Below are 226,801 nucleotides of genomic sequence, written 5' to 3'. Positions count from 1 at the left end.
CTCCCGGTGGGGTCTGCCCGTTCCCGTGCCGTTCTCCGGTCGGGATTTCGATGCACGTGAGCTGTCCCCGGTCTGTCCGCAGGTGTCGTTCCCGCTCATCGACGAAGTGCTGGACGATCTCGAGGGTCGACCGCGAACGGACGAGAACTGTCTCAACCTCTCGGTGACCGTCCCGACCGGCACGAGCTCGGATGCCGCGCTGCCGGTGCTGGTGTGGATCCACGGCGGCTCCTATGTGACCGGTGGTGGCGACCTGCCCATCTACGACCCGACCGCCCTGGTCGTCGAGCAGCGGCTGATCGTGGTCAGCATCAACTATCGGCTCGGACTCTTCGGCTACCTGCGGCACGGCGACGCACCGGGCAATCTCGGTCTGCTCGATCAGCGTGCCGCCCTTCGCTGGGTGCACGAGAACATCGCGGTCTTCGGCGGGGACCCGCAGCACGTCACCGTTTTCGGGGAGTCCGCCGGCGGCGACTCGGTCGCCCACCTGATGATCGCCGAGGGCACCCGGGGTCTGTTCCGTAGGGCGATCGTGATGAGCGCCCCGCTCGGTCTGATGAGCAGACGGGACCGGATGTACGTCGCGATGGCTCGCCAGGTGCAGGACCTTGCGCCGGACGCGTCCGTCGACGAGGTCCTGGCTGCCACCGACCGCTTGCAGCGGATGTCCCTGCGTTACGGCCTGCGGGCCGGGATGCCGTTCGGCCCGCAGTACGGCATCGACCCGTTGCCGAAGGAACGGGATCTGGACGATGCCTGGCGATCAGCGGGATCGATCGATCTGTTGATCGGCCACACCGATCGGGAAGCGGCGCTGTTCGTCCCGTCCCGGCTCGGACGCCTGCCGCTGCGGCCCGGGGTACGCGAGCAACTCGTCCGGCGGCTCACCCGCCGCATCTACGGCACTCCGGCTCGCCGGTTCGCCCAGCGTCATTCGGCGGCCGGCGGCCACACAGGGCGGTACGTCCTGCGCTCGAAACCGGCCAACGGCCCGCTCGCCGGTGCGCACACCACGGATCTCCCGCTCGTCTTCCCCGGGCCGGCGTGGGATTCCATCGTTCATGCGTCCGGCCCGGCGTGGCATGCAACCTGCGATGAAGGACGTGCAATGCGCACTGTGCTGGCCGAATTCGCGAGGAGCGGCACGCTCGACGAACGTGCACATGCACCCGTGTTCGTGCACGCACTGCGATCCTGACCCGAGCCGAAGGGGCTGCCGACAACAATGGGCGCCATGATGATCGCCCGCTCGCTCGCGTTGTTCCTGGCTGCCGCAGTCTGCGAGATCGGCGGCGCGTGGCTCGTCTGGCAGGGCGTGCGGGAGCACAAGGGTTGGCTCTGGATCGGAGCCGGCGTGATCGCGTTAGGCCTCTACGGGTTCGTCGCGACCTTGCAGCAGGACGCGAACTTCGGGCGGATCCTGGCGGCGTACGGGGGAGTCTTCGTCGCAGGTTCGTTGGTCTGGGGGATGGTGATGGACGGCTACCGTCCCGATCGCTACGACGTGGTCGGGGCGCTCTGCTGCCTGGTGGGTGTCGCGATCATCATGTACTCACCCCGCGCCATTTGACCGTTCCGACGCGGAGTCGACGTAGTTCGAAATCCCGGCTACTACGCGGTCAGTGCTACATACTTCTTCGCCGCCGCACGAACAGGAGCTTCCTGCCAGCGGCGATACGGCTTGATGACTTGCAGAGGTGGAGGATCACTCTATGGTCGTGGTGGAGCCACGGTAGGTGGTGTGTACTGGACGGGCTGGGATAGGCGGCAAGTGACATTTTCTCGAGTTCGCCACGAGCGCGTACATCGAGCGCAATGGCGTCGGTATGGTCTCTCTTTTGCTGCACGCCACATTAGAGCAGGAACAAATCCCTGTCGGAACAGATACGAACGGCAAGCAGGGCTTATTGATGGCGGATACTAGGAATTCATGAAAGTATCGACATTTGCTGTACTTGTAGGCAATGCATTTCTACTGACCTCCTGCGAGAGTTCTCAGGCGGTAGGGAACAGTGCCATATCGCACAATGGTCGCGGCGTGATCACTGCAGAGTTCAAAGCTTGCCTGCCTGGCATAACGGATGCTTACTTCAGAGACAACAGTGGCATGGTCCTCCAGCACTGGAAATCTACCCAAGGACCCAAGCGCAGGGGACAGTTCAGTCCCGGAAAGGACTCGCAGGGATGGCAAAGAGTCACTGGCAGCAACAAGCCGTTGTCTCCAGGCGCATACTCATTCGATGCCACCGGTCCCGAAAAAGGGTTTTCCGGTTCACTTTATTTCACAACTGCCCAGCTTCTTCATCAACCTAAAGATCGTCTCTACACAGAGTCGTACGATCAACAGAACGAAATGCCGTCTCTTGAACCAATTCCCGGCGGGGAGTTGCAGGTACGCTGCTAGTGGGCTGCGTTTGAAGTCTTCTGACGGTTGGCCTTCGCGAGGATTTGCTCGGCGGTCTTGGTCCAGACGAACGGGTGGGATCGGTTGTTCCAGCCGGTGATGAAGGCGCGAATCTTGGCGTTTAGGTCGGGCACGGAGGTGAACGTGCCGCGGTGGATCGCTTGGCGTTCGATGATGCCGAACCAGATCTCGACCATGTTCATCCAGGATGCGTGGGTCGGGGTGAAGTGCACGACCACGCGGGGGTTGACCGCGAGCCATGCCTTGACGTCGTCGCCGGTGGTCCCCGCTTGGCCGATGTCGCGCACGGTGCTGCCGCCGTCGGGCTGGGAACGGCGTGGACCGCCTCAGGCGGCGGTCTACTGCCGTCGTCCTCGTGATGGCGGTGTCGCTGGCTGCGCCGGTGTTCGTGCGCTACCGGGTGGCACGTTGACCACCGGCGCACCACCGGATCCGCGTCCTGACCCGCACCCCGATCCTCAGGCCCAGGTGACCTTGCCTTCGCCGACCTTCTTCTGGGCTTCGGTGGTCTGGGTCAGACCCGGAATGCGCTTGCCCTTCTCCGGGGAGGCGAGGATCGCCCAGTTGGTGCCCCCGACGTACGACACCGGCTTGCCCTTGGCCCAGCGCACCTTGATCTCCGCCAGGGCCGGCCCGATCTGCCCGGCCTTCTCCGTTCGCATGACGGTGTACTCGATGTCGCCCGCGGTGCAGTCGTACCCGGTCTTGACGCCCTTCGCCAGCAGCCAGCTGCTCTTCGGCGGCACCGCGCGCTCGCGTGCACAACCCAGCTTCGTCGCGAACGCTTCGATGGCGGCGTCGTCAAGCAGAGCGCCATCGGTGGACGTCGGTGAACTGGTCTCACTCACCGTTGGGCTCGAAGTTTCCGAACTGGTCGGGCTCGAGGTCTCGGGGCCGGAGGTGTCAGTGCTCGACTCGGTGCTCGACTCGGTGCTCGACTCGGTGCTCGACTCGGAACTGCTCGTCGGCTCCGCTGTACCGGTGGTCGTCGCCCCGGAATTCGTGGCGCTGCTGACCGTCACACCGGAGTCCGAACCGCAGCCCGCCAGCAGTGTCGTGGCAGCGACCGCGCTGAGAAGGGCGTAACTAGGCTTCATGGGGTCCACCTGGGGTCCAGACCGGAATGTCGAGCGCTGACAGCGTACGTCGTCCCGGTCGTGCATTGTTGCTGGTGCGCCGGTCCGCGATCGCGAACCGCGAAGTGGACGGCGCCGCGGCAGGTCTGGTTCCACCTCAAAGCCGACAGTAAACCGACCAGAAAATTTTTGTCGGGTCGGGAATGATGGACGCGTCCAGGAGGTTGAGTCCATCAGACGCAAATTTCCAGGGTCTCGACTTGACAATGTTTCTACACCCGGAGTTGAGTCGCCTGTAGTCCTGAACCCCACAACAAGGAGAACATCACCATGGCTCGTGCGGTAGGTATTGACCTCGGCACCACCAACTCGGCCGTTGCCGTCCTTGAGGGCAACGATCCGGAAATCATCGCGAACGCTGAGGGCGGCCGCACCACGCCGTCCGTCGTGGCTTTCGCCAAGAACGGCGACGTCCTCGTCGGCGAGATCGCCAAGCGACAGGCGGTCACCAACGTCGACCGCACCATCCGTTCGGTCAAGCGCCACATGGGCACCGACTGGACCACCGACGAGATCGACGGCAAGAAGTACACGCCGCAGGAGATCTCCGCGCGCATTCTGATGAAGCTCAAGCGGGACGCCGAGTCCTACCTCGGCGAGAAGGTCACTGACGCGGTCATCACCGTCCCGGCGTACTTCGACGACGCCGAGCGTCAGGCCACCAAGGAGGCCGGCGAGATCGCAGGCCTCAACGTCCTGCGCATCGTCAACGAGCCCACCGCGGCCGCACTGGCATACGGCCTGGACAAGGGCAAGGAGGACGAGCTCATCCTGGTCTTCGACCTGGGTGGCGGCACCTTCGACGTCTCGCTGCTCGAGGTCGGCAAGGACCCCGAGGACGGCTTCAGCACCATCCAGGTGCGCGCCACCAGCGGTGACAACAAGCTCGGTGGTGACGACTGGGACCAGCGCATCGTCGAGCACCTGCTCACCACGGTGAAGAACCAGACCGGTGTCGACCTGTCCAAGGACAAGATCGCCATGCAGCGTTTGCGCGACGCCGCCGAGCAGGCCAAGAAGGAACTGTCGTCGTCGACGTCCACCAACCTGTCGCTGCAGTACCTGAGCATGGGTGAGAACGGTCCGATCCACCTGGACGAGACCATCACCCGCGCGCAGTTCGAGCAGATGACCAAGGACCTCCTGGAGCGCACCAAGACCCCGTTCCAGAACGTCATCAAGGACGCCGGCATCTCGGTCGGCGACATCGACCACGTAGTGCTCGTGGGTGGTTCCACCCGCATGCCCGCAGTCGCCGAGGTCGTCAAGGAACTCACCGGCAAGGAGCCCAACAAGGGCGTCAACCCGGACGAGGTCGTCGCCGTCGGTGCTGCCCTGCAGGCCGGTGTGCTGAAGGGTGAGCGCAAGGACGTGCTGCTCATCGACGTCACCCCGCTGAGCCTGGGTATCGAGACCAAGGGTGGTCTGTTCACCAAGCTCATCGAGCGCAACTCCGCGATCCCGACCAAGCGCACCGAGGTGTTCTCGACGGCCGAGGACAACCAGCCGTCCGTCGATATCCAGGTGTTCCAGGGTGAGCGCGAAGTGGCCAAGATGAACAAGCCGCTCGGCAACTTCGAACTCTCCGGCATCGCACCCGCCCCGCGTGGTGTGCCGCAGATCGAGGTCACCTTCGACATCGACGCCAACGGCATCGTGCACGTGTCCGCCAAGGACCGCGGCACGGGCAAGGAAGCCTCGATCCAGATCACCGGTGGATCCGCCCTCCCCAAGGAGGACATCGACCGCATGATCAAGGACGCCGAGGAGCACGCCGCCGAGGACGCCAAGCGGCGCGAGGCCACCGAGGCGCGCAACACCGCCGAGCAGCTCGTGTACTCGACGGAGAAGTTCCTCGCCGACAACGGTGACAAGATCCCGGCCGATACCAAGACCGAGGTCGAGACCGCGACCAACGACCTGAAGGACGCGCTCAAGGACGAGAACACCTCCCCGGAGGACATCGCGGCCAAGAGCAAGACCCTCTCGGACGTCTCGCAGAAGATGGGCGCGGCGATGTACGCGTCCGAGAGCGCCGAAGGTGCGCCCTCGGGTGACGCCTCCACCGCAGGTGCCGCGGACGACTCCGCCCAGACCGCCGGTGACGACGACGTCGTCGACGCCGAGGTCGTGGACGACGACGAGTCGGACAAGAAGTGACCGACGATCAGGTGGGCTCCTCGCAGGAGGAGCCCACCGGGCCGGTCGTCCGGGACAAGCGCCGTATCGACCCCGAGACGGGCGAGCTGCGCGGCGCACACCCCGCAGACCATGAGAAGGAGGACGCCGTGAGCGACGACAACAGCGCTGACAAGAGTGCCGAGAAGGGCTCCGAGAAGGGTTCGGGCAACGACGAGTTCGACCGGATCGTCGAGGCGGAAGGCGGCGACAGCGCGTTCGGTGGGGCGGTCGGCGACGACCTGCCCAATACCGAAGCGATCAACGACGACCCGCAGCAGACAACCGGTTCGAGCGCCGGTCCGAGCGACGACGTCCACCCGGACGCCGCGCTCGCCGCCGAGCGGTTGGCAGACCTGCAGCGACTGCAGGCCGAGTACGTCAACTACAAACGGCGCGTCGACCGCGACCGCGAGATGGCGCACAGCGCCACCCTCGCCGGATTCGTGGAGTCGCTGTTGCCGGTGTTGGACGAGATCCACTACGCGCGCCAGCACGGCGACCTCGAGGAGGGTTCGCCGTTCGCCAAGATCGCCGCCAAGCTCGATGCGATCCTGGGTCGCTACGGCCTGGCCAGCTTCGGTGAGGTGGGCGACGCGTTCGACCCGATGCACCACGAGGCCCTGATGCACATCGAGGCCGAGGTGCCCGAGGGCAGCGAAGGCACCACCGTCGTTCAGGTGATGCAGCCCGGTTACAAGGTGGGCGAGCGTGTCGTGCGCCCGGCCCGCGTGGCGGTCGCAGACCCTCAGTGATGCAGTTCCCCGTCGTGGGCCACGCGGACGGGAAACAGATCGGAACCGTGGCCCACGACGAAGGACCAAGGAGAAAGCATGGCGAGCCAGGACTGGCTGGAGAAGGACTTTTACAAGATCCTCGGGGTGCCCCAGGACGCGTCCGAGGCCGACATCAAGAAGGCCTACCGCAAATTGGCCCGGCAGTACCACCCGGACAAGAACCCGGGCGACACGGTCGCCGAGCAGAAGTTCAAGGACGTCGGGGAGGCCAACTCCGTCCTCGGCGACAAGGACAAGCGCGCCGAGTACGACCAGTTGCGCGCGATGGTCGGCGGGGGAGCTCGCTTCACCGCAGGCGGTGGAGGGGGTGGCGCCGGAGCAGCCGGCTTTGAGGACCTCTTCGGTTCGATGTTCGGTGGCGGCGGTGCCGGTCCGGCCGGCGGCTTCTCCACCGGTGGCGGGCAGACCTTCAACCTGGACGACATCCTCGGCCAGTTCGGTGGTGGCGCAGGGGGATTCGGCGGCAACGGCGGATTCAGCCAAGCGCCCCCGAAGGGCCGCGACGTCCGTGCTCAGACCACCTTGTCGTTCCGTTCCGCGGCTGAGGGCGAGACCGTCTCGCTGCAGTCGGCCGACGGTTCGACGATCAAGACCCGTATCCCCGCGGGCGTGAAGGACGGACAGACGATCCGGCTGCGGGGCAAGGGGCAGCCCGGCCCCGGCGGTGCCGGCGACCTGCTGCTGGAAGTGCACGTGCAGCCGCACCCGGTGTTCGGCCGGGACGGCAACGACATCACCGTCGACCTGCCGGTCACCTTCGCCGAGGCGACCTTGGGCGCCACGGTCGCGGTGCCGACCCTCGACGGTTCGACCGTCAAGGTCAAGATCGCTCCCGGAACGCAGTCCGGTCAGGTGCTGCGGATCAAGGGCCGAGGCATCCAGGCCAAGTCCGGCGCGGGCAACCTGCTCGCGAAGGTGCACGTGGTGGTGCCGACAGATCTGTCGGACGACGACAAGAAGACGCTCGCCGAGATCGCCGACAAACGGGGCGGTGACCCGCGCGCCGATCTGATGGCGAAGGCGCGTCAGTGATGAACCGCTCGCCCATACCCGACATGGACGCCCCGGTGTACGTGATCTCGGTGGCGGCCGAGCTGGCCGGAATGCACGCTCAAACGTTGCGTCAGTACGACCGGCTCGGCATCGTCACCCCGTCGCGCACCCGGGGTGGCGGACGCCGTTACAGCGCCCGCGACATCGAGATGTTGCGGGAGGTGCAGCGCCTGTCCCAGGAGGAAGGCGTCAGCCTGGCCGGCATCGCCCGGATCATGGAGCTCGAGGCACAGGTCGACACCCTCCGCGCCAGGGTCCACGAACTTCAGGATCAGCTCCAATACGCTTCGGCGGCAAGAGTTTTCGCCGCTGCGCCGGGCGGTCAGATCGTCGCACTGCGGCCGGGCGAACGTGCCCGTCGCCGGGCCCCGGGCACGTCCTTGGTGGTTTGGCGCCCCAGCGCTGATCTACACCCGTAATCAAGGAAACCGGTCGCAGTTGCGACCGGTTTCCTTGTCGTCAGCGGGGCAGGTTGCGCAGGTTGGACCGCGCCATCGACACCGCTTCTCCCGCGCCGCCGTTGAACACGATCTTGCTCATCGCCGTGGCGAATCCGAAGATCTGCGTGCCGGTCACCTTGGGCGGGATCGACAACGCGTTCGGGTCGGTCACGACGTCCACCAGTGCCGGCCCGTCGTGCGCCAGCGCTTCCCGGTACGCCTTCTCCAAGTGCTTCGGGTCCTCCACGCGAATCGACTTCCAGCCCATGGCTGCTGCGATCGCGGCGTAGTTGACCTCGGGCACGTCGACGCCGAAGTCGGGCAACTTGTCGACCAGCATCTCCAGCTTCACCATGCCCAGGGTCGAGTTGTTGAACACCACGACATTGATCGGCAGGTCGTAGGCCGCCGCGGTGAGCATCTCGCCCAGCAGCATGCCAAGGCCACCGTCACCTGACATCGAGATCACCTGCCGGTCGCGCTGGGCGAACTGTGCGCCGATGGCCTGCGGCAGCGCGTTCGCCATCGATCCGTGCAGAAACGAGCCGATGAGGCGGCGCGAGCCGAGCGGGTTGATGTACCGAGCGCTCCACACGTTGCACATGCCGGTGTCGGCGGTGAACACCGCGTTGTCCGCCGCGACTTGGTCCAGGACGGACGCCGCGTACTCGGGGTGGATCGGCTTCTTCTTCTCCACGTTGCGCGTGTAGGCGCCTACTGCTTTGTCCATGAGCCCGTCGTGACGCTTGAGGGTCTTCTCCAGGAACGTGCGGCTCTTCTTACGCTGCACCAACGGGATCAGCGCGCGCAGGGTCGTACCCACGTCACCGTGTACCGGAATGTCCACGGAGGTACGTCGGCCGATCACGGCGGCATCGCGGTCGACCTGGGCCGTGGTGACGTCGGGTAAGAACTGGTCGTAAGGGAAGTCGGTGCCGAGCATGATCAGCAGGTCGGCGTCCTCCATCCCGGCCGCCGCAGCGCCGTAACCGAGCAAGCCGGTCATGCCCACGTCGTACGGGTTGTCGTACTGGATGAGCTCCTTGCCACGCAGTGAGTGCCCGACGGGTGCACCGATGAGGTCGGCGAGCTCGACGACGGCGTCGTGTTCGCCGGCGATGCCATGCCCGACGAAGAGAGCAACCTTGTCGGAGGCGTTGATGGCGTCGGCGAGCCGTTGCATGACCGCCGCCGGGGGAGTGAGGACTCCGCGCTCGACCGGAACATAGCGGGGCGCTTCTGCCGTCGCTTCCTCGTCGGCGACATCGCCGGGCAAGGTGATGACCGCGACGCCCGGCTCGGCCACCGCGTGCCTGATCGCGGACGCCACCACGCGGGGGGCCTGGGTCGGGGTGGAGATGAGCTCGGAGTAGACCGAGCACTCGTTGAAGATGCGGTCGGGGTGCGTCTCCTGAAAGTACCCCTGGCCGATCTGGGAGCTCGGGATGTGGCTCGCGATCGCGATCACCGGCGCGCCCGAACGATTCGCGTCGTACAGGCCGTTGATCAGGTGCAGGTTGCCCGGACCGCACGAGCCGGCGCACGCGACGAGTTCACCGGTGACCTGGGCATCGGCGCCGGCTGCGAACGCAGCGGCTTCCTCGTGGCGCACGTGGACCCAGTCGATCCCACCTTTCGCCGAGCCGCCGGTACGGCGCACGGCGTCGACCACCGGGTTGAGACTGTCGCCGACGATGCCGTAGATGCGGCGGACGCCGGCGTCCTGAAGTTGAGCGACGAGCTGATCAGCAACGGTTGTCATGCGTCCAGTCAACGCTGATCCGGCGGGGTTGTGCAGCTTGCGGCCTGTTCGGTGTGCCACGTCGGCGCACTCGGCTTACAGCTCATCGAATCGCGTCGGCCAGTGACTCGGAGATGGAGTCGGCGATGAGATCGATGTCCGACTCGGACGCCACGAGCGGGGGAGCGATACGCACGGTCGAGCCGTGGGTGTCCTTGACCAGGACACCGCGGTGCATCAGCGCGACACTCAGGTCGCGTCCGCTCATCACGTTCGGATCGAGGTCGAGGCCGGCCCACAGTCCGCGGCTGCGGACGGTGACCACCGCGTCCCCGAGGCCGTTGAGACGTTCGGTGAGGCGTGCACCTAATCGGCTTGCGGCGTCCTGGAATTCGCCGGTGCCGAGCATCGCGACGACCTCGCGTCCGACCGCCGCCGCCAACGGATTGCCGCCGAACGTCGAACCGTGGCTGCCCGGAGTGATGACGTCGAGCACGTCGTGGTTCGCGGCAATCGCAGAGACCGGCAGGATGCCGCCGCCGAGCGCCTTGCCGAGCACGACGATGTCGGGCACGACGTTCTCGTGTTCGACGGCCAGCGTGCGACCGGTCCGTGCCAGACCCGACTGGATCTCGTCGGCGATGAACAGCATGTTGTGCTGCGTGCAGAGTTCACGCACCCGGCCGAGGAAGCCGGCCGGCGGGATCACGACGCCACCCTCGCCCTGGATCGGCTCGATCAGCACTGCAATCGTCTCGTCGTTGATCGCGGCTTCGAGCGCCTCGGCGTCGCCGTAGGGAACAACCACGAATCCCGGTGTGAACGGCCCGAATCCGGCGCGCGCCTCCTCGTCCGTCGAGAACGAGACGATCGTGGTGGTGCGGCCGTGGAAGTTGCCGTCCATGACGATGATCTGCCCGCGTTCGGCCGGGATGCCCTTCACCTCGTGGCCCCAACGTCGTGCCACCTTCAGGGCCGTCTCGACGGCCTCGGCACCGGTGTTCATCGGCAGGATGACCTCCTTGCCGACGAGGTCACCGAGTTCGGCGGCGAACTCTCCGAGCTGGTCGTTGTAGAACGCGCGGCTGGTCAGGGTCAGCTTGCGCAGCTGGGTCTCGGCGGCGGCGATCAGCTGCGGGTGGCCGTGGCCGAAGTTGAGCGCGGAGTAGCCGGCGAGGCAGTCGAGGTACCGGTTGCCGTCGACGTCGGTCACCCAGGCGCCCTCACCGTGGGCGAGGACGACGGGCAGCGGGTGGTAATTGTGCGCGGCGCGCGACTCGGTGAGGTCGACGTGGTGCTGCGTGCTGGAAGCGGTGGATGCGCTCATGTGGTGACTCCTTCTTCGACAGTATTCACGGTAGGTGCTTCCTGGCGTCCGTGGCTCTTGGCGTACCAACAGGCCACGATTGCGCCGGCGACGGCGGCCATCGCAAGCACTGCCCAGGCCAGGCCGGCGTGGAACTGCCAGAGCGCGAGCGCACCGAGCTTCCTGCCCGCGAGCACACCACGAGGGTTCCGCGACGTTGCCGCGGAACCCTCGTAGAACGTTGTGCCCGAGAGGAACTCAGACCAGTTCGGACAGGCGCTGCAGGCTGTGCTCCAGCTTGTCCTTCTCGACCAGCGGGAAACTGATCTTCTTCAGCAAGTCCTTGTCGGTGACCTTGCTCCAGTCGTAGGTGAGCGTCACCTCGGTCTCGTGCTGGCCCTTCGGCTCCAGTTCCCAGACCCACTCCCAGCCCTTGGGCTCGGTGCCGGCGGGGGCGGTCTGCCATGCCACGAGGCGGTCGTGGGCATAGCCGGTGACGTGGTTGTCGGTCTTGTACTCACCGCCCATGTGATCGCCTTCCATGTTCATGGTGAACACCTGGCCGTTGGCGGTGATCCGGTCGCCCTGGTCCTCGCTGCGCACGAAGCCGGAGCCGTCGAACTCGGGGTGGCGCTTGGGGTTGCTGATGATGTCGAAGATGGCGTCGGCCGGAGCCTCGATGGTGCGGCTGACGACGATCTTGTTCTGTTCTGCCTTGTGGTTGCTCATGTCTCCACTCTGCCTTCCGGACGGCCGTCGTACGGCTGTCCGGCTCGATCGATCAGGCCGTGGCGCCGACGTGCTCGTGCACCCAGACGGCGTCGCCCGCGCGGGAGCGCGCCAGCCGCTTCATGCCGTCGGACGGGTGGACGAGCTCGGGCCACTTCGGGGTGAGCGAATCTCCCTCCCTGACGCCGCTGAGTCGTCGGCGCAACAGCGGCAACACCTCGTGGCGCACCCACGCGCTCTCGGTACGCACCGCCTGTCGCCACGGCCGCGGCTCCCATGGACCCAGTTGCGGCAACTTCAACGTGTGCGGGATGCCGAGTGTCTTGAGCACCTCGGCGGCGAGCACCTTGTGTCCGGCGCCCGACATGTGGATGCGGTCGGGTGCCCACATGCGCCGATCGCGGAACTCCGAGAGGCGGGTGTGGTCGACCAGGATGGCGTTGTACGACACGGAAAGATCGCGAACCACATTGTTGTAGAAGGAGATCCGGCGACGGAAGGGTTCGAGTACGCGGCTGCTGGTGGTGTCGAACGTGGTGAACAGCACAACGTCGGGGACGGCGTGTGTCAGTTCGCGTAACGCCGCTTCGTAGCGTTCCATCACCGAGTTCATGTCGACCCGGATGGACAGAATGTCGTTGCCACCGGCGTAGAAGGAGGCGACCGTGGGTTCGAGCGCGATGGCGTCCTGCAACTGCCCCTGCACGATCTCGTCGAGTAGTTTACTGCGGATCGCCAGGTTCGCGTACTTCCACCGGTCGTCGGCCCGTCCCAGTTGCCGGGCCATGCGGTCGGCCCATCCTCGAACCCCGTTGGGATACAACAGGTTCGGATCGCCCACACCTTCGGTGAACGAGTCCCCGATCGCCACGAAACGTCCAGTCATCGAGGGGCACGGTAAGTGGTTCGGGCGACGGGCCCGCGACGGGCGAGTGACCTGCGAGCGAACTTACGTGCGTGCGGTGCGCCCTTTTGTTCGGCGAGGATCGCGGTGGCAGGGTGGGCGCGTGACCGAGTACCTGCTGGTGTTCCCCGAACGCGACGGCGCCGACGAAGTGGCCGAAGAGCTGCGCGACGAAGAATTCGACGAGGTTCGCGTCGTCCGTGAGGCGCTGGCCGGAGAGGACGATTCGGAGGACCACGACTGGGCGGTCTACGTCCGGGTCGACACCATCGACGACCCGACCTCGGCCGTCGCCAAAGCGCTGGTCGCCCGGTTCGAGGAGATGACCGCAGACCGCGACGGTTGGCTCGACGACGACGTGACCGGCAAGGGCTGGACTCAGGACCGCTGACCGGACGAGGTGATCCGGGCCGCCACGGAGCGGGCACTCGCCGTCGCCTCGGGATCGAAGCACCACGCAACACCGGTGTCGTCCAACAGGTTCGGTTCCGGACCGTCCTGCAGCCACAGCGCCGAACGCAGCATCTCCTCCATCGCGCTGCCTTCCGTCGGTGGCTCGGCCGCGGCATCGATCTGGGTCAGCACGACGAACTGGACGTCGAGCGCGAAACCCCAGGGCAGACACTCGGCGATGCGCCGTTGGATCTGCTCGTCGTACCCGTGCGGCCAGTGCGCCAGCACCACGAGGTGACGGGCGTCGTCCCGGACGTCATCCAGCGCGTCGGGGATCCGGGACTCGACGGCCATCCGTGCCAGATCGACGCGGTGCGCGAGTTGATCGACGAACGAGACTAACTCGGCGGGCGAGCGATGGCGAGTGACGTCGTCGGTGATGCCCGGACCGAACTGTCCGAGTGACGACGACAGCGATCCGTCGATGTCGACCAGTTGGACGTCGAACCCGCCGGGCGGGGTGAGTGCCATCATCCGGGCGATGAGTCCGTGCACCCACTCGGCTCCTACCGGTGGGCGGTTCGGGTCGTCCGACCACATCAGTGCACGTGCGGCCCAGGTGTGTGGCATCGGCAGGTTGAGCGAGGGTCCTTGAGGTGGGTACAGCGAGCCGAGGCGGATGACGGACGCTGTGTGATCCTTGCGGTCGATCGCGCGGTTCGTGGGCGAGTGCGCCCGTGCGGCCAGCGTCTCCCAGTCCAGGGAATCCAGACGCGCGAGGGGGAGGGGCATCGCGAACTCCTCGGCAACGAGTTCGCTATGCAGAGCCTCGGCCTCCTGTGCGTACCGTCCCTCGGCACGGGACACGAGTTCGGCACACTCCTGCTCGACGGACGCCGGCACCCCGGCTGTACCGACTGCACCGCGTGCGTTCTCCTGCGCGGCGAGCATCTTGTCAGCGGCGTAGGCGAGAGCGGTCTGATGTGCGCGCCGGGCCTGACTGATGTCGTGGCGCAGGCTCCGGATCGCTCGCAACGCCCCGGCCACCGTGTCGTCGTCCGGTCCGGCAAACACCTGAGTGGGGTTGCCGTGGGCCGGGGGTTGAGTTGACCTCGGTAGAGGAATCGCAGGTGGTGTAACCGGCGGCGCTGCTGCTTCGATCGGGGCCTCAGGTGTCTCGACGTCGATCCCGTGTGCTTGGAGTGCCGCGGGCAGTCCGTCGCGCCAGCCCTGCCCGACGGCGCGCACCTTCCACGCAGCGTTGCGGCGATAAACCTCGAGCCCGATCAGGCAGCGTTCGCCGTCCAATCGAGTTGGTTCGTAACGTACTTCGCTCGATTCTCCGTGGGCGGAGACCTGGACGACACCGTCGGCGAGCGGCGGCTGGTCGTCGTCGACACTCACCAGCAGCCGGACCACCTGGATCTCAGCAGGTAGGTGTGCGGTCTCGATGTGGACGGTCTGCCCGTCTTGCGCATCGGTCGTCCACTTCACACCGGTCGTGTGCGGTGCGTTGTAGAACACGAAGTCCTGCTCGTCCCGCACCTTCGCATCACTACCGAGCAGCAACGCCGACAGGTCGGCCCGCCCGTGTAGCCGGACGGTCACCCGCGTTTCGGGCCACGGGTGGTTCTGTCCGCTGACGAGTTCGGTCACGGCGTTCTCACTGGGCGAAGCGGCTCATCATCGGGAAGATCTCCTGCGGCACTCGTGCCTGTACTGCCTCGCCGATCGCCTGCATCCGCCAGCCCGAGCCAGTGCGGCGTAGTGCGGCCATCACCATGCCGGTGGTGGCATCGCCGCCGGACAGTTGGTATCGCACCAGCTCGCCGCCGCGGCCCGCCTCGTCGATGAGCCGGCAGAAGGCGTTCTGCACCATCTGGAACGTATGCCCCTCGTAGGAACTCACGACAAGGATGACGCTGGTGACGTGCACCGGGATGCGGTTCAGATCGACCATGATCACCTCGTCGTCGCCGTCCCCGGCACCCGTCCGGTTGTCTCCGGTGTGACGCACGGATCCGTCGGCTGACGACAGCCGGTTGTAGAAGACGAGGTCGACGATGTCGTTGCCCGCCACCAGGATTGCGGAAGCGTCGAGGTCGACTTCGGCGGTGCGTCGCGACAGCATTCCGCCTCGCTGGACGGGGTCCCAGCCCAGGCCCATGCGGACCAGGCTGAGGTTGCTTCCGTCGTCCTTGCGCAGGTTGACCGATTGGCCTTTGCTCAGGTTCACCGGACGGCCACGGGTCAGGCGGGAACCGTCGTCCCCGGCGGGTGCTGCCGGTGCTTGGGCGTAGGGGTCGTCGCCGCCCTGACTCGTCGGCGGGGCGGCCGGTGCCGGCGCGGGGGATGGCGCAGCCATGGCGTCGGACGTGTACGGGTCCGGACGGCGGGGTGCTGGAGCCGGCGGCTGGGTCGAAACCGGTTGCGAGGCGGGGGTGTTCGCCGCAGGTACCGGAGCCGCTGTGGCAGGTTCGTCGGCGACGTCGGCGCCGTGGTCTCGCAGCAGGTCGGCCAGTCCACCGCCGTAACCCTGCCCGACCGAGCGCAGCTTCCACTCGCCATTGCGCCGGTAGAACTCGACGGCGATGAGGATCGACTCGCTGCTCAGCCCGGACAGTTCGGCCTGAGCGAGCGGTGCGCCGTCGGCGCTGGTCACCACAGCCACCGGCGCGGAAACCAGCGAGCCGAAGGTGCGGCCGGCCTCGTCCAGCGAGGTCACCACACGCACCTTCTCGATCTCGGGCGGCAGTTCGCCCAGACGCACCTGGAGCTGCCAGGGCTGTCCACCGCTCGGCGGGATGCAACGGACGCCGGGACCCTCGGGCTGGTTGTAGAACACGATGTCCTGATCACCACGCACCCTGCCGTCGCTGGTCAGCAGCAGCGCGGACAGGTCTGCTGCGGCGCCGACCTGCACCGTCACGGCGACCTGGCTGGCGGACAGTGGCGCATTCTGGCCCTTGGCCAGCTGCACAGCGGACATCGAGTGCCTCCTTTGGATCGAATCGCGCGGGTCGCAGTTTTCCCACCCTGCTGCCGACGTTCAGTCTACGGACTCGGTTGCATCCCGCGTCGCGGTTCGGACAGCGCAGCGAACGGTCGGGGCACGTCCATTCGGCGCTGGTGGGCTGAGGGAGCGTCAGTCGCCGTGCACCCGTGCTGCAGTTCGGGAACGGCAAGTCTCAAGCCGGTGCCTCGTGACGGGCGCGACGCGAATGTCCAAAGTTGAGCGGAATAGGCTCAACTTCGGCGGCGTTGACTCACATAGCCGACGTTGTCCGTCACCGCGTAGCGTGGGGCGAGCCAGCGTCACCTCGTAAACGTATGTCCGAACCGAAGGAGTCCCGAGAGTGGATCTTCAGCTGACCACGAAGGCGCAGGAAGCGCTGTCCGCGGCCACCCGATCGGCGATCACCGCCGGCAACCCCCAGATCGAACCTGCGCACCTGCTGGTTGCGCTGGTCAATCAGACCGACACCACCACGGGCCCCTTGCTCGAAGCGGTCGGCACCTCACCTGCCGCCGTCCGGGGCGTCGCCGACGAAGCGTTGCGGACGCTCCCGGCCGCCAGCGGATCCTCGGTGGGTCAGCCTGCGATGTCGCGTTCGCTGGTGAACGTGCTGGAGCAGGCCCGCCAGGAGATGAGCGCCATGGGCGACTCCTTCGTCTCCACCGACCATCTGCTGCTCGCGCTCGCGCGCACCGGCCAGTTCAGCCTGGACGCCGACGCGATCTCCGCCGCCATCCCGAAGACCCGCGGTGGCGCGAAGGTGACCTCCGCCGAGCCCGAGGGTCAGTTCGACGCGCTGGAGAAGTACGGCACCGACCTCACCGCGGTCGCCCGCGAGGGCAAGCTCGACCCCGTGATCGGACGTGACTCCGAGATCCGCCGTGTCGTCCAGGTGCTGTCCCGCCGCACCAAGAACAACCCGGTGCTGATCGGTGAACCGGGCGTCGGCAAGACCGCCGTCGTCGAAGGCCTCGCCCAGCGCATCGTCGCCGGGGACGTGCCGGAATCGTTGCGGGACAAGCGTTTGATCAGCCTCGACCTCGGCGCGATGGTCGCCGGTGCGAAGTTCCGCGGCGAGTTCGAGGAGCGGCTCAAGGCCGTGCTGGAGGAGATCAAGAACTCCGGTGGTCAGGTCATCACCTTCATCGACGAGCTGCACACCGTCGTCGGCGCCGGAGCCTCCGGCGACGGAGCGATGGACGCCGGCAACATGCTGAAGCCGATGCTCGCCCGTGGCGAATTACGCCTGGTCGGAGCCACCACGCTCGATGAGTACCGCGAGCACATCGAGAAGGACCCCGCGCTGGAGCGCCGGTTCCAGCAGGTCTACGTCGGCGAGCCCTCGGTCGAGGACACCGTCGCGATCCTGCGTGGCCTCAAGGAGCGGTACGAGGCGCACCACAAGGTCGCCATCGCCGACTCGGCGCTCGTCGCGGCGGCCACTCTGTCCGACCGCTACATCACCAGCCGTCAACTGCCGGACAAGGCGATCGACCTGGTCGACGAGGCAGCGTCCCGCTTGCGGATGGAGATCGACTCCTCCCCGGTCGAGGTCGACGCGCTGCGACGACAGGTCGACCGACTCAAAATGGAGCAGTTCCACCTGGAGAACGAGACCGACGACGCGTCCAAGGAACGACTGGCCAAGCTGCAGTCCGACCTCGCCGACAAGCAGGACGAACTCGCTGCGCTGAACGCCCGCTGGGAAGCGGAGAAGAAGTCGCTGAACGAGGTCGGTGACCTCAAGGCCCAGATCGATGAATTGCGCACTCAGGCAGACCGATTGGAGCGCGAGGGCGACCTCGGCGGTGCCTCCAAGATCCGCTTCGGTGACCTGCCCGCGCTCGAGCAGCAGATGGCCGATGCCCAGGCTGCCGAAGCCACTTCGTCGAAGGCAGGCGGCGAGGCCCCGATGGTCAAGGACGAAGTCGGGCCCGACGACATCGCCGACGTCATCAGCGCCTGGACCGGCATCCCCGCCGGACGTCTGCTCGAGGGGGAGACCGAGAAGTTACTGCGGATGGAGGACTTCCTCGGCAAGCGGCTGATCGGTCAGCACGCCGCCGTGCGAGCGGTGTCCGACGCCGTCCGGCGCTCGCGCGCCGGTATCGCCGACCCCAACCGTCCGACCGGTTCGTTCCTGTTCCTCGGTCCGACGGGTGTCGGTAAGACCGAGCTGGCGAAGGCGCTGGCCGACTTCCTGTTCGACGACGAGCGCGCGATGGTGCGCATCGACATGTCGGAGTACTCCGAGCGGCATTCGGTGGCCCGCCTGATCGGTGCCCCTCCCGGCTACGTCGGCTACGAAGAGGGCGGTCAGCTCACCGAAGCGGTACGCCGGCGTCCGTACAGCGTCGTGCTGATGGACGAGGTGGAGAAGGCTCACCCCGAGACCTTCGACATCCTGCTCCAGGTGCTCGACGACGGACGACTGACCGACGGTCAAGGACGCACGATCGACTTCCGCAACGTGATCCTGGTGCTCACCAGCAACCTCGGATCGCAGTTCCTCATCGACCCGGCGCTGTCGCCGGAGCAGAAGAAGGAGTCGGTCATGACCGCGGTCCGAGCCGCGTTCAAGCCGGAGTTCCTCAACCGTCTCGACGAAACGGTGATCTTCGAACCGCTGTCGAAGGACGAACTCGCCGAGATCGTCAACCTGCAGGTCGCTTCCTTCGGGGAGCGTCTGAAGGACCGCCGCATCACGCTCGAGGTCACCGAGACGGCCCGCCAGTGGTTGGCCGACGAGGGCTACGACCCGGCCTACGGTGCCCGTCCGCTGCGCCGTCTGGTGCAGAAGGAGATCGGCGACCGTCTGGCGAAGGCACTGCTGTCCGGCGAGGTGCGCGATGGCGACACGGTCACCGTCGACAAGGACGCAGACAAGCCGGAGCTCACGCTCAGCTGAGGACGGGAAACGCCCCGGGATCCGAAAGGACCTCGGGGCGTTTCTTGCTGTGCACAGAACGGGCCGCAGCCGTCAGCCGAGGTACTGCTCGATCGCGCCGACGACGACCTCGGGTTCTTCCAACGGCACCATGTGCCCGCGGTCGTCCAGGACCTTGAGCTGCGCGTGTGGCATCTCCTCGTGGATACGACGAGCCAACACCTTCGGCGTCAGCTTGTCGCGTCCGCCGACGATCACCGTCGTCGGCGTGTGTTCCAGCCTGGCCAGCGCAGCCACCTCGTCGTGCTTCATCAAGGCGCCGTAGAACGCTCCGTAGGTGATCAGGCTGGCCCCGCCGGTGAGCGCCGTGGTGAGCGCGACATCCTCGTCGCGGGCATCGGCACCGAACAGGTACTCGCGCTGTCGCTTGTCCCGGATCAGCCGTCCCGGCCGTCCGCGGAACGGCAGCCTCGACAAGGCTCGCATGATCTTCTGCTCGCCGGGCAGGCCGGTGCCGCGCAGCCCGCCGGCTGCCGTGGAACAGAACACGACGCCGCGGACGCGGTCGATCTCCTCGGGTGTCGCGGTGCCGGAGTAGGCCATGACGGTCATGCCGCCCATCGAGTGGCCGGCGAGGACCAGCGGCGATGCGTCGGGCACCAAGGCTGCGATCACCTCGCGCAGGTCCTGCCCCAGACGGCCGACCGATTCACCGGACGAGCGGTGCCGGCCGCCGGCGAGAGTGGACTCGCCGTGTCCGCGTTGATCCCACAACACGACGCGCACGCCGTCGCCGAGGGCATCGACCACCCGGTGCCAGGAGCGGTGGGTGAGCGTCCAGCCATGGGCGAGGACGACGGTCGGTGCGTCGAGTGCAGTTGCCTCGGAAGGGCGGCGGACGTACGCCGCGAGCAGGGCTCCGTCCGAGGCGAGGACGGTGTGGCGGTCGAGGGAGGTCATGCCTGCCAGCCAACACGAATACGGGGCAATTGCCCGGCTGCGGCACGCACCCCGCGTCGTTCGTGTCGGAACGAACAGCGGCAGCAGCACGTCGTCCTAGTGCACCAGCCCAGGACGCACCTTCGGGTAGTGGAATCCGTCCGCGCTGGCCGAGGACGCGGCGGCAACGCCGGTGACGACCCGCAGACGCAGCAACTGGTCAAGCACTTCCAGGCGCGGTGCCGACTGAAGACCGACATGATCGTCGGACCCAAGACTTGGTGCGCGTTGATCGCCCGAACCGCGGGCCGGCAGAAGCTGCGCCGGGGGATGAGCACGAACGACGTCCAACTCCTGCAACTGGCGCTCAATGCCTGCTTCGACTCCGGTCTGAAGGCCGACGTGAAGTTCGGGGCGGCCACCGAACGTGAGGTGCGGCGCTATCAGCGGATGGTCGGACTGAAGGTCGACGGCGTCGTCGGTACGCGCACCTGGGAACGCCTCGCCGACGGACGCTGACTCATCGAACACCGTCGTGTCCGACGCGCGGTCGGCTGCGGGAACTTCCGGGGTTACCCGCGCGTCGGACAAGTCGGCCCGGACGGGCATCTCGATGGATAGGTTGGTTCCCATGCGCGTACGCACTTCGAAGTCCTCCGCACTCAGTACGGCCGGCGCCGTTGTTCTGGCGGCGTCCTTGCTTGTGACCGGGTGCAGCAGCACCAAGGACGAGAAGGAGGGGCCCACCGGCTCGTCCGGCAAGGAACTGACCGCCACCGACCGACTCACCGAGGCGAAGAAGGTGCTCGACGGCACCCCCGGGTACCACTTCAAGCTGCAGGGCACGGACGTGCCGAAGGACAGCAGCGGGGTGCTGTCCGGCGAGGGTGACGTCATCGCCAAGCCTGCTTTCAAGGGCACCCTCAACGTGCAGGCCGGGTCGCTCGCCGCGTCGGTGCCGGTGACCTCGGTCGACGGCAAGACGTGGGCGAAGATGCCGTTCTCCGCCAAGACCACCACGATAAACCCCAACACCTACGGTGCTCCCGACCCGAACGTGCTGTTCAGCAAGGACAAGGGTGTCTCGACGCTCCTGCCACAGACCAAGGGCGCCAAGCTCGGCGGCAAACTGCGCGATGGCAAGGACATCGTCCAGGAGATCACCGGCTCGCTGCCGGGCAGCGCGATCAAGGCGGTGCTCTACATGGGCGACGGCACCGGCACGTTCTCGGTGAAGTACGGACTCACCGACGACAATCAGGTGCGCTCGGCGCAGGTGATCGGACCCTTCTTCAAGGGCAGCGACAAGACACGCTACGACCTGACCTTCACCAACTACGGGCAGACGGTTGACATCACAGCGCCCTAAGGCGCTGCTGGCCACGGCGTCCGTCGCCGTCGCCCTCGCCGCCGCCGACACCTACGTCGTCGTCCTCGCCCTGCCCGACATGATGCAGGGCGTCGGGCTGGGCATCGACGCACTTCAGAAGGCAACCCCGATCATCAGCGGGTTCCTGCTCGGATACATCGCGGTGTTGCCCCTGATCGGACGCTTGGCCGATCTCGTCGATCGCCAGCGGATCCTGATGTGGTGCCTCGCGTTGTTCACCGTCGGCTCGGCAATCACCGCGGTCGCGGTCGATCTGCCGGTACTGGTGGCCGGACGCGTCCTTCAGGGCATCGGCGGCGGGGGCCTGGTGCCCGCGACGCTCGCGATCGTCGCTTCGCTCTGGCCCGTCGGCCAACGGGGGACGGCGTTCGGTGTGGTCGGCGCCGTGCAGGAGGTCGGCAGTGTGCTCGGCCCGTTGTTCGGCGCCTTGATCCTGCACCTGTGGGACTGGCGAGCGATCTTCTGGGTCAACGGAATCGGCGGCATCGTGCTGGCGATCCTCATCCGCCTCACCGGTGGCCGCAGTTCGCGCAGCGAACTCGCCTCGACGACCATTCCGCGGTGGTGGCACGCCCTCACGGCCGTCGCCGCACTGGCCTGCGTGGCGCTGCTCGGTCTCGCGCTCGTCGCACCCGAATCACTGACCACCTCGATCGAGTACGGCGACCCGTTCGTGCCCTACGAAGGACACGACGCACGGTTGATGACACCGGTCGGGCTCTGGGGTCTGGGCGCACTGTCCGCGCTGTTGGTGCTGTCGGCGCGGTACTGGTGGCCGATCCTGCGCCGTGCCGACCTGTTCGGGGCGTTGCTCATCGCGACCGTGCTGGGCTGCCTGGTGCTCACGTTCTCCTCGGCCAACCCCGAGACCGAGGTCGTCGGACCGATGGGTCTGTGGTTGTTGCCACTCGGACTCATCGCGATGGCCGTCTACCTGTGGTGGCACCGGCGGGCGAAGGAACCACTCATCGCCCGTGGCGCTGTGGTCGGACGCGTCCTGCCGGCCCTCGCGGTCTCCCTCCTGGTGGGCACCGCGATCGTCGCGATCGTCGTCGACGTGCCGATCCTGGCCCGGCTCACGGTGACCGATGACCAGACCGAGGCTGCGGTGATCCTCGTCCGGTTCCTGATCGCGGTACCCGTCGGTGCGCTCGTGGGCGGTTGGTTGCTGCGCAAGGTCGGCCCGGGCATCGTCTCCGCCGTGGGTCTGGCGCTTGCCGCGGTCGGGCTGTTCGCGATGTCACGGTGGAGCGGAAATGTCCTCGACACCGCTCAGGCGACCGTGGTGCTGATCGCCGTCGGACTCGGCGTCGGCCTCGCGATCGCACCGGTCAACGACGCGGCGCTCGCCGACGCGCGCGAGTCCGACCACGGCGTGACCTCGGCGCTGATCGTCGTCTCGCGGATGGTCGGCATGGTCGTGGGACTCGCGTTGCTGACCGCTATCGGACTGCACCAGTACTACCAGGAGATCTCGGCGATCTCGGCGCCGACGGAGGCCGACTACCGCGCGGCCGGCGTGCGACAGGTCAACACCGTCTTCCTCGGGGCGGCGATCGCTGCCACTGTGGCGGCGCTGCTGTCATGGTTCCTCGGTCGAAAGCCGTTGCAACGCATCGACGGTGAGCGGGCAACCACCGCGCTCTGATCGGTGCGCTCAGCGGCTGGTGAACTCGTAGTCGACCCATTCGGGGTTGCGGACCCGACGCTCGAACTCAGCGACCGTACCCGGCCAGAGGATGCGGTTGCGGCCGCCCTTGTCGAGGTACCAGCTGCTGCATCCGCCCCGCTGCCACACGGTGTCGGCGCTGCGCTCATCGATCTGCGCCATGTGAGCCGGCACGACCTCCGGACGCACGCTCACCAGCTTCGCACCGCGGCGGTCACGCTCGGCGAGCAACTTCACGACCAGTTCGACCTGGGCCTCCATCATCAGCAGCACCGAGGTGTGGCCGAGTTCCGCGTTCGGCCCGAGCAGCATGAACATGTTCGGGAAGTCGGGCACGGTCACGCCGTAGTAACTGTCGATGCCCTCCTCCCAGCGCTGGGTCAGCGAGGCGTGCTTCGCGCCGAAGACATTGACCGACTTCCAGGCGGCGCTCGGATCGAACCCGGTCGCCAACACCAGCAGGTCGAGTGGGTGGTCGACACCGTCGGCGGTTACCAGACCGTTCGGTCCCGCATCGATGATCGGCTCGGTCGCCAGCTTCACGTTGCGGCGTGAGAGTGCCGTCAAGTAGTTGTCCGACAATGGAATTCGCTTGCAACCCAGCGTGTAGGCGGGCGTCAGCTGCGCGCGCAGCTCTTCGTCGTCGACGGACGATCGCAGATGGTGCATGGCGCGCAGGCGCACCGCCTTCATCAGCGCGGGCTGCTTGACGAACCCCAGCGCGCGAGTCTCGTTGGCGGCCCTGATCTTGGCTCGTCGCGCCTTCATCAGCGCCGGACGGCGCTCGTACCGCTCCGAGGTCGCTTCGGAGATCTCGTGGTCGTTCTTGGGCATCACCCAGGTCGGTGTGCGCTGGAAGACGGTAAGCGCCGCGGCGTCCGCGGCCAGTTCCGGAATCACCTGGACGGCGCTCGCGCCGGTGCCGATGACGCCGACCCGCTTGCCGGTGGCGGTGGTGCCGGGCACCCAGGTGGCGGTGTGCATCAGTTCGCCCTGGAACGCGTCGAGGCCGGGGATGGCGGGGGCGGTCGGCACGTGCAACGAGCCGACGGCGAGCACCAGGTCGCGGCAGGTGACGGTCTCCAGTCGTCCGTCGGGTGTGGAGTAGGCGACCTCCCAGCGCGAGGTCTGCTCCTCGAACCACGCCTGCTGCACGGCCGCGCCGAACTGCACATGCCGGCGGACGTCGTACTGCTCGACGACGTACAGCAGGTAGTCCTGGATCTCGTCGCCCGGCGCGTAGGCGCGCGACCAGTCCGGGTTGAGTTCGAAGGAGTAGGAGTACAGGTGGCTCTCGACGTCGCAGGCCACGCCCGGGTAGCGGTTGTCGCGCCAGGTGCCACCGATCTCGTCGGCCTTCTCCAGCACCAGCACGTCGCGTCCGGCGGCCTTCGCCGCGATCGTCATCGCGATACCGGAGAACCCTGCACCGATCACGACCATGTCGTGCTGGACGGCGGGCTGCACGTCGGGCTGCACGTCGGGCTGAATGGTCATGACGAGCCGATTCCCCAGACCACCATGAGCACGATGTAGCCGACGATCAACAGCGTGCCGAGCCCGCCGATCACGATGCCGGCGATCGCCATCCCCTTGGATCCGCTGTCGTTCTGACGCTTGGCCTCCGGCAGCGCCATGAAGCCCAGGACCAGACCGATGGGGAAGCCGAACCCGCACAGACAGCCGGCCAGCGACGTGACCAGCGCCGCGATCGCCATGCCGTTGGTCTGCGGTTGCTGGGGAAAGCCGCCCGGAGGCGCGTAGCCGTACTGGTTGTCGTACTGATTGCCGTACTGATTGCCGTAGGGATTCGGGTACTGCGGCGCGCCGTACTGCGCAGGCTGCCCGTACTGCTGGGGTGCGCCGTAGGGGTTCTGCGGTGACTGATCGTTCACGGACGGGTCGTAGCCGTTGCCGCCGTAGGGGTTGTACTGCTCGTGCCCGGCGCCGTACGACGGCCGGCCGTAACCCTGGGCATGACCCTGCCCGTAACTCTGCCCGTAACTCCGATCAGGCGGGGGCGAGCCGTAGGGCACTTCGCGCGTACCGGATGAGCCGTCGATCGGTTGTGTATGCGGCTTGTTCAGCGCACTCGGGTCGAGTCGCGGTGTCGCCCGGGTCGGCTCCTCGGAGTACGGGTGCTCGGGGTCGTAATTGCTCATGCTCTGCTTTCCCGGTGTTGAACGGCCGGGACGACCCTAACCGCCGCGGCTTCAGTCGAGCGTGACCACCACGGGCGCGTGGTCGGACGCGCCCTTGCCCTTGCGCTCCTCGCGATCGATCATCGCGTCGGTGACCCGGGAGGCGAGGGCAGGGGACGCCAGCGCGAAGTCGATGCGCATGCCCTGCTTTTTCGGGAAACGCAACTGCGTGTAGTCCCAGTAGGTGTAGACGCCCGGGCCGGGGGTGAAGGGTCGGACGACGTCGCTGAAGCCGGCGTCGACGATGGCCTGAAAGGCCGCACGTTCGGGTGCGGTGACATGCGTCCTGCCCTCGAAGAAGGCGACATCCCAGACGTCGTCATCGGTCGGCGCGATGTTCCAGTCGCCGGCGAGCAGGATCTGCGCGTCCGCGTCGTCGGCCAGCCAGCCCGCGGCGTCGTCGCGCAGCCGGGACAGCCAGTCGAGCTTGTAGTGGTAGTGCGGGTGGTCGATCTCGCGTCCGTTGGGGATGTACAGCGACCACACCCGGACGCCACCGCAGGTAGCGCCGATCGCGCGGGCTTCGGGTGCGATGGGTTCGCCGAAGCCGGGCATGCTCGGGAAGCCGATCTGCACGTTGTCGAGCCCGACCCGGGAGATCACGGCCACGCCGTTCCACTGATTGAGGCCGTGGTGGGCCAGCTCGTAGCCCTTCGCCGCGAGGTCGAGGGTCGGGAACTGGTCGTCACGACACTTGGTCTCCTGCAGCAGCAACACGTCGAGGTCGTGCCGTTCGAGCACGCCCATCACGCGGTCGATTCGGGAGCGGACGGAGTTGACGTTCCAGGTCGCAATACGCACGGCCCGAGCCTAATCGCCGCCACCGACGGCCCGGGTCGGGCCGGTTCATGGGTGGGTTCATGGGTGGCGCGACCTAGGATCGGCGCCATGCCTACCGCACTCGTCACCGGCGCCAGCGCCGGCATCGGCAAGACCTTCGCCCACCAGCTCGCCGCGCGCGGCCACGACCTCGTCGTCGTCGCCCGTGACAAGAGCCGGCTGGAGGCGCTGCGCGCCGAGCTCGAAGCGCAGCACGGCATCCGGGTCGACGTGCTGCCCGCCGACCTCGCCGACCGCACCCAACTCGGCACCGTTGCCGACCGGGTCGGCGACCGGCAGCGTCCGGTCGACCTGCTGGTCAACAACGCCGGGTTCGGCCTGCGCAAGTCGTTCATCCGCAACACGGTCGAGGAAGAGGAGCAGATGCTCGACGTGCTGGTGCGCGCCGTGCTCGTGCTCTCGCACGCCGCCGCCCTGGCGATGAAGGAGCGCGGGGCCGGCAACATCGTCAACGTCTCCTCGGTGGCGGGCTTCATGTCGTCGGGCACCTACTCGGCGGCCAAGTCGTGGGTCACGGTCTTCTCCGAGTCGCTCGCCGTCGAACTCGCCGACACCGGCGTCAAGGTCACCGCGCTCGCCCCCGGCTTCACCCGCACCGAGTTCCACGACCGCGCCGGCATCAAGGCCCGCCAGGCCGCCCCCGACTTCATGTGGCTCGACGCCGACAAGCTGGTCTCCGACGGCCTGGCCGACGTCGACAGGGGCAAGATCCTCAGCATTCCGGGCGTTCAGTACAAGATCGCCGCCGGACTCCTGCGCGTCGTGCCCCGCTCGATCGTGCGCAAACCGAAGCTGGTGCGCCGTCACCGTCCGAACAAGGACTGAGCGCTCCCGCTCTAGGCTGTGAGCCGTGACTGACGCCGCTGCCGACAACTTCGCCACCACCTCCAACACCCCGGTCGACCTCGCCGCCGACCGCGCCCGCCTGCTCGAGCTCATCAAGGAGCAGGCCGTCGTGCACGGTCGGGTGACGCTCTCCTCCGGCAAGGAGGCCGACTACTACGTCGACCTGCGCCGCATCTCGCTGTCGGGCGAGGCCGCCCCGTTGGTCGGACGTGTGATGCGCGAGTTGACCAAGCAACTCGACTTCGACGCCGTCGGCGGACTCACCCTCGGCGCCGACCCGGTGGCCACCTCGATGCTGCACGCCGCCGCGGCCGCCGGCGACCGGCTCGACGCGTTCGTGGTGCGCAAGCAGGGCAAGGCCCACGGGTTGCAGCAGCGCATCGAAGGACCGTCGATCAAGGGCCGCCGGGTGCTCGTGGTCGAGGACACCACCACCACCGGCGCGTCGCCGACCGACGCGGTGCAGGCCGCCCGCGACGAGGGCGCGGAGGTCGTCGCCGTGGCCACCATCGTCGATCGCGCCACCGGTGCGCAGCAGGTCATCGAGGACGGTCTGGGCGTGCCCTACCTGTCCGCGTTCAGCCTGCAAGACGTCGGACTGGCCTGACCGGCGCCGCACCTCGCGGTCGACCCACGTGACGTGGGTCACTCCACGCCTCCTTCGGGGGGTGGATCTGCGCAGGTCAGGACGCTTCACCACGCGTGGCCGCGGCGGTGAGGTCGGTGTGACCTGCGTGTTACGCAAGCAGTCGGCCGACGAAACACGGCGTCCATAGCGTTCCTCGCACTCGCTCACCGTCCGGGTGGGCACCTGCGTGCGAGGCGTTCATGGTCACCACAACCACCGAGCCGACCGATCTGGCGCTCGCCCCTCCCGTCGACACCGTCGACACCGCCGACGGGCTCGCCCGTCGGCCGGGACGTTGGCTCGACGGCTGGGACCCCGAAGACCCCGCCCAGTGGGTGGCGCACGGCCGCTCGATCGCACGGCGCAACCTCGGGTTGTCGGTGCTGGCGGAGTTTCTCGGGTTCGGGGTGTTCGCGCTCTGGGGCATCGTCGTGCCGCAACTGGCGGCCTTCGGCTACGTCGGCACGAACGCGTTGACCGACAGCCAGCAGTTCTGGCTGCTGTCGATGCCGGTGCTCGTCGGATCGGCACTGCGCATCCCTTACAGTTTCGCGGTGCCGCGGTTCGGCGGTCGCAACTGGACGATCATGTCGGCGCTGCTGCTGCTCGCGCCCACCCTCGGGTTGGTGGTCGCGCTGGAGAATCTGGCGCCCTTCCCCGTGCTGCTGCTCGTCGCTGCACTGGCCGGGTTCGGCGGCGGCAACTTCGCCTCGTCGATGACCAACATCTCCTTCTTCTTCCCGGCCGCCCGCAAGGGAGCAGCGTTGGGGCTCAACGCGGCCGGCGGCAATCTCGGCACGGCGGCGGTGCAGTTCGTCGTGCCCTTCGTGGTGGTCTGGGGAGCCGCGACGGCGACCGCCCCAAACCTCCCAGCAGCCGGTTGGATCTTCGTGCCGGCCGCGCTGTTGGCGGCATTGCTCGCCTGGCGCTTCATGGACAACCTGACGATGGCGGCGAACGACGGGCGCTCGATGCGACGGGCCACCCGGATGCCGCACACCTGGCTGCTGTCGCTGCTCTACATCGGCACCTTCGGTTCGTTCATCGGGTTCGCAGGAGTCTTCCCGAAACTGCTGCACGACGCGTTTCCGGCCGAAGGTCTCAAGCTCGCCTTCCTCGGCGCCCTCGTGGGTTCGTTGAGCCGTCCGCTGGGCGGTATCGCCGCCGACCGGGTCGGCGGCTGGGTGGTCACCGTGGTCTCCTTCCTGGCGATGGCGGTCGGCGCCGGCGGTGCGGTGATCGCGTTGCGCGCCAACGACTTCGGGCTCTTCATGGTCAGCTTCTGCTGGCTGTTCGTGTTCACCGGCGTGGGCAACGGATCGATCTACCGGATGATCCCCGCCGTCTTCGACGTGACGGCCACCGACCGCTCGCCGGCCGGTCGGGCCACGGCGGTGCGGACGGCGGGCGGCGCGATCGGGATCGTCGGCGCGATCGGTGCCTTCGGCGGGTTTCTGGTGCCGCAGGGCTTCGCGCTCTCCAAGTCGCACACCATCGACGCCGCCCACCCGGCCGGCACGATCGTGCCCGCGCTGCTGGTGATCCTCGGGGTCTACCTACTGATGGCGGCGATCACGTGGGCGGCGTACGGCCGCAAGGGTTCTGCCCTCGGCAGCCACCGGATCTGAGGCGTGGCGATGACGCTCACCGACCTCGACTCGCCGCAGCGGCGGACGAGCACGACGGGCACGACCGGCACTGATATCGGCACTGATACGCACTGCCCCTACTGCGCGCTGCAGTGCGCGATGCGGCTCGAACCGGCTGACGACGGCACGCTCGCGGTGCAGCCCCGTGACTTCCCGACCAACCAGGGCGGTCTGTGCCAGAAGGGTTGGACCGCAGCCGAACTGCTGGCGGTGCGCGACCGGATCACGACGCCGATGGTGCGGGACGCGGGCGGTGAACTACGCGCGGCGACCTGGCAGGAGGCGTACGAACGGATCGTCACCGCCGTCCGTGCGGCGCAACGGGCCGACGGTCCCGACGCGGTCGCGGTCTTCGGCGGCGGTGGCCTGACCAACGAAAAGGCTTACAGCCTGGGCAAGTTCGCGCGGGTCGCCCTCGGCACCGCCCTCATCGACTACAACGGCCGGTTCTGCATGTCGTCGGCCGCCGCGGCGGGCAACCGGGCGTTCGGGCTCGACCGCGGTCTGCCCTTCCCGCTCGCCGACCTCGGCGGCGCCGACGCGGTGCTGCTGGTCGGCAGCAACCCGGCCGAGACGATGCCGCCGATGACCCGGCACCTGGCCGGCGCCCGGCAGCGCGGCGGTCTGATTGTCATCGATCCGCGGCACAGTGCGACGGCGGCGCTCACCGACGACGGGGCCGGCCTGCATCTGCGGCCGCTGCCCGGCACCGACGTGGTGCTGCTGCTCGGCCTGCTGCACGCGGTGATCGCGGCGAGCGGCACCGACGACGACTACCTCGCGGCCCGCGTGGAGGGTTGGGGCGCGGTGGCAGCCGCGGCTACGTGCTGGTGGCCCGAGCTCACCCAGCAGGCGACCGGTGTGCCCGCCGATCAGATCCGGCGGGCCGCCGAACTGCTCCTGGCCGCCGCACCCCATCGCGGGGGAGCGGGGGCCTACGTCATCACCGGACGCGGCGCCGAACAGCACGCGCACGGCACCGACACCGTCACCGCAGCGATCAACCTGGCGCTCGCGCTCGGGCTGCCCGGTCGCGTCGGCAGCGGCTACGGCTGCCTCACCGGTCAGGGCAACGGGCAGGGCGGACGCGAACACGGCCAGAAGTGCGACCAACTGCCCGGTTACCGCAGCATCACCGACGCGCAGGCACGGGCGCATGTGGCAAAGGTGTGGGGTGTCGATCCCGACGCCATCCCCGGGCCGGGCCGCCCCGCGGTCGAACTGCTCGACTCGCTCGGTCGTCCCGGCGGCCCACGGGTGCTCTTCGTGCACGGTGCCAACCCCGCCGTCTCGGCACCCGACGCAGGCACCGTCCGCGAACGGCTCGCCAGTCTCGACCTGCTCGTCGTCGCCGACTTCGTGCCCTCGGCGACGGCCCGGCTCGCCGACGTCGTGCTGCCCGTGCCGCAGTGGGCCGAGGAGGACGGCACGATGACCTCCCTCGAAGGACGCATCCTGCAACGGGCCCGAGCAACAGACCCGCCCGACGGGGTGCGCGACGAACTCGTCATCTGGGCGCAACTCGCCGAACGTCTCGGTGCACCAGTGCAATTCGCGACCGACCCGATCGAGGTGTTCGCCGAGCTCGGGCGGGCCAGCGCCGGCGGCCGCGCCGACTACGCCGGAGCCGATCACGAGCGGGTGGCCCGCGAACCGGTGTACTGGCCGTGCCCCGACCGCGAACACAGCGGCACCCCACGGATGTTCCTCGACCGGTTTGCGACGCCGTCGGGTCGGGCGCTGGCGGTCGTGCCGTCGGTCGTCGGGGTCGACGACGATCTGCGCGAGGGCGCGCGCACCTACCTGCTCACCGGACGCGTGCTGCGCCAGTACCAGTCGGGCGCCCAGACCGCCCGCGTCGCGGCCCTCGGTCGGCCGGGCGAGCACCGGTTCGCCGAGGTGCACCCGCTCACCGCCCACCGCATCGGCGTCGAGGACGGCACACCCGTGCGCATCACCTCGGCGCGTGGCTCGTTCGTCGCTCCGACGCGGGTGACCACCGCGGTGCGGCCCGACTGTGTGTTCGTGCCGTTCCACGGCGACGGCGACAACCAGTTCTGCAACGACCTCACCAACCCGGCCACCGATCCGGTGAGCGGGATGCCGGAGTTCAAGGTGTGCGCGGTCGACGTGTCGCCTGCTGAGCACGGAGCAGGGACATGAGCGGCGACATGAGCGGCGACTCCAATGCACACCGCGTCGTCGTGGCCGGCCACGGCATGGTCGCGGCCCGCTTCGTCGAGGAACTGCAGACACTCGCCGCCCCGGGCGCCGTCGCGGTGACCGTGCTCGGGGCCGAACCGCACCTGCCCTACAACCGGCTCCTGCTCTCGGAGGTGATCGCCGGTCGGGCGAACATCAACGCGCTCACCCTGCCGGCCGCGTCCGAGCCGGTCGTCGTGCGCACCGACACCACGGTCGTCTCGATCGACCGCGCCGCGAAGGCGGTGACGGACGCCGACGGCGTGGTTCACGACTACGACACCCTGGTCTTGGCCACCGGCGCCGAACCACGGGTTCCGTTGCCCACCGACGATCTTCGCGGTGTGCGCACGCTGCGCACCATCGACGACTGCCGCGACCTGGCGGCGGCGGCGCGCCCCGGCCGCCGGATCACCGTGCTCGGCGGTGGGCTGCTCGGCATCGAACTCGCCTGCGGCCTCGCCCATCGCGGCGCCGAAGTGACGGTGGTGCACCGGACGCCGGCCCTGATGGATCGCCAGTTGGACGCCGCTGCGGCACAGGTGCTCGCCGACTCGCTGCGCGCCCAGGGCATCGGGGTGCTGCTCGATGTCGAGGTGGTCGACGTGATCGGCCACGACGGCGCGGTCTGCGGGCTGCGCACCGCCGACGGCGCCGAGCTGCCGAGCGACCTCGTCGTGGCCAGTGCGGGAGTTGTTCCGCGCACCGAACTCGCCTGTGCGGCAGGGCTTCCGGTCGAGCACGGCATCGTCGTCGGTGTCGACCTGCGTAGCCCCGAAGACCCGGCCGTCGCCGCCATCGGCGACTGCGCCCAGGAGGAGGGCCGCTGGACCGGGATGTTGGCGCCCGGCTGGGAGCAGGCTCGACGCCTCGCCCACGACCTCGTCGGCCGGCCGGTTCGTGCCTCCGGGTCTGCCGATGCCGTCGTCACCCTCAAGGCGCGCGGACTCTCGGTGGTCACCATGGGCGCCGCCGGTGGTGCCGGTGGTGCCGGACGCACGGTGACCCTCAGCGACCCGGGCGCCGGTCGGCACGTGAGTGTCGAGGTCGCGGCTGACCGGGTCGTCGCCGCGACCTGCATCGGCGCGCCCGACCTTGCGGCCGACCTCACCGCGGCGTTCGAGCGGCGCACACCCACGCCGAAGGACCCCACCCATCTGCTCTTCGCCGAGCTGCCGACCGGCACGGGCGCGGGCCAGGGTGCGGACCGCACCAACCTCGCGACCATGCCCGGCAACGCCACCGTCTGCCGGTGCAACGGCGTGACGAAGCGGGAGATCGTCGGCGCGCACGCAGCGGGTGACCGCGACGTCGAGGCGGTCGCCGCACGCACCCGGGCCACCACCGGATGCGGCGGATGCGCCTCGGCGGTGGGGGGGCTGCTCGCGTGGATGGAGGAGGTCGACCCGCCGTCCGACACCCGTCCGGCGAACGCGACGCCGTTGTCCACCCCGGCCGCGGCAGACGCGCACGCGACCCTCGGCGCTCACCCGTCGCCGGGCTCACCGTGAGCACGAATTTGCCTGCCCGAAACATTTTCGGACCTCGTGCCGAAACACGACGCACCTACTTTCGAACCATCCCGATGACCCCCGACGAAGCCAGGAGCCTGCGATGAGCCCGACCGACCCGAATCAGCGACACGTCGTCGTGGTGGGCGCCGGCATGGTCGCGCACCGCTTCGTCGAAGCCCTCCGAGCCCGGGACAACGCCGACAGCTACCGGGTGACGGTGCTGGCCGAGGAGCCGCGTCCGCCCTACGACCGCGTGGCGTTGACCTCCTACTTCACCGGCCGCGACCCCGACGACCTCGCGCTCGGGCAGGACCAGTTGTGGCGCGACCCGCTGGTGCGCCTGCGCAAGGGCGTCCGCGCGCTGCGGGTCGACCGGCTGGCCCGCGTGGTCGAATTGTCGACCGGGCAGTTGCTCAGCTACGACCACCTGGTGTTGGCCACCGGGTCGTACGCGGCGGTGCCGCCGGTGGCCGGCAAAGACCTGCGCGGATGTTTCGTCTACCGCACGATCGACGACGTCGCCGACCTGCGGTCGTTCGTCGAGAAGCTGCGGGCCGACCATCCGGGCCGGCCGGTGCGCGGAGCCGTCGTCGGCGGTGGCCTGCTCGGGCTCGAGGCGGCCGGCGCGTTGCAGGCGCTCGGCGCCGAGGCCACCGTGGTCGAGTTCGCGCCCCGGCTGATGCCGTTGCAGGTCGACGAAGGCGGCGGAGCGCAACTGCGCCGGCTCATCGAGGCGTTGGGGGTCACCGTCCGCACCGACACGGCCACCGCCAAGATCACCGACAAACGCACCGGACGGGTGCGGGCGATGACCTTCGCCGACGGCGACTCGATCGACGTCGAGGTGGTCATCTTCGCCACCGGCGTGCGACCGCGCGACGAACTCGCCCGCGACGCCGGTCTGACGATCGGCGAGCGGGGCGGAGTGGTCGTCGACTCCGGCTGTCGCACCGACGACGAACTGGTCAGCGCGATCGGTGAAGTGGCCTGCATCGACGGTCGGGTGTGGGGGCTCGTCGCACCGGGCTACGCCATGGCGGAGGTGGTCGTCGACCGGCTGCTCGACGGTGAGGCGACCTTCCCGGGTGCCGACTCCTCGACCAAGCTGAAGTTGCTCGGCGTCGACGTCGCCTCGTTCGGTGACGCCTTCGCCACCACGTCTGGTTGTCTCGAGGTGGCCTACGCCGACGCGGTCAACGGCGTCTACAAGAAGCTCGTCGTCAGCGACGACGCCCGCACCCTGCTGGGTGGCATCCTCGTCGGCGACGCCAGCGCCTATGCTTCGCTGCGCCCGATGCTCGGTCAGGAACTCGCCTGTGACCCAGCCGCTTTGGTGGCACCCGAAGGCGGCGAAGCGGCGCAGCTGGAGCTGCCCGACGAAGCCACCGTCTGCTCGTGCAACAACGTCAGCGCCGGGCAGGTGCGCCGGGCCGTCGACCAGGAAGGGTGCTGCAGCCTCGCGGACGTGAAGGACTGCACGAAGGCCGGCACGAGCTGCGGCTCCTGCCTGCCGCTGGTCAAGAAGATCACCGAGGTGCAGCTCGCCGCGGCCGGCGTCGAGGTCACCAAGGCGCTGTGCGAACACTTCCCGATGAGCCGGGCGGAGCTGTTCGGCGCCGTGCAGGTCACCGGCCTCACCACCTTCAGCGCGATCGTAGAACGGCACGGCACCGGTCACGGCTGCGATGTCTGCAAGCCGACGGTCGCCTCGATCCTCGCCAGCCTGGGCAACGGGCACATCCTCGACGGCGAGCAGGGCGGCCTGCAGGACACCAACGACCACATGCTCGCCAACCTGCAGAAGGACGGCACCTACTCGGTGGTGCCGCGCATCCCCGGCGGCGAGATCACCCCGCAGGGCCTCATCGCGATCGGCCAGGTGGCCGCCGACTTCGACCTCTACACCAAGATCACCGGCGGCCAACGCATCGATCTGTTCGGTGCCCGGGTCGACCAGTTGCCGGCGATCTGGAAGCGGCTCGTCGACGCCGGCTTCGAGTCGGGCCACGCCTACGGCAAGTCGCTGCGCACGGTGAAGTCGTGCGTCGGACGCACCTGGTGCCGCTACGGCGTGCAGGACTCCGTGGGCATGGCGATCGCCCTCGAACTGCGCTACCGCGGATTGCGATCGCCGCACAAGCTCAAGGTCGGGGTGTCGGGTTGCGCGCGTGAGTGCGCCGAGGCCCGTGGCAAGGACGTCGGAGTCATCGCCACCGAGAAGGGATGGAATCTCTACGTCGGAGGCAACGGCGGATTCACCCCGCGCCACGCACAGTTGCTCGCCGAAGACCTCGACGATGCCGGCCTCGTGCAGGCGATCGACCGCTTCTTCATGTACTACATCCGCACCGCCGACCGGCTGCAACGCACGGCCGCCTGGCTGGAGGAGATCGACGGCGGGCTCGACCACGTGCGCGACGTGATCCTGCACGACAGCCTCGGCGTGGCCGCCGACCTCGACGCGGCGATGGCAAAGCACGTCGACTCCTACTCCGACGAGTGGCGCGACGTGCTCGACGACCCGGCCAAGCTCGCCCGGTTCGCGTCGTTCGTCAACGACGACACCCCCGACGACGACCTGCACTACGTGGTCGAGCGCGGCCAACGGCGTCCGGCCACCTCAGCCGAGCGCAGCGACCCGCAGATCGAGGTCGTCGATGCGGCGCGCCGTCCGGTGTTCCTGTCCGGTCCGACCCTGGAGATTCGCCGATGACCGATGAGATGACCGACGCGGTCACAGACGCGATGGCCGACCCGATCACAGACCCGGCGACTGCTCCCATCCACTGGACGCCGGTGGCCGACCTGGTCGCCATCCCGTTGGAACGCGCGGTGCCGGTGCGCGTGGGCGCCGCTCAGGTGGCGGTGGTGCGGCTCATCGACGGCTCGATCCACGCCGTCGGCAACCGGGACCCGTTCAGCGGGGCGCAGGTGATGGCCCGCGGCATCGTGGGATCGATCTGCGTCGGAGGCACGATTCACCGTACGCTTGTTTCTCCTATGTATAAGCAGACGTTCTACTTGGCGTCCGGTCGGTGCACGACCGACGATCAGGTCTGCCTGGGCACCTGGAGCACCCGGGTGGTCGACGACCGGCTCGAGGTCGGCGAGTGCGTCGTCCCGCCGACCACGACGGATGTGTTGAGGGCATGACCCCGTTGCACGCGATGGATCTCGCCGGTAAGCCGGTGCTCGTCGTCGGGGGCGGCCCGATCTCGGCCGCTCGGGTGGCGGCGCTGCTCGCGACCGGCGCGACCGTGCGCGTGCACGCACCTACCCTGGGCGAAGACCTGCGCGATCTCTACGCGTCGGACGCGTTCGCCTGGAACACCGCCGCGGTGACCGCCGCTGATCTTGCCGACGTGTGGCTGGTCTCGGCCGACGAACAAGACCCCGCCGAGACCGAGCGGCTGCGTGCCCTTGCCACCGCGGCGAAGGCGTGGTTCGAGGGCGGCGACGCGCGCACCTACGACGCCGCGACGATCGACGACGCGGTCATCGAGGCCAACGTGACGCTGCGCGAACTCCGTCCCGAATCCTCGACCGGCAAGGTCGTGCTGGTGGGTGGCGGCCCGGGCGCCGACGACCTCATCACCGTGCGCGGACGCCGCGAACTGGCCCGCGCCGATGTGGTCGTCACCGACCGCCTCGCCCCCGTCGGGCTGCTGCGCAGCCTGGGCTCGACCGCCGAGGTCGTCGACGTCGGCAAGACCCCCTACCGCCACCCCGTGCCGCAGCACGAGATCAACCAGATCCTCATCGACCGCGCCCGCCGCGGGCGGTACGTCGTGCGGCTCAAGGGCGGCGACCCGTTCGTTCTCGGACGCGGCGGCGAGGAATGGATCGCCTGCCGCGAGGCCGACGTCGAGGTCGAGGTCGTGCCCGGCGTGAGTTCGGCCTTCGCCGCGCCGCTGGCCGGACTGGTGCCGGTGACCCACCGCGGGGTGGCCGCCGGCGTGCTGATGATCTCGGGTCACGACGAGGTGTCGCCGGACGTGCTCGTGCAGTGGCCGCACACGATCGTCGTGCTCATGGGCATGGGGCGGTTGCCCGAACTCGCCGCGTCGCTGGTGAGCGCCGGCAAAGACCCCGCGACCCCGGTGGCGGTGGTGCACAAGGCATACAGCCCGCAGCAGCGCAGCGTGCGCGGCACCCTCGCCACGATCACCGAGCAGGTGCTGACGCAGCAGATCGGCAATCCCGCGGTGATCGTCATCGGCGACGTCGTCGGCCAACTCGCCGATCCCACCGATCTCACCGACCCCGACGGTGCTGACCCGGGCAACCCGCACGCCGTGAACGGATCTTCGTGAACCCGGTGGGCGACCAACTGGTCGGTGCCCGGGTGTTGCTCACCGGGCAGCGCCGCAGCGCCGAGCTCGCCGCAGCCCTCGAGCGGCGCGGTGCGCAGATCGCGCACGCCCCCACCCTGTCGGTGGTGCCTCACGTCGACGATGCCGAACTCCTGCGCGCGACAAAGGAGTTGATCGCCGAACCGCCGCAGATCGTGGTTGGCACGACCGGTGTCGGCTTCACCGGATGGATCGAGGCCGCCGACGCCGCGGGCCTCGCCGACGAACTTCTCGCCATGCTGCGCGACACCCGCATCATCGCCCGCGGCCCGAAGACCAGCGGCGCGCTGCGCGCCGCCGGACTCGAACCCGACTGGGTGGCTGAATCGGAGACCAACGCCGAGGTGCGCGACTTCCTGCTGTCCGAATCGATCGCCGACCTGCGGATCGCGGTGCAACACCACGGCGCCGGCTCCGACGGTCTCGACGAGGCGTTCACCGACGCGGGCGCCACGGTGCAACCGCTCGTGGTCTACCGCTGGGGGCCGGCTGCCGACCCCCGAGCCGTCGCGGACGGCGTCCGCCGCGTGGTCGACCGGGAGTACGACTCGGTGGTCTTCACCTCCGCACCCGGAGCACAGGCCTTCCTCGACAGCGCCCGCGGCCTGGGTATGGAGCGGGAGTGTGTGGCGGCGATGGCCGTCGACGGCGGCGTCGTCGCCGCGGCCGTCGGCCCGGTCACCGCGGCCCCGTTGCGGGTGGTCGGGATCGATCCGATGGTGCCCGACCGTTTCCGGCTCGGCGCGCTGGTGCGGTCGTTGGTGGCGCACCTGCCGGTGCACGCGACACAGGCGGTCACCCCGGCGGGCACCCTGCGGGTCTGGCGTTCGGAGGCGGTGCTCGACGGCCGGCGGCTCAGCCTGTCACCGGCCGGCCTGGCGGTGCTGCACCGCCTCGCGGCCGCCGACGGTGCGGTGGTGACCCGCGAGCAGATCCTCGCGGTGCTGCCCGGCACCGCCGTCGACCCGCACGTCGCCGAGGTCGCCGTCGCCCGACTGCGCGACGCGCTGCCCGACCGTGATCTGGTCACCACCGTCGTCAAGCGGGGTTACCGCCTGGCGGTGGCCGACCGATGACGCGTGCGCTCGTCGTCTGCGCCCACGGCACCGACAACCCGCAGGGGCAGGCTGTCGTGCGCTCGATCGTCGCGCAGGTCGCGCGCCGTCGCCCCGACCTCACCGTGCGCGAGGCGTACGTCGACGTGCAGCAACCGGAGTTGCCGCAGGTCGTGAACGACCTTGCGGCGCAGCACGATTCGGTGGTGGTCGTGCCGCTGCTGCTGTCGTCGGGCTTCCACACCGAGGTTGACGTGGCGCAGGCCGTGGCGGCCCACCCGCACGCCCACGCCGCGCCCGCGCTCGGTCCGCACGCGTTGCTGGCGCAGGTGCTCGTCGACCGGCTCGTCGACGCCGGCGCGACGCTGAACGCCCCGGTGGTGCTCGCCGTCGCCGGATCGAGCCGCGCCGCCGGCGCGACGGACGCCGAACGGATGCGTGACCTGCTCGCCGAACGCTGGGCCGGGACGGTCGCGCTGGGCTATCTGGCCGCGCGGCAGCCTTCGGTGGACGACGCCGTCCGGGTGGTTGCCGCAGAGCACGGCGGCGACCCGGGCGCGGTGGTCGTCGCGAGTTACCTCATGGGGTCCGGCTTCTTCCACGACCGGCTCACCGGCCTCGGGGCATGGGTGTCGGCGCCGCTGGGCGACGACCCGCGGCTGGCCGAGTTGGTGCTGCGGCGGTTCGAGGGTGTGGACAGCTGATCCGGGAGCCGACCAGCACGTAGGCTGAGCGGCAATGCAACCGAAGGAGACTTGCTGATGACGTGGGTTCTGCTCGCCATCGTCCTGATCATCGTCCTGCTCGTGGTGTGGGGCATCTCGTCCTACAACGGCCTGGTGAAGAAGCGTAACCAGGTGCAGGAGGCCTGGCACCAGATCGACGTCGAACTCAAGCGACGTCACGACCTCATCCCCAACCTCATCGAGACCGTGAAGGGATACGCCCAGCACGAACGCGCAACGCTCGACGAAGTGCTGCGCGCCCGCTCGGCCGCGATCAGCGGCGGCGACACACCGGCAACCGCTGCGCAGAACGAGGGCCAGTTGACCCAGGCGCTCGGACGCCTCATGGCGGTTGCCGAGGCCTACCCGGATCTGAAGTCGAACTCCAACTTCCTCGGACTGCAGAACGAACTGTCGTCCACCGAGGACCGCATCGCCTCGGGTCGCCGCTACTACAACGCGATCGTCCGCGAACTCAACACCGCGATCGAGTCGATCCCGACCAAATTCCTCGCGGGTCCGGCCGGTGTCGCGCGGGCCGAGTACTTCGAAGCCGAAGGCAACGAGCGCGCCGTCCCGAACGTGAACTTCGGCACCGGTCCCGGCGGCACCGCAGGTGGTCCCGGCGGGTACAACATGCCCGACCCAGGTGACCCGGTCGAGCCGCACTCAACGCAGTACCCGCAGATCGAGCAGCAGGGTACGACGCCGAATCCCCTTCCAGGACAGCAGTATCCGCGCCAGCAGTCGCAGCCGCAGGGTTACCCGCAGCAGGGTGGCCAGCAGCCGCAGGGCTACCCGGGCCAGGGCAACTGACCGCCTCGTAACAGTCGGAGCAGAACGAAAGGTCCGGACACCCCCGCGGTGCCCGGACCTTTCGCGAAGCAGTACGTCAGGCGCGCACCAGACGCAGGTATGGGTTTCGCGAGGTCCACCAAGAGAGCATCAACTTCGCAGGTCAGTGCGCTTTGCCGACTACTGTGATGACGTGAGTACGGCGACGCTGCAACGCGATTCATCGGGTCTGCTGCCGTTGTGGCGCGCCGCCCAGGTGTTCCGTCTCGCCTCGCTGATCTATGCCGGTGCGGTGCAGTGGACCGTGGTCGAGCATTACGTCCGACCCTTGCTGAGTTGGGCCGTCTTCGCCCTGATGTTGGTCTGGTCAGGCATCGCGGCGATGCTGCTCGCGTTCGGGTACCGCCGCCGCCGGCAGGTCGTAGCAGCCGAGGTCGTGGTGACGCTGTTGCTCATGGCGAGCACCTTGATGGTGGGCGGTAAGAACAACTACTTCGATCGCCACCAGACGGTGCCCACGACCTTCTGGGCCGCGAATGCGGTTGTGTCCGTTGCGATCCTGCTCGGTCCGTGGTGGGGACTGGCGTGCGCCGGTCTCGTCGGGCTGTCGGCGCTCGCGATCTGCAACCAACTCGACAACATCGGTTTCGACGCGACGCTACCGATTCTGCTGACCGTCGGCCTTGCGGTCGGGATGGGAGCCCAGATCGTCCGGCGTGCCCGCGAGCAGATAGACCGGGCGATCCGGCTCGAGGCGGCCGCATCGGAGCGCGAACGACTGGCCCGGGAGGTGCACGACTCGACCCTCCAGGTGCTCGCGCTCGTGCGTCGCAGGGGCGCGGAAATCGGTGGTCCGACAGCCGAACTCGCCCGACTGGCCGCGGAGCAGGAGGACGCGTTACGCAAACTGCTGTCTCGTCAGGCAGGCGTCAAGGCGCCGGGGCCGGTGCAGCGTGACCTGCGATCACGCCTTGAGGAAGTACTGCCGACGCAGGCTTCCCTCGCCGCGCCCGGGCAACCGATCGTGCTGCCCGAGCAGATGACCGACGAGATCGTGGCCGTCGTGTGTGCCGCGATCGACAACACCGCCAAGCATGCCGGCGCCGATGCGAGGTCGTACGTCCTGCTCGAGGACGACGGCGAGGAGATCGTGGTGACGGTGCGGGACGACGGTGCGGGCTTCGACCCGTCCCGGCTCGCCGAGGCAGCGGCCGAGGGCAGGATGGGTGTGAGCAAGTCGATCAGGGGTCGCGTCACCGACCTCGGCGGCACGGTCGACCTGTTCACCGCGCCCGGTGAGGGCACCGAGTGGGAAGTACATATTCCGTCGACGGGAGCCGAGCAGCGATGACGACGATCATGGTGGTCGACGACCACCCGATGTGGCGCGACGGTGTCGGTCGTGACCTCACCGAGCACGGATTCGAGGTGGTCGCAACAGCGGATTCTGTTGCGGCAGCGGCGAATCGAGCAGCTGCGACCAAGCCTGACGTCGTCCTGATGGACATGCACCTTCCGGACGGAAACGGCGCACAGGCGACGGTCGCCGTGCTGGAACACTCACCGTCGACCCGGATTCTCGTGCTGTCCGCGTCCTCCGAGCGCGAGGACGTGCTGGAAGCGGTCAAGGCCGGTGCCAGCGGATACCTGGTGAAGTCGGCGAGCCAAGCTGAACTCGTGGAGGCCGTCACCGCAACTGCCGAGGGACAAGCGATCTTCACGCCCGGCCTGGCCGGTCTGGTGCTGGGGGAGTACCGCCGGATGGCGACCGTCCCGACGGGCGAGGGACCGGACCTGCCCAAGCTCACCGACCGCGAGACCGAGGTACTCCGGTTTGTCGCAAAAGGCCTGAGCGCCAAGCAGATCGGCACCCGCCTCGGCGTCTCGCACCGCACCGTCGAGAACCACGTCCAGTCGTCCTTGCGCAAACTCCAGCTGAGCAACCGCGTCGAGTTGGCGAGGTACGCCATGGAGCACGGCCTCGACTGAGACCCGGCTCCGGTGTGAACGCCGTCGTCTGTACGCGTAGGTAGGGGAACGTTCAGGAAGTACCTATGTCGGTTGAGTAGTGCTACTCATGTCCGTTCGGCCGCGCCGAACCAGGGTTGAAGGCATGAACACGACACCGAACACTCAGCCCGGCCCGCAGGGTCAGCACCAGTACCCGAACGGCGCTCACTACAACACCGGGTCCGGTCCGCAGCCGGACTATCAATACCCTCCGCTGCGACCACAGGTCCGCCGACCGTGGTGGGAGCGCGACGGTGTCATCGGCAAGATCTTCGCCGGCGCAGGGGTCTTCGTAACCCTCATCGGCGTCGTCATGCTGCTGGTCATCGCTGCCCGAGCAGGACTGCTGCGCCCCGAGATTCGCGTGGCCGGCGGCGCACTGCTGTCCGGTCTGCTGCTCGCAGGATCGATTCGCCTGGAGCCGCGCCTCGGTGGACGCATCGGTGCCGTCGCACTGGCCGCGACCGGTACCGCCGGCCTCTTCCTGTGCGTGGTCGCGGCGACCAACTTCTACGAATGGATCCCCGGAGCCGCCGGACTCGTGATCGCCGCGGCGATCGCGGCCGGCACGGTGGCGATCGCGATGCGCTGGAACTCTCAGGCTCTTGCGGTGATGATGACCGCCGGAGTCGGCGTGCTCGCCCCGGTGCTGACCGAAGGTCTCACCGTCCCGCTGATCGCCTTCCTCGTGCTGTTGCAGGCGGCCGGCTGCGTCCCCGAGTTCTCCAAGGACTGGCCGGCCATCGCAGCCGCCCGCACCCTGCCGGTGGCGCTCGCGGCGACGGTCGCCGCAGAACTGGAGTCGTACCGGGCCAGCACGCACATCGCGGCCTACCTCGTAGCCACGATCGCTCTCGCCTCGGCACTGACGGCGAGCCGTCGCACGAACGAATGGATCACTGCCTGCGTGTACGCCGTCGCGAGTGTGCCGATGATCGTCGCCGTCACTTCGCTGACCGGTCCGGTCGCCGCGATCACCGGCGCGGCGATCGCGGCTATGACCCTCGGCGCGGTGATCGCCGCCCGACCGGTGGGTGCCGGTACCTCTGCAGCCGCGGCTCTCGTGGTCGGTGCTGCGCTGATGGCGTCCGCGGTGACCGTCACCCGCGGTCCGTGGTTGTCGGTGATCCTGCTCGGTATCGGTGTCGTCCTGGCAGCGTCCACCCACCAGGTGAAGAACCACTACGCCGCGGCGTTGTCGATCGTCTTCACCGCGGCCGGGTACCTCGCCGTCGCTGTCACGGGAGTCGGGACCTCGGTCGAGGACGAGCCCGGCGTCGCGTTCACCTCGGGTCTGTTGATGACGATCTCCACTCTGCTGATCGCGCTGGTCGGTGTGCGCCGCTACGGTGCGGACAAGGAAGGTGCCACCGCGCTCGGCACGATCGCTCTGCTGGCGAGCACCGGTCTGGTGCACCGCGGACTGTTCGCCCTCGTGCTCGGCGACGGCGGCCGCCCGGTTGCGCAGTTCGCGATCACGGTGACCTGGATGCTGATCGCTTCGGCGCTGCTGTGGCTGAGCCTACGCGTGGAGGGCAGCGCGACCGCGACCGTTTCGATGGGGCTGAGCGTCAGTGTCCTGGCGCTGGGCAAGCTGTTCCTGCACGATTTGTCCAGTCTGGACGGCATCGTCCGCGCCGGTGCCTTTATCGTCGTCGGTCTCACGCTCCTGGCGGCAGGCGCCGGGTACGCTCAGGCGTTCGCGAAGCGGGCCGCCGCACGTCGGGTGGAGGTGGAGCAGAGCGCCCCTCAACAACCGCGCCCGATGGTGACCTGGTGAGCGGCATCGCAGACAGCGAGGCGCCCGGACCGACGCGGTCCGGGCGCCTCGGCGCGGTCGCCGATCAGTTCTTGTGATCGCCGGTGACGATGTCGCGGGCCGCGTTCGTGGTCTCGTCGATGATCGCCTCGGCCTGGCGGCGGTGGCGGATGTACTCGACGATCATCGGCAGCACCGAGAACGCCACGATGATCAGGATGGCGGTCTCTAGGTTGTCGCGCACGAACGCCACGTTGCCCAGCAGCGCGCCGGCTCCGACGATCAGCCCGACCCACAGGACGGCGCCGACACCCGACCAGGTGAAGAACCGACGGCGATCCATCTTGGAGACGCCGGCGACGACGGTGATGAACGTGCGCACGATCGGCACGAAGCGTCCGATGACCAGGGCCTTGTTGCCGTGCTTGTCGAAGAACGCGTTGGTCTGGTCGAAGTACTTGCGCTTGATGATGCGCCCGTCCCGCTCGTACAGCGGTTCACCGAGTTTGCGTCCGATCTCGTAGCCGACGACGTTGCCGGCGAACGCTGCGATCATCAGCGCTGGGATCGACAGGTACAGCGGGATGCCGATGCCCTGGGAGCTGACCGAGAACATGCCGACCGCGAACAGCAGCGAGTCGCCGGGCAGGATCGGGAAGAACAGGCCGCACTCGATGAAGATGATCGCGAGCGAGATCCAGAAGAACGCCCCGCCGTACTGCTCGAGGAGCCACGCAGGGTCCATCCAGCTCGGGCCGAGAGCGACAGGAGCGAAAGTATGCATCACGGGACACCAGCGTACGGGGACGGATGATCGTTCCCTGAATGTCGCCCGCGAGCCGCCGTAATCGGCGGTGTCGCCGCCACTGAACGGGTGACCAATCTGTGGAATCGCCCGAATTCGGGCGGCGCAGCCCGCGTACGCTTCGGCCATGGTGCGTTCTTCCTCCGCCGGCCTGTTCGCCCGGCGTATCGGTGTGGTGTCCACGGTCGTCCTGCTCGCTGCGTGCGGTGCGCCGAAGTCGGATTCGTCGAGCTCGACCAGTTCGTCGGCGGCCGGTTCGGGTACGTCGGCTGCGGCGTCCTGCGACAAGGCGTCGCTGAAGACGAAGACCGCGGGCAAGTTGACGATCGGCACCGACAACCCGGCCTACGAGCCGTGGTTCTCCGACAACGCCCCGAGCAACGGCAAGGGGTACGAGTCGGCCGTCGCCTACGCGATCGCCCAGGAACTCGGTTACACCAAGGCCGAGGTGGTCTGGGCGAAGGTGCCGTTCAACAATGTGATCACCCCCGGCCCGAAGGCGTTCGACCTCGACCTCAACCAGGTCTCGATCAGCGAGGACCGCCGCAAGGCCGTCGACTTCTCCAGCGGTTACTACGACGTCACCCAGGTCGTCATCACCTACAAGGGCAGCCCGCTCGACGGCAAGACGACGGTCGCCGACCTGAAGAACGCCAAGCTCGGTGCGCAGGTGGGCACCACCTCGTACACCGCGCTGAAGGACCAGATCAAGCCGAGCAAGGACCCCTCGGTCTTCGACACCAACGACCTCGCCGTCCAGGCGCTCAAGAGCCACCAGGTCGACGGCATCGTCGTCGACCTGCCGACCGCGTTCTACATGACCGCGGCGCAGATGGACGACAAGGGCGCGATCGTCGGGCAGCTGCCGGCCGCCGACAAGCCCGAGCAGTTCGGTGCGGTGCTGCCGAAGGGTTCTGCCCTCACTGAGTGCGTCACCAAGGCGGTCGACGCGCTGCGGTCGAAGGGCACCCTGACCCAGCTCGCCGACGAGTGGCTGTCCAAGCAGGGCGCGCCGAAGCTGTCGTGACCCGCCGCGTCCGCCCAGCAGTCGTCGTCGGGAGCCGGCGATGACCGCTGCCCCGAACGAAGCAACGACCAAGGACGACTGGACCCCGTCGGCCGTCGAGCGGGAACGGGCCGCCTACCGGGCGAGCCGGCAACGGCGATCCGCGCTCATCGCGACGTTGAGCACGATCGTGGTGCTCGGTGTCGCCGGCACGTTGCTGGTCACCAGCCCGGGCTGGGCCGCCGTGCACGAAACCTTCTTCAACTGGGAGAAGGCGAAGGAGTCGTTCCCCGATGTGCTGCGCGGGCTCTGGCTGAACATCAGGGTGATGCTCATCTGCGGCGTCGTCATCCTCGCGTTCTCGATGCTGCTTGCGGTGATGCGCACGCTGCGCGGCCCGGTGTTCTTTCCGTTACGGATGTTCGCGGTGGTCTACACCGACATGTTCCGCGGTCTGCCGTTGCTGCTGTTGCTGCTGCTGCTGGGGTTCGGCATGCCGGCGCTGGGTCTGCAGGGGCTGCCCGACACCAGCATCTTCTGGGGTGGCGTCGCGCTGGTGCTGTCCTATTCGGCGTACGTCGCGGAGGTGCTGCGCGCCGGCATCGAATCGGTGCACCCGTCGCAGCGTGCTGCTGCCCGGTCGCTCGGGCTCGGCTACGGCCAGACGTTGCGGTTCGTGGTGATGCCGCAGGCGGTGCGTCGGGTCATCCCGGCCCTGATGAACGACCTCGTGTCGCTGCAGAAGGACTCCGGTCTCATCGCGGTGCTCGGTGTGGTCGACGCGATCAAAGCGGCCCAGATCTCCACCGCCACCGACTTCAACTTCACGCCGTACGTCGTCGCCGGCTTCCTGTTCGTCTGCCTCACGGTGCCGATGGCACGGTTCACCGACTGGTACGCGCGCAAGCAGGGCTTCCAGGGTGCGGGAGGGATGCTGTGAGCCTGCTCGAACTCGACGGTGTGCGGAAGACCTTCGGCGCGCACACCGTGCTGCGGCAGGTCGACCTCGCCGTCGACGAAGGCGAGTGCGTCGTGCTCATCGGGGCCTCCGGCTCGGGCAAGTCGACGATCCTGCGCTGCATCAACCTGCTGGAGGAGGTCGACGACGGTGTCGTCACCTTCGCCGGACGCGACATCACCGACCCGCGGGTCGATGTCGACAAGGTGCGTGCCCAGATGGGTGTCGTCTTCCAGGCGTACAACCTGTTCCCGCACATGAGTGTGCTCGACAACGTGACGCTCGCGCCGGTACGTGTGCACAAGCGCGACCGAGCCGAGGCCCGCGATGCGGCGATGGGCATGCTCGAGCGGGTCGGCCTGGCGCACAAGGCGAAAGCCCGCCCCGACGACCTCTCAGGTGGTCAGCAGCAGCGCGTCGCGATCGCTCGCGCGCTGGTGAACTCCCCGCGGCTGATGCTGCTCGACGAGGTCACCTCCGCGCTCGACCCCGAACTCGTCGGGGAGGTGCTCGATCTGCTTGGCGAACTCAAGCAGGAGGGCGTCACGATGATCCTCAACACCCACGAGATGGGGTTCGCCCGCTCGGTGGCCGACCAGGTGTGCTTCCTCGACGGCGGACAGATCGTCGAACGCGGCGCCCCTGAGCAGGTGCTGGACCATTCGGAGAACCCCCGTCTGCAGCAGTTCCTGTCGCGTCTGCTGCACTGAGCCGCGTGTCCCAGCAGAACTCGGGCGACAGCCAGGTCGAGGACGAGATCGGTGTCGGGCCCTGGCCCGGCGACTGGCCGGTCGACGATTCCGGTGCCGTGCAGGCGCCCTACGACGAGCAGTTGTTACGTGACGGCGACCGGCGCAACGTCGAGGACCGCTACCGCTACTGGACCCTCGAGGCGATCGTCGCCGACCTCGACACCTCCCGACACGACTTCCATGTCGCGGTCGAGAACTGGGAGCACGACTTCAACATCGGTTCGGTGATCCGCACCGCGAACGCGTTCAACGCCAAGGCTTTCCACATCGTCGGCAAGCGGCGGTGGAATCGGCGCGGCGCGATGGTCACCGACCGCTACCAGCACGAGTTCCACCACCCGACGGCGCAGGACCTCGCCGACTGGGCGGCTGCCGAGGGTCTGACGCTGGTGGGTATCGACAACGTGCCGGGCTCGGTGCCGATCGAGCCCTACGACCTGCCGCGCGGGTGCGTGCTGGTCTTCGGGCAGGAGGGGCCGGGGTTGTCGGCGCCGATGCGCGAGGTGTGCGAGGTGATCCTGCACATCGAGCAGTACGGCTCCACCCGTTCGATCAACGCCGGTGCGGCGGCGGCGGTGGCGATGCACGCGTGGGTCCGTCGACACGTCTGGGGTCAGCGGCCCGTCGTCTGAGTGCTGCGGTGGGCCGGTCTGAATGACGAGGCGGACACTCGCGCTGCAACTCGACCTCCGGCGCCGACCGAAACCGCGGAATTCCGCGGTTCTTGCTACCCAGGCCGCGCGAGTTGCAGCGCGGGTGTCCGGTCTGCCGATCGCCCGCCCAGACTCGCGTCGTACCGTGCAGCCATGAGCGCACGAAACGGAATGAGCCTGTTGCCCGCGACCGAGGTCCACACCGCGCCGGTCGTGGCGTTGGGACTGGTCGGCGGATTCCTGGTCGCCCGCGAGAGCGGCATCCGTCCGCTGGGTGGCGTGCTGTTGGCCGGTTGCGGCGCACTGGCCGGACGCACCTGGCTGGCCAAGGGTGGCCCGGTCACCGCCGGCGCGCTGAGCGCTCTGTACCTGGGCGGCTTCGGCGGTTCGCACCCGCTGGCCAAGAAGATCGGCGCGTGGCCCTCGGTCGCTGCCGTCACGGCGCTCGCTGCCGGTGCGGCGTACGTTGCGTCCGACCGCCGCTGAGCTCACGCCGCGCCGGCCGAGGAGCCCGGTCGTTGAAGAGCCCGGTCGTTGAAGAGCCCGGCGGGTTGAGGTTGATACTGGCCGCCTAAGTCGGCTCCACCACGACTGGATTCTGCCCGACCCGGCCGGGCCCCAACGGATCAGCCGGCCTCAGCACCCTCATCACGACGGATTGGGGGCATCGGCTGGCAGTATTAGAGCGTGGAGTCTCGGATGGTCGCCGCTGACGAAGAAGTCTGTCTCCACGTTGCGACGTGCGGCGAGGGCCCTGATGTGCTGGTCCTGTCGGGAGGGCCCGGATGCGTGAATTACCTGTCCGATGAGACATTGGCTCCGCACGGATTCCGCGCGTGGTTTCCCGACCCTCGCGGGGTGGGCCGTTCCGGCGGCGGCCCGCATGACATGGCGCAAGCGGTCCTGGATCTCGAAACCATTCGTCACGAGCTTGGCATCGCCGCCTGGATGGTTGTTGGACATTCCTGGGGATCGGACCTCGCAGTGTGCTACGCGCTGGAGCACCCTGCGCGTGTCAAGGTGGTGATTGGTGTCACTGGTCATGGCCTGCATCGTGACCGGGAGTGGTCCGACGCCTACGAAGCCGGTAAGTCGGGTGAACCATCAATCGCGATCGACTTCGTGCCGGAGATTCACGATTCCTTGTGGACATCCTTTCCGGACTGGATTCACCAGCCCACCCTCTGGCGACGCCTGGCTGACACGGCCGTCCCCATGCGCTTCATCGGAGCCGGCCACGACATCCGTCCGAACTGGCCATTGAGACAGCTGGCGGCGCTCGTGCCCCGCGGTGAGTTCGAGTTCGTACCCGACGTTGTCCACGACTTCTGGCATACAGACAGCCGCTATGGCGTGCAACTATCACCGATGCCTGCATGCGCTATCTCTGATTCGGGCCCTCCACGCACGGCTCGCGCATGGCGGTGCGTCAGCCTCAGAGGAAGCGGGCTCCCTCGACGGAGGACTTCGGGCTCACCTTGCCGATGCGGGCGAGGATCAGCTGGGTCGTCGAGTCGACGTCGCCGGTCTCATCAAGGATCACTTCGCCCGGCACGTTCAAAACGTCGTTGGCGACGTACCACTGCCGAAGCCTGTCAGGCTCGACCTCCGCTCGCACCGGGCGCCCCTCGTGTCGGCGCAACGTCTCCTCCAAGGGAACATCCAGATAGAACACATGAGCCGGTCCGCGATGAGTATCGATCAACTCGCGCAGCATGTCGCCGTAGTGCTCGGAGAAGAAGATCCCTTCGAGGATGACGTGGTAGCCGATACTGACGCAGTATCTGGCGCTCTCCGCGATGAAGGCGATGTTGTCCCCGCCCGCCACGTCATGTTCGCGCAGAACGGTTCGACGGAAGTGATCCTGGCCGATGTTCGCCGTACCTCTCCCCATGGCGAGCTGTAGTCGCCGGGCGATGGTTGTCTTGCCCGATCCGGAATTGCCGCGCAGGACTACCAGGTGCTCACCGCTCACGCTTATGACTATGCCCTAGTCCGGGAGGTCCGATTTGCGATGCCAAGGACGCTTTCAACCCCTCGCGACCGAGTTCGAACCGACGGTGCACGCTGTCACGCGACTGCGGTCTCGGTGTGGGCGTAGTGCCAGGTGACGCCGGTGTCGGTGACGGTGGCGGTGAGGTGGTCGCGGTGGACGATGCGGTGGTGGGTGCTGCACAGGAGGGCACTGTTCGCCAACGAGGTGTCGCCGCCGGCCCACCAGGATTCGACGTGGTGGACGTCGCACATGATCGGTGGTCGGTCGCAGCCGGCGTAGGTGCAGTGTTTGTCGCGGTGGATCACGGCTCTTCGGAGTTCGTCTTCCACCAAGCGTTTCTTGCGGCCGATGTTGAGGGGTTGGTTCTTCGATCCGAGGACCATCGGCAGGATCTTCGCGTCGCAGGCGAGTTGTCGGACGGTGTCGGGGGTGATGCCGGTGCCGGTGTCGGAGATGCCGAGGCCGGCGAGGATTCCGGCGAGGACGGGGAAGTCGATCGTGACGACCAACGTGGCGGATCCGCGGTGTTTGATCTCCCCGTCTGCGTCGACGGCTTCGGCGCCGAGACCCAGCAGCAACACCAGGGCGTCGGCGCGACGCTTCCCGGCGCTCCTGAGGTCGGGCTCACCGGTCTTCTGTGACGTGCCGTCTGGGCCCGGGGTGTGCCGGTGGTGCGGATCATCGCAACACGCTGATTTCGGTGATGGTCCGGCGAGCGAGTCGACGGCCTGCTTCAACTGTTCGGCGTGATCGGGCGACAGGTCGGCGGTGAACCTCACCATCCCGTTCGGTTCGTCCGACCAGGACAGTGATTCGACGCGTTGGTGCTCGTCCTCAGCCTGGTCGAGGACCTCGTCGCCGTACTGGGCGAGGATGCTCTTGGTGACTTCCCGGACGGTTTTCGCGCCGGCCCCGACGTCGAGGGTGAGCAACCAGCCGTAGATCTCCTCGCGGCTCGCGGTCGGGATGACTGCCCGGATTTTGTCGATGTTGTCGAGGCAGGTTTTCGCGATGGTGGTGTTGGTCCGCCCCGACTGCAATGCATCTGCCAACGGTTTGTTGAGCGGGGAGCGGACGGCGTCGGCGATCTTCGCGATCCGGGAGGCGTGGGAGGGTTCGAGACCGCACTGCCACGGCTCGTCCACATCATCGGCGGAGGCGGGGCCAGGTTTGTCGACCGGCACGAGCGGCCCTGCAGCAGAGACGGTGTCGGCACTCAACACAGCGGTGGCGGACTCGCCAGTCGACAGCCGCCGGACCCACTGCGTCGCATCAGCCGCTGTTGACCGGTACACCGCACCACGCTCGATCGCGTCGGACGCGATGCTCACCATGGCTGCTTCGGTCTGTTGGTGCACCAGCGCGAGTGATCTCATCGCCGCAGTGAGTTCGGCATCAGTGAGGTTGTCGGTCAACTGCGCCAGCCGGGTCACCGCGGACAACGCGTCCGACACCACTGCCGCGCAGGAGGCAGCTTCACCCGGATACGAGTCGTGCATGCCTTCGGACAACGCCTCGAACGATTCGTCGGTGGTCATGCCGGTGCCTCCTCCCCAGGTGCTTTCGGACTACCTTCATCGTACGCTTGTTCGATCCAGAAGGGAAGACTTTGCACGACGAATTCTCTTGAAAGACACAAGAATTCGATACCCATCGGTATCCACAGCCCTAACCGGAAGGCTGGTTTGTCCACAGGCAAATCAGGGCTGGCTGGGTGGGCTGTGGACAGGCAGTGACACCACTCGCAAAGGCTGCACGTCGGCACATGGTCGATCGCCGGTGGCGCACACGGCGCCACGGGCGTTCGCGGCAGCGAGATCCGCGCGACGGGAAACTGAACGAGTTTTCTTCGCGCGGCTGTCGATGTTCGTCGACCCCGTTCGTCATGGTGATGTCAGAACACATCGAAACAAGGAGCGAACATGGCCAGGTATCTGATTCTGCTGCCGGCACCCGAGGCCGAGTGGGCGAACCTGCCGATCGAGGAACACGAGAAGGGCATGCGGGCGCACGCCCGTTTCAACCGGGAACTCGAGGAAGGCGGGCACACGGTCGTCACGGCGAGCCCACTGACGGCGTCGGCACGGGCGGTGTCGATGCGACCCGACGGCAAGGGTGGCACCACCGTCACCGACGGGCCGTTCACGGAGTCGGTGGAGCAGATCGTCGGCTTCTACTTGATCGAGTCGAACGACCGAGACGGCCTGCTGAAGATCTGTGCGCAACTGGCCAGCACCGGAGACCTCATCGAGTTCCGCGAGTTGGCGCAGGAGCCCGAGGATCTCGTATTCCCGCACCCCGACCTCGAGGAGCACTGAGATGACCGAGTACATGGTGCTGATCGTCGGCGACGCCGACCGCTGGTGGACGACGATGACGGCCGAGGAGCGCAAACACGGCTACGAGCAGTACAGCCTGTTCAGCAAGTCGCTGGTCGAGCGCGGCCACAAGATCACCGGCGGCGCTGAACTGCACGCCTCCACCGAGGCGAAGCATCTGCCGCCGGGCACGACGACGGTGACCGACGGCCCGTTCGCCGAGACCACCGAACAGATCGGCGGCTTCTATACGGTCGAGACCGACGACGTAGACGACCTGCTCGACTGCTGCACGATCCTCACCGCGATCGGTGAAGGCATCGAGCTGCGACGCGTCGTGCAACCCGAGGAGCGGGCGTCATGAAGAAGTACTTCGTGCTCATCGCCTACAGCCCCGACACCTGGAACGCCGCATCGACCGAGCAGCAGCAGGCGTGGCACCAAGATCATGTGCAATTCCATCGCGAGGTGGGTGAGCACATCCTCTCCGGCGAGGCACTGGACGGCGTGAGCACGGCAACCACCTTGCGGCACAAGGACGGTCGGCCGACCCTGACCGACGGCCCGTTCGCCGAGACGACCGAGACGATCGGCGGCTACTACCTGGTGGAGGCGACCGATCTCGACCAAGCGGTGGCGTGGTGCGAACTGCTGCCGGACTGCTACAGCCTGGAGATCAGGCCTGTCGTCGACATCGACGTCTCGGCGTAGATGTCGCTCGAATTGATCCACCGCGACGAGTGGGGCCGACTGCTGGCCCTGCTCGTCGCACACTCGCGCCGCCTCGACCTCGCCGAGGACGCGCTGGCCGAGGCGTTCGAACAGGCGGCGCGCGTCTGGCCGGGAGACGGCACTCCGACCAACCCGGCCGGCTGGCTGATGACGACCGCGAAGCGGCGCATCACCGACCGGATCAGAGCCGAGGCGATGGCGGCTCGCAAACAGCCGTTGCTGACGATCGACGAGCGGAATCGCATGCAGGACAACGAGTGTGGCGACGACCTGTTGCGCCTCGTGCTGCTCGCGGCGCACCCGGCACTCGCGCCCGAGGCGGGCGCCGCACTGACCCTCCGGCTCGTGCTCGGCGTGCCGACCGGCGACATCGCCAAACTCTTCCTGGTGAGTGAGCCGACGATGGCGGCGCGGCTGACTCGCGCGCGCAAGAAGGTCGTCGCTGCGGGCATCCCGCTCGCCCTGCCTGACGCCCGGGTGCTGCCCGGACGTCTCGACACCGTGGCCCAAGTCGCCTATCTGGCGTTCACCGCCGGCTACGCACCCGGCAGCGGCCCCGACCTCGTGCGGGTCGAACTGGCCGGTGAGGCAATCCGATTGGTGCGGTTGATGCGTTCGAGCAGCCCGGTTGCCCGGGCCAGCCAGTCGCTCACAGCCCTTCTCGCACTCATGCTCCTGCAGCACTCCCGGCGCGACGCACGCGTGGGCGGTGCCGGTGAGTTGGTGCGTCTGCCCGACCAGCAGCGTTCGACCTGGCACCAGCACGAGATCGCCGAGGGGCTCGACCTGCTCGGCGTGCTCACCGGACGGGAGACGTCACCCGCGATCGAGATCGACGGCCCGGTCGCGGCGTCCTACCTGCTGCAGGCGTTGATCGCGGCTGAGCATGCCCGGGCCGCCAGTGCACAAGACACCGACTGGATGACGATCGCCGACCTCTACCGGCAACTCGAAGACCTCACCGGGTCGCCGGTCGTGCAACTTAACCGGGCCGTCGCCGTGGCCGAAGCGGGCGACCTCGACGCCGCGATGGCGTTGGCCGACGGTCTGCTGGCCGAACTGCCGATCAACCACCGACTGCACGCGGTGCGGGCGGAGTTCCTCACCCGGGCAGGGCGAACGACGCAAGCCCGGGACGCCTATCGCGAAGCGATCTCGTTGTGTGCCAACGATGTCGAGCGGTCAGACCTTGAACAGCGACTCGCGTTCGTTGCTGACCCAGAAGGTCAGTAGAGCGGCCGGACGTCGGTGCACGCGACATCCTGGGCAGGCAAGGCCTTCGTCAACAGGTAGTTCGTGCGGATCCGGGTGGCGCATGCGCTGTCGTTGAGCAACAGATGGCCGACCTTGTTGCCGGTGACCAGCCGCGAACCGGGCGACATCGCGTGGGCCGAGCGGGCGCCGACGATCGAGGTCGCCGGGTCGTAGAGCGCGTTCATGAACAGGATCGGCGTGGCCGGACGCCGGTCGAACGGTCCGCGATAGGCGCCCTTGCCGACACCGGGCCAGCTGGTGCACAGCGAGCTGCTCCAGGCGCCGGCGGCGTCGAAGCCACGGGTGCGATCGCGCGTCGCCGCGGCCGCGCGCCAGGTGGCCCACCGGTCGTACGGGTCGAGCGAGTCGGAGCACATCACCGCCTGCCGGGTGACGTCGAGCACCTCGCCGGGCAGCCCGAAGCCCTGTCGCGCTGGCGACGCCTGGCGGTCGACCGTGGCCGCTGCCGCAGCGGGAGAGACCTGCTTGCCGGTGAGGGCGAGGTAGAGGTTGTGCACGTCGTCGAGTGCGCCGGGCACGGTGCCGGGGTCGTACAGCGAGTAGAGCGTGCTGGTCACCAGATCCGCCCAGGTGAACCGGCTGCCCCACACGGTGCGCGGCGACTTCACCAGCAGGCTCCACACCGTGTTCCACTCCGCGATGCCCCGGGCTGCACTGGCGCACGTCGCTTTTCCGGCCCGCTGGCACTGTGCGTACGCCTGTTGCACGGCAGCCCAGGCGCCGTCGCCGGTGTGCAGCCGGGCACCGACCGGCACGTACCGCGAGCGCGATCCCGCCGTCCACTGCACGGGGTCGAGCACGCCGTCGAGCACCATCGCCCGCACCCGCGACGGGTACATCGCCGCGTACGTCTGCCCGAGCACGGTGCCGTAGGAGAACCCGACGAAGGTCAGTTGCCGGTCGCCCAGGAGGGCCCGAACCTGATCCAGGTCGCGGGCGTCGTCGGCCGTGGTCATGTGTTGCAGCAGGGGGCCGCCGGTGCGCCGGCAAGCAGCCCGTACGGCGTCGTCGTGGCTGATCTGTGCGCGAGCCTCCGCGACCGTGACCGGAAAACCGGGTTCGAGACTCGGCGGTGTGGTGGTGCCCGGACGGGTCGTGCAGGAGACCTGGCTCGACCGGCCGACCCCGCGCGGGTCGACCGCGACGATGTCGAACCGATCTGTGACCTTCCGGCCGAGCATGCGGGCGAAATCGTCGACCTTCGCGGTGGCCGCCTCGCCGGGGCCGCCGGGGTTGACGAAGATTGCCCCGACCCGAGCCGATGGCACCGAGGCGCGCCGACGCTCCACCGCGATCGTGGTCGATCCTGCCGCCGGGTTGTTGCGGTCGAGCGGCACCGACAACCGCGCGCACTGGTGGGTGCGCACGTCGGCACACTTCGCCCAGCGCAGACCGGGTGTGGTCGCGGCGTCGGCCGATCGGGGCAGTGCGTTCGGCACGAGGGCGAGCAGGGCGGCTGCGAGCGAACTCGCAACCAGGCGGCGGGACATCGGGCTCCGTTCGGGAGTCGTCAGTGAGGGGGTGCGGCCGCCGGGTCTCTTCGGACCGCTCGGCACGGCTGCGCACCAGCGTGCCAGACTCGTGGCAGCAGGGCGAGGAGGCCACGCTCGCCCACGAACACGAGGGAGAGACCCAATGCCCATCGCAACACCCGAGGTGTACGCCGACATGCTCGACCGCGCCAAGCGGGAGGGTTTCGCGTACCCGGCGATCAACGTCAGCAGCAGCCAGACACTGAACGCGGCACTGCGCGGATTCGCCGACGCCGGTAGCGACGGCATCATCCAGGTCTCCACCGGTGGCGCCGAGTACCTGTCCGGTCCGACGGTCAAGGACATGGTCGCCGGTTCGCTCGCGTTCGCGACCTTCGCGCAGGAAGTCGCGAAGAACTACGACGTCAACATCGCGCTGCACACCGACCACTGCCCGAAGGACAAGCTGGACGGCTTCGTCCGCCCGCTGATCGCGGCGTCCACGGAGCGGGTCAAGAACGGCGGTCTGCCCTACTTCCAGTCACACATGTGGGACGGCTCGGCCGTGCCGCTGGACGAGAACCTCTCGATCGCGCGCGAACTGCTCGACCTGTGCGAGGCCGCGAACATCGTCCTGGAGATCGAGGTCGGTGTCGTCGGCGGCGAGGAGGACGGCGTCGCCCACGAGATCAACGACAAGCTGTACTCCACGCCCGAGGACGCCATCGCCACTGCGAAGGCGCTCGGCGTCGGCGAGAACGGTTACTACATGACCGCGCTCACCTTCGGCAACGTCCACGGCGTCTACAAGCCGGGCAACGTGAAACTGCGCCCCGAGGTGCTGAAGAAGGCCCAGGACGCGGTCAAGGCCGAGTTCGACACCCCGACGGACAAGCCGTTCCACCTGGTCTTCCACGGCGGCTCGGGCTCGACCGCCGAAGAGATCAAGGAAGCGGTCTCCTACGGGGTCGTGAAGATGAATGTCGACACCGACACCCAGTACGCGTTCACCCGTCCGGTGGCCGGTTGGATGCTCGGCAACTACGATGGCGTGCTGAAGATCGACGGCGAGGTCGGCAACAAGAAGCAGTACGACCCGCGTGCCTGGGGCAAGGCGGCCGAGGCCGGCATGGCCGAGCGCATCGTCGAAGCCTGCGAGAACCTCGGCTCGGCCGGAACCCACAAGTGAGCGGCGAGAACCTGCTCGGGATCCCCGAGACCAAGCTCCCTGTCGACCCGGCCGCCCAGAAGCTCGACGACGGCGTCGACGCGCGCGATGTCGCCCGCGGTTACCCGGCCTCGTCGCTGGTCTGGGCGACGTTGGCCGAGGACGCATTGGACGACGGCGAGGTGATCGAGGCATACGCCTACGCGCGCACCGGCTACCACCGGGGCTTGGACTCGCTGCGCAAGTCCGGCTGGCGCGGGCAGGGTCCGGTGCCGTGGGAGCACGAGCCGAACCGTGGTTTCCTGCGGGCGCTCGCCGTACTCGCGAAGGCGGCCGGCGAGATCGGCGAGGAGGAGGAGCACCGTCGGTGCGCCGACTTCCTGCGCGACTCGTCCGCCACCGGAGCCCGCGAACTCGGTCTCTGAAGAAACCCCTGACGAACCTGTCTCACGAGGGCTGACGCCGCGTGAGACAGGTTCGTCTTTTCTCGTCCGGACGTGTGCTCGTCTCGTAGCGTGAGGAGCGGCCTTTCCGATGACGGAAGGCGGAAGACGAGGAGACCACGGTGCCTGAGACGGACCCGATGACCGAACCTGCCGGACGGCGCTCGGTGCCAAGGGAACTGGACTACCCCGAACTCACGATCCCGCAGATGTTCGAGGACTCCGCGCAGCGTCGCGGCAGCGCCGTCTGCACCGACTTCCTCGGTCGCACCCGCACGTATGAGCAGATCGCGGACGAGGTGCGTCGCGTCGCGATGGGCCTGGTCACCCTCGGTGTGGAGCACGGTTCGCGCGTCGCGGTGTTGTTGCCGACCTGCCCGGAGAACCTGGTCGTGACGCTCGCGGCGCTCCGTCTGGGCGCCCATGTCGTGCAGCACAACCCGCTGTACTCCGCCGGTGAATTGGAGCCGATGTTCCTCGACCACGGCGCGAAGGTGGTCGTGGCCTGGGACAACGTCGTCCCCGCGGTGTTGTCGCTGCGTGAACGCACCCCGGTGGAGCACGTGATCGGGGTCGACCTCACCAAGTCGTTGCCGGCGAAGCTGCGGCTGGCATTGCGTCTGCCGATCGCGAAGGCCAAGGAGTCGCGCAAGAAGCTGACCGCGGGGTCGTTGCCGGACGGCGCGCGACCGTTCGCGAGCCTGGGCGAACACGGCCTGCTGCCGCTCGGGCAACCCGGTCCGCGCCCGGACGACATCGCGGTGATCATGTACACCTCGGGCACGACGGGTCGCCCGAAGGGTGTGCCGCTCACGCACGCGAACTTGCTGGCCAACTGCCACCAGGGTGTCGCCTGGACCGGACTGCGGTTCGGCGAAGAGCGGTTCCTTGCGGTGCTGCCGATGTTCCACGCGTTCGGGCTGACGGTCGGTGTCCTGTTGGCGCTCGTCCTCGGTGCGCAGATCAGCATGGTGCCATCGCCCGAGCCGAAGTTGATGCTGGACGCGATCAAGCGCAGTGACACCAACTTCTTCGTCGGGGTGCTACCGCTGTTGGAGGCGATTCTGGACGAAGCAGTGAAGAAGGACGTCTCGCTGCGCGGTCTGGAGTGGGTGTTGTCGGGTGCGATGTCGATGCCCGCCGAGTTCGTCCAGCGATGGGAATCGGCCACCGGCGGACGGCTCATCGAGGGTTACGGGCTGACCGAGACCTCGCCCGTCGTCGTCGGCAACCCGTTCGACTCGACCCGCCGGGCGGGCACGATCGGCCTGCCGTTCCCCGACACCGACACCCGCATCGTCGACCCCGACGAGCCGTCCCGCGACGTGCCGGAGGGTGAGGAGGGCGAACTTCTGGTGCGCGGCCCGCAGGTCTTCGATGGCTACCTCGACCAGCCGGAAGAGACCGAGAAAGCATTCGTCGACGGTTGGTTCCGCACCGGTGACCTTGCCCGTCACGACGGCGAGTACCTCGTGATCTCAGGCCGGTTGAAGGAGCTCATCGTCACCGGCGGGTTCAACGTGTCGCCGATCGAGGTCGAGGCGGTCCTGTGCAAACACGAATCGATCCGCGACGTGGCCGTGGTCGGCATGCCCTCCTCGCGCAGCGGGGAACAGGTCGTTGCGGCCGTTGTGGCCGACGGAGAACTCCCGTCGAACGAGGAGTTGCGCGCATGGGCCAAGCAGCACCTCACCGCGTACAAAGTGCCGCGTCGCTTCGTCGAGGTGGAGGAATTGCCCACCAACCTTCTCGGCAAGGTCGTGCGACGCGAGGTCGTCGACCTCATCCCGGACGAGTGAGGACTACCGGAAGTTGATCGAATTCCCGTGCGGATGAACGGTTCCCAGTAGTTCGGGTGCGATCTCAGCGCCGTCGCGCCAACGCCGCAGGCCGACGTGGGTTCCCGTCAGACGGTCGGCGTCCGCGTGGTCGTCGTGGACGTCGGGCAGGCCTGGGATGCAACCCGGCGGCTCGGCGGTGACCCAGCTGACCGGGCGATCGGATGCCACAGCATCAAGGGTGCGCGCGATCAGCGGACGTCGTTCGCGCGGCAGGTAAGTGACGGCCCAGGAGGAGAAGACCACCAGGTGGTCGTCCCCGCGCTCGATGACGCCGGGGAGCGCGTCGACCATGTCACCGCGAACGAGCGTCGGTGGATGGTCGCGCAGTCCCTCGACCGCCGCGTCGAAGCGTTCCACCCGACCAGGCATCTCCGGCCAGATACAGGCACGCAACCAGCGCAGGTCGTCGATGTCGTCGGGGCCGATCGGATCGGCGTCCAGACCGATCCGCCGTGCGATCGGTGGGATACGGAGTTCGACGGCGGATCCCAGGTTTTCGGCCTCACAACGGACTCGGGCATGTAGCGGGCCGAACGCCACGTCGCCGACTGCCACTCGATAGTGCTCGATGTTCAGCAGGAAGCCGGCGCTGGCACCCAGCTCCAGCAACGTGATCGGGGTGTCGGGCAGGTCGGCACATGCACGGGCCACCATCGCTCGCACGTAAGTCGAGCGGTTGACCTCGTTCGTCTGCGTCGTCCGGGTCGCGACCACCTGCGACAACTCGTCGTGGAACTCGGTGATCGCTCGTCGGACATCCGGCCACGGGTCCAGAGCCGGGCGTGCCCTGGGGAAGAACCAGTGTGCCGCAGGTGAATCCGGACGGCGCATCGCCAAGTCATGCAGCGCAGCAAGCAGGAGCACGGGACGGGCCTGTCCCGGAGCAGCCCGGCACAGAAGGTCGATCGCGTCCGGGTCGTCCGCCATGCCCGCGACGATCGCTGCGTACACCGGTACCTCGGAGTGCATCGAGGCGAAGTCGAGGCAGCGCTGCCTGGCGACCTCGGGGGAGTCGGCCGTGTCTCGAACGTCAGGCATGTCGCTCCTACCGGTAGCTGATGAGGTCGCGGTCGTGCTCGAAGTGGCTGTGGTCGTTGTAGCTGAGCAGGGTCGGCGTCGGACGGCGCCCGCGCAGGAACTTGCTGACCGCGCCGTTGACGGCCACTTCGTTCAGTCGCCCCCAGGCCTTCGCCACCTCGGGGCCGGCATCATTCGCACCAAGAGTCGACAGTGCGGCAAGCACGGCGATGGGTCCACCGGAACTCGACACGACCGCCGTGCCCGGTCGCTCGGCCAGTTCGGTGGCCGCCTCACGGACCCGCCGGACGAACGTGGGGAAGGACTCGCGATAGTCGCCGTCGTGTTCACCCCCGGTCCAGCGGTCGACCGACGCGAGGAAGAGGTCCTGGAACGCCCGCGCCGGATTCTCTTGCGCAGCAAGGGCTTCCAACAGCGCGGGCCGGGTCGCGTACTCCGGGTGGGCAGCGGCCAGCAGGCCGTCGTGATCGAACTCGTCCCATCGGTCATCGGTCTCGACGGGGCAGGACCAACCACTTCCGGCGGTGATGCCTGAGGCCGTCTGGCCGTGGCGACGCAGTGACCCACGCACGATGACCGCGGGCTCCGCCATGCGCTCGCCCAGGGCACGCCCGACGACCCCCGCCTGATGTTCGCCGAGCGGCGACAACAGGTCGTAGTCGTCGCCGGTGATGGATGCCTGTCCGTGGCGGACGAGGATCAGCAGACTCATTCGGGACCTCTCGTGAACGTGGGCTGCGCCATTGTCCAACACCGGCGCGGCGTCGTTAGATTGGCGTCCGTGGAAGGACGACTCGCGGTTCTGGGTGTGGACGCGATCGGTGAGGCCCTCTACCGGCAGGTGCTGCGCACACCGGGCCGGCCCTTGTCGGCCCACGTGCGTGAACTCGGTTGCTCCGATCACGACGGCGAACGCGAGGTGCAGCAGTTGCGCGTCCACCGCCTCGTCCGGATCTCCCAGGACGGGACGCTCAGCGCGGATCACCCCAGGGCGGCGCTCGAACGGGTCGTTTCGGTCGAGGAGGCGAAGCTGGCCACCCGTCGCCAGCAACTCGCTCGGCTGCGCGACTCGATCGATCAGTTCGCGACCGATTACCGCGTGGGACAGGAACGTTCGTCCTCCACCCCGCCCACCCGAGAGCGGGTCGACGGGGCCCTGCTCACCTCGATGCACGAGCAACTCGCCGCGTCGAGTGTCGGGCCGATCCGGCGGACCCGTGCTCACCCGCCCGACCGGGACCCGACCGAATACCCGACCACGGTCGGCCAGGTTGAAGCGGGCCGTGAAGTGCGAACCCTCTACGTCGCTTCGGCCGTCGACGGCAGTGCCGGGTGGATGCAGCGGTGGGCCGACGTAGGTGAGTTGCAGCGGGTCGTGCCGTCAGTGCCCTCGGAGTTCGTGTGTTTCGGCACCGACGCCGCGCTGGCGACGACGCAGTGGGGCAGGTCGGACGGCGACTGGGTCATTCTGCGCGACCCGATGGTCGTGGCCGCGTTCGTCGAACTGTTCGACCGGCTCTGGGCGGGCGCCGCGCCGGCGCCCGATGACGTCGACGGCGACGGACTGCTCGACCTGATGCGTCAGGGTCTGAAGGACGAGGCCATCGCGCGCGTTCTGGGCGTCTCGCTGCGCACGGTGCGTCGTCGGATCGCCGCCTTGATGGACGCGCACGGGGTCGAGACGCGGTTCCAGCTCGCCCTCGAGGTCGCCGAGCGCGCCGACCGCAACCGCTGAACACGACGGCAGCGAGACGCCCCGGCCGCAGGGAAGAGCCGGGACGCCTCGCTCGATGCGTCGGTGACGATGTCAGCGACGCATCCGTACACCGGTCAGTACTGCACCGGTGCGGTCACCGAGATGTGCAGGTGGTCGTAGTGACCGAGGGTGACCTGCCCGGCGTGGCGGTGCTCGCGCCAGCCCTTCTCGTTCAGACCCGGCTTCTTGTTCCAGATCTTGTTCTGCCAGATGACGTACTGGACATCGAGCTTGCCTGCGTACTTGCGCAGCCACGCGGCGGCCTGGTCACCTTCCTTCTTGGTCGCCCCCTTGGGGAAAACCCCGAACCTGCCCGGGAAGCAGTCGATCGCATTGCCGGAGTTGTGGTCCGACTTCTGGCCTGGACGGTAGGCACTCACGTCGCACTGGATGCCCGGGAACGCCTTGGCCATCTCCTTGCGGACGTGCGCGGCCCGCTCGGTGAGGTTCGGTGCCTTCGACATCGCGCTCGGGTGCGGGTTGTTGCGCGGCGTCTTCGGCAAGGAGCCGTTGGTGCTGCCGGACCCCTTGCAGACCGGGATCCACCGGTTGGTCTTGATGTAGGCGTGCGACACGTACTTACCGGGGCCGATCTTGTCCCACCAGTTCGTGGTCGACCGGGTGCCCTTGACCCACTGTCCCTTTGTCCGGCAGGTGATCTTGACCTTCGCTCCCTTCTTGAGCGAGCCGACGCGTGCCTCGTCGGTGGACGGTCCGGACCGCACCGACAGCGGATCGGACTTCGTCATCACGGTGCCGGTACGGATCTTGGACCCCTCGGCATGGCTGACGGCTGCGTGTCCACCGACTGCGGTGCCCGCCATGAGCGACGTGCCGACAACGGCGTAGACGATCTTCTTGCGCTTGGAAACCTGCATGGGTGTTTCCTCCCTGTGCGGTCGGGGCTGAACCGTGCCCCGGCGTCCGGCCGGGCTGTTCCCGAGCTGCGGACATGGAGTCGATGCAGCCGGGTGTCAGGAGGTGCCGTGTCAGGGGGAGCGGTGAACAGTCGATGGACGTCAGACGCCGTGTCAAACACCTGCCTGACAGTGCCGATGACCGTAAGAAAGGCCTGAAACGATGCCGATTTCACCCTCTCCGCGCCGTGACGTGATCGAGGCGTTCGCGCAGCAGCTCCTGGATGTACGTCAGAGCGCCGGACAACCGTCCTACCGGGAGATGGCGAGCCGGTCGGGCTGTATCTCGCACACGACATTGCACGAAGCCGCAGCAGGACGCAGGCTGCCGACCTGGGAGACCACCGAACAGTTTCTGCTCACCTGCGGGGCTGATCCGGCCGCTTGGCGGCAAGAATGGCAGCGGGCACAGCGGTTGCAGTGGATCGGAGCAGGCCGCGAATCGGATGAACCGGTTCGGGACATCGGCAGCCCGCCGGTCAGCCCGGACAGTCATGCGCCGGATGCTCGGCGATACCTCTTGGCAGGCGCGATCGGAGCGGCAGCCGTCCTCGCGGCAGAGGTAGCCCTGAAGATCGGCATGCGGGCCTGAACCCTCGCTGAACGCAACTCGCCCCGGGAGCCGACGGCTTCCGGGGCGAGTCGCGGTTCACACAGGGATTCGTTCTTCGTGTCGATCACTGTCCTTTTCTCTGGTCGAACACCGACACCCCTGCGACCGCCCGACCCCGGCGTCAGGCACCACATCGCGGGGAGCCATTGACACGGAGCTGACGTCGTACACCCGTTGACACGCAGTCGGACACACGAAGGAACAGGAAGATGACGAACGCGTCGCCGCAACCGGGTACGAACGGTGCAGGGAACAACGGCACCGATCGTCGTCAGGTGATCCTCGGTTTCGCCCAGGCCCTGTCGGACGTCCGGCAAGCAGCCGGACAGCCATCCTTCCGGCAGATGGCCCAGACCTCCGGGTGCATCTCGCACGCCACGTTGCACGAGGCGACCCGAGGCAAGCGACTGCCCACCTGGGAAGCGACCGAACAGTTCCTCATCGCGTGTGGGGTCGATCCGCACCCGTGGCACGAGCAGTGGCGTCGCGCGAACCGATTGGTCAGTCGCCCGTCCACCGGGCAACCAGCTCAGCCGGCATCCCGACCGGCCGTGACCGGCACTGCGACCGGCACCGCCTCACCGACCCGTGGACCGGACCGTTCGCAGCTTGCCGGCCCGTCGTGGAGTCCTCCCGGACAGGAAGGCAACGAACGAGTGAAGCAGCTGCGGACCGAAGTCCCCACCACGGGACCGACCAGGACGATGCCGGTATCGGTCCGCACGCGACACGTCGCGCGCCGCTGGGAGAAGCTCGGCACTCTGCTCGCTGCCATCGTCCTCATCGTCGGGGGTTACGCGGCTGCGTCCTGGACCCAGCAGTCCTCGTCCAACACCGCGATCGCGACATCGCCCACCGTGAGCAGGCCCTCTTCGACATCTTCGCCGTCGTCCGTCGGTTCGGTGCCCTGCCCGCGCCCCAACGAATCCAGCGTCCGCTCTTGGAAGTCCTCCCGCATCGACGGTGCAGCGATGGAGTACCGGTCCGGACGTCTCTCGCTGTGCGGGAAGGTTGCCGCCGGCGAGACGACGAAGCAGGGATTCACGCTGAAGAACACCGGCACGACGAAGATCTCGGGATGGACGGTGCACATGGTGAAGTCGACCGGCACATGTCTCACCGACGCCGACCGCACCGGACGCATCGCGGACCTCGACCCGGGCGAGACGTTCTCCGCGAGCATCGCTTTCGAGGCGCCCGATCGCGCCGGTGGGTGCAGCGCGGAGTTCGAGATCCGGGACGCGTCCGGCAAGCCCGTCTTCGACGAGGGCTTCACCGTCCCGTTCGCGGTCGTCGTCGCCTGAGCACAGCAGATCGGTGGCCGGTATCGTTGGCCTTTGCGAGCCGGCCGACTGGCCGGCCTCGTTCCGTGACGGAGGGGTCTGAGCAGTCATGCCAGCGATCGTGCTCGTCGGTGCCCAGTGGGGCGACGAAGGCAAGGGCAAAGCCACCGACCTATTGGGCAGCCGCATCGACTACGTGGTGAAGTTCAACGGCGGTAACAACGCCGGTCACACCGTGGTGATCGAGCAGCCGGACGGCAGCCGCGAGAAGTACGCGCTGCACCTGCTGCCCAGCGGCATCCTCACCGAGGGTGTCACCCCGGTCATCGCCAACGGCGTCGTCGTCGACCTGGGTGTCCTGTTCGAGGAGATCGACGGCCTCAACGCGCGCGGCATCGACACCAGCCGCTTGCAGATCAGCGGCAACGCGCACGTCATCCCGAGTTACAACAGGGTGCTCGACAAGGTGACCGAGCGCTTCCTGGGCTCGCGCAAGATCGGCACCACGGGTCGCGGCATCGGTCCGACCTACGCCGACAAGATGAACCGCATCGGCATCCGCGTCCAGGACCTCTTCGATCCCTCGATCCTGCGCCAGAAGGTCGGTGCCGCGCTCGATGTGAAGAACGAGTTGCTGGTGAAGATGTACAACCGCCGCGCCGTCGAGGTCGACGAAGTGGTGGAGGACCTCCTGCAGTACGTCGAGCGGCTGCGTCCGATGGTCGTCGACTCCTCCTTCGAACTGTCCAAGGCGCTCGACCGCGGCGACACGGTGTTGTGCGAAGCGGGTCAGGCGACCCTGCTGGACGTCGACCACGGCACTTACCCGTACGTCACCTCGTCCAACGCGATCTCGGCCGGCGCCTGCACCGGCGCGGGCATCCCGCCGACCCGCATCGACCGCGTCATCGCGATCATCAAGGCCTACACGACCCGCGTCGGCGAGGGTCCTTTCCCGACCGAGTTGCTGGACGACAAGGGCGAGTTCCTACGCAAGCAGGGCGCCGAGTTCGGCACCACCACCGGACGTCCGCGTCGGTGCGGTTGGGTCGACACGGTGATCGGACGCTACGCGAATCGCGTCAACGGCGTGACCGACTTCGTCCTGACCAAGCTTGACGTGCTGACGGGTCTGGAGACGGTGCCGGTGTGCGTCGCGTACGAGGTCGACGGTGAGCGCTTCGACGAGATGCCGATGAGCCAGTCCGACTTCCACCACGCGACGCCGGTGTACGAAGAGCTCCCAGGTTGGTTCGAGGACATCTCGCACTGCCGCACGTGGGAGGAACTTCCTGAGAACTGCCGCGCGTACGTGGAGTTCGTCGAGCAGCAGATTGGCGCTCGCATCTCCGTGATCGGCGTCGGACCGGGCCGTGACGAGGTCATCGTCCGGCACGACCTGCTCCACGACTGACGTGCCCTCGAGCGTGCTCGTGGCCGCCGAGGCGGTCCGCGACACCCCGTCCTGGTTCGTGGCGACCATGTGGACGATCAGCCTGGTGATGATCGGGTCGGCGGCGTGGGCCTTGCTCGCCGCCTGGCTACGCCGCGGTGACGGACCGACCGAGGGGCGCCGCGCTCAGTCGAGCTGTCTGGCGGTCTTCGCGGTCCCCACCCTTCTGCTGGGGCTGTTCTTCCTGAGTTGGGCGATCGGGATCAGCTGAGTCCGACTGCGTCCGCCGCGGTTGTCGGCCCGACGGGGTACCACCGCCGCTGGATCCGGGACGTGGGTCGGTTGGTTTCGGTCGGTCGGGACGGCCGTTCGATCGCCCGTAGAATGGTCGACCGTGACTGACGTGCAGCTTGACGACTGGGTTTCCCGACTGGCCGACGAAGTGATCGCCGACGCGGACAAGCGCGGCATCAAGGTCGTGTGCGCGTCCGGCATCTCACCGTCCGGCCCGATCCACCTCGGCAACCTGCGCGAGGTGATGACCCCGCACCTGGTGGCCGACGAGATTCGCCGACGCGGCATCGAGTGCGAACACATCATCAGCTGGGACGACTACGACCGGTTCCGCAAGGTGCCCAAGGGCATTGCGGGAGTGGATGATTCGTGGGCCGAACACATCGGCAAGGCGATCACGTCAGTGCCGGCGCCGCCCGGATCGAGAGCCGACTCCTGGGCCGCTCACTTCCGAGAGCAGTGTGAGCGCTCCCTGGCCGAACTCGGTATCACCTACCGGTCGATCAGCCAGACCGAGCAGTACACCTCCGGTGCGTACACCGATCAGATCCTGTTCGCGATGAGTCAGCGCAGCGAGATCGACAAGGTGCTCGACCAGTACCGCACGCTTGCTGCCAACTCCACCGCACAGGTCGACAAGAAGTTGGACGCCGAGCAGGCCGCTGCGGCGGCCGAAGCCGCAGAGGGTTCAGGGGCAGCGTTCGAGGACGATGGCGGTTCGGGATCCGAGTACTACCCGTACAAGCCGTACTGCACCGTGTGCGACAAGGACTTCACCAGGGTCAGCGGATACGACCAGACCACAGCGGAACTGCACTACGAGTGCGAGGCATGTGGCCACACCGAAACGGTCGACCTGCACACCTTCCACCGCGGCAAGCTGGTCTGGAAGGTTGACTGGCCGATGCGGTGGGCCTACGAGAAGGTCGTGTTCGAGCCGTCCGGTGTCGACCACCAGTCGCCCGGTTCGTCGTACGCGGTCGGACTCGAGCTTGCGCCGATCTTCGGGTGGCAGCGTCCGATCGGGCCGATGTATGCGTTCGTGGGCATCAAGGGCATGGCGAAGATGAGTTCCTCGAAGGGTGGCGTGCCCGTCGCCGAGGACGCGCTGCAGATCATGGAGCCGGCTCTGCTGCGCTGGCTCTACGCGCGCCGCAAGCCGAACCAGGCGTTCGACGTCGCCTTCGACGCCGAGATCCAGCGCATGTATGACGAGTGGGATGCGTTGCAGCGCAAGGTTTCCGAGGGCAAGGGCCAGGCCGGCGATGTCGCGTCGTACACCCGCGCTTCCAGCACTGCCGCCGGCGAACTGCCCTCCACGCCGTACCCGGTTGCGTACCGCACGCTCGCGTCCATCGTCGACATCACCACGGGGGATGAAGCACAAACGCTGCGGATCGTCGGTCAACTCGACCCCGAGAACCCGCCTGCTTCCCTCGAGTCACTGCGCCCGAGGTTGACCTGCGTGCAGACCTGGGTCGCCACACGCATGGCGGACGAGGACAAGACTGTCGTCCGGGCGGAACCCGACGCCGCAGCGAAGGCCGCGCTCAGCGACGACCAGCGTGAATCTCTGCGAATCCTGCTGGACGGCAAGGGAACCGAGCTCGGCGCCATCGAGGACGACTGGTCGCTCGACGGTCTGACCCATCAGGTCTACGGCGTGCCCAAGGTGATGCAGGGCGAGAGCCCCGACTTTCGCCCCGACCGCAAGAAGGAGCCTGAACTCGCGGCCGCCCTCGGCGCCGCCCAGCGGGAGTTCTTCAAGTTGCTGTACAACCTGCTCATCGGCAAGGACACCGGCCCGCGGCTGCCGACGCTGCTGCTCGCGATCGGTCCGGAGAAGCTGCGCGCATTGCTGGGCTGAGCGCGCTCAGGCCGTCGGGTCCTCGCGGATCCGCTCGTGGTGGTGGATCACCTCGTCGATCACGAACCGCAGGAACTTCTCCCCGAACTCCGGGTCGAGTTGCGACTGCGCCGCGAGCGTGCGCAGCCGTGCGACCTGACGTTCCTCACGGGACGGGTCGGCCGGCGGCAGGTCGTGCTCGGCCTTGTACTGGCCGACCGCCTGGGTGATCTTGAACCGCTCGGCGAGCAGGTGGATCAGCGCAGCGTCGATGTTGTCGATCGACTGCCGGTAGGAGCGCAGTCGCTGGTCTTCGGGGCCGTTCGAGTCATCCACCCCTCGATTCTCGGACACCGCTTAACCGGCGGGCCGACCGCGTCCGTGGAGTGGGCATCGGGGTGTCCTTGGGGATCAGGCCGGGTGGACGACCGTCATCCGGTGCGCTGCACGGGTGAGTGCAACGTAAAGTACGCGGACACCGCCGGGAGACTCTCGCGTTATCTCGTCAGGATCGACGATGACCGTGGCGTCGTACTCCAGTCCCTTGGTAGACATCGGGTCGATCAGGATGATCCGCTCGTCTGAATCGTTGAGCGAAGCGCCAAGTGCTGCAGCCCATTTCGCGGGTGTCACCACTGCGACGAGTCCCTCGACCTCGCCCAGCAGATCCTGAGCAGCGGTCACGGACGATTCGACGACATCAGGTGCTTCGAGGTCCTGCGGGCACACACCTGTCTCACGCACGGCGTCCGGAATGTCCGCGTCAGGCACGTGCCGACGGACGACCTGCGCCGCGTACTCGAAGATCTCGCGAGCGTTGCGGTAGTTGGTGGTCATGTGGAAATGACGGCGTTCCTTCTTGCCGAAGGCTTCCTCGCGGGCCCCGAGCGCCTCGGCCTCGTCCGGCCAGGACGACTGCGCGGCATCACCGACGACCGTCCAGGACGCGTACCGACCACGACGGCCGACCATTCGCCATTGCATGGGGGACAGGTCCTGTGCCTCGTCGACGAGCACGTGGGCGTACTCGCCCCAGCGACCGATCTTGCCCTGCAGCAGCCGTTCGCGGGCGTCGGTGGGGCGCCGCTCGAACTGTACTTCCTGCACGGACGCGGCCTGTCCGGCGGTGCGAACCTCCTGCACGTCGTAGGCCGACGGGTCGTCGAGCAACTCGATCTCGTAGAACCCGCGCTCCTCGGCCTGGCGTTCGACGACGAGCCCGAGCCGGGCCGAGACGTCGTCGACCAGGGCGGCGTCGGCAACGCTCCACGCGCCGGTCGCGAGAGCGGCGTCCAGCGAATCGCCGAGCGCGTCCCGCTCCTGTGTGGACAGCAGACCGTCGCAATACCGTTGCAAGCGTCCACGATCGGTCATCCAGAGCAGCACCTCGCGGGGGTCGACCTGGGGCCACCACTGGTTCATGAACGACTCGACTTCGAGGTGGTCGCCGAACCGGTCGAGGAACTCCGACTTCTCCAGCGCGCCCACGTGTGGCCGCACCTGGGTCCACGCTGCCTCGCCGAGTGCGTCCTGCGCGGCAGCGGTCGCGGCGTTGTGCTGGTGGTGACGCAACACCCGGCGGCGGATGTCGAGCAGTCGATCCCCTTCGATGCGCACCGGGTGACCGGAGATCATCGCCCGGAAACGTGTGGGTGCTCCCGGCGGCAGGTCGCGGGCGGCGCGGCCGAGCACCGGGCGGATTCGGAGGGAGCCCTTCACAGCTGCCGCGGCCGGCTCGTCGAGGCGGGTGGCGGTGATCCCCTCGATCACGTCGCCGAGCGAGCGCAGGGTGACGGTGTCCTCGCCGAGGGAGGGAAGAACACGCTCGATGTAGGCGGTGTACGCCGAAGAAGGGCCGATGACCAGGATGCCGCCGTTCTCGTACTTGCGGCGCTCGGAGTAGAGCAGGTAGGCGGCGCGGTGCAGTGCGACGACCGTCTTGCCGGTGCCCGGGCCACCGCTGATCTCGGTGACGCCGCGGGCGGCAGCGCGGATCGCCTCGTCCTGGTGCTGCTGGATGGTGGCGACGATGTCGCGCATCTGTCCACCGCGGGTGCGGGTGAGCGCAGCCATCAGCGCGCCGTCGCCGACGACCACCATGTCCTCAGGCGCCTCGGGCACCATCAGGTCGTCCTCGATGCCGATCACCTTCACGCCGCGGCTGCGCAGCACGCGGCGTCGGATCACGCCCTTGGGATCGACCGGGGTCGCCTGGTAGAAAGCGGCTGCTGCGGGTGCGCGCCAGTCGATGACGAGCGGTTCGTACTCGTCGTCGCGGACGCCGAGGCGCCCGACGTACCGCACCTCGCGCGTGTCGCCGAGGTGGTCGGGTTTGTCGTGCTCGATGTCGAGGCGTCCGAAGACCAAGCCCTCGTGCTGTGTCTCGAAACTACGGCGACGGTTGCTCGCCTGGAACACCATCACGTCGCGTTCGAACAGGCCGGTGATCTCCTCCTCGCGTACTTCGCCGGTGCGTGAGGAACGGCCACGGGTGTGGCCCTCGGCCTCGACGAGGGCAGCCCGGTCGGCCGCCTTCTTCAGCTCGGCGTACACGCGGTCGACGTGTGCCTGTTCGCGAGACAGTTCACTCTCGATGGCGGGCGACACCGCATTCGTCGAGGACGTCGTCATTGCTTCCCCCAGCTTCGGTCGGGGACCGTACGCGTGAGCGCAGATCTCAACAGGCCGCGGCGGTTCTCGCGTGAGTTGCGTGGACCGCGCAAGTGCAAGAGTTTACGCAGGGTGCCGAGCCTGCTCAGATCAGACCGTCCTTGGCGGCGAGCACCCCGGCCTGGAAGCGTGTGGACGCGCCGAGACGACCCATCAATTCGCGCACCCGGCGCTCGACGGTTCTCTGGGAGACCTTGAGTCGTTTGGCGATCACGGAGTCGGTGGTGCCGGACGAGAGCAGTTCCAGGATCCGTTTGTCACGGGCATCGAGTTCGCCCGAAGGCTCCTGGGCCAGGCGCCACTCGCGACCCAGTCGCCAGGCCCATTCGGCCACGTTGCTGATGGCGGCCGCGGCGCCCGGAGTGCTGATCATCAGACCCAACGCCTCACCGTCCGGACCGTGCGCGTCGATGACCGCCAGACCTCGATCATTGACGATCGCGGAGAAGGGCAGGCCCGAGTGAAAGCGGTACAACTCGCCGGTGCTCTGCCGGGCGGTGACGACCTCGTTGAAGCGGGGGTGAGGGATGATCGACGTGTCCATCGTGACGCGAGCCGCGAGCTTGACGCCTCGTGCATTGCCGACGGGGGTCACGTGAAAGTCGGTCGGCAGGTCCAGCAGGTAGCGGGTGTGCGGCGAGTCGTTGCGTAGCCCGACCACCTGAGTGCCGGACCTGGCCAACAGTTGTTGGGTGGCCAGCGCGATCTCCTCGACACTGTTCAGGCGGTCGTAACCGCTCGGGTCGGGTGCATCGGCCGAACGATTGGCGTAGCTGCGGGAGAGGGCAGAGGTGGACGCACGGATCGTCGTCGCGTACTCCTCCAGTCGGGCGGCGAAGGCGGGCAGTGCAATGTCCGGCGGGATCGCCTCCCACACGTCGTATCCGAGAGGACGAGCCAGGCCGCGACGTTCGAAGGCACGCATGCTCTTGTCGACGTACGCGGGCTCGAAGCCGCGACGGACGAACTCGTTGCGAGTGGCCGAAGGTGCTTCGAGCAGCGCCAGGTAGATCTCGGTGTGGTCGTCGGTCAGATCGAGATCGCCCACGACGGCAGGCGGCAGATTACTGCTGTCCTCGCGTCGTTTCTTCCTCGCGTCGTCCATGCTCGTCCCCTCCTACCCGGCCCGTACCCGACTCAACTCTTCGCCAGCGTACTGTCGGTTCACCGCCAGCGTCACAAGGCCGTCACGGTTTTTCTGGACATGGGCCGCTTCCGTGCGTAATAGTTGAGCCAACAACATTCAGGTTGTGCGAGTCCTTGAGTGCGTCGCCGAGTCCCCCTCCGGCCGACCCCAAGGCTCGCGGCGGGGCTCCTCCCGAGAGACCTCCCCCCCTGACTTTCGGGAGGGCCCTGCCGTCCTTCTTTCTCGTTCCCGGCTCGGCTCCTCGGTGGCTCCGGGCCCTTTCCGTGGTCTGGGTAGGGTCGGTCCCGTGAGAATTCTGGTGATCGGATCCGGTGCCCGCGAACACGCGATCGTGCGAAGCCTCGCCGCAGATCCCGATGTAGAGGCGGTCGTCGCGGCACCGGGCAACCCGGGCATGGCCGAGCTGGCGGAATGTCGACCTGTGGTGGTGACGGACCCGGCAGATGTACTTCGGCTCGCGCAGGCCGAGTGCGCCGATCTCGTTGTCATCGGCGCGGAGGCCCCGCTGGTCGCCGGCGTGGCAGATGTGTTGCGGGAAAACGGCTTTGATGTCTTCGGTCCATCCGGTGAAGCTGCTCGTCTTGAAGGCAGCAAGGCGTTCGCGAAGGAAGTCATGGCGGCCGCCGAGGTGCCGACGGCGATGAGTCGGGTGTGCTCCACCGAGGCCGAAGCCCGGGACGCACTGGACGCGAGCGGCGCTCCGTACGTCGTCAAGGACGACGGGCTCGCCGCGGGCAAGGGCGTCGTCGTCACCGACGATCTCGAGGAAGCCGTCGCGCACGCGATGGCGTGTTTCGCCGGTGGTGCGCAGGTGGTCATCGAGGAGTTCCTGGACGGTCCTGAGGTGTCCCTGTTCTGCATCACTGATGGCGAGACGGTCATCCCGCTGGAGCCGGCGCAGGACTTCAAACGCATCGGCGACGGCGACGAAGGACCCAATACCGGTGGAATGGGAGCGTATTCGCCGCTGGACTGGGCGCCCGGCGACCTCGTCGATCACGTCGTCCGCACCATCGCGCAACCCACGGTCGACGAGATGAGGCGGCGAGGAACGCCGTTCTCCGGAGTTCTGTACGTCGGTCTGGCACTCACCTCACGCGGGCCGCGGGTCATCGAGTTCAATGCACGCTTCGGCGATCCGGAGACGCAGGTCGTCCTTGCCCGGTTGCGCACGCCACTGGCGTCCTTGCTCAGCGCAGCAGCTCGCGGCCGACTCGACCAACTGGAGTCGTTGCGCTGGCATACGCAGCACGCGGTGACGGTCGTGCTGGCGTCCGAGGGCTACCCGGCTGCGCCGGTGACGGGGGACGTGATCGAAGGGCTTCCTGTCGAAGGCGATGCGTACGTCCTGCATGCCGGCACGTCGTCGGACGACGGCCGTCTGCTGTCGGCCGGAGGGCGCGTGCTCTCGATCGTCGCCTTGGGTGACGGTCTGGCGCAGGCTCGGCACAAGGCGTACGCAGCGATCGACCGAATCGGCATGCGGGGCGGTCAGTTCCGTACCGACATCGCGCTGAAGGCCGAGCGCGGCGAGATCTCCGTCTGAGCGCTCAGGACACGACGAGGGCCCGGATCCGTGCGGATCCGGGCCCTCGTCGTGTCTCCGGGTCAGTTGCCGGTGACGGAGTCCTTGGCGTCGCCGAACGAGTCCTTGGCCTTCTCGCCGGCCTGCTTCATCTTGGCCCCCGACTGCTCGGCCTGGCCCTCGGCCTGCTGGCCCGGGTCGTTACGAGCGTCGCCGATCTTCTCCTGGGCTGCGCCCTTGAGCTCTTCGGCCTTGTTCGAGATCTTGTCTCCGATACCCATGCTCGGTCCTTTCCCTCTGACGACCTCACGGCGATTCCGTGGCCGTCGTTCCTTCCATCTTCACCCGCGGATTCGCAGATTTGGGCAGTCGGCGTCATCGGATTCGGTGGCCTCGGGAAGAATGTCGACATGAGTCTCGACCTGCCGGGATACGCCCACGCCTACTCGGGAAAGGTGCGCGATCTTTACACCCCCCTTGTGGGTGACGTCGCCCGCGACGACCAGATCCTGCTGGTCGCCTCCGACCGCATCTCCGCCTACGACTTCGTGCTCGACTCCGTCATCCCCGACAAGGGAAAGGTGCTGACCCAGCTCTCGCTGTGGTGGTTCGAGCAGTTGGCCGATCTCGTGCCCAACCACGTGATTTCCACGGACGTGCCGGACGCCGTTGCCGGTCGGGCGGTGTTGGTGGAGCGGCTGGAGATGGCGCCGGTCGAGTGCGTGGCTCGCGGTTACCTCACGGGGAGCGGACTGGCTGACTATCAGCGCTCCGGTGTGGTCTCCGGTGTCTCGTTGCCGGATGGATTGGTCGACGGATCGCGTCTGCCCGATCCCATCTTCACGCCCTCGACCAAGGCGCCCCTCGGTGAGCACGACGAGCCGATCTCCTACGACGAGGTCGTGGCCGAGGTCGGAGCGCCACTCGCTCAGCAGTTGCGGGACCTGACGATCGCGATCCTCAAGCGAGGCAACGAGATTGCGGAGAAGCGCGGGATCATCCTCGCCGACACCAAGGTCGAGTTCGGGCAGCGCCCGGACGGCACGTTGGTGCTCGCCGACGAGGTGCTGACGCCCGACTCCTCGCGCTTCTGGCCGGCGGACTCCTACGCGCCCGGGGGGCCGCAGCCGTCCTATGACAAGCAGTTCGTCCGGGACTGGCTGACGTCACCGGCGAGTGGCTGGGACAAGAGTTCCGGCGAAGCGCCTCCGCCGTTGCCCGATGAGGTCGTCGACAAGACGCGTGCGAAGTACGTCGAGGCGTACGAGTCTCTCACCGGACGCCGATTCGACTGACGCTCAACGGAACCGGAGGGTGCCGCTCGTCTCGGGCGGTGGTGCTGGATCTTCGTCCGGGTCGGCGATCGGCTTCGCCGAGCGTGCCCAAGCCGCAGTCTCGCCGGCGCGGACGAAGGCTGTCGGGAAGTCGGACGCGGCAGCGCGGCGTCCGAGTGCGGCCTCGTCGAGCGTCGATGCCGCGATCAGGACGTAGTTGCCGAAGCGCTTCTTCTTCATGACCTCGGTGGTGGTCAGGAGCGCCATCGTGTCGAAAGCCGTTGCGGCAGTAGCCAACACCCGCTTGAGGAAGGCGCGCTCCGGTCGGTCGGCGATGTTGAAGAGCAGGACACCGTTCGGTTTCAACACGTGCGAACACCGATGCAGTGAGGCGGTCGTCACCAGGTCGCCGGGTACCCGGCCTTCGTCGAAAGCGTCGATGACGACGGCGTCCGCGCTCGCGTCGGCCAGCTGCTGCAGACCGCTCCAGCCGTCCGTCGGGCGCACCCGAATGCGGTGGCCGCGGGGGAGCGGCAACTTCTCGCGCACAGCCTGAGTGAGCTCGGCGTCCGGCTCGAGCACGATCTGCGGTGAACCCGGTCGGGTGTGCTGGACATACCTGGGCAACGTGAGTGCTGCCCCGCCGACATGGGTCACAGCGAGCGGTCCGGCGGGTAGTAGGTCGAGGACGCTTGCGAAGTGCTGGACGTACTCGAACGCCAAGAACCCCGGGTCGCCGACATCGACGTAGGACTGCGGGTGCCCGTCACGCAGCACGGTGACACCACCGCGTTCGTCGCCTCGGAACTCGATGCGAGCGCTGTCGTCGGAGAGCACGGTGAGAGCCTAAGGCGGTGGCAGTGCGACGAATCGACCCGAGTGCAGGTAGGCAGGCCGTCCAGGACTGGTGTGCTGACCCGCAGGTGCCGCGTCCGACGCTCGCCACGGCGGTCCGTTACACGCTGGAGGAACTCGGTCTGCAGGCGCCGGGACGGTCGGTCGAGGTACGCGTCCCGCCGTTCGGTGCGGTGCAGGTGATCGAGGGAACGACGCACCGTCGGGGTACGCCGCCGAACGTCGTCGAGTTGTCCGCTGCGACCTGGCTGGCGTTGGTCGTCGGTGATCTGGTCTGGGCGGATGCCGAGGAGAGTGGCGACTTGCGTGCGTCCGGCGGGCGAGCGGATCTCTCTGCCTACTTGCCTTTGCTTCCGCGTCGACCGGCGCGTTCGTAGAGCCCGGACGCAGGCGCCTCCGCTTGTCGGAGCCCACGCACGCGGGGTGAGACCTGCGAGTTTTCGGCGCCAGATGTGCCGAACCCCGCCCGGAGTCGTGGGCGGGGCTCGATCAACAACTCGATCGACGAACGCGGTCAGCGCTTGGACGCGTCCCAGTGGCGGAAGCCCGCCGACGCCGCGATCTGCTCGTCCTTGAAGTAGACCTCGGCCTCGGTGTCGGCGTACGCCGGGGAGTCGGTCGTGTGGAAGAGCATCGAGTCGGCGTTGCCCTTGATCCAGCCGGTCGGGCCCGATCCGTCCTCCTCGGGCATCGCAGAACCCGGACCGAAGGGACCGTCGGCGGGACCGTCGGCAACCTCGGTCGACGCGGGGTCGGCCGGCGCCGCGGTGTCGGAAGCAAAGGTGCCGTCCGACGGCAGGTTGGGCTGCGCCGCGCGGGGAGTTCCCTGAATCTCACCGCTGCGCTGGTCATCCCGCATCGGGGCGACCTTGCCGCTCGGGTGCTGCTCCTCGAAATCCCCCAACGGCAGCGCGGGGGTCGACCATTCGCCGTCCCGCGACGCGGATGCATCTCCGGCCGGGTCATTGGGGTCGACGGCCGGTGTGGCACTCGTCGACGACCTTTGCTCGGCTGGTGCTTCTGTCGCGGGGTCAGCATCCTCGGCCGCCTTCGACTCGGACGGTTCCGTCGGTTCCGCGTCCGCCTGAGCTGCCTTCGGCTCCTCGACAGAACCGTCTACTGCGGATGCTGCGGGTGCGTCGTCCAAGGGCGGGGGCGGGGTGGCCCAGTCGTCGCCGCCGGTCGCTGCCGGTGCCTCGGTCGAGGTGGGCTCAGCCTGCTCGGACTCAGCCTTGGGTGCTTCAGCCATGGTTGCTTCGGCAGGTTCGGTCGCCTTCGGCTCCTCGACGGGTTCCGTAGTCGTTGCCGGCGCGGTCGTCTCGGCGGCGGGGGAAGCAGGAGCGTCTTCGAGCGGCGGGGGAGGGGTGCCCCAGTCATCGGCACCGGTCGCTGCCGGCGCCTCGGCCTGCTTCGGCTCGTCGGCGGACTTGTCGATCTTCGCCGTTTCGGCGGGAGCCTTGGCCGACGCATCGTCCAACGCGGGTGGTTCGGCGTCCCAGTCGTCTGCGCCCGATGCGGCGGCGGGGGCCGCCTTCGGTTCGTCGGTCTTCGAGGTCTTGTCCGCTGTGTCGTCGGTGACGGGCGCGGGTTCGGCGTCCCAATCATCACCGGACGTGGCAGCCGCCGCAGCAGGCTTGTCCTCCACGGCGGGAGGCTCGGCGTCCCAGTCGTCCCCCCCGGATGCGGCAGGAGCCTCGGCCGGCTTCTCGTCGGCCACGGGCGCAGGGTCGGCGTCCCAATCGTCACCGCCGGACGAAGCAGCCTGCTCTGCCGGCTTCTCGTCGGCGACCGGAGCAGGGTCGGCGTCCCAGTCGTCGGCCGCACCAGCAGCGGGCTCGGCGGGTTCGGACTTCTTGGGCTCATCCTTCGTGGCCGCGTCCTCCTTCGCGTCCGACGTCGCAGCAGCGACCGCTCCGGTGGCGCCGACGGCTCCTGCGGTGGCGGCGCCTCCGGCAGCGTTCGAGGGACCGGAGTCCTTCGCCGGCTGCTCGGTCTTCGCCGTGGCCTTCTGCGGAGCCTCGCTCTTACCCGCCGTGACCTCCTCGGCGGGGGTCTGCTCGATCTCTTCGACCTCGGGCTCAGGCGAGCCGACCTTCTTGTCGGAGTCGACACCATGGATACCGACCGACCCGCCGCGCTTGGGATCGCGCAGCACGATGATCGCCAGCTGGATGAGGATGATGATGACCAGGACGAGAATGACCCACTTCATGGGCACTCCTTCGCAGTGCAGAGAACGTGCAGGAACAGTGCAGGAACAAGACCTGTCGGCAACCCTAGCCACCGGTCGCATACCGTAGGCACGTGTCACAGCAAGTGCCCGACGAATCCGATGACGTCACCGACGTGACTGCCGACCCGGGGGTCACCCAACAAGCAGCCAGGGAAACCTCCGACGAACCTACCGGTGAGTCACCCCAGCTGATCCCGGTGCGGCGTCGCCCGAACGTCCTGATGTTCGTCCTGACCGGGGTCGTGCTCGGAATCATCGCCGCCGTCATCGTCGCGAACCTTCCTACCGACGATGCCAACTACTCGATGATGACCACCTTCGGTTACTTCGCGGCCATCTTCGGTCTCCTCGGCGCCATGCTCGGCGGCATCGTCGGCGTCCTGCTCGACCGCCGCGCCGGACGCTGAACACCTACGTGGGAGGATCGTGACGTGGCTCGCTCCGACGGACGTCTCTCCCATGATTTGATCCCCGGCGAGAAGGGCCCGCAGGACGCCTGCGGAGTCTTCGGCGTCTGGGCCCCCGGCGAGGAAGTCGCCAAGCTCACGTACTTCGGCCTGTATGCGTTGCAGCACCGCGGCCAGGAGTCGGCCGGCATCGCGACCAGCGACGGGCGCAGCATCCTGGTCTACAAGGACATGGGTTTGGTGTCCCAGGTCTTCGACGAGTCGAGCCTGGGCAGCCTGCGCGGTCACATCGCGATCGGGCACACCCGTTACTCCACGACCGGCGGCAGCACCTGGGAGAACGCCCAGCCGACGCTCGGCGGCCACGCCGGCGGCACGGTCGCCCTCGCCCACAACGGCAACCTGATCAACACCGTCGAACTGCGCGAGATGGTCGACAGCGAGCACGCAGGCCGCACCGTCCGCGGCGAGATCGCCCGCGGTAACACCTCCGACACCGCGTTGGTGACCACGCTGCTGGCCGCTGACGAGGACAAGTCGCTCGAGGAAGCCGCGCTCGACGTGCTCCCGAACCTCGAAGGTGCCTTTTGCTTCGTCTTCATGGACGAACACACCCTGTACGCCGCCCGTGACCCGTACGGCGTTCGTCCGCTCGCACTCGGACGCCTCGAGCGCGGCTGGGTGGTCGCGTCCGAGACCGCGGCGCTGCAGACCGTCGGTGCGAGCGTCGTCCGCGAGGTCGAGCCCGGCGAACTCATCGCGATCGACGAGAACGGCCTGCGCAGCCACAAGTTCGCCGAACCAAAGCGCAAGGGATGCGTCTTCGAGTACGTCTACCTCGCCCGTCCCGACGCCGTGATCAGCGGACGCGTGGTGCACGAGGCCCGCGTGGAGATGGGCCGCCAGTTGGCCCGCGAGCACCCCGTCGAGGCCGACATGGTGATCGGAGTGCCGGAGTCGGGAGTTCCGGCCGCCACGGGTTACGCCCAGGAGAGCGGAATCCTGTTCGGACAGGGGTTCGTGAAGAACGCCTACGTCGGCCGTACCTTCATCCAGCCGAGCCAGACCCTGCGTCAGCTCGGAATTCGGTTGAAGCTCAACCCTCTTGAGCACTCGATCCGCGGGAAGCGCATCGTCGTCATCGATGACTCCATCGTGCGCGGCAACACCCAGCGGGCGCAGATCAGGATGTTGCGCGAGGCCGGCGCCACAGAGGTCCATGTCCGGATCTCCAGCCCGCCGGTGCAGTGGCCGTGCTTCTACGGGATCGACTTCGCAACCCGCGCCGAACTCATCGCGACCGGGCTCGGCGTCGAGGAGATCCGGGCATCGATCGGTGCCGACTCGCTCGGCTACATCTCCACCGAGGGCATGATCGCCGCGACGAATCAGCCGCCTTCCCAGTTGTGCGCGGCCTGCTTCACCGGCGAGTACCCGATCGAACTGCCCGAGGACGGCCGCATCGGCAAGCACGTCCTGGAGACCCTGCCGATCGAGATCGCGTCCGGCCACGACCGCAGCATCACCCTCGCCCCCGAGGACCACGTCGATCGTTCAAGCCGCTCCGGTGGTTCGGACGCCGAAGGTGTCGGCACCGGGGTCAGCGGCGGCGGGTCGGGTGCCCTCGACCACCCGTGAGCCGCACTCACCTCCCACTCAGCCCGAACGAGAGCAGACGATGAGCGACACCCCGATCACCTACGCCGACGCCGGCGTCGATGTCCATGCCGGTGACAAGGCGGTCGAACTGATGAAGGCGTCCGTGCGCCGCGCGCAGCGTCCGGAGGTACTGGGCGGACTCGGCGGCTTCGCGGGCCTGTTCGACGCCTCGATGCTCACCCGTATGCAGCGTCCGGTCCTCGCCACTTCCACCGACGGTGTCGGGACGAAAGTCGCGGTCGCCCAGGCGATGGACAAACACGACACGATCGGTTTCGACCTGGTCGGCATGGTCGTCGACGACATCGTCGTATGTGGCGCCGAGCCGCTGTTCATGACCGACTACATCGCCACCGGCAAGGTCGTGCCCGAGCGCGTCGCCGCGATCGTCAGTGGCATCGCGGCCGCCTGTGAGCAAGCGGGTGTCGCCCTGGTGGGCGGCGAGACGGCAGAGCACCCGGGCCTGCTGGAGCCTGACGAGTACGACGTGGCCGGTGCGGCCACCGGTGTGGTCGAGTACGCCGACCTGTTGACCTCCGACCGTGTCCGGGTCGGCGACGTCGTCCTGGGCATCCCGTCGTCCGGACTGCATTCCAACGGACTGTCGCTGGTGCGCAAGGTCGTGGCCGGCGCGGGATGGGGCTGGGAGCGTGAGGTGCCGGAGTTCGGTCACACGCTCGGCGAGGAGGTGCTGACCCCGACCCGGGTCTATGCCGCCGACCTGCTGCGCCTGATCCGCACCGACGGCGTCGACATGCACGCGCTCTCGCACGTCACCGGAGGAGGCCTGGCGGCGAATGTCGCCCGCGTGTTGCCGCAGGGCGTCACCGCTGTCATGGACCGCTCCACCTGGACACCGGCACCCGTCTTCACCGTCATCGGCGAACTCGGTCGCGTGCCGCAGACCGACCTCGAAGCGACCCTGAACATGGGGGTGGGGTTCGTCGCGGTGCTTCCACAGGAGTCCGTGGAGACCGCTCTGGAGGTGCTGGAGTCGGTCGACCTGCCGGCGTGGCAGATGGGAACGGTCGTGTCCGCCGAAGACGCAGACACGACCCGCGGTGAGGTCATCACCGGCGCGAAGGGCGTGGACGCCGGTGGCGCCCAACTGATCGGCACCTACGCACGCTGAGCGGACGTCGAACGCACACTGACACCGCCTCGAAGCATCTTCGAGGCGGTCACCGGTGGTCGGGACAGATCACCTGTGCGAGGTCAGCGATGCGTACTGCTGGTCACCGAGAATTCGGTCACCCGACGAATCAGCGGTTGTGGGAAGCCCAATCCGCGTAGTCGTCGTAATCGTCGTCATCACCCTTTTCGTCGTCTGCGGCGGAATTCTCCGCAGATCGGGTGGAAGACGAAGCGCGAAGTTCGCGCTCCAGAGCGGTGAGGTCGGTGTCGGGAGAGAAGTACTTCAACTCCCGGGCAACCTTCGTCTGCTTTGCTTTGGCCCGGCCGCGCCCCATGGCGAGACCCCCTCGTGTGTGTTGCCGGTGTGTCCGTAACGAAGAACCCTCGAGCCGAAGCCCGAGGATCGATCATCCGGAGACCCCGGGATCTTTGGTATCTGTCGTGGGGTCAACGGTACATCAGGGAACGACCCACCGATGCATCAGTCACGAGGATGCTCGTCCGAATGCTGGTCACGCGGTCCGGACTCGTCGTCATCGCCGGAATCGGGGGAGCTGGTGGAACCAGTGTCGGTGCCGGAATCCGCTTCTGCGCGGCCTGAATCAGCGATCTTCTCATCGGGTTCGTTCGCCGCCTGGGACGGGGAAGACTCATCAGCACTTGCTTCGCCGGTGCGCGTGTCGACGTCGTCGTCCTTGAGGCGTCCCTTGGTCAGGAAGGCGCCACCGGCGATCAGCAACAGAGCGAGGGCGGCAGCGGCGATGATCAACGGTGCGTTGTTGTCGGTCTCGGACGTCGGCACCTCCTGGGCGGGCGGCGTCGGCTTCGAGGACGAAGGCGGGATCGTGGCCTCGGAACTGGCGTCGGCGCTGCGCGACGATGCGGCGGAGTCGGCGGGATCGCTCGCGCCCTCGACGGTGAAGTCGAACGCGCCCGAGATGGGGTGGCCGTCGGACGAGACCACGCGCCAGACGACCCGGTAGCCACCGTTCGCGAGCGGCGTCTTCAGCTTCTGGGTCACGCGGGCACCGCTGACGGTCGGCGTGCCCTGCGCGACGGTGCCTGCGGGCCCGTCGACCCGGACCGCGGCGCCTGTGCCAAGCACAGCATTGTTGAAGACCAGCGAGACCGCATCGATCGGTTCGGTGCGAGCGCCTGCCTTCGGGACCGAGTCGGTCAGCCTGTCATGAGCCATCGCCTGCCCCGGGTTGATCAGCAGCAGGGGCAAGAGCAGCAGTGCGAAGGTGACTCGCGTCAGGATCCGGAGCATGGGTTCATTCTGCCCACCACAGGATTCGCGGCATGTTGCGGGTTCTTCCGGCTCGCGCTGCCACTCAGCAGACGCAGAAACCCGCTGCCATGGGCAGCGGGTTTCATCGATGTGGCCAGAGACGGGGTCGAACCGCCGACCTAGCGATTTTCAGTCGCTCGCTCTACCAACTGAGCTATCTGGCCAACTCCGCCCGGTGAAAAAAGCCCCACCGAACCTTTCGGCTCGGCAGAGCCTCGTCACCGAACTGGCGACCCCGACGGGACTCGAACCCGCGACCTCCGCCGTGACAGGGCGGCGCGCTAACCAACTGCGCTACGGGGCCTTGCTGTTGCAAGACCTGACTTGCGTATCCCCAACGGGATTCGAACCCGTGCCGCCGCCGTGAAAGGGCGGTGTCCTAGGCCGCTAGACGATGGGGACCTGTCCTGGTCAGTTCCACCGCCGAGCGAACTCGGCTCGGATCCGTTGAGGACCTGCGCAACTATAGGGGAGTCTTCGGGGGATTTCCAAAACGACCCCGGACGCCGGCCGAGGCGAACGCATTTGTGCAGGTCAGCGCCTCGCGGCCCACTCCACGAGCCGGTCACGTTCCCAGGTGTTCACGATGCGTTCGATCGGGATGCCGAACTCCTGCGCGCGGGCGCAGCCGAACTGCAACAGGTCGAGCTGACCGGGCGCGTGGGCGTCGCTGTCGATGCTGAACAGGCAGCCGGCATCCCGAGCAAGGACGAGCAGGTCGTCCGGCGGGTCGCAACGCTCCGGGCGCGAATTGATCTCGACGGCGACATCGCTGTCAGCGCATGCCGCGAAGACTGCCTTCGCGTCGAAGCAGGACTGACCTCGCGTGCCACGTGAACCACCGGTGAGGCGTCCGGTGCAGTGCCCGAGGACGTTCGTGCGCGGGTTCTGGACGGCGGCGATCATCCGACGGGTCATCGGCGCGGACGCCATAGCAAGCTTGGAGTGCACGGACGCGACGCGCAGGTCGAGTTGATCGAGCATCTCCTCGGTCTGGTCGAGTCCGCCGTCATCGAGGATGTCGACCTCGATCCCCTTCAGCAGGGTGAACGAGTCGGCGAGGTGGGTGTTGATGCGGTCGACGAGTTGCAACTGCTCGGCCAGGCGCCCCGCGGACAGTCCGTTCGCCACTCGAAGTCGCGGCGAATGATCAGTCAGCACGAGGTAGTCGTGTCCGAGTTCCATTGCGGTAGCGACCATTTCGGGAATCGGTGATCCGCCATCGCTCCAGTCGGAGTGGCTGTGGCAGTCGCCGCGCAGCGCAGCCCGCACCTTTTCACCACCGTCCACCATCTTGTCCGGATACTTCGCCTCGACGGTCGCCAGGTACTCCGGCCGCTCGCCCGCGAGCGCCTGCCGGATGACGGCTTCGGTCGACTTCCCGATCCCGGCAAGCTCGGCCAGGGTTCCGGCCTCCGCACGCTGTCGCAGTTCCTCGCGAGGTGTGGCCACCACCGTCGAAACCGCCTGACGGAAGGCCTTGACCCGGTAAGTGCCGGCTCGCGCACGCTCGAGCACGAAGGCGATCCGGCGCAGGGCGTCGACGGGTTCGATGACAGGTTCGGCCATACGGCGAGACTAAGGGGCGACGGGCGCCGCTATCGTCACCTGCGTGAGAGCCGGGCTGTTCGTCGCACTGCTGGCCGTGTCGTTGGCCTGGATGCTGTGGGCCCAGGCGCGGATGCAGCACCGTGTCCTGTCGTGCCTGGTAGGGCGCGCCGGGGGGAGTTCATCGCGCGGAGCACGGGTGACCCACTTGGTCCAGGCGGCCGCCGCGCTCATCGCCGTCCTGGTCCTTGCTGCAGCAGTGCTTGTCGAACTGCGCTGGAACGCGGTCTACCTGCGGGTGCCGCTCGCCGCGTCCGTCCTGCTGGTCTACGTGCCCTTCGCGGCCACTCTGGGTCGCACCAAGCTGCGCAAGGTGCGCAAGACCGTCGAACAACGGATGAACGAACTGGGCGCCCCGCCGGACGTCACAACTGCGATCGCCCGGGCGGGACGCCCGTGGAGCCTGTTCGGCTCGCTGGTCATGCTCGCGGCGGTGCTGATCCTGACCTGGCACCACCTGCGTAACTGACTAGCTCTTCTTCTCGTCCTCCGTGGACAGGTCGGTCGGGTTGGGCTCGTCGACATCGTCGACGGTCGTCTCGGCCAGCTGCTGCTCGAACAACGAGGGGCGGTGACCCGAGGCGTCCGAACCGTCGGTGGCGCCGTTGTTGCCCGTACCGAACGCGTCCGAGCCGTGGTCGGCGTGCTGGGTGGACGGCCCGTCCGAGTTGTCACCTGCGGCCCGGTTCGAGCCCTCGTCGCTGTTGTCCGTCGACGCGCCGCGGTTGTCGGTGACGTTCTTCCAGATGGGGGTGTCGTCGACGTCGCCGGCCGGGGCAGCACCGGGAGCGTCCGATGCGCCCTCCGGAGTGGCGGAACCGGCAGCCGGACGTGACGCTTCGGCACGTAGGGCGTCCGAGCCACCTGTGCCGGTGGCCTCGTCCGAGGCCTTGTCGCTTCTGTTCTGGCCGTTGTTCGTGCTCTGGTCGGCGCTGCCCACGGTGGACTTGTTGTCCGAGGATGCGGACGCCGTCGTCGCAGGAACGAACGAGGAACGCGCGACGGCCGGCTTGGCGGTGCCGGCAGTGACCTGGCCGGCCGAACCCTGCTTGTCGGCCTGCTTCTCAGCCAGCTTGGACGCTGCCGTGTCGGCCGTGCGCGCGGCCGCGTCCTGGAAGGACTTGATCGCGAAGACCAGGCCCACGGCGGCGACGGCCATCCAGATGCGCGGGTGCCGCACACCCTTCTTCAGCAGGTAGTTCTCGGCCTTGGCGTCGAGCTTGAGCCCGATGCCGGAGCTCAGCAGGCTCAGACTGCCGGTGGCCGCAGCGATCGCGGAGCCGGAGGTGACGGCGACGTCACGCTTGGTGTTGACCGGCTTGAGGCCGAGCGCGTCGGAGTTCTCGGCGGCCTTGTCGGTCATGAACAGCGAGCCGGCCGTGCCTGCGGTGTTCGCGACCGTGAGGCCCCGACGGGCCCAGGTGGGGATCCTGGCCGGGCGGGCAAGAACGCCCAGACCGGCGACGGCGGCAGCGAGCAGATTCTGGGCTGCGGGGGAGCGGAGAGCGGAGTTGTTCGGCATGGCTCCCACTCTAGGAGCCGACACCACCCGCGCGGCGGGCATCGGCCGGGTCAAACAGGACCCAGGACTTGGCAAACGATCGGCAAACCTTGGCGTGGGGGCTTGGGTATGGCGCCAAGGGCTGGCACGGTGTTGAAAGGTCCAGTCCGACGACGCACAGGGGCGTCCAGGGTTAGAACGAAGTTTCAGGGGGAAAATCGAATGTCTCGCACCGTCCGCCGTCGATCCGTCATTGCAGCGGGGTTCGCAGCCAGCACGCTGGCCGCCTGCAGCGGGGAGGACAAGGCCGATCCCAAGCAGCCCGGAAAGAACCCGGACGCCGAATCGTCCGGCACGAGCGCTCCAGGCAAACCGTCGGGCAAGCCGAGTATCGACAACCCGCGGCTGATCGGTGACGGATCGACCGCGGACTGTGGTCCGCAGCCGCACCAACCCGAACCGAAGAAGCTGAAGCCGGGACAGGCCCCGCCGCAGTTCGTGGTGATCTCCTGGGACGGCGCGGGCGAGAACCAGGACATGCCGCCGCTGTTCGAGCGCTTCCTCAAGGTCGGCAAGAAGTACAAGTGCCAGCAGACGTGGTTCCTCACCGGAATCTTCCTGCTCCCCGAGTCGAAGCGAACGCTCTACAAAGGTCCGGGCTTCAAGGCGGGTGCTTCCGATGTCGGATTCCAGAAGGACGCCGAGATCCGCCGGACCATCGAACTGCTGCGCCAGGCCTGGCTCGACGGCCACGAGATCGGCACCCACTTCAACGGACACTTCTGTGGCGACAACGGTGTGGAGACGTGGTCCGAGGCGGACTGGCTGGACGAGATCCGCCAGGCCAAGAACGTCGTGCGGACCTGGAAGACGAACACCGGGTTCACCGACCTACCGCCGCTGCCATTCGATTACGAGAAGGAACTGGTCGGCGGACGCACTCCATGCCTGCAAGGGGTGAAGAACGTCCGTAAGGCGGCGAGCAAGCTCGGCTGGCGTTATGACACGAGTGCCGGGAACAACCAGGTGTGGCCGAAGAAGGACGGCACGCTGTGGGACCTGTCGCTGCAGTCGATCCCGTTCGCCGGCAAGGGCGGCACGGTGCTTTCGATGGATTACAACATCATGGTCAACCAGTCCGGCGGCACCAAGGGCGATCCGGCGAAACGTCCGGGCTGGCGCAAGCAGGCGGCCGACACTTACGTCGCCGGCTTCGAGCGCGCCTACGACGGCAACCGGGCACCGCTGATCATCGGCAACCACTTGGAAGGCTGGAACGGCGGCATCTACATGGACGCCGTCGAGGACGCCATCGTCCGGATGGCGTCCAAGCCGGACACCCGTTTCGTCACCTTCCGGCAACTGTGCGACTGGCTCGACGCCCAGGAGCCGGCCACCCTGGACGCACTTCGGACACTGAACGACGCCCCCGAATCCGGTTGGTCGAATTTCCTGGTGAAGTGACCGATACCGCTGTGATGCAGCGGTATCGGGAAATCACTCGCCGGGCTGTGGCCCGTCGTAGCCCTCGATGACGAGCAGTTCGCCGTCGGAGGACGCCTGGCGGTACTTCTTCGCCTCGGCGTACTCCGGTGAGCGGTACGCCGCCAGGGCAGCCTCATAGCTGGGGTATTCGACGACCACGTTGCGGTCGCGTGCCTCGCCCTCGACCGCCTCGAAGGTGCCGCCGCGCACGAGCAGACGTCCGCCGTACTTCGCGTACACCGCACCGTTGCGGTCGGTGTACTGGGTATAACCGTCCGGGTCGTGCACCGAGATGTGTGCGATCCAGTAGCCCTTGCTCATCGAACTGTCCCTTCGTTGTCGGTACGGGGCCCGAGCAGGACGACGCCGTCCGGCTCGATGACGACGTCTCCACCAGCGTCCATGGAGGTCTCGAACGCAGCCACAATGTGCTGGTCGTTGTCGATGCGCGCCGGTTCGCCACCGAGGTTCGCGACGACCCGGTGCTCGCCTCGGTGCACGATCAGCAGATCGTCCGAGCGCTCGATGAGCGACGATTCCGGTGACGGGTTGTGCAGGTCGGCGACCTCCCGGCGCAGCGAGATCAGCGTACGGTACCAGTCCAGCAGCGCGCGATGGGTCGGCTCGTCGAGCTCCTGCCACTGCAACACCGACGCGTCCCGCGTGGACCTCGCCTGCGGGTCGGGCACCTCGTCGCTCCAGCCGTGATCGGCGAACTCCTTGCGGCGTCCTTCCGATACTGCTGTAGCCAGGTCGGGCTCCTCGTGGTCGGTGAAGTACGCCCACTTGGTCGAAGCGCCCCACTCCTCACCCATGAACAGCATCGGTGTGTACGGCGAGGTGAGCATCAGTGCGGCACCGATCGCCAGACGGCCGGGGGAGACCAGGTGAGAGAGGCGGTCGCCGGTGGCCCGGTTGCCCACCTGGTCGTGGGTCTGCAGCGACACCACGAAACGGTCGCCGGGAGTCCTCGCCCCGTCGACCGGACGGCCGTGGTGTCGCTGCCGGAAACTGCTCCAGGTGCCGTCGTGGAAGAACGGCGTGCGGGCGATCTTGGTGATCGCTTCGGGGTCGGCGAAGTCGGCGTAGTAGCCCTGCGTCTCGTCGGTGAGCAGCACGTGCCACGTGTGGTGGACGTCGTCGGCCCACTGGGCGTGCAGGCCCTGTCCGCCCTCGCCACCCGGCGCTCGGTCGGTGACCGTCGCCGGGTCGTTTCGGTCGGACTCGGCGATCAGGAGCAGCGGCCGACCGAGCACGTCGGACAGCGAATCCGTCTGTGCCGCAAGCTCTTCCAGGAAATGCACGGCGCGATCGTCGATCAGGGCGTGCACCGCGTCCAGGCGCAGCGCGTCAAGGTGGAAATCGCGGAACCACATTGTGGCGTTGTCGATGAGGTAGCGGCGGACCTCGTCGCTCTGTGGCCCGTCGAGGTTGACCGCCCAGCCCCACGGCGTGTGGTGACGGTCGGTGAAGTACGGGCCGAAGACCGGAAGGTAGTTGCCGCTCGGGCCGAGGTGGTTGTAGACGACGTCGAGGCACACCCCGAGGCCCTTGCTGTGGGCGGCGTCGACGAACCGCTGCAGCGCTGCGGGACCGCCGTAGGCCTGGTGGACGGCGTACGGGCTGACGCCGTCGTAACCCCAGCCACGCTCGCCCGGGAACGCGGCGACCGGCATCAACTCGATCAGGTTGACCCCGAGATCGACCAGGTGGCCGAGACGCTCGATGGCGGCGTCCAGCGTGCCCTCGTCAGTGAAGGTGCCGACGTGCAGTTCGTAGATGACCGCGTCGCTGCGTTCGATGCCCTCCCACCCCTGGTCGGTCCACCGGTGCCGGGCGAGGTCGACCACCTCGGAACGGGCGTGGGGTCCGTCGGGTTGCGACAGCGACCGCGGGTCCGGACGCTCGTTGGCGGCGTCGACCCGGTAGGCGTATCGCGATCCCGGACCGCCGGGGGCGTCGACCTGCCACCATCCGTCGTCCGCCGGGTGCATCGGCACGGACGTGTCGTCGACGCACAGCTCGACCTCGTTCTGCGCCAACGGTGCCCAGACACGGAAGGTGTGATTTCCCGGACTCACAGCGGTGTTCTCCTTGGTCGTCATGAGGCGGCGAGCTCCAGCAGCGCCACCGGCATCGTGGTGAAGAGGTCGGCACAACGCACGTGGCGGCCGCCGTCGTACAGGCGCCCGGACAGCAGGTTGGTCCAGGTGCCCTCCGGCAGTTCGACGGTGGCGTCGGCCCAACCGCCCTCGAGAGCGAGCCGACTCGGGGTGCGGGTGGCCAGAACGGCGACGGCGGCGGGCTGCCCGCGGCGCAACACGCCGGACATCAGGCCGGGTGCGTAGTTACGCACGAACCCGAGCAGGTGCGGGCTGTCGGACTCGATCGGGGTGTACCCGCCGGAGTCACCGAAGACCTCGGGGTGCCGCTGGCGGGTCAGCAGCGCGCTCTGCACGACGAACTGCTTCTCGGAATCGAGGTCAGGAGTCTCGTGGGTGCCGAGGGTCTGCGCACGCTCGGAGTATTCGACCGGACGCCGGTTGTCCGGGTCGACGAGCGACAGGTTGACGTACTCCGTGCCCTGATAGGTGTCGGGCACGCCGGGCAGCATCAGCTGAATCAGCTTGGTGCCCAACGTGATCGCCCGGATGGACTCCGCCAGGTCGGCTTCGATCCGGGTGCTGAGCGCGGAATGTCCGGCGTCGTCGCGCAGGCGCTCGGCGAACGCGATCACCCGTGCCTCGTACTCGGCGTCTCCGTCGACCCAGGCGGTGTGTTCCTTGCCCTCGCGCAGGGCCTTCTCCAGGTAACCGGTCAGCCGCTCGTCGTCGATCTCGCCGACGCCGAAGAGGGTCTGCCACACCAGGTGAGCCGTCGGTCCGTCGATGTGACCCTGCGCGAGTGCGGCTGCGGACGCGGACAGTTCCTGCCACGCGGACGGCTCGCCGGCGACCGCGAGAATCCGGGCTCGGACGTCCTCGCTGCGCTTGGTGTCGTGGGTCGACAGGCTGGTCATGGTGCGCGGCCAGTTCCGCTGCTGGTAGACGGCCCACTGGTGCAGCAGATCGGGGCTGGCGCCGGCGACCAGCGTGGGGTCGGAGCCGACCTCGTTGAGTGCAACGAGGCGGTGATAGCGGTAGAAGGTGGTGTCCTCGATGCCCTTGGCCATCACCGGGCCCCAGGTCTGCTGCAGGCGAATGGCGAAATCCGTTGCGGATTCGTCGTCGTCGGCGAGCAACGTCACTGGGATGAGGGACTCGATCTCGTGCTGGAGTTGCGGACGCGCCTCGACCGCGGCCGTGAAGGCCTCCCGCAGTCGCGCCCGGGCGGCCGGCGTCAGACGCTGATCGGGCTGCACGTATGCGCGGTACACCTCACCGGCGACGAGCAGCTCCACGACCGCCTCGCGCAACCGCTCCGGGTCGAGATCGGGCAGCGCCTCGCGGGCGCGACGGGTCAGTCGGTCGACCTCCGGCGAGAGCGCATGCGTGACGATCCAGCGCTTGGAGTCTTGGACGATGGCGTGGAAGTCGGGATTGCCGCCCGCCGCGATCCAGGTTTCGTCCAGCACGTCGGCGCTCGCGGAATCGGTGAACGCGGCCTGCACGACCCGTAGTGCGTCGTACCCGGTGGTGCCGGCGCACTTCCAGTCCGTCGGCAGGCGCTCGTCACCCTCCAGGATCTTCTCGGTCCAGATCGGGGTGTCCTTCTTGCATGCGGACGTCAGGCGTTCCAGGTAGCCGGACGGGTCGGCGAGGCCGTCCGGGTGGTCGATCCGGAACCCGTCGATGAGGTCTTCGTGGTGCAGACGCAGCAGCAGCTCATGGGTGGCGTCGAAGACCTCGGGCAGTTCGACCCGGACCGCGATGAGTCCGTCGACCTCGAAGAACCGGCGGTAGTTGAGCACCTCGTCCTTCTCGCGCCAGGACGCCAGGCGGTAGTGCTGCCGGTCCAGCACCTGGGCGACGTCGCCCTCCTCGGTGCCGAGGGCGACCGGCCAGACGTGCTCGTAGTAGCGCAGCACCGGTTCGCCGCTGCCGAAGGTGTCGAGGGTGAGTTCGCCGGCCTCGAGCACTTCAGCGAGTGACTGGCCGAGCACGGGCAGGCCGATGCGCCCGCCGCCCACCTTCCAGTCGATGTCGAACCACTGCTCGGTGGACGCGTCCCGCCCGTCCCGCAGCACCTCCCACAACGGACGGTTCAGGTACTCCGGGGCGACGAACGCCATGTGGTTGGGGACCACGTCGACGACGATGCCGAGGCCGAGCTCGTGTGTCTTCTCGGCGAGTTCGCGGAAACCGTCCTCGCCGCCGAGCTCGGGGTTGATCCGCGTGTGGTCGACGACGTCGTACCCGTGCATGGAGCCGGGGACGGCGGTCAGGATCGGGGAGAGGTACAGGTGTGAGATGCCGAGTTCGGCGAGGTAGGGCACCTGCTGCGCCGCGTCCGCGAAGGTGAATCCGGAGTGCAACTGCAGGCGGTAGGTGCTGGTGAAGGGCATGGCACCCATCTTGCCCACCCATGCCGTCCGGACGGGCGTTGCGGGGTGGCGATGCATATCACGCGGAGGGCCGAACAAGGAGACGAGCAAGGAGAACGGGGCGCGTCACTCGTGGTGACGCGCCCCGACATGCGCTGGATCGTGGTGCAGCCCTACTGTTGCTCGCCGCCCTGGCCGTCCTGGCCGGCGCCCTGGTCGCCACCACCGAACTGGTCACGTGCGAAGTCCTGGCCCTTGTCGACGTGCTCGGCGTGCTGGCCGCCGGTCTTGTCGTCGACGAAGTCGCCACTCTTTTCGATAGCCTGGTCGACCTTGTCGCTGTGCTGGCCGCCGAGGTCCTTGGCCTTGTCGCCGAGGCCACCCAAGTTGTCGCCGAGACCCATCACAATCAACTCCTTGTTGTCGGTTGGTTCGTGCCAGGTGACCCTCGTCGGGAGCACCTGACAACCAGGGAACCACTCCGGTCAGGGTGGGTGGGCCTTGACGGTCGTCAGAAATCTGTGGGCCCTCCGGGGCTCGAACCCGGAACCAATGGATTAAAAGTCCACTGCTCTGCCAATTGAGCTAAAGGCCCTCGCTCGCCTGGCGAGCGGAGGTCAGCCTACCTACCGCACAGCGGACCCGAAAACCGGCGCAGCGAACCGGCGATTCGGACGGCCGAGCGAGTGTTGGCAGGATGGTCGCTGATGACCACCACCTCGCCGTCGAAGGCACCCGACCTCACCGCGCGCATCCCTGAGAGTCCCGACTCCGATGCGCTCTACGAGGCGTTCGCCGGGTGGGCCACGGATGGTGGGTTGTCGCTCTACCCACACCAGGAAGAGTCGATCATCGAGATCCTCTCCGGGGCGAACGTGATCCTGGCGACGCCGACCGGCTCGGGAAAGTCGATGGTCGCGACGGCGGCGAGTTTCGTCGCGATGGCCGACGACCGCGTGAGCTTCTACACGGCTCCGATCAAGGCGCTGGTGTCGGAGAAGTTCTTCGCACTCTGCGAGATTTTCGGCGCCGACAACGTCGGCATGCTCACCGGCGACGCGTCGGTCAACGCCGACGCCCCGATCATCTGCTGCACCGCCGAGATCCTCGCGAATATCGCTCTGCGCGAGGGCAGTTCGGCGGACGTCGGCATGGTGATCATGGACGAGTTCCACTTCTACTCCGATCCGGATCGCGGTTGGGCGTGGCAGGTACCCCTGCTGGAACTCCCGCAGGCCCAGTTCGTGCTGATGTCGGCGACTCTCGGCGATGTCAGCTTCTTCGCGCAGGACCTCACCCGCCGCACGGGTAGACCGACTGCGGTCGTCGCGAACGCCGAGCGCCCGGTGCCGTTGTCGTTCGAGTGGGCGATGACCCCACTGCACGAGACGCTCGAGGAACTGCTCACCACGCACCAGTCGCCGGTGTACGTCGTCCACTTCACCCAGGCCGCCGCGCTGGAACGAGCGCAATCACTGCTTTCGCTCAAGATCCTCACCGCCGACGAGCGGGCGCAGATCGGTGAGTTCATCGGTGGGTTCCGGTTCTCGGCCGGCTTCGGCAAGCAACTGAACAAGCTGATCCGGCACGGCATCGGGGTGCACCACGCCGGCATGCTGCCCAAGTACCGCCGGTTGGTCGAGACCCTCGCCCAGCGTGGACTGCTCAAGGTCATCTGCGGCACCGACACCCTGGGCGTCGGAATCAACGTCCCCATCCGGACGGTGGTCTTCACGGGGCTCACCAAGTTCGACGGCACCAAGCAGCGGCTGCTCAAGTCGCGCGAGTTCCATCAGATCGCCGGTCGCGCGGGTCGGGCCGGGTTCGACTCCAGCGGAACCGTCGTCGTCCAGGCGCCCGACCATCAGATCGAGAACGCCCGCGCGCTGGCCAAGGCGGGTGACGACCCGAAGAAGCAGCGCAAGGTGCAGCGCAAGAAGCCGCCCGAGGGCTTCATCAACTACACCGAGGAGACCTTCGACAAACTGGTCGGTTCAGCCCCGGAGGCGCTGCAGTCCCGCATGCGGGTCACACACTCGATGATCCTGAATGTCGTTGCGCGCGAGGGGGATCCGTACGCAGCGATCAGCCGTCTGCTGCGCGAGAACCACGAGGACGAGCGTCGTCAGCGGCGACTGTCGAAAAGGGCCATCGCCCTCTACCGGGAGCTTCTCGCAGCCGGAGTCGTGCGCCGACTGGACGCACCGCTGGACGACGGTCGTCAGGTCGAACTCACCGCGGACCTGCACGAGAGCTTCGCCCTCAACCAACCACTGTCACCGTTCGCACTCGCGGTGCTGGATGTGTTCGACCCGGAGTCACCCACCTACGCACTCGACGTCGTGTCTGTCGTGGAGGCGATTCTCGAGGACCCCTTCCCGGTCCTGCGGGCCCAGCAGTACCGGGCACGCGGCGAGGCCGTCGCCCAGATGAAGGCCGACGGAATCGAGTACGAGGAACGGATGGAACTGCTGGAGGAGGTCACCTGGCCCAAGCCGCTGGAGGAACTGCTCACGGCCGCCTTCGAGACCTACCGCAGCAACCAGCCGTGGGTGCCGCAGGAGGCGCTCTCGCCGAAGTCCGTCGTCCGGGAGATGTACGAGAACGCCTGGAGCTTCGGCGAATTGGTACGCCAATACGAGTTGTCCCGCTCCGAGGGGGTCGTGCTGCGCTATCTCACCGATGTCTACCGCACGATGCGTCAACTGCTGCCGGACACCCGCAAGAACGAGGAGATCGACGACATCGTCGAGTGGTTGGGGGAGTCGATCCGCCAGACGGACTCCAGCCTCATCGACGAGTGGGAAGCGCTCACCAACCCCACGCAACTGCTCACCGCGGAGGTGATCCCGCCGACGCCGCGCGGTGTCACCCGCAACGAACGGGCCTTCCGGGTGCAGATCCGCAATGCGATGTTCCGGCGCCTCCAACTCGCGTCGATCCGCCGCGTCGATCGGTTGGCCGCGCTCGACCGTGCGGCGAGCGAGTCGACCGACCCGCCCACGCAGATCGTGATGGATGAGGCCGCGTGGTCGCAGGACCTTTCGCACTACTTCGACGATCACGACGAGATGGTGCTTACCCCTGACGCACGGGGTCCACAGTTGTTGCGCATCGAGCAGCAGGCCGACCTGTGGCGGGTCCGTCAGGTCGTGCTCGACCCCGAGGGTGACCTGGACTGGGGCATCGATGCCGAGGTGCCGTTGGCAGCGTCCGATGAGGCGGGGGAGCCGGTCATCGTCGTGCTCGGTCTCAACCGCATGGACGCGTAACCTGGAGCAATGTCCGACGAGCAGCGTCGCCCCCGGCGTCCCCAACCGATGTCCCCGGAGCAGATCGAGTCGCACGTCGGCAGCTTCGACCCGGCGCGGGCCAGCGAGATCGCGCACGAATCCGCCGCGATTCTGGTGCGCACCGGCCGCGCGGACGATGACCCGGCTTTGACGGCGCGACTGGTGAACCTGGTCGGCGAACTCGGGCTGTCGACGGTTGCCGACCTGTGGTCGAGGCAGCCGGCAGTGAGTCTTCCCGGTGCCCTGTGGCGCGTGTACGCCTTGCGTGAGTGGATCGTCCGGGACGCTGCGGGGGCGTCCGCCGACTTCGCCGAGGGCAGGTTGCGCGCCGACGTGCCCGCGGCCATCGCCGGCTCGGCCGAGCCCCCGTCACCGGATGCCATGCTGGCTCTCGGTGACGCGATTCTGACCGGCGTCTATCGCGGCGAACTCGACACCGCGCTCGAGCGTGCCGCTGCATTCTGCGAGGTCGTCGCGACCGGTCGAGCACACCGCGCGGACTTCAGCGACGGCTACGACGAGGAGGCGGCACGCACCCAGACAGTGTCCGCCTCCGCCATGCGAGGTACTGCGTCGGACCTGCGGCGAGCAGCGGCCGCCTGGCGGTCAGGCACATTGCATTGAGCTCAGTGCATCACGGCGTCATGAGGACGATCACAGTTCCTCTTGTACGATTGTCCTACTTCGGGGGTGGGGGATACCGTTCCGACCGTGGGTAAGAACAAATGGACCCCGGTCAAGCTGCGCCTCAAGCCGCCGATCGGGGGTCACAAGAAGCTGACCGTCGAGGTCAAGGAGAAGCACCTGACCGAGGACGTCGGCAGCTTCACCTTCGGGCTCTGCAAGAGCTGCGACTGGCGCGGCCCCGGGCGTCGATCCCGTGAGAAGGCCCGCGACGACGTCTCCCATCACCACGACAAGTGCGACGGCAAGGGCAAGACCGTCGTGGCCGAAGGTCAGCTCAAGAAGTAGTTCGCCACGATCACCCGGTCAGGGGAACAATCCCAGGTCGGGGCGGGTTAGGCTCTTATGTGTTCGGGCGGCGGCAGCCCCGGGTCCCAAAATCAGCCGCTACGAGCGGCCACGCGCCGTGAGGCGCTCCCCGCCCGGATACGACCAAGGCCCCGCACCACTTTTCGTGGTGCGGGGCCTTGTCGCGTCGGCGAATCCCCCTGATCGCCGCCGGCGGGCTCCGGCCCGAATCGGCAGATCAGCCGAAGCGGCCGGAGATGTAGTCCTCGGTCGCCTTGACCTTCGGGTTGTTGAAGATGGTCGTGGTGTCGTCCATCTCCACGAGCCGGCCGGGCTTCCCGGTGGCCGCGAGGTTGAAGAAGGCGGTCTTGTCCGAGACGCGCGCCGCCTGCTGCATGTTGTGGGTCACGATCACGATCGTGTAGTCCTCCTTCAACTCGTGAACCAGGTCCTCGATCGCGAGCGTGGAGATCGGGTCGAGCGCCGAACACGGCTCGTCCATCAGCAGCACCTGCGGCTGCACCGCAATCGCGCGGGCGATGCACAGACGCTGCTGCTGGCCACCGGACAGTCCCGCACCCGGCTTGTCGAGGCGGTCCTTGACCTCTTCCCACAGGTTCGCACCGCGCAGCGCACGCTCGGTCCGCTCGGTGAGTTCCTTCTTGTTCTTCATGCCGTTGAGGCGAAGGCCCGCGGTGACGTTGTCACCGATCGACATGGTGGGGAAGGGGTTCGGACGTTGGAACACCATGCCGACCGTGCGGCGCACACCGACCGGGTCGACGCCGTTGGCGTAGAGGTCCTGGTCATCCAGTAGCACCTTGCCCTCGACGCGTCCACCGGGGATGACCTCGTGCATCCGGTTCAGCGTCCGCAGGAAGGTGGACTTGCCGCAGCCGGACGGACCGATGAAGGCGGTCACCGAGCGGGGCTCGACCGTCATCGTGACGTCCTCGACCGCCTTGAAGTCGCCGTAGTAGACGTTCAGGTCCTGGACGTCGATGCGCTTACCCATGTACGTGATTCCTTCTTGTGACGAAAACGGCGGTCAGCTCTTCACCTTGCTCATCCGGCTGACGAGCCGGCCGAGCAGGTTGAGCACGAGGATGAGCAGGATCAGGGTGAGCGAAGCCGCCCACACGCGCTCCTGGGTGGGCACGAGACCCATGTTGTCGCGACCGTCGTTGATCATCGTCGGCAGCGTGCCCATCAGGCCGTCGAACAGGTTGGTCGAGATCGAGCGGAAGTAGGGCGCCAGGATGATCAACGGTGCGGTCTCGCCCATGACCCGGGCGAGGCCCAGCAGGATGCCGGTGACGATGCCGGAGAACGCCGTCGGCAGCACGATCTTCACGATCGTCTTCCACTTCGGCACACCCAGGGCGTACGAGGCTTCACGCAGTTCGTTCGGGACGAGTTTGAGCATCTCCTCGGTGGAGCGGACGATCGTCGGCACCATGAGGATTGTGAGTGCGAGACAGACGGCGAACGGGATTCGGTTGAATCCGAAGGTGGTCACCCAGAGCGCGTAGATGAACAGCGCCGCGACCACCGAGGGGATGCCGGTGAGGATGTCGACCATGAAGCTGACCGCGCGGGCGAGCTTGCCGCGTCCGTACTCGACCAGGTAGACCGCGGTGAAGACACCGATCGGGACCGAGATGAGCGCGGTGACGAAGCCCTGCAGCAAGGTGCCCTGGATCGCGTGGACCGCACCGCCACCCTCGCGACGGTTGGTGATGCCCTGCTGGGAGTGAGTCCACCACTGCGATTCCAGCAGCAGGGAGCCACCCTTGACGATGACGGTGGCGAGGATCCAGACCAGCGGGATCATCGCGATGACGAAGGCCAGCCACATGAGGGCCTGTGCGACCTTGTCCTTGACCGCGCGTCCGGCGGACTTCGAGCCGAGATCGACGTGCTGGTTCGTGGCGGTGGCAGTGTCGACGGTGCTCATTCGGTGAAGGCCTTCCGGCGCTCGATGACGATACGGGCGATCGCGTTGACCACGAAGGTGAGGATGAACAGCACCAGACCCGCTGCGATATACGCGCCGGTCTTGCTGGGGCTGTCGAACTCACCGGCATTGTTGGCGATCTTGGAGGCGAAGGTCTCGCCGCCGGCAAGCAACGAAAGGTTCCATTCCGAACCGCTGGCCAGGGCAGACACGATCAGCATGACCGCGAGGGTCTCGCCGAGGGCTCGGCCGAGTGCGAGCATCGCCGCCGAGATCACGCCCGGCTTGCCGAAGGGCAGCACGGCTGTACGGATCATCTCCCACTTGGTGGCACCGAGGGCGAGCGCGGCTTCCTTGTGGGCTGCCGGGGTCTGGGCGAACACCTCGCGGGACAGGGCGGTGACGATCGGCAGGATCATGATCGCGAGGACGATGGAGACGAACGCGATCGACGATCCGCGCGCATTGCTCGCATCTGCGAACAACGGGATCCAGCCGAAGTAAGTGTTGAGGAAGTCACCGACCGGCTCGAAGTACTGGCCGACGATGTTGGCGCCCCACAGGCCGTAGACGATCGACGGCACAGCTGCGAGCAGGTCGACCAGGGACGCGGCCGGCTTGGCCAGCCACTTGGGCGCGTACTGCGTCAGGAAGAGCGCGATGGCGACGCCCAGGGGCACCGCGATCGCCATGGCCACCACCGAGGAACTCACGGTCACCCAGAGCAGACGGGCGATGCCGAAGCGCATCTCGTCAGGGTTGGAGACGTCCCAGGCCTGTGAGGTGAGGAAGTTGTCCTTGTTCTTCAGCAACGCCGGAATCGCCTGGGCGATCAGGAAGACGCCGATCAGGGTGACGATCAGGATGATGATCAGTCCGGCGGCGGTGGCGGCTCCGCCGAAGAGCTTGTCACCCAGACGTCCGGTGTTGGCGCGATCGCCCTCGAGTGGCGTGCGGCCGTCCGGGTCGGGACTGCTGTCCGCGGCCGAGACTCCGGTGATGGAGGTCATGCGTGCTACCTAACTCGCAGATGAAGAGAAAGTGCGAACGTCGGCGGCGGGCCGGCGATCGCCGACCCACCACCGACGGTGAATCACTTGATGGCGCCGATGGCGTTCTTGACCTTGCCGGCGATCTCGCCCGGCAGCGGTGCGTAGCCGATCTCCTCGATGGCCTTCTGCGCGTCGTCCGAGGCGAAGTGGTTCAGGAACGCCTTGACGCTCGCTCCGACCTTCGCGTCCGGGTACTTCGAGCAGACGATCTCGTAGGTGACCAGCAGGATCGGGTAGGCGCCGGCCTCCTTCGTCGCGTAGTCGAGCTTCAGCTTCAGGTCGTGGCCCTTGCCGTCGACCTTCGCGGCGGCGACGGCCTTACCGGCCGATTCGCCGGTCAGTTCGACAGCACCGGAACCGTTGTCGACCTGTGCGTACGACAGCTTGTTGTCTTTGGCTGCGCCCCACTCGACGTAGCCGATGGCTCCCTCGGTGCTCTTGACGGCGGATGCGACACCGGCGGTCTTGGCCTTGCCCTCACCCTTGCCGGACCACTTCTTGGCCGGCTCTGCGGTCCACTTGTCCTTAGCCGAGGCGGCGAGGTACTTGGTGAAGTTCTCGGTGGTGCCCGACTCGTCGGAGCGGAACATCGGCTTGATGTCGCTGTCCGGCAGCTTCGCGTCCTTGTTGAGGTCGGCGATCGCCTTGTCGTTCCACTTGGCGATCTTGCCGTTGAAGATGTCGGCCATCACGGCCGGGGTGAGGACGAGCTTGTCAACATCCGGGAGGTTGTAGGTGATGGCGATCGGGCCGGTGACCATCGGCAGGTTCCACGCCGGGGAGGCGCATGCCTTGTCGGCCTCGGTCTGCTCGATCTTGCCGTCCTTCTCCTTGGTCTTCAGCGCCGAGTCGGAGCCGGCGAAGTTGACCTGCTTGGCGATGAACTGCTTGATTCCTGCACCCGAGCCGGTGCCGTTGTAGGTGACGCCGGCGTCGGCGCACTTCTCGCCGTAGGAAGCGATGACGTCCTGTATCGCGTTGTCCTGGGCGGTCGAACCCTCGGCGGTGATCTTGGTGGTGCCGCACTCGTCCTTGCCGCCCTCTGCACCGCCGGCGGCCGAGGAGGAGCTCGTGGAGCCGTTGTCCTTGGAGCTGTCGCTCGATCCGGGGGTGTTGCTGTCGCTGCCGCAAGCGGTGAGGGCAAAGGCGGCAACGAGTGCCACGCTGGCTGCGCGGCCGGAACGCGTGATCTTCACGGGGGAACCTCTCAGGTGTGACTACCAATACGCCGGCAGATGCACCGACGATGCGAAGGTAGGCAGGGCACGTGACCGAATGACCCCCAGTCGGTGAACACACGGTGAACTGGCCACATCGAAATCCCACCGCAACCTGCGGTTCTGTTATTGACGTGGCCTTCGTGTGGCCCGAATCACAGCGTGGAGGCGGACGGTTGACCAAAAAACGCCGGCGAGGTCAAGGTCGGTGGCGTTCGACGGCGACCACGCGCGCCGTGTCACCCGCCCCGGCAACGTGACAGACCAGCGCCTCGCCCTTGTCCATCCCGTTCTCGGCGAGGCCGCGCAAGGTCGTGCCGGCCAGTCCACCCGGAGTGCAGTAGCTGGCGATCTGCAGCAGCATCGAAGGCAGTACCGGACGGTGTGTGCAGAAGGCAACCGGGTCGGTCCTGGCGAACGCGCGGGCGACATGTTTGACCACCTTGCGCGGGTCGTCGGCGAAGCCCTCTTCCGACAGTCCGTCCTTGAAGATCGGCTCGATATCGGCATACTCCACATAGGGCGCGACCGTGGCCGAGCAACGAACCGATGCCGAACTCAGGATGCGGGTGGGGGCGTAGGCGTCCAGCAACGGGACGAGTGTGCGGGAGCGTTCGACTCCGTCCGGGGTGAGCGGACGCTCGGAGTCCTCGCCGTCCCAGTCGACCCGGGGCACGGCGACCGCGTGCCGGACGACGACGAACGGCCAGGTGGCCAACCCGAACCGGCGCTCGGCTTCGACGATCGCTTGGAGCTGAATGGAATCGCGGGTATAGCTCAACCGTGCCAAGGCCTTGTCGACCGGCAACCATGCGACATCATCGATCTCGTTCTCGAGGGCGCCGTCGCCCGCGATCGCCTCGCCGGCCCAGTACTGGACGTGCTTGAGTTCGCCCGAGCGCAAGGGGTAGCTCGCGTCCGGCAGTGGGATGCCGACGCGGGCACGCAGCCCGGTCTCCTCCTGCACCTCGCGCACTGCCGCCTCGATCCATGACTCGCCGGGATCCAGCTTGCCCTTGGGCCACGACCAGTCGTCGTACTTGGCGCGGTGGACCAGCAGCACCTGCAACGCGCCGCGGTGCCGGCGCCACAGGACCACACCGCTCGCGCCGATCGTCGCCAAGGGGGCTTGTCCGTTCGTCTGGCTCAACGGCGCTGTGCCTTCGTGCGGCGACGGGCGTAGGTGGCGATGAGATCGGCCTGGACGTCGATCAGCGGGTCGCCGGACGCGTCCTTGTGGTGGCGCTCCCAGTGTCCGTCGGCCTGCAGGTGCCACGACGCGGACGTGTCTGCCATGCCGAGGGCGAGCAGTTCGCGCAGGGCCCGGACGTGCTTGGGGTCGATGACCTGCACCAGCGCCTCGACACGACGGTCGAGGTTGCGGTGCATCATGTCGGCGCTGCCGATGTAGACGGTCTCGTCGCCGCCGTCGACGGCGAACCGGAACACTCGGGAGTGCTCGAGGAAGCGACCCAGGACGGATCGCACCCGGATGTTCTCCGACATCCCGGGCACGCCCGGGCGCAGCGCACAGATGCCGCGCACCCAGACGTCGACATGAGCGCCCGCCTGCGAGGCGCGGTAGAGCGCATCGATGATCTTCTCGTCGACCATCGAGTTGACCTTGATCTGCACGGTCGCCGAGCCGCCGGCGCGGGCTGCTTCGGCGACTTCCTCGATCCTCGCGATCAGGCCGGATCGGACCGAGCGCGGAGCGACCAACAGCCGTCTGAACCGGGCGCGCGGGGCCATTCCGGAGAGTTGATTGAACAGGCGAGTGAGGTCCTCGCCGACCACGGGATCGCTGGTCAGCAGGCCGAGGTCCTCGTACAGCCGCGCGGTCTTCGGGTTGTAGTTGCCGGTGCCGACGTGGCAGTAACGACGAATCGTGTCGCCCTCCTGACGCACGACCAGACACAATTTCGCGTGCGTCTTCAGCCCGACCAGGCCGTACACGACGTGGACGCCCGCCCGCTCCAGCTTGCGGGCCCAGGAGATGTTGTTCTCCTCGTCGAACCTGGCCTTGATCTCGACGACCGCGAGCACCTGTTTGCCGGCCTCGGCCGCCTCGATGAGCGCCTGGATGATCGGGCTGTCACCGCTGGTGCGGTAGAGCGTCTGCTTGATGGCGAGCACCTGCGGGTCGGCCGCCGCCTGCTCGATGAACGCCTGGACGCTGGTGGAGAACGAGTCGTACGGATGGTGGAGCAGAATGTCGCCGCCGCGCATCTCGCCCAGGATGTCGGCCTGCGTCGAGCGCTCGACCGGGGACAGCGCCGGGTGCGCCTTTGCCACGAAGGCCGGCCAGCGCAGTTCGGTGCGGGACAGGTCGGCGACCTGTGAGAGGCCGCGCAGGTCGAGCGGCTCCGACAGTCGGTAGACCTCCTTGCGGTGCACGCCGAGTTCGCGGACCAGCATCTCCAGGACGTGATCGTCCATGTCGTCGGCGACCTCGAGTCGCACCGGCGGGCCGAACCGGCGCCGGGTGAGCTCCTTCTCCAGCGCGGTGAGGAGGTTCTCGGCGTCGTCCTCCTCGACCTCGAGGTCCTCGTTGCGGGTGACGCGGAAGGTGAAGTGTTCGGCGACCTGCATGCCGGGAAACAGCTCGCCGAGGTTCTTGGCGATGACGTCCTCGATCGACACGAAGCGGTCCTCGTACAACTCGTCGCTGGTCTCGTCGGCCGGCAGGTGGATCAGCCGGGGGAGCACCGAGGGCACCTTCACCCGGGCGAAGTGCTCGCGTCCGGTCTTCGGATTCACCAGCAGCACAGCGAGGTTCAGCGACAGGCCGGAGATATAGGGGAACGGGTGCGCCGGGTCGACCGCCAGCGGAGTGAGCACCGGGTAGATGCGTTCCTGGAAGTAGGTGTCGACGTGCGCGAGTTCGGGCTCGGTCAGCTGGTCCGGCCGCAGGATGCTGATGCCTTCGTCCAGCAGCGCCGTTCGGATCACCTCGTGGAAGGCGAAAGCATGCTGATCCATCAACTCGTGGGCGGCCTGCGAGATCGCGTCGAGCACCTCGCGCGGCTCCAACCCGGAGGCCGAACGCACCGCGATACCAGCGGCGATCCGTCGCTTCAGCCCGGCGACGCGCACCATGAAGAACTCGTCGAGGTTACTGGCGAAGATCGTCAGGAACCGGACCCGCTCCAGCAGTGGCACCGCGGGGTCGTTGGCGAGCTCGAGCACGCGCTCGTTGAACTGGAGCCAGGAGACCTCACGGTCCAGGAAGCGGTCGTCGGGCAACTCACCGGTGGCGTCGTCGGCGCCGGTTTCGGCTGAGCGGATGAACCGTCCGTTCGAGCCACGGGCACGTTGCGCACGCTCGGCCATGCGGGCGAGCGCGACGTCGCTGGCGGCCGGTGCGTGCGCATCTGTCTCCGCAGTCGCCGCCGGCGTGCTCTGCGCGTCCTGCTCGGCGTCGTGCTCGGTCTTCTGCTCCACCGCGTCCATGGCGCCCATGGTGTCAGGCCTGTCCGGGCCAGGCGTACATGACGTCTTGCGCAGACCGCTCGAACCCGCGACGGCGGTAGGTGGCGATCGCCGGCTCGTTGTCGCCCTCGACGTACAACTCGATCTCCCGAACTGCCTTGTCCCGCAGGTGTGCCAACCCGATCGAGGTGACGTAACCGCCGAGGCCGCGCCCCTGGAACTCGGGGTCGACGGCCACCACGTACACCTCGCCGACGCCACTCGACGGCTCGGCGATCTTGGTCCAGTGGCTGGCCGCGAGCCGGCCGGTCGCGTCGTCGAAGACCAACAGCAGGCCGGAGGGGTCGAACCACGGCTCCGCCATGCGCGCCCGCAGGTCGGGCAAGGTCATCCGCCCCTGCTCGGGGTGGTGCGCGAACGCGCGTGCGTTGACCGCGAGCCAGTCCTCCTCATCACCGGGCCGGAAGGAGCGGGTCGAAAAACCTTCGGGCACAACAGGATCGGTGATGCTGTCGTCGACCGGACGGGACATCACCCACAGGTCGCGGACGACCTGCATCCCTCGGTGTCTCGCGGTCTCCTGCGCGGCCGCAACATCACCGTGCGCCCACACCCGAACCTGCGGATTCTGGTTACGGACGAACTCCAGGAAACGACTCGCGTGGCCGTGGCGGCGGGCGCGGGGATGGACCACGATCTCGGCCCAGGCGGTGCCGTCATCCTCCAGCCGCAGGTGGGAGTAGGCGTCCAGGCCGCCCGCTCCCTGTACGTAGCCGTGCAGGTCCTGATCGGACGCAGGGGCGTCAAGGGCGAGGAAGGTGGCCTCGGACAGCGGGGCGACACCATCGACGGCTTCGGCAGCGTCGGCAAGGGTCACGACATCGGAAAGTGCTGGACGGTCCATGCTCCGATTCCACCACGTCCGGGTCAAGCGGTCAGTTGTCGGCGTGCTCGCTCTGATCGATCTCGGAGGTCTTCTCGTCACTGCCGCGCGCCTCGCGCGGCCCGGCGAATCGATACCCGACGTTACGGACCGTCCCGATGAACGACTCGTTCTCCGGTCCGAGCTTGGCGCGCAGACGACGCACGTGCACATCGACGGTACGGGTGCCCCCGAAGTAGTCGTATCCCCACACCTCCTGCAGCAACTGCGCGCGGGTGAACACGCGTCCCGGGTGGGCCGCCAACTGCTTCAGCAGCTCGAACTCCTTGTAAGTGAGATCGAGCATGGTGCGTCCGACGCGCACCGAGTACGCCTGTTCGTCGATGACCAGGTCGCCGACCACGATCTTGGTGAGGTTCTCGTCCTCCTGCTCGGGTCGGCTCGACAGTGCCAGACGCAGACGTGCCTCAACTTCGGCCGGACCTGCACTGTCGAGCAGCACGTCGTCGAGTTGCCAGTCGGCGTTGACCGCGGCCAGACCGCCTTCGGTGAAGATACCGAGGACGGGATCGGTCGAGCCGGCTCCGCGCAGAAACCTGGCCATCGTCCGGGCCCCGACCAGATCGCGGCGAGCATCGAGCAGCACGGCGTCACTCGGGGGTGGGTCGACCAGTACGTCGGTCACCGCGGGCAGGATCCGGACCCGGTGACCCAGCAGGGCCAAAGCCGGCAGCACCTCGACGCTCGCCCCGCGGGCGTCGGTGAGCAGCAGCAGGTTGGCCATGACAGACCAGAGTAGGTTCGACAGCGGCTGCGCGTCAGTAATCTGCGTCACTTCCGGCGCACTTTCGTCGGTGTGCCGGTGCGACACCAGGAGTAGCCGACCTCGGGCCGTACGCTGGGGTCATGCCGACGATGCGTTATTGGGCCGGTGCCAAGGCAGCGGCCGGGGTGGAGACCGAAGCGGTCGAGGCCGCCACCGTCGCCCAGGCCCTCGAACTCGTGATCCAGCAGCGTCCGGCGCTCGCCTCCGTCGTCCCGCACTGCGCGTTGCTCGTCGACGGTCGCCGGGTGGAGGCCTCCCATGAGGTCGGGCCGTCCGACGTCATCGAGGTGTTGCCGCCCTTCGCCGGCGGATGACACGCAGCCCATGAGTGAGTCAGCGGCCACCCGGGCTGCCATGATGTCCGCCGTGCGACACAGCGACCAGGAAGACGTCGAGGAACGCCCGAGCCCGGGCGCCCTGACCGTCGTCTCCGGACTCGCTGCCGGCGCGGCCGTCGCACTCGGCACCTACGGCGGTGCGCTCCCGTTGGCCCTCGCGCTGATCGCCTGTGGCGTTGCCGTCGCGTGGGGCTGGCCGATCCTGCTGGATCTGCCTCGCCCACCGGGCAGTTCGGCTGTCCTGCTCGCCGGACTGGTCGGGATCGGCGTCGTCGAACTGCTCGCGCCCCGTTCGCACGGCCTTCGTTGGCTGACGACGGCGCTCGCGATCGGTCTGATGGTGGCGTTCCTGCACGAACTCCTTCGCAGTGATGGTCGGCGTTCACTGACTCTCTCGATCGCAGGCGCGGTGTTCGGGCTTGCCGTGCTCGCCGTCGGCGCGTTCCACCTGAGCACCCTGGTCGAGTTCGACGCGAAGTTCGTCACCTACGCGGCCTGTCTCGGCGTGGCCGTCGGTGTGGTCGTCGATTTCTTCCTCGGCGGCCGGACGCTGGGTGAATGGTCGCTGCCGATCAGTCTCCTGCTGGCCGTGGCGGCCGGAGCCGCACTCGGCGTGCTCAGCGAAACCCCCTGGAACGCACCGATGCTCAGTGCGCTCGCCGCCTGTGGCATTGCACACGCCTTGCGTCGCGTGGTGGGCTCACTGCCACGCGCGTCCGAGGCGCCGGCCGCGGTCGCCCTCGGCGCAGGGAGCGTCCTGGTGGTCGGGATCGTGCCGTTCGCCGTGGTCTGGGCCCTGACCCGCTGAGCGGGCACCGGTCGGCGAAGGGTCAGTGGTTGGCGACCCGCTTGAGTTCGGCGGACACGTGGCTCTGCAACGGTTCACCCATCGCTGCCATGTCCATGGCCCACATCAGATTCGAGTTGACGTAGCCGTACATCCGGGCGCCCGCGGAGTACTCCTTGGCGCTCGGGCTGCGCAGCACACCGTCGGTGCGAAGTTCTATCTTCGCAGGGGACGTGCGGCCGTAGTACAGCTCGACGACGCCGAACGGGTGGGTGAGCACCAGCTCGACCTCGTTGTCAGGCAGCGGACGCCAGAATCCGAGCTCGGTCGCCAGCGGACGCACTTTGTTGCCCTCCTGATCCAGCAGCCAGGTACGGCTGTGCCACTCCAGGAAAGGGCGGCCGTCGTGGAAGCAGTGGATCTCCTGGCCGAAGTTCGCGGACTCGATGGTCGGGTAGCCGACCACGCCGGCGCCCTCCCAGCGTCCGATCAGCCAGGCCAGGGGAGCCAGGTCGCGCGGCATGTCGGGGTCGATCTCGATCGGCATGAAGGTGCCTTCCTCGGTCGTGGGTTCTGAAGAGTGTTGCTTCAGTTACTGCAGCGGGTTGGTGGAGGCGCTGTAGTTGCTGAAGTCGTCGTTGGCGACGGCCGCCCCGAGGCGCTTGATCTTCGCCTCATCGGCGATCACGATCGACCCGGCCCTCGGGTCACTTCCCAGGCCGGTGAACGGCGCGGTGTAGAAGGTGACGCCGCTCATCCGTAGGTTGCGCAGACTGAGGCCGATGCTCTGCACCTGCATGTCCTCGTCGACCCGAAGATTCTTGTCAGCGGTGAGGTCGTCGACCATCTTGTTGAGCTTGACCGGGTTCAGCAGGGTGCCGGCCTTCAGCGTCTTGGCCATCACGGCCTTGATCCAGGCCTGCTGGTTGCGTCCGCGGTCGATGTCGCCTTCTCGCAACTGGTAGCGCTGGCGGACGAATCTGAGAGCCTGCTCGCCGTCCATGTGATGCCGGCCGACTGTCCAGGTCTGCCTGCCGTCGTTGTACTGCTGCGGCACGTAGACGTCGACACCACCGACGGTGTTCGTCAGTTTGCCGAATCCCTCGAAGCCGATCTGAGCGGCGTGGTCGATCTTGACGCCGAGCAGGTTCTGCAGGGTCAGGATGAGCAGCTTCTCGCCACCGTACGCGTACGCCGCGTTGATCTTGTTCTTGCCGTGCCCGGGGATGGACACGTAAAGGTCACGCGGGAAGTGGATGACCTGGACGCTCTTGCGGTCGTCGCTGATGTGCACCAGTTGGATGACATCGGACCGGCTGGAGTCGTTGAGGTCCTTACTGCGAGAGTCGGAACCCATCAGCAGGATGTTGAGGGCCTCGCCCGCCTCGGATTTGCGCGTCGGCTGGCCGGCATCGTCCGGGATCATGTCCGACCGCTGGATGTTGTTGTCGAGTTTCCAGTTCAGGTACGCGGCGAACCCACCCACGGCCAGCGCGCTGATCACGAACATCGTCAGCAGGGTCAGACAACCGACCTTCAGGCAGCCGGCCTTCTTCCTCGGCTCCTCGACGTCGTCAGGCTCGTCCTGAGCAGCGGGGTCCGCTTCGTCGGACGGGCCTTCGCCGGTGCCTGCGGCCACCGCACGGTGGTGTCCCCGAGAGTCACGGGGCGTCAACCGGTCGTCGCGGTCGGCGTCGCCGGACGGGCGGTCGCTCGCGGGTCCGGTGGGCTCGTTCGGGTCGGTCATGGTCGCCAGTCTAGGCAGGCGCACGCGGACGTACGCTGAACACGTGAACGCTGCGAATCTGGACGATTACCGCTCCCCGCTCCTGGATCGCCCGAAGGCGGTCGAGGCCGACGGGCTCGACGCCGGCGTGGCGGCGCACTACGGCGACCCGATGCGTGAACAGCGATTTTTGGAGGCGAGGCAGGCCCTGGTCGACCTGAGCAACCGGGGCGTGGTCACCGTGAGCGGGCCAGACCGTCGCAGTTGGTTGCACTCGATCACCACGCAGAAGCTGGACGACCTGCAGCCGGGAGTGAGTACCGAGTCGCTGGTGCTCAGTCCACACGGTCATGTCGAGCACGACCTGCACCTGATCGACGACGGAGAGACCATCTGGATCACCGTGGAGCCGGGCACCGCCGAGGCGCTGGTGACCTGGTTGCGGTCGATGCAGTTCATGCTCCGCGTCGAGGTGGCCGACCGCAGTGCCGATTTCGCGGTGCTCGGCGACCCGTCGACAGAGGCGGTCGACATGCTTGCCTGGGTGGACCCGTGGCCCGACCTCGGCCCGGACACGGCCGCCTACTGCGACGTCGAGCCGCACCCGGCGTTCGGTCGCGCGTGGCGTGAACTGATCGTCCCGCGCGATGAACTGGAATCCGTCGTGGGTGAACGTTCGCTCGCGGGCACCTGGGCGGCAGAGGCGTTGCGGGTGAGCCAGTGGCGTCCGCGGCACCTGGTCGACACCGACCACCGCACGATTCCGCACGAGTTGGATTGGCTGCGCACTTCGCTGCATCTGCACAAGGGGTGCTACCGCGGCCAGGAGACCGTCGCGCGGGTGCACAACCTCGGCAAGCCACCGCGCCGCCTCGTCTTCCTGCATCTCGACGGTTCGGGCCACGTATTGCCCGACCCGGGCGCCGAGTTGTTCGCGCCCGCGAACGAACGGGCCGTCGGACGACTGACCTCGGTGGCCCGTCATCACGAGGAAGGGCCGATCGCGCTGGCCGTCGTCAAGCGCAATGTGCCGGTGGAGGCCGTGCTGCGCGCGGGCGATGTGACTGCGGCGCAGACGCCGATCGTGCGGGCCTGACGACACAGCCCCACCGGTGTGACTCGTCTCACGCTTGCTCTGGCTTGCAAAGTGCTAACTGCAGCAAGCATAATGAAGACATGACTCCGAACCCCGTCAGCGATCTCGGCGGTTACCTCAAGGACCAGCGCCAGCAGGCGCAGTTGTCCTTGCGGCAGCTGGCCGAACGCTCGGGAATCTCCAACCCCTACCTCAGCCAGATCGAGCGGGGACTGAAGAAGCCGAGCGCGGAGATACTCCAGTCGCTGGCCAAGGGTTTGCGGATCTCGGCCGAGCAGTTGTACGTGCAGGCCGGATTCTTGGACGAAGCAGGCGAGACCGAGACGCTGATCGACACCCGTGTGGCGATCAAGTCCGACCCGCTCCTTTCGGACAAGCAGCGCAAGGTTCTCCTCGATCTTTACGCATCGTTCACCGAGGACTGATCCGCCTGCCGCATCGGCAGCACATACTCCAGATAACCGAACCGGAAGGAGTGGCCATGGCCACCAAGTTCGACCTCAAGAAGTCCATCACCGGAGCCACCCCGCTGTACGCCGCCGTCGGCGCTGCGGACACGGTCTACACCACAGTCCGTGACCGTGCGCTGACCGTCGGTGCCGAGCTCAAGCCGTCCGCCGTGCAGGTTCGCTTCACCAAGCAGATCGCCGATGTCCGCGAACAGGTCGAGGCGCTGCCCGCGACCGCGACCAAGGTCATCGACGACGCCAGCATCGAGGCCGGCGACCAGTACGTCACCCTCGCCAAGCGCGGCGAGAAGGTCGTGAAGTCGCTGCGCAAGCAGGTCGACGGGATCGAGACCACCGCGCGCCAGCAGGCCAAGGACGTTCGCAGCACCGCTCGCAAGACCGCCAAGGACGCGCAGACCACCGCCGTCTCGACCCTCGCGGCCGGCCGCAAGGACGCCGCCAAGGTCGTCGCCGACGTCGCCGGCAAGGTCGAGGACGAGGCTCGCGCCGAGGTCCGCAGCAACGCCGCCAAGGAGGGCGCTGCCACCAAGCGTCCGGCGCGCAAGACCGTCGCCAAGAAGGCCACTGCTCGCAAGACCACGGCCCGCAAGGCTCCGGCCACGAAGGCTGCTTCGGCGAACAGCAACGCCTGAAGACAACTGACCCTGCTCGGCTGAGCAGAAACGACGAAGCCCCCACCTCGCCCCGGTGGGGGCTTCGTCGTTAGCCTCGCCTGCGTGACTCAACGATCGCAGCAAGCACTCTCCGAAGCCCCCATCGTCGCAGTCGTCGAACGCAGTGGATTCGTGGAGTCGGTGCACCGCGGCATCGTCGTGGCCGTCGACGCGCAGGGCTCGGTGCTGTTCGAACGAGGTGACGCGAGCGCGCCGCACTTTCCCCGCTCGTCGAACAAGCCGATCCAGGCGCTCGCGATGGTGCGGTCCGGACTCGACCTGCCCGCCGACCTGCTGGCGCTGGCGAGCGCCAGTCATTCGGGTGAGGATTTCCACCTCGACGGCGTGCGCCGCATCCTTGCCGGCGCCGGCCTTTCCGAGGACGACCTGCAGAACACCCCCGATCTGCCGTACGACGAGCAGGCCAGGCGCGAATGGCTCGCGGCCGGCCACGAACCGACGTCCATCGCCCAGAACTGTTCGGGCAAACACGCTGCGATGCTCGCCACGTGTGTGGTGAACGACTGGGACACCGCCACGTATCGGGACCCGTCCCATCCGTTGCAGGTCGCGATGGCGGACGCGCTCGCCGACCTGTGTGGCGAGTCCGTCGCCGCGACCGGGATCGACGGTTGCGGGGCTCCGGTGATGGCGGTTTCGCCGCTCGGTCTCGCGCGTGCGTTCGGCCGCCTTGCGGCCGCCACGGACGGTCCGGAACGTGTTGTCGCACAAGCGATCCGCGAGTTCCCCGAGTTTCTCGGTGGCACCCGACGCGACGTCACCGATCTGATCCGCAGCGTCCCGGGGCTGGTGGCCAAGGACGGTGCCGAGGCGGTCTACGCGATCGGGCTCCCGGACGGTCGTGGAATGGTCGTCAAGATCGCGGACGGCGGCCAGCGGGCCCGTCCGGTGGTTGCCGCAGCGGCACTGCGCGAGTTGGGGGTGGAAGCAGGGGTGCTCGAACGTCTTGCGAGCGCGCCGATCCTCGGCCACGGGCAGCCGGTCGGTGCGGTGCGGGCGGTCTGATGCGGGCAGTCCTGCAGCGGGTTACCCACGCGGAAGTGACTGTCGAAGGGGAGACGGTCGGTGCCATCGATCGTCCCGGTCTGGTGGCGCTGGTCGGTGTCACCCACGAGGACGGTGCCGAACAGGTCGCCGCGATGGCTCGCAAGATCGGCGAGCTGCGCATCCTCGCCGACGAGCAGTCCGTGCTGGACGCCGGTGCGCCAGTGCTGGTGGTCTCGCAGTTCACCGTGTACGGCAGCACCCGCAAGGGTCGACGTCCCTCTTGGAGCGCAGCCGCCCCCGGCCCGGTCGCCGAACCCCTCATCGAGGATCTCGTCGCCGCGCTGGTTGCCGCCGGGGTCGAGGTCGCCACCGGACGTTTCGGCGCGATGATGCAGGTGTCGCTGGTCAACGACGGACCGTTCACCGTCGTCGTCGACGTCTGAGCGGCGGACATCGGCGACGTTCGACGTTTAGGCTGGTGACGTGCTCGAACCTCTTTTTCGCATCCAGTCCACCGTCGCGCTGCTGCTCGGCCTCGCCCTGATGGCCACCACGGCCTTCGCTTTCGTCGATGCGCTGCGTCGCCGTGAAGATGCGTTCCGAGCCGCCGACAAGATGACCAAGCAACGCTGGTTGTTGATCACGGGCCTGGCTGCGGTGTTCGCGCTGCTCGTGATCCAGTCACCGCTCAACCTCTTCGGCATCATCGCGATCGTGGCTGCCGGGGTGTACCTCGCCGACGTCCGTCCGGCGTTGCGACAGGTCGAGTCCCGCCGCGGTGGCGGTTCCCGCGGACGATGGTGAGCGCCCGCACCTCCATCCTGCCGACGTCCGAAGGCGGCATCGAGTACCTGCTGGTCGGACGTGGCGAACCGGTCACCGTCTTCGCCCACGGGCTCGCAGGTTCGATATCGACCACGCGCCCTTTCGGCTCCGGCATGCCCGGACGCCAGGCGTACTTCCACTTCCGCGGCCACGGTGCCTCGTCCTCGCCAGAATCGGCGTGGACCTACACCGCGCTGGCCGACGAACTCGACGCTGTGGCCACGCACGTCGGCGCCACCCGGGCGTTGGGCGTCAGCATGGGAGCCGGCGCGATCGCTCACCTTCTCGAGCGGGTGCCCGACCGCTTCGAACGCATTGTGCTGGCGCTGCCTGCTGTGCTCGACACACCCCGCACCGACGTCGCCCTCGAGCGATTGCTGGAGATGGGCCGGTTCGCCGACGAGCACGACGTCGACGGTGTCTTCGAGTTGTTGCTACTGGAACAGCCGGGGGAGCACCGGGACGATCCCGTCGTGCGTAACTGGTGTATGGACCAGGCACACACGATCGTCCGAACAGACGTATCCCGTGCGTTGCGGACGATCCCACACGCGACCGCGGTGCACGACCGTCGATCACTGCAGGCGGTGCAGGCGCAGGTGCTCGTGCTCGGCCAGGAGGATGATCCCGCGCACCCGCTGTGGGTCTCGCGTGAGATCGCCGACCTGATCCCGAACGCCCGGCTCGAGGTGCTCCCACCAGGCGGGATCCTGTGGAGTCATCGGGCTCGCGTACGAGAGCTCGTGCGAGACTTCCTCGCATGATCGTCCGGCTCGAACCACGCATCCGGGATTACGCGTGGGGGTCGCGCACGGCGCTGGCCGAACTGGCCGGACGGCCGTCGCCGACCGAGTCCCCCGAGGCCGAGATGTGGATGGGTGCACACGAGGCGTCGCCCTGCGTCGTCGATCACCACGACGACCGCACGACGTTGGACAAGCTCATCGCTGCCGACCCGATCGGCATGCTCGGTGAGACGACCGTGACTCAGTTCCAGCGTCGACTGCCGTTCCTGCTCAAGCTGCTCGCGCCGGAGCAGGCGTTGTCGATCCAGGCGCATCCCAGCCGTGAGGAAGCGCTGACCGCGCCCACCGGCACCTATGTCGACAACTGGCCGAAGCCGGAGGCCTGGCTCACGGTCACCGAGTTCGAGATGTTCGCCGGGACGCTCGCCTTCGACGAAATCCGTTCCGCGGCAGGGGAACTGCAGTGTCAACGGTTCGGGGAACTGATCGAGGCCGCGGTCGGCTCGGGCGTCAAGCAGTTGCTCCGGTCGATCCTGCAGGCCGAGGAGTCGGTTCAGCGCGAGCTCACCGAAGAGGTCGTCCGGGCATGTGGTCACCGACGAGACCACCCGCACTACGAGGCCATCCACCGCATTGCCGCCCAGTTCCCCGGCGACGTCGGCGCGGCGGTGCTGCTGACCATGAGGCACCACGTCGTGCCCGCGAACAGTTACGTGTTCCTGCCGGCAGGAGTGCTGCACGCCGCAGTGCACGGGGTGACGGTCGAGATCCTCGCCAATTCCGACAACGTCGTCCGAGCCGGCCTGACTCCCAAACGCATCGACATCGCCGAACTGCTCCGTATCGTCGACGTCCACCGCCCCGTTGTGGTGGAGGAACCGCCGTCGGGTGTTCGAGTGCACAGCTTCCCGGTCGATGTGCCGTATTTCCAACTGCACCAAGTGAACCCGGGTACACAACCTGAAGAAGTACCAGGACGTAACAAGCCGCGCATCGTGCTCTGCATCGGAGGAACGATCACGCTCGACGACGACGTCGAGCAGATCGAGTTGGGTCCGGCACAGTCGTGTTTCGTTCCGGCATCCGTCGACCACCTGCACTGCTCGGGCGACGGCACCGCGTACGTGGCGACCACCGGACTCGTGGGCTGATCACCTCCGATTCGGGGCGACCGCAGACCACTCCACGCTGAGTTCGCCGAGCCTGTGGCGACTGCGTCCGTGCAGGACGGGCCAGCCGTCTGCACGGACGGTGTCGACCGCCGCCAGGAAGCGTTGCCGTGCACCGAACGAACCGTGCGGCGCAGCCGTCGCCCACGCACGGTCGAAGGTCCGCACAAACTCGTGGATCGGTTCACCCGGCACGTTGCGGTGGATCAGTGCCTTGGGCAGACGTTCGGCGATCACCGACGGTGTGTCCAGCCCCCCGAGCCGCCAGGAGAAGGTCAAGCTCAGCGGTGAGCGACGGTCGAGCGTCACCCAGGTGGCCAGTCGCCCGACCTCGTCGCAGGTCCCGTCGACGAAGATCCCGGTCGGTGAAAGACGTTGTTGCACAAGGCTCCACGAAGACTCCACCTCGGACTCGTCGTACTGGCGCAGCACGTTGAACGCGCGGACCACGTCGACCTTCCCGTCCACCGGCAGCTCGAATCCGCCGATGCGGAAGCTGAGCGTGTCGTCCTGCAGGTGCTGCGCCGCGCGCACCCTGGCGGGGTTGATCTCGACTCCGACGACCCGGACGTCCGGGCGTACGGCGCGGAGCCGGTCGCGTAGTTCCACGGCGGTGACCGGTGATGCGCCGTACCCGAGATCCACCACCAGGGGCGCGCCGAGCGGGGCCGTCAGGCGATGTCGCTGGGTGGCCACCAGCCACCGGTCGCACCGGCGCAGGCGATTGGGGTTCGTGGTGCCGCGCGTGATCGCGCCCACCGGACGTGCAGAGGCCACCCGCTCAGCCTAGATACGAGCTCACTCAGGCGGTGGTCGACTGGGTGCGAGCCCCGTGGGGCGAGCGCCGCGACCGAGACCACGACCGGACGACTTTCGCGGGTGAGAGACTGAGCCGCATGACCGAGTCCAGCGGATGCCCGGTGCAGCGGGTGGCGATGATCAGTGTCCACACCTCGCCGCTCGACCAGCCCGGTACGGGCGACGCGGGCGGGCTCAACGTGTACGTGGTGGAGACCGCGAAGCGGCTGGGTGCGCGGGGCGTCGAGGTCGAGATCTTCACCCGTCGAACGTCCGCGAGCCTGGCGGAGGTCGTCACCCTCGCACCCAACGTGATCGTGCGACACATCGACGCCGGGCCGTACGAGGGTCTCGACAAGGAGGATCTGCCCGGACAACTGTGCGCGTTCGCGGCGGGAGTGATGCGATTCGTCGCCATCAGCCCGGAGGGGCATTACGACCTGGTCCACTCCCACTACTGGCTGTCCGGTCAGGTCGGCTGGCTGGCCGCCGACCGGTGGAACGTGCCGCTGGTCCACACCATGCACACGATGAGCCGCGTCAAGAATCGTGCTCTCGCAGCAGGCGATCGGCCCGAACCCAAGGGTCGCGAGATCGGCGAGGAGCAGGTCGTCAAGGTGGCCGGTTGGTTGATCGCCAACACCGATACCGAAGCCCGCGAACTCGTGGAGTTGTACGACGCCGATCCCGAACGGGTCCGCGTCGTGCCCCCGGGCGTCGACCTCGACGTCCTCAGGCCGGCCGACAAGTCGGCGTGCCGCCGCGAACTGGGGCTGCCCGAGGACGCCGATGTGCTGCTGTTCGTCGGACGCATCCAGCCGCTCAAGGCCCCGGACGTACTGGTCAAGGCCGTCGCGAGGATGATCGAACGCGAACCGGAGCGCCGTGGCCGGACAGTGGTCGCGATCCTCGGCGGTCCGAGTGGCAGCGGGCTGGAGCGTCCCCGTGCGCTGCAGGCGATGGCGCGTGAACTCGGCGTCGCCGACGTCGTGCAGTTCGTGCCTCCGCAGAGCCGCACCGAACTCGCCCGCTGGTTCGCGGCCGCCGACCTGACCGTCGTGCCCTCCCACTCCGAATCCTTCGGCCTGGTCGCGATCGAGTCCATGGCGTGCGGCACACCGGTGGTCGCTGCGAACGTCGGTGGGCTCCCGACGGCGGTGGGCGACGGGGGAGTGCTGGTCGACTCGCACGATCCCGACGAGTGGGCGTCGGTGCTCGCCGGCCTGCTGGACGACGACGAGAGGCGGAAAACAATGACCGACAACGCGATTGCGCGGGCCCGCGAGTTCTCCTGGGATGCGACGACCGACAAGCTGTTCGACGTCTACCGGCACGCCTGTGAGGCGCCGCCGCGTCCGTACGACACGCACCTCGACTTCGCGACGGTGCCGACTGCGGTAGTGCCGTGAGCCTGCGCGACGACGTCGCGGCGGTCCTGGAAGGGGTGCTGGCCGACAACGAACTGGACTGGGAGGCCGGGGTCAACGACGGCGAGTACGTCGTCACCCTCCCGGGGGAGAAGAAGCTGAAGACGGTCACGTCCCTCACGGTCGGTGAGAACGACCTGATCACAGCCGCATTCGTCATCAGGCAGCCTGATGAGAACCACCTCGACTTCTACAAGTTCCTGTTGCGCCGCAACCTCAAGCTGCCAGGTCTCGCGTACTCGATCGATTCCTCCGGCGACGTGTACGTCGGCGGACGCGTCCCGCTCGCCGCCGTCGACGAGACCTACCTCGACAAGCTGCTCGGTGCCGTCCTGCGCGCAGCGGACGAGCCCTTCAACGACCTGTTGGTGCTCGGCTTCCTGACCTCGATGAAGAAGGAATGGGAGTGGCGAATTTCGCGCGGTGAATCCACCCGCAACCTCGAGGCGTTCAAGCACCTGCTGGCCTGACCACGGCACGTATGTCGGTGGTTAGGCTGGAGTCATGACCTACACACTCGTGCTGCTGCGTCACGGCGAATCCGACTGGAACGCCAAGAACCTCTTCACCGGCTGGGTCGACGTCGACCTCACCGAGAAGGGCCGCTCCGAGGCCGCGAACGGCGGCAAGCTGTTGAAGGAAGCAGACGTCCTGCCCGACGTCGTGCATACCTCGCTGCTGCGCCGCGCCATCACGACCGCCCACCTCGCCCTCGACGTCGCCGACCGTCACTGGATCCCGGTGAACCGGTCGTGGCGCCTGAACGAGCGTCACTACGGCGCCCTCCAGGGCAAGGACAAGAAGGCCACGCTGGAGGAGTTCGGCGAGGAGCAGTTCATGACCTGGCGCCGGTCGTTCGACACCCCGCCGCCGCCCATCGAGCCCGGCGCCGAGTTCTCCCAGGACGGTGACCCGCGGTACGCCGATCTCGGCGATGACGCGCCGCGCACCGAGTGCCTGAAGGACGTCATCGAGCGCTTCCTGCCGTACTGGGAGGGCTCGATCATTCCCGACCTGAAGGACGGCAAGACCGTTCTGGTCGCCGCTCATGGCAACAGCCTGCGCGCGATGGTGAAGCACCTCGACGGGATCTCCGACGACGACATCGTCGGCCTCAACATCCCGACCGGAATGCCGCTGGTCTACGAACTCGACGATCATTTCAAGCCCACCGTCAAGGGCGGAAAGTACCTCGACCCCGAGGCCGCGAAGGCGGCTGCCGAGGCGGTCGCCAACCAAGGCCGCTGAACCGTAAGTCCGCAGAACGCGCGCGTCGATTCGCCGGTTCTGCGGACTTTCGGCGTGTGTCAGCTGCCTTCGTACTTGTAGCCCAGGCCGCGGACGGTGACGATCACCTTCGGGTTGCCCGGGTCTTCCTCGATCTTCGCGCGCAGCCGCTTGACGTGCACGTCGAGCGTCTTGGTGTCACCGACGTAGTCGCTGCCCCAGACGCGGTCGATCAGCTGACCCCGGGTGAGCACGCGTCCGGCGTTGCGCAACAGCAGCTCGAGCAGCTCGAACTCCTTGAGCGGCAACGAAACCGGCTCGCCCTGAACACTGACCGTGTGGCGTTCGACGTCCATGCGCACCGGTCCGCTCTGCAGGGTGGCGGGCATCAGTTCCCCGGTGTCCTGGCCACGGCGCAGCACCGCCTTGATGCGGGCGAGAAGTTCGCGGGAGGAATACGGCTTGGTGACGTAGTCGTCCGCGCCGATCTCGAGCCCGACGATCTTGTCGACCTCGCTGTCCTTGGCGGTCAGCATGATGATCGGCACGTTCGCCTTCTGCCGGATCACCCGGCACACCTCGGTGCCGGACATTCCGGGCAGCATCAGGTCGAGCAGGACGAGGTCGGCGCCGTTGCGATCGAAGTCGAGCAGCGCGTCCGGTCCGGTCTCCGCGACCGACACCTCGTAGCCCTCCTTGGACAACAGGTAGGACAACGGGTCGGACAGCGACTCCTCGTCCTCGACCAGCAGGATGCGCGTCATGGGGTGACCTTTCGGGCTTCGTCGACCGGTCGGCCGATCGTTGTTTCGGAGGGTTCGGGATGTGCGGCCGGCAGCCGGATGGTGAAGGTCGAGCCGTGGCCCTCCTCGGACCACGCGGTGACCTCACCGCCGTGGTTGGCGCAGATGTGTTTGACGATGGCAAGGCCGAGCCCCGTGCCGCCGGTGCGTCGCGACCGGGCGGCGTCGACGCGGTAGAAGCGTTCGAAGACGCGCTCGATCTCGCCGGCCGGGATGCCGCTGCCTTGATCCTTCACTGCAACGGTGACCAGATCGGGCGAGCCCTTCACGGCGACGTCCACCCGCGTGCCGCTGCCGGAGTAGTTGACTGCGTTCTCGATCAGGTTGCGCACGGCGGTGGTGATCAGGTCGGGGTCGCCGAACACCTCGGCGCGGTTGCCCTCGTCGTGCGCCTGGATGCCGATATTGCGTTCGTCGGCCATCAGCCGCATATGCTCAATGGCCTCCGCGACGCACTCGCGCACGTCGACGCGCTGCGGATCGTCGAGGGTCTCTGCGACCTGCAACCTGGAGAACTCGACGATCTCCATGACCAACCGGTTGACGCGGTCGGCCTCGGTGCGCATCCGCTTGGTGAACCGGTGCACCGCCTCCGGATCGTCGCGAGCATCGTCGATCGCCTCTGACAACAGACTGAGTCCGGCGACGGGAGTCTTCAGTTCGTGACTGACGTTGACCACGAAGTCACGCCGGGTCTCCTCGACGCGTCGCAGCTGCGAGCGGTCGTCGAGCAGGATGAGGACGTGGTCGTCGGACAGTGGCGTCACCCGCACCCCGAGCACCAGGCGTCCGGCGCCGTTGAGTCCACGGGTCAGGTCGAGTTCGAGTTCGTGCAGGTCCTTGTCTCGCCGAGACGTGCGCACGAGGGTGCGCAGTTGTTCATGCACGATCTCGTGCCCGCGGACGAGGCCCAGCGCCGCTGCGGACGGGCTCGCCCGCACCACGCGGTCGCTGGCGTCGACGACCAGCGAGACCGAGCGCAACGCATCGAGGATCTCGGCGGCCTCCGGGGCGATCGGCTCCGGGTTGGTGTGCGTGGTGGCGATGCTCTTCGCGGAGGTCTCGGCAGTCCGACGTCTGGCGGCCGACCAGCCGATGACGAGGCCCACGCACAGGGCGCTCAGGGCGAGTAGGACCTCCAACACGCGGCCCAATGTACGGGGTCGGTGAAGCGTCGTCGGTGCTGGTCAGACGCGTACGACTGCGAGCCATCGACCGTTAACCTGCGCGTTCGTCGCCGTTCACCGCAGCCTGCGACCCTCGGCGAGTCGCCGGTCTGGGGCACAATGGGCCACGACCGGTGAAGTCGGTCGAGGCCGGCAAAACCGCCCGACCATCTCGACTTCTTTCGAGTTCACCCCGAAGCAAGGATTCAGCAAGCATGCGCAACGCCTTCCACGACGACCTCGATCGTGTTTCCGATCAGCTCGTTCACATGACCGAGATGGTCGGTACTGCCATGACGCGCGCCACCGACGCACTCGTGAACACCGACCTCGGCGTGGCCGAGAGCGTCATCGCTGCGGACGACGACATCGACACCGTGCGACGCCAGGTCGACGACCTGGCGGTCGACCTGCTGGCCCGTCAGCAGCCGGTGGCCACCGACCTGCGGATGGTCGTCACCGCCATGCACATGGCATCTGACATCGAGCGGATGGGCGACCTGGCCCGCCACATCGCGAAGATCGCCCGGATGCGTTACCCGAAGCAGGCCGTTCCGCAGGAAGTGCTGCCGCACATCACCTCGATGTCGGAGTGCGCGATCGACCTGGCGAAGAAGACCGGCGAGGCGATCGACAGCAAGGACGTCCACGCAGCGCAGGAGATCGAGCGCCTGGACGACCACATGGACGACCTGCACCGGCAGATCTTCGCCGCCCTGCACAGCGAGGGCTGGAACCACCCGACCGAGACCGCGGTCGACGTCACGCTGCTGTCGCGCTACTACGAGCGATTCGGCGACCACGCCGTCGCCGTCGCGGACCGCATCGTCTACCTGGTCACCGGCCGGTACGGCGACCCGAACGAGGGCCTGCAGCGCTGACATTCTCCGGCGCCTCCTGCGCCATGGACGAGCCCCTGCAGAACCTGCAGGGGCTCGTTTCACGTTCAGGCGTCAGCCACGGATGACCAGCGCGTTGGCGATCGCGCCGATGCCCTCGCCGCGGCCCAGGAAGCCGAGGTGATCGGTGGTCGTCGCTGAGACCGAGACGTGCGCCCCGCCGAGCGCGGCCGAGATCGCCTGTTGCGCTTCCTCGCGGCGCGGACCCACCTTCGGCCGGTTACCGATGATCTGCACACTGACATTGCCGATGCGGAAACCTGCTCGCTCGAGGGTGCCGTGCACGTCGGCCAGCATCGCTGCGCCGGTTGCCCCCTTCATCTGCGGTCGGTCGACGCCGAACTGAGTGCCGAGGTCACCCAGACCGGCGGCCGACAGCAGGGCATCGCACACCGCGTGAGCGGCGACGTCACCGTCGGAATGTCCTTCGATTCCACGTTCACCGGGCCAGGTGAGGCAGGCGAGGGACAGCGGTCGCTCGTCATCGGCGTAGGCGTGTACATCGACACCGATCCCGGTGCGGGGCAAGGGTGCAGGATGCTGCGGCGAATCGATGAGTTGCTCCTGTGGGTCGGTTGCGATCAGACGCCGGACTGCGTCGAGGTCGGCCGGAACGGTGACCTTGAGCGCGCGGGGATCGCCGTCGACGACCACCACGTGTCCGCCGTCCGACTCCACCAGGGCCGCGTCGTCGGTCGCCTGGCCACCCCGGGAGTGCGCCCGGACGAGCGCGGACCGGCAGAAGCCCTGCGGCGTCTGAACGGCGCGCAGTGACGAGCGATCCGGCGTACCGACCACCACACCGCCGGCGTCCACCTGCTTGACGGTGTCGACCACGGGTAGGCCGGGGACCACCGCGTCGGCACCGCCCAGCACGGCGTCGATCACGGCGTCGAACAACGCCGGGGGAGCAAAGGCGCGAGCGGCGTCGTGCACGAGGACGACTTCGGTCCTGTCGGAGAGCGCGGCCAGTCCGGCGGCTACCGAGTCGGTGCGTTCAGCGCCGCCGTCGACGAGCACGGCGCCCTCACACAACGGTTCGAACTCGCCCCGGTGCCCGCCCGGGACGACGACGACCACGTCGGACACCCGACCGACCTGACGTACCGAACGCAGCGCGTGGACGATCAGGGCATCACCGCCGATATCGACGAGAGCCTTGGGCATACCCGCGCCGAGGCGGGTGCCCATGCCGGCGGCGACGATGACGACGCCCACGGCAGGAGTGCCGTGGGCGTGGTCGCTGTTCGTGATGGAACTCAGGACGCGAGGACCTCGTCCAGCGTGGCCTCTGCGGTGTCCTCGTTGGTGTGCTCGGCGAGCGCGAGTTCGGAGACGAGGATCTGGCGCGCCTTGGCGAGCATCCGCTTCTCACCCGCGGACAGGCCGCGGTCCTGGTCGCGGCGCCACAGGTCACGCACGACCTCGGCCACCTTGATGACGTCGCCGGATGCCAGCTTCTCGAGGTTCGCCTTGTAGCGACGCGACCAGTTGGTCGGCTCCTCGGTGTGATCGGCACGCAACACCTCGAATACGCGGTCGAGGCCTTCCTTGCCGACGACATCGCGGACACCCACGAGATCGCAGTTCTCCGCCGGAACCTCGATCGTCAGGTCGCCTTGGGCAACCTTCAGGACGAGGTACTGCTTCTCCACGCCCTTGATCGTTCGGACCTTGATTTCTTCGATGAGAGCCGCCCCGTGGTGCGGGTAAACGACCGTCTCGCCGACCTTGAAAACCATATGTTGTGTGCCCCTTTCGCGAAGGCAAGGATAGCACGGGTGGCCGGGGTCACAGAAACCGTTTGTGCAGGTCAGAGGCCACAAACGGACGTGCACAGATCGCGGCCGAGGGGTTGACAGGAGTCGCCGCACGTGCTCCGCGTGGGTCGTCATGGGCCGGTGCAGGGTGGGGTGCCGGGGCGGCGGGCAGACCGGTACCATGCACATGTGATGCGACGTGTGACTTCCCGGCCGGCCGTCCGCCGCGGTGCTCGAGCGATGCTGGTCGCCGGCGTTGCCAGCACTGCCCTGAGTGGCTGCTACTACTTCAGCGAACCCACCACCGACATGGACTACGTCGCCTCCGACGGCAACAACGCCGAGGTCGGAACGGTCAACCTGTCGAACGTGCTCATAGTCACCAAGAACAAGGGCGACAAGGGCTCGATGCAGGGTTTGGCCACCAACAACGGCAACACTGCCGCGCAGTTGACAGTCACTCCGGCCGGCGGACAGCCGACCAAGGTCTCCATTCCGCCGATGCAGTCCGTCCGCCTCGACGGCAAGCCCAGCGGCGACGGCAAGGCCACTGTGTCCCCGATCGACATCCCCGCCACCCCGGTTCCCCCGGGTGAGTCCACCACGGTCGTGTTCGCCACCGCCGACGGCGGCAGCAAGCAGGTCTCCGTGCCGGTCGTGCTCGACCAACCACCGTACGGCAGCGAAGAGGTCACGCACCCGGGCAGCCGTCCGGACGACTCGGCCGAGAAGGGTGACGGCGGCGGACACTGAGTCCGCAACGACCGCACCACCCGACGACCAAAGGGCTCGACCGCGAGACGGTCGGGCCCTTCGACGTACCCGAGCTCATCTAGGCTGGCGGGGAAGAAGGTCAAGTAGGTGTCGAAACCGTGAGGAAGTGCGCAAATGCCCCAGACCGTCAAAGGTGTCATCGCCCGCAGCAAGGGCGCTCCGGTGGAAGTGGTCGACGTCGTCGTGCCTGATCCCGGTCCGGGTGAAGCGGTCGTCGCGATCGAGGCCTGCGGGGTCTGCCACACCGATCTGCACTACCGCGAGGGTGGCATCAACGACGAGTTCCCGTTCCTGCTCGGCCACGAGGCCGCCGGACGGGTGGAGGCCGTCGGCGAAGGGGTCACCGAGGTGAAGCCGGGCGACTTCGTGGTGCTGAACTGGCGCGCGGTCTGCGGTCAGTGCCGCGCCTGCGCGAAAGGCAAGCCGTGGTACTGCTTCGACACCGCCAACGCGAAGCAGAAGATGACCTTGACCGACGGCACAGAGCTCTCGCCCGCGCTGGGCATCGGCGCGTTCATCGAGAAGACCCTGGTCGCCGCCGGTCAGTGCACGAAGGTCGACGAGGACGCGTCCGCCGCTGCCGCCGGTCTGCTCGGCTGCGGCGTGATGGCCGGCTTCGGCGCGGCGGTCAACACCGGCCAGGTCGGCCGTGGAGACTCCGTCGCGGTCATCGGTTGTGGCGGCGTCGGCAACGCTGCGATCGCCGGAGCGAAGGTCGCCGGAGCGACGACGATCATCGCGGTCGATGTCGACGACCGAAAGCTCGAGCAGGCCGAGGTCTTCGGGGCAACGCACACCGTCAACTCCAAGAACGAGGACGCCGTCGAGCGCATCCGCGAACTCACCGGTGGCTTCGGCGCCGATGTCGTGGTCGAAGCGGTCGGCCGACCCGAAACCTACGAGCAGGCGTTCTTCGCCCGCGATCTCGCCGGCACGGTCGTTCTGGTCGGTGTCCCGACGCCGGACACGAAGATCGAACTGCCACTGATCGAGGTGTTCGGCCGCGGTGGCGCGCTGAAGTCGAGCTGGTACGGCGACTGCCTGCCCTCGCGCGACTTCCCGATGCTCATCGACCTGTACCGACAGGGACGCTTCGACCTCGACGCGTTCATCACCGAGCGGATCGGGTTGAACGACGTCGAGTCCGCGTTCGACAAGATGCACGGGGGCGACGTGCTGCGCTCCGTCGTCGAGATCTGAGAAACGTCATGGCAGCCGAAATCGTTGCGGGACACGGCGACACCACGATCGAGCGGGTAATCACGTCCGGCACCTTCAGTCTCGACGGGGGCACCTGGGACGTCGACAACAATGTCTGGATCATCGGTGACGACAAGGAGTGCGTGATCGTCGACGCGGCACACGATGCCGCCCCGATCCTGGACGCCGTCGGTGGGCGGACGGTGAAGGCCGTCCTGTGTACCCACGCGCACGACGACCACATCACCGCGGTGGGCGAGGTATTCGATGCGACCAAAGCGCCGAGTTACCTGCACCCGTCCGACCGGATGCTCTGGGACCGCGTGTACTCCGTCGGGCCCGACCACGAACTGGCGGACGGCGACCGCATCGAGGTCGGCGAGGTCACCATCGAGGTGATCCACACGCCCGGCCACAGCCCCGGCGCCGTGTGTCTCCGGGTCCCGACGCTGGGCGTGGTGCTCACCGGAGACACGCTGTTCGACGGCGGACCGGGAGCGACGGGGCGCTCGTTCAGCAGCTACGACACCATTACCGACTCCATCCGGACGAAGCTCTTCGCCCTTCCGGCGGAGACGATCGTGCTGACCGGCCACGGCGACTCGACCACCATCGGCGAAGAAGCCGCCCGACAGGACGAGTGGGAGCGTCCCGAGGGGGCGTGAGCTGATGTGAGTGTCATGACCTTCGTGGTCGGGATGCCCCGAACCTCATGACACTCGCGAGGTCAACCGGTGACGATCGCCCACCCGTCCGGTAGGCCCGTGGCATCCGCGCGGCCATCGTCGACGAGTCGCCGACGTCCCACGCGGTCCCCGTACGCGCTTTTGCGAGTGCGGGGACCGGTCGCTTGCCTCGAGTGGTCTGCTGTACTTCACGGCGCCGATAAACTTGCCGGGTGACTCTGCAACTCTTCGACAGCGCAGCCGGTGAGCTGCGTCCCTTCGAGCCCCTTCGTGCGGGCACGGTGGGCATGTACATCTGCGGTCTCACCACTCAGGGGTCGCCGCACATCGGCCACGTGCGGTTCACGGTCGCGTTCGACATCCTGCGCCGTTGGCTGGAGATCGGTCACGGGTACGAAGTCACCCTTGTCCGCAATGTCACCGACATCGATGACAAGATCCTGAACAAGTCGGCCGAGCACGACGTGCCGTGGCAGGAGTGGTCCTACGCGCATGAGCGCGAGACCAATGATGCACTCGACCTGCTCGGCGTGCGCCGTCCGTCGTACGAGCCCCGCGCCACGGGCCACGTCACCGACATGGTCGAACTGATGCAGATCCTGATCGAGAAGGGGCACGCGTACGCCGCTGAAGACGGCAGCGGAGACGTCTACTTCGACGTACGCAGCTGGCCCGAATACGGCTCGCTGACCCGCCAGAAGGTCGACGACATGGAGGCCGCAGCCGACGCCGACCCGCGCGGCAAGCGTGACCCGCGCGACTTCGCGCTCTGGAAGGGCCACAAGGCCGGCGAACCGGAGAGCGCCAGTTGGCCGACCCCCTACGGGCAGGGCCGACCGGGCTGGCACCTGGAGTGCTCGGCGATGGCTCGCCGCTGGCTCGGCGACGAGTTCGACATCCACGGCGGCGGCATCGACCTGCGCTTCCCGCACCACGAGAACGAGCAGGCACAGTCGCGCGCTGCAGGTCTGGGGTTCGCGCAGTACTGGCTGCACAACGGCTGGGTCACCCTCGGCGGGGAGAAGATGAGCAAGTCGCTCGGCAACACCCTGGCCGTGGGTGAGATCACCAAGAAGGTTCGTCCGTTGGTCCTGCGGTACTACCTCGGCGCGGTCAACTATCGGGCGACGATCGAGTACCACGACGGTTCTCTGGACGAGGCCGCTGCCGCGGTCGCACGGATCGAGGGTTTCCTCGAACGCGGGCTCGACCAGGCGCCGTCCGGCGACTTCGTGGCCGTTCCGGACGCGTTCGCGACTGCGATGGACGACGACCTCAATGTCTCCGGAGCGCTCGCGGTCGTCTTCGACGCGATCCGCGAGGGCAACACCGCGTTGGACGCGGGCGACCGGACCCGTGCCGAGGAACTCGCGCTCGAGGTCGTCGCCATGACCGAAGTGCTCGGTGTCAATCCGTATGACGCACAATGGAATTCGTGCGGCGACGATCGCTCGAACGAAGCGTTAGACCACGTGATCGAGGAGCTGTTGGCCTCGCGCAAGCAGGCCCGTGTCGACCGTGACTTCGCCACCGCGGACCTCATCCGCGACCAGTTGTCCGCTGCCGGTGTGGCGGTCGAGGACACCGCCGACGGCGCTCGCTGGTCACTCATGTCGGCGGCCGATCGCGCCGCCCAACGAACGAAGGACTGATCGATGGCAGGCAACTCCCAGCGCCGCGGAGCGATCCGCAAGGGCAGCTCGAAGAAGGGCATGCAGGTCGGCAGTGGCGGCCAGCGCCGTCGCGGCCTCGAGGGCAAGGGCCCGACCCCGAAGGCGGCCGAGCGTCCGAACCACAAGGCGTACAAGGCGGCCCAGAAGACCGGAGGTACCTCCCGTCCCGGATCGCGTGGTGGCAACCGTCGCGGTAAGGCGTCGTCCGAGGTCATCGCCGGACGCAACTCGGTGCTGGAGGCGCTACGCGCGCACATCCCGGTCACCACGATGTACGTCGCCGGCCGGATCGACTCCGACGACCGCGTCCGCGAGGCGCTGAAACTCGCCGCCGACCGGGCGATCCCGATCCTGGAGACCCCGCGCGGCGAGCTCGATCGACTGACCGACGATGCGGTGCATCAGGGCCTGGCGCTGCAGATCCCGCCGTACGAGTACGCGCACCCGAGCGACCTGATCGACCCGGAGGCGCCGGGTATCCCGCTGGTCGTCGCACTCGACGGCATCACCGACCCGCGCAACCTCGGCGCGATCATCCGCTCGGTGGCCGCGTTCGGCGGCCACGGTGTCATCGTTCCCGAACGCCGGTCGGTGGGTATGACGGCGGCGGCGTGGAAGACGTCCGCGGGTGCGGCGGCACGCGTTCCGGTCGCTATGGCGGGCAACCTGAACCGCGCTTTGGAGGAGTTCCGCAAGGCCGGGTTCTTCGTCATCGGCCTCGACATGGACGGCGACGTCGAACTGCCGCAGCTCGAACTGTCGACCGAGCCGCTGGTGGTCGTCGTCGGGTCCGAGGGCAAGGGGCTGTCGCGACTGGTGAGCGAGAACTGCGACCAGATCGTGTCGGTGCCGATGAGTTCGTCCGTCGAGTCGCTCAACGCCGGTATTGCCGCGTCGGTGACGCTTTACCAGATCGCCTCTTCTCGAGCCGCACGCTGACCGATTCGCTGTCCGGATGGTGGACCGGATGGAACCGGACGCGATTTCGTGACGTCGCCTTCCACGGACGAAAACGAGCCGCTTCGGCTTCGCCGGTCGGCGTGCTCCGCCCCATAGGGTGGTGCGAAACGCCGGAACACCGGCCGAAAAAGCAACGTGCTGCGTTGCAGGGAGGGAAGACATGACCAACTACGGTCCGAACGATCCGAACCAGCCGTACGACCCGAACAACAAGGGCAGCGACGACGCTTACGGCCAGCACAGCGGCCAGCACAGCGGCCAGTACGGTCAGCAGAACGACGGCCAGTACGGCCAGCAGGGTGGCCAGTACGGTGCCGGTGCACCGGGCTACAACCCGATGCCCGGTGACGGCGGAGCCGTCGGCACCCCGCCGCCGAACAACCTCGCGATGGCGATCATCACGACGGTCCTGTGCTGTCTTCCGCTCGGCATCGTGGCGATCATCCAGGCCACGAAGGTGAACTCGTTGTGGGCGCAGGGCGACCACGCGGGCGCCCGCGAGGCCTCGGAGAAGGCCAAGAAGTTCTCCATCTGGAGCGCGATCGCCGGAATCGTCTTCGGCATCATCTACGCAATCTTGATGTTCACCATCCTGAAAGACAGCAACGCTTGATGACGGACGTGAAGGCGCCCGGACCCGCAGCGGTGCGGGCGCCTTCCGCTGTCTGTTCGCCGGCTCCGCGGCAAGGTTGGTTCCTGCAGCACACCGATCCCATCCCCGGGTGGCGGCCGATGCACGGCCGGCTACGCAGGATGATCGCGCCTGTGACGTTCGGGTTCGCGGCCGTCGGCGTCGGCGTGCTGTTGCACGCGGTCGATCCGCGTGAGCCCGGCAACTATCCGACCTGTCCCTTCCTGTGGCTGACCGGCCTGTACTGCCCAGGATGCGGAGCGATGCGGGCGTCCGCCTCGGTGGTCGACGGCGATGTGTCGGGCGCATTCGGTTTCAACCCGCTCGTGGTGATCGCCTTGGTCGGTCTCGTGGTGATGTTCGTTCTGTGGACACGCCGCCAGTGGCAGGGCAGACCCAAACTCTCGATCACACGGCCCTGGGTGACCACCGCGCTGACGGTGGTCACCGTGGTCTTCTGGGTGGTCCGGAACGTCCCGGGCTGGACCTGGTTGTCGCCGGCCTGAGCGCGGCGGCCCCATCTAGAATCAGTTGTCGACACCAGCACTTCCGGGGGGACCTCCAGCAATGAGCAGTTACGACCCGTACGACCCGAACAACACCGCCGGCCGGGACGGCGCACAGTCGTCCGATGCGTACGGGCAGCAGGGCTTCGACCAGCAGCAGTATGGCCAGCAGGAGGGCCAGCAGCCGCAATACGGCCAGTACGGCCAGCCGCAGCACGGGTACGACCAGCAGTACGGGCAGCAATACGGCCAGCAGTACGGCCAGCAGTACGGTCAGCCGCAGTACCCGAACCAGTACGGCAGTCCGTACGGTTATCAGTCCCCGGTCGGACCGCCGCCGGACAACTATCTGGTCTGGGCGATCCTGTCGACCGTGCTGTGTTGCCTTCCGCTCGGCATCGCATCGATCGTGTTCTCCACCCAGGTGAACTCGAAGTGGTCCATGGGTGACGCAGCCGGCGCACACGAGTCGGCCCGCAAGGCGAAGAACTTCGCGATCGCGTCCGCCGCCGTTTCATTGGTTCTCGTCGCGCTGTACGTCGTGCTCGTCGTCGCCATCGGCGTCGGGTCGTCCTCCTCCAGCAGCTGATCGTCCTTCACCGAAAGTAGGCACTCATGTCGCATCAGGATCCTTACGCGAACAACGACCCGAACGCGGGCAAGCAGTACGACCAGCAGGGTTACGGGCAGCAGCCCGGCCAGTTCGGTGGGCAGCAGTACGGCCAGCAGTACGGCCAGCAGGACCGCCAGCAGTTCGAGCAGCAGTACGGCTCGGCTCCGGCCGCGCATTCCGGTGGTCCGCAGGGTGACAGCTTCTTCGTCAACCTCATGGGCAGCGAGCAGGGTCCGATGAGCTACGGGCAGTTGCAGGCGATGGCCGCGAGTGGCCAGCTCAAGCCGGAAACGCTGGTGCGTGCAGCGAGTGGGGGTCACGCCTTCCAGGCCAAGCAGGTGCCGGGGGTCTTCTCCGACAAGGAGTGGATCATGGCGCTGATCCTGTCGATCGTCATCGGCAGCCTGGGCGTCGACCGCTTCTACCTGGGCTATACCGGGCTCGGCGTGCTGAAGCTGATCACCCTCGGTGGTTGTGGCATCTGGGCACTGATCGACATCATCCTGATCGCGATGCGCAAGCTTCCCGACGCCGACGGTCGCCAGCTCAGCTGATTTTTTTGCCGGCTCCTTCGGCGTGCCTGCGCCGTCCCGCCGGCGTGAGCCTTGCGCTCTGGTCGGGTGGGTGCCACCTCCGGCAGTGCGGGTGTCGCAGCTGCGACGTGTTGGTTGCCGATACGGGAGTTCGTGCTCCCGCTGGGGCAACCAACTCCCGGCGGCGCACGTCACTCCGCCCGGACGGGGAGTTCCTGGGTGTCCACGCCGACGACGGACGCCTCGTCCGGCTTGTTCGGCAGGACGTGGTCGACGTAGTCGCGCGCGGCGTTTTCGATCGAGATGTCCTGCTGGGCGCGTTCTGCCATGTACCAGCGGTGCTCGAGGATCTCGTGGAAGATCTCGGCCGGTTCGAGCTTCTTGCGCATCGCCGGCGGAACGGTGCGGGTGATGGGTTCGTAGATGCGGCTGAGCCAGTCGTGGGCGACCAGTTGCTCGTCGTCGTTCTGACGGTCCTGGCTGGCGGTGAACGCGTCCAGGTCGTTGAGCAGTCGGCGGGCCTGGTTGTCCTCGACGGCCAGGCCGGTCAGTCGCAGCAGACGGCGCGCGTGGTGGCCGGCGTCGACGATCTTCGGCTGGATCGACACATGCGTGCCGTCGAAGTCGGTGGTGATGTCGAGTTCGCCGATGTCGAAGCCGAGGTCGTTGAGGTGGCGGATGTGCTCCTCGACCTTCCATCGCTGGCCCATCTCGAAGCTCTCGTCCTCGGTGAGCGCGGCCCAGAGGTCGTCGTACCGCGACAGAATCAGATCCGACACCGAAAGCGGGTCGACCTCCATCGGCACGAAGCCACCGGCCTGCAGATCCATCAGCTCGCCGGCGATGTTGACCCGGGCGATGTCGAGGTCGTGGTCGCGTTGTCCCTTCGACAGTTTCTCGCGCAGCTCGCCGGTCTCGGCGTCCACCAGGTAGGCCGCGAACTCCCCGGCGTTGCGCTTGAAGAGCGTGTTCGACAACGACACGTCGCCCCACCAGAAACCGACCAGGTGCAGCCGCACCAGCAGCACCGCGAGGGCGTCGATCAGGCGGTCGGCGGTGTCGGGCCGCAGTGACTGGCTCAGCATCGCTCGGTAGGGCAGCGAGAACTGCAAATGCCGGGTCAGCAGACAGGCGTCCAGCGGGTTGCCCTTGTCGTCGGTGCGACCGGCCACCACGCCGACGGCCTCGACGCACGGCTGGTCGAGACGGCGCAGCGCGCGCAGCATCTCGTACTCGCGCCGGGCGATGTCTTCCTTGATCTCCTTGATCGCGATGATCCGGCCCTCGATCCGCACGAAGCGGACGACGTGTCGGGAGATGCCGCGGGGGAGGGCGGCCAGAATGTTCTCCGGCCACTCCTCGAGCGGGGTCGACCACGGCAGGTCGAGCAACGCCGGCCACGGCCGTCCAGCCCTGATGTCGAGTGCCACCGGCTCATCGTGGCACTGACACGGTGATCCATCAACGACCGAGCCCCGGCGGGCGTGTGCTCACCGGGGCTGCGTCGTTGTTCGATCGGATCAGTCGCCGAGGCGCTGACCGTTCTCGATGTCGAACAGGTGCACGTGTTCGGGCTTGGGCACGAAGTGCACGGTCTCACCCTTCATCGGCACGTTGCGGCCGTCGACGCGGGCGACGAGCGGCTTGTCCGCGGCGGTCGGCTTGCTGCCGGCCAAGTGCCCGTAGATGTAGGCGTCCGCGCCGAGTTCCTCGACGACATCCACCTCGACCGCCAGTCCCTCTCCGCTGCCGGACAGGACGAGGTCCTCGGGGCGCACGCCGACGGTGATCTTGTTGCCGTTGGCGCCACCCACGGTGTCGCGGGCCACCGGGTGGACCGCGTTGCCGAACTTCACACCTGCGTCGGTGATGTCCATGTCGATGAGGTTCATCGAGGGGGAGCCGATGAAGCCGGCGACGAACACGTTGTTCGGGTGGTCGTACATGCGGCGCGGGGTGTCGACCTGCTGCAACAGACCGTCCTTGAGCACTGCGACACGGTCGCCCATCGTCATGGCCTCGACCTGGTCGTGGGTGACGTAGACGGTGGTGACGCCGAGGCGGCGCTGCAGGGAGGCGATCTGGGTGCGGGTCTGCACGCGCAGCTTGGCGTCGAGGTTTGACAGCGGCTCGTCCATCAGGAAGACCTGGGGGGAGCGGACGATGGCACGGCCCATGGCGACGCGCTGACGCTGACCACCGGAGAGCGCCTTCGGCTTGCGGTCCAGGTAAGGACGCAGGTCGAGGATGTCGGCGGCTTCCTCCACGCGCTTGCGGATCTCGCCCTTGTCGACCCCGGAGATCTTGAGCGCGAAGCCCATGTTGTCGGCGACCGTCATGTGCGGGTACAGCGCGTAGTTCTGGAAGACCATCGCCACGTCGCGCTCCTTGGGCGAGAGTGAGGTGACGTCGCGGTCGCCGATGAGGATGCGTCCGCTGTTGACCTCCTCCAGACCCGCCAGCATGCGCAGGGAGGTGGACTTTCCGCAGCCCGACGGGCCGACGAGAACCAGGAACTCGCCGTCCTGGATCTCCAGGCTCAGCTTGTCGACGGAGGGCTCGGTGGCACCCGGGTAGATCCGGGTGGCCTGGTCGTAGGTGACCGTTGCCATGGTGTGCTCCTTCACCGGCAGGAACGTGCCGGACGATCCGTTGTAAAGGTGTCTGTGAAAGAAACCGACAACGCCGGGGTTGGTGTTGTCCGTGTCACATCGTGACGTATGAACGGCAAGAAAGCCACTGATGTCGGCGGTTTCCGAATGGTCGATGGAGGCCATCGGCCCGTGATTTCAGGAGCGTTGCCGAACTGTGACCCGGTGGATGGAAAACATTGCTGCAAGATCTTGCAGAAAGTGACGTGGCGCTGGCATAGTGATCGGCATCACAGGGGGAGTCAACGGTGACCCCCTGAGCACAAGGAGAGTTCATGAAGCGCACCTTCGCTGTCGCCCTGACCGGCGCGGCCCTCGTTCTGACCGGTTGCGGCGGAGGCTCGGACTCGAGCAACACCTCCAGCACCAACACCTCGGCCGGCAGCCAGACGTCGTCGGGCTCCGCGTCCGACTCGTCCGCAGCGCCGACCGCCGCCGAGACCCTCGGCACCAAGGACGCCAAGCGCGACGCCAACGCCGACCTGGTGATCTGGGCCGACGCGACGACCGCCCCGGTCGTCACCAAGCTCGCGAACCAGTTCGCGTCCAAGAACGGCGTCAAGGTCGCCGTCCAGATCTCCAACGACGTCCGCGGCCAGTACGGCACCGCGTTCAAGGCCGGTCAGGCCCCCGATGTCATCCTCGGTGCACATGACTGGATGGGTGAGCTCGTCGCCAACGGTTCGATCGCGACCCTGCAGGTGCCGGCGAACGTGATGTCCGGCTTCGACAAGAACGCCGCCGCCGCAGCCAAGTACAACAGCCAGACCTACGCCGTTCCCTACGGTGTCGAGAGCCTGGCCCTCGTCCGCAACACCGCGCTCGCGCCGACCGCGCCGAAGACGATGGCCGACCTGGTGAAGGCCGGCAAGGACTGCGTCAGCTCCAAGAAGTGCACCAACATCCTGTCCAACCAGATGGGCAAGGAGGGCAACGCCTACAACAGCTACCCCTTCCTGTCCGCGTTCGACGGCGGTGGCATCTTCGGCACCAAGGCCAACGGTGACTACGACGCCGCGAAGGTGATCGTCAACAGCGCCGGTTCGGTCAAGGGCGCGCAGGCCATGGCGGCACTGGGCAAGGAGGGCGCGCTGTCGACCAACATCGACTCGACCAACGCCGACACCCTGTTCGCCACCGGCAAGACCCCCTTCGAGATCACCGGTCCGTGGTCGATCCCCGCCTTCCAGAAGGCCGGCATCAAGTACGCCATCGACCCGCTGCCGACCCTCGAGGGCGGCGGTGCGATGAAGCCGTTCCTCGGTGTGCAGATGTTCTACGTGTCCTCCAAGGCCAAGAACACCGCGGTCGCCCAGGCCTTCGTCACCCAGTTCATGACCACCAAGGACGCCCAGGTCGCGATGTTCGAGACCGGCAAGCGTCCGCCGGCTCTGACCGCTGCGTACGAAGCGGTCAAGGGCAGCGACAAGGACGTCGAGGCGTGGGCCGCTGCCGGCAAGGAAGGCAAGCCGATGCCGAACATCCCGGCGATGAACGCCGTCTGGAAGCCGCTGGGTCTGGCGTTCGCCGACGTCGTCTCGGGCAAGGGTGGCACCCCGGCCGCTCGGATGGCCAAGGCTCAGACCGAGATCGAATCCGGCATCAAGTCCGGTCAGTGATCTGAACCGATGACGACGATGGCGGCGGCTGGTGCAGCTGCTGCCATCGTCGCTGTCAGCACCTGATCAGTCCTGATGTGCCCGAGAGAAAGACGACAATGACGACGTCGATGAGCGAGGAGACCGCAGCAGCGCTGCGCGCGGATCGCCCCAACCCGATCAGTTACCTCAAGTGGCCGATTCTCGCGGCCGTCCTGGGTGGCCTGTTCTACCTGGCGACCAAGCTCGCCGACAAGGGCTACGGCCTCGCGGTCGTCGCGACGGCGCTTGTGGCGCTGTTGGTGCTGGCCGTCTACGGCACACGCAAGGCGGTGCCGATGAAGTACCTCCTGCCCGGCCTGCTGCTGCTGCTCGGTCTGCAGGTGTGGCCGATCGTTTACACCGGCGCGACCGCGTTCACCAACTACGGCCAGGGCCACATCGCCTCCAAGGAGGAGGCGACCGGTCAGGTTGTCGCCTACTCGGTGGAGCAGGTGCCCGGTTCGCCCACGTATCAGCTCGCGGTCGCAGTGCCGAAGGACCAGCCGCTTGAGTCCGCACCGCTGCAGTTCCTGCTGACCGACGACAAGGGCAAGACCTTCCTCGGCACCAAGGACGGATTGAAGGACCTGCCGACCGACGGCCTCAAGCAGTCGACCGACGAGATGGACAAGGGCCGCATCCTCGAGGCCCCGGACTACCGGATCCTCAACCTCGGTGAGGCCAACAAGCGCAAGGACCTGCAGCAGTTCGCGGTGCCCACCGAGACCGGCGGCATCAAGGCCAACGGCATCAGTCAGGCGTTCGAGGGCCGACCGACGTTGGTCTGGGACAAGAAGTCCGACACCTTGAAGGACTCCAAGACCGGCACGGTTTACGTCGCCAAGGACGCACGTTGGGTGCCGCAGAGCGGCCAGGGTTCGCCGCTGGCCGTGGGTTGGAAGGAGAACGTCGGCTTCGACAACTTCAAGTCGCTGTTCGCCAACGAGGCGCTGCGTGGCAAGTTCCTCAGCGTCTTCGCCTGGAACATCGCCTTCCCGCTGCTGTCGGTACTGACCACCTTCGTCCTGGGCATGCTGCTCGCGCTGCTGCTCAACGACTCCCGGATCAAGGGACGCGGCATCTACCGCTCGCTGCTGATCCTCCCTTACGCCATCCCGGTGTTTGTCTCGGCGCTGGTCTGGGCCTCGATGTTCAACCAGGAGTTCGGTCTGATCAACGACCTCACCGGCCTCAACGTCGACTGGTTCGGTGACCCATGGGCCGCGCGTGCAGCGATCCTGCTGACCAACCTGTGGCTGGGTTTCCCGTACATGTTCGTCGTGTGTACCGGTGCGCTGCAGTCGATTCCGGGTGACGTGCTCGAAGCCGCGAAGATCGACGGAGCCAGCCCGATCCGCACCCTGCGCTCGGTGATCATGCCGCTGCTGCTGGTCGCCGTCGGACCGCTGCTGATCGCGTCCTTTGCGTTCAACTTCAATAACTTCGGACTGATCTATCTACTGACCGCCGGTGGCCCGTTCACCGACGGCAACTCGACGGCCGGTTCGACCGACCTGTTGATCACGATGTCCTACCGCCTCGCGATCGACGGGGCGAACCCCAACTTCGGTCTGGCGTCCGCGGTCGCCGTGATCATCTTCATCATCGTCGGTCTGCTGAGCTTCCCCGGCTTCATGAAGACCAAGGCCCTGGAAGAGGTCAACTGATGAGCGCTACTCCTGCTCCCGACCCCATGGTCGTCGCAGCCGCCACCGGTGACGACGACCCGACCAACACCCCCACCAAGCCGCGCCGCGGCTCCGGTGGTGTGTGGTGGCGGCACGCGCTCGCACTGCTGGCGCTCGCCTTCGCGATGTTCCCGATCCTGTTCGTGGTCTCGGCGGCGTTGAACCCGGCCGGATCGCTGTCGACGACCAGCCTGTTCCCGACCGGCTTCTCGTTCGACAACGTCCGGACGCTGTTCAGCGACGACGCGCGCCCGTTCCTCACCTGGTACAAGAACTCACTGTTCATCGCGCTTGTCGGCGGCGTGCTGTCGGTGTTCATCGGCGCCGCATCCGCGTACGCGTTCTCGCGGCTGCGCTTCAAGGGGCGCAGGGTCGGTCTGATGGCCCTGTTGCTGCTGCAGATGTTCCCGGCGCTGCTGGCCTTCGTGGGTCTGTACATCACCTTCAGCAAGATCGGTGAGGTGCTGCCTGCGTTCGGCCTGAACACGACGCTCGGTCTGATCCTGGTCTACATGGGTGGCGCGATGGGCTCGAATGTCTGGCTGCTCAAGGGCTACTTCGACACAGTGCCGAAGGAGTTGGACGAGGCCGCGATGGTCGACGGCGCATCGCACGCGCGCATCTTCTTCACGATGACGCTGCGCCTGGTGACACCGATCCTGGTGACCGTCTTCATGCTGTCGTTCGTCGGCTTGTTCGGTGAGTTCATGCTCGCGTCGATCTTCCTGACCGAGAAGGACGCCCAGACGCTCGGCGTCGGACTGTGGGGCATGACGAAGGGCAACGAGCGCAACGCCCTGTTCGGCCAGTTCGCGGCCGGATCGGTGCTGAGCTCGATCCCGATCATGGTGCTCTACCTGGTGTTCCAGCGTCAGCTGGTCGGCGGCCTCACGCAGGGCTCGGTGAAGTAATGCCGACGCCGGACCTCCTGGCCCGGCCGCACCACGACGGTTCTGCGCTGTATGTGGACCGCGCGGCGCCCGCTCCCGGTGAGCGGGTGACCGTGCGGGTCCGCGTGCCCCACGGCCACGACATCGACCAGATGCACGTGCGCCAAGTGACCGACGGCGAACCCGAGTTCTCGGCCGCCCGAATCACCTCCCGCACCGTGACCGACACCTGGTGGAGCGCGGACGTCGTCTGTCACAACCCGGTGACCTCATACCGCTTCATCATGAGCGGTCCGACGGACGGTTACCTCTGGCTGAACGCCGCCGGCCTGTCCCGGCGTGACGTCCCGGACGTCTTCGACTTCCGCCTGACCACCTTCGGCCTGGCCCCGGATTGGGCTCGGCACGGCGTCGTCTACCAGGTGTTCCCCGACCGCTTTGCGAAGGCGGTCGATCGCCCCGCGCCCGAGTGGGCCGAGCCGGCCGACTGGAGCGACCCGGTCGACACACGGCGGGGACATATCGGTACCCAGTGGTACGGCGGCGACCTCGCCGGCGTCGAGCTGCACCTCGATCACCTCGAGCGGCTCGGTGTCACCACGCTCTACCTGACCCCGGTCTTCCCCGCGCGTTCCAACCACCGGTACGACGCCGCGACGTTCGATGCCGTCGACCCGGTGCTCGGCGGCGACGAGGCCTTCGCGTCGCTGGTGCGTGCCGCGCATGCTCGCGGATTGCGCGTGCTGGGCGACATCACCACGAACCACACCGGCGTCACGCACGACTGGTTCATCGCGGCGTCCGCGGATCCGGCTGCCCCCCAACGAGACCACTACTTCTTCGACGAGCAGGGTGACTACGAGAAGTGGCTCGGCGTCCCGAGCCTTCCCAAGCTCAACCACGCGTCGCCGACGCTGCGCGAGGAACTCTTCGACCGTCCTGAGGCACCGGTTCGCCGCTGGCTCGCAGGGGACTCGGGGCTGGACGGTTGGCGGGTCGACGTCGCGAACATGACCGGACGGTTGCGTGACCACGACGTCAACCACGAGGTTGCTGCTCACATGCGCGCGACCGTCGTCGATGTCAAGCCCGATGCGTATCTCGTCGGCGAGCACGCCCACGATCACTACCTGGACGCGTCCGGCGAGGGTTGGCACGGAGTCATGAACTACTCCGGGTTCACCCGTCCGGTGTGGACCTGGTTGCGCGACAAGGACTTTGCTCCGTCGTTCCTCGGGAACCCGTTGATGGTGCCGCGGCTCGGAGGTCCCGACGTCGTCGACACCATGACCGAGTTCAACGCGATGGTGCCCTGGTCGACCCGGCGGGCGAACTTCAACCTGGTCGGGTCGCACGACACCACCAGGGTGCGGACTCTGGTCGGCGCCGACACGCGCCAGGTCGGTGTGGCGCTGACGCTGGTGATGGCGATGCCGGGCATCCCGATGATCACGTACGGCGACGAGATCGGCATGGAGGGCGCCTTCGCCGAAGACGGCCGCCGTCCGATGCCGTGGCACGAATCCGATTGGGATTCAAAGATTTTCGACGATGTCCAGCAGCTGGTCGCCGCCCGGAGGGACTCGGTCGCCCTGCGCGACGGCGGTCTGCGGTGGGTGCGCGTCGAGGACGACACGATCACGTTCCTGCGTGAGGTCGCCGGGGAGTCGGTGCTGGTGCACGTCGCCCGTGACGCCGGTACGAGCCTCGAGCTGGACGAAGAAGACCTTCCCGGTATCGGTGGCGGGCGACTGCTCGCCGGGCGCGGGATCAGTGCCGACGGATCGGGGATCCGGGTGGAGACGAACGGCCCGGGCTTCGCGCTGTGGCTCTGGAAGGACGGGGGCCGTCATGGCGAAGCTCTCTGACATCGCCGCACATGCAGGCGTGAGTGAGGCGACCGTCAGTCGCGTTCTCAACGACAAGGGCAATGTGTCCGACTCGACCCGGGATGTCGTGCTCACCTCGATCGACGTTCTTGGCTACGAACGGCCGAGCAACCTGCGGCGGCACGCCGTCGGCATGGTCGGGATCATCGTCCCCGAACTCACCAACCCGGTGTTCGCGATGATCGCGCAGACCCTCCAGGGGCGCTTCTCCGCCCACGGGTACACCAGCGTCCTGTGTACGCAGGCGCCCGGCGGTGCCCAGGAGGAGGAGTACGTCCAAATGCTGCAGGAGCGCGGTGTTGCCGGGGTGGTGTTCGTCAGCGGTCGCCACGCCGACACGACGGCGGACATCTCGCACTACGCGCGACTGTGCGAGCGCGGTCTGCCGATGGTGATGGTCAACGGGCACCGGGACGAGATCGACGCGCCGTCGCTGTCGACCAACGAAGCGAGCTCGGTTCGGATGGCGCTGCATCACCTGCGCCAGCTCGGGCACACCCGGATCGGTCTGGCGACCGGCCAGTCGCGCTACCTGCCGAGTCTGCGCAAGTTGGAGGAGTTCCAGCGACAGGCGGGGAACGACGCCGGTCTGGCGATCGAACAGACCTGGTTCTCGGTGGAAGGCGGCGAGCTCGCCGGGCGGCGTCTGCTCGAACGCGGTGTCACCGCAATCATCTGCGGATCCGACATGATGGCGCTCGGAGCGATCAAAGCGGCTGAGCTGCAGGGGCTTTCGGTGCCAGCCGATGTTTCGGTGGTGGGTTACGACGGGTCCCTGCTCACCCAGCACACCTCCCCGCCACTGACCACGATCCGACAGGACATCGACGGCCTGAGCGGTGCGATCGTGCACGCGCTCTCTGAGGAGATCGCCGGTCGTCGGCACCCGCGTGGCGAGATGCTCTTCGATCCCGAGCTCGTCGCTCGCGGGTCGACGGCTCCTGCGCGACCGGTCGCGACCACGGCTTGAGACGTCGGCGTCCGATGAGACCGAAACCGGTGTGACGAGGGCTACATTCGGCTCATGCGTATTTCGGATGTGCTGCGCGGCAAAGGAACTGACGTCGTCACCATTCCCGGCTCGGCGTCGGTGGCCGATCTCGTGGCGCTGTTGCGCGACAACGGGATCGGAGCGGTGGTAGTGGTCGACGAGGCCGACTCCGAGAAGATCGCCGGCATCGTCAGTGAACGCGACGTCGTGCGGCGTCTCGCCGACCGCGCCGACGGGCTGATGGAACTCCCGGTCAGTGAGGTCATGACGGCCGACGTGCACACCTGCGGTCAGGGCGACGAACTCAACGAGGTCGCGGTGAAGATGACCGATCGGCGTATCCGTCATCTTCCGGTCGTCGAAGAGGGGCGCCTGACCTCGATCGTCAGCATCGGTGACGTCGTCAAGGCGCGCCTGGGCGAGTTGCAGGCCGAGCGGGACGCACTCGAGGGTTACATCAGTTCCTGACCCGGCCCGGGGAAACTCCTGTCGCCCGGCGTCCGTTGCCCCCGTGGGGCGTGCCTGTCCACCCCCATGAGACGCACGATCTACGGTGGAGCCATGACGCCTGCACGACCCGAGTCCACGACGAGCGGCCACCGCTTGCCCGGTGGCCGGCCGCGCGGACCCGCTCAGGTCGACGGTGACGAGACCACCGAGTTCACCCCGGCGTCGGACGCGGGACTGCGCGATCCCGTTGTTGCGGAAGGGGCGCCAGGGGGGCGCCGGATCGGACCGTACCGACTGCTCGGACGCTTGGGGGAGGGCGGCATGGGCGTCGTGTTCCGGGCCCTCGCCCCGAACGGCGACGAGGTCGCGATCAAGGTGCTGCGAGCCCACGTCGCCTATGACGAGAAGGCCCGCGAGCGACTGCGGCGCGAGGTAAGTTCCCTGTCGCGCGTGCGGGCGCCCGGTGTCGCGGGAGTCATCGATGCGGACGCCGACGGGGACCAGCCCTATCTGGTCACCCAGTACGTTCCGGGCCCACCGCTCGATGAGGTCGTGGACGAACGCGGTCCGCTCGGTGCCGAGCAGTTGGCCCGACTGGGTCGGGGTCTCGCCGAGGCTCTGGATGCGATTCACTCCGCGGGCGTCGTGCACCGCGATCTGAAGCCCGGCAACGTGTTGATGGTCGGTGACGAACCGGTCCTCATCGATTTCGGCATCGCCCACATCGGCGACGACTCGCGACTGACGCAGACCGGGCTGGTCATGGGAACGCCCGGTTACCTGTCGCCGGAGATCATCGACGGCGCCGCCGTCGGCCCGGCCACCGACTGGTGGGGTTGGGCGGCAACGCTGGTCTACGCCGCATCCGGCAGGGCACCGTTCGGCAAGGGTCCGATGCCGGTCATTCTCGACCGGGTCGCCCGCGGCCAGGCCGATCTGACGAACGTGGACCCGCGCATCCGGCCGCTGCTGGAAGCCGCGCTGTCGCCCGACCCGTACCAGCGTCCGTCGGCAGGGGAGATCCTGCGCGAACTCGACGTCTTCGCCCGAGGTGGGATGACCGGTGAGATCGTCCAACGTCGTTCACGGCGCCCGGCAACGTCACCTCACGGTCAACAGTCGGCGGCAGAACCGTTGCATCACAAGGAAGCTCCGGTTCGCACCCAGCACCCCCGCACCGAGTGGATCCAGCCGCAGCAACGCCTCGACGCGCCACCGGTGGCGTGGGGCGCAGTGCCGACCGAGCAGCAATCCGCTCCTGCGCGCGACCCGCGGATCGGCCAGCCGGCCCGTACCTGGACACTCCTGGCGCTGATGCTCGCGACGGTGGGACTGTCGATGGTGCTGCCGATCGTCGCGTGGTTCGCGATCTTGGCGTGGGTGTTCGCCGCCCGCTGGAACGACAAGTCGATCACCTCGATGGTGCTGCGTCGGTACGCTGCCGGACCTCGCCGCAGCGACAACGCCGTCGCCATGGCGCTGTCGCCCTGGCACGCGCTCGTCTCGGCGTTCTCCACCCTGCTGGTCGCGATCATCCCGGTGTTCCTGGGCGCGGTGACGGCGGTCGCCGTCGCGTTCGTCAGCGACCTGGTGGGCCTCGCGACCTCGGCGTACGGGCGTCCACCGGCCATCGCAGCCGGCACATTGGTGGCGATCTGTTCGGCGTGGTGGGGCGTCGGTGGTACGGCCACCCGCCGCGGTTCGCGCAGTCTCGTGCGCACCGTCGCCCGCACCAAGGAAGTCACTCTCGCAGTCGTGATCGCGTCGGTCGCCCTTCTCATGGGGTGTGCGCTGTTCGCTTCCGCAAACCTGGACGTGCCCATGCACTGGTGGCCCTACAACGACGTCACCCAGGTGCCGGGATCGGGCATCATCCCCTCCATTCCGCCGAACTGGCCCTGACGGAAACCCGCCTGGACCATCGACTCACAAGGGGTTGGCGGGGACACCCACCCCGGGTATCCTGATCCGGCACTTCTTGACCGGCGCTTTACCTTTCGGCCGGCTCGAACAATTCCAGATCGGTCCATTTGTCCTTTGGATGCCGGGGCGCTCAACCTCATCCGGCACGGCCCGACACCCGGGCATGAGGGCGGGGGAACCACTTACGATCCGCACCGGATCTCGGGGTGAAGTCGGCGTCGCCGACGGGGCAACCTGACCGCCCTAACCCGACAGCTCACCCCGCAGGCGTCGTCAGGAAAGGGAACCCCTTGAGCTACACCCCCAAGCACGCTGCCGCCAAGCAGCCCAGCACCACCGGTCGCCGCGCGGCCGGCGTCCTCATGTTGTCCGCCGCGACCGTCGGCACGTCGGCGTTCGTCGGCACCGGAGCGGCGCAGGCCGCTGCGACCACCACCGCCGTGAAGTCGGCACTCGGCTGGAACGTCTGGGACCGCGTCGCGCAGTGCGAGTCCGGCGGCAACTGGCGGATCAACACCGGCAACGGCTACTACGGCGGTCTGCAGTTCTCCTACACCACCTGGCGCGGCTTCGGCGGCACCGCCTACGCGTCGTACGCACACCTGGCGACCCGCGAGCAGCAGATCAGGATCGCTCAGAACACCCTGCGCGTGCAGGGCCCTGGCGCCTGGCCGGTGTGCTCCCGCCGTGCCGGCCTGACCCGTACCAACGGAATGGTGCTCGGTGCCTCCACCCCGACGACCCCCGCCACCACGACGACGACCACCACGTCGCGCACCGCGTCCCGCAAGCTGGTCGTCGACGGCGCGTTCGGTCCGAACACCACCCGCGCGGTCCAGAAATGGGTAGGCACCGTGCAGGACGGCTCGTTCGGTCCCTACACCCGCCGTGCACTGCAGGCAAAGATCGGCGCCCACCAGGACGGTTGGATCGGTTCCAACAGCGTCCGCCTCCTGCAGGTGAAGATCGGTGCCCCGCGCAACGGTGCGAGCTACCTCGACGCCACCACGGTTCGCTACCTGCAGACCTACCTGAACCGTCACGTGCTCTGATCCCGAATCACCGACGAACCCCCGGCAGACACCGTCCGCCGGGGGTTCGTGCGTCCCGCGGGGGTCTGTTCAGCTCAGCGTGTCGAGCGCCTTCACGCGGCGCTTGGTCACCACGTCGTCCGGCCGGCTGAGGCGCCCTGGCAACGAGCCCAAGGTGATTCCGGACGCGATCGCGAGACCGATCATCACGGCACCGAACAGCGTGGCCGCGCCCTGCATCATGTCGGAGCGGATGTTCACCAGCTCGAAGATGCCCCGGTACACAGTCAGACCCGGAAGCAGCGGGACGATCGCCGCCGTCGCGATGGCCAATGACGGCACCCGCAGGCGCCAGCCCATCAGCGTCGCGAGCGCTCCGATGAGCAGGGAGGCGAAGCCCGCCGACCACTGCACGGACGCGTTCGCCTCGGTGAGCAGGTGATAGGCGACCCACGCCAACGCGCCGACGGCGGTCGACAGCAGTACCGTGCGTCCGCCCGAGTACGAACCGATCGCGAAGGAGCACGTGATCGCGGCTGCACACAGGACACCGATGACCGGGTTGGTCGAGAAGGTCAGCGTCGAACTGATCGCGATGTCGATACCGATCTGTTGCGCGAGGGCGAGCACGGACAGCACGCCCGCCACGATGCCGCCACTGAGGATCAGCACCTCGAACGTCTTGGCGGCCGCCGTGAGGTAGTAGCCGTCGATGGTGTCCTGGGCTGCGCCGACGGCAGACAGGCCAGCGAGCAGCACGACGACTCCTGACGCGACGACCACGGACGGGCGCAGGTCGCTGAACATCTCCACTTGCAGGTTGTTCGCCATGAAATACAGGACGACCGCGACCATCGTCGGAACGGCGGCGCCGACGGCCTGGCAGAAGAACGCGGCAACGCCTCGGCGTCCGAGGAACCTCACCGTCCGGTCGACGACAGCCGTGGTGAGTGCCGACAGCACGATCATCAGCAGGTCGCCGCTGAGCAGGGCGGCAATCGCGGCACCGAGCATGGCCGAAGCGAGCGTGACGATGAACCGCGAATACGGATGTTCGGTCGAAGTGATCTCATCGAGCCGATCGTGCGCGTCGGTGATCTCCAGCGTTCCGTCCTCGGCGTCGCGCACGAGGCGTTGCAGACGTTCCAGCCGGGTGAAGTCCTGTTGCAGTACCGGCACGATCCGCATCACGGTGATCGGATCGCGCAGCACACCGCGGTGATGCGACACGATCAGCGAGGTGTAGGTGATGTCGACATGCAGTGAGCGGACGTCGTAGGCACGGGTCAGCCGAAGTAGCGCGTTCGTGGTGTCGGCGGCGCTGGACCCCGTCGACAGCAGGGCTTCGCCGACGCGCAGCCCTAGATCGATGACGAGTCGGGTGTGACTGTCGGTGGGTCCGCTCTCCTGGCCGCGAAGACCGATCGGGACAGTCGGCTGCCCGCCGGCGATCGCCCGTCGCGCCCGTCGTCCGAGGTCCTTGGGATCGACCGCCGTCGGCAGACGGCGGCGAGGATCGGGTACTTCACGGCGGGGTCGTTCGGTCACGATTCCCACTGTGCCAGTTGACCGGTCAACTCATTGCAGGTGGTTCGCCGAGGCGCCGGCGATGCGTTCCGAGCCTACGGTGGAGGTATGCATTCCCAAGAGATCTCCGTACACAGTGGCAGTGCCGAAGTGGTGCTCGACCTGACCGGCGAATGCGAGTCATTCGTCGCCGAGACCGGCGGGGACGGACTGCTGCACGTCTTCGTCCCACACGCCACCGCGGGCATCGCGATCCTCGAGACCGGAGCGGGTTCGGACGATGATCTACTCGCCGCGTTGCGTGACCTGCTCCCGGCGGACGACCGGTGGATGCACCGGCACGGCAGTCGCGGTCACGGACGCGCACACGTGATGCCCGCGCTCATCCCGCCCTACGCCACGGTGCCCGTGATCGACGGACGACTGATGCTCGGCACCTGGCAGAGCATCTGCCTGGTCGATCTGAACGTCGACAACCCCGACCGCAAGGTGCGGCTGTCGTTGGTGTGACGTTCAGGGCTTGCGCCAGTGGGCCTCCATCGCGACGTACGGGCCCTCGCTCATCTCGTGGGTTGCCTCTGACCTCGGAATCACGTTGTGCATCAACATGATCACTTCGTCGGAGTGACGGTCGAGCGAGATGACCCAGCCCCACTCCTGCGCGTAGGTCATCTCGAATCGCAGGGCACCGTCCTGCTCTGCGCCGTGCAAGGTGGCTTCGTCCGGCTGATGCCAACTGTCGACCCAGATCGCGCGGTCATCGCAGAGCGCGAGGTGACCGGTCTGTGTTCCGTCCGCCGGATGCGTCCAGGTGTACTCGATGACCCCGTTGGTGATGCGTGCGGTGGATTCGTCCACGATCAGTTCGTCGGTCGGCATCATCCGGAACGCGCAGGTGCCCGCCCATTCGCCGTTCATCGTCTCGATCGTCATGTGTCGACGCTACGCGGGTGGGACGCGGAAAACGCGGGTCCGACAACAGGTACGATCGTCCCTGGTCTGCGGCGTGCAGACGTGCCGGTGTAGCTCAGTTGGTAGAGCGCCTCACTTGTAATGAGGATGTCGCGGGTTCGACTCCTGTCTCCGGCTCCGAATCCGAATCTCGGCTCTCACAAGGTGACCACGCCGAGGATGGCTGGCAGGGCGCCGAGCAGCAATGGCGGCCCGAAGGCGATGTAGGTCTTGCGCGTTGCTCGACGAGTGACGAGCAATGCGAGGGCCCAGAGCCCCCCGGCGAGGAAACCGAAGAACAGCCACGTGGCCACCGCGGTGACGCCGAGCCATCCGAGGCTGAAGCTCAGCAGAAGGGCGAGTTTCACGTCGCCGAGTCCCAGTCCGGACGGCGCGGCGAGCGCGAGCACCAGGAACCCGAGTGCCACGGCCACTCCGCACGCTCCGGCACGCAGCACTCGCGACCAGTCATCGAGCCCGGCGGAGGCGATGACGAGCAGACCGGCGAGAACGGGCAGCGGCCACAGGGTGAGCTTGTCCGGCAACCGGTGGACGTCGGAGTCGATCGCCGCCAGCAGCACCCCGAGTGCGGCAAGCACGACGTACGCGGGCACCGCCCACCACGACAGCATCGACACGTGGTGACCGATCCAACCCATGACCACCGGTGTCACGAGGAGGACCCACCCGAACGAAGGCAGCGCTCTCGGGTCGTCGTCGCGGCGCCAGCGTCCGGCGAGGAGTTGTCTGCGGTACCCGACGCCGAGCACCAGCCCGAGGCCGGCGAACGCGAACGCGGTCAACATGGCCTACACCTTGGCATGGCGAACCGGGTCGGGCGGATCTGCGCGGGGGACTGTGGAGTACTCAGGAACGCACGAGCAGCACCGCGATCAGCAGCATCATGCAGCCGATGGTCACGTCGAGCACTCGCCACACCGACGGCTTCGACATCCACGGCGCGACCGCTCGCGCACCGAACCCCAGCGCGCTGAACCACACGATCGAACCGGTGACGGCACCGGCTGCGAACCACCAACGTCCGTCAGCACCATGCTGATTGGCGATGTTCCCGAGCATCAACACGGTGTCGAGGTACACGTGCGGATTCAGGTAGGTCAGCGCCAACGTGGTTGCGATGACACCGGAGCGCTTCACCGGACCGGACAGTTCCAGCGCCTGTGGCTTCAGCGCAGAACGGAAGGACGTGATCGCGAACCACACCAGGTAGGCCGCGCCGAGCCACTTCATGATGTTGAGCGCAGTCGGGTGATCCGCGATCAGCGCACCGACACCGGCGACGCCGAGAATGATCAGCAGCGCGTCGCTGAGTGCGCAGATCGCCACGACGATCGCGACGTGCTGTCGGTGGATGCCTTGACGGAGCACGTACGCGTTCTGTGCGCCGATGGCGACGATGAGGCCGAGACCGGTCAGCGCGCCGGTGCCGTACAAGTCGAGCACGGACGCACGCTACGCCGCACAGGCAGCGTCAGTGCGCCGGGACCGTACGCCGAGACGTTCCGGACACACCGGGCACGCGATCGGCGAACAGGATCAGCCACCACAGCACCAGCGCCGTGAGCGAGATGCGCTGTGCGATGCCGAGCGCGAGGTGGAACACGCCCAGGGCCTCGAGTGTCGTCCAACCGAGTGTGACCAGATGGATCAGGCCGAGTGCGGTCGACGCGCTGCCGAGCGGGGTCAGATCGGCGTCGCGCGCACGCACCACGATCGCCCACAGCACCGAGCCGGCGGCGACGACGCCTGCGACCGAACTGCTGACGGCGTGGATCTTGTGCGCGATCGGCACCAGTCCGAGGGATTCCTCGATCGCGCAGACCGTGTCCGAGGTCGGGGTACAACTGAGCGGCAGGAGCGCGTCGATGATCGTGACGAACCCGAAGATGCCGAGCAGGACGAAAGGCATCGACAACCGCCGGTCGAACCGGCTGCTGCGCAGAATGAGGACGGAGGCGATGACCAGAGCGGTGCCCGCGGTCGCGTCCAGGGCTTGGTAGAACAACGCGAAGGGTTCGTTCGCCGCCGCGAGTTCGCTGACGTAGGAACGGGTTTCGTCGTGACCCGGGTTCAGGAACGGGGCGAGTATCCAACCCGAGTAGGCGATCGCAGCGATGGTGGCCAGCACGAAGGCGCGCCGCGCCCCCCGTTCCTCACGCACGGTAGCCCCTCCCTCGTCCAGTGCCATCGGGAGAGTCTGACGAACGTCCCGATGGCACACCGTGAGGGGGTCAGCCCTCGCCGAGCCGCAGGAACTGCCCGTCCGCCGAATCGGTCGTCGCCGCCACGCCACGCAGCCAGGTGGTGTGGGTGCGTCCGCTCAGCTCGAGTCCGTCGTAGGCCGAGATCTTGTTCCGGTGTTCGAGCTCGTTGACGTCGACGGTCCATCGTTCATCGGGCGCGTACGCGATCAGGTCGGCGCTGTGGCCGAGGGCGATCGCCCCCTTGCCCTGCATCCGGACGATCTCGGCCGGCCTCTCGCACATCCACCGGACGACGTCGGTGAGCTCGAAGCCGCGCGCCCGCGCCCCCGTCCAGACCGCGGTGAACGCGACCTGGATGGAGGAGACCCCGCCCCAGGCGGTCGCGAAGTCGCCGATCTCCATCTGCTTCAACTCTGCGGTGGACGGGGAGTGGTCGGAGACGATGCAGTCGATCGTGCCGTCGCGCAGTGCGTCCCAGAGGCGGTCCTGGTTGTCCAGACTGCGGATCGGCGGGCAGCATTTGTGCGCCGTCGAACCCTCACGGATCGTGTCGGCGTCGAAGGACAGGTAGTGCGGGCAGGTCTCGACCGTGAGCGGCAGACCTTCCTGCTTGGCCTCGCGGATGAGCGGTAGCGCCTCGGCCGAACTGAGGTGCAGGATGTGTGCCCGCGCACCGGAGCGGCGGACAGCGTCGATGACGATGCGGATCGCTTCCACCTCGGACGCGTCCGGTCGCGAGGCGAGGAAGTCGGAGTAGGCGCGGCCGGGCACGACCGGCGCGGATTCGAGCGTCGTCGGGTCCTCGGCATGGATGATCATCAGTGAACCCAGGCGCGCGATCTCGTCGAGGTACTCGTTCAGCTGGTCTGCGTCCAACGGTGGGAATTCCGGCACACCGGAGTCGGCCAGGAAGCACTTGAACCCGAACACGCCGGCGCGGTGCAGCGGCTCCAGGTCGGCCTTGTTGCCCGGTATCGCACCGCCCCAGAAGCCCATGTCGACGAAGCAGTTCGCTTGTGCGGCTTCCTTCTTCGTCTCCAAGGCCGCGACGGACACGGTCGAGGGGAGGCTGTTGAGCGGCATGTCGACCAGCGTCGTGTAGCCACCCTTCAGTGCTGCCCGCGTGGCGGTCTCGAAGCCTTCCCAGTCCGAGCGGCCGGGGTCGTTGATGTGGACGTGGGTGTCGATCATGCCCGGCAGCAGCACCTGCTCATCCGGCAGCGTGATCTCGTCGATGGCCGAGAGTTCCTCGAGCCCGGCGATCTCGGAGACGACTCCTTCGCGCACGCCGACGGCCACCGCCTGCAGCACGCCGTCGACGAGCGCGCGCCGAGCACGAATGACAAGGTCGAATTCTTTGTTGCTCATCAGGATTCCTTCGTCGACAGTTCAGCGGGTGAGTTCGACCAGCTGGTCGAGGGTGAGGCCGCTGGCCTCGCGCACCTCGTGCTCGTCGATCGCACCGCAGTGCACGCCGCGCAGCAGCGCCATGGCGAGCATCCGGGCGGTCGCGGGCTCGTCCATCACGTCACCGGCGGTCTTGGCCATGTACGCCGACAGGCGTTTGCACGCGTCCGGCATCGCCCGGCGGAAGAACAGGTAGTTGGCCAGGTAACGCGTCGGCAGGTGGCCGGGGTGCATGTCCCAGCCCTGATAGATGCCGCGGACGAGCGAACGCTCCACCAGGTCGTAGTGCAATTCCCAGGTGGCGTGCGCCTGGTCGGCGTCGCCGAAGGCCACGACATTCGTCGATCCATCGGACATCCGGACGCCGGTCTGCGCGGCGCTGACCTGCATCACGTTCTTCGCATGGTCGGCGGCAGGGTGGTCGGCCGACTGGTACGCGGCGGCGATGCCGAGACCCGCGCTGTAGTCGAACGTGCCGTAGTGCAATGAGGTGACGCGCCCTTCGCCGGCGCGGATCATGGGTGCGAGGGGCGCGGCTCCCGAGCCGGCCATGATGGCCTGTGCGGTCTCGACCTGGATCTCGAAGGTGATCGTGCCGCGGGGCAGGTCCATTCCGTCCTCGATGCGGTCACAGGCTTCCACCATCGCCTCCACCTGCTCAATCGAGGTGACCTTGGGCAGAGTCAGCGTCAGTCCGTCGGACGCGCGGTCGGCCAGCGCAGCGATGAAGGCAGCCAGCGTTCGCACCCCTCGGGCGCGGGTCGGGGCTTCGAAGCACTTGAACCGGATGCCCCACAGCAGCGGACGATCGGGTCGGTCGAGGCTGGTGCGCAGGGCGGCGATCGCGGCGCCCAGGTGTTCGTCCTCGACGTCGTCGGATCGGCGGCCGTAGCCGTCCTCGAAGTCGACCCGGAAGTCCTCGATCGGGTTGCTGCGCAGCTTCTCTCGGATCCGGTCGTAGACCGGGGCCACCTCGTCCCCGGACACACCCACGGTGGCAGCCAGGGCCGCTGCGTCGGGCGCGAAGCGGTCGAGCAGGTCGATCGCCTGCCCGCCCCATTGCGCAATCGTGTCTGCGGTGAACACGTCGCCGGGCACGTAGACGGTATGGATCGGCTGCCTGGTCGTCGCGTCCCCGGGGTAGTTCGTGGCAAGGTCTTCGTCGACCCGCTGGAGGCGTCGATCGAGGGCTGCGGTCAAATCTGGAACGAACTCAGGCACTTCCACGAACAACTCCTTGCCGCGATGGGTGGCAGATTCTGCTTCGTGGAGGATATGTTCCATTTTGCGGAATATCCATGGCTGACCTCTATATCTCACGAGAAGGTGGCATCGATGTCCACGAAGGTGACTCCGAAGTCGAAGACGGGTGGCGTGCAATCGGTCGAGCGCGCTCTGGAGATCGTCGAGCTGGTCGGGGCGGCGGGTGGTTCGATGGCGCTGGTCGAACTCGCCGAGGCGTCCGGACTGCCGATGCCGACGATTCACCGCCTCGTGCGAACCCTCGTCGGCCGCTCCTACCTGCGGCAGCTACCGAACCGGCGTTACGCCCTCGGCGCTCGATTGATCCCGCTCGGCAACTCCGCGCTGGAGGTGTTCGGCGCCGGGTGCGCACCCCATCTGCGCAGCATCGTCGAGGCTCTCGGTGAGACCGTCAGCCTGGCGACCCTCGACGGAGACATGCTGGTGTATGTCGGCCAGGTGCCCTCGCCGCGCGCCATGCGGATGTTCACCGAGCTCGGCAAGCACGTCCACCCGCACTGTAGGGCAGGAGGCAAGGCGCTGCTGGCCGGAATGCCGGACGACGACGTGCGAGAACTGTTGTCGCGCACCGGAATGCCCGCGCACACCCCGAACACCATGACGGACCCCGACACGCTCATCGCCGAACTCGCGGAGATCCGTCGTACCGGCCGGGCGTTCGAGATCGAGGAGATGGAGATCGGCGTTCAGTGCGTCGCCGTCCCGGTGCCCTCGGACGAGGTGCAGCTGGCGCTGTCGATGTCGGCGCCGTCGGCCCGGATGAGCGACGAGGTGCGCGAGCGCGCCGTCCGGCTGATGCGTACGGCGGCCGTCGAGGTCGCGCACGACCTGGCGCGTCAAGCGTCCGCGTGAGGATCATCGGCACATCTCGCGGGTATATCCCGACCCGCATCGTGGAAGCCTCTTGACGTTCACCCGGGCACCCTCCATTGTTCAACATACGAAATGTGAGTTCCGTCATACGGAACCGGGCAGCGGCGGTCACGCCGGGTGAAGGGAAGTACGCGCATGAGTGAAGCCGTGGCGACGGACGGGCGTCATCCCGTCGACACGCCGATGGCCCCGGGGCCGTCGCTGTTGTTCGGTCTGCAACACGTCCTGTCGATGTACGCCGGCGTCGTCGCCGTGCCGATCATCATCGGCGGAGCGCTGAAGCTTCCGCCGGGCGACCAGTTCTACCTCGTGTCCGCCGCGCTGTTCATGGCCGGCTTCGCGACGTTGGTGCAGACGATCGGCTTCTGGAAGTTCGGTGCACGTCAGCCGATCGTCCAGGGCACCTCATTCGTCGCGGTCTCGAGCATGCTTGCGATCGCCGGCAAGAACCAGGGGCACGAGGGTCTGCAGATCATCTACGGCGCGCTGATCATCTCCGGCCTCGTCGGCCTGGTGCTCGCCCCGGTCTTCACCCAACTGCTGCGCTTCTTCCCCGAAGTGGTCACCGGGACCGTGATCACGATGATCGGTCTGTCGCTCATCCCGGTGGGTGTCGGTTGGGCTGCCGGCGGTGTCGGCAGCGAGAGCTTCGGCCAGCCGAAGAACTACGCACTCGCATTCATCACGCTGTTGATCGTCGTGCTGATCTACCGCTTCCTGCCCGGCTTCTTCGGACGCATCGCGATCATCCTCGGCCTGACGCTCGGCACGCTCGTCGCCATCCCCATGGGCATGGCGGACTTCTCCACCATCGGCGACGCGAAGACCTTTCAGGTGCCGACGCCCTTCCACTTCGGGGCGCCGCAGTTCGAGACGAGCGCGATCATCTCCCTGGTCATCTGCATGCTCGTGATCATGGTCGAGGCGACGGCCGACATCCTCGCCCTCGGTGAGATCACCGGAAAGCCGGCCGACCGCGAGACCGTCGCGAACGGTCTGCGTGCCGACACCGGCTCGACCGCCCTGGCCGCCGTCTTCAACGGCTTCTCGCTCAGCGCCTTCGCGCAGAACGTCGGTCTGGTCGCGATCACCGGCATCCGCAGCCGCTACGTCGTCGCCTACGGCGGTGGAATCCTGATCCTGCTCGGCCTACTGCCCAAGCTCGGCGCAGCGATCGCGGCGGTTCCCATGCCGGTTCTCGGTGGTGCTGGTCTGGTGCTGTTCGGCACCGTGGCCGCGTCCGGTATCCGCACGCTGAAGGAGGTCGACTTCAGCGGTAACGCCAACATCGTGATCGTGGCGACCTCGCTCGCCTTCGGCATGCTGCCGATCGTGCAGCGTGGAGCGTACGAGCACTTCCCGAGCTGGTTCCGCACGATCTTCGACTCGGGCATCACGTCAGCAGCGATCTGCGCGATTCTGATGAACATCCTGTTCAACATCATCGGACGCAAGGAGCAGGAGGAGGGCCCTGTCTTCTCCTACGGCCCGGGGATCGGCACGATCACCGACGAGGACGAGGCGCGCCTGTACCGCTCGCACGGGCACAACGAGAAGCCGCTCACCAAGGACAACGGCATCAACTCGGGTCACTGACCCGACTGTGGCGAAGGTCTGCACGGACACGGTCCGTGCAGACCTTCGCCGTTCAGTGGAACAAGCGCAGCGCGCCTGCACGCACCTCGACCGTCACCGGGGTTCGGGTGTGCGGGTCACCGTCGGCGAACAGCACCAATGGCCGGCCGTCGGCGTCCGTCGCGGTCAGTTCGATCCTCGTCGCCCGCCACCGGTCGACATACGGCAACCGGACATGCTGGCCGCCGCGTTCCAGCAGCGCGGACGCCGCCAGTTGATCGAACCGACGTCCGCGCGAGACAAGGACGTCGAGCAGGCCGTCGGTGAGATCGGCACCGGGCGTTGCGGTGAGGCCGCCTCCGTGGCGGCCGGAATTCCCGATGTGCACGTTCCAGCCCTCGAACGATTCCTCCCGCGCGCCGTCCGGACCGTCGGTTCGCACTGCGAATCGAAAAGGCTTGACGGTCAGCGCAGTTCGAACGCCGGCCGCGGTGTACACGACCGGCCCGCGGATCCGTCGTAACCGGTTCGCGCGCTCGTTGGTGAGTGCGTCGAAACCTGCGGTCGCGGTGCCTACGAACACTCGCTCACCGGCGATCCCCACGTCGATCCGGTGCTCCGTGGCCGAGGCAAGGGACCGGGTCACCGCCAGAGTGTCGCGCGGCAGTCCGAGACCGCGGACGAAGTCGTTTCCGCGTCCGGCCGGAAGCGGAGTGAGCAGCGCCCCGGACTGCACGCAACCCTGGGCCACGAAGGAGATCATCCCGTCGCCTCCCAAGGGGAGGACGATGTCGTCCGCAGCTGTTTGAGCCGCGACCTCGATCGCGTGCTGGGCGCTCGTGGTCCGCACCAAGGTCGGTTCGAAGCCGAGGTCGCGCAGCGTGACCACGACCGTCTCAGCAGAGGTTCCGGCGGTCCCGGCGCCCGCTGCAGGGTTCACCAGCACAGTCGCGCGGCCGGACAGCTCGGTCATCGTGCCGGCCGTGGAATCGCAGGTGTGCTCACGGCGCACGAGCGTAGGGGAGTTCTCCCCATCGACGCATGCGGAAACCAGGCACACCATGAAGCCATCCCGAACGGGAGGTGGCCTCGGGGGGAGGCCGCACAGCACGAATCGAAGGGGGAATCATCATGGGAGCACAGATAAGCCGACGCACGGCCGTCCTCGGCATCGGGGGCGTCCTGGGGGCGGCTGCGACGGCACAGGTCGCGCAGTCGTCGGGGGCGTTCGCAGCACCGAGCGCCACGGGGTCGTATCGACCGATGCAGTACGGATCGACCGGGAGCGACGTGCGCGCGGTGCAGACCTCGCTCGCAGCGGCAGGTTTCTGGTGCGGTTCGGCCGACGGAAGTTACGGCGCGCTGACCCAGCAGGCCGTCATGGCTCTGCAGAAGGCGTATGGAGCCCGCCGCACCGGACGGGTCGACTACTGGACGTGGACGAAGGTGCATCTGCGCCGGCGCACCTACAGCCGGTATCGCCACGACGGCATCGAGATCGACAAGACGCGTCAGCTGCTGCTGGTCGTCCGCGGCGCAGCGGTGCACTCGGTGTTCAACACCAGCACCGGCAACGGCGAATGGTTCTCCTACCAAGGGCGGTGGGTCCGCGCGACGACACCGTCGGGAACCTTCTCGATCTTCCGTGGCGGAAGCAACGGGTGGGACTACGGCGCCCTCGGCGGGCTCTACCGGCCGCGCTACTTCAACGGCGGGATCGCGATCCACGGCTCGCCCAGCATTCCCGGGTACGCCGCATCGCACGGCTGCTGCCGGCTCACCACGCGAGCCCAGGACCATCTGCTCGCCACCGGACGGTTGGCCATCGGGACGAAGGTGCGGGTGTACTGATCCACACTTGGTCACGATCTCGCCACAAGTTGGCGCAGGGCGGTGTGCACGGGGCAAGATGGGTCGTGACACCGCCTTGCGCCGCGTGTCCATCCAACGAATTCCACTTCTGCAAGGGACAGCCGTGACCATCGACCTGAGCCGACGCTCCCTCATTCTCGGAGCCGGAGGCGGCCTCCTCGCGGGCGGCGCCTCGCTGGCGACGACCGAATCCGCAGAAGCGTCGACCATCATCATGAAGCTCGGGTCGACCGGTGCTCGTGTCCTTCACTACCAGCGAGTGCTGACGACCTCGGGCTACTGGCTCGGCACTCCCGACGGCAGCTTCGGACGCCTGACCCAGCAGGCGACGTACGCGCTGCAGAAGGCCCACGGACGAGCCCGCACCGGTTACGTCGACCAGGCCCTGTGGGACAGCGGTCTGCCGAAAGTACGTGCAATCAGCCGGCTCAAGCTGGACGGCATCGAGATCGACCTCGCCAAGCAGTTGTTGATGGTCGTTCGGGGTGGGGTCGTCCAGGTCGCCCTCAACACCAGCACCGGCAACGGCGAACGCTTTCGGTACTACGGCGGTTGGGCAACGGCGATCACCCCCAAGGGCACCTTCCGTGTCTTCCGTAAGTCGACGACGGAGACCAGCACCAACAGCTGGGTCACCGGGCCCCTCGGGTCCATGTACAAGCCGCGCTTCTTCACCTCCAGCGGCGTTGCGATCCACGGCTCCACCAGCATTCCGCCGTACCCGGCATCGCACGGCTGCTGTCGTTTGAGCACCGCCGCTCAGGACCACCTGCTGGGCTCGGGGTACCTCGGCATCGGCACCGACGTCCGTATCTATTGACCTTCCTGACCACGCAGGGCGAACCCGGATCGGGTTCGCCCTGCGTGGTTTCGGCGTCAGGTCGTGAGGTCGAGGATGCGGCCGTTGAGTGTCCTGGCCGGTTCGTCCCACAACGCCAACAGGGCATCGGCCACGTCACTCGTCGGCGTGAAGCCCGCGAACCTCGCGTCCGGCTTCGCCTCCCGCATCTGCGCGGTGAGCAACGCCATCACCCGAACCGCGACGGCCGCGGCGCAAGAACCGTCGAACGAGTCGGCCACCGCGCCGGTCCATGCCTCCGCGGCTGCCTTTGCGGCAACGTAGGCCGCGTTCTTCGCCGTCGGTTTCGCGACACCGGTCGAGGAGATGATCGCCAGACGTCCGTCCGGTGACTCGAGCAGCGCGTCGTGCAGGGCACGGGAGGCGTGCTGGAGTGTGCGAATCAGGTTGTCGTTCAGGAAATCCCAGTCCGTGAGGTCAGCATCGACGATGCCTCTGCCGCCCTTCCATCCGCCCACGAGGTGCAGCAGGCCGTCGATACGGCCGTACTCGGTCACGAGCTCGTGACCCCACGCGAGCGTTGCCGGTTCGTCGAGCAGATCGATGGCGGTCGGCACGAAACGTGCCCCGAGTTCCTCGTGGATCTTCATGAGCGAGCCGCTCTCACGGCCGGCACCGATCACCGTGGCACCGGCGTCGATCAACCGGCGGCTGGTTTCCCGACCCAGCTCACCGGTCGTACCGGTCACGACGACGACCGCGCCCTTCGGCAGGCTCATGCGACGACCGGTGTGCTCGAGGCATCGGTCGCCGCGGTGATGCCGCGGGTCGACTCGATGACACCCGACAGCTTCTTGCGCAGCGCCTCGTAGAACACGTTGAGTGGGAACTCGTCGGGCTGCACCAGGTCGACCAAGGCCTTCACCGGACCGTCAAGCGGAAGTTCCTGGGCTCCCTTCCCCCAGGCGGACGCCGGGTGCGGCGCCACGTATCGGGTGACGAACTCGTACGACGCGAGCCAATGGCCCACGCGGGAACGATCGATCCCGCTGCGGTACAACGTCTCCACCTCCTCACAGAGCACGACGACGACGTCGGGGACACGACGCCAGTCGAAGGAGAGCTTGTTGTCGGTCCAGCGCAGGGCGTCGTGCTTGTGCAGGTAGGCGAACATCAGCTGTCCGCCGAGGCCGTCGTAGTTGCGCACCCTGTCGCCGGTGATCGGGAAGCGGAACAGCCGGTCGAACAGGATGGCCAACTGCACCGACTTGGCGTACGGCTGCCCCTCGGCCTCGAGCTTGACGGCCTCACGGAAGGTCGTCAGGTCGCAGCGCAGTTCCTCAAGCGCGTACATCCAGAACGGCATCCGCTGCTTGATCATGAACGGATCGAACGGAAGATCACCGTGGCTGTGCGTGCGGTCGTGGATGAGGTCCCACATCGCGAACGTCGACTGCGCGAGTTCCTGGGAGGCGAGCAGGCGCTCGCCGTCCGGTGGCAACTGCAGGTGCAGCAGGTCGGACGCCGCTTCGACGACGCTGCGGAAGCGGGCACCCTCGCGGTCGCAGAAGATCGCGCCCCAGTGGAACTTCGGTACCTCGCGGACCGCGACCGTCTCGGGGAAGAGGACCGCGCAGTTGGTGTCGTATCCGGGGGTGAAGTCGAGGAAGTTCACCGGTACGAACGCCGAGTTCACGTACTCGCGCTCCACATCGGCCAGCCACTCCGGCCACGGGACGGTCACCAGGAGCGCCTCGAAGACCCGGTTCGGGTTGCCGTTCTGCGTGTACATCGGGAACAGCACGAGGTGCTCGATGCCGTCGAGGCGGTGCTGATCCGGGCGGAACAGTACGAGCGAATCCAGGAAGTCCGGTACTCCGAACCCGCCGTCGACCCACCTGCGGAAGTCGGCCGGAAGTGCCGCAAGATACTCGTGCTCGTGCGGGAACAGCGTTGCGAGAGAGTCGATCTCGTTGACGATCTTCTCGACCAGTTCGCGGGCTCGCTCGTGCGAGTGTGCCGTGCCGTCGATCGAACCGTCCTTGCTCTGCATCTCACGCAGTTCGAGCACGGCAGCTTTCAGGCGCTGCCATTCGGGCAGGTTCGCGGTCTGCGACCCGTTCACTTCCCGCGGGGCCGCCCGTCGTCCGGCGGACGCCCAGGTGGCGATGTTCGTCCAGAAGCGGGCGTGGTCCAGTTCTTCGATGGAGTCGTCACCGACGAGGTCGGAGTCTGCGAGGGCGACGACGCGTCCGGCACCGAACGGCGTTGCCACTGCGAGCGGACGACCGGCGGGGTGCGCGGTCGCGCTCGACGAGGCGAGCACCTGCGCCTGGGGGCAGTCGCTGATGTCGATGACGCCGGCACGGTAGAAGCAGAGCTCGTCGACACCGGCGAGGACTCCCTGGCCGTGGCCGCTCGGAATCTCACCCAACACCCAGGTGGCGTTGCGGTGGTGGCGGCGTCCGCCGTCGGCCGACTCGTGAACCAGCGTGCTTTCGACGCGAAGTCCGAATCGGGCGAGGAGCTCGTTGAGGTTGTTGCCGTAGGTGTCCTGTTCACACTCGGCGAACACGATGAGTCCGCCGCCCGCCTCCACGTACTGGACGACGGCATCGATCTCATCCGGTTCGAGCATCGGTGGGAGGTCGCCCATCACGCGCTCTGCACGCGCCTCGGCCGGATGGTCGATGACCAACACGTCGGCGTCCGACAAGGCGTCCGGGGTGAACCTGGAGGTGAGTCCGGCGACCTCGAAGCCGCGTGCCTCCAACGCGCTCACCGCGATCGACAGGCTGGCGTCGGCGGGATTGGCGGGGTTCATCGTCGCCGCGACGGAGCGGTCGAGCGACCACGCACTGCTATGGGCCTGGTCGATCAGGACCTTTGGGAAAACACGCATTGAGGTCACCTCCATACAAAACTTTCGGTCTGATCCAGCCTAGACCGTAAATATTGCAGTCGTCGAGGCGGCAGGTGGTCCCCGTCACACCGGGTGCGGTGGTCAGTAGCCTTGCCGTCATGCCCGTTGAACGCCTGCTGCCGACCGATGAGGCGGCAGATCTGCTCGACCTCACCCGCGAACTCGCCGATAGGGAGGTCCTGCCACGTGCATCAGGGGACGAGGCGACGGCCACCCCGCCGCGGGACGTGTTCCGTGTGCTCGGCCGCGCCGGGCTGTTGTCGTTGCCCTACCCGGAGGAGTTCGGCGGCGCCGACCAGCCGTACGAGGTCTACCTGCAGGTGGTCGAGGAGATCGCACAGCGTTGGATGGCGGTGGCTGTCGGCGTCAGCGTGCACTGCCTCACCGCGTACCCGGTGGCCGAGTTCGGCACTCGCGAACAACAGGAGGCCCTCCTGCCGGGGATGCTCGGCGGGGAACAACTTGGCGCCTACGGCCTGTCGGAGCGGGAGTTCGGCTCCGACATCGCGCACATGCGCACACGTGCCGTCCAGGAGGGTGAGGACTGGCGGATCAAGGGAACCAAGGCGTGGATCTCCCATGCTGCTCACGCCGACTACTACACGACGTTCGCACGCACGGACGACACCGCGGGCAAGGGTCTGTCCTGCTTCGTCGTGCCCGCCGATGCCGACGGACTGAGCTTCGGTGCACCGGAGAAGAAGATGGGTCTGCACGGTGACCCGGTGGCGGAGGTCGTCTACGACGACGTGCCGGTCGGTGCTGACGCGCTGATCGGTGAGCGTGGTCAGGGGATGGCAATCGCGCTCAGCGCACTGGATGCCGGTCGTCTCGGAATCGCCGCGGCAGCAACGGGATTGGCGCAGTCGGCGCTCGACCACTCCGTGGCGTACGCGAAGGAGCGTCAGCAGTTCGGCCGCGCGATCGCCGACAACCAGGGGTTGGCGTTCATGCTGGCCGACATGGACGCCGCGGTCGGTGCGGCCCGCGCGACCTACCTGCACGCCGCGCGCCTGAAGGACGCCGGCCGCCCGTTCGGCAAGGCGGCCGCGGTGGCGAAGCTGGTCGCCACGGACGCCGCCATGAAGGTGACGACCGACGCCGTCCAGGTGCTCGGCGGCGCCGGCTACACCCAGGACTTCCCGGTTGAGCGGTTCTTCCGCGAGGCCAAGGTGACCCAGATCTTCGAGGGCACCAACCAGATCCAGCGCCTGGTGATCTCGCGTCACCTGCTCGCTTCACTGTGAATTCGATTTCGAGACAAGGACTTCCCATGAAGATCACCGACACGACCGTTGCCTTGATCACCGGTGGTGGCTCCGGCCTCGGCGAAGCGACCGCGCGCCGTCTGAACGCCGAGGGCGCCGCTGTGGTCCTGGCCGACCTGGCGTCGTCAAAGGCGCAGAGCCTGGCCGACGAGTTGGGCGACCGTGTCCATTTCGTCGCGGCCGATGTGCGTGACGAGGCCCAGGTGCAAACCGCGGTTGACGCAGCCAGGGAACTCGGTGATTTGCGCATCGTGGTCAACTGCGCCGGCGTCGCGACCCCGGGGCGCATCGTGGGCAAGCGCGGCGTGCACGACCTGGAGCAGTTCCGTACCGTTGTCGAGATCAACCTGATCGGCACGTTCAACGTGCTCCGGCTGGCTGCGGCGGCGATGACCGAGAACGAGCCGGTCGAGGGTGACCGTGGAGTGGTTGTCATGACCGCGTCTGTCGCTGCATTCGACGGTCAGGTCGGACAGGCTGCGTACGCCAGCTCCAAGGGCGGCGTCGTCGGTCTCACGCTGACGGCAGCACGAGACCTGGCGGACAGGGGAATCCGAGTCATGACGATCGCCCCGGGCACCTTCGAGACCCCGATGCTGGCCGGCCTCCCGAACGACGTGAAGAGCGTCCTCGAGGCTCAGGTGCCACACCCCTCGCGGCTCGGCCGCCCGGAGGAGTACGCGCAGCTCGTCGACTCCATCGTCGCCAACCCGATGCTCAACGGCGAGGTCATCCGCCTCGACGGCGCCCTCCGCATGCCCCCCCGCTGACATTCCGTTCGCCTGAGAGGCCGTGTCACTCACCGGGTTTCGGCGCGCGGAACCTCCTTCGTCGGTTCCGCCTGCGCCGAAACCGCTGGCCCTGAACGGAAACCTGGCCACAGCGCCTGCCTCCACAGACGGCCACGGACGTGGCGTTTCATCCACACGGTCCCGCCTCGACCTCGACGTCATCGGGTGCCCGACTGAGCGTGGACCCATGCCATACGTCTACCTGCTCGAATGCTGCGACGGCTCCTACTACTGCGGCAGCACCTGGGACCTCGAACGCCGCCTCTGGGAACACAATCACGAACCCACCGGCGCGATGTACACGAGGCGACGTCGTCCGGTGAAGCTCGTCTGGTTCGCCGAGATGGAGCGCATCGACGACGCTTACTTTGCTGAGAAGCAGATTCAGGGTTGGGGTCGGGCCAAGCGTCAGGCGTTGATCGACGGACGCCGCGATCTGCTGCCTGCCCTGTCCGCCAAGGGCTACCGCTGCGAAGCGCAACCGAGGCAGTCGTCCGGCTGAGTAGCCGTCGCATCTCACCGGGTTTCGGCGCGTACGCCTTCGTTCCTNCGTCCGGCTGAGTAGCCGTCGCATCTCACCGGGTTTCGGCGCGTACGCCTTCGTTCCTCAGGCGTTCGGCTCAACCAGCGATGGTGGCTGGTCTTTTCGCTGGTTGAGCCAGGCGTCCGGCTGAGTAGCCGTCGCATCTCTCCGGGTTTCGGCGCGTACGCCTTCGTTCCTCAGGCGTTCGGCTCAACCAGCGATGGTGGCTGGTCTTTTCGCTGGTTGAGCCAGACAGTCGTCCGGCTGAGTAGCCGTCGCATCTCTCCGGGTTTCGGCGCGTACGCCTTCGTTCCTCAGGCGTTCGGCTCAACCAGCGATGGTGGCTGGTCTTTTCGCTGGTTGAGCCAGGCGTCCGACGGAGGAGGATGCCTGCGTCGAAACCTCTGGCGCGTGCGAAGTGGCTGGTACGGCCGCCGCCGGCGGAGTGCTTCGTCGGGATGGCCCGGCGTGGACGCGCTGGTTCCTCAGGCGTGCGTTTCAGCGGAGACCGTGAACAGCGGGACCACGGGGGGAGACCAGAGCCGCACGAAGGGGGCTGAGAGGATTGTGGGTGTGACTGAACTCGATGTGCTGCACGACCCGACCGACCGCGGATTCGCCAGTGACAACTACTCCGGCATCCACCCCGAGGTGCTCGCCGCGATCGTCCGGGCGAACGGTGGACACCAGACCGCGTACGGCGACGACGTCTACACCGCCCGTCTGCAGGAGACCTTCAAAGGGCACTTCGGCGACAAGGCCGAGGCCTACCCGGTCTTCAACGGAACGGGAGCGAATGTCGTTGCGTTGCAGGCGGTCACGCAGCGGTGGGAGTCGGTGATCTGCACCGCGACAGCGCACATCCACGTCGACGAGTGCGCAGCGCCCGAGCGGATGGGCGGACTGAAGCTGATGACCGTGCCGACCCCGGACGGCAAGCTCACCCCCGAACTCATCGACACGGTCGGGGTGCGCAAGGACGACGAGCATCACGCGCAGTCGAAGGTCGTCTCGATCACCCAGTCCACCGAACTCGGCACGGTCTACACGGTCGAGGAGATCGCCCACATCGCCGAGCGCGTCCACGCGAACGGCTGGGTGCTGCACGTCGACGGTTCTCGCCTGTCGAACGCGGCAGCGAGCCTCGCGGTCACCTTCAAGGAGATGATCACCGACACCGGCGTCGACATCGTGTCGTTCGGCGGCACCAAGAACGGACTCATGGTCGGCGAAGCGGTGCTGGTGCTCAACCCCGAGGTCGTCACCGGGATGAAGTACCTGCGCAAGCAGTCGATGCAGTTGGCGTCCAAGATGCGCTTCGTCAGTACTCAACTCGAGGCGCTGCTGACCGACGAGTTGTACCTGCGCAACGCCGGCCACGCCAACACGATGGCCACCCGGCTGGCTGAAGCGGTACGCGACATCGACGGCGTCATCCTGCCCCGCCCGGTGCAGGCGAACGCGGTCTTCGCGATCCTGCCGAAGTCGGTGTCGCAGAAGCTGATGGAAGACTTCCACTTCTACTTCTGGGACGAGGGTGTCGGGGAAGTGCGGTGGATGTGTTCCTGGGACACCACCGAGCAGGACATCGACGAGTTCGCCGCTGCCATTCGCGCAGCGATGTCCTGACCGGCCGCCCCACCGACCTCCAGCGACGGGCCGCCGCCGGCATTCGCGTGGCGCGATCGTCGCAGCGTCGCCATAATCGTGAACAATGGGGGAAACAAGGGGTTCTTTTTCGGTGAGCCGACGGCGGGCGCTACTCATGTCCGGTGGGGTTGCTGCGGCCAGTTTGTCCACCGGCGCGAGCGCAGCCTTCGCCATCGACGAACACGAGCGCACGCACCGTGAGCCGTCGTACCGGCTATCGCCGCCGTCGCCGCGCACCGGCGAATTCCGGGCGGACGTCGTCTGGCGCAGCTCGAACCCCGGCATCGCGCTCACCTTCGACGACGGTCCCGACCCGCGCTACACACCCGCGATTCTGGACAACCTCGCCGAGAACAGTTGCAGAGCAACGTTTTTCGTCCTGCTCGATCACGTGAACAAGCATCCGGAACTGACCCGTCGCATTGCGCGGGAAGGTCACGAGCTCGCCGTGCACGGCGCCGACCATCGCGACATGGCTCAGTTGACGCCCGATGAACTGGCCGGCTCCATGCAGCGCACCAAGCAGGCGATCACCGAACTCACCGGGTACACGCCGGTGCTCATGCGTCCGCCGTACGGCCGGTTCGACGCGCCGGTGCTGCACGCGGCGACGATGCAACGGCTGCGGATGGTGCTGTGGTCCGACTACCTGCCCGGGCGCAAGTCGGCAGCCGCAGCCGAACGACTCGAAGCCGAACTGTCCGACGGTGCGATCGTGCTCTGCCACGACGGACGCGGCACGGCGACCCAGGAGGTTGTTCTGGCCCTGGAGGACTTCGTACCGAAGTGTGTCGCAAGGGGATTGGCGCTGCGGACGGTCAGTGACCTGCTCGCCGATGCCTGACCTGTCGGTGTCGTCGCGCCCGCTGCTGGCATGCTGACGGACGTGCCCGAGCAGACCGATTCGCCGACCCGAACGGTCGGATTGTGGGCTCGCGTCGCCGCGATGCTCGTACTGGTGGTCGCCCTCGTCCTTGGCTCCGCAGTCGGCAACGACCGGTGGTGGCCGATGGGCCCGATGGTGATGTTCGCGTTCGGGGTGAACCCGGACGGGCAGGTGCGCTCACTCGGCATCGAGGCCGACACCGTCGACGGACGCAGGGTCGTCGTGCCGTTGGGTGCCGGCGGAATCGGCTTGGAACGAGCCGAGATCGAGGGTCAGGAGACCCGCATCCTCGCCGAGCCCAAGCGCCTGCAGGCCGTCGCGGTCGCGGCGTCCCGGTCGTTGTCGAACCCGCCGGGGTACCGGGTGATCTACCTCGTCGACACGGTGCAACAACTGCGTGGCGGCGCGGCCCACGGCAAGCCGCAGCGGGTGGTGCTGGCCACCTGGCAGGTCGTCGACCCCCACGACCCGAAGGATCTCTCGTGAACTGGGCCTTCCCGCAGGTGCCCACCGAACGCATCATCTGGATGCGGCGGCTGGTGTATCTCGTGGTGCTGCTCGACATCTTCTGGCTGACGGCGTTCCCGATCGGCCACGGGAACATCCCCGCCGACCTCTACCAGCCGCTGCCCATCCGCGATCTGTTGCACCTGCCGCAACCGAACGCGGTGTATGTCCGCGTACTGCAGATCGCGATCGCGGTCGGGGCCGTCCTCGGTCTGCTCGGGATCAAACCCAAGATCGCCGGATGGGTCGTCGCCTTCGGGATGCTCGACTGGCTCAGCAATGCCTACTCCTACGCCAAGATCAACCACGACCACCTCGCGTTGCTGGTCGCCCTGTTCGTGCTCCCGCTCGCCGCCGGACAGATCACCGACGCGCGAGATGCGTTGCAGCGCAACGGGTGGACGGTCCGGATGATCCAGATCTCGGTCGCAGCGACTTATTTCCTCGCGGCCGTCGCGAAAGTGAAGGAAGCAGGCTGGGGTTGGGCGAGTTCGGCGGTACTCGTCTGGGCGATCACCCGGCGCGGGTCATTCATCGCCGAGCCGCTCACCAGCGTCCCCCAGGTCACCTATGTCTTCCAGTGGATCTCGCTGATCGCCGAGTTCCTCGCGCCGCTGATGCTGGTGCTGCGCGGTCGTCCGCTGTACGCGTACGTCGCATTCTGGTTCGTCTTCCACGCCAGCACGTTCGCGCTGCTGAGCATCCACTTCATCCCGACGGTGGTCTGCCTGTTCGCCTTCCTGCCCTTGGAACGGCTGCGCCTCGGGCGTCGTTCGGCGCCGGTGGCTGCTGCTACCGGCTGACCCGCAGGATGCCGTGAGCACCGCGTTCGGCGTCCACCATCACGTGTGACACGAACGGGTAGTTGCCGGCCTCCGGCAGCGTGAGTTCGACGAACCCTCCCTGCGCCGCCGCCAGCGCGAGCGACTGCGCACCGCCCGGTCCGCCGTTCAGCAGGTCGTTGCCCTCGAAGTACACCCGGTCGTACTGGCCGCCGACCACATGGAAGGACGTGCCCCGGTTCGGACCCGCATTCAGCACCCAGATCCGGACCCGTTCGCCCACCTTCGCGGTCAACGGCCGGTGGTCGTACTGGCTGGCAATTCCGTTGAAGGTCGCCAGATCCGGCTTCTCGGCGGAGACCGCATCACCGTCGACCTCGGCGACCTTCGATCGGCCGTCGCCGTTCACGTACGCCTCCGATTGCACGAGCAGGTACTCCCGATCGACCGTCGGCAGGTCCGGCGGGTCGATGATCACTGCACCGTGCATGCCGGCCGCGATGTGCATCGACATAGGCATGGTCGAGCAGTGATACATCCAGATGCCGGCGCGCGTCGCGGTGAACCGGTACACCAGCGACTGACCAGGCGCGATCGTCCGCATGGGCCGGTCCGGTGCCAGCGAGCCCGCGTGGAAGTCGATGGAGTGACCCATCGACCCCTGGTTGACCAAGGTGATCTCGAAGGTGTCACCGATCCTGCCGCGCAGCGTCGGGCCGGGGACGGTGCCGCCGAACGTCCAGCGCTTCTGCTTGATGCCGGGTGCGACCTCCATCTCCTGTTCGAGGATCGGCAATCGCAGCCTGTGCACCTTCGTGCTCGGTGCGGGAGGAAGGGAAGCGTCCACGACGGACCTCGGGGCCCGGTCGTCCGGGCGCAACGGTTGCTCCGCATTTGCCGGGACAGGTGAATGGGCCTGAACCGCAGGCTTTCCGGTGACGACGACGTCGAACACCATCCCCATCCGTCGGTGCCCGAGGACGCTGCACCAACCCTGGGTGCTCGCGCCGACGACACCGACGTCCAGCGTCTGGCTCTGACCCGGACGCAGCCGGTCGGTGGCCTTGCCGTTCGTGAACGTCAGGTCGTGCGAGTTCTTGGTGTCCCGATTGGTCAGCACGACGACCAGGCGGTTGCCTGACGGCACCTGCACCGCTTTCGGCATGAAATGCATGTCGTGCGCGGTCACCTGCACCGTCGTCGTCCGGCCGGTCGAAACCACGGACGACGGCGAAAGGGCTTGGTCGGGCGTGCCGCCGAGGATCACCGGGTTGAGTGCGATGCCTGCGACGACGGCCACCGCAAGTGCGAGGGCGGCGGACAGCGCCTGGACGATACGCGAGCCGGACAGCGCAGCCGGCGGCTCGGTCGGGGCACCACCCGCGAGCGCGATCCTGGTGCGGACCATCGACCGAATCGCCCTGAACATCAACGGGATGAATGCAGCGAGGGCAAGCAGGACGACGACCGACAGCACGACACGGACGGCGCTGGGGACCGGCAGCACGCACAGCAGCAACCCACCGTTGATCAGCACCAGCCGCGCGGTCGACCACTTCTCGAACACCGAACGTCCGGCGGCCAGGACGCGAGGTCCGCCGCCGACGACGCTCGGGATCAGGTACGACAGCGCACCGGTGACCAGCTGCAGCGCGAACCCGACGACCACCATCGAGGCGACCCGGCCGTAGGACGCGGAGATCTCGACGAGTGGGTCACGCGCCACCCGCACCAGCAGAGTGACGGCAGCGGCGACGAGCCAGAGCACCCCGGCGCCGGTCGACCACGCGGCGAACTCCCGCCGCTGCTTGGCGCCGCGGAAGGCGCGGACCAGCGGTACCGCCCAGGCAACGACGCAGAGCACGTAGCCGAACAGCCCGGCGAGCAGCGTGGGCCGGTTGTCGCGCAACGCGCCGGTGACCGTGGTCGCCAGGAAGATCGCGAAGAAGGGGAGAGCGCGGATCGAGTAGGCCTCCGCTTTCTCATCGATCCGGGTACGCAGGATGGTTGGCCCCAGCGTGACGAGCGTGCCCAGTACGGTGAACCCGAGCCAGCCGAGCACCATCGTCATGGAGTGCGCGACCAGCAGTTCGGCGTGAGTCTGTTCCTCGGGTCCACGGGCCAGCAGCACACCGAGTGTCGCCCCGACCGGGACGCACGCGGCGGCGAGCAGGTAGTAGCGGATCGTGATCCGGAAGCGGCCGGGCAGCGCGGCGCGCAACCGACGTCCGAGCTGCACGGCGTGCCAGCAGATGGCGCCGACGACCAGGCACGCCCCGGTGACGACCAGCCACCACCAGAGGGTGGGGACGCCGACCGTGATCGAGCTGACACCCGCGAAGAGCATGGCCAGGCGCAGCGTCTGGTGCTTGCGCGGATCGATGGACTCCGGCGACTTCAGCAAGGCCTGCGTGAAGTGCGTGCTCCACACCATCGCCGAGTGGGTAACCGCGCCTAGCATCACCAGATGCACCATGAGCCAACGGGATTCGGGGATGAAGCGGTGGTTGACGGCAACGACGAACGCGAGGATCAGCCAGACCACCGACGGGCGATCGCGCATCGCCCAGCGGCCGCGCGACCCCGCGCTGGGGCGTCCTGATGTGACAGACCGTGACGTCATCTCGTCACACCGCGGCCGGCGGCGTCAGCGCGTCGACCTCGTCCCACTCCGGGCCGGCGAACGCGATCGCCGCGGCCGGGAAGAGACCGTTCTCCTCCCGATTGATGTGTTCTCGCAGAGCGATCTCGAACGCGTGCATCTCGTCGTGGGCGCCGGCGCGGATGCGCTTGAGTTGCGCGTCCAGGCTGTCGTGCTCGGCACATAGGTGCTCGATGTGCTCGGTGAAGTCCTCGTCGCGGGCCAGCACGGTGAAGACGCCGGCCTCCTCGGCTTCGGTGTGCGGGAACAGCAGTCCGGCGAGCAGGTCGGCCGAGCGCTCGATGCCGTGGCGGTCGGCGGCTTCGACGGCCCGGCGCAACTCGCCGTTCGCGTTGACGATGGCCACATGTTCATCCATGAACCGGCCGATGATCGTGATCGACTCACACCCGCAATACGTACACATCGTGCTCTCGACGGTACGCCTGCTTCGCCGGTCGACCCAGGGACCAAGGTCCCCGCCGGGGACTCAGTCGAGCGGCGTGATCGTCGGGCGTTTGGGCTGAACCTCGTCGCCGGAGCTGCGCCCCTGCAGGCGCCGCTGCACCCATGGCGCCGCGTACTCCTTGGCCCAGGCGGCGTGACCCGCGATCGACTCGCGACGGCCGAGTGGGGGAGCGGGGTCGAGCGGGACCGCCCAATCACGTTCACCGGCGTGTTGGCTGAGTGCCCAATACGCCTGTGCGGCAATGCGTTCGTGGCCCAGGCTGGACAGGTGGATGCGGTCGATGCCCCACATGCGGGCGTCGCGTAGGGAACGAAGCCCCCACTGGTCGATCACGTACGCGCCCTGTCGTTGGGCGATGCCCCAGATGTTCGCGTTGTGCGATCCCATGCGTCCGGCGAGGCGGCGCAGCACCGCCGCGCCCTTCGGATTGGCCATCGTGCACATCAGGACGTCGGCTCCGGTCGATCGGATGCGTTCGACGGCTGCTTCGAGTTCGTCGGCGATGCGGTCGAGGTCGGTCTTCGGGCGCAGGATGTCGTTGCCACCGCCCACGATCGACACGAGGTCGGGTTCGAGTGCGAGCGCCGCCTCCAACTGCGGACCCGCGACGTCGGCGAGCAACCGGCCACGCACGGCGAGGTTGGCGTACCCGAACGGTCGCCCCTCGGCGCGGGCATCGGATGCCAACTGCGCGGCGAGCCGATCGGCCCAACCGACGTAGGCGCCGGGGTCGTCCGGGTGCTCATCGACCATGCCCTCGGTGAAGCTGTCGCCGATCGCGACGTAGCGCTGCCAACTCACGGGAGACTCCAATCGATCGGTTCGGCACCCTGGCGCTGCAGCAGCTCGTTGCACCGGCTGAACGGTTTCGACCCGAAGAATCCCGATCGGGCCGACAGCGGGGACGGGTGGGCGCTCTCGACGTACGGCACCTCACCCAGATGCGGTGCGAGGTTGCGGGCGTCGCGGCCCCACAGGATCGCGACCAGCGGTCCGCCGCGCTCCACCAGTCCGCTGATCGCGGCGGCGGTCACGGTCTCCCAACCCTTGCCGCGGTGACTCGCGGGCGTGCCCGGTCGCACGGTCAGCACCCGGTTGAGCAGCAGCACCCCGCGCTCGCTCCACGGCGACAGGTCACCGGTCGAGGGCCTGGGCACCCCGAGATCGGACCCCAGCTCGGTGTAGATGTTCATCAGGCTGCGCGGGATCGGGCGGACGTCCGGCGCCACCGAGAACGACAAGCCGACGGCGTGCCCGGGGGTCGGATACGGGTCCTGGCCGACGATCAGTACGCGCACCTCGTCCATCGGCCCGGAGAAAGCACGCAGCACGTTCTCCGACGCCGGAAGGTATCCGCGGCCGGCGGCGAGTTCGGCACGCAGGAACTCCCCGCACGCAGTGAGCGCGTCGGCCGCCGGGGTGAGGCTGGGCACCCAGCTGGGGTGGACGAGTTCGGCCAACGGCTTGGGCATGAGCACAAACCTACGACGGTGAACGGGGTATGGAACACGCGCACCGTCCGCGACGTTCATCCAGATGTGCACAAGCATTACAACGGCCTGAAGACGGCCCTGCTCTTCGGCGCCATCTGGGCGCTGCTGCTGGGTGTCGGATCGCTCATCGGTGGCGGCAAGTTCATCTGGGTGTTCGCGCTGATCGGCGTGGCGACGACGTTCTACGGCTACTGGAACAGCGACAAGCTGGCCCTGCGCGCGATGCAGGCCTACCCGGTGAGCGAGATCCAGGCGCCGCAGATGTACCGCATCGTCCGCGAACTCTCCAATGCCGCAGGCAAGCCGATGCCGCGGTTGTACATCTCTCCCACGCAGGCACCGAACGCGTTCGCGACCGGCCGCAACCCCAAGAATGCAGCGGTCTGCTGCACCGAGGGCATCCTGGAACTGCTGGACGAGCGTGAACTGCGAGCGGTGCTCGGGCATGAACTGATGCACGTCTACAACCGCGACATCCTGACCTCGTCCATCGCGGCGGCGCTCGCCGGAATCGTCACCTCCGTGGCACAGATGATGATGTTCGCGGGCGCGCTGGGTGGCAGCGACGAGAACCGTCCGAACCCCATCGCGATGCTGCTGATGGCCTTCCTCGCGCCGTTCGCGGCGATGATCATCCAGTTCTCGATCAGCCGCACTCGCGAGTACGACGCGGACGAGGACGGCTCCCGACTCACCGGCGACCCGCTCGCGCTCGCGTCCGCGCTCGCGAAGCTGGAACACGGAGTTGCCCGCGCCCCGTTGGCCCCGACCCCGAAGGTCGTCAACGCCAGCCACATGATGATCGCGAACCCGTTCCGGGCGCAGGACGTGTCCCGACTGATGTCGACCCACCCCTCGACCGCCGACCGCATCGCCCGACTGCAGGCGATGGCGCAGCGAGGTCTGTGAGTCGCACGTTCGGGGTGAACTCTCGAAGGACGTTCGTATAACGCTGTGTCACAACAGTCGACGTGGCGGGCAGTGAGGTGCAGACTGACCCTCGAGCCGAAGTCGGTCCGTGCTGGAGATGGCCGTGCAGCGGCGCATCCCCGAACCGTCAAGGAGCTCCTTCCATGCAGTCAGCCCGCCTGCTCGGTGCTGCCGCGACCGTCGCGCTCGCCGCGTCGTTCGCCGCATCGCCCTCGGCCCTCGCCGCCACGAACGTCGGCGACGGCCCGATCAGCCCAAATCTCACCAAGATCAGCCTGCTCAACACCAACGACTTCCACGGTCACTTCACCAAGGACTTCGCCTGCACTGTCACCACAGCGCAGAACGAACTCGGGGCGACGTTCCTGTCGGCCGGTGACAACGTCGGCGGTACGCCGTTCGCGTCCGCTTCGCAGAACGACGTGCCGGCGATCGACTACCTGAACGCGCTCGACCTGAAGGCGTCGGCCGTCGGAAACCACGAGTTCGACAAGGGCTTCGCCGACCTCACCGGACGCGTCCAGGCGCGTGCGAACTGGACCTACCTCGCAGCGAACGTCTACCGCGCGGGCACCACCACCCCGGCGCTGCCGGCGTACAAGGTGATCGATGTGAACGGCGTGAAGGTGGGCGTCGTCGGCGCGGTCACCTCCGACGTCCCGTCGCTGGTCGCCGGCGACGGCATCAGCGGTCTCACCTTCGGCGACCCGGTCGCTGCCGTGAACCGCACCGCAGCACAGCTCAAGGACGGAGACGCCTCCAACGGTGAGGCGGACGTCGTCGTCGCCGAGTACCACGAGGGCGCCGCCGGGGGCGGGGACGCCACCCTCGCCTCGCAGACTGCGCGGGGTGGAATCTTCGCCAAGATCGTGAACGGGACCGCTGCGAGCGTGGACGCGATCTTCACCGGTCACACCCACCAGATCTACGCCTGGGACGCACCCGCTCCCGGTGGCGGCACGCGCCCGGTCATCCAGACCGACTACTACGCCTCCCACCTCGGTGTGCTGCAACTCGGTTATGACCCGACCACCAAGAAGGTCACCCAGTACTCCGTGACCAACCGCGAGGTCACCGCGCCCACTGCGGCCTGTGAGGCCGACGCTCGTTACCGGTCCGCCGCCACGATCGTCGACAACGCCAATGCGCGCGCCGATGTCATCGGCAAGCAGCCGGTCGGCAAGATCACCGCCGACATCACCACGGCCCTCAAGCCGGACGGCAGCCGCGACGACCGCTTGCGCGAGTCGACCCTGTCGAACCTCATTGCCCAGTCGTACGTCGACTCGATCAACAAGCCGGGTCGCCCCGGCGGTGTCGAGATCGGTGTGATGAACCCCGGCGGCGTGCGTGCCGACCTGAAGTACGGCACCGACGGCACGATTACCTATGCCGATGTCGCGGCGATCATGCCGTTCAACAACACGGTGCAGACCATCGAGGTCACCGGCGCGCAGTTCAAGCAGGTGCTGGAGCAGCAGTGGCAGCCCGAGGGCAGTTCGCGTGCGTTCCTCAAGCTCGGACTGAGCAAGAACGTCACCTACACCTACGACCCGAGCGCGGCCGCCGGTTCGCGGATCACCTCGGTCACTGTCGACGGGCAGCCCCTCGACATGGGCAAGACCTACACGGTCGCGTCCAACTCCTTCCTGGTCGGCGGTGGTGACAACTTCACCGCGTTCGAGGCGGCAGACGCGACGCGTAAGGACTCCGGCCTGATCGACCAGTCGCTGTTCGTCGAATGGTTCAAGGACCACAACCCCGCAAGCCCCTCGTTCGCCAAGAACGGTGTGGCCGTCGAAAACCAGCCGAAGGCGGTCACCCAGGGTGAAGAGGTCACGTTCACGGTGTCCGGGCTCGACATGACCAGCGCGGGTGCCCCGACCACGACCGAGGTCGAGGTCTTCCTGGGCACCCAGTCGCTCGGCACTTTCCCGGTGCAGAAGGTGCTGACCACGGCGCCCCCGTTCCCCACGCGTAACGAGACCGCGACGATCACTGTCAAGATCCCGGCCGACGCGATGACCGGAGCACAGCAGCTCTTCGTCAAGGCCGCGCAGACCGGCACGACCGTCACCATGCCGGTCACCGTGGTGGCCGCGGACCAGCCGAGCCCGACGTCGACCCCGACGGCTTCGCCCACCGGCACCGAGTCGCCGACGGCTTCGCCGACCGGTACGCCGACCAGCACGCCGACCAGCACGCCGACCAGCACGCCGACCAGCACTGTGACCGGCCCGCCCGTCGTGACCGACGGTGACCAGAGCGGCGGATCGTCATCGAGCAACGGCGGTCTGTTCGCCGGTGCCGGTGCGCTGTTCGCGATGCTCCTCGCCGGAGCCTGGGTGCTCGGACGTCGCCTGAGCTGACTACGCCCGTAGTCCAGGGAACCGGTCGTAGCAGCGACCGCTTCCCGAGGACGTCGAAACGGACGCCGTCGTGGCTCGACCACGGCGGCGTCCGTGCGTCCACAGCGGTTGTGGATACCGTGACCGGGTGAGCGCGCCGACCCGGATCCACACCCGAAATGCGACCTTCCAGCAGTGGCAGGCGTTGCTGACCAACCGCACCAAGCGGCATCGTCAGGCCCAGTTCCTGGTACACGGGGTGCGGCCGATCACGCTCGCGATCGATGGCGGCTGGGAGTTGCTCGCGCTCATCCGCCCGAACGACGGGCACCGGTCGAAGTGGGCGGCGCGGGTGTGGGACGAGGCGTCCTGTCAGCGGGTCGAGATGCCCGCCGACATGGTGCGCGAACTCGGTGACCGTGCCGACACCGCACCGGAACTCGTCGCGGTGGTCGCAATGCCGCCGGACGATCTCGACCGACTCCGCGCACCCGATCCGCTGCTCGTCGTGTTCGACCGGCCGACGCAACCAGGCAACATCGGCACCCTGCAACGGTCGATGGACGCCTTCGGTGCGACCGGTCTGATCGTCACCGGGCACGCCACCGACCCGTACGACCCGAAGGCGGTGCGTGCGTCCACGGGTTCGTGCTTCAACATCCCGACCGTCCGGCTCGATTCGGCCGACGTGGTTCTGAACTGGATTGCCGGACAGCCCGATTCATGGCGAGTGCTGGCCACGGACGAGGGCGGCGAGCAGGATCTGCGCGCGGTCGACCTCACCGGACCGACGCTGCTGGTCGTGGGCAACGAGACCCGCGGCATCAGCCACGCTTGGCGCGAGGCGTGCGATCAGGTGGTCAGCATCCCGATGGTCGGAGGCGCGAGTTCGTTGAACGCAGCAGTCGCCGGTTCGATCGTGCTGCACGAGGCTCTGCGACAGCGGCTGGCCTGAGAGCGAGCATCGGGTCGCCTGGCAGAGTGGGCGTATGCCCATCCTGTTGCAGACCGAAGCGGTCGAACGCGCCCGGCTGATCGCCGGCATCTCCTACATCGTTGACCTCGACCTCACGCTCGGTGACACCGAGTTCGGGTCTCGCACAGTCGTCCGCTTCTCATGCAGCGAACCAGGCGCGTCCACGTTCATCGATCTCAAGGCAGTGTCGGTCGAGTCGATCACGCTGAACGGCAACGATATTCACCCATCCGCGATCTCGGACGGCCGGCTCACCCTCACCCAGCTGCAGCATGCCAACGAACTCTCGGTCACCGCTCGCATGGCCTATACCCGCGACGGTCAGGGTCTGCACCGTGCGGTCGACCCGGCGGACGAGAAGGCGTACGTGTACGGGATGTCGTTCCTGGACGCGGCACCGCAGATCTTTCCCTGCTTCGACCAACCCGACCTGAAGGCCGCCTACGACCTGACGGTCACCGCGCCGCAGGACTGGGTGGTCGCCGGTAACAGCGCCGCGAAGCAGACATCCCCTGGTCGCTGGGAGTTCGAGACGTCCAAGCCTTTGGCGACGTACTTCTTCACGATCTGCGCCGGACCCTACGAGACGGTGCGTGATGAGCACCGCGGCATTCCGCTCGCGTTGCACGCCCGAGCCTCGCTCGGGCAGGACCTGCGTCGTCATGCCCCGCAGATGCTGGATGTGACCAAGCAGGGGCTGGACTACTTCGAGGACCTCTTCGGCATCGACTACCCGTGGGGCGAGTACCACCAGTTCTTCGTGCCCGAGTTCAATGCCGGCGCGATGGAGAACCCCGGCTGCGTGACCTTCCGCGACCAGTACATCTTCCGCGGTTCTGTCGGTCGCGCCGAGGTCATGCAACGCAGCAACACGATCCTGCACGAGATGGCACACATGTGGTTCGGCGACCTGGTGAGCATGAAGTGGTGGGACGATCTGTGGCTCAACGAGTCGTTCGCCGAGTACATGGCGCACCGAGCATGCTCCGCGGCAACGGAATTCGACGACGCCTGGGTCGATTTCGGGATCAGTCGCAAGAACTGGGGCTACGCCGCCGACCGTGCGCCGTCCACCCATCCCATCGCCGGCAACGCTGCGGACGACACCGACTCCGCGCTCACCAATTTCGACGGCATCTCCTACGCGAAGGGGTGCTCTGCATTGCGTCAGCTCGCGCTGTATGTCGGTGACGACGCATTCGTCGGGGGAGTGCGCGACTACCTGCGTGATCACTCCTACGGCAACGCGACGCTGGCCGACTTCCTGGACGCGATCAGCGCGCACACCGATGTCGATCTGGACGCGTGGTCCAAGGGTTGGCTCGAGACCGCCGGCACGGACGAGATCGCCGTCGTGGTCGACGGTGACCCGATCGGTGTGGTGGAGGCGGTGCGCACGACGCCCGAAGCGCACCCGGCGGACCGACCGCACATGCTCGACATCGCAGGTTTCTGCGGCGGTAAGGAGGTATGGCGCACACCGGTTTTCACCCTCGGTGCCACGTCAGGAGAGGAGACGCCGTTGACCGGGCTGGAGCGTCCGAAGCTGTTGGTGCCGAACGCCTCCGACCTCACCTGGACGATCCCGGTGTTCGACGACAACACCCTGGCCGCGATGCCGGACGAACTGCCGAAGGTCGAAGACCCGCAGGTGAGGCAGGTCGTCTGGGCCGGCCTGCTCAACGGCATGGCCCTGTCCACCGTCGACCCACAGACCGTGCTGGCGGTGTTCGAGGCGTCGTTCCCGACCGAGGAGAACGAGTCGTTGCGGCACTGGACGGCTCGTCTCGTGCGGCGCAGGCTCGGATACTTCCTGCCGGACGCAGAGAGGCAGGAGGCGACCGAGCGCATCGCGGTTGCAGCGACCGTCGCGCTGGGTGCGGCCGACGCGGAGCGCGCGGTCACTCCTGGTCGTCTGCTGGCAGCGACCTCGAGTGACGAGGGTCTGCTGCGCCGGTGGGTGGCTGCAGAGGACCTACCCGACGCATTCGCGGGCGACCTGGACGTGAGGTGGACCGCACTGACCCGTCTCGCCCAACTCGGCCGTGCGGACGATGCGGCGATCGACGAGTTCGCGGCGCAGGACCGCACGATGGCCGGTGAACAGAATGCGTTGCGGGCCAAGGCTGTTCGCCCGACTCCCGAGGCGAAGGAATGGGCATGGGCCCAGTTGGAGTCCAACGCCGCATTGTCGAACTACGAGGCACTCGCGATCGCAGAGACCATCTTCGTCGCGCCGTCGTCAGAACTGGTTCGTCCTCACGTCGAGCGCTACTTCCGCGTGCTGCCGAAGTTGGCCGACCGCCTCGGCGAGTTCGCCTCGCAGAAGATCGCGGCTGCCGCTTTCCCGGTCGGGGTCACCGAGCAGGCGACGTCGGACGCCGCGCAGGAAGCGTTGCGATCCGGGCGCATGACTGCAAACGTCCGACGAGCCATCGTCGACGGCACCGCCGAACTCGACGAGGCACTCGCCTCGCTGCAGCGGTTCGGTCGATGACGTCGAGGACCGAACACACGCTGCTCGTCGTCGACACGGACGGTCGCGAACTGCACCGCGTCGGTGACGTGGATGCGGTGCGTCCGATCGCGTCCGTCGGCAAGCTGCTGCTGCTCGCGCACGTCGCCGCCGAACTGGATGCCGAGCGGTTGGACGGGGCTGAACTGCTCGCCAAGGAATCCGTACTGCGAGTGGAGGACTCGGGCTTGTGGCAGCACCTCGATGCTGCCGCCCTGTCGGTACTGGACTGTTGCCGACTGGTCGCGGTGGTCAGCGACAACCTCGCCACGAACGTCCTGCTGGAGCGGGCGGGGCTCGACCGGGTGCGTGAGTTCGCCACCGGCCTCGACGTCACCCCGTACGAACTGCTCGACTTCATCCGTGACGAGCGTGGGCCGGACACGGCGCCGACCTTCGCCCTCGGCTCGGCTGCGTCGCTGGTCCGGTTCATGGGGTTGGTGCACCACGGTGTGGTGTCGGCGAGGGTGCGTGACTGGATGAAGCTGAACGTCGACCTCAGTCTGTCGGCCGGTGTGCTCGCGCTCGATCCGCTCGCCCACATCGACGACGAACCCGGTCTGCTGAACAAGACGGGTTCGGACGACGGAGTGCGGGTGGACCTCGGCTCGATCACCTCGAACGGACGCACCGTGCACTACTGCGCGATGGCTCACTGGCAGCCGGGGGAGCCGTTCACCCGGCGGATCGCCGGGGAGATGCGCTCGCTGGCGCAGCAGACGCTGCTCGCCTGAAGGACGAACAGCGGCCCCGCCGAAGCGGGACCGCCGTCGTGTTCGGCGAACGTCAGGGAACGATCACCGACAGCGTCTCCGCGACGCAGGCCGGCTTGTCCTGGCCCTCGATCTCGATGACGCACTTGGTCGTCACGGTGAAGCCCAGGGACGACGGTTCGACCGACACGATCTCGAAGCCGCCGCGCACCTTCGAACCCACCGGAACGGGGTTGGGGAAGCGCACCTTGTTCGAGCCGTAGTTGACGCCCATCTTCACGCCTTCGACCGTGTAGACCTCCCACGAGAGCATCGGCAACAGCGACAGCGTCATGTACCCGTGGACGATGGTGCCACCGAACGGTCCCGACTTCGCCTTCTCGACGTCGACGTGGATCCACTGGTGGTCACCGGTGGCCTCAGCGAACTGGTTGACCGCGTCTTGGGTGACTTCATGCCACTCGCTGTAGCCGAGGTGGTCGCCCACAGCGGCCTGGAGGTCTTCGATTCCGTTGAAAACACGCATGATTCAGTCCTTCGGTCCACCGGCGACGTACAGCACCTGGCCGCTGACGAAGCCCGCGTCCTCGCGGCAGAAGAACGACGCCGCAGCAGCGATGTCGTCCGGACGGCCCACGCGCGCCACCGGGATCTGGGTGGCCGCGGCCTTCTGGAACTCATCGAAGTCCATGCCGACGCGCTCGGCCGTGGCCGCGGTCATGTCGGTCACGATGAATCCCGGGGCGATGGCGTTGGCGGTGATGCCGAACTTGCCGAGTTCGATCGCGAGGGTCTTGGTGAAGCCCTGCAGACCGGCCTTGGCCGCCGCGTAGTTGGCCTGGCCGCGGTTGCCCAGTGCCGAGGTCGACGAGAGGTTCACCACGCGTCCGAACTTCGCCTCGGTCATGTACTTCTGGGTCGCGCGGGTCATCAGGAAGCTGCCGCGAAGGTGCACGTTCATGACGGTGTCCCAGTCGTCCGCGCTCATCTTGAACAGCAGGTTGTCGCGCAGCACGCCGGCGTTGTTGATCAGCGCGGTCGGCGCACCGAGTTCGGACGCGATGCGCTCGACGGCGGCGTTGACGGCCTCCTCGTTCGAGACATCGCAACCGACGGCGAGGGCCTCGCCGCCCGATTCCTTGATCTTGTCGACGACGTTCTGGCAGGCGGCCTCGTCGAGGTCGACCACGGCGACCTTGAAGCCGTCCGAGGCCAGGCGCTCGGCCACGGCTGCGCCGATTCCTCGGGCTGCTCCGGTCACGATCGCGGTGCGTGCTTCAGTCACTGCTGTTCCCTTCGTCGGATGCGCTCCTGGGTGGAGCCGAAAACATGTGATCAGTGTCTCTCATCGGGGCGTGACGAAGACGAAAGGTGCCGCGAACCGAGACGGTTCGCGGCACCTTTCGTCGAAGCGACCGGCTGGGATCAGCGCAGGTCGTTACGACGGTTGCCCGGCAGGTCGTTGCGACCGTCGTTGTCGAAGTCGGCGCGACCGTCACGCAGGTCGTTGCCCGCGCGGTTGTTGTCGTGCACGGTGCCCGGCGTGTTGGTGTGGGTGCCCGTGGTGTGCGTCGGACGCGTGTGCGTCTCGTGCACGTGCACGTGCTCGTGCTTCTTGCGCGGGATGAGACCGGCGAGACCGGCGAGACCGGCGAGACCCAGCAGCCCCCAGAACAGCAGCTGCACGACGACGAGGCCGGTCCTGTCGCTTGTTGCGCATGGGCCGCGCCTGCGGGATTCGCGGTGCGTGTTCAGCGACGGCGCCGTAGAAGGTCACGAAAGTAACTCTGTTTGAAAGTGGTTGAGGTGCAACGAAATTGATCGCTATTCGACCACTGCGGCTGTGCCGGTCCGCGTTTGCTCGGTGGTAGCAAACGAAGGTGGCCACCCCATCGGGTGGCCACCTTCGTAATGGTGGGCTCGCTCCTCAGAAACGCTGTCCAGCATCTTGGGTCGCGCTCGGCTCCGGCTGGCGGCTCCGCTCGTCCCTCGCGGCACCGCCAACCTCCGCCTCGCGCTCAGAGGCCGAGGTCGCGCCCGATGAGCTCCTTCATGATCTCGTTCGAGCCGGCCCAGATCTTCGTGACGCGCGCATCGCGCCAGGCGCGCGCCACGCGGTACTCGTTCATGAAGCCGTATCCACCGTGCAACTGGACGCACTCGTCCAGCACCTTGTTCTGCACCTCGGCGGAGAACCACTTGGCCTTCGCCGCGTCGATCGGGGTCAGCTTGCCCTCCGCATGCGCTGCGATGCAGTCGTCGACGTACGCCTCGGTGACCTCGATCTGGGTGACCAGCTCGGCGATCTTGAACTTGTTGTGCTGGAAGGAACCGATCGACTGTCCGAACGCCTTGCGCTCCTTGGTGTACTCGATCGTCTCCAGCAGAATCTGCTTGGCGTGCGCGGTGTTCGACACGGCAGCTCCGACGCGTTCCTGCGGCAGGCGCTGCATCATCGAGATGAAGCCCATGCCCTCCTCGCCGATGCGGTTGGCGTCGGGCACGCGGACGTTCTCGAAGAACAGCTCGGACGTGTCGGACTCGACCTGGCCGACCTTGTCCAGCTTGTTGCCCTTGGTGAAGCCGGGCATGTCGGCCTCGAGCATGAACAGCGTGATGCCCTTCGAACCCCTGCTCGGGTCGGTGCGGACGGCGACGATCGCGATGTCGCACTGGTGGCCGTTGGTGATGAAGGTCTTGGAGCCGTTGATGATCCAGTCGTCGCCGTCGCGAACACCGGTGGTCTTCAGTGCGGCGAGGTCGGAACCGCCGGAGGGCTCGGTCATGCCGATCGCGCAGATCAGGTCGCCGGCAGCCATTGCCGGCAACCACTTCTGCTTCTGCTCCTGCGTGCCCAGGTCGACCAGGTAGGGCGGGCAGACATCGGAGTGGATGCCGAAGCAGCTGGAGACGGCGGCATTGAAGGCGGCGATCTCCTCGGCGGCGACCGCATTGAATCGGTAGTCGTCCGCGCCGGCCCCGCCGAACTCCTCGGGGATGTCGAGGCCGAGCAGGCCCTGGCGGCCGGCTTCCTTCCAGATGTCCCGTGGAATCACCTTCTGCTCGAGCATCTCCTCGGCACGCGGCTTGAGGGTGCGGTCGACGAATTCGCGGACGGAGGCGCGGAAGGCCTCGTGGTCCTCGGTGTAGACGTTGCGGGGCATGGCGTACTTCCTTATACACAGGCGGCTCGGGAGCGCTGACTAAGCGCTTGCTTAGCGTCTCATTCCGGTGAATCCTCGTCAACGAGTGGGGCGCACCCTGTGCGACGAGCGCGTAGGGTTTGGCCGGCGACAAGGAGCTGCAGCGGATGACTGTCGACACGACGACAACGCGTGACCGGTTACTCGATGCTGCTCGGATCTCTTTTGCCCGCAAGGGATTTCACGGGACGACAACGCGTGACATCGCGTCCGCCGCCGGCTTGTCGCCGGCCGGCGTCTACGTACACCACCGCAGCAAAGAGGCGATGCTGTTCGAGATCAGTCGGGCCGGGCACGAACGGATCACCGATCGTGTGGAGACGGCAGCGGGTGCCGACGGCGACGCCCGGACGCGGCTGCGCGCGATCGTCCACGAACTCGTCCTCACCCACGCGATCGATCACGAGACGGCCCGCGTCGTGAACTACGAACTCGAAGCACTCACGCCCGAGCACCGCGAGGTCATCGAGCGTCTGCGCGGACGCATCCAGCACAGTCTGCGCCGCACCGTCCAGGACGGAGTCGACGCCGGTGTGTTCAGCATCGACCAGGTGGGTATGACCGCCAACGCGATCAGCGGGATGTGCGTGGACGTCGCGCGTTGGTACGAGGCGGACGCACGGTGGACGCCGGAGCGCATCGCCGACCATTTCGCCGAGATCGCCCTACGGATGGTCAGTTCGTCCTGACCGAAGTCAGTGCAGGAACAAGGAGGGTTTTACTCCGCGAGAAGGAGACTTTCCCTTCTCGCGCAGCAAATGTCTCCTCGCTGAGTCAGCGGTAGTTCGTGTATTGCAGCGCGACGTCCAGGTCGGACGCTTTGAGCAGGCGCTGCACTTCCTGCAGGTCATCGCGTGACTTGCTGCTGACCTTGAGTTCGTCGCCCTCGATGCGTGCCTTGACCGACTTCGGGCCTTCGTCACGGATGATCTTGCTGATCTTCTTCGCGTTCTCCTGCGACAGGCCCTCCTTGAGAGTGCCCTCGAGTCGGTAGATCTTGCCGAACAGCTTCGGCTCACCGTCGTTGCTGAGCTCGATCGACTTCAGTGACACGCCCCGCTTGACCAGCTTGGTTTGAAACACGTCGAGCACGGCCAGGCAACGCTCGGTCGCGTTCGCCTCGATCAGGATCTTCTCGCCCGACCACTCGAGTTTGGCGTCGACGTTCTTGAAGTCGTACCGCGTCGAGATCTCCTTGGCGGCCTGGGTCAGAGCGTTGCTGACCTCCTGCTTGTCGACCTTGCTGACGATGTCGAACGATGAGTCGGCCATGGCGGGCTCCTTCGGGTCGGGGCAGTCGTGATCGGCACCGAGCGTACGCGGACGCCTGGCGGTCGTGCAGGCCCGTCGGCCGCCTCGATCCGATACCGTGCTGCGGCCACCACAACCGGAGAGGCTCCGCTCTTGTCAGACAAGACCACTACCGTCAGCGAGCAGGAAAGCAAGCACGGCCACACCGACGATCTGCATCGCGGACTCAAGGCGCGTCACCTGAACATGATCGCCATCGGCGGTGCGATCGGCACCGGTCTGTTTCTCGCGTCCGGTGGCACGATCAGCGAAGCCGGCCCGGGTGGCGCGCTGCTGGCGTACGCCCTCATCGGACTCATGGTCTTCATGCTGATGCAGAGTCTGGGGGAGATGTCGACCTTCCTGCCGGTCGCCGACTCGTTCCAGGCGTACGGCACCCGCTTCGTCTCACCGTCCTTCGGCTTCGCGCAGGGCTGGAACTACTGGTTCAACTGGGCGATCACCGTCGCGGCCGAACTCGTCGCCGCCGCACTGGTGATGAAGTACTGGCTGCCGGACGTGCCCTCGTGGGTGTGGTCGGCGGTCTTCTTGGCGATTCTGTTCGGACTCAACGCTTTTCACGTGAAGGCGTTCGGCGAAAGCGAGTTCATCTTCTCCACGATCAAGGTCATCACTGTGATCGTGTTCCTCGGTATCGGCCTGCTGATGATCCTCGGTGTGATGGGCGGCGACTCGCCCGGATTCTCCAACTGGACGCGTGGTGAGGCGCCTTTCGTCGGCGGTATCGGCGGTATCCTCGCGATCTTCATGATCGCCGGCTTCTCGTTCCAGGGCACCGAGATGGTGGCTGTCGCCTCCGGTGAGGCGGAGAACCCCGAGAAGACGATCCCGAAGGCGATCCGCGCGGTGTTCTGGCGGATCCTGCTGTTCTACATCGGTGCGATCGCGATCATCGGCTTCCTCATTCCGTACACCGACAAGCGACTGCTGTCGGCGTCGGAGAACGAGGACATCACCATCGCCCCGTTCACGCTCGTCTTCGACCAGGCCGGCATCGCGTTCGCGGCGGCCGTGATGAACGCGGTCATCCTCACCGCGATCCTGTCCGCCGGTAACTCCGGTCTCTACGTCTCCAGCCGCATGCTGTTCGGCCTGGCGCGCGACGGCAAAGCACCGGCGATCTTCGGTCGGCTCAACAAGCGGGGCATCCCGATGCCGGCTCTGCTCGCGACCACGGCGATCGGTGGACTCTGTTTCATCACCAGTCTCGCCGGTGACGGCGTCGCCTACACCTGGCTGGTGAACGCGTCCGGACTCGCGGGCTTCATCACCTGGTGCGGAATCGCCTGGAGCCACTACAAGTTCCGCCGTGCGTACGTGGCCCAGGGTGGCGACGTGAACGACCTGCCGTTCAAGGCGCTGTGGTTCCCGCTCGGCCCGGTGCTCGCCCTCGGCATGTGTGTGGTCGTCATCATCGGTCAGAACTACGAGGCGTGGCTGACCTCGACGCCCGACATGAAAGGACTGCTGTCCTCCTACCTGGGCCTGCCGTTGTTCCTGGCTCTCTGGTGGGGGCACAAGCTGGTCACCAAGGCACCCAAGGTGAAGCCGGAAGAAGCGGATCTATCCCGCCACTGACCTGGACGGGTTGGTGGCTGAGTGCGGAGTTGGTGGCTGAATCGGGAGTTGGAACTGCGCCGATGGCCACCGACTCAGGCGATGGCCATCAACTGCTCACCACGACGTCCGGATCCGATTGGCTCGGACGCGGGCGGATTGCTACCCTTACACGCGCACTACGCCAGGTTGCCCGAGCGGCCAATGGGAGCGGACTGTAAATCCGTCGCGAAAGCTTCGAAGGTTCGAATCCTTCACCTGGCACCACGTGCAGAAGGCCCCGGCTCCGTCCGGGGCCTTCGCCTTTTCGAACCAGCAGGGGAGTGGACGTGGAGCGGGCGACGAAGAGCAGCATCTGGTTGCTGCTGGTCGTGTTGGCGGCGTTGTCGATGCTCGGCCCGTTCTCGATCGACACTCCTTTCCCGGCGTTCAGCAGGATGGGGCGCGAGTTCTCCGTCAGCACCGACGACATGCAGTTGGTCGTGACCGCCTACATGCTCGCTTTCGCATTGATGAGTCCCTTCCACGGTCCCATCTCGGACGCGGTCGGTCGCCGCCCGGTCATGCTCGCCGGCCTGTCGATGTACGCCGTCGCGTCGGTCGGTTGTGCCCTCTCGACCAGCTTGCCGATGCTGCTCGGTTTCCGTGTGTTGCAAGGGCTTTCGGCCGGTGGGGGAGTGATCGTCTCTCGTGCCGTGATCCGCGACATGTTCGAGGGCGCCGAGGCGCAGCGGCTGATGAGCCGAGTCACGATGATCTTCGGTGTGGCCCCGGCCGTCGCGCCGATCGTGGGTGGCTGGTTGCTGACGATGGGGTCGTGGCGCGCGATCTTCTACTTCCTGGTGGGCGTCGCTGTCGTGCTGATGGCGTTGGTGATCTTCGTACTGCCGGAGTCGCACCCGCGTGAGCGGCGGACGGCGTTCACCCCCTCGGCGATCTTCGGCGGCCTGGTGGAAGCCGGACGTTCGCCTGCCTTTCACCGGGTGTCCTGGGCCGCATCGCTGAGCTTCGCCGGCCAGTTCCTCTACATCGGCGCCGCGCCGATCTTCGTGATGGACCTGCTCGGCAAGGGCGAGCAGGACTTCTGGATCTTCTTCGTGCCGATGATCTCGGGGGTCGTGCTCGGTTCGTGGATCAGTTCGCGAACGAGTGGCCACGTCACGATCAACCGATTGGTCAGTGCCGCAATGGCATTCGCGTTGTTCGGCGCACTCGTGAACCTGGCGTTCGCGGTCATCCCGGCGACCCAGGGTCTGCCCCACGCGGTCATCGGCCCGGCCCTGATCGCAGTGGGAACCGGCGCGTCCTACCCGGCACTGCAACTGACCCTGCTCGACATGTTTCCCGGCAGCCGCGGGGCAACGGTGTCCCTGTTCACCTTCTTCACCCTGGTGCTGAACGGCTCCATGGCGGGGTTCGTCGCACCACACGTCACGGGCTCGTTCGCGCAGATGGCCCTCATGGCGCTCGCTCTGGAGATCGTCGCGGTCCTGTTCTGGATGAGCCACCTGCGCCACAGGCCGGGTGCGGGAGGTAAGCTGATGCGCCCCAAGGTGCATCCCGTTCCGACTCCGTCGGGCCAGTGAGCAGCTACCTGACTATCTCCTCGCGCACCGACCTGGTGGCGGAGATCGAGATCAAGCGCTCCCGCTTCCTCGCGGTGGTCCGCCGGGTGGGCGACGAGGACGCCGCCCGCGCATTGGTGGCCGACCTGCGCAAGCAGCACCACGACGCCCGACATCACTGCAGCGCATTCATCCTCGGGCCGACACCCTCGATCGAGCGGTCGAACGACGACGGCGAGCCTGCCGGTACTGCGGGTGGCCCGATGCTCGACGTGCTGCGTGGACGCGAACTCAGCGACGTCGCAGCGGTTGTCGTCCGGTGGTTCGGCGGCACGCTGCTCGGAGCCGGCGGTCTCGTCCGCGCGTACGGCGATGCGGTCGCGGCGGCGCTCGACGGTGCACCGCTCGTCCGGCGGGCTCAGGACGACCTTTTCGACCTGTCGGTCTCCCATGCGGACGCCGGCAAGGTCGAGTCGGATCTGCGGGCCCGGGGCGTCGGTGTGCTCGGAGTCGACTACCTCGACCGGGCGTTGCTGCACCTGGCCGGAGACCTCGACGACCTGGCTCCCGCGGTCGCCGAGATCACCTCGGGCGCAGGCATATTGCAACCGGCCGGCACACGTTGGGTGGACCGCCCGACGTGACAGGCACTCAGCTGCCGGCGTCGGTGACACCCTCGTAGAGTCCGACATCGTTGCCGTCGGGGTCACGGAAGATCGCCCACCAACTCGTCTCGGAGATGGGGTTCTTCTCCATCACGACCTCGCCGCCGGTCTCCTTCACCTTCGCGAGGGTCTGCTCGATCGAGTCGACCTCGACGTACGAGCGCGGCTGGCTGAAACCGTCACTGCGAGGCGCGAGGCCGCCGCCGCTGATCTTGTTGGGTGCCTGCCACATCGGGTAGCCCTCGTAGCCGGGCACTTCCGCGATCTGCCAGCCGAAGAGGTTGCCGTAGAACTCCGAGGCCTTCTTCGTGTCGGCCACCGGGATGTCGATGTGCGTGATGTCGCCGTGGGGCATGTCGGATCCCTCCGCTGAATGGACGCGCCGGTCGGCGCACGCCCAAGTCTGCCGGAATAGTGGTACGCCCTCCTTGCTGCGCCCGCTCTCATCATCGGTTCGTCGGTGATGCTGTTGTCCGGCGCGGACGCAGACGGTCAGGGCGGGAGCGTCCGGAACGCCCGGACGGTGCCGGTGGAGTTCGCGTTCGGCTGCCCGTTCTCGATCTACCTGTGCGCGTGTGCCCTGCGCGCACTGCTTCACCAGGACCGTCCGCTACACCCGTAGTCGATGAAGGCGGTCGCACCAACGGCCGCTGCACGGCCGGTCTACGGTGCTTCGGTGTCCACCTCGCTGCGCCTGACCGATCCCGCCGGACGACGGCTGCTCGCGACCGCTGTGACTGGTTCCGGGCTCGTGTTCCTCGACGGCACGGTCGCCAATGTCGCGCTCCCGCGGATCGGCACCGAGCTCGACGCCGAACTCGCCGGACTGCAGTGGGTGGTCAACGGCTACACGCTGGCGCTCGCCTCGCTCATCCTGGTCGGCGGGTCGCTGGGTGACCGACTCGGACGCAAACGTGTCTTCGGCTGGGGCACAGTCGGATTCGCGCTGGCGTCCGTCCTGGTGGCTGTTGCGCCGACGATCGAACCGCTGGTTGCCGCGCGCGTACTCCAAGGCGTGGCCGCAGCGCTTCTGACGCCCGGGAGTCTGGCGCTGCTGCAAGCCGGCTTCCATCCGGACGATCGGATGAAGGCCATCGGCGCCTGGACCGGGATGCTCGGCGTCGCCACCGCGGGCGGTCCGGTGCTCGGTGGCTGGCTGGTCGGGATCGACTGGCGCATCGCCTTCTGGATCAACCTGCCGATCGCGGCGCTCGTGCTCTGGCTGCTACGTACTGCTCCGGAATCCAGGGACGCCGAAGCCGCGGGCCGGTACGACGTCGCCGGTCTGCTGCTGGCACCGATCGCGCTCGCCGGAATCACCTGGGCGCTGACGGCATGGCCGGGGCAGGGCGCTCCCGCCGCAGCGGTGGTGGGTGTGGTCGCGGGGGTCGCGTTCGTGGTGGCGCAGCGGCACGCGTCCCACCCGATGACGCCGCCGAAGTTGTTCGCCAGTCGGGTGTTCACGGTGATCAACCTCGTCACGTTGTTCGTCTACGCGGCGCTCGCGGGAAGCATGTTCTTCCTCGCCGTCTACCTGCAGGTGACCGCCGGGTGGACGCCGCTCGAAGCCGGGGCCGCGACCGTTCCGGTGTCGGTCGTGATGCTGTTCCTCGCCTCCTGGTTCGGCGGGTACGCCACCAGGCACGGAGCTCGGACGCCGATGGTCGCCGGCGCCCTGGTGCTCGCCGCCGGACTCGCACTGCTCGCCCTCGCCCCCGACCGACCGAACTTTCTGCTGCACATCCTCCCCGGCGTCCTGCTGCAGGGCTTCGGACTGTCGATGTTGGTCGCGCCACTCACCGGCACGGTGCTCGCCGCCGTTCCCGACAGCCGGTCCGGGGTCGCGTCCGGCATCAACAACGCGGTCTCGCGGACCGCGGGGCTCCTCGCGATCGCGGCGCTGCCACTCCTGGTCGGACTGTCCGGGGACGATTACCGCATCCCGCACCAGGTGGCGGACGCCTACCGCGCGTCGATGTGGTGGTGCGCCGGGTGGGTGCTCGTCGGCGCTGCACTGACGTTCGTCGGCTTGCGTCCGGACAGGCAGCGCCGATGACGGATCCCGGCCGCTGTTGCGACCGGGATCCTTTACTACGGGTGTAGTCAGCAGTCACTGTCGGGCGCGTAGGCGAACCAACCTGCACCGCCCGGCTCTCCACCGAACCGTGCACGACCGTCGAGGTTCTGGACGCCGGGGAAGTGCTCCTCCTGGACCTCGTCGTCGGAGTCGCGGATGTGCTCGTCACCGGCTCCGAGCAACGCACGGGTGACACCCTGGGAGGAGTCGAGCAGATCCGCCAGCGCGGATCGGACGTCGTCGGCAGAGACGGACGGCAAGGACGAATCCCGCTGTGCTGCAGTCAGAACACTGCGGCGAACGAGCTCCTTCAGGAAAGAAGCGGTGACGCCCTCGGTCGCTTCGCTGACCTCGTCCGCAAGTTTCGTCGTCACTTCCAGCGGTGCGTTCGCGGCATACAGGCGGAACAGTTGGGCGCGGGCCTGCGCGTCCGGACGGTCGATGTGCACCGCCACGTCGATACGTCCGGGACGCGCGACAAGCGCTTCTTCGAGAACTTCCACGCGGTTGGTCGTGAGCAGGAACATCAGGTCGCTGTCCGCGGCGGCGCCGTCCATCGCGTCGAGGAGTTCGAACAGGATGGGATTGTCGCCCGAGCCGAACGAGCGGTCCCTCGCGACCAGGTCGACGTCCTCGAGGACGACGACCGCCGGGGCGAGTTTGCGGGCCATTTCCGTCGCCGGGCCGATCCCGTGCAGTGCCGCACCCTGCAGCAACAACCGCGTGTACCGGGGCAGCCGGCCGAGCAGGTAGCGGACGGTGTGCGTCTTGCCGGTGCCGGGCGGGCCGTACAGCAGGATGCCGCGCTTGAGGTGTTGGCCGGCCCGGCGCAGCGCCGCACTGTGTGCTGCCACGTCGAGAGCCTGACCCTCGATCCGGCTCAGGATGTCGTCCGGGAGGATCAGTTGCTCACGGTCCATCGGTGTCGGGTCGAGGAAGCCCAACCGGATTCCGCCCATCGGCTGGGCGTGTGCTTGCACCAGCTGTCCGCGGTAGACGTTCAGTTCGTCGCGCAGGGCGTCGAGGGACGCGAACACGGCCTGCGCCTTCGCGACCGAAAGTCCCGCGATCTCCAGTTCGAGCACCGGCTCGTGCTCACCGGTCGTCACGAACAGTGCGTAATCGCCGTCGGCGTCGCTCACGAGCAGCAACGCCCGGGTGAAACACGCCCGGGTGCTCGAAGGGCCGTCCGGCAGGTCGGTCATCGCCGGGGCCACGAGTTGAACCGGTGAACCGGTACCGGTGATGAGACCGGTGAGGTCTGCCGACCCGTGGTGCTTCGGCACGAAGATGCCGTGCACGTCGACCGTTCGTCCGTCCTGCCTCATCCACGCGTCCAACGCGACCTGCAGATTGACCTGCTCCATGAGCGGCAGATTGCGGCTGACGACCGACTGCGCGGCGCCGTCGCCGAGGCGCTGTTGCAGCATTCGTTGGATCTCGGTACGCGACTCGGTGGCGGCTCCGTTCTGGTGGACCCATTTCATGAATCGGTTTGCGTTCGTTGCCAGTTCGCGCATCGCGCGATCGTTGTCCCCCGTCATGGAAACACACTAGTGAGCGGCTCGGGTTCCTGCCGAGCAGTTTCGGCGACGGGTATGGAACGGGGGACGGGACCGTCCGGTCCCGTCCCCCGTCATCGACGAATGCTCAGGCGTAGCTGGTGGTCTGCTCGCCGGTGGCGATCGGGGCGGTGATGAGTTCTTCGGGAATGCCCATGCCGTCGACGAGGGTGTGCACGTGCGGACGCAGCTCCTTGCACAGGTCGTTGACCGCGGAGGTCACCGCGCGCGATCGGACGGTGTTGAGGCGTCCGTGCTCGAGGAACCATGCCTTGTCGTCCTCGATCGAGGACAGGGCGTAGAGCGAGAGCACCTGGGCCATGAGGTCCTTCGCCTCGCCGTCGGGCATCTGCTCCATCGACTCCAGCGCGTCCTCGAGGATGCACCGGTCGATGTGCGCGCGGGCTGCGAACAGCACGTGGTCCTGGGCGTCGTTGAACAGCTCGAAACCGTTCTCCTTGTTCGCTCGGCGCAGCCGCTTGCCGACGGTCTCGAGCGCGTGGTCGGCGCGCTGCTCGAACATCGACAGGTGCCAGCCGGAGTCGTCCATCGCGGACTCGTGACCCCGACCCTTGGCGATGTCACGCAGGCGCTGGATGCCGGCGCGGCCGGCGGTGCGCTCGACGAGGCCCTCGGCGACCTGCTTGGTGACCAGACCGGCGAGCTCGGCCATCGCGAGGTCGCCGAACATCTCCTTGTACTCGGTCAGCAGACCCTTGGCGACCAACTGCAGCAGGACGGTGTTGTCGCCCTCGAAGGTCGCGAAGACGTCCACGTCGGCCCGGGCCTGGGTGAGCTGGTTCTCGGAGATGAAACCGGCGCCACCACAGGCTTCGCGCGCCGCCTGCAGCGCGTCGACCGCGTGCCAGGTGCTGATCGCCTTGAGGCCGGCCGCGCGGGTTTCCAGCTCGCGGATCTCTTCCTTCACCGGCGCATCACCGTCGGCGCGGGTGTCACCGTGCAGTTCCTGCAGCGACTCGGTGATCGCGTTCTGCGCGAAGCTCAACGCGTACGCCTTGGCCAGGCGCGGGAACAGCTTGCGCTGGTGGGCCAGGTAGTCCAGGACGACGATCTCCTGGTCGTGGCCCGGCGCCTCGAACTGGCGGCGTCGTGCGCCGTACCGCAGCGCGATCGCCAAGCCCTTCTTCGCGGCGCTCGCGGCCCCGCCACCCACGCAGATGCGTCCGCGAACCAGGGTGCCGATCGTGGTGAAGAAGCGGGCATTCTCGTTCTCGATGTCGGACTGGTAGTTGCCCTCGTCGTCGATGTCGGCGAACTTGTTGAGCAGCGCCGAGCGGGGGATGCGGACGTTGTCGAACGCGAACGTGCCGTTGTCGACTCCGGGTAGGCCGCCCTTGACACCGTTGTCCTCGATCGTGACGCCGTCGACGACCTTGCCGGATTCGTCACGCACGTCCATCAGCACGGCATGGACGCCGTGCCCGACGAACTCATTGTTTGCGGGAGCGTCTGCGGGAGTGAGCAGTTGACCGAAGACGACAGCCATCCGGGCGTCCTTGGCGGCGTTGCCGATGTAGGTCTTGACCGAACTCGGGGTGGGGGAGTTGACGACGAGCTCGTTCGTCTCGGGGTCGAAGGTGATCGTGGTCTCCAGGCGCTGGACGTTGGAGCCGTGGCCGATCTCGGTCATCGCGAACGAGCCGAGGATCTTTGCGTCCATGATGTCGGTGAGCACCTCGTCGTGGTGGCGCTCGGTGCCCAGGCGCGACACCGCGCCGCCGAACAGGCCGAACTGGACGCCGAGTTTCACCAGCAACGACAGGTCGCCGTAACCCTGCATCTCGAACAGTGCGCACGATGCGCCGTAGTCGTAGGTGCCGCCGTACGCCTCCGGGAAGCCCACCCGGCCATGGCCCAGCGACGCCAACCGAACCAGCTGACTGGTCACCCGATCACGCTGAGCCTCAATGGATTCCCCGGGCGTGCCGAGCAGCATGTCGGGTTCGATCTGGTCGCGGAAGTCCTGCCGGACCTGCTGCCACGGACCGTCGAGGGCCTTGCGCAGTTCGAGTGCGATCGGGTCGTTCATGAAAGTGCTCCGTTCATTTCGAGGAGTCTCAGAGGGAAGACTTGGGGGCGGTGTCTTGCGGGGAGCCGAGGACGCCGGCAAGTCCGACGGACGCGAATTCGGCGAGGTGCTGGACGACGTCCGCCCGAGGGGGACGATCGGGGTCGGCGAGCCAGCGGTCAGCTGCTTCCCGCACGTAGCCGACAAGGGCGTGACCCCAGGTCGCGGCGGGGGCCGGGTCGCGATCAGCCGCGATCAATGCGGCGGAGAAGATCTCTGACAGGCGGCCCGCGATGGCGTCGGTCAGGCCGGCGACGGGGTCGGAGTCGGCGTCCAGATCGACCAGCGGACGCCGGACGACGAAGCGGTAGAGCTCCGGGTCGCTCTCGACGAGTGAGAGATAGCTGTCGATCACTGCGACGAGCACGGCATGTGGGTCACTGCTGCGCAGGGACGCCGGATCGTCGAGGTCGACACCGGTCGAGATGGCCTTGTCGAAGTCGTTGAGGATCAGCGAGTCGACCGCTTCGACGACGGCGAGATAGAGCCCGAGCCGGTCGCCCAGGTGGCGGTAGATGACGGTCTTGGAGGTGCCGGCGGTCGCTGCGATCTCGTCCATGCCCACGGTCGCACCGTGCTTGCGGATCGCTTTGATCGCCGATTCGACCAATTGACGACGCCGCTGGACGCGGTGCGTGGTCCAGCGGGTGTCGCGGCCGTCGAGGCGCTCGGTGTGCGAACTCATGATGCTTCGACAGTATCCGAAACTCGGCGTACCTGCTACTGTCGGTATCGGTAAATTTAGGCGAGTTCGACACTCGCCTCCTCGATCGAACCACGGGAGAGTCCTCCATGAGCCTCACCGCAGGCCCGCGTGACGTTTTCGTCCTCGGCGGCAACCGCATTCCGTTCGCCCGCTCGGGCGGCAAGTACCTGAAGGCCTCCAACCAGGACATGCTGACCGCCGTCATCGACGGCCTTGTCGCACGTTTCGGCCTGGGTGGCGAGCGCCTCGGTGAGGTCGCTGCCGGCGCCGTCATCAAGCACTCGCGCGACTTCAACCTGACCCGCGAGTGCGTGCTCGGTTCGCACCTCGACCCGACCACCCCTGCGTACGACGTCCAGCAGGCGTGCGGCACCGGTCTCCAGGCAGTTGTGTTGGTGGCCAACAAGATTGCGCTCGGTCAGATCGACTCCGGCATCGCCGGTGGTACCGACACCACCTCCGACGCACCGCTCGCGCTGAACGACAACCTGCGCAAGACGCTGATGAAGGCCAACTACGCCAAGACCCCGCAGCAGCGCATCCAGGCGCTGCTCAAGGTGCGCCCCAACCAGCTGACTCCGGAGCAGCCGAAGAACGGTGAGCCGCGTACCGGTCTGTCGATGGGTGACCACATGGCGATCACCGCCAAGGAGTGGGGCATCAGCCGCGAGGCGCAGGACGAACTGACGGTCAAGAGCCACCAGAACCTCGCCGCCGCCTACGACCGCGGGTTCTTCGACGACCTGGTCACCCCCTACCTCGGCGTCACTCGCGACAACAACCTGCGTCCGGACTCCTCGGTCGAGAAGCTCGCCACCCTCAAGCCGGTGTTCGGCAAGGGCGAGGGGGCCACCATGACCGCCGGTAACTCCACCCCTCTCACCGACGGTGCGTCCGCGGTGCTGCTGGGTTCGAAGGACTGGGCGGCCGAGCACAAGCTCACGCCGCTGGCGCGGTTCGTCGACGCAGAGACCGCTGCGGTCGACTACGTGCACGGCAACGAGGGTCTGCTGATGGCTCCGCCGTACGCCATCGCGCGACTGCTCGAGCGCAACAACCTCGCCCTTCAGGACTTCGACTTCTACGAGATCCACGAGGCGTTCGCGTCCACCGTGCTGTGCCACCTGGCCGCCATGGAGGACCCGGAGTTCTGCAAGAACAAGCTCGGTCTCGACACCCCGCTGGGTTCGATCGACCGCAGCAAGCTCAATGTCAACGGTTCGTCGCTCGCGGCCGGCCACCCCTTCGCCGCCACCGGCGGACGCATCGTCGCCTCGCTGGCGAAGATGCTGCACGAGAAGGGGGAGGGCCGCGGCCTGATCTCCATCTGCGCTGCCGGTGGCCAGGGCGTCGTCGCGATTCTGGAGGCTGCCAAGTGAGCGGTATCGACGGTTACACCAAGTTCGTGAACGGCGGGTTCGGCAAGAAGATCGCCGGCACCGTGGGCCTACCGCAGCCGACCGTGTTGCGCCGCTACGCGGTCGGGCAGCAACTGATCGAGGGCCCGGCCGCGATCGCCGGCATCGGCGATGCTCCGGCGCTCGACGCCGTCCGCTCCGTCCTTTCGGATGCGGGTGCGAATGTCCTTGATGCGCAGTCCGACTCGGAGTACAACGAGAAGCTGTCGGCGGTCGTGTTCGACGCCACCGCGGCCCGCACGCTCGACCAGCTCCAGCAGCTGCGTGCCACCGTCGGACCGGCGATGAAGAAGCTCGGCAAGAACGGTCGCATTGTCGTCCTGTCCGCCGTGCCCGCCGAGGAGACCGACGTCGAAGCAGCGGCCACTCAGCAGGCGCTCGAAGGCATCACCCGCAGCCTGGGCAAGGAGATGCGGGCCGGCGGCACCGCCAACCTCCTGCGCATCAGCCAGGACGCGCCCGACGAAGCTCTGGAGGGGCCGCTGCGGTTCTTCCTGTCCAGCCGTTCGGCCTATGTGTCCGGTCAGCCCGTCACGATCGGCGCCGGCGACGTGCCCACGATCGCTGATGTCCACGTCCCGCTCAAGGGTGAGGTCGCGGTGATCACCGGCGCTGCTCGCGGTATCGGCGCGGAGATCGCCAAGGTCTTCGCTCGTGCGGGCGCGAAGGTGATCGCGGTCGACATCCCGGCCGCGGGCGATTCGCTTGCGAAGGTCGCCAACTCCATCGGTGCGGTTGCGCTCCAACTCGACATCACCGCTCCGGATGCCGGTGAGCGCATCGCCAAGGCCGTGGCTCAGCACGCCGACAAACTGGACGTCATCGTCCACAACGCCGGCATCACCCGCGACAAGTTGTTCGTCAACACTGACGAAAACCGTTGGGGCTCAGTGCTGGACGTCAACCTGCAGTCGCAGTTCCGGATGAACAGGGTGCTGCTCGACGCCTCCGTCCAGGGTGGGCTCAAGGACGGCGGCCGCATCGTCTCCGTCGCATCCATCAGTGGCATCGGCGGCAACCGCGGCCAGTCGAACTACGCCGCGTCGAAGGCCGGTGTCATCGGAATGGTGCGCCAACTCGCCAAGGAGCTCGAGGGACGCAACATCACCGTCAATGCCGTCGCCCCAGGCTTCATCGAGACCGAGATGACCGCGAAGATCCCGATGGGGACCCGCGAGGTCGGCCGACGCCTCAACTCCCTGCTCCAGGGTGGCCAACCCGTCGACGTGGGCGAGGCCATCGCCTTCTTCGCCGAGTCCGCATCCGCCGGTGTCACCGGTCAGGTGCTGCGGGTCTGCGGCCAGTCCCAGCTGGGAGCATGAGTCCATGACGCGCACCATCGAGCTCGACGCCACGCCGACCCTCGGGCCGGTGCTGGCGAAGGCCGCGGCCACCGGGTTCGCCCGCAAGGGCCGCACGCTGCCTGACGTCCGCGTCGTCCAGCGCGGGGTGAAGGTCGACCAGGGCGCGCTCGCCGCCTACGACCAGGTGTGCGGCTTCCCGGTCACACACCTGCTGCCGGCGACCTACCTGCACGTGCTGGTGTTCCCGCTGCAGGTCACGCTCATGGCGGACAAGGAGTTCCCCTTCCCGCTGATGGGCAGCGTGCACCTGTCCAACACGATCACCCAGCACCGTCGGGTCGGAGCCCTCGAGGTGCTCGACCTGGAGGTGGGCATCGAGAACCTCCGCCCACACTTCCGCGGCGCGCAGGCCGACCTCGTGTCCACGATCATAGTGGGGGACGAGGTCGTCTGGGCCGAGACGTCCACCTACCTGTTCCGCGGGCAGAAAGTTCCGGGCGAGGTGCCGTCGAAGTCGGACGAGCCGGAGCCGGCCGACGGAGCGGGCGTCACCTGGGCGCTGACTGCCGACCTGGGACGCCGCTACGCCGCCGTCTCCGGTGACGTGAACCCGATCCACATGCACCCGTTGGCCGCGAAGGCGTTGGGCTTCCCGACGACCATCGTCCACGGCATGTGGAGCAAGTCGAAGATGCTCGCCGCCGTCGAGAACCGGCTGCCGGAGAAGTACACCGTCAGCGTCGAGTTCAAGAAGCCGGTGCTCATCCCCGGCAAGGTCCGTTTCATCGCGGACGAGGCCGAGAACGGCTGGGATCTGGTGCTTCGCGCGGCCCGCAAGGACACCGTGCACGCCGTCGGATCAGTGGTCGTGGAACACATCGGGGAGCACGGGCCCGACTCGATTTCGTGAATCGAAGAGGTGTCCGGTAACCTCTTCGCTGCGCTACCGAACGGTTCGAAACGCAAGGTTTCGACGGTCGGTGGAGGCAGGCCCCTATAGCTCAGTCGGTAGAGCGTCTCCATGGTAAGGAGAAGGTCAACGGTTCGATTCCGTTTGGGGGCTCTGGTCCACGTCAGGGCCTGGAATGATTTTCAGGCGAGACGTGTTCCCCAAGGCGGGGTAGCTCAGCTGGTTAGAGCGCACGACTCATAATCGTGAGGTCGCGGGATCGAGCCCCGCTCCCGCTACCAATCCCAAGTAGTACCCACATTCATCGTTTCGAGAGCAGGTTGCCCCGTGGCTAGCAAGAGCGCAGACATCCGTCCCAAGATCACCTTGGCGTGCGTGGATTGCAAGGAGCGCAACTACATCACCAAGAAGAACCGCCGCAACAACCCCGACCGGGTCGAGCTGGCCAAGTTCTGCCCGCGCTGCGGCAAGCACACCGCGCACCGCGAGACGCGCTGATTGCATCCGCGGCTCCTTCGCAGTTCGAGACCCCCTGGCGCTTGCGCCCGGGGGTTTCGTGCGCTCTGGCGGGGTCGGACGCGGTGACCGCACCCTGTTTCGCGTGTCACAGGTGCGCGTCCACGAAGATACCTGTACTATCGGCGCCGGGGGGGGGGGGGTTGTGACTTACCGCAAACCCTCGTGTTAGTGGGCCCGCTCGGGGCTTGCTGGCACTGCTCGGCCACGGTGACTTCGGCTTCGGCCGGCGTACCCGAATCACCGCGCGGAAACTTCGGGAAAGTTCAGGGGATAACAACATGGCTGACACTCGTACACCCGGTCGCTCCATCTCACGACGCACGCTCGCCAAGGGGGCCGGGTGGAGCGTCCCGACCGTTGCCCTCGCGTCCGCTGCGCCGGCGCTGGCCAGCTCCCTCCAGACGCCGCCGACGGTCACTGTCGGTGACGCCTGCAAGTATCCGGGTAACAGCTGCGACGGGTACAGCAAGGCGTACCGCGTCTACATGAGCATCTGTAATCCGTCGCCGGTCGATATCTGGATCTACGAGATTGCTTCGTCGATCCAAGGTACGACCTTGCAGTTCCTGAACACCGAACCCGCGCTGCCGGTGAAGGTCCCGGCGAACAACGGGTGCGTCACCCTTGTGTACCGAGCCGGTGACAGCAATAGTGCCAACCGAAAGAACTTCACCCTCAACGTCGTCGTGTCGTGGTCGCACAACGCGAACCCGGCCAACGACCCGTACACTCACCAGCCGGTCACCGTGAGCAAGATCTACCTGAAGACTCCTCCCGGCTGTTGTGGAACCGACGCCTCGACCTCGGCGGCACCCGCAGCCAAGTCATCCACGAGTTCCTCCACTGGATCAATCTCGGCTTCGTCGTCGACCGCGGCACCGGCTCCGTCGTCCTCGAGCGCACCGGCCTCGACCCAGGCGCCCGCTCCGACCTCGAAGTCGGCGGCCCCGGCGTCCGAGGCACCGACGAGCACCGACGCCCCGTCGGGCTCCTGATCCACCCCGCACCGAACCGAACACGCACGAAGGGCACCGGCCACGGCCGGTGTCCTTCGGCGTCCGCAGCCATCGGGCGACGGTTGTCGCAGGCGGGGGATAGGGTCGGCACATGCCGGTCAACCCAGAAGTCGAGGGCCGTACCTACCCGAAGATTCCGACGTATGTCGTGTCCCGGGTGAAGGTGGCCGAGTTCGCCGCCGCCGCCGGCGCCAAGGACCCCGTCCACACCGATGTCGAGCACGCCCGTTCGCTCGGCTACTCCGACGTCGTCGCGCCGCCGACCTTCGCGGTCATCGTGGCGCAGCAGGCCGAAGCCGCCGCGATCACCGACCCCGAGGCCGGCATCGATTTCAGCCGATTGGTTCATGGCGAAGAAGGCTTCACCCATCACCGCCCGTTGGTGGCCGGTGACGAGATCACCGCTGCAACGACCGTCGACCGGGTGCGGTCGGCGGGCGGGCACTCGATGGTGACCTTGAAGACCGCGATCACCACGACCGAGGGTGACCCCGTCTGCGACGTGAACTGTGTCGTCGTGATTCGAGGTGAAGCGTGATGCCGCAGATTTCCGAACTCGCCGTCGGCGACTCGATAGGCAGCACCGAGATCGCCGTCGACCGCGCGACCTTCGTCCGTTACGCCGGCGCGTCCGGTGACTTCAACCCGATCCACTGGGACGAGAAGTTCGCGACCTCGGTCGGCCTGCCGAGCGTGATCGGCCACGGCATGTGGACGATGGGCGCCGCGGTCTCGCTGGTCGGCGAATGGGTGGGCGACCCGGGACGAGTCGTCGAGTACGGAGTGCGCTTCAGCGCACCGGTCGTCGTCGAGTACGACTCGGCCACCCCGCTCGCGGTGACCGGCACGATCAAGAAGATCGACGGCGACCGCGTCACGGTCGAACTCACTGCCACCCAGGGCGGGACGAAGGTGCTCAGCCGCGCGCTGGCCACCGTCGACCTGAGCGAGCGCTGATGCAGGAGGCACACGACGTCGCGCTCGCGACGCTCACCACCATGCGCGTCGGTGGGCCGGCGCGCCGGCTGGTCACTGCGGAATCCATCGACGACATCGTCGATGCCGTGCGTGAGGTCGACGACGCCGACGAACCCCTCCTCATCGTCTCGGGGGGCTCGAACCTCGTGATCAGCGACGACGGTTTCGCCGGCACGGTCGTCCACATCGCCAACAGCGGTATCCAGGTCGAGTCGAGCGACTCCTGTGGGGGCGCGATGGTGCGGGTCGCAGCGGGGGAGAACTGGGACGAGTTCGTCGCGCGTGCGTGCGCCGAGGGCTGGTCGGGCATCGAAGCGCTCTCCGGCATTCCCGGTCTGGCCGGCGCGACGCCGGTGCAGAACGTCGGCGCGTACGGACAAGAGGTCGCGCAGACGATCGCCCAGGTGCGCACTTTCGACCGCGACACCCAGCAGATCCGCACCTTCACCAACCAGCGCTGCGACTTCACCTACCGGCACTCTGTCTTCAAGCAGACCGGACGCTTCGTCGTCCTCGACGTGCTCTTCCAGTTGACGGTTGCCGACCTGTCGCAGCCGGTCGCGTACGCCGACCTGGCCGCCCAGCTCGGGGTCGACCAGGGCACTCGGGTGTCGCTTGCCGATGCACGCGAGGCCGTGCTGGCCCAGCGCCGCAAGCGCGGCATGGTGCTGGACACGTCCGATCACGACACCTGGTCCTGCGGTTCGTTCTTCACCAACCCGATCCTGTCCCTGAAACGGTTCGCGGAGCTTGAGAAGCGTGCCGCAGAGCGGCTCGGTGCCGACGGCCCGAAGCCGCCGCAGTTCCCGGCCCCCGACGGCATGGTCAAGACGAGCGCGGCATGGCTGATCGATAAGGGCGGTTTCGGCAAGGGCTTCGGGATGCCCGGCCCCGCTGCGCTGTCGACCAAGCACACGCTCGCGGTGACCAACCGCGGGAAGGCGACTGCTCACGACGTCGCCGAGTTGGCACGCACGGTGCGCGACGGCGTCCGGGACGCGTTCGGCGTGGAACTGGTCAACGAACCCGTCTTCATCGGCCACGACCTCTGACTCGAGAGTCCGCAGAACTCGCGCGTCAACTCGGCCACCTTGCGGACATTCAGGAGCGGGTGTCCGCAGAACGTGCGGGTCAGCGTGTCAGTTCTGCGGGCGTTCGGTGAGCCAGGCGTCGACCTCGGCGAACATCTCGCGCTTGCTGTCGTCCGGTGCGAGTGATGCGCGGATCGAGTGCCGGGCGAGTTCGGCGAGTTCCTCGTCACTGAAGCCGTGCACCGTCCGAGCCGTCTCGTACTGCGCGGCGAGCCGGTTGTCGAACAGCAGTGGGTCGTCGGCTCCGAGCGCGATGGTCGCGCCCGCGTCGAACAATTGGCGAAGTGGCACGTCCTCGGGGCAGGAGTAGACGCCGAGGGCGAGGTTCGATCCCGGGCACACCTCGAGTGCGATGTCGTTGTCGAGCACCCGCTCCAGCACCACGTCCGACTCCGCTACCCGGACGCCGTGACCCAACCGCTGCGGGCCGAGTGAGTCGATGGTCTCGCTGATCGCCTGCGGTCCGAGAAGCTCGCCCGAATGGGGTACGGACGCCAAGCCGCCGGCATGGGCGATGCGGAACGCCGGGGCGAAGTCCTCGGTGTTGCCGCGGCGCTCGTCGTTGGAAAGACCGAATGCCAGGACGTCGCCGGCGTGCTGCACGGCCAGGCGGGCAAGGGTCCGGGCGTCGTAGGGGTGCTTGATGCGGGACGCGGCCACCAGCACTCCGACGCCGATCCCGAGATCGCTCGAGGCGGCCTTGGCCTCGTCGATCACGATCTCGAGCATCGGCGTGATGCCACCGACGAATCCGGCGTACGAGGTCGGGTCGACCTGGATCTCCAACCACTTCGAGCCCTCGACAGCGTCGTCCTGCGCAGCCTCCCGGACGATGCGTCGCATGTCCTGCTCGTCGCGAACGCACGCGCGGGCGGCGTCGTACAGTCGCTGGAACCGGAACCAGCCGCGTTCGTCCACCCCGGACAGCTGAGGCGGGTAGTCATGGGTGAGTGCGTTCGGCAGCCGCAGACCGTGCTTGTCGGCCATCTCGCGCACCGTCTCGATGCGCATCGAGCCGGTGAAATGCAGGTGCAGATGCGCCTTCGGCAACGTGAGCAGCGAGCGTCCGCGAGTGGTGTCGTCCGTCGTCGCATCCTTCGTTGCAGCCATGGCGGAACGCTAGTGGTCGAGCCGGGTTGGCTTCCGTAGCGGGGTCTGACGTAGACTCGTTCTTCGGTTGACTGTCAGCCACGCTCAGTCGTGTCCGCAGGCGGCCACCCGGTCAGGATTTCCAACGTCCCGACCACAGGGCACTAGCTCAATTGGTAGAGCACCGGTCTCCAAAACCGGGGGTTGGGGGTTCGAGTCCCTCGTGCCCTGCGCATACGTGATCGATCAGGAGAGAGGCGACACCGTGGCCGACACGAGCACCGCGAGCGCTCGCGACACGGAGCAGTCCTCCAAGGGATTCTTCGGTCGGATTCTGCTGTACATCCGGCAGGTCATCGCCGAGATCCGCAAGGTGGTCCGTCCCACCCGCGACGAACTCACCCAGTACACCATCGTGGTACTGGCTTTCATCGTGTTCATCATGTTGTTCGTCCTCGGCCTCGACTGGGTCTTCAGCCGTGCCGTGTCGTTCGTCTTCGGCACCAGCTGACCCGCCGCGACGTCCGCACCGACGCAAACGAAAACGAATCAAGGAAGCAGGTCCATGACTGAGCAGCACAGCCCTGACGTCGACGCACAGGAGACGGCCGAGTCCGTCGAACTGCCCGACGCTGCCCAGGACGTGACCTCGCCGGCACCGGGTGCCGACGCCGACGACGACCTGCGCGTGGCCGATGCCGAGGACGAGGGCATGCCCGCGTACGCCGACGACGTCGACGGCGAGGGCACCCAGGTCGACGCAGAGGCCGAGGACGCTGCCGTCGAGGCTGCCGATGTCGCGGATGCCGAGTCCGAGACTTCCGAGGACGAAGGCGCGGCCGAGGCTACGAAGCCGGCCGTCGACCCGCGCGAGGAGTACATGCGCGAACTGCGTTCGCAGTTCGGCGACTGGTACGTCATCCACTCGTACGCCGGTTACGAGAAGAAGGTCAAGGCGAACCTGGAGAACCGCATTCAGAACCTCTCGATGGAGGACTACATCTTCCAGATCGAGGTTCCGATGGAGGACTTCACCGAGATCAAGAACGGCCAGAAGAAGATGGGCACCCGTGTCCGGATGCCCGGATACGTGCTAGTGCGTATGGACCTCACCGACGAGAGCTGGGGCGCGGTGCGCCACACCCCAGGTGTCACCGGGTTCGTCGGCAACGCGCACGCGCCGTCGCCGCTGAACCTCGACGAGGTCGTGACGATGCTGAACCCGACCTTCGAGGAGCCCGAGACGGAGGCCGCCGCAGGTCAGAAGACCGGTGGTGCTGCGAAGAAGGCTGCCACGCCGGCCGAGGTCGACTTCAACGTCGGAGAGTCCGTCACCGTCATGGAAGGTCCCTTCGAGACGCTTCCGGCGACGATCTCCGAAATCAACACCGACACCCAGAAGCTCAAGGTGTTGGTCTCAATCTTCGGCCGCGAAACGCCGGTCGAGCTGGGCTTCAACCAGGTCGCCAAGATCTGAGTCGTCGCTCAACCCCTTGCCCGGGCCTCGGGTGAGGACATGCAACCGGGTCATCGCCCACGGCGTAGGCCCACACTGAAAAGAAAGAGGAAGCTACATGCCTCCCAAGAAGAAGGTCTCCGGCTTCATCAAGCTGCAGATCCAGGCCGGTGCGGCCACCCCGGCTCCGCCCGTCGGCCCGGCCCTCGGTCAGCACGGCGTCAACATCATGGAGTTCGTCAAGGCCTACAACGCCGCGACCGAATCCCAGCGTGGCAACGTCATCCCGGTCGAGATCACGGTCTACGAAGATCGCTCGTTCACCTTCATCACCAAGACCCCGCCCGCCGCTGAGCTGATCAAGAAGGCTGCCGGCGTCGCCAAGGGTTCGGGTGAGCCGCACAAGACCAAGGTCGCCAAGCTGTCCAAGGACCAGGTGCGCGCCATCGCCGAGCAGAAGATGCAGGACCTCAACGCCAACGACATCGACATGGCGTCGCGCATCATCGCCGGCACCGCCCGTTCGATGGGTATCGACGTCGAGTCCTGATCGATCAGCAATAACGTTGTGCAGCAACGGGGCTGACGCGATTTCGCGTCAGCCCCGTTCATGCGCGACAATAGACAGGTTGCCTACTGGCAACAGGTGGTTGGGCCGGCGCTGGTCCGCAGAACCACAACTCCCACATCATTCACGAGGAGCACTCATGAAGCGCAGCAAGAACTACCGCGCGTCCGCGGAGAAGATCGGCGAAGGCTCGGTCTACGCGCCGCTGCAGGCCGTCCGTCTGGCCAAGGACTCGGCGAACACCAAGTACGACTCGACCGTCGAGGTCGCGTTCCGCCTCGGTGTCGACCCGCGCAAGGCCGACCAGATGGTCCGCGGCACCGTCAACCTGCCGCACGGCACCGGTAAGACCGCCCGCGTGCTGGTCTTCGCCAACGGTGACAAGGCGGCCGCTGCTGAGGCTGCAGGCGCCGACTTCGTCGGTTCCGACGACCTCATCGAGAAGGTCGCCGGCGGTTGGACCGACTTCGACGCCGTCGTCGCCACCCCCGACCTGATGGGCAAGGTCGGTCGTCTCGGTAAGGTCCTCGGCCCGCGTGGTCTGATGCCGAACCCGAAGACCGGCACCGTCACCATGGACACCGCGAAGGCTGTCAGCGACATCAAGGGCGGAAAGATCGAGTTCCGCGTCGACAAGCACAGCAACCTGCACTTCATCATCGGCAAGGCATCCTTCGACGAGAAGTCACTCGTCGAGAACTACGCCGCCGCGCTGGAGGAGATCCTGCGTCTGAAGCCGGCCTCGTCGAAGGGTCGCTACATCACCAAGGCGACCATGTCGACGACGATGGGCCCCGGTATCCCGCTGGACTTCACCAAGACCCGCAACCTCACCTCCGAGGAAGCCACCTCCGAAGAGGCCTGAGCCTGCTTCGATCGCGCGACGGCCGTCCACCCGCAGGGTGGGCGGCCGTGTCGTTGTGCGGGGTGTGCTGGACATATGACTGAACTGGTGGTGTTGGATAGCGCTGGTATCTTGCGTGGTCGTTGCCACCCGAACGGAGCCGGGCGAGTTCTTCCGCGTCAACATCGCGATGGAGTTCACCGGTGACGGCCCGTGGAAGGACACCGCGCGCATCACCGCGGACGGGCGGACGTGGGAGTCGCACCTCACGCTCACCACGTACGACATCGGTGGCGGAGCGACGGTACTCAGCTTTCGAGGGTTGCCAGCAACCGCTGCAGGCTGGACGCGAGTTGGGTGCGTTCGCGAGCCGGGAGTGCTGCAAGCAAGGCGCGTTCCTGGCAGAGAAGGTCCTCGAAAGCTGCGTCGACGACTTGCCGGCCACGTTGGGTCAGCCGCACCAGGACACCGCGGCGGTCGTTCGGTGCGGGGCGTCGTTCGACGTAACCGCGCCCGGCGAGCCGGTCGACCCGGTTGGTCATCGTGCCGCTGGTGACCAGTGTTTGCTGGCCGAGGGCGCCGGGGGAGAGTTCGTAGGGTTCCCCCACTCGGCGCAGCGCCGACAATACGTCGAACTCCCACGCTTCCAACTGGTGAGTGCTGAAAGCAGACGATCGAGCCTGATCGAGGCGGCGTGCCAGGCGCGTGACGCGGGACAGGACAAGAAGCGGGTCGACGTCCAGATCCGGACGCTCGCGACGCCAGGCGTCGACGATGACATCGACCTCGTCGGTGCGCTGGTTGGCCATGGTGCCACCATACTTGATGTAAAGTATCTTGATATCAAGAGATCTTCGAGGGGAAGCCGATGCGCTGGGACGCTGTGCAGTACGAGAAGTTCGATGATCACCGCACTCGCCCGTTCGCCGATCTGTTGAGTCGGATCCCGCTCGCTGACCCGGGTTCCATTGTCGACCTCGGCTGCGGGAACGGGCTGGCCACATTGTCGATGCTCCTACGCTGGCCGGACGCAAGGATCATCGGGATCGACTCCAGTTCGGACATGCTCGAGCAGGCGCGGGCGCATGACGGGGACGGTCGAGTGTCGTGGCTGAATGCCGATGTTGTGCAATGGGATCCGGATGTGTCTGCCGATCTGATCGTCACCAACGCCACGCTCCAGTGGGTGCCGGATCATGCATCTTTGATCGAGCGTTGGCTTGACGCTGCGTCGCAGGGAGCGGTGTTCGCGATGCAGGTGCCCGGGAACTTTGCTGCTGACTCGCATCGGATCATCCGGGAGGTCGTCTCGTCGCACTCACGAGCGCAGGAGCTGACGCAGCTCCTGCGGCACGACCCGGTACTCGAACCCGAGGAGTATGCGGATCTGCTCTCGACGCGCTGTGGTCACGTGGACGCGTGGGAGACCACCTATGTGCAGATCTTGGATCCCGCTGGAACGCAGGAGAATCCGGTGCTCGAGTGGGTGAAGGGCACGGCGCTGCGTCCGATCCTCGGTGCGCTTCGACCCGACGAGGTCGACCCGTTCCTCGCGAGCCTGGGTGACGAGTTGGCAGTCGCCTACCCGCGTCGCCCGTACGGTGTGCTGTTCCCTTTCCGACGCATCTTCGCGGTCGGCGCGAAAGGCGGTACACGATGACCGTTCTAGGCCTTCATCACCTACAGATCGCTTGCCCCGCAGGGGCGGAGGATCGTCTGCGCGCGTTCTACGGCACCGTGCTGGGTCTGCCCGAGATCCCCAAGCCCCCGATGCTCGCTGCGCGCGGGGGAGTGTGGTTCCAGGTGGGACCACAGGAGTTGCATTGCGGCGTCGAGGACGGCTTCATTCCCGCGCGCAAGGCGCACCCGTGCTTCCTGGTCGACGACCTGGACGCGGTTGCCGCCCGGATCGAAGAGGTCGGCGGCCCAGTGCGGCCGGACACGAACGTCCCGAACGTTCGCCGTTTTCACACCGACGATCCGTGCGGCAATCGGATCGAGATTCAGCAGGTCTGACCTCGTCGGATACCCTGGACGCCGCGCCCGCTAGGGCGCATTCCCCGGTTGCTCTGCTGGCAGGGGCCGCCTGACTTTGAATCAGGATTAGCGACGAAGGTTCGATTCCTTCCCGGGGAGCCACCGGCCGGCCGCAGGCGGCCTCGTTCAGTGTGGTCGTCGAGCCAGAGGGGCGAGTGTTGCAAGCACGTCGGAACCCGTGAACACCTACGTTCCTGGTCGGCAGACCGAGCGTGCTTGGCAGTCGCTCCAGCCCCCGTTCTGGTCTCCGTTCGTCTGGTGGGCCGCGCTCGTCGCAACGGCTGTATCCAGTCTGATCGGCGACCCGGGCCTGGCCTGTACCGTCCAGAGCCCCTGTCGGCCCGACTACGTCCTCCCGGTTGTCGCGGCGCTGCTGGGTATTGCCGTCTTTGCCTTCTGGTGGCTGCCGCGTACTGCCCTGATCGCCGGACTCGTCGGGGCGGTCCTCGGGACCCTCTTCGATCCCAGTCGGAGCGGACGGTGGGCGGCTGCGGGCCTGGCCGTCGTGGCAGCCGGTGGTCTTGTTCTTCTGAGTTCCCGCCGGCAGGGCCAGGCCAGGATCGCGCAGGAAGCCTCCCGCGACCAGGAACCGCCCGCCTGGCACGTCCTGGCCGCAGAGCCGGCAACGGACGCGTGGGGTGCCGAGACTCGGGTGCGGCCGGCCGCGAGCAGATCTCGCCTCCCGGTGCATCTCTGGGCGGTCGGTGTGGGTGGGGCCGTGCTGATGCTGCTTTGCCTGATCGGTTATCTGTATCAAGCCAACAGTGAGCAGCTTCATCGCGACCGTGCTGTCGTCGCGCCGGCGCGAGTTTCGACCCATCTGGACGAGGACTACCGCCAGGTCTTTCGCATCGAGACCGGCCCTGAGGCCGGAGCCCTGCGGACCATCGCGGTGGCCGAGGAGCTCGATGTGGGGTCGATGGAGCAGGTGCTCATCGACCCGAAGGACCCCACCTGGAACAGGCTCGTGGGCGAACCCGAGGGTTTCACCCATTGGGTCGGCTGGGCGACCTTCGGCGGATTCGGCCTCGGCTGGACGACTGCTCGGGTCGTGAGATCACGCGCCCGCCGGGTCGACACATTGCCGGCCGTCCATCGCGTACGCAGGGCGGACGACCCGCGCGCAATCGAACTGATCCTGGCGACGAGCACCCACCCGGTGGCCAGGCTCAGGGTCAGCGAGACCGACCTGCTCCCGCGGCACGGAATGCGTGGTGTTCCGGCTGTGGTCCACGGTCCGGTCGCCGACGGCGGCTGGGTCAGCATCACGACCGAAGTCGGTGTGCTTCCGGTGGCCGGAGCGGTGCAGCCGCTTCGCCGCTGGAGTTCGCTCGGCGACGAGGGAACCGCCGGAGTGGGTCGTCGTGTCGGGCGTCCCTCACGCGTCGTCGATGCCTTGGTTCAGGTGGTGATGTTCGGGCTCGGCGTGGCCGTTCTGGGGTTCAGCGTGCAGGATCTGAGTCCGTCGTGGGACGCCGCCCATGGGCGCGGTGTGCCTGGTCACTTCACCGTGACGTCCGCGGAGTGTGGCGGTAGGGGCGGGTGCATGTATCTGGGCACCTTTCGCAGCACTGACGGCAGGTACACGTTCTCCGACGTCGAGTTGGTGGGAGATTCGGGAAAGGTCGGCGATTCGGTCCCCGTTCTGTACGAAGGGGACGGTGAAACGCCGTACGCCGTCTACGCGCGCGGCTGGTCCGCCTTCGTCGGGACAATGTTCCTCGCCGTCGTCAGCCTGGCGATGATCGGCGAATCGATCCGCCGGGTGCTGACCTGGCGGCGTAGACCGTCCGGACGGCATGCTGTCGGTGGGGCTCAGTAGCCCTGGTCGCCGACTGCCGGCTGAGATGCGTATCTCGAAATGTGAGCGTAATGGCCTCCTCGACGCACGCGCTTCTGTCTGAATGCCGCTGGCATACAACGATATTCGACTGATCAGGGAAGCCTTCGTGATGTCGGCCACTGCGGCATCGACCTAAAACAACGACTTGGAGTAGTAGTTGGTTTGTCAACTACTATCGAACGTAGGAACATGGTGATCAGCCCCGAGAAAAACCCGGGATCACTTTGAAGAAGGAAACTCCCATGCGCAGCGCGCTCGATCGTCTCGTCTCCTGGTTCGGCTTCGCCCTTGCCGCCGTCCTGCTCGTCGCTGGTGCCCTGCTGGCCTACGGCTCCTGGTTCATCAACAACAACGTGGAGGAGCAGCTGAGCCAGCAGAACATCACCATGCCGGCGAAGGACCGCCTCGAGACCCCCGAGCAGAAGGCCGCCCTGGAGAAGTTCGCCGGTCAGAAGATGACCACCGGCGACCAGGCCAAGGCTTTCGCCGACCAGTACATCCTCGTCCACATGAACACTCAATCGAACAACAAGACCTACGAAGAGGTCAGCGGCGAGTACATGAAGGCCAACAAGTCGGCCCCGAACGCCGAAGAGACCAAGAAGCTCGGCGAACTGCGCCAGTCGCTGTTCATGGGCAACACCCTGCGCGGCATGCTGCTGAACGCTTACGCCTTCGGCACCATGGCCAAGGTCGCCCTGTGGGCCGCGATCGGCGCCTTCCTCGGAGCGCTCGTGTTCCTGGTGCTGGCCCTGATGGGTCTGCGTCACGCCAAGCGCGTCGCGCGTCCAGCCACCGCCTGATCAGCAGGACGCCGAACGGTCCGGCCCCCACTCGGGGCCGGACCGTTACTCATTGTTCGAGGATGCCTGGTCCGTCTCTTCGCCTGATGCAGTGCGGTCCGTGCTTGCGTAGTCTCGCGGACCTTCGTGCGGCTCGTGTCCCGAGTCGGCTGCTGACGGGGTACCTTCCTCGGTTCCCGGAGTCTGGTCGGCGCCGGCGTCCGGCACCGCCATCGAGGTCTCCGAGATCTGGCCATCGTTGTCGCTGGACACCATGTCTGCTCCTATTCGTCGGTCGGTCCAGCCAACTACATCGACCGGCACAGATGTGCTCGCGCAGACACTCCGATCGCTGCCTGGCTGCAGAAATCGAAGAAGTCCTTGCACGAACGACCGGGATGCCGACTCCACTCGCTGCGTGATCGGGCATGACCCGACCGACCGAGCGCGAACGAACGGCAGGTGACGGAGCGGTAGCATCGGCCTCGGAACGACACCACCCTCCCGACCGCATTCAGGAGTCTCCGCGTGCGCGCACCCCTTGCAGCCGTCATTGTCATGTCCGCCGGTGACGGCACTCGGATGAAGTCGAACATCAACAAGGCTCTGCACCGCATCGGTGGACGCACCCTCGTCGGTCACGCGGTGAGCGCGGCTTCCGGTGCGGGCGCCGAGCACGTCGCCGTCGTGGTCCGGGCTCAGGGCGAGAAGGTCGCCGCCGCAGCTCGTGAGGCTCTGCCCGAGATCGTGGTCGCGTTCCAGGACGACATCTACGGCACGGGGCGCGCAGCCGAGTGTGGTCTGCTGGCGCTCCCGGAACACCTGCACGGCACCGTCATCGTGACCACCGGTGACACCCCGTTGCTCGAGGCCGGCACGCTCCGCCGCCTGGCCGACACCCACGCCGACAACGACGCCGCCGTCACCGTGATCTCCGGAATCCTCAGCGACGCAACGGGATACGGGCGAATCGTGCGCGATGAGTCCGGCGACGTCGTCGCGATCGTCGAGCACAAGCAGTGCACCCCGGAGCAGTTGGAGATCCGTGAGTTCAACTCGGGCATCTTCGCCTTCGACGCCGATCTGCTGCGAGAGGCGCTCGCGAGCCTGGGGATCAACGAAGCCGCGGGGGAGAAGTACCTGACCGACGTCGTCGAGTTCGCCGTCTCCCGGGGGCGGCGCGTGATCGCCGACGTGCTGACCGACCTCGTCCAGGCCGAAGGCGTCAACGACAAGGCCCAGCTGGCCAAGCTCGGCCGCGAACTCAACCGCCGCCTGCTCGACAAGCTGATGCGCGAGTCGGGTGCGATCGTGGTCGATCCCGAGTCCACCTGGATCGACGCGGACGTCACCGTCGGACGCGACACCGTGATTCACCCCGGCTGTCAGTTGCAGGGCGCCACCACCGTCGGCGAGAACTGCGAGATCGGTCCGGACACCACGCTCAAGGACGCCGAGGTCGGTGACGGCGCCAGCGTCGTCCGTGCGCATGTCGACCTCGCGGTGATCGGCGCGGACGCCACCGTCGGTCCGTACTCCTATCTGCGTCCGGGCACCGAACTGGGCACCGGCGGCAAGATCGGCGGGTTCGTCGAGACCAAGAACGCCAAGATCGGTGACGGCGCCAAGGTGCCGCACCTGACCTACTGCGGCGACGCGACGATCGGTGAGGGCGCCAACATCGGGGCGGGCACGATCTTCGCCAACTACGACGGAGTGGCCAAGCACCACACGAACGTCGGGGCGCACAGCTTCGTCGGATCCGACTCGGTGCTGATCGCGCCGGTCACCATCGGCGACGGCGCGTACGTCGGTGCCGGTTCCGCGGTCGAGAAGGACGTCGAGCCCGGACAGATCGCGGTGGCCCGCGGGCGCCAGCGCAACATCGACGGTTGGGTGGAGCGCCGCCGTGCCGGAACCAAGACGGACGAGGCTGCCAGGGCCGCCCGTGCACGCAGCACCAGTGAAGGGAACTGAACACATGAGCGGAATGAAGGCCACCACCGAGAAGAACCTGATGGTCTTCTCCGGCCGTGCTCACCCCGCGCTGGCGCAGGCGGTCGCCGACTCGCTCGGCACGACGCTCGTGCCGACCGAGGCGCGCGACTTCGCCAACTCCGAGACCTACGTGCGATTCGACGAATCGGTCCGTGGCTGCGACGCGTTCGTCATCCAGTCGCACACCGCACCGATCAACCACAACATCATGGAGCAGCTGATCATGGTGGACGCGCTCAAGCGCGCCTCCGCCAAGCGCATCACGGTGATCACGCCGTTCTACGGCTACGCCCGCCAGGACAAGAAGTCCCGGGGTCGTGAGCCGATCAGTGCGCGTCTGATGGCCGACATGTTCAAGGTCGCCGGAGCGCACCGTCTCATGGCGGTCGACCTGCACACCGACCAGATCCAGGGCTTCTTCGACGGTCCGGTCGACCATCTGCAGGCGCTGCCGATCCTCACCGATTACGTCGGCAAGAAGTACGAGGGCGAGGACCTCGCGGTCGTCTCCCCGGACGCCGGCCGCATCAAGGTCGCCGAACAGTGGAGCAAGCGTCTCAACGGGGCGCCGCTGGCGTTCATCCACAAGACGCGCGACGTCACGCGTCCGAACCAGAGTGTCGCCAACCGGGTGATCGGAAAGGTCGAGGGCCGCACCTGCGTGCTGGTCGACGACATGATCGACTCCGGCGGCACCATCTGCAACGCGGCCGAGGCTCTCATGAACGACGGGGCGGCCGGCGTGATCATCGCGGCTACGCACGCCATCTTCTCCGGTCCCGCGGTGGAGCGACTGCGGGACTCGGTGGCCCGCGAGGTCGTCGTCACCGACACCCTGCCGATCACCCCGGAGAAGCAGTTCGACAAGCTCACGGCGCTGTCGATCGCGCCGTTGCTGTCCGAGGCGATCCACCAGGTGTTCGAGGACGGCTCGGTCACCTCGATGTTCGACGGACTCGGCTGACCGATCGTATTTGGGCGTATTTGGCGGGTGCGGGCCGCGCCCGTAGGATGGTCGGCGTTGCCTCGGCGAGGGACGTCGCGTGCGTATGCAGGCGGTCCGTGATCGACGCGGTGGAATCAGCTCCATCGAGCAGTGCTCGACGTCGAGCCTTCTACCCGTAGCGTCACGGAACCCACCTGTGTCCCGCGCGAGCTTCCCGTGCCGAGGGGACGACCCTCATCCCGACTCCCGCTAAGGAACAGATCATGGCCAAGGAAATCAGCCTCCGCCTCGAGGCGAAGGACCGTACCGAGTTCGGCAAGGGCGCGGCTCGCCGCATCCGTCGCGCCGACCAGATCCCGGCCGTCATCTACGGCCACGGCGCCGACCCCGTGCACATCACCCTTCCGGGCCACGCCACGATGCTCGCGCTGAAGAACCCGAACGCCGTTCTGACCATCGTGATGCCGAACGGTGAGGAGCAGCTCGCTCTCGCCAAGGACGTCCAGCGTGAGGTGCTGCGTCCGTTCATTGAGCACATCGATCTGGTCACCGTCCGCAAGGGCGAGAAGGTCACCATCGACGTCCCCGTGCACGTCGAGGGCGAGGCTGCTGTCGAGACCAACGTCATCGTCGAGAACAGCGTCCTGTCGGTCGAGGCCGACGCGCTGGCCATCCCGGAGTCGTTCACCGTCTCCGTCGAGGGTCTCGAGGCCGGCTCGCAGATCCTGGCCAAGGACGTCGAGCTCGGTTCGGGCGTCACCCTGATCGCCGACGAGGAACTGCTCGTCGTCAACGTCACCCAGCAGGTCTCCGCCGAAGCTATGGAAGCCGAGCTTGCCGAGGCCGAGGCCGAGGCCGGCATCGAGCACGAGGAGTCCGACGAGGAGGCCGCCGAGGGCGAGTCCACCGAGGGCGAGGGCGAAGAGAAGTCCGAGGGCGACAAGGGCGAGGACGCCTGACCTTCACCTCATCGGCTGCGGCCCGGGTATCCAGTGGATGCCTGGGCCGCAGTGCATTTCGGGTGCACGTTCGGCGCTCCCCTGCCACCCGGCATACTGACTGCCCGTGGAACCTTGGCTCATCGTCGGACTCGGCAACCCCGGCCCCGGATACGCCGGCAATCGGCACAACGTCGGCGTCATGGTGATCGAGGAGATCGCCCGACGCACCGGCTCCACCCTCAAGGCGCACAGGGCACAGGCCCTCGGTGCGTCCGTGCGTCTCCCGCAGCCCTCCGGTGCTCCCGGTGGTCCGGCCGCGATCATCGCCCGTCCGACGACGTACATGAACGTGTCCGGCGGCCCGGTGAAGTCACTGATGAACTTCTTCAAGGTGCCGGTCGAGAAGCTGATCGTGATCCACGATGAACTGGACATCGACTTCGCCGACGTGCGCCTGAAGAAGGGTGGCGGTGAAGGCGGGCACAACGGATTGCGTTCGATATCAAGCGCATTGGGCACCAAGGACTACCTGCGGGTGCGCGTCGGTATCGGTCGACCGCCCGGACGACAGGATGTCGCCGGCTTCGTGCTGAAAGATTTCAACGCCACCGAGAAGAAGGAACTGCCCTTCCTCATCGACGATGCAGCGGACGCCACACAGACCTTGGTCGACCTCGGGCTCGCCGACGCGCAGAACAAGGTCCACGCACGCTGAGCCGGCCGTTCCGGGCTGCCTGTTCACCCGGCTGACAGGCGTAGAATGGGTGCTCAACCCCTGGTCATTTCCTGATCCGGGGCGTTCTGTGTTGTCTGCCCGAAGGGTCCCCACGCTGTGAGTGCGCTGCAACCGATGCTCGACCTGCTCGCTCAGGACGAGGGGGTCAAGCGAGTTCTGGGTCATCGCGGCAACGCGAACATGGTCGACATCGCATCGGCACCCGGCCTGCGTCCGCCGTTGCTCGCGCTGATGAACACGACCGGCGCGCGGACGCCGCTGCTCGTCGTGACCGCCACCGGCCGTGACGCGGGCGACATGGTGACCGCGCTGCGTGGCCTGATCGGCGCGGACAAGGTCGCAGAGTTCCCCAGTTGGGAGACCCTCCCGCACGAGCGGCTGAGCCCACGCTCTGACACCGTCGGACGCCGATTGGCCGTTCTGCGCCGGCTCTCGCACCCCGACCAGAATGACGTCACTCACGGAGCCCTCGACGTCGTGGTCGCGAGTGTGCGGGCGGTCATGCAACCCATCGCCAAGGGCCTGGGCGACCTCGTGCCGGTGAGCCTTGTCGCCGGTCAGGACGCTGAACTCGAGGACGTCGTCAAGGCGCTCGTCGACGCCGCGTACACCCGCACCGACCTGGTCGAACGCCGTGGCGAGTTCGCGGTGCGCGGAGGCATCCTGGACGTCTTCCCGCCCACCGAACAGCACCCGTTGCGCGTCGACTTCTTCGGTGACACGGTCGATGAGATCCGTTGGTTCAAGGTCGCCGACCAGCGTTCGATGGAGATCGCCGAACACGGACTGTGGGCGCCGCCGTGCCGCGAACTGCTGCTCACCGACGACGTACGCGAGCGGGCCTCGGTGCTCGCCAAGCAGTTGCCCGGTGTCGCCGACATGCTGCACAAGGTCGCCGAGGGCATCTCGGTCGAGGGCATGGAGTCACTGTCGCCGATCCTGCTGGGCGACAAGATGGAGACCATGCTCGACGTGCTGCCGCAGGGCACTCACGTCGTGCTGTCCGACCCCGAACGCGTCCGTACCCGTGCACACGACCTCGTCGCGACCAGCAACGAGTTCCTGGAGGCCAGCTGGTCCAACGCCGCTGCCGGCAACGTGATCCCGGTCGACCTGCAGAGCGTGCTCGGCACCGCGTCCTACTGGTCCTTGGTCGAACTGCGCGACCACGCCCTCGATCACGGACTGCCGTGGTGGTCCATGTCGTCGTTCGCGACGGATGAGGAACTCATCGAGTTCAGCGAGGACGAGATGCCGGGGGAGCGGGTCACGATCCGCACCGAGGAGGTGCCGCAGTACCGCAGCGACACCGAGGCCGCCATCGCCGACATCCGCACCTGGGCGGCAGCGGGTCTGCGGACACTGATCCTCACCGACGGTCCGGGTCTTGCCAAACGCGTCCGCGAATTGCTGATCGAACACGAGGTGCCGCTGGACGAGCACCTCACCGAGGGACGCGTCACGACCGCGGTAGCTACCCTCGGGCGTGGATTCGCGCTGCCGTCAAGCGAATTCGTGTTGGTCACCGAGTCCGACCTGATCGGTTCGAACCAGCCCGGAGGCGGTTCCACCAAGGACATGCGCCGCATGCCGTCGCGTCGACGCAACCAGGTCGACCCGCTGCAACTTCGCCCAGGAGACTTCGTCGTCCACGAACAACACGGTGTCGGCAAGTTCGTCGAGATGATGCAGCGCACTGTCGGCGGCGCGACCCGCGAGTACCTCGTGCTGGAGTACGCGCCGTCCAAGCGCAACCAGCCCGGGGACCGGTTGTTCGTCCCGACCGACCAACTCGACCAGATCACCCGGTACGTCGGCGGCGAGGCGCCCACCCTCAACAAGATGGGCGGATCTGACTGGCAGACAACCAAATCAAGGGCGCGTCGACACGTCCGCCAGATCGCCGGCGAACTGATCCGGCTCTACTCGGCACGCATGGCCACCCCCGGCCACGCATTCGCCACGGACACCCCGTGGCAGCGCGAACTGGAGGATGCGTTCGCGTTCGTCGAGACGCCCGACCAGCTGTCGTCGATCGACGAGGTCAAGGCCGATATGGAGAAGACCGTGCCGATGGACCGCCTGATCTGCGGCGACGTCGGCTACGGAAAGACCGAGATCGCCGTCCGCGCCGCGTTCAAGGCGATCCAGGACGGCAAGCAGGTCGCTGTGCTCGTGCCGACGACGCTGTTGGTCAAGCAGCACTTCAGCACCTTCTCCGAGCGGTACGCCGGCTTCCCGGTCACCGTCAAGGCACTCTCGCGTTTCCAGAGCGACAAAGAAGCGCGCGAGGTCATCGACGGATTGGCAAGTGGCGCAGTCGATCTCGTGATCGGTACACACCGGTTGCTCAGCAAGGAGATCCAGTTCAAGGATCTCGGTCTGGTTGTGGTCGACGAGGAGCAGCGCTTCGGGGTCGAGCACAAGGAGCAGCTCAAGCAGATGCGGACGGCGGTCGACGTGCTCGCGATGTCGGCCACGCCGATCCCCCGAACGCTCGAGATGGCGGTCACCGGGATCCGTGAGATGTCCACGCTCGCAACGCCGCCCGAGGAGCGGCACCCGGTGCTGACCTTCGTCGGTGCCTACGACGAGAAGCAGATCGTCGCCGCGATCCGACGTGAACTGATGCGCGAGGGACAGGTCTTCCTGGTCCACAACAAGGTGCAGACGATCGAGAAGGCCGCCTCTCGACTGCGCGAGCTCGTGCCCGAGGCCCGCATCGGTACCGCCCACGGAAAAATGTCCGAGAACCGTCTCGAGGACGTCGTCGTCGACTTCTGGGAGCGGCGCCTCGACGTACTCGTCTGCACCACGATCGTCGAGACCGGGCTCGACATCTCCAACGCCAACACCCTGATCGTCGAACGCTCCGACGTCCTCGGTCTGTCCCAGCTGCACCAGTTGCGTGGACGCGTCGGACGCGGGCGCGAGCGCGCGTACGCCTACTTCCTCTACCCGACCGAGAAACCGCTCACCGAAACTGCGCACGACCGGTTGCAGACCATCGCACAGCACACCGACCTCGGGGCCGGCATGCAGGTGGCGATGAAGGACCTCGAGATCCGTGGCGCGGGAAACCTGCTCGGCGGCGAACAGTCGGGCCACATCGCGGGCGTCGGGTTCGACCTGTACGTCCGCATGGTCGGTGAGGCCGTCGCCGATTTCCGCGGGGACGAACCCGATCGCGGCCCGGCCGAGATCAAGATCGAACTCCCGGTCGATGCCCACCTGCCGCACGACTACGTGCCCGGGGAGCGGCTGCGTCTGGAGGCGTACAAGAAGCTCGCGACGGTCACCACCGAGGACGAACTCGCCGAGATCGCAGAGGAACTCCTCGACCGTTACGGTGCACCGCCCGAGCCCGTGCAGCACCTGCTCGAGGTCGCACGACTGCGCGTCCTGGCCCGTCAGGCAGGTATTGGCGACGTAGGGACGCAGGGCAAGTTCATCCGGTTCGGTCCGGTGGAGTCGCTTCCGGAGAGCCGGCAGCTGCGGCTCGAGCGGCTGTACAAGGGCGCGAAGCTCAACCCGGCACTGAAGACCATCCTGGTGCCGGCGCCGATGACCAGCCCGGTCGGCGGCAAGCCGGTGCGCAACACCGAAGTGCTGCAGTGGGCCGCGCACCTCATCCGCAGCATCCTGCTGGACGACCCCAAGGGCTGATCGGTGCAATCACACCTTCGTGGCAAGATGAACCCGCTCGATCATCCCGGAGAGGAACCCATGTCTCGTCGCACGATGCGCGTCACCACCGCTGTTGCAGCTCTGGCTGTCGCGACCGCACTTTCCGGGTGCGGCACGTCCCCCGGCACGGCCGCCAGTTACCAGGGCGAGAAGGTCACCACCGAACAGGTGCAGGACGCGGTCACCGACATCACCAAGGAAGCACCGAGCTCCAACTTCGACGGCACGTCCGCCGCTGTGTTCATGGTGCTCGGTCCGCAGATGGAACAGATCGCCAAGAAGTACGGCGTCTACTCCTCGATCGATGCCGCGAAGGCAGCGTTCAAGACCGTCAAGGACCCTTCGCAGTCCGCGATCCGCACCGTCCAGGGAAGCATGCACTTCTCCAATCTGCGTGAGTCTCAGCAGGGCGGCCCCGCGCTGCAGAAGCTGTTCAAGGACGCCGACGTGAAGCTCAACCCGCGCTACGGCACGTGGAAGAAGGGCGAGGGTCCGGTCTCCCAGACCGGCAACTGGATCAAGCAGGTCGCACCGCAGGAGCAGGCGCGCTGATCGGGCAACCCGGTGCCCGGTGACAACACCGGCAGCCTGACGCTGCTGGTCACGAGTCCGCGTGTCCCGGCCGGCGTGCTGACGCGAGACGCCTGGCGTGCACTCGACGACGCCGACCTCGTGCTGGCCGCCTCGGTCGACGACCCGGTGGCGAGCGCGATCGCGAGCTCCGGTGTCGCCGTCGAGGATTCACAGACCGCATCGACGATGGAGCTCGGTCGCGAGCTCGCGCAGCGCGCAGTCGGGCAGAAGGTCGTCTGGATCGTCTCCCCGGACGGAGATCCCGGGCTCACCGATACCCTCGCCGGCGAGCTGACCCGGGCGGCCGATCCTGCCCCGGTCGAGATGCTCGTCGGCTCGTGGGACCAACCCGGCGCTCGCCTTGCCGATGCCGTGGCCGTGATGGACACCCTTCGCTCGCCCGGCGGTTGTCCCTGGGATGCGCAGCAGACCCACGAGTCCCTGGCCAAATACCTGCTGGAGGAAGCTCACGAGGCCGTCGAGGCCATCGACTCCGCGGATCGAACACATCTGCGCGAGGAACTCGGCGACGTCCTGCTGCAGGTGCTGTTCCACTCCCGTATCGCCGCCGACGACCCGGACGACCCTTGGGACATCGACGACGTCGCAGCAGGCTTGGTGGACAAGCTGATTCGGCGTCACCCCCACGTTTTCGCCGACGGGGACGCGTCCACGCCCGAAGAGGTCGAGGCGGCCTGGGAGCAGATCAAGGTGGCGGAGAAGGCCGAGCGTGCGGACAGTGAGACGCCGCTGCTCGAAGGCATCCCCAAGTCGCTGTCGACCCTCATCGTGGCCGACAAGGTGCTCGCGCGTCGCGAGCGCGCCGGTCACCAGGATGTGCTCACGGGCGACGGAATCGGCGACCGGCTGCTCGCTCTCGTGGCTCGGGCGCGCGCCGAGGGCGTCGACGCCGACCAGGCTCTGCGGATCGCCGTCCGCCGCCTCGCTTCCGGCTGAGCCGGCTGCCACAGGCATCGAGCCTGTCGCTACCTGCCCGTACAACCGCACGCCGTTAGGGTGGAGTCGTATCCGTGACTTCCATAGTTCAGGAGCCTGTCTTGGCCAGCATTGACGCCATCATCGCCCGCGAGATCCTCGATTCCCGCGGCAACCCGACCGTCGAGGTGGAGGTCGTCCTGGACGACGGCGCCCTCGGCCGCGCTGCGGTCCCGTCCGGAGCGTCCACCGGTCAGTTCGAGGCCGTCGAGCGCCGCGACGGGGACAAGAAGCGTTACCTCGGCAAGGGTGTCGAGGACGCCGTCGACTCCGTCGTCGAGCAGCTTGCGCCGGCCCTGCTCGGTTACGACGCCGACGAGCAGCGCCTCATCGACACCGAGATGATCGAACTGGACGGCACCCCCAACAAGGGCAAGGTCGGCGCGAACGCGATCCTCGGCGTCTCGCTCGCGGTCGCCAAGGCGGCAGCGGAGTCGGCCGGCCTGCCACTGTTCCGTTACGTGGGCGGCCCGAACGCCCACGTGCTGCCGGTCCCGATGATGAACATCCTCAACGGTGGAGCGCACGCCGACTCCAATGTCGACATCCAGGAGTTCATGATCGCCCCGATCGGCGCCGACTCCTTCCGTGAGGGTCTGCGCTGGGGTACCGAGGTCTACCACGCCCTCAAGAAGGTGCTGCACGACAAGGGGCTGTCCACCGGCCTCGGCGACGAGGGCGGCTTCGCCCCCAACCTGGAGTCCAACCGCGCCGCACTCGACCTCATCATCGAGGCGATCAAGGCCGCCGGTTACGAGCCGGGTAAGGACATCGGGCTCGCGCTCGACGTCGCGGCCAGCGAGTTCGGCGACAAGAAGGGCTACACCTTCGAGGGCAAGAAGAAGTCCTCGAAGGACATGATCAAGTACTACGCCGAGTTGGTCGACGCCTACCCGCTGGTCTCGATCGAGGACCCGCTGGACGAGGAGGACTGGGACGGCTGGGCGGCCATGACCGCCGAACTCGGCGACAAGGTGCAGCTGGTCGGCGACGACCTGTTCGTCACCAACCCCGAGCGCCTGCAGCGCGGTATCGACACCGACACCGCGAACGCGCTGCTGGTGAAGGTCAATCAGATCGGCTCGCTCACCGAGACGCTGGATGCCGTCGACCTGGCCCACCGCAGCGGCTACCGCTGCATGATGAGCCACCGCAGCGGTGAGACCGAGGACGTCACGATCGCCGACCTCGCCGTCGCCACCAACTGCGGCCAGATCAAGACCGGCGCTCCGGCCCGTTCCGACCGCGTTGCGAAGTACAACCAGCTGTTGCGCATCGAGGAGGAGCTGGACGACGCCGCGAGGTACGCCGGCGCCGCCGCCTTCCCGCGTTTCGCCAAGAAGAAGTGATGAACCGGCTCGGGCGTCGTTCGCGGCGCCCGAGCCGAGTCACACCCTGACCCGACCGACCCAGAGATTCGACGAAAGTTGTTCCGATGACTCGCGATTCGCGACCCGCCGGTCGAAACAACGGCCGTGACCGCGGTAGGTCGACGTCTCGTCCTGCCGCCGCGCGGCGGGGCAGCACGCGTCCGGAACACCGCGACGCCTCGCGCGGCAGTTCGGCCACCGGTCGTCTCGCCGCGATACGCGAGCGCACTCGTCGGCGTCCGCAGTCGATGAAGAGGATGACGATCCTCGGTGTCCTGCTGCTCTTCCTTGCCGTGATCATCACGCCCACGCTGAACAGTTACCTGCAGCAGAAGCACCAGATCAACGAGCTCGGTGCGCAGGTCACCCAGAAGCAGAAGGACGTCTCCACCAAGGAGACCGAACTCAAGAAGTGGACGAACGACCCCAAGTTCGTCAAGCAGCAGGCACGTGACCGCCTCGGCTTCGTCAGCCCAGGAGAGACGCTGACCGTCCTCGTCGACGAGAACGGCAAGCCGGTCGGCACCGTCGACCCGTCGGGCAAGAAGGTCTCCACCAACCCCTGGTACGGCCAGGTGTGGCAGTCGACACTCGCGGCCAACCGGGGCGACAAGAAGTGACCGCAGAGAGCCACCCCGACAGCGACCGAGCGGATCTGGACGCCGTCGAACGCCAACTCGGACGCCTCCCGCGGGGTGTCGTCGAGATCGCCGGACGCTGCCCGTGCGGCTGCCCGACCGTCGTCCGCACCCTGCCGCGGCTGCCCGACGGCACGCCGTTCCCGACCTCGTTCTACGCGACTTGCCCGCGCCTGACCGGAGCGATCAGCACGCTCGAGGCGAACGGGATGATGCGCGAGATGACGCAGGAACTCAAGGACGATCCCGAACTCGCCTCCGCCTACCGTGCGGCCCACGACGACTATCTGCGTCGCCGCACCGAGCTCGGTCAGGTCGAGGAGATCGACGGCATCTCCGCCGGCGGGATGCCCGACCGGGTGAAGTGTCTGCACGTGCTGGTCGCTCACTCGATCGCCGTCGGACCCGGCGTGAATCCATTGGGGGACAAGGCTCTTGCCGCACTGCCGAACTGGTGGGAGAACGGCTGCTGTTCCAACATCGACCACCGGGAGAACGCATGAGGGTCGGCGCCGTCGACTGTGGCACGAACTCGATCCGACTGCTGGTCGCCGACATCGACGACGGCGTGCTGACCGATGTCGAGCGCACGATGCGCATCGTGCGCCTGGGGCAGAGCGTTGACATGACCGGTCGCATCACCGATGACGCGATGGAACGTACCCTCGACGCCGCGAACGACTACGCCAAGGTCTGCGAACAACTCGACGTGGAGGCGGTGCGCTTCGTCGCGACATCCGCCTCCCGTGATGCGTCCAACGCGCAGGACTTCATCGACGGAGTGCGCGCGGCCTTCGCCGCTTATGGCATCGCTCCGGAGGTCGTCTCCGGGCTCGAAGAAGCCTCGCTGTCCTTCCGTGGCGCCACCGGCGATCTCATCGCCCAGGACGCTGCGTCGCCATACCTCGTCGTCGACCTCGGCGGCGGCTCGACCGAGTTCGTGCGCGGCACCGACGAGGTGGAGCGTTCGATCTCGATGGACATCGGATGCGTCCGGATGACCGAACGCCACCTGAAGTCCGACCCGCCCACCCCGGACGAGATCGAGGGCGCGTTGCGCGACATCAACGCTGCGATCGACGAGGCGCAGGACGCGGTCGGATTCGACGGCATCGGGTCGCTGGTCGGTCTCGCCGGGTCCATCACCACGATCACCGCGAACGCGTTGCACCTGCCGACCTATGACAAGTCAGCGATCCACGGCGCACGTATCCCGATCGGGGACGTCGAACGCTCCGCCACCGAACTGCTGACCGCCACCCGGGAGCAGCGGGCGGCCATGCCGTTCATGCATCCCGGCCGGGTCGACGTCATCGGCGCCGGGTCCCTGATCTGGCGCACCATCGTCCAGCGGGTCAGTGAGCACAGCGCGATCGAGCACACGGTCACCAGCGAGAAGGACATCCTCGACGGAATCGCCCTCTCCATCGCGAACAACTGAGTGCCCCGACCGGACTCGAACCGGGATGTTTTCTACCGGCTCCTGCGCCGGTCGTGGTCGGAGCTCGTTCCTCGCGCCGACCACGGGGCGCCCCGCCTGCGCGCGCCTGGCCGTGTGGTCATCCAGGTGCCACCACTGGCATGGCAGGGCAGTTCGCACTGACCGTCTAATCTGTGTCTGCCCCCGTAGCCCAATGGCAGAGGCAGGCGCCTTAAAAGCGCTTCAGTGCGGGTTCGAGTCCCGTCGGGGGCACTGTCTCGAGGCGGTCACGATCCACAATCGCGGTGTGCGCGGGGATGATTTCGCACATCCGAACGCTTTACTTGTGTAGAGAACTGAGCCCACACCCCGTGGGACGCGATCGTCGACGGAGGAGAGCGATGGCAACCAACCCGGTGTTCGACCGGTTCGAGAAAGACATGCAGCGCGGTGAGTATGCCGGTTTCGGCAACCGCCAGCAGCCGCAGTACGGACAGTACGGCCAGGGCGACCCCTATGCGGGTCCGCAGAACAGCCAGCAGGCTTACGGAACGCCGGGCCAGTACGGCCAGATGAACCCGAACGCGATGCAGCAACCGCAGGCTCCCGGCTACGGCAGCCCTGAGTTCGGAGCGCCGATGGTACCGGAGGCCACCGGTCGGCGGATGACGCTCGACGACGTCGTCGCCAAGTCGCTCGGCCTGTTCGGTCTGCTGTTGATCAGCGCCGGTGCGGGTTGGATGGTCGCGGCCAACAACCGTCCGGCCGGCATGGCGATCTGGATGGGCGGCATGATCGCCGGCATCGTCCTGGGCTTCGTGATCAGTTTCAAGAAGACGATCTCGGTGCCCCTGATCGTGGCCTACGCGGTCATCGAAGGCGCTTTCCTCGGTGCGATCAGCCAGTTCTTCAACACGATGTTCAACGGCGTCGTCCCGCAGGCGGTGCTGGCGACCCTGTGCGTGTTCGCCGGCATGTTCGCCGGCTGGAAGTTCGGCCTGATCAAGGTCAACGACCGCACCCGCAAGATCTTCGCCTTCGCCGCGCTCGGTTACTTCCTGTTCGCCATGGTCAACCTGGTGCTGCAGTTCACCGGTGTCCTCGACCAGTTCGGGTTCTTCAGCATGGGCACCTTCGGCATGATCCTGTGCCTGTTCGCTGTCGCCCTTGCGTCGTACTCGCTGGCGATCGCTTTCGACACCATCCAGTACGCCGCCAATGCCGGTGTGCCGGAGAAGACCTCGTGGCTGCTGGCTCACGGTCTGATCGTGTCGATCGCGTGGCTCTACCTGGAGTTGCTGCGCCTGCTCGCGATCAGCCGCGACTGATCACCACCGCATCAAGAAGGCCCGCACCATTTTGGTGCGGGCCTTCTTCGTCGGTGCGTTCAGCCGATGGCGTGACGTAGCCGGAGGAGTTCCTGCGCCGCCGCGTCGCCGTGCCCGGACGCGGACGCGTCGTACGCCGCGACCTTCAACTGGTCCATGGTCGCGACCGGTCCCAGCTCCGCGAAGTCGTCGGTCGGGCCGCTGAGGTCGAACAACGCACGTGCCGACGCACGAACCCGCGGACACAGCGCGGACGCGCGGTCCAACGGCAGCTGTTGCCACCGTCGGACCACGCGTCCGAGTTCGAGGCGTACCGCCTCGGGTCTGGGGTCGATCAGGACAGACGCTCGTAGATGATCGCCATGCCCTGGCCGCCACCGACACACATGGTCTCCAGACCGTAGGTGCCGTCGACGGTCTGCAGGCCGTTGAGCAGCGTCGTCGTGATGCGGGCGCCGGTGGAGCCGAACGGGTGGCCGAGGGCGATCGCGCCACCGAACTTGTTCAGCTTGTCGAAATCCATGCCGAGGTCGTCGGCCGAGGGCAGCACCTGAGCGGCGAACGCCTCGTTGATCTCGTAGAGGTCCATGTCGCCGATCGTCATACCGGCGCGCTTCAGCGCCTGCTTGGACGCCTCGACCGGGCCGAGGCCCATGATCTCGGGGGAGAGGCCCGAGACGCCGGTGGAGATGACGCGAGCGAGCGGCGTCAGACCCAGTTCCTTGGCCTTGGTGTCGCTCATGACGACGACCGCTGCGGCGCCGTCGTTCAGCGGGCAGCAGTTACCTGCGGTGACGGTGCCGTTCTCCCGGAACACCGGCTGCAGGCTCGAGACCTTCTCCAGGGTGACGCCGGCACGTGGACCGTCGTCGGTGGAGACGACGGTGCCGTCAGCCAGGGTCACCGGCGCGATCTCGCGCTCGAAGAAGCCGTCCTTGATGGCGTGCTCTGCACGGTTCTGGCTCGAGACGCCCCACTCGTCCTGGCGCTCGCGGCTGATGCCGCGCGAGGTCGCGACGTTCTCGGCGGTCTGGCCCATCGCGATGTAGACGTCGGGCAGCATGCCCTCGTCGCGCGGGTCGGTCCAGGGGGTGTTCTCGGCTGCGATCTTCGCCGTGCGAGCCACGGAGTCCTTGAACTTGGAGTTCTGGATGTCCTCGCGCGACGAACCGGCGCTGGAGAAGTCGAGGTAACGGCTCACGCACTCGACGCCCGCCGAGACGAAGATGTCACCTTCGCCGGCCTTGATCGCGTGGTACGCCATGCGTGTGGTCTGCACCGATGAGGAGCAGAAGCGGTTGACGGTCGCACCGGGAACGGTGTCGAGGCCGGCCAGCACCGCGACGACGCGTGCCATGTTGTTGCCGTGCTCGCCCCAGGGCTCGGCGCAACCGAGGTAGAGGTCGTCTATCAACGTCGGGTCGAGATTCGGCACCTTGGCCAGTGCGGCCTGGACGACCTGGGTCGCGAGGTCGTCCGGGCGGACGTCCTTCAACGAACCCTTGAATGCGCGACCGATCGGCGTGCGGGCGGTCGAGACGATGACTGCTTCGGGCATGGGTCCTCCGATGTCGGTGGGTTCACGGCACGCGCGGGCGCGGTGGTGCCGGGGCTTCCTCCGAGTCTACGACTCGGTAACGTCCGATGTGACGGGCGTCTCGTCGTCGCTCATCCCGGTCACGGATGCGTCCGGCGCAGGCGGTTCGACGGCGGCCGGAAGCGGTTCATGGTGGCGTCGCAACAGCACCGCCCAGCGTCCGCGGTGGCCCGACTCCTGTCCGCCGATCGCGGTGGCGCTGACCTCGGTTCCCGGATCTCGCACGGCTCGCATCGCCGCGACGGAGACCGGACCGATGCTCTCTCCGCGGCGGCGATCGGGCGCACGGCCGGTGTCGGTCGAGGCCTGGCCGAGCGCGTCCAACACGGAGGGGATCAACGCCGATGCCGCGCGCGCGTAGCCGGCTGCGGAGGGATGGAAGCGGTCCTTGCTGAACATCACCGACGGCGTCTGCTCGAACTCGTGACCGAGCAGGTCGCCGAGGGACACCGTGCGGCCGCCGTGCTCGACGACCGCGACGGTCTGGGCTGCGGCGAGGTCACGCGACCACTTGCGGGTCAGGAAGCGCAACGGTTGGGGGACGGGTTCGATCACTCCGAGGTCGGGACAGGTGCCGACGACGACCTCGCACCCGACCGCGCGCAAGGCTGCGACGGCTGCGGCGAGGTGGCGTATCGAGGTGGCGCGCTGGACACTGCGCGTGACGTCGTTCGCGCCGATCATGATCAGCGCGACGTGCGGTCGGTCGACGAGTTCGAGGGCGCGCTCCACCTGGGCGCCGAGGTCGGTCGAGATCGCTCCGACGGACGCGACGTTGGTCAAGTGCACCGGACGTCCCGCAATGGCGGCAACCGCGGTGGCGACGATCGCACCGACGGTCTGGGTCGACCGGTCGGCACCCATCCCCTTGGCGGTGGAGTCGCCGACGACGAGCAACTCGACCGGCGCGCCGGGTGCGTGCCCGTAGGTGCCGGAGTCCTCCGGCGCTCCTTCGAAGGGCTGGCCGACGACCCGACGGGCGATCATCGCCTCGATCCGCAGCAGCCCGTACGCGCCAAGACCGACACCTGCCAGGCCGGCGGCCCCGATCGATCCTGCGTACGCCGCAGTGGAAGCGATCTTGCGTGCCCCGGTCATGCCTCACCCCGTTCGATTCGGTTGCTTCGCTTTCGGTGGATCCTCTCACCACGGGTCCCCGGACGCGTGCTCACAGGTCAACGTCCCGCAGCCGGGCGACGTGACCGCTACTTCGTATTCCGACCACGATGTGAGACATTCGCGGCATGAAGTATGCGGAGCACATCGTGGACCTCGTCGGCGGCACACCTCTGGTCAAGCTCAACAGCGTCACGGACGGCGTCGCGTGCACGGTGCTGGCCAAGGTCGAGTACATGAACCCGGGCGGGTCGGTGAAGGACCGCATCGCGCTCAAGATGGTCGAGGCTGCCGAGGCGTCGGGAGAGTTGCAGCCGGGTGGCACCATCGTCGAGCCCACCTCAGGCAACACGGGGGTCGGTCTGGCCCTCGTCGCACAGCGCAAGGGCTACAAGTGCATCTTCGTCTGCCCGGACAAGGTCAGCGAGGACAAGCGCAACGTGCTGCGCGCCTACGGGGCGGAGGTCATCGTCACCCCCACGTCAGTGGCGCCTGAGCACCCGGACTCCTACTACAGCGTGTCCGACCGCATCGCCCAGGAGACCGAGGGTGGTTGGAAGCCGGATCAGTACTCCAACCTGAACGGGCCCGCGTCGCACTACGAGACGACCGGCCCGGAGATCTGGAACGACACCGACGGCAGGATCACCTCCTTCGTCGCCGGCATCGGCACCGGAGGCACGATCACCGGCACCGGCCGCTACCTGCGTGAGATCTCCGCCGATCGGGAAGGCGGACGGGTCCGGATCATCGGCGCGGACCCCGAGGGCTCGGTGTACTCCGGGGGCACCGGACGGCCCTACCTGGTGGAGGGCGTGGGTGAGGACATGTGGCCGCGTGCCTACGACCCGAAGGTGGTCGACGACGTGATCGCCGTGAGCGACGCCGAATCCTTCGAGATGACGCGCCGGTTGGCCCTGGAGGAGGGCCTGCTGGTCGGCGGGTCGTGCGGCATGGCCGTCGTGGCCGCGTTGCGTCACGCGAAGGACTTGCCCTCCGACGCGGTCGTGGTCGTCCTGCTTCCCGACTCCGGGCGGGGATACATGTCGAAGATCTTCGACGACAACTGGATGTCCTCGTACGGCTTCATGCGGGGGCAGGAGAGCCGCACCGCCGGCGATGTGCTGGCGGCCAAGAGCGGCGACATGCCTGCGCTCGTCCACACCCACCCGAACGAAACCGTGCGGGACGCCATCGCGATCCTGCGCGAGTACGGCGTCTCGCAGATGCCGGTCGTGAAGGCCGAGCCGCCCATTATGGCCGGAGAGGTCGCCGGCTCCGTGAGCGAGCGTGCACTGCTGGATGCGATCTACGCCGGCAAGGCCCATCTTGCCGACTCCGTCGAGAAACACATGGAGCCGGCGCTTGCGTTGGTCGGTGCCGGCGAACCGGTCGAGCACATGCGCGCACAGCTGGCCGAGAACGACGCCCTGATGGTCGTGGACGGCGGTAAACCGATCGGCGTGCTGACCCGTGCGGATCTGCTGGGCATCCTGGCCGACTGACGTACTGGTTTCGTCGGGGTGCGCCCAGGTGCGATCAAGTAAAAACAGCCTCTGACCTGCGGATTTGGAAGTTTCCGCGATGGTCACCTAATGTTTACGACGTCAGCCCGACAGGGAGGCGGGAACACCGGAAGGTGGGGCCGCACCGCAGGCTGGCAGGCCGGTTTGACTCTCGCCTAGAGCGGAGCTAAGCTGGTCACTCCTTCCGGAGCCAAGCGCGCGAGGATCCACGGATCTGACGCCCAAGATTCGGAAGAACCAGAAAATCAGCTTGAAGAAGATGCTTCATCGCATTTTCGACAATGTCTGATCGTTTCTTGAGAACTCAACAGCGTGTCGAGTGATTGATGCCAAATGTTTGTTTGGTTGAGATTGTACTCAGTAGCATTTTTTATGGATGCTCTTGATCAATTTCGGCCAGGATGGTTTTTCTGTTTTTTTACGGAGAGTTTGATCCTGGCTCAGGACGAACGCTGGCGGCGTGCTTAACACATGCAAGTCGAACGATGAAGCTCCAGCTTGCTGGGGTGGATTAGTGGCGAACGGGTGAGTAACACGTGAGTAACCTGCCCTTCACTCTGGGATAAGCCTTGGAAACGAGGTCTAATACTGGATATTCATACATGGTCGCATGGTTGTGTGTGGAAAGATTTTTTGGTGGGGGATGGACTCGCGGCCTATCAGCTTGTTGGTGAGGTAGTGGCTCACCAAGGCTTTGACGGGTAGCCGGCCTGAGAGGGTGACCGGCCACACTGGGACTGAGACACGGCCCAGACTCCTA

General features: G+C 67.2%; 215 protein-coding genes, 11 tRNA genes, 1 rRNA gene, 2 pseudogenes and 1 riboswitch (1 of these 230 cut by a window edge). Of the genes and pseudogenes, 146 read left to right on the top strand and 83 right to left on the bottom strand.

The features are described 5' to 3' along the window. A protein-coding gene (locus ACYU8W_RS02865; protein ID WP_499466456.1) for a carboxylesterase family protein crosses the window boundary here: on the top strand, window positions 1–1,201 show its 3' portion. Its footprint begins 104 nt before the window's first position; only the last 1,201 of its 1,305 coding nucleotides appear in the window; the start codon falls outside the window, past its left edge; its stop codon occupies window positions 1,199–1,201. A gap of 36 nt (window positions 1,202–1,237) precedes the next feature. Beyond that, window positions 1,238–1,573, top strand: coding sequence for a YnfA family protein (locus tag ACYU8W_RS02860; protein ID WP_129624701.1), 336 nt, complete (start codon window positions 1,238–1,240; stop codon window positions 1,571–1,573). An 830-nt stretch (window positions 1,574–2,403) separates the two neighbouring features. Here the strand turns inward: ACYU8W_RS02860 and ACYU8W_RS02855 are convergent. Together ACYU8W_RS02855 and ACYU8W_RS02850 are read right to left on the bottom strand one after the other, a co-directional pair. Continuing rightward, window positions 2,404–2,679, bottom strand: a pseudogene (locus tag ACYU8W_RS02855) (IS630 family transposase); the annotation flags it as partial. 207 nt (window positions 2,680–2,886) lie between these two features. Next, window positions 2,887–3,276, bottom strand: a complete 390-nt coding sequence (locus ACYU8W_RS02850; protein WP_129624699.1) for a hypothetical protein — start codon at window positions 3,274–3,276, stop codon at window positions 2,887–2,889. A 52-nt stretch (window positions 3,277–3,328) separates the two neighbouring features. On the opposite strand from ACYU8W_RS02850, the gene ACYU8W_RS02845 reads away from it, so the two are divergent. The 5 genes from ACYU8W_RS02845 (at window position 3,329) to ACYU8W_RS02825 (ending at window position 8,011) form a co-directional block, all read left to right on the top strand. After that, on the top strand, window positions 3,329–3,514 hold the full coding sequence (locus ACYU8W_RS02845) for a hypothetical protein (RefSeq protein WP_499466454.1): 186 nt from the start codon (window positions 3,329–3,331) through the stop codon (window positions 3,512–3,514). 320 nt (window positions 3,515–3,834) lie between these two features. After that, window positions 3,835–5,724, top strand: a complete 1,890-nt coding sequence (gene dnaK, locus ACYU8W_RS02840) for a molecular chaperone DnaK (protein ID WP_239700919.1) — start codon at window positions 3,835–3,837, stop codon at window positions 5,722–5,724. After that, complete coding sequence (gene grpE, locus ACYU8W_RS02835; RefSeq protein ID WP_239700921.1) at window positions 5,721–6,497, top strand: nucleotide exchange factor GrpE; 777 nt, start codon at window positions 5,721–5,723, stop codon at window positions 6,495–6,497. The genes dnaK and grpE overlap by 4 nt, the downstream gene beginning before the upstream one ends. Before the next feature lie 78 nt (window positions 6,498–6,575). Beyond that, window positions 6,576–7,571, top strand: coding sequence for a DnaJ C-terminal domain-containing protein (locus tag ACYU8W_RS02830; protein WP_239700923.1), 996 nt, complete (start codon window positions 6,576–6,578; stop codon window positions 7,569–7,571). After that, window positions 7,571–8,011: a heat shock protein transcriptional repressor HspR gene (locus ACYU8W_RS02825; protein ID WP_499466451.1), complete on the top strand. Its 441-nt coding sequence runs from the start codon at window positions 7,571–7,573 to the stop codon at window positions 8,009–8,011. The genes ACYU8W_RS02830 and ACYU8W_RS02825 overlap by 1 nt, the downstream gene beginning before the upstream one ends. Window positions 8,012–8,051: 40 nt before the next feature. Here the strand turns inward: ACYU8W_RS02825 and ACYU8W_RS02820 are convergent, their stop codons facing one another. The 5 genes from ACYU8W_RS02820 to ACYU8W_RS02800 all read right to left on the bottom strand — a co-directional run bounded on the left by ACYU8W_RS02820 (window position 8,052) and on the right by ACYU8W_RS02800 (window position 12,694). After that, the gene (locus ACYU8W_RS02820; RefSeq protein ID WP_499466449.1) at window positions 8,052–9,794 is read right to left on the bottom strand and encodes a pyruvate dehydrogenase; all 1,743 of its coding nucleotides are present in this window, start codon (window positions 9,792–9,794) and stop codon (window positions 8,052–8,054) included. A gap of 82 nt (window positions 9,795–9,876) precedes the next feature. After that, window positions 9,877–11,100 (bottom strand): ornithine--oxo-acid transaminase, encoded by a 1,224-nt coding sequence (gene rocD / locus ACYU8W_RS02815; protein ID WP_499466447.1) that lies wholly within the window; start codon window positions 11,098–11,100, stop codon window positions 9,877–9,879. Beyond that, on the bottom strand, window positions 11,097–11,276 hold the full coding sequence (locus tag ACYU8W_RS02810) for a hypothetical protein (protein ID WP_239700932.1): 180 nt from the start codon (window positions 11,274–11,276) through the stop codon (window positions 11,097–11,099). The genes rocD and ACYU8W_RS02810 overlap by 4 nt, the downstream gene beginning before the upstream one ends. A gap of 61 nt (window positions 11,277–11,337) precedes the next feature. Continuing rightward, window positions 11,338–11,808 (bottom strand): SRPBCC family protein, encoded by a 471-nt coding sequence (locus tag ACYU8W_RS02805; RefSeq protein ID WP_129624692.1) that lies wholly within the window; start codon window positions 11,806–11,808, stop codon window positions 11,338–11,340. Between the two features lie 52 nt (window positions 11,809–11,860). After that, window positions 11,861–12,694, bottom strand: coding sequence for an SGNH/GDSL hydrolase family protein (locus ACYU8W_RS02800; protein ID WP_499466445.1), 834 nt, complete (start codon window positions 12,692–12,694; stop codon window positions 11,861–11,863). 121 nt (window positions 12,695–12,815) lie between these two features. On the opposite strand from ACYU8W_RS02800, the gene ACYU8W_RS02795 reads away from it, so the two are divergent. Then, complete coding sequence (locus tag ACYU8W_RS02795) at window positions 12,816–13,103, top strand: hypothetical protein (RefSeq protein ID WP_499466443.1); 288 nt, start codon at window positions 12,816–12,818, stop codon at window positions 13,101–13,103. Here the strand turns inward: ACYU8W_RS02795 and ACYU8W_RS02790 are convergent. Together ACYU8W_RS02790 and ACYU8W_RS02785 are read right to left on the bottom strand one after the other, a co-directional pair. Further along, the gene (locus ACYU8W_RS02790; protein WP_499466441.1) at window positions 13,091–14,761 is read right to left on the bottom strand and encodes a TerD family protein; all 1,671 of its coding nucleotides are present in this window, start codon (window positions 14,759–14,761) and stop codon (window positions 13,091–13,093) included. The two genes, ACYU8W_RS02795 and ACYU8W_RS02790, sit on opposite strands and share 13 nt — an antisense overlap. 7 nt (window positions 14,762–14,768) lie before the next feature. Next, window positions 14,769–16,094 (bottom strand): TerD family protein, encoded by a 1,326-nt coding sequence (locus tag ACYU8W_RS02785; protein ID WP_499466439.1) that lies wholly within the window; start codon window positions 16,092–16,094, stop codon window positions 14,769–14,771. Window positions 16,095–16,461: 367 nt separating this feature from the next. Here ACYU8W_RS02785 and clpB point away from each other — a divergent pair, with 367 nt between their 5' ends. After that, window positions 16,462–19,029: an ATP-dependent chaperone ClpB gene (gene clpB, locus ACYU8W_RS02780; RefSeq protein WP_499466437.1), complete on the top strand. Its 2,568-nt coding sequence runs from the start codon at window positions 16,462–16,464 to the stop codon at window positions 19,027–19,029. Window positions 19,030–19,101: 72 nt separating this feature from the next. Here the strand turns inward: clpB and ACYU8W_RS02775 are convergent, their stop codons facing one another. Continuing rightward, the gene (locus ACYU8W_RS02775; protein WP_499466435.1) at window positions 19,102–19,968 is read right to left on the bottom strand and encodes an alpha/beta fold hydrolase; all 867 of its coding nucleotides are present in this window, start codon (window positions 19,966–19,968) and stop codon (window positions 19,102–19,104) included. Between the two features lie 129 nt (window positions 19,969–20,097). On the opposite strand from ACYU8W_RS02775, the gene ACYU8W_RS02770 reads away from it, so the two are divergent. From ACYU8W_RS02770 to ACYU8W_RS02760, 3 genes are all read left to right on the top strand, one after another. Next, window positions 20,098–20,466, top strand: a complete 369-nt coding sequence (locus tag ACYU8W_RS02770) for a peptidoglycan-binding domain-containing protein (RefSeq protein ID WP_499466433.1) — start codon at window positions 20,098–20,100, stop codon at window positions 20,464–20,466. Between the two features lie 112 nt (window positions 20,467–20,578). After that, window positions 20,579–21,316 carry an LppX_LprAFG lipoprotein gene (locus tag ACYU8W_RS02765; RefSeq protein ID WP_499466431.1) on the top strand — a complete coding sequence of 246 codons (738 nt, stop codon included), beginning with the start codon at window positions 20,579–20,581 and terminating at the stop codon, window positions 21,314–21,316. Further along, the gene (locus tag ACYU8W_RS02760) at window positions 21,297–22,985 is read left to right on the top strand and encodes an MFS transporter (protein WP_499466430.1); all 1,689 of its coding nucleotides are present in this window, start codon (window positions 21,297–21,299) and stop codon (window positions 22,983–22,985) included. Before ACYU8W_RS02765 ends, ACYU8W_RS02760 begins: the two co-directional genes overlap by 20 nt. Before the next feature lie 9 nt (window positions 22,986–22,994). Here the strand turns inward: ACYU8W_RS02760 and ACYU8W_RS02755 are convergent, their stop codons facing one another. From ACYU8W_RS02755 to ACYU8W_RS02745, 3 genes are read right to left on the bottom strand one after another with little or no spacing between them, the layout of a single operon-like run. Then, window positions 22,995–24,503 (bottom strand): flavin-containing monooxygenase, encoded by a 1,509-nt coding sequence (locus ACYU8W_RS02755; RefSeq protein ID WP_499466428.1) that lies wholly within the window; start codon window positions 24,501–24,503, stop codon window positions 22,995–22,997. Continuing rightward, window positions 24,500–25,168 carry a DUF4190 domain-containing protein gene (locus ACYU8W_RS02750; protein ID WP_499466426.1) on the bottom strand — a complete coding sequence of 223 codons (669 nt, stop codon included), beginning with the start codon at window positions 25,166–25,168 and terminating at the stop codon, window positions 24,500–24,502. The genes ACYU8W_RS02755 and ACYU8W_RS02750 overlap by 4 nt, the downstream gene beginning before the upstream one ends. A gap of 51 nt (window positions 25,169–25,219) precedes the next feature. Continuing rightward, window positions 25,220–26,008 (bottom strand): exodeoxyribonuclease III, encoded by a 789-nt coding sequence (locus tag ACYU8W_RS02745; RefSeq protein ID WP_499466424.1) that lies wholly within the window; start codon window positions 26,006–26,008, stop codon window positions 25,220–25,222. 87 nt (window positions 26,009–26,095) lie between these two features. On the opposite strand from ACYU8W_RS02745, the gene ACYU8W_RS02740 reads away from it, so the two are divergent. From ACYU8W_RS02740 to ACYU8W_RS02675, 14 genes are all read left to right on the top strand, one after another. Further along, complete coding sequence (locus ACYU8W_RS02740) at window positions 26,096–26,872, top strand: SDR family NAD(P)-dependent oxidoreductase (RefSeq protein ID WP_141929331.1); 777 nt, start codon at window positions 26,096–26,098, stop codon at window positions 26,870–26,872. A 25-nt stretch (window positions 26,873–26,897) separates the two neighbouring features. Next, a complete protein-coding gene (gene pyrE, locus ACYU8W_RS02735; RefSeq protein ID WP_129624680.1) occupies window positions 26,898–27,500 on the top strand; it encodes an orotate phosphoribosyltransferase in 603 nt (200 codons plus the stop codon). Between the two features lie 221 nt (window positions 27,501–27,721). Further along, window positions 27,722–29,149 carry an MFS transporter gene (locus tag ACYU8W_RS02730; protein ID WP_499466421.1) on the top strand — a complete coding sequence of 476 codons (1,428 nt, stop codon included), beginning with the start codon at window positions 27,722–27,724 and terminating at the stop codon, window positions 29,147–29,149. A gap of 9 nt (window positions 29,150–29,158) precedes the next feature. After that, complete coding sequence (locus ACYU8W_RS02725) at window positions 29,159–31,333, top strand: molybdopterin oxidoreductase family protein (protein ID WP_129624678.1); 2,175 nt, start codon at window positions 29,159–29,161, stop codon at window positions 31,331–31,333. Beyond that, complete coding sequence (locus ACYU8W_RS02720) at window positions 31,330–32,883, top strand: FAD-dependent oxidoreductase (RefSeq protein ID WP_499466419.1); 1,554 nt, start codon at window positions 31,330–31,332, stop codon at window positions 32,881–32,883. Before ACYU8W_RS02725 ends, ACYU8W_RS02720 begins: the two co-directional genes overlap by 4 nt. A 103-nt stretch (window positions 32,884–32,986) precedes the next feature. Further along, window positions 32,987–35,599 (top strand): nitrite reductase large subunit NirB, encoded by a 2,613-nt coding sequence (nirB, locus tag ACYU8W_RS02715; RefSeq protein WP_499466417.1) that lies wholly within the window; start codon window positions 32,987–32,989, stop codon window positions 35,597–35,599. Continuing rightward, entirely contained in the window at window positions 35,596–36,039 is a 444-nt protein-coding gene (locus ACYU8W_RS02710) for a nitrite reductase (NAD(P)H) small subunit (RefSeq protein ID WP_499466415.1), read from the top strand. The genes nirB and ACYU8W_RS02710 overlap by 4 nt, the downstream gene beginning before the upstream one ends. Then, window positions 36,036–37,199, top strand: a complete 1,164-nt coding sequence (gene cobA, locus ACYU8W_RS02705) for a uroporphyrinogen-III C-methyltransferase (protein ID WP_499466413.1) — start codon at window positions 36,036–36,038, stop codon at window positions 37,197–37,199. Before ACYU8W_RS02710 ends, cobA begins: the two co-directional genes overlap by 4 nt. Further along, on the top strand, window positions 37,196–38,314 hold the full coding sequence (locus ACYU8W_RS02700) for a uroporphyrinogen-III synthase (protein WP_499466411.1): 1,119 nt from the start codon (window positions 37,196–37,198) through the stop codon (window positions 38,312–38,314). The genes cobA and ACYU8W_RS02700 overlap by 4 nt, the downstream gene beginning before the upstream one ends. Next, the gene (locus ACYU8W_RS02695) at window positions 38,311–38,997 is read left to right on the top strand and encodes a sirohydrochlorin chelatase (RefSeq protein WP_499466409.1); all 687 of its coding nucleotides are present in this window, start codon (window positions 38,311–38,313) and stop codon (window positions 38,995–38,997) included. Before ACYU8W_RS02700 ends, ACYU8W_RS02695 begins: the two co-directional genes overlap by 4 nt. A gap of 57 nt (window positions 38,998–39,054) precedes the next feature. Beyond that, window positions 39,055–39,834, top strand: coding sequence for a LemA family protein (locus ACYU8W_RS02690; RefSeq protein ID WP_499466407.1), 780 nt, complete (start codon window positions 39,055–39,057; stop codon window positions 39,832–39,834). A 172-nt stretch (window positions 39,835–40,006) separates the two neighbouring features. Then, the gene (gene macS, locus ACYU8W_RS02685) at window positions 40,007–41,164 is read left to right on the top strand and encodes a MacS family sensor histidine kinase (RefSeq protein ID WP_499466405.1); all 1,158 of its coding nucleotides are present in this window, start codon (window positions 40,007–40,009) and stop codon (window positions 41,162–41,164) included. Further along, window positions 41,161–41,802 (top strand): response regulator, encoded by a 642-nt coding sequence (locus ACYU8W_RS02680; protein ID WP_129624674.1) that lies wholly within the window; start codon window positions 41,161–41,163, stop codon window positions 41,800–41,802. Before macS ends, ACYU8W_RS02680 begins: the two co-directional genes overlap by 4 nt. A gap of 124 nt (window positions 41,803–41,926) precedes the next feature. Next, on the top strand, window positions 41,927–43,603 hold the full coding sequence (locus ACYU8W_RS02675) for a DUF2339 domain-containing protein (protein WP_499466403.1): 1,677 nt from the start codon (window positions 41,927–41,929) through the stop codon (window positions 43,601–43,603). Window positions 43,604–43,667: 64 nt separating this feature from the next. Here ACYU8W_RS02675 and ACYU8W_RS02670 read toward each other — a convergent pair whose 3' ends face one another. After that, window positions 43,668–44,366 (bottom strand): DedA family protein, encoded by a 699-nt coding sequence (locus tag ACYU8W_RS02670; RefSeq protein WP_499466638.1) that lies wholly within the window; start codon window positions 44,364–44,366, stop codon window positions 43,668–43,670. A gap of 148 nt (window positions 44,367–44,514) precedes the next feature. Between ACYU8W_RS02670 and ACYU8W_RS02665 the strand changes: the two genes are divergently transcribed. The 6 genes and pseudogenes from ACYU8W_RS02665 to ACYU8W_RS02640 all read left to right on the top strand — a co-directional run. Continuing rightward, the gene (locus tag ACYU8W_RS02665) at window positions 44,515–45,414 is read left to right on the top strand and encodes an ABC transporter substrate-binding protein (protein ID WP_499466401.1); all 900 of its coding nucleotides are present in this window, start codon (window positions 44,515–44,517) and stop codon (window positions 45,412–45,414) included. A 40-nt stretch (window positions 45,415–45,454) separates the two neighbouring features. Then, complete coding sequence (locus tag ACYU8W_RS02660) at window positions 45,455–46,333, top strand: amino acid ABC transporter permease (RefSeq protein ID WP_499466399.1); 879 nt, start codon at window positions 45,455–45,457, stop codon at window positions 46,331–46,333. Then, window positions 46,330–47,061, top strand: a complete 732-nt coding sequence (locus ACYU8W_RS02655; RefSeq protein WP_499466397.1) for an amino acid ABC transporter ATP-binding protein — start codon at window positions 46,330–46,332, stop codon at window positions 47,059–47,061. Before ACYU8W_RS02660 ends, ACYU8W_RS02655 begins: the two co-directional genes overlap by 4 nt. After that, the gene (locus ACYU8W_RS02650; protein ID WP_499466636.1) at window positions 47,058–47,735 is read left to right on the top strand and encodes a TrmH family RNA methyltransferase; all 678 of its coding nucleotides are present in this window, start codon (window positions 47,058–47,060) and stop codon (window positions 47,733–47,735) included. The genes ACYU8W_RS02655 and ACYU8W_RS02650 overlap by 4 nt, the downstream gene beginning before the upstream one ends. A 174-nt stretch (window positions 47,736–47,909) precedes the next feature. After that, on the top strand, window positions 47,910–48,242 hold the full coding sequence (locus ACYU8W_RS02645; RefSeq protein WP_168990140.1) for a hypothetical protein: 333 nt from the start codon (window positions 47,910–47,912) through the stop codon (window positions 48,240–48,242). A 213-nt stretch (window positions 48,243–48,455) separates the two neighbouring features. Then, window positions 48,456–48,827 (top strand): annotated as a pseudogene (locus ACYU8W_RS02640) (alpha/beta fold hydrolase); the annotation flags it as partial. A gap of 364 nt (window positions 48,828–49,191) precedes the next feature. On the opposite strand, the gene ACYU8W_RS02635 reads toward ACYU8W_RS02640, so the two are convergent. Both ACYU8W_RS02635 and ACYU8W_RS02630 read right to left on the bottom strand, forming a co-directional pair. Next, entirely contained in the window at window positions 49,192–49,731 is a 540-nt protein-coding gene (locus ACYU8W_RS02635; protein WP_499466395.1) for an AAA family ATPase, read from the bottom strand. A gap of 95 nt (window positions 49,732–49,826) precedes the next feature. Beyond that, window positions 49,827–51,290 (bottom strand): HNH endonuclease signature motif containing protein, encoded by a 1,464-nt coding sequence (locus ACYU8W_RS02630; RefSeq protein WP_499466394.1) that lies wholly within the window; start codon window positions 51,288–51,290, stop codon window positions 49,827–49,829. A 384-nt stretch (window positions 51,291–51,674) separates the two neighbouring features. Here ACYU8W_RS02630 and ACYU8W_RS02625 point away from each other — a divergent pair, with 384 nt between their 5' ends. Genes ACYU8W_RS02625 through ACYU8W_RS02610 form a run of 4 tightly spaced genes read left to right on the top strand, consistent with a single transcriptional unit; the run spans window position 51,675 to window position 54,035 of the window. Next, window positions 51,675–52,070, top strand: a complete 396-nt coding sequence (locus ACYU8W_RS02625) for a YciI family protein (protein ID WP_499466392.1) — start codon at window positions 51,675–51,677, stop codon at window positions 52,068–52,070. A gap of 1 nt (window position 52,071) precedes the next feature. After that, window positions 52,072–52,434: a YciI family protein gene (locus tag ACYU8W_RS02620; RefSeq protein ID WP_431842974.1), complete on the top strand. Its 363-nt coding sequence runs from the start codon at window positions 52,072–52,074 to the stop codon at window positions 52,432–52,434. Further along, window positions 52,431–52,781 carry a YciI family protein gene (locus tag ACYU8W_RS02615; protein WP_499466390.1) on the top strand — a complete coding sequence of 117 codons (351 nt, stop codon included), beginning with the start codon at window positions 52,431–52,433 and terminating at the stop codon, window positions 52,779–52,781. Before ACYU8W_RS02620 ends, ACYU8W_RS02615 begins: the two co-directional genes overlap by 4 nt. Further along, window positions 52,782–54,035: an RNA polymerase sigma factor gene (locus tag ACYU8W_RS02610; protein WP_499466388.1), complete on the top strand. Its 1,254-nt coding sequence runs from the start codon at window positions 52,782–52,784 to the stop codon at window positions 54,033–54,035. It abuts the gene before it with no gap. Here the strand turns inward: ACYU8W_RS02610 and ACYU8W_RS02605 are convergent. Further along, window positions 54,029–55,567, bottom strand: coding sequence for an alpha/beta fold hydrolase (locus ACYU8W_RS02605; protein WP_499466386.1), 1,539 nt, complete (start codon window positions 55,565–55,567; stop codon window positions 54,029–54,031). The two genes, ACYU8W_RS02610 and ACYU8W_RS02605, sit on opposite strands and share 7 nt — an antisense overlap. A gap of 145 nt (window positions 55,568–55,712) precedes the next feature. On the opposite strand from ACYU8W_RS02605, the gene fbaA reads away from it, so the two are divergent. The 3 genes from fbaA to ACYU8W_RS02590 all read left to right on the top strand — a co-directional run bounded on the left by fbaA (window position 55,713) and on the right by ACYU8W_RS02590 (window position 58,959). Next, window positions 55,713–56,738, top strand: a complete 1,026-nt coding sequence (gene fbaA / locus ACYU8W_RS02600; protein ID WP_499466384.1) for a class II fructose-bisphosphate aldolase — start codon at window positions 55,713–55,715, stop codon at window positions 56,736–56,738. Further along, a complete protein-coding gene (locus ACYU8W_RS02595; RefSeq protein ID WP_115921249.1) occupies window positions 56,735–57,142 on the top strand; it encodes a DUF3151 domain-containing protein in 408 nt (135 codons plus the stop codon). The genes fbaA and ACYU8W_RS02595 overlap by 4 nt, the downstream gene beginning before the upstream one ends. A gap of 140 nt (window positions 57,143–57,282) precedes the next feature. After that, window positions 57,283–58,959, top strand: coding sequence for an AMP-binding protein (locus ACYU8W_RS02590; RefSeq protein WP_499466382.1), 1,677 nt, complete (start codon window positions 57,283–57,285; stop codon window positions 58,957–58,959). A gap of 3 nt (window positions 58,960–58,962) precedes the next feature. Here the strand turns inward: ACYU8W_RS02590 and ACYU8W_RS02585 are convergent, their stop codons facing one another. Together ACYU8W_RS02585 and ACYU8W_RS02580 are read right to left on the bottom strand one after the other, a co-directional pair. After that, window positions 58,963–60,039: a DUF2332 family protein gene (locus tag ACYU8W_RS02585; protein ID WP_499466380.1), complete on the bottom strand. Its 1,077-nt coding sequence runs from the start codon at window positions 60,037–60,039 to the stop codon at window positions 58,963–58,965. A 7-nt stretch (window positions 60,040–60,046) separates the two neighbouring features. Beyond that, a complete protein-coding gene (locus tag ACYU8W_RS02580; RefSeq protein ID WP_499466378.1) occupies window positions 60,047–60,751 on the bottom strand; it encodes a histidine phosphatase family protein in 705 nt (234 codons plus the stop codon). A 69-nt stretch (window positions 60,752–60,820) separates the two neighbouring features. Between ACYU8W_RS02580 and ACYU8W_RS02575 the strand changes: the two genes are divergently transcribed. Continuing rightward, window positions 60,821–61,774: a helix-turn-helix domain-containing protein gene (locus tag ACYU8W_RS02575; protein ID WP_499466376.1), complete on the top strand. Its 954-nt coding sequence runs from the start codon at window positions 60,821–60,823 to the stop codon at window positions 61,772–61,774. Window positions 61,775–61,869: 95 nt separating this feature from the next. Here ACYU8W_RS02575 and ACYU8W_RS02570 read toward each other — a convergent pair whose 3' ends face one another. Next, the gene (locus ACYU8W_RS02570; RefSeq protein ID WP_499466374.1) at window positions 61,870–62,673 is read right to left on the bottom strand and encodes a VldE C-terminal domain-containing protein; all 804 of its coding nucleotides are present in this window, start codon (window positions 62,671–62,673) and stop codon (window positions 61,870–61,872) included. Window positions 62,674–62,875: 202 nt separating this feature from the next. Between ACYU8W_RS02570 and ACYU8W_RS02565 the strand changes: the two genes are divergently transcribed. From ACYU8W_RS02565 to lysS, 5 genes are all read left to right on the top strand, one after another. Continuing rightward, window positions 62,876–63,304, top strand: a complete 429-nt coding sequence (locus ACYU8W_RS02565) for a helix-turn-helix domain-containing protein (RefSeq protein ID WP_499466372.1) — start codon at window positions 62,876–62,878, stop codon at window positions 63,302–63,304. A gap of 230 nt (window positions 63,305–63,534) precedes the next feature. Beyond that, window positions 63,535–64,629 (top strand): hypothetical protein, encoded by a 1,095-nt coding sequence (locus ACYU8W_RS02560; protein WP_499466370.1) that lies wholly within the window; start codon window positions 63,535–63,537, stop codon window positions 64,627–64,629. A gap of 88 nt (window positions 64,630–64,717) precedes the next feature. After that, complete coding sequence (locus ACYU8W_RS02555) at window positions 64,718–66,022, top strand: adenylosuccinate synthase (RefSeq protein ID WP_499466368.1); 1,305 nt, start codon at window positions 64,718–64,720, stop codon at window positions 66,020–66,022. 1 nt (window position 66,023) lies between these two features. Continuing rightward, entirely contained in the window at window positions 66,024–66,272 is a 249-nt protein-coding gene (locus ACYU8W_RS02550) for a hypothetical protein (protein WP_129624657.1), read from the top strand. Window positions 66,273–66,395: 123 nt separating this feature from the next. Next, entirely contained in the window at window positions 66,396–68,162 is a 1,767-nt protein-coding gene (gene lysS, locus ACYU8W_RS02545) for a lysine--tRNA ligase (RefSeq protein WP_499466366.1), read from the top strand. Between the two features lie 6 nt (window positions 68,163–68,168). On the opposite strand, the gene ACYU8W_RS02540 is transcribed toward lysS, so the two are convergent. From ACYU8W_RS02540 to ACYU8W_RS02530, 3 genes are all read right to left on the bottom strand, one after another. Next, window positions 68,169–68,477, bottom strand: a complete 309-nt coding sequence (locus ACYU8W_RS02540; protein WP_141929302.1) for a chorismate mutase — start codon at window positions 68,475–68,477, stop codon at window positions 68,169–68,171. 75 nt (window positions 68,478–68,552) lie between these two features. Beyond that, entirely contained in the window at window positions 68,553–70,772 is a 2,220-nt protein-coding gene (locus ACYU8W_RS02535; protein ID WP_239701014.1) for a HelD family protein, read from the bottom strand. Window positions 70,773–70,896: 124 nt separating this feature from the next. Next, on the bottom strand, window positions 70,897–71,916 hold the full coding sequence (locus tag ACYU8W_RS02530) for a helix-turn-helix transcriptional regulator (protein WP_499466363.1): 1,020 nt from the start codon (window positions 71,914–71,916) through the stop codon (window positions 70,897–70,899). A gap of 328 nt (window positions 71,917–72,244) precedes the next feature. Between ACYU8W_RS02530 and purD the strand changes: the two genes are divergently transcribed. Further along, window positions 72,245–73,504, top strand: coding sequence for a phosphoribosylamine--glycine ligase (purD, locus tag ACYU8W_RS02525; RefSeq protein ID WP_499466361.1), 1,260 nt, complete (start codon window positions 72,245–72,247; stop codon window positions 73,502–73,504). A gap of 62 nt (window positions 73,505–73,566) precedes the next feature. Here purD and ACYU8W_RS02520 read toward each other — a convergent pair whose 3' ends face one another. Continuing rightward, window positions 73,567–73,764, bottom strand: a complete 198-nt coding sequence (locus ACYU8W_RS02520; RefSeq protein ID WP_141929298.1) for a CsbD family protein — start codon at window positions 73,762–73,764, stop codon at window positions 73,567–73,569. A 129-nt stretch (window positions 73,765–73,893) separates the two neighbouring features. On the opposite strand from ACYU8W_RS02520, the gene ACYU8W_RS02515 reads away from it, so the two are divergent. After that, the gene (locus ACYU8W_RS02515) at window positions 73,894–74,778 is read left to right on the top strand and encodes a phosphoribosylaminoimidazolesuccinocarboxamide synthase (RefSeq protein ID WP_141929297.1); all 885 of its coding nucleotides are present in this window, start codon (window positions 73,894–73,896) and stop codon (window positions 74,776–74,778) included. Window positions 74,779–74,781: 3 nt separating this feature from the next. On the opposite strand, the gene ACYU8W_RS02510 is transcribed toward ACYU8W_RS02515, so the two are convergent. Next, window positions 74,782–75,594 carry a spermidine synthase gene (locus ACYU8W_RS02510; RefSeq protein WP_499466359.1) on the bottom strand — a complete coding sequence of 271 codons (813 nt, stop codon included), beginning with the start codon at window positions 75,592–75,594 and terminating at the stop codon, window positions 74,782–74,784. 23 nt (window positions 75,595–75,617) lie between these two features. Between ACYU8W_RS02510 and ACYU8W_RS02505 the strand changes: the two genes are divergently transcribed. Then, window positions 75,618–75,989 carry a sterol carrier family protein gene (locus ACYU8W_RS02505; RefSeq protein ID WP_499466634.1) on the top strand — a complete coding sequence of 124 codons (372 nt, stop codon included), beginning with the start codon at window positions 75,618–75,620 and terminating at the stop codon, window positions 75,987–75,989. A gap of 137 nt (window positions 75,990–76,126) precedes the next feature. Here ACYU8W_RS02505 and ACYU8W_RS02500 read toward each other — a convergent pair whose 3' ends face one another. Continuing rightward, entirely contained in the window at window positions 76,127–77,824 is a 1,698-nt protein-coding gene (locus ACYU8W_RS02500; protein WP_499466357.1) for a sunset domain-containing protein, read from the bottom strand. Window positions 77,825–77,916: 92 nt separating this feature from the next. Here ACYU8W_RS02500 and ACYU8W_RS02495 point away from each other — a divergent pair, with 92 nt between their 5' ends. The 3 genes from ACYU8W_RS02495 to purM are packed head-to-tail and all read left to right on the top strand — an operon-like array spanning window position 77,917 to window position 81,043. Further along, window positions 77,917–78,252, top strand: coding sequence for a cytidylyltransferase family protein (locus tag ACYU8W_RS02495; protein WP_499466355.1), 336 nt, complete (start codon window positions 77,917–77,919; stop codon window positions 78,250–78,252). A gap of 24 nt (window positions 78,253–78,276) precedes the next feature. Continuing rightward, window positions 78,277–79,890, top strand: a complete 1,614-nt coding sequence (gene purF, locus ACYU8W_RS02490; protein ID WP_499466353.1) for an amidophosphoribosyltransferase — start codon at window positions 78,277–78,279, stop codon at window positions 79,888–79,890. Between the two features lie 40 nt (window positions 79,891–79,930). Next, window positions 79,931–81,043, top strand: a complete 1,113-nt coding sequence (purM, locus tag ACYU8W_RS02485) for a phosphoribosylformylglycinamidine cyclo-ligase (protein WP_499466351.1) — start codon at window positions 79,931–79,933, stop codon at window positions 81,041–81,043. 130 nt (window positions 81,044–81,173) lie between these two features. Here purM and ACYU8W_RS02480 read toward each other — a convergent pair whose 3' ends face one another. The 6 genes from ACYU8W_RS02480 to ACYU8W_RS02455 all read right to left on the bottom strand — a co-directional run bounded on the left by ACYU8W_RS02480 (window position 81,174) and on the right by ACYU8W_RS02455 (window position 83,905). Continuing rightward, window positions 81,174–81,380, bottom strand: a complete 207-nt coding sequence (locus ACYU8W_RS02480) for a DUF3073 domain-containing protein (RefSeq protein WP_499466349.1) — start codon at window positions 81,378–81,380, stop codon at window positions 81,174–81,176. Between the two features lie 146 nt (window positions 81,381–81,526). After that, window positions 81,527–82,315 carry a copper resistance CopC family protein gene (locus tag ACYU8W_RS02475; protein ID WP_499466347.1) on the bottom strand — a complete coding sequence of 263 codons (789 nt, stop codon included), beginning with the start codon at window positions 82,313–82,315 and terminating at the stop codon, window positions 81,527–81,529. Window positions 82,316–82,427: 112 nt separating this feature from the next. Continuing rightward, window positions 82,428–82,500, bottom strand: a tRNA-Phe gene (locus ACYU8W_RS02470). A 63-nt stretch (window positions 82,501–82,563) separates the two neighbouring features. Continuing rightward, a tRNA-Asp gene (locus ACYU8W_RS02465) sits at window positions 82,564–82,640 on the bottom strand. A 25-nt stretch (window positions 82,641–82,665) separates the two neighbouring features. After that, window positions 82,666–82,738, bottom strand: a tRNA-Glu gene (locus tag ACYU8W_RS02460). 132 nt (window positions 82,739–82,870) lie between these two features. Further along, window positions 82,871–83,905 (bottom strand): PHP domain-containing protein, encoded by a 1,035-nt coding sequence (locus ACYU8W_RS02455; RefSeq protein WP_499466345.1) that lies wholly within the window; start codon window positions 83,903–83,905, stop codon window positions 82,871–82,873. A gap of 43 nt (window positions 83,906–83,948) precedes the next feature. On the opposite strand from ACYU8W_RS02455, the gene ACYU8W_RS02450 reads away from it, so the two are divergent. Then, window positions 83,949–84,413 carry a hypothetical protein gene (locus ACYU8W_RS02450; RefSeq protein WP_499466343.1) on the top strand — a complete coding sequence of 155 codons (465 nt, stop codon included), beginning with the start codon at window positions 83,949–83,951 and terminating at the stop codon, window positions 84,411–84,413. On the opposite strand, the gene ACYU8W_RS02445 is transcribed toward ACYU8W_RS02450, so the two are convergent. Continuing rightward, on the bottom strand, window positions 84,414–85,466 hold the full coding sequence (locus ACYU8W_RS02445) for a hypothetical protein (protein WP_499466341.1): 1,053 nt from the start codon (window positions 85,464–85,466) through the stop codon (window positions 84,414–84,416). Window positions 85,467–85,667: 201 nt separating this feature from the next. Here ACYU8W_RS02445 and ACYU8W_RS02440 point away from each other — a divergent pair, with 201 nt between their 5' ends. Continuing rightward, window positions 85,668–86,909, top strand: a complete 1,242-nt coding sequence (locus tag ACYU8W_RS02440) for a polysaccharide deacetylase family protein (protein ID WP_499466340.1) — start codon at window positions 85,668–85,670, stop codon at window positions 86,907–86,909. A gap of 33 nt (window positions 86,910–86,942) precedes the next feature. Here ACYU8W_RS02440 and ACYU8W_RS02435 read toward each other — a convergent pair whose 3' ends face one another. The 5 genes from ACYU8W_RS02435 to ACYU8W_RS02415 all read right to left on the bottom strand — a co-directional run bounded on the left by ACYU8W_RS02435 (window position 86,943) and on the right by ACYU8W_RS02415 (window position 92,008). After that, window positions 86,943–87,251: a DUF1330 domain-containing protein gene (locus ACYU8W_RS02435; protein WP_499466338.1), complete on the bottom strand. Its 309-nt coding sequence runs from the start codon at window positions 87,249–87,251 to the stop codon at window positions 86,943–86,945. Then, entirely contained in the window at window positions 87,248–89,011 is a 1,764-nt protein-coding gene (treZ, locus tag ACYU8W_RS02430; protein ID WP_499466336.1) for a malto-oligosyltrehalose trehalohydrolase, read from the bottom strand. Before treZ ends, ACYU8W_RS02435 begins: the two co-directional genes overlap by 4 nt. Before the next feature lie 20 nt (window positions 89,012–89,031). Next, window positions 89,032–91,434, bottom strand: coding sequence for a malto-oligosyltrehalose synthase (gene treY / locus ACYU8W_RS02425; RefSeq protein ID WP_499466335.1), 2,403 nt, complete (start codon window positions 91,432–91,434; stop codon window positions 89,032–89,034). Window positions 91,435–91,586: 152 nt separating this feature from the next. Then, entirely contained in the window at window positions 91,587–91,817 is a 231-nt protein-coding gene (locus ACYU8W_RS02420; protein ID WP_499466632.1) for an antitoxin, read from the bottom strand. 118 nt (window positions 91,818–91,935) lie between these two features. After that, window positions 91,936–92,008, bottom strand: a tRNA-Lys gene (locus ACYU8W_RS02415). Between the two features lie 112 nt (window positions 92,009–92,120). Here ACYU8W_RS02415 and ACYU8W_RS02410 point away from each other — a divergent pair. The 3 genes from ACYU8W_RS02410 (at window position 92,121) to ACYU8W_RS02400 (ending at window position 95,678) form a co-directional block, all read left to right on the top strand. Beyond that, on the top strand, window positions 92,121–94,685 hold the full coding sequence (locus tag ACYU8W_RS02410) for a DEAD/DEAH box helicase (RefSeq protein WP_499466333.1): 2,565 nt from the start codon (window positions 92,121–92,123) through the stop codon (window positions 94,683–94,685). A 9-nt stretch (window positions 94,686–94,694) separates the two neighbouring features. Further along, window positions 94,695–95,330, top strand: coding sequence for a hypothetical protein (locus tag ACYU8W_RS02405; protein WP_499466331.1), 636 nt, complete (start codon window positions 94,695–94,697; stop codon window positions 95,328–95,330). Between the two features lie 87 nt (window positions 95,331–95,417). Beyond that, entirely contained in the window at window positions 95,418–95,678 is a 261-nt protein-coding gene (locus ACYU8W_RS02400; RefSeq protein ID WP_499466329.1) for a hypothetical protein, read from the top strand. Between the two features lie 238 nt (window positions 95,679–95,916). Here ACYU8W_RS02400 and pstB read toward each other — a convergent pair whose 3' ends face one another. From pstB to ACYU8W_RS02360, 8 genes are all read right to left on the bottom strand, one after another. Then, window positions 95,917–96,693, bottom strand: coding sequence for a phosphate ABC transporter ATP-binding protein PstB (gene pstB, locus ACYU8W_RS02395; protein ID WP_141929281.1), 777 nt, complete (start codon window positions 96,691–96,693; stop codon window positions 95,917–95,919). A gap of 33 nt (window positions 96,694–96,726) precedes the next feature. Beyond that, window positions 96,727–97,635 carry a phosphate ABC transporter permease PstA gene (pstA, locus tag ACYU8W_RS02390; RefSeq protein ID WP_499466327.1) on the bottom strand — a complete coding sequence of 303 codons (909 nt, stop codon included), beginning with the start codon at window positions 97,633–97,635 and terminating at the stop codon, window positions 96,727–96,729. Next, window positions 97,632–98,645, bottom strand: coding sequence for a phosphate ABC transporter permease subunit PstC (gene pstC, locus ACYU8W_RS02385; protein ID WP_499466325.1), 1,014 nt, complete (start codon window positions 98,643–98,645; stop codon window positions 97,632–97,634). Before pstC ends, pstA begins: the two co-directional genes overlap by 4 nt. Before the next feature lie 83 nt (window positions 98,646–98,728). Continuing rightward, complete coding sequence (gene pstS / locus ACYU8W_RS02380; protein ID WP_499466323.1) at window positions 98,729–99,883, bottom strand: phosphate ABC transporter substrate-binding protein PstS; 1,155 nt, start codon at window positions 99,881–99,883, stop codon at window positions 98,729–98,731. 220 nt (window positions 99,884–100,103) lie between these two features. Further along, window positions 100,104–101,027, bottom strand: coding sequence for an NUDIX hydrolase (locus tag ACYU8W_RS02375; protein ID WP_499466321.1), 924 nt, complete (start codon window positions 101,025–101,027; stop codon window positions 100,104–100,106). Between the two features lie 23 nt (window positions 101,028–101,050). Further along, window positions 101,051–103,357 (bottom strand): RNA degradosome polyphosphate kinase, encoded by a 2,307-nt coding sequence (locus ACYU8W_RS02370; RefSeq protein WP_499466319.1) that lies wholly within the window; start codon window positions 103,355–103,357, stop codon window positions 101,051–101,053. A gap of 13 nt (window positions 103,358–103,370) precedes the next feature. Then, window positions 103,371–104,240, bottom strand: coding sequence for a mycothiol synthase (mshD, locus tag ACYU8W_RS02365; RefSeq protein WP_499466317.1), 870 nt, complete (start codon window positions 104,238–104,240; stop codon window positions 103,371–103,373). 31 nt (window positions 104,241–104,271) lie between these two features. After that, on the bottom strand, window positions 104,272–105,003 hold the full coding sequence (locus ACYU8W_RS02360; protein ID WP_499466316.1) for a winged helix-turn-helix transcriptional regulator: 732 nt from the start codon (window positions 105,001–105,003) through the stop codon (window positions 104,272–104,274). A 122-nt stretch (window positions 105,004–105,125) separates the two neighbouring features. Between ACYU8W_RS02360 and ACYU8W_RS02355 the strand changes: the two genes are divergently transcribed. Together ACYU8W_RS02355 and ACYU8W_RS02350 are read left to right on the top strand one after the other, a co-directional pair. Further along, complete coding sequence (locus ACYU8W_RS02355; protein ID WP_129624618.1) at window positions 105,126–105,359, top strand: MoaD/ThiS family protein; 234 nt, start codon at window positions 105,126–105,128, stop codon at window positions 105,357–105,359. A 10-nt stretch (window positions 105,360–105,369) separates the two neighbouring features. Beyond that, on the top strand, window positions 105,370–106,191 hold the full coding sequence (locus ACYU8W_RS02350; RefSeq protein ID WP_129624617.1) for a hypothetical protein: 822 nt from the start codon (window positions 105,370–105,372) through the stop codon (window positions 106,189–106,191). 22 nt (window positions 106,192–106,213) lie between these two features. Here the strand turns inward: ACYU8W_RS02350 and ACYU8W_RS02345 are convergent, their stop codons facing one another. Then, a complete protein-coding gene (locus ACYU8W_RS02345) occupies window positions 106,214–106,717 on the bottom strand; it encodes a heme-binding beta-barrel domain-containing protein (protein ID WP_129624616.1) in 504 nt (167 codons plus the stop codon). A 45-nt stretch (window positions 106,718–106,762) separates the two neighbouring features. Next, on the bottom strand, window positions 106,763–107,917 hold the full coding sequence (locus ACYU8W_RS02340) for an LCP family protein (RefSeq protein WP_499466313.1): 1,155 nt from the start codon (window positions 107,915–107,917) through the stop codon (window positions 106,763–106,765). 43 nt (window positions 107,918–107,960) lie between these two features. On the opposite strand from ACYU8W_RS02340, the gene ygfZ reads away from it, so the two are divergent. From ygfZ to manA, 8 genes are all read left to right on the top strand, one after another. Beyond that, window positions 107,961–108,992 carry a CAF17-like 4Fe-4S cluster assembly/insertion protein YgfZ gene (ygfZ, locus tag ACYU8W_RS02335; protein ID WP_499466311.1) on the top strand — a complete coding sequence of 344 codons (1,032 nt, stop codon included), beginning with the start codon at window positions 107,961–107,963 and terminating at the stop codon, window positions 108,990–108,992. Between the two features lie 80 nt (window positions 108,993–109,072). After that, the gene (locus ACYU8W_RS02330) at window positions 109,073–109,417 is read left to right on the top strand and encodes a helix-turn-helix domain-containing protein (RefSeq protein ID WP_141929269.1); all 345 of its coding nucleotides are present in this window, start codon (window positions 109,073–109,075) and stop codon (window positions 109,415–109,417) included. Window positions 109,418–109,473: 56 nt separating this feature from the next. Continuing rightward, a complete protein-coding gene (locus ACYU8W_RS02325) occupies window positions 109,474–110,094 on the top strand; it encodes a hypothetical protein (RefSeq protein ID WP_499466309.1) in 621 nt (206 codons plus the stop codon). 84 nt (window positions 110,095–110,178) lie between these two features. Beyond that, window positions 110,179–111,141: an asparaginase gene (locus tag ACYU8W_RS02320; RefSeq protein ID WP_499466307.1), complete on the top strand. Its 963-nt coding sequence runs from the start codon at window positions 110,179–110,181 to the stop codon at window positions 111,139–111,141. Next, the gene (dtd, locus tag ACYU8W_RS02315) at window positions 111,141–111,566 is read left to right on the top strand and encodes a D-aminoacyl-tRNA deacylase (protein WP_129624611.1); all 426 of its coding nucleotides are present in this window, start codon (window positions 111,141–111,143) and stop codon (window positions 111,564–111,566) included. Before ACYU8W_RS02320 ends, dtd begins: the two co-directional genes overlap by 1 nt. A 40-nt stretch (window positions 111,567–111,606) precedes the next feature. After that, window positions 111,607–111,927 carry a DUF2516 family protein gene (locus tag ACYU8W_RS02310; protein ID WP_239701062.1) on the top strand — a complete coding sequence of 107 codons (321 nt, stop codon included), beginning with the start codon at window positions 111,607–111,609 and terminating at the stop codon, window positions 111,925–111,927. Continuing rightward, window positions 111,924–112,712 carry an alpha/beta fold hydrolase gene (locus tag ACYU8W_RS02305; protein ID WP_499466304.1) on the top strand — a complete coding sequence of 263 codons (789 nt, stop codon included), beginning with the start codon at window positions 111,924–111,926 and terminating at the stop codon, window positions 112,710–112,712. The genes ACYU8W_RS02310 and ACYU8W_RS02305 overlap by 4 nt, the downstream gene beginning before the upstream one ends. Continuing rightward, on the top strand, window positions 112,709–113,845 hold the full coding sequence (manA, locus tag ACYU8W_RS02300; protein WP_499466302.1) for a mannose-6-phosphate isomerase, class I: 1,137 nt from the start codon (window positions 112,709–112,711) through the stop codon (window positions 113,843–113,845). The genes ACYU8W_RS02305 and manA overlap by 4 nt, the downstream gene beginning before the upstream one ends. Here manA and ACYU8W_RS02295 read toward each other — a convergent pair whose 3' ends face one another. Beyond that, window positions 113,846–114,640 carry a class I SAM-dependent methyltransferase gene (locus ACYU8W_RS02295; RefSeq protein ID WP_141929264.1) on the bottom strand — a complete coding sequence of 265 codons (795 nt, stop codon included), beginning with the start codon at window positions 114,638–114,640 and terminating at the stop codon, window positions 113,846–113,848. Between the two features lie 119 nt (window positions 114,641–114,759). Here ACYU8W_RS02295 and mshA point away from each other — a divergent pair, with 119 nt between their 5' ends. The 3 genes from mshA to ACYU8W_RS02280 are packed head-to-tail and all read left to right on the top strand — an operon-like array spanning window position 114,760 to window position 117,336. Further along, window positions 114,760–116,070 carry a D-inositol-3-phosphate glycosyltransferase gene (gene mshA / locus ACYU8W_RS02290; protein WP_499466300.1) on the top strand — a complete coding sequence of 437 codons (1,311 nt, stop codon included), beginning with the start codon at window positions 114,760–114,762 and terminating at the stop codon, window positions 116,068–116,070. Continuing rightward, the gene (locus ACYU8W_RS02285) at window positions 116,067–116,558 is read left to right on the top strand and encodes a type III secretion system chaperone family protein (RefSeq protein WP_499466298.1); all 492 of its coding nucleotides are present in this window, start codon (window positions 116,067–116,069) and stop codon (window positions 116,556–116,558) included. The genes mshA and ACYU8W_RS02285 overlap by 4 nt, the downstream gene beginning before the upstream one ends. Before the next feature lie 34 nt (window positions 116,559–116,592). Further along, the gene (locus tag ACYU8W_RS02280; RefSeq protein ID WP_499466296.1) at window positions 116,593–117,336 is read left to right on the top strand and encodes a phosphoglyceromutase; all 744 of its coding nucleotides are present in this window, start codon (window positions 116,593–116,595) and stop codon (window positions 117,334–117,336) included. A gap of 59 nt (window positions 117,337–117,395) precedes the next feature. Here the strand turns inward: ACYU8W_RS02280 and ACYU8W_RS02275 are convergent, their stop codons facing one another. After that, window positions 117,396–118,079: a winged helix-turn-helix domain-containing protein gene (locus tag ACYU8W_RS02275; protein WP_499466294.1), complete on the bottom strand. Its 684-nt coding sequence runs from the start codon at window positions 118,077–118,079 to the stop codon at window positions 117,396–117,398. Next, window positions 118,076–119,263: a sensor histidine kinase gene (locus tag ACYU8W_RS02270; RefSeq protein ID WP_499466292.1), complete on the bottom strand. Its 1,188-nt coding sequence runs from the start codon at window positions 119,261–119,263 to the stop codon at window positions 118,076–118,078. The genes ACYU8W_RS02275 and ACYU8W_RS02270 overlap by 4 nt, the downstream gene beginning before the upstream one ends. Window positions 119,264–119,499: 236 nt before the next feature. Here ACYU8W_RS02270 and phoU point away from each other — a divergent pair, with 236 nt between their 5' ends. Then, window positions 119,500–120,165 (top strand): phosphate signaling complex protein PhoU, encoded by a 666-nt coding sequence (gene phoU, locus ACYU8W_RS02265; protein ID WP_499466290.1) that lies wholly within the window; start codon window positions 119,500–119,502, stop codon window positions 120,163–120,165. A 72-nt stretch (window positions 120,166–120,237) separates the two neighbouring features. Here phoU and ispD read toward each other — a convergent pair whose 3' ends face one another. Both ispD and ACYU8W_RS02255 read right to left on the bottom strand, forming a co-directional pair. Then, a complete protein-coding gene (ispD, locus tag ACYU8W_RS02260; RefSeq protein ID WP_499466288.1) occupies window positions 120,238–121,401 on the bottom strand; it encodes a 2-C-methyl-D-erythritol 4-phosphate cytidylyltransferase in 1,164 nt (387 codons plus the stop codon). A gap of 41 nt (window positions 121,402–121,442) precedes the next feature. Then, entirely contained in the window at window positions 121,443–121,925 is a 483-nt protein-coding gene (locus ACYU8W_RS02255) for a CarD family transcriptional regulator (RefSeq protein WP_115923962.1), read from the bottom strand. A gap of 219 nt (window positions 121,926–122,144) precedes the next feature. Here ACYU8W_RS02255 and ACYU8W_RS02250 point away from each other — a divergent pair, with 219 nt between their 5' ends. From ACYU8W_RS02250 to ACYU8W_RS02210, 9 genes are all read left to right on the top strand, one after another. Beyond that, window positions 122,145–122,696, top strand: a complete 552-nt coding sequence (locus ACYU8W_RS02250; RefSeq protein WP_499466286.1) for a hypothetical protein — start codon at window positions 122,145–122,147, stop codon at window positions 122,694–122,696. Window positions 122,697–122,831: 135 nt separating this feature from the next. Next, window positions 122,832–123,917: an S-(hydroxymethyl)mycothiol dehydrogenase gene (locus ACYU8W_RS02245; RefSeq protein ID WP_499466284.1), complete on the top strand. Its 1,086-nt coding sequence runs from the start codon at window positions 122,832–122,834 to the stop codon at window positions 123,915–123,917. 8 nt (window positions 123,918–123,925) lie between these two features. Beyond that, complete coding sequence (locus tag ACYU8W_RS02240; RefSeq protein WP_499466282.1) at window positions 123,926–124,582, top strand: MBL fold metallo-hydrolase; 657 nt, start codon at window positions 123,926–123,928, stop codon at window positions 124,580–124,582. Between the two features lie 233 nt (window positions 124,583–124,815). Then, window positions 124,816–126,255, top strand: a complete 1,440-nt coding sequence (gene cysS / locus ACYU8W_RS02235; RefSeq protein WP_499466280.1) for a cysteine--tRNA ligase — start codon at window positions 124,816–124,818, stop codon at window positions 126,253–126,255. A 3-nt stretch (window positions 126,256–126,258) separates the two neighbouring features. Then, window positions 126,259–127,215, top strand: a complete 957-nt coding sequence (gene rlmB / locus ACYU8W_RS02230; RefSeq protein WP_499466278.1) for a 23S rRNA (guanosine(2251)-2'-O)-methyltransferase RlmB — start codon at window positions 126,259–126,261, stop codon at window positions 127,213–127,215. Between the two features lie 181 nt (window positions 127,216–127,396). Beyond that, entirely contained in the window at window positions 127,397–127,849 is a 453-nt protein-coding gene (locus tag ACYU8W_RS02225) for a CD225/dispanin family protein (protein WP_499466276.1), read from the top strand. A gap of 140 nt (window positions 127,850–127,989) precedes the next feature. Then, window positions 127,990–128,373, top strand: coding sequence for a DUF2752 domain-containing protein (locus ACYU8W_RS02220; protein WP_499466274.1), 384 nt, complete (start codon window positions 127,990–127,992; stop codon window positions 128,371–128,373). A gap of 61 nt (window positions 128,374–128,434) precedes the next feature. Further along, window positions 128,435–128,962: a CD225/dispanin family protein gene (locus ACYU8W_RS02215; protein ID WP_141929253.1), complete on the top strand. Its 528-nt coding sequence runs from the start codon at window positions 128,435–128,437 to the stop codon at window positions 128,960–128,962. 26 nt (window positions 128,963–128,988) lie between these two features. Further along, on the top strand, window positions 128,989–129,540 hold the full coding sequence (locus ACYU8W_RS02210) for an NINE protein (protein WP_211345218.1): 552 nt from the start codon (window positions 128,989–128,991) through the stop codon (window positions 129,538–129,540). Between the two features lie 170 nt (window positions 129,541–129,710). On the opposite strand, the gene ACYU8W_RS02205 is transcribed toward ACYU8W_RS02210, so the two are convergent. Both ACYU8W_RS02205 and ACYU8W_RS02200 read right to left on the bottom strand, forming a co-directional pair. Then, window positions 129,711–130,949 (bottom strand): DUF4032 domain-containing protein, encoded by a 1,239-nt coding sequence (locus ACYU8W_RS02205; protein WP_141929252.1) that lies wholly within the window; start codon window positions 130,947–130,949, stop codon window positions 129,711–129,713. A gap of 90 nt (window positions 130,950–131,039) precedes the next feature. After that, complete coding sequence (locus ACYU8W_RS02200) at window positions 131,040–132,131, bottom strand: ABC transporter ATP-binding protein (protein ID WP_129624594.1); 1,092 nt, start codon at window positions 132,129–132,131, stop codon at window positions 131,040–131,042. Window positions 132,132–132,445: 314 nt separating this feature from the next. Between ACYU8W_RS02200 and ACYU8W_RS02195 the strand changes: the two genes are divergently transcribed. From ACYU8W_RS02195 to ACYU8W_RS02160, 8 genes are all read left to right on the top strand, one after another. After that, entirely contained in the window at window positions 132,446–133,789 is a 1,344-nt protein-coding gene (locus ACYU8W_RS02195; protein WP_499466271.1) for a sugar ABC transporter substrate-binding protein, read from the top strand. A 110-nt stretch (window positions 133,790–133,899) separates the two neighbouring features. After that, complete coding sequence (locus ACYU8W_RS02190) at window positions 133,900–135,477, top strand: ABC transporter permease subunit (RefSeq protein ID WP_239701078.1); 1,578 nt, start codon at window positions 133,900–133,902, stop codon at window positions 135,475–135,477. Beyond that, complete coding sequence (locus ACYU8W_RS02185) at window positions 135,477–136,409, top strand: sugar ABC transporter permease (protein ID WP_129624591.1); 933 nt, start codon at window positions 135,477–135,479, stop codon at window positions 136,407–136,409. The genes ACYU8W_RS02190 and ACYU8W_RS02185 overlap by 1 nt, the downstream gene beginning before the upstream one ends. Next, on the top strand, window positions 136,409–138,256 hold the full coding sequence (locus ACYU8W_RS02180; RefSeq protein ID WP_499466268.1) for a glycoside hydrolase family 13 protein: 1,848 nt from the start codon (window positions 136,409–136,411) through the stop codon (window positions 138,254–138,256). The genes ACYU8W_RS02185 and ACYU8W_RS02180 overlap by 1 nt, the downstream gene beginning before the upstream one ends. Continuing rightward, on the top strand, window positions 138,240–139,247 hold the full coding sequence (locus tag ACYU8W_RS02175) for a LacI family DNA-binding transcriptional regulator (RefSeq protein WP_499466266.1): 1,008 nt from the start codon (window positions 138,240–138,242) through the stop codon (window positions 139,245–139,247). The genes ACYU8W_RS02180 and ACYU8W_RS02175 overlap by 17 nt, the downstream gene beginning before the upstream one ends. A gap of 54 nt (window positions 139,248–139,301) precedes the next feature. After that, a complete protein-coding gene (locus ACYU8W_RS02170) occupies window positions 139,302–139,736 on the top strand; it encodes a CBS domain-containing protein (protein ID WP_499466264.1) in 435 nt (144 codons plus the stop codon). A gap of 93 nt (window positions 139,737–139,829) precedes the next feature. Next, window positions 139,830–141,620, top strand: a complete 1,791-nt coding sequence (locus ACYU8W_RS02165) for a serine/threonine-protein kinase (RefSeq protein WP_499466262.1) — start codon at window positions 139,830–139,832, stop codon at window positions 141,618–141,620. A 158-nt stretch (window positions 141,621–141,778) separates the two neighbouring features. Continuing rightward, window positions 141,779–141,926, top strand: a riboswitch (cyclic di-AMP (ydaO/yuaA leader). A gap of 5 nt (window positions 141,927–141,931) precedes the next feature. Next, window positions 141,932–142,693: a transglycosylase family protein gene (locus ACYU8W_RS02160; RefSeq protein WP_499466260.1), complete on the top strand. Its 762-nt coding sequence runs from the start codon at window positions 141,932–141,934 to the stop codon at window positions 142,691–142,693. A gap of 69 nt (window positions 142,694–142,762) precedes the next feature. Here the strand turns inward: ACYU8W_RS02160 and ACYU8W_RS02155 are convergent, their stop codons facing one another. Beyond that, a complete protein-coding gene (locus tag ACYU8W_RS02155) occupies window positions 142,763–144,220 on the bottom strand; it encodes a threonine/serine exporter family protein (protein ID WP_499466258.1) in 1,458 nt (485 codons plus the stop codon). Window positions 144,221–144,307: 87 nt separating this feature from the next. Here ACYU8W_RS02155 and ACYU8W_RS02150 point away from each other — a divergent pair, with 87 nt between their 5' ends. Then, window positions 144,308–144,709, top strand: coding sequence for a secondary thiamine-phosphate synthase enzyme YjbQ (locus ACYU8W_RS02150; RefSeq protein ID WP_499466256.1), 402 nt, complete (start codon window positions 144,308–144,310; stop codon window positions 144,707–144,709). A 3-nt stretch (window positions 144,710–144,712) separates the two neighbouring features. On the opposite strand, the gene ACYU8W_RS02145 is transcribed toward ACYU8W_RS02150, so the two are convergent. Next, entirely contained in the window at window positions 144,713–145,132 is a 420-nt protein-coding gene (locus ACYU8W_RS02145) for a hypothetical protein (RefSeq protein WP_499466254.1), read from the bottom strand. An 83-nt stretch (window positions 145,133–145,215) separates the two neighbouring features. Between ACYU8W_RS02145 and ACYU8W_RS02140 the strand changes: the two genes are divergently transcribed. Continuing rightward, window positions 145,216–145,288 (top strand) — tRNA-Thr (locus tag ACYU8W_RS02140). A 20-nt stretch (window positions 145,289–145,308) separates the two neighbouring features. On the opposite strand, the gene ACYU8W_RS02135 is transcribed toward ACYU8W_RS02140, so the two are convergent. The 5 genes from ACYU8W_RS02135 to ACYU8W_RS02115 form a co-directional block, all read right to left on the bottom strand. Next, window positions 145,309–145,956, bottom strand: coding sequence for a prepilin peptidase (locus ACYU8W_RS02135; RefSeq protein WP_499466252.1), 648 nt, complete (start codon window positions 145,954–145,956; stop codon window positions 145,309–145,311). A gap of 61 nt (window positions 145,957–146,017) precedes the next feature. Continuing rightward, window positions 146,018–146,614 (bottom strand): LysE/ArgO family amino acid transporter, encoded by a 597-nt coding sequence (locus ACYU8W_RS02130; RefSeq protein WP_499466250.1) that lies wholly within the window; start codon window positions 146,612–146,614, stop codon window positions 146,018–146,020. A gap of 28 nt (window positions 146,615–146,642) precedes the next feature. After that, complete coding sequence (locus tag ACYU8W_RS02125) at window positions 146,643–147,332, bottom strand: DUF998 domain-containing protein (RefSeq protein WP_499466248.1); 690 nt, start codon at window positions 147,330–147,332, stop codon at window positions 146,643–146,645. 70 nt (window positions 147,333–147,402) lie between these two features. After that, a complete protein-coding gene (allB, locus tag ACYU8W_RS02120) occupies window positions 147,403–148,743 on the bottom strand; it encodes an allantoinase AllB (protein WP_499466246.1) in 1,341 nt (446 codons plus the stop codon). 21 nt (window positions 148,744–148,764) lie between these two features. Next, a complete protein-coding gene (locus ACYU8W_RS02115; RefSeq protein WP_499466244.1) occupies window positions 148,765–150,066 on the bottom strand; it encodes a DUF6986 family protein in 1,302 nt (433 codons plus the stop codon). A gap of 51 nt (window positions 150,067–150,117) precedes the next feature. On the opposite strand from ACYU8W_RS02115, the gene ACYU8W_RS02110 reads away from it, so the two are divergent. After that, window positions 150,118–150,897, top strand: a complete 780-nt coding sequence (locus ACYU8W_RS02110; RefSeq protein WP_141929244.1) for an IclR family transcriptional regulator — start codon at window positions 150,118–150,120, stop codon at window positions 150,895–150,897. Window positions 150,898–151,053: 156 nt separating this feature from the next. Beyond that, window positions 151,054–152,514 carry a nucleobase:cation symporter-2 family protein gene (locus tag ACYU8W_RS02105; RefSeq protein WP_499466242.1) on the top strand — a complete coding sequence of 487 codons (1,461 nt, stop codon included), beginning with the start codon at window positions 151,054–151,056 and terminating at the stop codon, window positions 152,512–152,514. A gap of 52 nt (window positions 152,515–152,566) precedes the next feature. Here ACYU8W_RS02105 and ACYU8W_RS02100 read toward each other — a convergent pair whose 3' ends face one another. Continuing rightward, complete coding sequence (locus tag ACYU8W_RS02100) at window positions 152,567–153,505, bottom strand: diacylglycerol/lipid kinase family protein (RefSeq protein WP_499466240.1); 939 nt, start codon at window positions 153,503–153,505, stop codon at window positions 152,567–152,569. A 119-nt stretch (window positions 153,506–153,624) separates the two neighbouring features. Here ACYU8W_RS02100 and ACYU8W_RS02095 point away from each other — a divergent pair, with 119 nt between their 5' ends. Next, the gene (locus ACYU8W_RS02095) at window positions 153,625–154,344 is read left to right on the top strand and encodes a L,D-transpeptidase family protein (RefSeq protein WP_499466238.1); all 720 of its coding nucleotides are present in this window, start codon (window positions 153,625–153,627) and stop codon (window positions 154,342–154,344) included. A 124-nt stretch (window positions 154,345–154,468) separates the two neighbouring features. After that, window positions 154,469–155,185, top strand: a complete 717-nt coding sequence (locus ACYU8W_RS02090) for a L,D-transpeptidase family protein (protein ID WP_499466236.1) — start codon at window positions 154,469–154,471, stop codon at window positions 155,183–155,185. Window positions 155,186–155,241: 56 nt separating this feature from the next. Here ACYU8W_RS02090 and ACYU8W_RS02085 read toward each other — a convergent pair whose 3' ends face one another. Next, window positions 155,242–155,943: an SDR family oxidoreductase gene (locus ACYU8W_RS02085; RefSeq protein WP_499466234.1), complete on the bottom strand. Its 702-nt coding sequence runs from the start codon at window positions 155,941–155,943 to the stop codon at window positions 155,242–155,244. Continuing rightward, window positions 155,940–158,066: a DUF6421 family protein gene (locus ACYU8W_RS02080; protein WP_499466232.1), complete on the bottom strand. Its 2,127-nt coding sequence runs from the start codon at window positions 158,064–158,066 to the stop codon at window positions 155,940–155,942. The genes ACYU8W_RS02085 and ACYU8W_RS02080 overlap by 4 nt, the downstream gene beginning before the upstream one ends. A gap of 119 nt (window positions 158,067–158,185) precedes the next feature. On the opposite strand from ACYU8W_RS02080, the gene ACYU8W_RS02075 reads away from it, so the two are divergent. The 7 genes from ACYU8W_RS02075 to ACYU8W_RS02045 all read left to right on the top strand — a co-directional run bounded on the left by ACYU8W_RS02075 (window position 158,186) and on the right by ACYU8W_RS02045 (window position 164,515). Further along, window positions 158,186–159,334, top strand: a complete 1,149-nt coding sequence (locus ACYU8W_RS02075) for an acyl-CoA dehydrogenase family protein (RefSeq protein WP_499466230.1) — start codon at window positions 158,186–158,188, stop codon at window positions 159,332–159,334. Window positions 159,335–159,360: 26 nt separating this feature from the next. Beyond that, entirely contained in the window at window positions 159,361–160,125 is a 765-nt protein-coding gene (locus tag ACYU8W_RS02070) for an SDR family NAD(P)-dependent oxidoreductase (RefSeq protein WP_499466228.1), read from the top strand. Window positions 160,126–160,333: 208 nt separating this feature from the next. Beyond that, on the top strand, window positions 160,334–160,648 hold the full coding sequence (locus tag ACYU8W_RS02065; RefSeq protein WP_499466226.1) for a GIY-YIG nuclease family protein: 315 nt from the start codon (window positions 160,334–160,336) through the stop codon (window positions 160,646–160,648). Between the two features lie 594 nt (window positions 160,649–161,242). Continuing rightward, the gene (locus ACYU8W_RS02060) at window positions 161,243–162,298 is read left to right on the top strand and encodes a threonine aldolase family protein (RefSeq protein ID WP_499466225.1); all 1,056 of its coding nucleotides are present in this window, start codon (window positions 161,243–161,245) and stop codon (window positions 162,296–162,298) included. 112 nt (window positions 162,299–162,410) lie between these two features. Continuing rightward, on the top strand, window positions 162,411–163,163 hold the full coding sequence (locus tag ACYU8W_RS02055; RefSeq protein ID WP_499466223.1) for a polysaccharide deacetylase family protein: 753 nt from the start codon (window positions 162,411–162,413) through the stop codon (window positions 163,161–163,163). Window positions 163,164–163,205: 42 nt separating this feature from the next. After that, window positions 163,206–163,691 (top strand): hypothetical protein, encoded by a 486-nt coding sequence (locus ACYU8W_RS02050; protein WP_499466221.1) that lies wholly within the window; start codon window positions 163,206–163,208, stop codon window positions 163,689–163,691. Beyond that, window positions 163,688–164,515, top strand: a complete 828-nt coding sequence (locus ACYU8W_RS02045; protein ID WP_499466219.1) for an HTTM domain-containing protein — start codon at window positions 163,688–163,690, stop codon at window positions 164,513–164,515. The genes ACYU8W_RS02050 and ACYU8W_RS02045 overlap by 4 nt, the downstream gene beginning before the upstream one ends. Here the strand turns inward: ACYU8W_RS02045 and ACYU8W_RS02040 are convergent. The 4 genes from ACYU8W_RS02040 to ACYU8W_RS02025 form a co-directional block, all read right to left on the bottom strand. Beyond that, entirely contained in the window at window positions 164,505–167,057 is a 2,553-nt protein-coding gene (locus ACYU8W_RS02040) for a multicopper oxidase domain-containing protein (RefSeq protein ID WP_499466217.1), read from the bottom strand. The genes ACYU8W_RS02045 and ACYU8W_RS02040 overlap by 11 nt on opposite strands. 64 nt (window positions 167,058–167,121) lie before the next feature. After that, window positions 167,122–167,562: a hemerythrin domain-containing protein gene (locus ACYU8W_RS02035; protein WP_499466215.1), complete on the bottom strand. Its 441-nt coding sequence runs from the start codon at window positions 167,560–167,562 to the stop codon at window positions 167,122–167,124. A gap of 63 nt (window positions 167,563–167,625) precedes the next feature. Further along, window positions 167,626–168,405: an SGNH/GDSL hydrolase family protein gene (locus ACYU8W_RS02030; RefSeq protein ID WP_499466213.1), complete on the bottom strand. Its 780-nt coding sequence runs from the start codon at window positions 168,403–168,405 to the stop codon at window positions 167,626–167,628. Further along, window positions 168,402–169,076, bottom strand: coding sequence for a uracil-DNA glycosylase (locus tag ACYU8W_RS02025; RefSeq protein ID WP_499466211.1), 675 nt, complete (start codon window positions 169,074–169,076; stop codon window positions 168,402–168,404). Before ACYU8W_RS02025 ends, ACYU8W_RS02030 begins: the two co-directional genes overlap by 4 nt. 66 nt (window positions 169,077–169,142) lie before the next feature. On the opposite strand from ACYU8W_RS02025, the gene htpX reads away from it, so the two are divergent. The 5 genes from htpX (at window position 169,143) to ACYU8W_RS02000 (ending at window position 176,600) form a co-directional block, all read left to right on the top strand. Beyond that, window positions 169,143–170,006, top strand: a complete 864-nt coding sequence (htpX, locus tag ACYU8W_RS02020) for a zinc metalloprotease HtpX (protein WP_141929231.1) — start codon at window positions 169,143–169,145, stop codon at window positions 170,004–170,006. A gap of 164 nt (window positions 170,007–170,170) precedes the next feature. Next, window positions 170,171–172,396 carry a bifunctional metallophosphatase/5'-nucleotidase gene (locus tag ACYU8W_RS02015; RefSeq protein WP_499466209.1) on the top strand — a complete coding sequence of 742 codons (2,226 nt, stop codon included), beginning with the start codon at window positions 170,171–170,173 and terminating at the stop codon, window positions 172,394–172,396. 127 nt (window positions 172,397–172,523) lie between these two features. Beyond that, window positions 172,524–173,330 (top strand): TrmH family RNA methyltransferase, encoded by an 807-nt coding sequence (locus tag ACYU8W_RS02010; RefSeq protein WP_499466207.1) that lies wholly within the window; start codon window positions 172,524–172,526, stop codon window positions 173,328–173,330. 34 nt (window positions 173,331–173,364) lie between these two features. Further along, window positions 173,365–175,848, top strand: a complete 2,484-nt coding sequence (gene pepN, locus ACYU8W_RS02005) for an aminopeptidase N (protein WP_499466205.1) — start codon at window positions 173,365–173,367, stop codon at window positions 175,846–175,848. After that, complete coding sequence (locus ACYU8W_RS02000) at window positions 175,845–176,600, top strand: serine hydrolase (protein WP_141929228.1); 756 nt, start codon at window positions 175,845–175,847, stop codon at window positions 176,598–176,600. The genes pepN and ACYU8W_RS02000 overlap by 4 nt, the downstream gene beginning before the upstream one ends. A 52-nt stretch (window positions 176,601–176,652) precedes the next feature. Here the strand turns inward: ACYU8W_RS02000 and ACYU8W_RS01995 are convergent, their stop codons facing one another. The 4 genes from ACYU8W_RS01995 to ACYU8W_RS01980 all read right to left on the bottom strand — a co-directional run bounded on the left by ACYU8W_RS01995 (window position 176,653) and on the right by ACYU8W_RS01980 (window position 179,743). Next, entirely contained in the window at window positions 176,653–177,105 is a 453-nt protein-coding gene (locus tag ACYU8W_RS01995) for a MaoC family dehydratase (RefSeq protein WP_499466203.1), read from the bottom strand. Between the two features lie 3 nt (window positions 177,106–177,108). Next, a complete protein-coding gene (fabG, locus tag ACYU8W_RS01990) occupies window positions 177,109–177,864 on the bottom strand; it encodes a 3-oxoacyl-ACP reductase FabG (protein ID WP_499466201.1) in 756 nt (251 codons plus the stop codon). A gap of 140 nt (window positions 177,865–178,004) precedes the next feature. Next, window positions 178,005–178,265 carry a WGxxGxxG-CTERM domain-containing protein gene (locus tag ACYU8W_RS01985; RefSeq protein WP_499466199.1) on the bottom strand — a complete coding sequence of 87 codons (261 nt, stop codon included), beginning with the start codon at window positions 178,263–178,265 and terminating at the stop codon, window positions 178,005–178,007. Between the two features lie 332 nt (window positions 178,266–178,597). Next, complete coding sequence (locus ACYU8W_RS01980; protein WP_129624557.1) at window positions 178,598–179,743, bottom strand: acyl-CoA dehydrogenase family protein; 1,146 nt, start codon at window positions 179,741–179,743, stop codon at window positions 178,598–178,600. Window positions 179,744–179,889: 146 nt separating this feature from the next. On the opposite strand from ACYU8W_RS01980, the gene ACYU8W_RS01975 reads away from it, so the two are divergent. Continuing rightward, window positions 179,890–180,471 (top strand): TetR/AcrR family transcriptional regulator, encoded by a 582-nt coding sequence (locus ACYU8W_RS01975; protein ID WP_499466197.1) that lies wholly within the window; start codon window positions 179,890–179,892, stop codon window positions 180,469–180,471. 85 nt (window positions 180,472–180,556) lie between these two features. Here ACYU8W_RS01975 and ACYU8W_RS01970 read toward each other — a convergent pair whose 3' ends face one another. Continuing rightward, the gene (locus tag ACYU8W_RS01970; RefSeq protein WP_129624555.1) at window positions 180,557–181,054 is read right to left on the bottom strand and encodes a YajQ family cyclic di-GMP-binding protein; all 498 of its coding nucleotides are present in this window, start codon (window positions 181,052–181,054) and stop codon (window positions 180,557–180,559) included. Between the two features lie 132 nt (window positions 181,055–181,186). Here ACYU8W_RS01970 and ACYU8W_RS01965 point away from each other — a divergent pair, with 132 nt between their 5' ends. The 4 genes from ACYU8W_RS01965 to ACYU8W_RS01950 all read left to right on the top strand — a co-directional run bounded on the left by ACYU8W_RS01965 (window position 181,187) and on the right by ACYU8W_RS01950 (window position 184,859). Beyond that, window positions 181,187–182,671, top strand: a complete 1,485-nt coding sequence (locus ACYU8W_RS01965) for an amino acid permease (RefSeq protein WP_499466195.1) — start codon at window positions 181,187–181,189, stop codon at window positions 182,669–182,671. A 162-nt stretch (window positions 182,672–182,833) separates the two neighbouring features. Beyond that, window positions 182,834–182,917 (top strand) — tRNA-Tyr (locus ACYU8W_RS01960). A 62-nt stretch (window positions 182,918–182,979) separates the two neighbouring features. After that, window positions 182,980–184,236: a multidrug effflux MFS transporter gene (locus ACYU8W_RS01955; RefSeq protein ID WP_499466193.1), complete on the top strand. Its 1,257-nt coding sequence runs from the start codon at window positions 182,980–182,982 to the stop codon at window positions 184,234–184,236. Continuing rightward, complete coding sequence (locus tag ACYU8W_RS01950) at window positions 184,233–184,859, top strand: IMPACT family protein (RefSeq protein ID WP_499466191.1); 627 nt, start codon at window positions 184,233–184,235, stop codon at window positions 184,857–184,859. The genes ACYU8W_RS01955 and ACYU8W_RS01950 overlap by 4 nt, the downstream gene beginning before the upstream one ends. 7 nt (window positions 184,860–184,866) lie before the next feature. Here ACYU8W_RS01950 and ACYU8W_RS01945 read toward each other — a convergent pair whose 3' ends face one another. Beyond that, the gene (locus ACYU8W_RS01945; protein ID WP_499466189.1) at window positions 184,867–185,235 is read right to left on the bottom strand and encodes a VOC family protein; all 369 of its coding nucleotides are present in this window, start codon (window positions 185,233–185,235) and stop codon (window positions 184,867–184,869) included. Between the two features lie 321 nt (window positions 185,236–185,556). Between ACYU8W_RS01945 and ACYU8W_RS01940 the strand changes: the two genes are divergently transcribed. After that, on the top strand, window positions 185,557–186,936 hold the full coding sequence (locus ACYU8W_RS01940) for an MFS transporter (protein ID WP_499466187.1): 1,380 nt from the start codon (window positions 185,557–185,559) through the stop codon (window positions 186,934–186,936). A gap of 47 nt (window positions 186,937–186,983) precedes the next feature. Here the strand turns inward: ACYU8W_RS01940 and ACYU8W_RS01935 are convergent, their stop codons facing one another. The 3 genes from ACYU8W_RS01935 to ACYU8W_RS01925 form a co-directional block, all read right to left on the bottom strand. Then, a complete protein-coding gene (locus tag ACYU8W_RS01935; RefSeq protein ID WP_141929221.1) occupies window positions 186,984–188,501 on the bottom strand; it encodes an AAA family ATPase in 1,518 nt (505 codons plus the stop codon). A 106-nt stretch (window positions 188,502–188,607) separates the two neighbouring features. Further along, on the bottom strand, window positions 188,608–190,569 hold the full coding sequence (locus tag ACYU8W_RS01930) for an acyl-CoA dehydrogenase family protein (RefSeq protein ID WP_499466184.1): 1,962 nt from the start codon (window positions 190,567–190,569) through the stop codon (window positions 188,608–188,610). Between the two features lie 28 nt (window positions 190,570–190,597). Then, window positions 190,598–191,293: a TetR/AcrR family transcriptional regulator gene (locus ACYU8W_RS01925; RefSeq protein WP_129624549.1), complete on the bottom strand. Its 696-nt coding sequence runs from the start codon at window positions 191,291–191,293 to the stop codon at window positions 190,598–190,600. Window positions 191,294–191,400: 107 nt separating this feature from the next. On the opposite strand from ACYU8W_RS01925, the gene ACYU8W_RS01920 reads away from it, so the two are divergent. The 10 genes from ACYU8W_RS01920 (at window position 191,401) to ACYU8W_RS01875 (ending at window position 198,511) form a co-directional block, all read left to right on the top strand. Continuing rightward, window positions 191,401–192,693, top strand: coding sequence for an acetyl-CoA C-acetyltransferase (locus tag ACYU8W_RS01920; RefSeq protein ID WP_141929219.1), 1,293 nt, complete (start codon window positions 191,401–191,403; stop codon window positions 192,691–192,693). Further along, window positions 192,690–194,054, top strand: a complete 1,365-nt coding sequence (locus ACYU8W_RS01915; RefSeq protein ID WP_499466181.1) for a 3-oxoacyl-ACP reductase — start codon at window positions 192,690–192,692, stop codon at window positions 194,052–194,054. The genes ACYU8W_RS01920 and ACYU8W_RS01915 overlap by 4 nt, the downstream gene beginning before the upstream one ends. 4 nt (window positions 194,055–194,058) lie before the next feature. Continuing rightward, window positions 194,059–194,946, top strand: coding sequence for a MaoC family dehydratase (locus ACYU8W_RS01910; RefSeq protein ID WP_499466179.1), 888 nt, complete (start codon window positions 194,059–194,061; stop codon window positions 194,944–194,946). An 80-nt stretch (window positions 194,947–195,026) separates the two neighbouring features. Further along, a tRNA-Thr gene (locus ACYU8W_RS01905) sits at window positions 195,027–195,099 on the top strand. A gap of 51 nt (window positions 195,100–195,150) precedes the next feature. Continuing rightward, window positions 195,151–195,227 (top strand) — tRNA-Met (locus ACYU8W_RS01900). Between the two features lie 46 nt (window positions 195,228–195,273). Further along, window positions 195,274–195,444: a 50S ribosomal protein L33 gene (rpmG, locus tag ACYU8W_RS01895; protein ID WP_141929217.1), complete on the top strand. Its 171-nt coding sequence runs from the start codon at window positions 195,274–195,276 to the stop codon at window positions 195,442–195,444. Window positions 195,445–195,743: 299 nt separating this feature from the next. Continuing rightward, a complete protein-coding gene (locus ACYU8W_RS01890) occupies window positions 195,744–196,460 on the top strand; it encodes a hypothetical protein (protein WP_499466177.1) in 717 nt (238 codons plus the stop codon). A 112-nt stretch (window positions 196,461–196,572) separates the two neighbouring features. Continuing rightward, the gene (locus tag ACYU8W_RS01885) at window positions 196,573–197,019 is read left to right on the top strand and encodes an FAS1-like dehydratase domain-containing protein (RefSeq protein ID WP_499466175.1); all 447 of its coding nucleotides are present in this window, start codon (window positions 196,573–196,575) and stop codon (window positions 197,017–197,019) included. Beyond that, complete coding sequence (locus tag ACYU8W_RS01880; RefSeq protein WP_141929215.1) at window positions 197,019–197,438, top strand: MaoC/PaaZ C-terminal domain-containing protein; 420 nt, start codon at window positions 197,019–197,021, stop codon at window positions 197,436–197,438. Before ACYU8W_RS01885 ends, ACYU8W_RS01880 begins: the two co-directional genes overlap by 1 nt. Continuing rightward, window positions 197,438–198,511: a UDP-N-acetylmuramate dehydrogenase gene (locus tag ACYU8W_RS01875; RefSeq protein WP_499466173.1), complete on the top strand. Its 1,074-nt coding sequence runs from the start codon at window positions 197,438–197,440 to the stop codon at window positions 198,509–198,511. The genes ACYU8W_RS01880 and ACYU8W_RS01875 overlap by 1 nt, the downstream gene beginning before the upstream one ends. Before the next feature lie 87 nt (window positions 198,512–198,598). Here the strand turns inward: ACYU8W_RS01875 and ACYU8W_RS01870 are convergent, their stop codons facing one another. Continuing rightward, on the bottom strand, window positions 198,599–199,660 hold the full coding sequence (locus tag ACYU8W_RS01870) for an adenosine deaminase (RefSeq protein WP_499466171.1): 1,062 nt from the start codon (window positions 199,658–199,660) through the stop codon (window positions 198,599–198,601). Between the two features lie 137 nt (window positions 199,661–199,797). Here ACYU8W_RS01870 and ACYU8W_RS01865 point away from each other — a divergent pair. The 5 genes from ACYU8W_RS01865 (at window position 199,798) to rplA (ending at window position 202,528) form a co-directional block, all read left to right on the top strand. Then, window positions 199,798–199,870 (top strand) — tRNA-Trp (locus ACYU8W_RS01865). 34 nt (window positions 199,871–199,904) lie between these two features. Continuing rightward, window positions 199,905–200,150 (top strand): preprotein translocase subunit SecE, encoded by a 246-nt coding sequence (gene secE / locus ACYU8W_RS01860; RefSeq protein WP_168990127.1) that lies wholly within the window; start codon window positions 199,905–199,907, stop codon window positions 200,148–200,150. A gap of 54 nt (window positions 200,151–200,204) precedes the next feature. Then, window positions 200,205–201,116, top strand: a complete 912-nt coding sequence (gene nusG / locus ACYU8W_RS01855) for a transcription termination/antitermination protein NusG (RefSeq protein WP_499466169.1) — start codon at window positions 200,205–200,207, stop codon at window positions 201,114–201,116. A gap of 97 nt (window positions 201,117–201,213) precedes the next feature. Beyond that, a complete protein-coding gene (rplK, locus tag ACYU8W_RS01850; RefSeq protein WP_129624539.1) occupies window positions 201,214–201,645 on the top strand; it encodes a 50S ribosomal protein L11 in 432 nt (143 codons plus the stop codon). A 157-nt stretch (window positions 201,646–201,802) separates the two neighbouring features. Continuing rightward, a complete protein-coding gene (rplA, locus tag ACYU8W_RS01845) occupies window positions 201,803–202,528 on the top strand; it encodes a 50S ribosomal protein L1 (protein ID WP_129624538.1) in 726 nt (241 codons plus the stop codon). A 287-nt stretch (window positions 202,529–202,815) separates the two neighbouring features. Here rplA and ACYU8W_RS01840 read toward each other — a convergent pair whose 3' ends face one another. Then, window positions 202,816–203,316, bottom strand: coding sequence for a MarR family winged helix-turn-helix transcriptional regulator (locus ACYU8W_RS01840; protein WP_499466166.1), 501 nt, complete (start codon window positions 203,314–203,316; stop codon window positions 202,816–202,818). A gap of 59 nt (window positions 203,317–203,375) precedes the next feature. Between ACYU8W_RS01840 and ACYU8W_RS01835 the strand changes: the two genes are divergently transcribed. The 18 genes from ACYU8W_RS01835 to ACYU8W_RS01750 all read left to right on the top strand — a co-directional run bounded on the left by ACYU8W_RS01835 (window position 203,376) and on the right by ACYU8W_RS01750 (window position 221,802). Beyond that, complete coding sequence (locus ACYU8W_RS01835) at window positions 203,376–204,167, top strand: methyltransferase domain-containing protein (protein WP_499466164.1); 792 nt, start codon at window positions 203,376–203,378, stop codon at window positions 204,165–204,167. Beyond that, window positions 204,164–204,523, top strand: a complete 360-nt coding sequence (locus ACYU8W_RS01830; protein ID WP_499466162.1) for a VOC family protein — start codon at window positions 204,164–204,166, stop codon at window positions 204,521–204,523. The genes ACYU8W_RS01835 and ACYU8W_RS01830 overlap by 4 nt, the downstream gene beginning before the upstream one ends. Window positions 204,524–204,564: 41 nt before the next feature. Then, window positions 204,565–204,646: transfer RNA gene (locus ACYU8W_RS01825), tRNA-Gln, on the top strand. A gap of 76 nt (window positions 204,647–204,722) precedes the next feature. Then, window positions 204,723–206,366, top strand: a complete 1,644-nt coding sequence (locus ACYU8W_RS01820; RefSeq protein ID WP_499466160.1) for a hypothetical protein — start codon at window positions 204,723–204,725, stop codon at window positions 206,364–206,366. Between the two features lie 263 nt (window positions 206,367–206,629). Continuing rightward, window positions 206,630–207,190 carry a hypothetical protein gene (locus ACYU8W_RS01815; protein ID WP_239701152.1) on the top strand — a complete coding sequence of 187 codons (561 nt, stop codon included), beginning with the start codon at window positions 206,630–206,632 and terminating at the stop codon, window positions 207,188–207,190. A 507-nt stretch (window positions 207,191–207,697) separates the two neighbouring features. Next, window positions 207,698–209,146 carry a bifunctional UDP-N-acetylglucosamine diphosphorylase/glucosamine-1-phosphate N-acetyltransferase GlmU gene (glmU, locus tag ACYU8W_RS01810; RefSeq protein ID WP_345770818.1) on the top strand — a complete coding sequence of 483 codons (1,449 nt, stop codon included), beginning with the start codon at window positions 207,698–207,700 and terminating at the stop codon, window positions 209,144–209,146. Between the two features lie 4 nt (window positions 209,147–209,150). Further along, entirely contained in the window at window positions 209,151–210,131 is a 981-nt protein-coding gene (locus ACYU8W_RS01805) for a ribose-phosphate diphosphokinase (protein WP_141929203.1), read from the top strand. Window positions 210,132–210,376: 245 nt separating this feature from the next. Then, entirely contained in the window at window positions 210,377–211,072 is a 696-nt protein-coding gene (locus tag ACYU8W_RS01800; protein ID WP_499466157.1) for a 50S ribosomal protein L25/general stress protein Ctc, read from the top strand. Window positions 211,073–211,172: 100 nt separating this feature from the next. Then, window positions 211,173–211,769, top strand: a complete 597-nt coding sequence (gene pth / locus ACYU8W_RS01795; protein WP_499466629.1) for an aminoacyl-tRNA hydrolase — start codon at window positions 211,173–211,175, stop codon at window positions 211,767–211,769. Between the two features lie 135 nt (window positions 211,770–211,904). Continuing rightward, window positions 211,905–215,456 (top strand): transcription-repair coupling factor, encoded by a 3,552-nt coding sequence (gene mfd / locus ACYU8W_RS01790; protein WP_499466628.1) that lies wholly within the window; start codon window positions 211,905–211,907, stop codon window positions 215,454–215,456. 60 nt (window positions 215,457–215,516) lie between these two features. Further along, entirely contained in the window at window positions 215,517–216,029 is a 513-nt protein-coding gene (locus ACYU8W_RS01785; protein WP_141929200.1) for a hypothetical protein, read from the top strand. Window positions 216,030–216,041: 12 nt separating this feature from the next. Continuing rightward, window positions 216,042–217,007 (top strand): nucleoside triphosphate pyrophosphohydrolase, encoded by a 966-nt coding sequence (locus ACYU8W_RS01780; protein WP_499466155.1) that lies wholly within the window; start codon window positions 216,042–216,044, stop codon window positions 217,005–217,007. A 101-nt stretch (window positions 217,008–217,108) separates the two neighbouring features. Then, window positions 217,109–218,395 carry a phosphopyruvate hydratase gene (gene eno, locus ACYU8W_RS01775; RefSeq protein ID WP_141929198.1) on the top strand — a complete coding sequence of 429 codons (1,287 nt, stop codon included), beginning with the start codon at window positions 217,109–217,111 and terminating at the stop codon, window positions 218,393–218,395. Window positions 218,396–218,673: 278 nt separating this feature from the next. Then, window positions 218,674–219,036 (top strand): FtsB family cell division protein, encoded by a 363-nt coding sequence (locus tag ACYU8W_RS01770; protein WP_211345214.1) that lies wholly within the window; start codon window positions 218,674–218,676, stop codon window positions 219,034–219,036. Continuing rightward, the gene (locus ACYU8W_RS01765) at window positions 219,033–219,557 is read left to right on the top strand and encodes a DUF501 domain-containing protein (RefSeq protein WP_499466152.1); all 525 of its coding nucleotides are present in this window, start codon (window positions 219,033–219,035) and stop codon (window positions 219,555–219,557) included. The genes ACYU8W_RS01770 and ACYU8W_RS01765 overlap by 4 nt, the downstream gene beginning before the upstream one ends. Further along, complete coding sequence (locus ACYU8W_RS01760; RefSeq protein ID WP_499466150.1) at window positions 219,554–220,495, top strand: Ppx/GppA phosphatase family protein; 942 nt, start codon at window positions 219,554–219,556, stop codon at window positions 220,493–220,495. Before ACYU8W_RS01765 ends, ACYU8W_RS01760 begins: the two co-directional genes overlap by 4 nt. A 179-nt stretch (window positions 220,496–220,674) precedes the next feature. Then, window positions 220,675–220,747 (top strand) — tRNA-Leu (locus ACYU8W_RS01755). Between the two features lie 128 nt (window positions 220,748–220,875). Further along, window positions 220,876–221,802 (top strand): Bax inhibitor-1/YccA family protein, encoded by a 927-nt coding sequence (locus ACYU8W_RS01750; protein WP_499466148.1) that lies wholly within the window; start codon window positions 220,876–220,878, stop codon window positions 221,800–221,802. 59 nt (window positions 221,803–221,861) lie between these two features. On the opposite strand, the gene ACYU8W_RS01745 is transcribed toward ACYU8W_RS01750, so the two are convergent. The 3 genes from ACYU8W_RS01745 to ACYU8W_RS01735 all read right to left on the bottom strand — a co-directional run bounded on the left by ACYU8W_RS01745 (window position 221,862) and on the right by ACYU8W_RS01735 (window position 224,497). Continuing rightward, a complete protein-coding gene (locus ACYU8W_RS01745; protein WP_168990124.1) occupies window positions 221,862–222,095 on the bottom strand; it encodes a hypothetical protein in 234 nt (77 codons plus the stop codon). Window positions 222,096–222,136: 41 nt separating this feature from the next. Next, window positions 222,137–223,360 carry an acetyl-CoA C-acetyltransferase gene (locus tag ACYU8W_RS01740; RefSeq protein ID WP_499466146.1) on the bottom strand — a complete coding sequence of 408 codons (1,224 nt, stop codon included), beginning with the start codon at window positions 223,358–223,360 and terminating at the stop codon, window positions 222,137–222,139. A 66-nt stretch (window positions 223,361–223,426) separates the two neighbouring features. Further along, window positions 223,427–224,497 carry an SGNH/GDSL hydrolase family protein gene (locus ACYU8W_RS01735; RefSeq protein WP_499466144.1) on the bottom strand — a complete coding sequence of 357 codons (1,071 nt, stop codon included), beginning with the start codon at window positions 224,495–224,497 and terminating at the stop codon, window positions 223,427–223,429. 146 nt (window positions 224,498–224,643) lie between these two features. Between ACYU8W_RS01735 and ACYU8W_RS01730 the strand changes: the two genes are divergently transcribed. Together ACYU8W_RS01730 and ACYU8W_RS01725 are read left to right on the top strand one after the other, a co-directional pair. Continuing rightward, a complete protein-coding gene (locus tag ACYU8W_RS01730) occupies window positions 224,644–226,020 on the top strand; it encodes a cystathionine beta-synthase (protein WP_499466142.1) in 1,377 nt (458 codons plus the stop codon). Between the two features lie 438 nt (window positions 226,021–226,458). Further along, window positions 226,459–226,801 (top strand): 16S ribosomal RNA (locus ACYU8W_RS01725); the annotation flags it as partial.

The sequence above is a fragment of the Yimella radicis genome (assembly GCF_054778255.1).
This window is presented reverse-complemented; position numbering and strand designations above follow the sequence as displayed.

Bases quoted from the DNA above. Each gene is read 5' to 3' on its own strand.
- ACYU8W_RS02860 (WP_129624701.1), top strand. From the start codon at position 1,238: ATGATGATCGCCCGCTCGCTCGCGTTGTTCCTGGCTGCCGCAGTCTGC.
- dnaK (WP_239700919.1), top strand. From the start codon at position 3,835: ATGGCTCGTGCGGTAGGTATTGACCTCGGCACCACCAACTCGGCCGTT.
- ACYU8W_RS02830 (WP_239700923.1), top strand. From the start codon at position 6,576: ATGGCGAGCCAGGACTGGCTGGAGAAGGACTTTTACAAGATCCTCGGG.
- ACYU8W_RS02825 (WP_499466451.1), top strand. From the start codon at position 7,571: ATGAACCGCTCGCCCATACCCGACATGGACGCCCCGGTGTACGTGATC.
- ACYU8W_RS02820 (WP_499466449.1), bottom strand. From the start codon at position 9,794: ATGACAACCGTTGCTGATCAGCTCGTCGCTCAACTTCAGGACGCCGGC.
- rocD (WP_499466447.1), bottom strand. From the start codon at position 11,100: ATGAGCGCATCCACCGCTTCCAGCACGCAGCACCACGTCGACCTCACC.
- ACYU8W_RS02805 (WP_129624692.1), bottom strand. From the start codon at position 11,808: ATGAGCAACCACAAGGCAGAACAGAACAAGATCGTCGTCAGCCGCACC.
- ACYU8W_RS02800 (WP_499466445.1), bottom strand. From the start codon at position 12,694: ATGACTGGACGTTTCGTGGCGATCGGGGACTCGTTCACCGAAGGTGTG.
- ACYU8W_RS02785 (WP_499466439.1), bottom strand. From the start codon at position 16,094: ATGTCCGCTGTGCAGCTGGCCAAGGGCCAGAATGCGCCACTGTCCGCC.
- ACYU8W_RS02775 (WP_499466435.1), bottom strand. From the start codon at position 19,968: ATGACCTCCCTCGACCGCCACACCGTCCTCGCCTCGGACGGAGCCCTG.
- ACYU8W_RS02765 (WP_499466431.1), top strand. From the start codon at position 20,579: ATGCGCGTACGCACTTCGAAGTCCTCCGCACTCAGTACGGCCGGCGCC.
- ACYU8W_RS02755 (WP_499466428.1), bottom strand. From the start codon at position 24,503: ATGACCATTCAGCCCGACGTGCAGCCCGACGTGCAGCCCGCCGTCCAG.
- ACYU8W_RS02750 (WP_499466426.1), bottom strand. From the start codon at position 25,168: ATGAGCAATTACGACCCCGAGCACCCGTACTCCGAGGAGCCGACCCGG.
- ACYU8W_RS02740 (WP_141929331.1), top strand. From the start codon at position 26,096: ATGCCTACCGCACTCGTCACCGGCGCCAGCGCCGGCATCGGCAAGACC.
- ACYU8W_RS02730 (WP_499466421.1), top strand. From the start codon at position 27,722: ATGGTCACCACAACCACCGAGCCGACCGATCTGGCGCTCGCCCCTCCC.
- ACYU8W_RS02725 (WP_129624678.1), top strand. From the start codon at position 29,159: ATGACGCTCACCGACCTCGACTCGCCGCAGCGGCGGACGAGCACGACG.
- ACYU8W_RS02720 (WP_499466419.1), top strand. From the start codon at position 31,330: ATGAGCGGCGACATGAGCGGCGACTCCAATGCACACCGCGTCGTCGTG.
- nirB (WP_499466417.1), top strand. From the start codon at position 32,987: ATGAGCCCGACCGACCCGAATCAGCGACACGTCGTCGTGGTGGGCGCC.
- ACYU8W_RS02710 (WP_499466415.1), top strand. From the start codon at position 35,596: ATGACCGATGAGATGACCGACGCGGTCACAGACGCGATGGCCGACCCG.
- cobA (WP_499466413.1), top strand. From the start codon at position 36,036: ATGACCCCGTTGCACGCGATGGATCTCGCCGGTAAGCCGGTGCTCGTC.
- ACYU8W_RS02695 (WP_499466409.1), top strand. From the start codon at position 38,311: ATGACGCGTGCGCTCGTCGTCTGCGCCCACGGCACCGACAACCCGCAG.
- ACYU8W_RS02690 (WP_499466407.1), top strand. From the start codon at position 39,055: ATGACGTGGGTTCTGCTCGCCATCGTCCTGATCATCGTCCTGCTCGTG.
- ACYU8W_RS02680 (WP_129624674.1), top strand. From the start codon at position 41,161: ATGACGACGATCATGGTGGTCGACGACCACCCGATGTGGCGCGACGGT.
- ACYU8W_RS02675 (WP_499466403.1), top strand. From the start codon at position 41,927: ATGAACACGACACCGAACACTCAGCCCGGCCCGCAGGGTCAGCACCAG.
- ACYU8W_RS02670 (WP_499466638.1), bottom strand. From the start codon at position 44,366: ATGCATACTTTCGCTCCTGTCGCTCTCGGCCCGAGCTGGATGGACCCT.
- ACYU8W_RS02665 (WP_499466401.1), top strand. From the start codon at position 44,515: ATGGTGCGTTCTTCCTCCGCCGGCCTGTTCGCCCGGCGTATCGGTGTG.
- ACYU8W_RS02660 (WP_499466399.1), top strand. From the start codon at position 45,455: ATGACCGCTGCCCCGAACGAAGCAACGACCAAGGACGACTGGACCCCG.
- ACYU8W_RS02645 (WP_168990140.1), top strand. From the start codon at position 47,910: ATGAGCGCACGAAACGGAATGAGCCTGTTGCCCGCGACCGAGGTCCAC.
- ACYU8W_RS02630 (WP_499466394.1), bottom strand. From the start codon at position 51,290: ATGACCACCGACGAATCGTTCGAGGCGTTGTCCGAAGGCATGCACGAC.
- ACYU8W_RS02625 (WP_499466392.1), top strand. From the start codon at position 51,675: ATGGCCAGGTATCTGATTCTGCTGCCGGCACCCGAGGCCGAGTGGGCG.
- ACYU8W_RS02620 (WP_431842974.1), top strand. From the start codon at position 52,072: ATGACCGAGTACATGGTGCTGATCGTCGGCGACGCCGACCGCTGGTGG.
- ACYU8W_RS02615 (WP_499466390.1), top strand. From the start codon at position 52,431: ATGAAGAAGTACTTCGTGCTCATCGCCTACAGCCCCGACACCTGGAAC.
- ACYU8W_RS02610 (WP_499466388.1), top strand. From the start codon at position 52,782: ATGTCGCTCGAATTGATCCACCGCGACGAGTGGGGCCGACTGCTGGCC.
- ACYU8W_RS02605 (WP_499466386.1), bottom strand. From the start codon at position 55,567: ATGTCCCGCCGCCTGGTTGCGAGTTCGCTCGCAGCCGCCCTGCTCGCC.
- fbaA (WP_499466384.1), top strand. From the start codon at position 55,713: ATGCCCATCGCAACACCCGAGGTGTACGCCGACATGCTCGACCGCGCC.
- ACYU8W_RS02585 (WP_499466380.1), bottom strand. From the start codon at position 60,039: ATGCCTGACGTTCGAGACACGGCCGACTCCCCCGAGGTCGCCAGGCAG.
- ACYU8W_RS02580 (WP_499466378.1), bottom strand. From the start codon at position 60,751: ATGAGTCTGCTGATCCTCGTCCGCCACGGACAGGCATCCATCACCGGC.
- ACYU8W_RS02570 (WP_499466374.1), bottom strand. From the start codon at position 62,673: ATGCAGGTTTCCAAGCGCAAGAAGATCGTCTACGCCGTTGTCGGCACG.
- ACYU8W_RS02565 (WP_499466372.1), top strand. From the start codon at position 62,876: ATGCCGATTTCACCCTCTCCGCGCCGTGACGTGATCGAGGCGTTCGCG.
- ACYU8W_RS02560 (WP_499466370.1), top strand. From the start codon at position 63,535: ATGACGAACGCGTCGCCGCAACCGGGTACGAACGGTGCAGGGAACAAC.
- ACYU8W_RS02555 (WP_499466368.1), top strand. From the start codon at position 64,718: ATGCCAGCGATCGTGCTCGTCGGTGCCCAGTGGGGCGACGAAGGCAAG.
- ACYU8W_RS02535 (WP_239701014.1), bottom strand. From the start codon at position 70,772: ATGACGACGTCCTCGACGAATGCGGTGTCGCCCGCCATCGAGAGTGAA.
- ACYU8W_RS02530 (WP_499466363.1), bottom strand. From the start codon at position 71,916: ATGGACGACGCGAGGAAGAAACGACGCGAGGACAGCAGTAATCTGCCG.
- ACYU8W_RS02520 (WP_141929298.1), bottom strand. From the start codon at position 73,764: ATGGGTATCGGAGACAAGATCTCGAACAAGGCCGAAGAGCTCAAGGGC.
- ACYU8W_RS02515 (WP_141929297.1), top strand. From the start codon at position 73,894: ATGAGTCTCGACCTGCCGGGATACGCCCACGCCTACTCGGGAAAGGTG.
- ACYU8W_RS02500 (WP_499466357.1), bottom strand. From the start codon at position 77,824: ATGAAGTGGGTCATTCTCGTCCTGGTCATCATCATCCTCATCCAGCTG.
- purM (WP_499466351.1), top strand. From the start codon at position 79,931: ATGAGCGACACCCCGATCACCTACGCCGACGCCGGCGTCGATGTCCAT.
- ACYU8W_RS02480 (WP_499466349.1), bottom strand. From the start codon at position 81,380: ATGGGGCGCGGCCGGGCCAAAGCAAAGCAGACGAAGGTTGCCCGGGAG.
- ACYU8W_RS02475 (WP_499466347.1), bottom strand. From the start codon at position 82,315: ATGCTCCGGATCCTGACGCGAGTCACCTTCGCACTGCTGCTCTTGCCC.
- ACYU8W_RS02455 (WP_499466345.1), bottom strand. From the start codon at position 83,905: ATGGCCGAACCTGTCATCGAACCCGTCGACGCCCTGCGCCGGATCGCC.
- ACYU8W_RS02445 (WP_499466341.1), bottom strand. From the start codon at position 85,466: ATGCCGAACAACTCCGCTCTCCGCTCCCCCGCAGCCCAGAATCTGCTC.
- ACYU8W_RS02440 (WP_499466340.1), top strand. From the start codon at position 85,668: ATGTCTCGCACCGTCCGCCGTCGATCCGTCATTGCAGCGGGGTTCGCA.
- ACYU8W_RS02435 (WP_499466338.1), bottom strand. From the start codon at position 87,251: ATGAGCAAGGGCTACTGGATCGCACACATCTCGGTGCACGACCCGGAC.
- treY (WP_499466335.1), bottom strand. From the start codon at position 91,434: ATGCCCTTCACCAGCACCTACCGCCTGCAGTTGCACTCCGGATTCACC.
- ACYU8W_RS02420 (WP_499466632.1), bottom strand. From the start codon at position 91,817: ATGGGTCTCGGCGACAACTTGGGTGGCCTCGGCGACAAGGCCAAGGAC.
- ACYU8W_RS02410 (WP_499466333.1), top strand. From the start codon at position 92,121: ATGACCACCACCTCGCCGTCGAAGGCACCCGACCTCACCGCGCGCATC.
- ACYU8W_RS02405 (WP_499466331.1), top strand. From the start codon at position 94,695: ATGTCCGACGAGCAGCGTCGCCCCCGGCGTCCCCAACCGATGTCCCCG.
- pstB (WP_141929281.1), bottom strand. From the start codon at position 96,693: ATGGGTAAGCGCATCGACGTCCAGGACCTGAACGTCTACTACGGCGAC.
- pstA (WP_499466327.1), bottom strand. From the start codon at position 97,635: ATGAGCACCGTCGACACTGCCACCGCCACGAACCAGCACGTCGATCTC.
- pstC (WP_499466325.1), bottom strand. From the start codon at position 98,645: ATGACCTCCATCACCGGAGTCTCGGCCGCGGACAGCAGTCCCGACCCG.
- ACYU8W_RS02370 (WP_499466319.1), bottom strand. From the start codon at position 103,357: ATGGACGCGGTGGAGCAGAAGACCGAGCACGACGCCGAGCAGGACGCG.
- mshD (WP_499466317.1), bottom strand. From the start codon at position 104,240: ATGGACCGTCCAGCACTTTCCGATGTCGTGACCCTTGCCGACGCTGCC.
- ACYU8W_RS02360 (WP_499466316.1), bottom strand. From the start codon at position 105,003: ATGGCCAACCTGCTGCTGCTCACCGACGCCCGCGGGGCGAGCGTCGAG.
- ACYU8W_RS02355 (WP_129624618.1), top strand. From the start codon at position 105,126: ATGCCGACGATGCGTTATTGGGCCGGTGCCAAGGCAGCGGCCGGGGTG.
- ACYU8W_RS02350 (WP_129624617.1), top strand. From the start codon at position 105,370: ATGAGTGAGTCAGCGGCCACCCGGGCTGCCATGATGTCCGCCGTGCGA.
- ACYU8W_RS02345 (WP_129624616.1), bottom strand. From the start codon at position 106,717: ATGCCGATCGAGATCGACCCCGACATGCCGCGCGACCTGGCTCCCCTG.
- ACYU8W_RS02340 (WP_499466313.1), bottom strand. From the start codon at position 107,917: ATGACCGACCCGAACGAGCCCACCGGACCCGCGAGCGACCGCCCGTCC.
- ACYU8W_RS02330 (WP_141929269.1), top strand. From the start codon at position 109,073: ATGACTCCGAACCCCGTCAGCGATCTCGGCGGTTACCTCAAGGACCAG.
- ACYU8W_RS02325 (WP_499466309.1), top strand. From the start codon at position 109,474: ATGGCCACCAAGTTCGACCTCAAGAAGTCCATCACCGGAGCCACCCCG.
- dtd (WP_129624611.1), top strand. From the start codon at position 111,141: ATGCGGGCAGTCCTGCAGCGGGTTACCCACGCGGAAGTGACTGTCGAA.
- manA (WP_499466302.1), top strand. From the start codon at position 112,709: ATGATCGTCCGGCTCGAACCACGCATCCGGGATTACGCGTGGGGGTCG.
- mshA (WP_499466300.1), top strand. From the start codon at position 114,760: ATGACCGAGTCCAGCGGATGCCCGGTGCAGCGGGTGGCGATGATCAGT.
- ACYU8W_RS02280 (WP_499466296.1), top strand. From the start codon at position 116,593: ATGACCTACACACTCGTGCTGCTGCGTCACGGCGAATCCGACTGGAAC.
- ACYU8W_RS02275 (WP_499466294.1), bottom strand. From the start codon at position 118,079: ATGACGCGCATCCTGCTGGTCGAGGACGAGGAGTCGCTGTCCGACCCG.
- phoU (WP_499466290.1), top strand. From the start codon at position 119,500: ATGCGCAACGCCTTCCACGACGACCTCGATCGTGTTTCCGATCAGCTC.
- ACYU8W_RS02255 (WP_115923962.1), bottom strand. From the start codon at position 121,925: ATGGTTTTCAAGGTCGGCGAGACGGTCGTTTACCCGCACCACGGGGCG.
- ACYU8W_RS02245 (WP_499466284.1), top strand. From the start codon at position 122,832: ATGCCCCAGACCGTCAAAGGTGTCATCGCCCGCAGCAAGGGCGCTCCG.
- ACYU8W_RS02240 (WP_499466282.1), top strand. From the start codon at position 123,926: ATGGCAGCCGAAATCGTTGCGGGACACGGCGACACCACGATCGAGCGG.
- rlmB (WP_499466278.1), top strand. From the start codon at position 126,259: ATGGCAGGCAACTCCCAGCGCCGCGGAGCGATCCGCAAGGGCAGCTCG.
- ACYU8W_RS02225 (WP_499466276.1), top strand. From the start codon at position 127,397: ATGACCAACTACGGTCCGAACGATCCGAACCAGCCGTACGACCCGAAC.
- ACYU8W_RS02220 (WP_499466274.1), top strand. From the start codon at position 127,990: ATGATCGCGCCTGTGACGTTCGGGTTCGCGGCCGTCGGCGTCGGCGTG.
- ACYU8W_RS02215 (WP_141929253.1), top strand. From the start codon at position 128,435: ATGAGCAGTTACGACCCGTACGACCCGAACAACACCGCCGGCCGGGAC.
- ACYU8W_RS02210 (WP_211345218.1), top strand. From the start codon at position 128,989: ATGTCGCATCAGGATCCTTACGCGAACAACGACCCGAACGCGGGCAAG.
- ACYU8W_RS02200 (WP_129624594.1), bottom strand. From the start codon at position 132,131: ATGGCAACGGTCACCTACGACCAGGCCACCCGGATCTACCCGGGTGCC.
- ACYU8W_RS02195 (WP_499466271.1), top strand. From the start codon at position 132,446: ATGAAGCGCACCTTCGCTGTCGCCCTGACCGGCGCGGCCCTCGTTCTG.
- ACYU8W_RS02190 (WP_239701078.1), top strand. From the start codon at position 133,900: ATGAGCGAGGAGACCGCAGCAGCGCTGCGCGCGGATCGCCCCAACCCG.
- ACYU8W_RS02185 (WP_129624591.1), top strand. From the start codon at position 135,477: ATGAGCGCTACTCCTGCTCCCGACCCCATGGTCGTCGCAGCCGCCACC.
- ACYU8W_RS02180 (WP_499466268.1), top strand. From the start codon at position 136,409: ATGCCGACGCCGGACCTCCTGGCCCGGCCGCACCACGACGGTTCTGCG.
- ACYU8W_RS02175 (WP_499466266.1), top strand. From the start codon at position 138,240: ATGGCGAAGCTCTCTGACATCGCCGCACATGCAGGCGTGAGTGAGGCG.
- ACYU8W_RS02170 (WP_499466264.1), top strand. From the start codon at position 139,302: ATGCGTATTTCGGATGTGCTGCGCGGCAAAGGAACTGACGTCGTCACC.
- ACYU8W_RS02165 (WP_499466262.1), top strand. From the start codon at position 139,830: ATGACGCCTGCACGACCCGAGTCCACGACGAGCGGCCACCGCTTGCCC.
- ACYU8W_RS02150 (WP_499466256.1), top strand. From the start codon at position 144,308: ATGCATTCCCAAGAGATCTCCGTACACAGTGGCAGTGCCGAAGTGGTG.
- ACYU8W_RS02145 (WP_499466254.1), bottom strand. From the start codon at position 145,132: ATGACGATCGAGACGATGAACGGCGAATGGGCGGGCACCTGCGCGTTC.
- ACYU8W_RS02135 (WP_499466252.1), bottom strand. From the start codon at position 145,956: ATGTTGACCGCGTTCGCGTTCGCCGGCCTCGGGCTGGTGCTCGGCGTC.
- allB (WP_499466246.1), bottom strand. From the start codon at position 148,743: ATGAGCAACAAAGAATTCGACCTTGTCATTCGTGCTCGGCGCGCGCTC.
- ACYU8W_RS02115 (WP_499466244.1), bottom strand. From the start codon at position 150,066: ATGGAACATATCCTCCACGAAGCAGAATCTGCCACCCATCGCGGCAAG.
- ACYU8W_RS02110 (WP_141929244.1), top strand. From the start codon at position 150,118: ATGTCCACGAAGGTGACTCCGAAGTCGAAGACGGGTGGCGTGCAATCG.
- ACYU8W_RS02105 (WP_499466242.1), top strand. From the start codon at position 151,054: ATGAGTGAAGCCGTGGCGACGGACGGGCGTCATCCCGTCGACACGCCG.
- ACYU8W_RS02095 (WP_499466238.1), top strand. From the start codon at position 153,625: ATGGGAGCACAGATAAGCCGACGCACGGCCGTCCTCGGCATCGGGGGC.
- ACYU8W_RS02085 (WP_499466234.1), bottom strand. From the start codon at position 155,943: ATGAGCCTGCCGAAGGGCGCGGTCGTCGTCGTGACCGGTACGACCGGT.
- ACYU8W_RS02080 (WP_499466232.1), bottom strand. From the start codon at position 158,066: ATGCGTGTTTTCCCAAAGGTCCTGATCGACCAGGCCCATAGCAGTGCG.
- ACYU8W_RS02075 (WP_499466230.1), top strand. From the start codon at position 158,186: ATGCCCGTTGAACGCCTGCTGCCGACCGATGAGGCGGCAGATCTGCTC.
- ACYU8W_RS02070 (WP_499466228.1), top strand. From the start codon at position 159,361: ATGAAGATCACCGACACGACCGTTGCCTTGATCACCGGTGGTGGCTCC.
- ACYU8W_RS02065 (WP_499466226.1), top strand. From the start codon at position 160,334: ATGCCATACGTCTACCTGCTCGAATGCTGCGACGGCTCCTACTACTGC.
- ACYU8W_RS02040 (WP_499466217.1), bottom strand. From the start codon at position 167,057: ATGCGCGATCGCCCGTCGGTGGTCTGGCTGATCCTCGCGTTCGTCGTT.
- ACYU8W_RS02035 (WP_499466215.1), bottom strand. From the start codon at position 167,562: ATGTGTACGTATTGCGGGTGTGAGTCGATCACGATCATCGGCCGGTTC.
- ACYU8W_RS02025 (WP_499466211.1), bottom strand. From the start codon at position 169,076: ATGCCCAAGCCGTTGGCCGAACTCGTCCACCCCAGCTGGGTGCCCAGC.
- ACYU8W_RS02015 (WP_499466209.1), top strand. From the start codon at position 170,171: ATGCAGTCAGCCCGCCTGCTCGGTGCTGCCGCGACCGTCGCGCTCGCC.
- pepN (WP_499466205.1), top strand. From the start codon at position 173,365: ATGCCCATCCTGTTGCAGACCGAAGCGGTCGAACGCGCCCGGCTGATC.
- ACYU8W_RS02000 (WP_141929228.1), top strand. From the start codon at position 175,845: ATGACGTCGAGGACCGAACACACGCTGCTCGTCGTCGACACGGACGGT.
- ACYU8W_RS01995 (WP_499466203.1), bottom strand. From the start codon at position 177,105: ATGCGTGTTTTCAACGGAATCGAAGACCTCCAGGCCGCTGTGGGCGAC.
- ACYU8W_RS01980 (WP_129624557.1), bottom strand. From the start codon at position 179,743: ATGCCCCGCAACGTCTACACCGAGGACCACGAGGCCTTCCGCGCCTCC.
- ACYU8W_RS01975 (WP_499466197.1), top strand. From the start codon at position 179,890: ATGACTGTCGACACGACGACAACGCGTGACCGGTTACTCGATGCTGCT.
- ACYU8W_RS01970 (WP_129624555.1), bottom strand. From the start codon at position 181,054: ATGGCCGACTCATCGTTCGACATCGTCAGCAAGGTCGACAAGCAGGAG.
- ACYU8W_RS01945 (WP_499466189.1), bottom strand. From the start codon at position 185,235: ATGCCCCACGGCGACATCACGCACATCGACATCCCGGTGGCCGACACG.
- ACYU8W_RS01935 (WP_141929221.1), bottom strand. From the start codon at position 188,501: ATGACGGGGGACAACGATCGCGCGATGCGCGAACTGGCAACGAACGCA.
- ACYU8W_RS01930 (WP_499466184.1), bottom strand. From the start codon at position 190,569: ATGAACGACCCGATCGCACTCGAACTGCGCAAGGCCCTCGACGGTCCG.
- ACYU8W_RS01925 (WP_129624549.1), bottom strand. From the start codon at position 191,293: ATGAGTTCGCACACCGAGCGCCTCGACGGCCGCGACACCCGCTGGACC.
- ACYU8W_RS01920 (WP_141929219.1), top strand. From the start codon at position 191,401: ATGAGCCTCACCGCAGGCCCGCGTGACGTTTTCGTCCTCGGCGGCAAC.
- ACYU8W_RS01910 (WP_499466179.1), top strand. From the start codon at position 194,059: ATGACGCGCACCATCGAGCTCGACGCCACGCCGACCCTCGGGCCGGTG.
- ACYU8W_RS01890 (WP_499466177.1), top strand. From the start codon at position 195,744: ATGGCTGACACTCGTACACCCGGTCGCTCCATCTCACGACGCACGCTC.
- ACYU8W_RS01885 (WP_499466175.1), top strand. From the start codon at position 196,573: ATGCCGGTCAACCCAGAAGTCGAGGGCCGTACCTACCCGAAGATTCCG.
- ACYU8W_RS01880 (WP_141929215.1), top strand. From the start codon at position 197,019: ATGCCGCAGATTTCCGAACTCGCCGTCGGCGACTCGATAGGCAGCACC.
- ACYU8W_RS01875 (WP_499466173.1), top strand. From the start codon at position 197,438: ATGCAGGAGGCACACGACGTCGCGCTCGCGACGCTCACCACCATGCGC.
- ACYU8W_RS01870 (WP_499466171.1), bottom strand. From the start codon at position 199,660: ATGGCTGCAACGAAGGATGCGACGACGGACGACACCACTCGCGGACGC.
- nusG (WP_499466169.1), top strand. From the start codon at position 200,205: ATGACTGAGCAGCACAGCCCTGACGTCGACGCACAGGAGACGGCCGAG.
- rplK (WP_129624539.1), top strand. From the start codon at position 201,214: ATGCCTCCCAAGAAGAAGGTCTCCGGCTTCATCAAGCTGCAGATCCAG.
- rplA (WP_129624538.1), top strand. From the start codon at position 201,803: ATGAAGCGCAGCAAGAACTACCGCGCGTCCGCGGAGAAGATCGGCGAA.
- ACYU8W_RS01840 (WP_499466166.1), bottom strand. From the start codon at position 203,316: ATGGCCAACCAGCGCACCGACGAGGTCGATGTCATCGTCGACGCCTGG.
- ACYU8W_RS01835 (WP_499466164.1), top strand. From the start codon at position 203,376: ATGCGCTGGGACGCTGTGCAGTACGAGAAGTTCGATGATCACCGCACT.
- ACYU8W_RS01830 (WP_499466162.1), top strand. From the start codon at position 204,164: ATGACCGTTCTAGGCCTTCATCACCTACAGATCGCTTGCCCCGCAGGG.
- ACYU8W_RS01815 (WP_239701152.1), top strand. From the start codon at position 206,630: ATGCGCAGCGCGCTCGATCGTCTCGTCTCCTGGTTCGGCTTCGCCCTT.
- ACYU8W_RS01805 (WP_141929203.1), top strand. From the start codon at position 209,151: ATGAGCGGAATGAAGGCCACCACCGAGAAGAACCTGATGGTCTTCTCC.
- ACYU8W_RS01800 (WP_499466157.1), top strand. From the start codon at position 210,377: ATGGCCAAGGAAATCAGCCTCCGCCTCGAGGCGAAGGACCGTACCGAG.
- mfd (WP_499466628.1), top strand. From the start codon at position 211,905: ATGCTCGACCTGCTCGCTCAGGACGAGGGGGTCAAGCGAGTTCTGGGT.
- ACYU8W_RS01785 (WP_141929200.1), top strand. From the start codon at position 215,517: ATGTCTCGTCGCACGATGCGCGTCACCACCGCTGTTGCAGCTCTGGCT.
- ACYU8W_RS01770 (WP_211345214.1), top strand. From the start codon at position 218,674: ATGACGATCCTCGGTGTCCTGCTGCTCTTCCTTGCCGTGATCATCACG.
- ACYU8W_RS01760 (WP_499466150.1), top strand. From the start codon at position 219,554: ATGAGGGTCGGCGCCGTCGACTGTGGCACGAACTCGATCCGACTGCTG.
- ACYU8W_RS01750 (WP_499466148.1), top strand. From the start codon at position 220,876: ATGGCAACCAACCCGGTGTTCGACCGGTTCGAGAAAGACATGCAGCGC.
- ACYU8W_RS01740 (WP_499466146.1), bottom strand. From the start codon at position 223,360: ATGCCCGAAGCAGTCATCGTCTCGACCGCCCGCACGCCGATCGGTCGC.
- ACYU8W_RS01735 (WP_499466144.1), bottom strand. From the start codon at position 224,497: ATGACCGGGGCACGCAAGATCGCTTCCACTGCGGCGTACGCAGGATCG.
- ACYU8W_RS01730 (WP_499466142.1), top strand. From the start codon at position 224,644: ATGAAGTATGCGGAGCACATCGTGGACCTCGTCGGCGGCACACCTCTG.